Below are 228115 nucleotides of genomic sequence, written 5' to 3'. Positions count from 1 at the left end.
CCGTGCTGGTGGGGGCCTTATCCATCCATGCCGCCGATGTCAGCGGGGTGACTGAGCAAGCAATGATCTATGCCAATATCATTGGCTGTGACCTTGGGCCAAAGATCACCCCAATCGGCAGCCTTGCCACACTGTTGTGGTTGCATGTTCTGGCGCGCAAGAACATGACGATTGGCTGGGGTTACTACTTCAAGACCGGCATCGTACTGACAGTGCCAATTTTGCTTATCACCCTCAGCGCCTTGGCCATACGCTTGAGTATTTGAGCGCGGGGCGCAGCGTAAAAGCTGCTTATATCACCTTCACTGCACGGCCAATGAACTGTATCGGGCCTGTTGGTTTACCCGTGGCTGAGCCGTTTGGATTTTCCAGGGTCAGCTCAAACAGCTGGTTGGGCGCCAGTGGCGGTAGCTCGTCGAGCGAGATTGACAGCTTTTGCCCAGGCTTGACCAAGCCCAAGGAAACCGGGGCTTGCCAATCCTCGCCTTTGGTCCAGAACTCAAGCGCCTTGTCGCGCGGCACCTCGGCAACGCCCAGCGGTATCAACTGGATTTCCTGTCGGTTACTGGTTTGGATAACCCAGCCTGGGGCTTTATCTTGCGGAGCCACCAGCACCACCAGATAAGCTGTTTCATTGAGTGGTGCACTGCGTAGCAGCAAGACAGCAGCCAGCACCAATGTTGCGGCGATACCGCTGGCGGCAAGGCTGCGCCACAGCGGCAACAGATTCCACCAAGATGTGGCAGCTGTTGATGAACCCTGCTGCTGGCTTGAGTTAATGCTGCGCTGCACACGCCGCCACAGAAAAGGCGAGGGCGTTTGTGCATCAGCTTGCTCGGTCAGATCCAGTAAGCGTCTTTCCCAGTCATCGACCGCTGCACGCAACGCAGGCTCTGTAGCCATGCGCTTGCGTACCTCATTGCGCTGCTGTGTCGACAAGGTGCCGAGCACATATTCGCTTGCCAGTTCGTCGATATTTTCTGGGCTGTTGCTGCCAGTTACCTTGCTCATCCCATGCACTCCCGCAACGCCAGCAGGCTGCGTTTGATCCAGGCTTTGACGGTGCCCAGCGGCGTGCCTAGTTTCTGGGCGATTTGCGCATGTGAGTAGCCGTCAACATAGGCATGCAGGATGCAATTGCGCCGTGCAGGTTCCAGTTGTTCAAGGCAGGTATAAATTCGCCCCGAACGTGCGCGATACTCAAATGTGTCAGCAATGCCAGGCGATGCCTGATCTGCCAGTGATTCATCGTTGAGTTCACCGGCGATGGCATGGTTGGCATTGTCGCGGATGAAATTAAGTGCCAGATGGCGCGTCACGCTGAAGATCCAGCCACGGGCGGAACCTCTCGATGAGTCATAGCTTTTGGCTCGCGCCCAGATTTTGATAAATGCGTCATGCACGATGTCTTCAGCCAGCGCATTATCGCCGACAATACGCTTGGCCACGCCCAGCAGGCGCGCGCTTTCCTGATCGTACAAAATGCGTAAAGCCTGTTGATCGCCTTGGGCGCAACGAGCTAAACAGGCTTCATAATCAAAGGTGGGTTCAGGCAAGGACAATAGCTTCAGACGCCATTAATTAGTAAATACCCCAGTCGCACGGGCTGGGGTTTGATCTGATCAGATTAGACGACTTTGCAAAATGCGTAACCTGACCAGATCACTATTAGCGGAGTTCTTAGCTAGCAGTCCAGAAAATATAGTCTGCTTGATATTTCACGATCTCCTTGCTGCCTTTTGTCTCGGCTGTGCACGCTTTGGCAGGGGCTACGCCACCTTTGATTGCGACACGCTGGATGTAGCTCACGCCGCTCATCGCCCCTTTGCCTTCAGCCGGATTGGCTTTGACTAACTGGTAAGGAATGTTGCCGTCGCCAGCAGGCGCCACTGCCAACTGGGTGCCGGTGACTTTCGAACCGTCTTTAGCCTGCCAGGTCGCTGGTGGACCAAAATACTCGCCAACCTGTTTGCCACTGCGATCATTCAGGGCAGCCTTGGGACCGACAAACACCCATTCGGTCTGGCCTTTGGCATCAGCTTTGTCGCGGCATTCATAAGTGATTTCGCCTACACCGACAGTTTCCATTGCAACTTTGTTGCCGTCAGGCACCTTGATGCTGTCGGGTAAATCCATCTGCGCATAGGCCGCAGGTACAGTGGCAAAAATACAGGCCGCTGCGAGGGTAGCACTGGCAAGGCTGAAAGTTTTTTTAGCGTTCATGCGAGTCTCTCCATAAGGCAAAAGGAGCAGCATTTAGTGGGCTGCTACTAGTACTACCCGGCAGAAAGACAATTGGATGCAGTGCAGGAGAATTATTTTTTGAAAGGGCGGGCGCTGGCGATAAGTGGAGATGTGTATGAAGGATTATGAGCCATCCGGAAGGTTGCCGATCGCGCTGGGAATGTTCAGAAGCAATCAGTCAGTTTTGGGTTGGCTGCAGCAGTGGTTGGTATTGCGGTATTGATCGTCTGGCTCCCGGTTCGCTAGTTCCTGAAGGTTTGGCGAACGCCTGCAGTCATGACTGCGAATTCGAGCTGAGCTTGTCTAGGATGAAGCCTGTTCGCTCACTGACGGTTAGCAACGGGACTTCAATCAGTTCGTAGCCGAACTGCAGATAAACATCGACCATTGCGTTGTAGGTTTGCACCGCTTGGGTAAAGCTTTGTTTGCGCTCAGCGTCATTTTCGTAGATAGCTTTCCACGGCGGGAAGATAAACACATTGCGGCTGTAGACCATCGATGTGGCCAGGCTTAACAAGGCTGCAGGCAGCTCAAGCTGCTCAAGGAGCGAGTAGCCGAGGCAATCGATAATGCCTCGGTCGAAAAACACCGGTTCGCCAAGGTTTGGTTGCTGGTTGTAGCTGGTTATTTCAGCGCGGACCATTTCATCCCTGAACGCTGTTTTATTTTTCCACGGCAGAGCATCTCCTCCGTGCGCTTGCTGCTGACGAATCACCCTCCGACCAACTTCGTCCTTGCATCTGTGGCCAAGGGCTTTCATCTGCTCAATAACGGCGGTTTTTCCTGAGCCGGGGCCGCCGGTGAAAAGGATAAAATTATGCAACTGTCGAGCTCCGTGAATGAGCCTTGGGTCGGGAAGGGGCTGAGTTCAGCAAAGGACCTGCTTGTGGTGCGTGGAAAATCCAGGGGGCTAGCTGGTGGCCAAGCCCCTTGGCTTCAACGTGCTTTGTGGCGATAAGCCCTTGTGGTCAGCAGATAAACCGGCAGACCAGACACCAGTACGATCAGCGCCGCATAAGGGGCTGCACCGGCGTATTCCAGGTTGCCGGTATGAGACCAGACCTTGGTCGCCAAGGTTTCCAGGCCAGTTGGGCCGAGGATCAAGGTTGCCGTCAGCTCCTTCATGCAATCGAGAAAAACCAGTACGAAGCCAGCGCCAATGGCTGGCGAGATGATCGGCAGGGTCACTCGGAGAAAGGTCGCAATGGGCGTATGTCCCAGCGTGCGTGCAGCTTCTTCCAGTTGTGGCGAGGCTTTTTCCAGTGCCACGCGAATCGGCCCTTGAGCCATCGGCATAAACAACAGCGCATAGGCAATCAGCAGCAGGATACTGGTTTGGTACAGCACCGGCATGTAGCCAAGGGCAAAGAACACAAAGGATAAAGCGATCACCAGCCCCGGCAATGCGTGGAGCAAGTAGGGCAGTCGATCCGCGAGTGTAGCCATGCGCCCGTAGTAGCGCACCACCACCAGGCACACCGGCAACGCCAGCAGGCAACTTAGCAAGGCACCGCCGAAGGAGTAGGACAGCGACGCCCAGAGTGTTTGCACAATCTCGGCGACCGGAAAGCTGGCCGAACTGCCCTCGATTATCCAAAAAGCCAACATGGTCAGCGGTGTGCCACAACCGATAATGACCAACACCAGCAGCATCAACTGCGCTGGCACCTGCCAACGGCCCAGGCGCACCGGCGCCGCGCTGCGGGCGACACCTTGACCGGTGCGTGCATAACCACGACCGCGCAGGCGAAACTCGCCCCACAGAAGTATCATGCACAGCGCTAGCAGTAGTGCAGAAAGCATGGCCGCGTTGTTGCCATTAAATTCCAACTCGAACTGTTGATAGATAGCGGTGGTGAAGGTTTGATAACGCATGATCGACGGTGCGCCGAACTCAACCAGCATGTGTATCGCAACCAGCAAGCTGGTGGCCATCAGCACTGGGCGCAGCAGCGGTAGCGTGACCTGCCGGAATACTTGGCGACGGTTGAGCCCGAGCATGCGTGCAGACTCTTCCAGGGCTGGATCGAGACTGCGCAGAGTCGCCACCACGGGCAGGTAAATCAGTGGGTACTTCGACAGCACCATCACCAATACAGTACCGCCCAACCCCTCGAACATGGGGCTCATCGATACCCAGGTAAAGCCACTGACAAATGATGGAATGGCGAACGGCAGGCACAGCAACACGTTCCAGTGCCGGCGCCAGCGCAGGTCACTGCGTTCGACCAACCAAGCCAGCCCCAGCCCGATTACCGCGCAGCCAATGGTCACCAATACCATCAGCTTCATGGTATTGGCCAGCAAGCCGAACACGAACGGTCGCCAGAGCAGCGCAAAAGCTTCAGCAAAACCGGTTTCTGCGGCGCGGGCGATAACGAAGAACAGTGGCAGGGCCGCCACCAGCAGCAAAGCCAGTACTGGAAGTTGCAGCCAGATCGGCGGCGACTTGCGCCGCCGAGTGGTTTGGCCTGTCGTTGGTAACGGCAGGTCGGGAGTGACCGCTTGGGGTTGCATGATCAGTTCATTCCGACTTCGCGTTGCAAGTCGAGAGCATCTTCAGCCAGGCCTATTTGCGCCGCGGTGATCGCTGGTGGCTTGAGTTGGTCGTATGGCTTGAGCAGCGGGTCAGCCTGTACATTGGGGTTGACTGGGTACTCGGCGGATTTGCTCAAAATGGCTTTTTGCCCTTCATCACTGATCATGAACGCCAGGAACGCCTGGGCTTCTTTCGGGTGCTTGCTGGCCTTGATGACTGCCGCACCAGAAACACTGGACAGACCGCCCGCATCGCCATCGGCGAAGTAATGCAGCTTGGACTTGAGCTCGCCTTTTTCTTTCTTCAGCGCGGTCCAGTAATAGCTGTTGACCAAGGCAGCACCTATTTCTCCATTCTCCACCGCCTTCATGGCGACGACGTTGTTGGTGTAGGTGGAGCCGAACGCCTTGAGGCCGGTCAGCCACTCTTCAGCGGCCTCACGACCATTGATGCTGATGACCGCGGCGGTCTGGCCAAGAAATTCACCGCTGCTGGGGACAAAGGCGATCTTGCCGGCCCACTCAGGGTCGGCCACTTCCAGCACACTGCTTGGCAGTTCTGCTTCGGTGATCAGGTCCGGGTTGTAGGCCAGCACGCGTACCCGCGAGGTGATGCCAAGCCAGTTGCCGTTGTCGTCGGAGAACTTTGGATCAATCTGCTTCAGCGTACTTGGGTCCACCTTGGCCAAGAGGCCTTGGCTGCCAAGCTTGATTAGCGGCGGTGCCTCTTCGGTGTAAATGATGTCCGCCGGGGAGCGCTCGCCTTCTTCGGCGATCTGGTTTGCCAGTTGGCCGCCCCCGCCTTTGCGGATCAGGACCTTAATTCCAGTCTTTTCCTCGAACGCCTTGGCCACGGCTTTGCCAGTGGCTTCATGCTGGCCGTTATAGAGCGTCAGGGTTACCGGATCATCGGCGTACACGCCACTGGCGAACAGCATGCCGATGGACAGAACCCCGGCGCCGATTACACGCGCCAACCCGGTTACTCGATGTACGGACATAAGCCTCTTTCCTTTGACACAAAAAGTTACCGAAGGATTATACAGGCCAATTGATGATGATTCTCAAAAACTCTCGACGCGCGGCTAGAGATAGGCACAGCCCAGTCCTTTGAATGAAAGGATCGTCTCGATACGTCGAGTGAGTGTGCGGGGGAGCGGCGGCTGTTAATCCTGATCGGCAGCACGCGGTGCGCTGAATGCCTTGCTGTAGTAGCCCGAAGGATCAAAACAACAGACTCTTTTCTTGCCCGATGACAACATGTCGCAGGCATCAATGATCCGCTTGGTGCGCGTCTTTGCCTGTTTGGCAGATGTAATCCAATGGATCCAGTCAAGACGGGCGATTGTGGTGGTGTCTTGCCAAGTGGCCTGCGCCTCGGGTGAGGCTTGCAAGGCCTTATTCAGCTCTGGAGGGAGTTGTGGCTCAGGTTCTTGATCAGCAGCAGACAGGTCAAATGCAACAACATCGCCAATACTTGCACCAACCTGTTTTAGCAGTTGTTCATCGATTTTCAGCCAGTGGCTTTTTTTCCCATCGGGCTCAAGTAGCGCCTGGAAGTATTGGCCGTTGATCTGGCCCTCTACCGTTACCCGGCCACGTCTAGGCAGTTTGTCGCTTGCAGCTTTGGGCAGAATCACAAATGCCCATGCGTTGCCGTCACCTGGTTCTGCAGGGCGCAATAACTGTGCATCGAATTGTGATCTTGAGCTTTTTTGCGTCATTGGTTGAGCTGCTGTGTAACAAAGATAATAGGGTCCGATCCGAGTTTAACTTCCCCCGTATTTCTAACCCGAACAGTTATAGATCGGAAGCGTCAGTTCGGCAAATGACTGCTCCGAGCCAGAGCAGCCGCCGCAGGTTGATGCTTGATTGCAGGAGATCAGCGGCTTGGCTCTTCACCGACCACTGTGGTTCGGAACATTTCGCGGCGCATGCCGTGGTAGTCGGCCACCGGCATATGCCAGGTGCTGCGGTTGTCCCAGATCGCCAAGGTGCCCTGACGCCAGCGCATACGACAGGTAAAGGCCTCGGTGGTCGCCAGTTTGAACAGGTAATCGAGCAGCGGTCGCGCTTCGTCCGGGCGCAGGCCCTTGATGCCTGTGGTGTAAGCCGGGTTGATAAACAGCACCTTCTGCCCGGTTTCTGGATGCTTGATTATCAGCGGGTGGCTGCGTACTTCACTCGATGTATCGCTGCCGTAACGGATGGCCATGTTTTCCAGCAGGGCCTTGTGCCGGGCATTGACTCCATAAGCCATTTCCGGGCTGTGCACTGCATCGAGGTTGGTGAGTAGTTTCTTCATCCCCGGCGATAACCATTCGTAGGCCAGCGCCAGATTGGCGTAGCAGGTATCGCCGCCGTAGGGCGGGATGTCATGGCCGTAAAGCAAGGTGAATGCGGGCGGACGCTCTTGAAAGGTCCAGTCGGTATGCCAGGCACCGCCGAACACGAAGGGTGTTTTCTCGGTCGCTTCCTTGACCACGTGCACCACATGCGGATGGTCATCCATGCAGGTTACATAGGGCTCACGACCGAACTCGCCGAAGTGCTGGGTGACGCGCTCCAGGTCACTCACGCTAAGGGCTTGGTCGCGGATAAAAACGACCTTATGCGCAAGCAGGGCCTGACGCAGTTCGGCGAAGCCTTCGTCGCTCAGGCTGGTCAGGTTGAGTTCTTCAATATCTGCGCCAATGGCTCCGGTGCTCGGGGTTGCGCGAAAGTGCTGGTAGTTGGCGGCGCGGTTATGACTGGGCAGGGTGTAAATGAATTCACTCATGGCTCACACTCATTGTTATTGGAATGCTTACAGAATGCAGGGCGAATGCTAGGCTCGGCCATGATAAAAGCTGCCAAAAAATGATAATTACTGCCATGGCGATAAAGGTTTGGAGAACCGCCTGATGCACGGATTTACTTGATGGATTGGCGTCAGAGTCGCCCGCTTACCGGCGTACGCTACCTATTGGAAACCGCTCAAACAGTCGGCGTAGACGCTCCCACGTGCTTGATCGGCAGCGCCATCAGCAGCGCGACGCTGCAGCAGCGTAACGCTCAGATCGAAGCCTGGCAGGAGCTGGCGGTTATCCGCAACCTGATCGAGCATGCTGGTCGGCCGGGATTGGGGTTTGTTGCAGGACAGCGCTATCACTTAACCTCCTTGGGCCTGCTGGGCTTCACCATGCTTGCCAGTCGTACACTTGGCGAGGCCTTTGCCACCTTCAGCCGTTTTCAGTTGTTGGCGTTGACCTTGTGTCCGGCATACACAGAGCCAGATCGGCGCGGTATGTGGTTGCTGTTTGATGCCAGCGTGCTGCCACAGGATGCCCGCGCCTTTGTAATCGAACGAGGCTTGTCTGGCTGTCTGGGCGTGGCCAGCGAACTGCTGCAGCGGCCCATTACGCCGCTGGCGGTGGAGATGATGACCAACGCGCCAGCAGACCTGAGTAGCCTGCAGCGCGACTTTCCTCACCCGCTGCACTTTGCCGCTACGCGCAATGGCATTCTGTTTTCCCACGCTGATCTGCAATTCAAGCTACCGCAGGCACACATCAGCGCCCACAGCGAGGGTGAGCAACTGTGCGAGCGCCTGTGCCTGGAAATTTCGCACAGTCTGGCCAAGGCCATGACCGCACGTCTGGTGCAGCAGGTATTGATTCGTGATTCGGCCAGCTTGCTCAGCAGCCGTGCGGTGGCCGAGCGCCTTGGGCTGTCCGAGCGTACCTTGCATCGCCGCTTGGCGAGTGAAGGTCATTCCTTTCAGCAGCTCAACGAACAGATCAAACAGCGTCTGGCCGAGCGCCTGCTCAGTGACTCACGGCTAGATATCAACGACATCGCTCAGCGTCTGGGCTACGCCGAAGCGGCCAGTTTCTCCCGCGCATTCAGCCGCTGGACGGGCTACGCGCCTGGACAGTGGAAGCGCCAGGCGCGACAGCTGGCGGAGCAAGGTCGCCAGCTTCTCTAGCAGGCGGATTCCCAAGCCTCAGAAACAACGAGGCCCCGTCGATGACGAGGCCTCGTTGCAATGTGTCTGGAGCGGGTAGAGGGAATCGAACCCTCATCTAAAGCTTGGGAAGCTTTCGTTCTACCACTAAACTATACCCGCATTTGCGGGTGACTTTGTACCAGATGTTCGCGCGAAATTGAAGCGGCAGCGATCGCTATTTGTTTTGTTCACCGACAAGCAGCCCCTGAAAAACGCTGTTTTCGCTTTTCAGGGGCTGCCTTGCTCCCACGCTTTCATGCGCTAAACCGCGATGGCGTGCGAAATTTCTGCGGGCTGCGCGTGGTAGCTATTGCTGCGCTGCGTAGTGTGTTTGTGTTGCAGGAAGCTCAGTAGTACGGCCTCGCTCTGCTGACAGGCGCTTTTGTGTTCCATGTCGAGGAAGTGCCCGGCACCTTCGATGGTCGCGAACTGGCAGTCTTCGAGGTAGTCAGCAAACACGCGCACGTCTTGCCCGGTGGTGTATTCATCTTTCTCACCGTTGACGAACAGCAGCGGAACGTTGATGCGTGCCAAGTACTCCATCTGGCAGTGCGCTTCCATGCGCACGACCTGGTTGATGTGCGCGTGCATTTGCAGGTATTCGTGCTCGTCCAGACGGCTGATGTGGCGGTAGTTGTAGCGCTTGAACAGTGACGGTAAATGCTTACCGATAGTGTCATTGACCAAGTGGCTGACGCTGTCGCGATCAACTGCTTTGAGGTAAATCAGGCCTTTTTCCAAATAGTCGAGCATCGGCTCGTTGAGCAACGGCGAGAAGGAGCTGATCACCGCTTTCTCGATACGCTCAGGGCGTTTGGCCAGCGCCAGCATTGCGGCGACCCCACCCCATGAAAACGACATCAGGTAGTTGGCTTCAAAGTGTTCAATGAGCTCAAGCAGTACGTTGGCCTCATCTTCTTTGCTGATCGGCTGGTGGTTGCTGTTATGCGCTTTCGATTGCCCGGCATAGGGCTGGTCGTAGAGCACCACGTTGAACTGTGGCTGCAAGTACTTAATCGTTTGCGCGAATGAGGAGGTGGTTGCCAGTGAGCCGTTGACCAGAATGATGGTCTTGCGGGCCATTGGATTGGCATGGAACTCCGTGTGTACCTTGAACGTCCTGTGAATATCGACGACAGCTGTAATTGGCTTCATGTCGTTTCCTCTTGGCGCAATCCAAACCATGGCTTACGCAGTTGCGTAAACCGAACTAGAGCAGGGCAATAGGTAAACGCCTGGACGTGACAAAGACATGTCAGGCGTAGGTTTTTTATTGGATTTTTTGTCAATCGGTAAGGGCTGAAATAGAGCTGCCGCCCCACAACACTGAATGCTGAGGAGGGAGTCTTGTAACCAGGCAGGAACCCAATTTGCGCAGAGCGCAAGAAACCAAAAGAGCGCTTAGATGGTGTTTGTGACTGTCCAGTCACTTTTCACCTTGTGATTGGATTTAAGCAGTCACCTGGGGTGCTGACAAGCATTTATTTGAGCGATTGCTTGCCGTTTATCGGTGGCTGCTAAATTGCTGCTCCCAGCGGCGGATTAAACGCTGGCGATTTCATCGGCTGTGAGTGCACGGTATTGACCGGGTGTGAGTTGTGGGTCGAGCGTTATCGCGCCAACGCGCTCGCGGTGCAGGCCGATGACTTTGTTCTGAAAGTGGCCGAACATACGCTTCACCTGATGATACCGGCCCTCATGCAACCATAGCCGTGCATTGTAGGTGGCAACGATTTCGAGCTTGGAGGGCAGGGTGGTGAGGTCTTCATATTTGAAGTACATACCTTCAGCAAAGGTGTCTGTGTAGTGCGCCTCGATCGGCTGCTCAGTCGACACCCAATAAACCTTGGCTTGTTTGCTGAGCGGTTGCGTCACGCGGCGCGACCATTGTCCGTCGTTGGTTATCAGCAGTAAGCCGCTGGTGTTGAGGTCGAGACGGCCCGCCAGATGCAGCTCGTGCTTGTCCGGTTCATCAAGCAGGTCAATAACGGTCTGATGGTCTGGATGCTCAGTCGCACTGACTACACCAATTGGCTTGTTTAGCATGAAGTAGCGCGTGGGTTTGCCTGCCTGGACGACTTGCTCATCCAGCTCTACTCGATTAAATACCGTGATCTCGCAGCGCGAATCGCGGCAGCACACGCCATCAACCTGCACGCGGCCACTGGCAATAAACTGACGCACATTCTGACGGTTCAGGTTCGGCAGATTGCTGAGTATTCGGTCGAGACGCATTGGCTTACATATGGGCGGTTGGGGGCGTTGGATTGTTGTCCTCGGGGGTTGCCAAACCTTTAGCGCAACGCGGACAAATACAGCTGCGATCAATGCCCGCCGGAATTTTTTTCAGTATTTCAGGCGAGATCTTTTCGGCAAAGCACCAGCAGCTTGCAACCGGCGCAGTCACACCTGCTTGCGCGCATTGGTTGAGCTGACCACACAGAGGACAAGTGCTCGCTGAGTTGTTCATGGCTGGGTATCAATATCTAGTGAGTTGGCAAGATTGCAGCAGTATAAAGCCCATTAGCTGCATTAGATCCAGCCAGGTTTTGTTTTCGTTCGAGCGCATAGACCAAAACGTTTATTAAGGGCACACGGCACTTAAATTAAAGCCAAGTTGTCTTATCTGGAAGCGCACAGTGCGTCTTCAGTTTGGTTCGTATGATCGTGCAGTTGTTGAGGTCGGTATGTCGATTAAATCGGTTTGTGCGTTATTGCTAGGTTTGTCCATGAGTGGCTGCGCCGTTTATGACGACAGTTATGGTTACGGTAATGCTCGCTATCATCATGGCAATCCCTACGCAGGCGGCTATTATCGGGCGCAACCGGTGTACGTGCAGCCTCGTTACTCGGCGCCGCGAGTTTATGTGCAGCCGCGTTATGGTTATCGCAGCTCGACTCGTTATTACCAACAGCGCAGTTATGCGCCTGCACCACGGCACTCACCGTCGCGTGATCAGCGCTATCACGATGACCGTCGGCAGAAAAATAGACAGCATCAAGGCCGAGGCCAGCAAGGCCGCTATTCTCAAGCGCAAGGCGATAATCATCAGGGTCACCAGCGAAGCCAGCATCAGCAGGGGCGCGGGCAGCATGATTACCGCTCTAGGCAGCAATCAAGTCAAGCGCGAAACGATGACAAACGTCGTCAACAGCGAAGCCGAACCACTTACCGCTAAGCTCAAAAGTGCCTAGTCGACTGGGTCGTTATCGCTCATCAGGGTTAATGTGCGGGCCACTGCAACGGCAATAAACATCACCCCAGCGAAGGCCTCCGCACCGGCCAGCAGGCGCGCTCCGGGGGCTAATGCATGTATGTCCCCGTAACCAACGGTGGTCAGGGTGACCAGGCTGTAGTAAACGAAATCATGCCGTTCCAAGGGGCCGTGCTCGCTCCAGAACGCATTGGGCACAAAACCGTTAATGACGTGGAATGCAGCGGCGAAGGCCAGCGCCAGTTGCAGATACAGGGCGGTCAGGCCGTAGAGCAGTTCCTGAGTGACCGGGCGTTGGTGAATGACTCGGTTGAAGAGTGCATATACAACCAGCATGTAAAAGGCGATCAAGCCAAAGCCATCACTGAGCGGGCCGGGCATAACGATGTACTTTTCAAGGAGAAACAAGCTCAGGTTGACGATGCCCAAGGCCAGCGCGAGCCTCAGCAGTACGCCTTTGTGGCGCAGGGTGTTCATGGCGGATAGCACCAGCAGGGAAAAGGCTGTCCACTTCAAGGCTAAACTTGGCGCGGGCCAACCGCTGACGCCGGTGAGCAAGACGCTACTGATAAACAACAGGCGAAACCGGTAGCGCAGCAAGAAAGCATTGATCACTGAAATATCCCTATGAAAGGCTGACTGAGCCAGATTAGTCATACAGTATATAAGGATATTTATTGGCGAGCTCTGCTGGCCAATTACAGAGCTCGTCTGGATGGGGTTAATCGATAAACAGCTGCTGTATTACAGAGAAGTCCTGTTTGCCTTTGCCCTGTTTGAGCAGCATGCGGTAGAGCTGCAAAGCCAGAGCGCCCATTGGTGCACTATTGCCAAAGTGCTGCGCGGTTTCTTGAGCAAGGCCGAGGTCTTTGGCCATCAATTCAGCCATAAAGCCGCCGCTGTAACCTTTGCTTGCCGGGGCATTTTCCATGACTCCAGGCCAGGGGTTATATTTCTCCAGGGTCCAGTTGCCGCCTGAGCTTTGACGCATGACTTCGGCCAGTACCGTCGGGTCAAGTCCGTTGGCAACGCCCATGGCCATCGCTTCTGCTGTGGCAATCATCTGTACTGCCAGCACTTGGTTGTTGCACACCTTGGCCACTTGACCGGCGCCGTCGGGACCCGCATGGAAAATATTTTTACCCATCAACTCGAAGATAGGCCGTGCTTGTTCAACGTACTTCGCTTGACCACCAATCATAAAGGTCAGCGTGCCCGCCGCCGCACCTGCTGTTCCGCCTGAAACCGGCGCATCAAGCATGTAGATATCACGCTCAGCCGCGGCTTGGTGCACCCTGCGTGCAGCCTCCGGGGCGATGGTTGAACACTCCAGAACCAAGGTGCCGGACGGCAGGCTGGCCAATAAACCTGACTGGCCCAGATACAAGCCCTCAACGTGACGACTGGCGGGCAACATGCTTACGACAACTTCTGCGCCCTGCACGGCGTCGTGGGCGTTTTTGCCAGCTGTAGCACCTTCTTTTGCAAGCTCTGCAACCGAGGCTTCAACCAAGTCGAAGACGTGCAAGGAGTGTCCTGCGCGGAGCAGGTTGCGGGCCATTGGCAGGCCCATATTGCCGAGACCGATAAAGGCGATAGTTGTCATTGTTATTTTCCTTATCTGTTAAATACGGCTTCTAGAGGTCGGCCAGAGGGTGTTCGCCCTGCCAGACGGGTTCAAAGTGCGCAGCGATGGTTTCTTCGCTGATGCTAGCGATATCTGGCCAGTGCCATTTCGGTGCTTGATCTTTGTCGATCAGACGGGCGCGCACACCTTCGGGAAATTCCGGGTGGCGGCAGCAGTTCAAACTCATGGCGTATTCCATGCGAAACACATCTGCCAGTGACAAGTGTTTGGCGCGGGTAATTTGCTCCCAGACCAAATACGCCGTCAGTGGGCAACCGCCAGCCAGAGTTTTGGCTGCACGGGCAAGCAACTTGTCGTCATCGTTTTGCAAGGCGGCCAATGCGTTGTAGGCACTTGGCAAATCGGCATGGTCGAGCAATTGGTCGATGCGTGAGCGGCGCTGTAGCCACTGCGCCTCGGGAATTTCCGCAATGGCTTGCTGTTCAAGGGCTTTGAGCAGGCTGTGCAATTGCGTTTCTGGCTGGATTTGCCAGTTGAGTTGGATCAAACCGTCAAGTAATGCGTCCTGCTGGCTGTCGAGTAGAAAGCGATCAGCCAAATCAAGGTCCAGAGCATCGCGTGCATTCATGCTGCTGGCGGTCAAACCCAGAAACAAACCCAGTGCACCTGGCATTCTCGCCAGGAACCAACTGCCGCCAACGTCTGGGTACAAACCGATGTTGATTTCAGGCATGCCCAAGCGACTCGAGGGCGTTACGATGCGCGTGCTTGCGCCTTGCATCAGGCCCATGCCGCCGCCCAGAACATGGCCGTGCGCCCAGCAGATAAAGGGCTTGGGGAAGGTGTGAATACGGTGATCGAGACGGTATTCATCGGCGAAAAAGCGCCGTGCCAAAGGAGGCACTTCGTTGGGATGAGCGCGACACTCCTCGACCAGTTGCACCACATCGCCACCGGCGCAAAAGGCTTTGGGACCATTGCCGCGCAGCATGACGCAGGCGATTTTCGGGTCGTCCGCCCAGGTGGCCAATTTGCTGTCGAGCGCTTCAATCATTGGCAGAGTCAGCGCATTCAGGCTCTTTTCTGCATCAAGGGTTGCCACGCCAATACTAAAACCGTGCAGGCTGGGAAACTCTTCAAAAGTTACGTTCATCGGTTATCCATTCTGGTCTTCAGGGCTGAGTCCGTTTCCAGTGACTGCTTAACGATTACGCCACTGCGGCTCACGTTTCTCGAGGAATGCATTAACGCCTTCGCGGGTGTCGTCAGCATCGAACAGGTCGACAAAACGCTCGCGTTCCTCAGGTAGCCAGCTATTTGGATTGCGTTCGCGCGCGCCCTGCAGCAAGGGTTTGATGGTGCGCACGGCTACCGGGCTTTGGCGCGCGACCTTGGATGCCAAAAGCAGGGCGTGGTTGCGTGCTTCACCGGTCTCGACCACTTGCTCGATAAGGCCGATGCGCAGCGCCGTATTGGCATCAACCCGCTCACCGCAGAGAATCATGCGTTTGGCCCAGCCTTCACCAATCAGCCAAGGCAGCGCCTGAGTGCCGCCCGCGCAGGGCAGCAAGCCAACAGTCGCTTCTGGCAGCGCCATGAACGCTTGTTCTTCAGCGATACGGATGTCGCAGGCCAGCGCACACTCAAGGCCGCCACCCATGGCAAAGCCGTTGATAGCTGCAATCGAGACGCCACGAAAGTCACGCAAGGCTTCAAAGGCCTGACCAAATAAACGCGCCATTTCACGGGCTCGGGCTTTGTCACCATCGGCAAACAACTTGAGATCGGCGCCAGCAGAGAAGAACTTGCCGCCTTGGCCGGTGATCACCAATGCGTAGATATCGTCGTCACGATTAAGGTGTTCAACCAGTTGCTTCAAGCCAATCAGGGATTCGCGATCCCAGGTGTTGGCGGGCTGATGGTTGATGGTGATCAAGGCAGTGTGAGCGTGCTTTTCGACCGTGAGCTTGTGGGTCAGGTCAAAGGCGCTTGGGTTGTAGGGTTCTATTGCGGTTGTCATAAAAACTCCTCCTTACTCGTCTTACAGCAGTTGATCAAGCATGCCATCTTGCTGCAAAAGTCGGCGGGCGATGATGACCCGCATGATTTCATTGGTGCCTTCGAGTATTTGATGCACGCGGCTGTCGCGCACCCAGCGCTCCAACGGGTAGTCGTTTAGATAACCATAGCCGCCGTGGATTTGCAGCGCCTCGTTACACAGGGTGAAACAATGATCGGTAGCAAAGCGCTTGGCCATCGCGCAGTAGAGGCTTGCTTCGCCGTGCTGGCTATCCAGTTTGTAGGCGGCCATGCGCACCATTTGCCGGCTGGCGGTGAGGTCGGTAAGCATGTCTGCCAACTTGAATTGCACGGACTGAAAGTCGCTTAACTGCTGGCCAAATTGCTTGCGTTCTTCAACATAACGCAACGTGTGTTCGAGCGCCGCCTGTGCGGCACCGAGCGAGCAACTGGCAATGTTTATGCGCCCGCCATCAAGGCCTTTCATTGCATAGACAAAGCCCTGACCTTCGGGACCGATGCGGTTGCCTACGGGGATGCGTACATTGGCAAAGGTGATGGTTCGAGTCGGTTGTGCGCACCAGCCCATTTTCAGTTCGTTGCGCCCGTAAGTGATGCCGTCGGTATCAGCCGGGACCAAAAAGCATGAGATGCCTTTGGCGCCTTCTGCACCGGTGCGGGCCATGACGATAAGTACTTCGGTCGCACCGGCGCCGGAGATAAAGCATTTGCTGCCATCAAGCACATAGGCGTCGCCGTCGAGCCTGGCACGAGTTCGTAAGTTGGCGGCGTCAGAGCCTGCATCGGGCTCGGTCAAGCAATATGAAGCTAACAGTTCACCGCTGATCAAGCCCGGCAGCCATGTGTCTTTCAACGCTTGTTCTGCGAACGAGGCGAGCATCCATGTCGCCATGTTGTGGATGCTGATAAAAGCGGTGGTGGCGACGCAGCCTGCGGCTAACTGTTCAAATATCAGCGCCGATGATAACCGCGACAGGCCTAGCCCGCCGTTGTCTTCATCAATGTACAACCCGAGAAAGCCTTGCTCTGCCGCGCGGCGGATAACATCGATCGGAAAGTGGTGATCACGGTCCCAATCGGCTGCAAACGGGGCCAGCTCCTTGCGTGCAAATGCTTGTGCGCTGGCGACCAGCAAACGCTGTTCATCGCTTAAGTCAAAATCCATAGCTCGTCCTTTTCGCCGCAGTGAAACAGGCGTTGAAACCGGGTGAGTACGTGCCGGGCACAGGGTACTCACCATTGCGCATTATTTCAGTTGGATTGTCATGTTGTGGCTGGCCACTGAGTCTTCATCAAACCAGCGGCTGGTAACCGTTTTAGTTTCGGTGAAAAAGCGCACACCTTGTTTACCATAGGCGTGCAGATCGCCGTAGAACGAGCCTTTCCAGCCGGTAAACGAGAAGAACGGCAGCGGTACAGGAACCGGGACATTGATCCCGACTTGACCCACTTCAACTGCATGCTGGTAACGTCGCGCCGCGCCGCCGGAGCGGGTGAAAATCGAGGTGCCATTACCGTATGGACTTGCGTTGACCAGCTCAATGGCTTCCTCCAGCGTATCAACCTGCATACACACCAGCACGGGGCCAAAGATTTCTTCACGGTACAGCGCCATCTTTTGGGTTACACCGCTGAACAACGTCGGCCCAACCCAGTTGCCATTTGGATAGCCTTGTACTTGGCATTGCGAGCCATCAAGCAAGCATTCAGCGCCTTCGGCTTTACCTTCGGCGATCAGCCGCAAGACCCGTTGCTTGGCTTGCTGGTTGATCAGTGGGCCATAAGCTGCAGAAGCATCATTCCAGTAACCGGGCTTGAGTTCGGCCATTTGCGCGCGTAATTCATCAATCCACTGTTTCGACTCGCCAACAAACACCGCCACGCTGATCGCCATGCAGCGCTGACCCGCCGCACCGCAGCTGGCGCCGAGCAAATTGCTCAAGACCTGATCTTTATTGGCGTCAGGCATGATCACCATGTGGTTTTTAGCCCCGGCGAAGGCTTGCACGCGCTTCAGGTGCGCGGTGCCGGTGCGATACACATGCTGGCCAACCGGGACTGAGCCGACGAACGAAACGGCGCGTACATCAGGGTGCGTCAGCAGGCTGTCGACCACTTCGCGAGCACCGTGCAGCACTTGCAGAACGCCTTTGGGTGCGCCCGCCTCGATAAACAGTTCAGCCAGGCGGTTGGGCGTCAGCGGGTCTTGCTCAGAGGGTTTGAGAATAAAGCTGTTGCCGGCAGCAATGGCCAGCGGGAACATCCACAGCGGAATCATCGCTGGAAAGTTGAATGGGGTAATCCCCACACATACGCCGAGCGGTTGAATCCAGCTCGCGGTATCGATATCGCGAGCCACGTTCTCGGCGGTTTCGCCCATCATCAGGCTGGATATATTGGCGGCTTGCTCGACCACCTCGATACCGCGCCAGACGTCACCTTTGGCATCGGCAAAGGTCTTGCCGGTTTCTTGCGCGAGAATTTCGGCGAGCTCGTCGTGATGCTCTTTGAGCAAGTGCTGGTAACGCAACATGACCCGAGCACGTTCTGGCACCGGCACTTCACGCCAGGTCAGGAAGGCAGACTTTGCGCTGGCGATTGCGGTTTCGATTTCTTCAGCGGTGGCTTTGGGAGCAAGCGCCAGAACCTCTTGGGTTGCTGGGTCGGTGACTTCGATAAATTCGCTGGTACGACTTTGACGCCACTCGCCTTCGATCAACTGGGGAATTGTCTTGGACATTTTTGCCTCCGTTGAAGCCCTCGATTTCGCGGCTAAGTTTCGAGCAGCTAATTTAGGGGCTGATTGTTATTTTCATCTGTTATAGCGCTTGTGTTGAGGCTTGTGGATTGACGATCTTGTCAGGTGGATGGACTATCTTGGGTTATGTTGTTGGTTTAATAACGGGGAAATTACCCGTGGGGCTGAGCCATATCCGATGAGTAGCCAAGTCGAAACCTCCAGTTGGCCGTTGCCTGCCAATGGTCTGCGTTTTATCACGCCGCCACGCTTGCGCAGAGTTATGGCGCGCACTGCACTGACTCAAGGGTGCTATCCGTTAGCTCTTGGTTTCTACCCCAATGCCTTGAATCATCGTATGCAACGCTCGGTTTCAGATGACTATCTGCTGATCTATTGCCGTTCGGGGCAGGGCTGGCTTGAAACGAACGATGGACGATTGGATGTTGCGGGTGGTGATTTGTTGTTACTGCCCAAAGGCCAATGGCATGCCTACGGCGCTGATAGCGCTAAGCCGTGGACAATCTACTGGATTCATTTTGACGGTGAGCTGATCAGCGATTTTTTACGCCCGTTGGGCAAAGGTCCATTGTGGCGAATCGGCGTGCAACCGCGGTTGTTAGCGGAGCTGGATGCACTGCTGAACTTGCGCAAACAGGGTCTGAGCCTGCGTCACTTTATCTATGCTGCGCATCAGCTTCAGGCATTGCTCGCCTCATTGGCAGTGTTGCCAGCACGGGTTAAATTGAAGTCTGGCCGAGTGCTGGATGTCGATGCGGTGCAAGCGGTGATGCGCGCACACCTGCATGGCAGCCTTAATCTCGATGAGCTGGCCGCGCAGTTCAAACTGTCGCGTTTTCACTTTGCCAAAACCTATCGGGCGCTGACCGGGCAAGCGCCGATTCAGGAGTTCATCCAGCTCAAAATAGCCCACGCCTGTCGTCTTCTTGATGAGGGTGAGCAAAGCATTAGCAAGGTCGCCGAGCAGCTTGGCTATGACGATGTGTATTACTTCTCGCGCCTGTTTCGCAAAGTGGTCGGCATGGCGCCCAGTCATTACCGCGCGTTGCATCAGGGCTAACACGCGCAGCCTAGATGCGAGCGATGGTGGCAAGCCCGGTGGCGACCATTTTCTGTATACCGTCGCGTACGGCAAAAACATCTGCCCGGGTTACCACTTGGCGTTTACCGGCCTTGATCACATCGCTGCGGCAAATCAATTTCTCGCCCAGCGCAGGGGCGAGCATGTTGACCTTGTATTCGCTGGTCACTACGTCACCAACCATCGAAGCGGCCGCCCAGGCGCAGGCACTGTCGATCATAAAACCGATCACCGCGCCGTGAACGAAGCCATGGTGCTGAGTCAGTTCTTGGCGCGGCACCACCTCCATTTCAATCGAACCGGCGCTGTAATGGGTCAGATTGAAGCCGATGAGCTGGGCGAAGGGGGATTTGTCCAGCGCCTGCTCAAGCTGTTCACGACTGAAATGTGGCTCGGGAGGTGTGTGCAGCACGCCTGATTCGGCATCTATCTCGGTTGAGCTGTTCATGCGCTTTGTCCTCGGCGGTGGACTTTCAGTCTTGGCCGGTTAATAACCGCTCACAAGCTGTATCCACGGCTGTGATGCAGGCTCATTAGTCGTTGCCTTGACTTGCCAGTAGGGGTTCTCTAGCGTGCGCCCTTAGGGAATCTCTGAAAAACTACTGCGCTAGGTATTACTGCGTTGAAAAGCTGCTCAAAATGCTCATTTAGGACAACTAAACTGTGCTTTTTCGCATCTTTTCGCCTTGTACTCCCGTCGCTCGCTACCTTTTTCAGAGGTTCCCTAGATTTTATTCTTGGTATTTTGTTGGGCATGAAGGTGCATATGACCGCAAGTGACCGCATCAAACTTGAAGCTGGCTGGAAAGCGGCGCTGAGTGATGAGTTTGAACAACCCTACATGAAGCAATTGGGGGATTTTTTGCGCTCCGAAAAAGCGGCAGGTAAAGAGATTTATCCGCCGGGGCCGATGATTTTCAATGCCTTCAACTCGACGCCGTTGGCTCAGGTCAAAGTTGTCATCATCGGCCAGGACCCGTACCACGGGCCGGGGCAGGCACACGGAATGTGCTTCTCGGTGCAGCCGGGCATCGCCACGCCACCTTCCTTGCTCAATATCTATAAAGAGCTCAAGCGCGACCTGAATATTGATATTCCCCAGCACGGTTATTTGCAGTCATGGGCCGAGCAGGGCGTGTTGCTGCTCAACACCTCGCTCACAGTCGAGCGCGCCAACGCGGGTTCGCATGCCAAGAAAGGCTGGCAGTTTTTTACCGATAAGGTGATTGAGGCGGTCAGCAGCCATCAGCAACATGTGGTGTTTATGCTGTGGGGCGCCCATGCGCAGAGCAAAGAGAAGTTGATTGATAGCACCAAACACCTGATTTTGCGCTCGGTGCATCCATCGCCTTTATCAGCCTATCGCGGCTTTATAGGCAACGGCCACTTCACCCGCGCCAATAAATTCCTTGAGCAGCACGAGTTGCAGGGGATCAACTGGAAGTTGCCTGATGCAGTTGACCCCCTGAGCTGAGCTGTTGCGGTAGATTACGGCGCCGCAGGAATGCACACTTGTTGCGCCAGTTGCTCCTGAAACTTATTCAGGCGCTTACTGATATTCGCATGTTGTTCATCGTTAGCTTGGCTAACCAGCTCGCTGAATAAATTGGCCAGCGCCTCTTGGGCCTTTGGGTAGACCTGCTTATAGTCGGCGGTGTAGAAATCTTCACGCGATTCCAGCAACGGCTGCAGGCGCGCGGCAAAGGCTTCTGTGTGACGAACCTCAAGCGCGCTATGCAGCGCACTCTGCCACGCTGAGCGGTTGCCGAGCCATATGCGGTTTTGTTGGCCAAGGCTGGCTGACCAGGCATCGATACGTTTGATCTGTTCTGGGCTCAAGTGTCCAAACCAAGGCTCGAGGCGTTCTTGCATGCGCGTGCTGCGCTCGCTGATTTGGGTCGCGAGCGGCGGCTCGATAAATTCTTCTCGATCTTGCTGGTTTTGCTCTTCCAGAGATTCATACAAACCAGCAACTTGCTGGTCTGACAGGCTACCGAGTAGCTGAGTCGCCGTTGGGGTTATTTTTCTGGCAATGCGCTTGAAGGCACTATTGACCTGATTGATTTGCAGGCTGATAGCTTCGCTGCTGGGCGCGGGCTGTTCAAGTAACAGCTGGCTTTGCTCAAGCCAACTGATGGTGTTGGGCAGCTCTGCGCTGCAATGCCAGTTCAGCAGGGTTTGCAGCTGTGGTTCGAGCAGGTCTTTTTGTTCGGACGTAAGATTGAGTGCGTCATCAATTTTCCACATCAACCACCAGTCCATGTGTTTGTACGAGAAACCGACCATGCTGCACGCGCTCAGCGTGATACAGAGCAAGCTTACGCCAATCAGACCTTTGAGTTTTTTGCTCGACCACATCATTAACCTGCCTCAGTCCCTTACCGTCTCAGAACCTATCTGACATCAAGCTTATGACAGCTTGCGCAGATCGATTGTGTTTTGAAATATTTACTAAGCAATCTCTGAAAGCGTCACGCAGTAAAGATTCAGGGTTCACTAAAAAAGAACCCGCGCAGCGGCGGGTTAAACGTGGTTCTTGTGGGCATGAAAAGAGGCTTATGTTTTTTGCCAAACCTTAAATAAAGGCTCAGCCAAGAACATCACCATGAACAGGCGCAGCACTTGCAGCGCGGTCACCAATGCCACAGACAGTTGTAAGGCCTCAGCGGTGAGGCAGAGTTCAGTAATGCCGCCCGGCATCATGCCGAGCATTAGCGAGGTCGGGTCTTGCTCAGCGATTACACCTAAGCCCTTGGCCAGTAACACTGCGGTGATCATCGCCAGCAAGGTGAACAGCAAGATACGCATTAGAAAGCCTGGTGCACTGCGAAAGAATGCGCGATCGAAGTGGCAGCCCAATGCGCAGCCAATCAGCCATTGACCTGTTTGGCCCAAACCCGGCGGGAGCCCGATATGCAGGTCAAAGGTGCAAGCGGCAATCGCGCACGCGGTAAGTGGGCCAAGCATCCACGGGTTGGGTTGCTTGAGTTTGCCCCAGATAACCGCCAGCAGCGCTCCGGCAGGCAATAATATTGCCAGCCACGTCCAGTCTACGGGAGCCGGAGCAGGGCGCTCCATGGGTGGCAGGCTCCAGGTGAAGAGTGCTGGAACGACCAACACTACCAGCAACAAACGCATGCTGTGGGCGGCGGCAACGCGGGCGGTTTGGGCATTGTGGCGTTGGGCGAAATTAACCATCTCGCTGGCGCCGCCGGGCATGCTGGAGAAAAACGCCGTGGCACGATCCACCCCTGATCGGCGCAGTACCACAATGCCGATCACGCTCAGGAGCAAAGTGCCGAATGCACCGGCGAGTATGACCCCGAAATGATCATGCAGTTGGCCCATGACTTCACTGGTGAAGTGCAGGCCGATGGCACTTGAGACTATCCATTGCCCGGCTTTGCGCCCCGAAGGCACTTCGGTCACCAGCCAGCCACTGCAACGGGCAATGATGACCGCCAGCAGTGAGCCAATGATCCAAGGCAAAGGCCAGCCGACAAGGCTGGCCAAATAGCCACCGACCGCGCCGATCAGTGGCGTCGCCCACCAGCTAGGCAGGCGCGCCAGGAAGGGCAGGTTAGGCATGTGCCATACGCATTTTACGCGCTCGCCACCAACGGAAACCCGGCAGGGAAAGCATCAACACCACCAGCGCCCAAAGGATCAGCGTGATCGGGCTGGACCAGAGAATGTTCAAGTCGCCCGCCGAGATCGACAAGGCGCGGCGCAGGTTATCTTCCATGAGTTCGCCCAGCACGAAGCCGAGAATCACCGCCGAGAGCGGGAAGTCGAGCTTGCGCAAGATGTAACCGAACACCCCGAGCAAAATCATCAGCACCAGGTCGAATGTGGTGCTGTGCACGGCATATACGCCGACCATGCTGATCACGGTGATCGCTGGCACCAGTACCCAATTAGGCACGCTAAGCATGCGTGAGAACAGGCCAACCAGCGGGATGTTCATCACCAGCAGAATCACGTTACCGATGAACAACGAGGCGATCAGGCCCCAGACAACATCGGGCTGCTGTTCGAACAACAGTGGACCCGGCGTGATGTTGTACAGGGTCAGCGCGCCGATCATTACCGCTGTGGTGCCAGAGCCTGGAACACCCAGCGTCAGCATCGGGATCAGCGAGCCGCAAGCCGAGGCGTTGTTGGCTGCTTCTGGCGCTGCCAGGCCGCGCAGGTCACCTTCACCGAATTTACCGCTGTCACCCGCCATGCGCTTTTCAGTCATGTAGGTCATGGCGCTGGCAATGGTTGCACCGGCGCCAGGCAAGGTGCCGATGACAAAACCGGCGACGGCACTACGCACCATGGTCCAGAAAGTGAAGCAGAACTCTTTGAAGTTGAACAGCAGACGGCCGCTGGCCTTGACTGCTTTTTGACCGCTGTGGGTTTTTTCCAGCATCAATAGTACTTCGCTGACACTGAAGAAACCGATCACCACGATGACGAACTGAATACCGTCCGAGAGGCTGACGCTGCCGAAGGTAAAGCGGTAGACACCAGTGGTTGAGTCAACCCCGACGGTGGCAAGTGCCAGACCAATCAGCGCCGCCATCAGGGTTTTTACCGGTTTATCACCGACCATGCCGCCGAGGCAGGCAATGGCGAAAATCATCAGTACAAAGTATTCGGCAGGGCCAAACGCCACGGCCCATTTTGCCAGTATCGGCGCAAACAGCACCACGCCACAGGTGGCGATGATGCTACCGATGAAGGAGCTGACCGCCGACAAAGACAAAGCGATGCCTGCTTTGCCTTGGCGCGCCAATGGATAGCCGTCGAGGGTGGTCATAACCGCGGCAGCATCGCCCGGTACGTTGAGCAGAATTGCCGAAATACGGCCACCGTACTCACAACCGAGATACACCGCAGCCAGCAGAATCAGAGCCGTTTCCGGGGGAAGACCCAGTGCGAATGCCAAAGGCAGCAGCAGGGCAACACCGTTGATTGGGCCGAGGCCCGGCAGCAAGCCAACAATAGTGCCGACGAATGCACCGAACAGGGCAACCAGTAAGTTCGCTGGGCGAGTGGCGACGTCGAAGCCTTGCATTAAATAAGTTAGCGTTTCCATCTCATCACTCCACGTAGGCTTCTAGCACGCCGAGCGGCAGAGGCACATCCAGCAAATAATCAAACAACAAGAACAACAGAACGCCCATCAACACTGCGCTGATCAGGCACGGCACGGGTCGACCGGTGAACAGCAGGCCGAGAACGAATACCGCAAGGGTGGTACTTAAAACAAAACCCAGAGGCTCAAACATCAGGGCATAGGCCAGCAGTACGAGCACACACATGGCCGACCGTTTCACGGTTGGCATGTGCAGTTGTTGTTCCATCAGACCCGGCTTGATGACCAGCCACAACGAGCCAGCGCCCATCAGCCCCAGTAACAGCAGCGGGTAGGCACGTGGACCCACTGGGTCGTAGGCGAAGGGTGCCTGGAAACCCCAGGCGATGAAGGCGAGCCAGATGCACAGCAGCAACCAGATCACAGAGAACAAGCGGACATACATGGCGGAAGTCTCGTAAAAAACGACGCTGACAAGCGTCTGGTGCGTGGGCGCAGTGCGCCCACGTCATTCAGGCTTATTGAACCAGACCGAATTCACCGGCAAGTTTCTTGTAGTCTTCAACTTGCTTGAAGACGAATGCTTTCAACTCATCACCGGTCAGCGACAGTGGCAGCAGGTCACGTTGTTCGCGGAGCTTGGCGAAGTCTTCGCTGGCGAGCATGGTGTCGAACTGCTGCTTCCACCAGTTGTACTGCTCGTCGCTGACTTCCGGGCCAACGTAGAAGCCGCGAATAACTGGCCAGGTAATGTCATAGCCCTGTTCTTTGGCTGTTGGAATGTCGGCCAGTTTGCCCGGCAGGCGCTCATCGGACAGAACCGCGAGAATACGGATCTTCTTCGCCTCGATCTGTGGCGTGACTTCACCCAAACCGCTGCTCGTCACCTGAACGTGACCGCCGAGCATGGCGGTCACGGTTTCGCCGCCGCCTTCAAATGCTACGTAACGAAGGTTTTTCGGGTCGATACCGGCTGCGCGGGCGATCAGCGCGGTTTGCATCCAATCCTGGCCGCCGATGGTTGCACCTGCGCCAAAGACCACGCTTGACGGGTCTTTTTTCAGGGCGTTGATCAAGTCATCAAGATTCTGATAAGGCGAATCTGCGCGCACGGTAATGGCGCCGTAGTCGGTGCCAACCGCCGCAAGCCAACGCACGGCTGACTCGTCATAACGACCGAACTTGCCTTGTGCCAGGTTAAGCAGCGAGCCGCTGGAGAACGCCACAATGGTGCCCGGATCATCAGCGCGCTGGGCGACAACGGCGTTGTAGGCAACGGCGCCAACACCACCCGGCATATAGGTGACGCGCATTGGTTTTTTCAGCAGGCCGCCATCTTTGAGGCCACTTTGTGCCAGCTTGCAGGTCAGGTCGAAACCACCGCCGGGCTTGGCCGGGGCGATACATTCAGGGCGCTTGGGGTCAGCAGCGAGCAGTTGACCGGCAAATGCCAGGCAGGCTGTGGCTAAGGCGATTCGGGTAAAGGCAGTTTTCATTGACTGTTCCTCTTGGGTTTTTATTGTGCTTACCAGACGGCTAATGAATAGCCGATCACGATGCGGTTTTCATCGGCGTTGCGGGCAAAGTCTGAACGGAATGATGCATTACGCAGGCGTACGTACAGGTCTTTCATCGGGCCGCTCTGGACCACGTACTTGAGTTCAATGTCGCGTTCCCACTCATCGCCAGTTTCGGTGCTGCCAGCGATTTGAGCATCGCTACCGCTGATGTAACGGGTAAGGAAGCTCAGGCCAGGCACTCCTATTGCGGCGAAGTCGTAGTCATAGCGCGCTTGCCATGAGCGTTCATCGGCATTGGCGAAGTCGTTTATTTGCACAAAGTTGACCAGAAACGGATCAGTTCCGTCGACGTAGGCGAAGCCAGTGTCGCCACTCATGTCTTGATAGGCCAAGCTTAGCTTGTGACCGCTGAGGCCATAGCTGACCATACCGTTGAGGGCACGGTTATCTACTTTACCGGCGTTGGCGGCGCCGTGGTCATCGCTGAGCGAAAGACGCAGGTCTGCAGTAAATGTGCCTGGGCCAACCGGCTGTGAAGCCTTGAGGCCAAAGAAGTGTTGGCGATAGATGTCATCAAGTTCAGCGAAGTGATAACGGCCGGTAATGCGGTCGGTAAACTGGTAGTCGGCGCCAGCCAGGGTCAAGTGATCAGCCGTTGCAGCGCTGGCAAAGCGGCGGTTCTTGTTATTCAGCGCAAGGTCTTCGTTGTTACTGGAATCACGATCCTTGACTTCATCGATGCGCCCGCCGGTGAAGGTCAGGTTGCTGATGTCTTTGGAGGTGATCAAGCCGCCTTCGAAGGTTTGCGGCAGAATCCGACTGTCGTTGGTTTTAAGCGTGGGCAGTTCCGGCATCAAGGTGCCGATTTTCAATTCGGTTGCCGAAACCTTAACCTTGCCGGTCAGGCCAAGGTGGGAGTAATCATCTGCCGCGCGACCATCGTCATGGGTTGGCAGCAGGCCGGTGCCGGTGCGATCTGGGCTGGAATCAAGTTTCAGGCCGAGCATCCCCAATGCATCAACTCCGAAGCCGACTGTGCCTTCGGTGTAACCTGATTGAATATTGAAGATAAAACCCTGGGCCCATTCTTCGCGTTTGTTCTGGCCTGTGCCTTCGCGGAAGTCGCGGTTCAGATAGATATTATTGGCAGTCAAGGTGCCGGAGCTGTCTTTAAAGAACTCGGCTTGAGCAGTTGGAGCGAGCAGGGCGGTACTGACAGCTACGCTAAGCAGACTAACAGGCGTAAAAGTCTTATTTGATGCTGTTGGCATCTTGTGGTCTCCGATGTTGTTGTTTTTGTAGCGGATGCACGCCACTGTGCTATCCGCTCGGGTAAGTGGATCGAGCCACTTGAGACCGATGCTATTGGGTCAAGCTTTCAGCAACCTTTCATCGCTGAAAGTTTTCCCTCTGCCGTTGCAGGCAAATGCGTGCTTCACAGTTGTTTGCGCACGGGTAAACTGCTGCGCTGCTTAATAACCACGTACGTTGATCTTGGAGACGATGGTGCGAATTCTGTTGGTTGAAGACCATCCGCAGCTTGCAGCAAGTGTGGCGCAGGCGCTCAAAAGTGCAGGCTGGACTGTCGATGTGCTGCATGATGGCGTGGCTGCAGATCTGGCCCTGAACAGCGAGCAATATGCGCTGGCTATTCTTGATATCGGCCTGCCGCGCATGGACGGTTTTGAGGTGCTTGCTCGTTTGCGTGATCGCGGCAATACCTTGCCGGTGTTGATGCTCACTGCACGCGGCGAAGTCAAAGATCGGGTCCACGGCTTGAACTTGGGTGCTGATGACTACTTGGCCAAGCCTTTTGAACTCAGCGAGCTGGAAGCGCGGGTCAAGGCGTTGTTGCGCCGCACCATGCTCGGCGGCGAGCAAGTACAGCGTTGTGGGGACTTAGCCTACGATCTCGCGACGCGACGCTTTCATCTGCATGATGAGCTGCTGACCCTGACTTCGCGAGAACAGGCGGTATTGGAGGCAATGATCGCCCGGCCAGGACGGGTCATGAGTAAAGAGCAATTGGCCGCCCAGGTATTTGGTCTGGATGAGGATGCCAGTGCCGATGCGATTGAAATTTATATCCATCGTTTGCGTAAAAAGCTCGAAGGCAACGCAGTGAAAATCGTCACCTTCAGAGGCTTGGGTTATCTGCTGGAGGCTGTCAGTGGTTGAAGTGGGTAGCTTGCGCGGGCGCCTGCTTTGGCGATTGGCTATTTTGCTGGCGATCATTTTGCTGGTCAGCAGTGTCAGTGCTTATCTGAGCGCCCGGCGTGCTGCAGATACCGCTTATGACCGTACATTGCTGGCGTCCGCGCGGGCGATTGCTGACGGCTTATACACTGAAGAGGGCAAGCTCAGAGCCAATGTTCCATACGTAGCGCTGGATACCTTCGCCTATGACAGTGCTGGACGTATTTATTATCAGGTCATCGGCTTAAACGGTGCCTTGGTCTCTGGCTATGATGATTTACCTGTTGCCCCGCCTGGCACCAAGCGCACCGATGATTATCCGGCTTTGGCACATTTTTATGACGGCCAATACCGGGGCCAGGGCGTGCGTATCGTGAGCCTTTGGCAGCCGGTCAGTGAGCCGCAGTTAAATGGTCTGGCCGAGATTCGCGTGGCGGAAACTCAAGGTGCGCGCGAGCGCCTTGCTCGCGAGCTGCTGTACGGCACTTTGTGGCGCATGGGCTTGCTTTCAGTCAGCGCTCTTGGCTTGGTCTGGTTGGCGGTCAGTGCCACCTTGCGCCCGCTGAACAGCTTGCGCCGCACCGTTGCTGAGCGAGCCCGTGAGGACTTGCGTCCGTTGCCGGATGCTGACATGCCGCGCGAGTTACGCCCATTGGTGCGTGCGCTGAACCAATTCAATGAGCGATTGCATCAGTTATTCGAGCGTCAGTCACAGTTTATTGCCGATGCTGCGCATGAATTGCGCACCCCGCTAGCGGCGATCAAGGCAAGGGTTGAGCTGGGCTTGCGCTCGGACAAACCCGAGGTGTGGAAAAGTACTTTACAAGATGCAGCGCAAAACACGGATCGTCTGACTCATCTGGCCAATCAGCTGTTATCCATGGCGCGAATAGAAAGTGGTGCGCGGGCGATCGCCGAAGGCGGTGCAGAGCTGCTTGATCTGAGTCAGCTGGCGCGCGAGTTGGGTTTGGCGTTGGCGCCGCTGGCACATGCTCGCGGGGTTTCCTTGGCGTTGGAGGCCGATAAACCGATTTGGTTGAATGGCGAGCCGACGTTACTCAACGAGTTGCTTTCCAATCTTGTGGATAACGCCATTGCCCATACCCCAGCGGGTGGCAATGTGGTCATTCGAGTCGCCGAGCCTTGCATTCTTGAGGTCGAAGATGATGGTCCGGGTATTCCGGAGGCTGAGCGTGAAAAAGTCTTCGAGCGCTTTTACCGGCGCAATGCACAGGGTTCGGGAGCAGGTTTGGGCTTAGCGATTGTCGGTGAGATATGCCGTGCGCATCAGGCACAGATCAGCCTTCATCAGTCACCCAGTAACGGCTTGCGCGTGCGGGTTTCATTTATTGCGCCTGATGGTGCCTGAACCCGCTGCGAACCAAGACTTCCCTGAATCAGTCAAGGAAGTCTCGGTTTGGGCTCACTGCAGCATTTTCATGGCCGCTTCCATATCCGCTGCCAAGTCTTGGTCTTCCTGAACGTCAACATTCGGGTCTAGACCCAGTTTGGCAAACGCTGGAATTTCGCTCCAGTCAAGCTGGGTGTACGGATGATCGGTGCCCAGGTAGCTCTGCAAGGTGGCAACTTGAACGATATCGACATAATCGACCTTGGCGCTGTTGCGGCTGAAATCCAGGTGCTGGCTTGGCACCATGCTGATCAGCTCCGGGAAGTCCCAAGCGCGCAGAATACGGTCACCGATGATCGGGTGGATGTTGTCGATGACATGGCTCAGGCTGATGGAGTCGGCCAGTAACTCACTATTTTCTTCTGCGTAAGTCAGAATCGGCAGCACGCCAATCTGGTGGACCAATCCGGCGAGGGTCGCTTGGTCAGGCATCAGGCGCGTGTAGTGGCGACATAGCACATGGCAGATACCTGCGATCTCGGTGCTTTTGGTCCACACCTCACGCATCTTTCGATCGACCACGTCGGTTGTCGCTTGGAACATTTGCTCCATGGCCAGGCCGATAGCCAGGTTACAGGTGTAATTGATGCCCAGACGGCTGATCGCCATCTGCAAATCGGTGATTTCGCGACTTGAGCGTAAAAGCGGGCTGTTGACCACTTTAATAATGCGAGCGGTGAGTGCCGCGTCATTGCCGATCACTTTACTGATTTGTGGCACGCCGATATCTGGGTCTTCAGCTGCATCACGCACTTTCAGTGCAACTTCAGGCAGTGTCGGTAAGACCAGGCGGTCGTTATCAATGGCCTCAATCAGTTCCTGTTGGACCTTCTCGGCAAGTTTGCTCATCGTTGTTCTCGTATAGGTTGGGCAACTTGAAGTTTACGCAGCGGCTCAATTTTTCGCGTGTGGTATTTCGCTTTTATGAGGATTGCCGCTTAGGAACCTCTGAAAAACTACTGCGCTAGATATTACTGGGGCAGCCCTCGCTGCCTTTTTCAGAGGTTCCCTTACAGATTCCCTAGATTCAACGCTGGATATCACGGTCCGAATCCAGGGTGTATGGCAGATCGAGCAAGTGCAGCGGCGAGCCGTCTGGAGTGCCCAGTGTTAAATCGGCGCTTTGCGCGGCGTCGTTTTGCAACACGGCGAGTAACTCAACACCGTCTTCACTCTGAGCGGCTGCAACAACTTCACCGACCGAGGAGTTGTGCATGCTGGAAAATAGTTCTGTTGCCGGGGCTGGCAACACCTGGCTATTAATCGCCAGGCGGTACAAGCGCCGTTTGAGTTTGCCGAGGTACTGCATGCGTGCGACGATTTCCTGGCCGGTGTAGCAACCTTTTTTGAAGCTGACGCCGCCCAGGGCTTGCAGGTTGAGCATCTGCGGAATGAACAGCTCGCGGGTGCTGCCTTGCACATGGCCAATGCCCTGGCGAATTTGCAGCAGTTGCCACTGATTGAGGTCCGCCAGCGCCGCGTGCTTGTCTAGGCGCTCATGCAGAGCCTGCGTTTGCTCGGCTGGCGCCCATAGCTCAGCGCAGTGTTCACCGACGCGCACGGCAATCAATTGATCGTTGCGGGCAACGCTGTCATTGCTCGGGGCGAGATCAATACCCAACTCAAGCAGGGCTTGATCGCAGTTGTTGAGGCCAAAGCGCACCCACTGGCTGGTTTCGTCAGTCAGTTTTGACTTGGAAAACACTGCATATTTTTGCAGATCAGCGAGTTGTGGTTCTACCAACTCAACAGCCATTGCCAGTAAGTAACCATCATCAATGCTGATAACCCGGAAGCTGGAGAGCATCCGGCCTTTGGGGGTGCAGCGAGCGCCAAGGCTGGAGTGGTTGGCGTCTAGGTAGTTAAGGTTGCAGGTCAGTTGGCCTTGCAGGAATTTGTTAGCGTCCGCGCCGCGTACGGTGAGAATGCCTTCGTGACTGAGTATGCAAAAGAACGCGTTATCAACCATGGCAATCATGTATCGCTGAAAAAAGTTAGGGCCTTATCATAGAGCGCTACTAAGTGCTTGTCAGCGCCAGTGTGCGATTGCTTTTGTGCTCGCTAGGCGACAGTCAGGGTCAACAGCGCGAGCATTCACCGTTATACTGGCGGGCTATATCAATGCCTGGCTTGCTCAAGGATCTTCCCAATGGTCGACTCGACTGAACTCAATCGCCTTTTCTGGCACAGCCGTCGCGGTATGCTTGAACTGGATGTATTGCTGGTGCCGTTTGTTAAAGAAGTCTATTCAGACCTCAGTCCTGAAGATCAGGCTCGCTACGTCAAGCTGTTGGAATGTGAAGATCAGGATATGTTCGGCTGGTTCATGCAGCGCTCCGAACCGGAAGATGAGGATTTGAAGCGTATGGTTCGGATGATTCTGGATCGTGTCCAGCCAAAGTAGTCGCTTCGAGTTTCGCTGGCAGTCTTCAGTGTTGCTGCGAGCTTTCTATCTGAGTATCCAGCTACTCGCATTGATTGCTTTGTGGGTAGTTGACCTTCCATTCTGGGCAAGCGCTGGTGTGACATTGCTCTGCGCGCTGCATGCGGCTTGGGTCTTTCCTCGTTCGGTCTCGTTGAGCGCACCTGCGGCGCTGACGGCGTTGCGGCGGGTGGAAGATGACTGGCAGCTGTGGAGCGATGCGCGTGGTTGGCAATCTATTCAGTTATTGCCAGACAGTCTGGCGTTGCCATGGTTGATCGTCTTGAGGTTTTGCTGGGTTAATGCGCCGCCGGGCCACACGGCGTGTACTCAGATGGCACACGCCTACGCGTCGCATACCATCTGTATCCCTTGTGATGCTATGGCTGCCGCTGAGCACCGCCGTTTTCGTGTGCGGCTTAAATTCAGCCAGCGTAGATGGGTGGTTGCAGAATAGTGTCTTTGGCGTGCGCGAGCATGTTTGGATAGTCCAAGGTGTAATGCAGGCCGCGTGACTCCTTGCGCTGCATGGCTGAGCGGATCATCAGCTCGGCCACTTGCGCCAGGTTGCGCAGCTCAATCAAGTCTCTGCTGACTTTATAGTTGCTGTAGAACTCATCAATCTCATCCAGCAGCAGGCGTACGCGGTGTTCGGCTCGTTGCAGGCGCTTATTGGTGCGCACAATGCCGACGTAGTCCCACATGAAGCGCCGCAACTCGTCCCAGTTATGCGCAATTATCACGTCCTCGTCAGAGTCAGTCACCTGGCTGGCATCCCAGTCGGGCAGGTTCTGTGGTGTGGCTATGTCGTCAAGTTGGCGAGCAATGTCGTCCGCCGCTGCGCGGGCATAGACGAAGCACTCCAGCAGCGAGTTGCTGGCCATGCGGTTAGCGCCATGCAAGCCGGTGAAGCTGGTTTCGCCAATTGCATATAGACCGGGAACATCAGTGTGTCCGGATTGATCGACAACTACGCCGCCGCAGGTGTAGTGCGCAGCAGGGACCACGGGGATCGGTTCTTTGGTGATGTCGATACCGAAGTCCAGGCAGCGTTCATAGACGGTCGGGAAGTGCGACTTCACGAACTCAGCCGGTTTGTGGCTGATGTCCAGGTATACGCAATCGACACCCAGGCGCTTCATTTCATGGTCGATTGCCCGGGCTACGATATCGCGCGGTGCGAGTTCGGCTCGTTCGTCGAAGCGCTGCATAAAGCGTGAGCCGTTGGGCAGCTTGAGGTGGGCACCTTCGCCACGCAGGGCTTCGGTGATCAAAAAGCTTTTCGCTTGTGGGTGATACAAGCAGGTCGGGTGGAACTGGTTGAACTCCAGATTGCCAACCCGGCAGCCTGCACGCCAGGCCATGGCGATGCCATCGCCGCAAGCACCGTCCGGATTGCTGGTGTACAGGTATACCTTCGCGGCACCACCAGTGGCGAGAATAACGAAGCGCGCGCTATAGGTGTCAACGTGGCCGGTCTCGCGGTTCAGCACATAAGCACCGAGGCAGCGATCGCCGTCTAGGCCCAGCTTGCGCTCGGTGATCAAATCGACAGCAACGCGCTGCTCAAGCAGCTGGATATTGTCGCGCTGCTGGGCTTGCTCAAGCAGGGTTTTGAATATTGCTGCGCCTGTTGCATCGGCTGCGTGAATAATGCGTCGGTGGCTGTGGCCGCCTTCGCGAGTGAGGTGAAACTCAAAACCACCATCCTCGCGTGCAGTTTCATCATCGCGGGTGAACGGCACGCCTTGGTCAATCAGCCATTGGATAGCTTCGCGGCTGTGTTCAACGGTGAAGCGCACGGCATCCTCGCGGCACAGGCCACCCCCAGCATTGAGGGTGTCTTCAACGTGCGACTCAACGGTATCCAGGTCGTCAAGCACTGCTGCGACGCCACCTTGCGCCCAAAAAGTCGAGCCATTGGCTAGCGAACCTTTGCTAAGTACCGCAATTTTCAGGTGCTCAGGTAGGGTCAAGGCGAGGGTAAGGCCAGCAGCACCGCTGCCAATAACCAGGACGTCGTGTTGAAAATGGTGGCTCATAAGCAGATTCCACATGAATGCCCCACTAGTATATAGAGGGGGCGCGCGTCACAATAGTCGGCTTGATTCGGTGTGAGTGCGAAGGGAACTTTTTACAGGTTTTTGGGTTCCATTAATCGTCACCCGGAGAGGGACATTGTTTATTTATCGTGGCGGATCGGTTCTAGATCGCTGATTTTGACGGTACTCTAAACGTTCTAAGATTATTTGCGCAGGTCAACGGTGCTGCATTGACCTGCGCGACTTCATGCAGAATAGAAAAAATCTGCAAGAAGCTTGGTTGGAGGGGAGAACTTTTGCGCAACGCCCGAGTCTATTTTTGCAAGCCGATTAATTGGCTGGCGGTGCACTCCTCACAATTCATTAAGGAGTGTTCATGCTAAGCCAGGAAGAGGATCAGCAGCTTGTCGAGCGAGTTCAACGCGGTGACAAGCGTGCATTTGATCTATTGGTGTTGAAGTATCAGCACAAGATTCTAGGGCTTATCGTGCGTTTCGTGCACGACACCCATGAGGCGCAAGATGTCGCTCAAGAAGCTTTTGTTAAAGCCTATCGAGCTTTAGGAAACTTTCGCGGTGACAGTGCTTTCTATACTTGGCTGTACCGCATCGCCATTAACACGGCAAAAAACTATCTGGTGTCACGAGGTCGTCGTCCGCCAGATAGTGATGTAAGCGCTGAAGATGCCGAATTCTATGATGGTGATCACGCCCTCAAAGATATCGAATCTCCAGAGCGAGCTTTGCTGAGGGATGAAATTGAGGCCACTGTGCATCGTTGCATTCAGCAATTACCAGAAGATTTACGTACGGCCCTAACATTACGTGAATTTGATGGTCTCAGTTATGAAGACATTGCGAGTGTCATGCAGTGTCCAGTCGGTACGGTACGTTCTCGGATTTTCCGGGCGCGAGAAGCAATTGATAAGTCACTGCAGCCTTTGTTGCAGGAAACCTAAGACAGCGGCGACAGCCAAGAGAGGATCATTATGAGTCGTGAAGCCCTGCAGGAATCGCTGTCCGCGGTGATGGATAACGAAGCGGACGAAATGGAACTGCGGCGTGTACTCAGTGCCAGCAATGACGCTGAGCTCCGTGCCAAGTGGTCGCGTTACCAAATCGCTCGCGCAGTGATGCATAAAGAGCTGCTTGAGCCACGCTTGGATATCGCCAGTGCCGTTTCTGCTGCAATTGCAGATGAAGCAATGCCGAAGCCGGCAGGCTCTGTTGTCCGTGGTCCATGGCGTACAGTGGGTCGGATAGCCGTAGCTGCCTCAGTGACCGTAGCTGTCTTGGCAGGTGTGCGTCTGTATAACCAGGATGAGCTGACCGGCACTGAACTTGCGCAGCAAGCAGCGGCCCAGCCCGCCATTAGCCATGTTCAGGTGCAAGGGCCTGCAATGTTGGCCGGATTTACCACTGATGATCAGGGTGCATCCATGATACCGTCGGGTAAAGCTGAACCAACATGGCATGAGCAGCGCTTGCCGTCCTACATACGTCAGCATGCAGAGCAGGTTGGTTCGAATGTGACTGAGGGCGCACTGCCATATGCACGCGCAGCTAGTTTAGAAAGCCGTTAAGGAAACGCATGCGCTTTATACCCCTGACCGCCTTATTGTTAGGCGGTTGTTTGGCGTTACCTGCTGTTGCATCTGATGCGCAAGATTGGCTGCGACGCCTATCCGATGCGAGTCAGAATCAAAGCTACCATGGCACGTTTGTTTACGAGCGCAATGGTAGCTTTTCCACTCATAGCATTTGGCATCAGGTTGGTAAGGACAAGGTCGTACGTGACCACCTGCTCAAACTGGATGGTCCTGCGTATGAATCCTTTCGCGTTAATGGTCGTACTGAATGCGTAGTTGGCAGTCTGGTCGATCAAGTCACTGATGCGCAGGCATGGCCGGCACGTGATCTGGATGCGAACGAGCTATCTAAATGGTATGACATCCGCGTCATGGGTGAATCCCGAGTTGCCGGACATAGCGCTATTGTTCTTGGCATGCTTCCGCGCGACCAGCACCGCTACGGCATTGAACTGCACCTTGATCGCGAGACCGGTGTGCCACTTAAATCGCTGCTGCTCAATGACAAGGGGCAGATGTTAGAGCGATTCCAGTTTACCCAGTTTGATGCAGATCAATCCGCAGATGCCGATCCAGTCACTCCGAGTGCTGATTGCCAGCCAGTTGAAGTGGTTGCGGCAACGCCGCTGGATGCCAAAGCATGGCGTACAGACTGGTTACCCCCAGGTTTTAGCTTGAGTTCGACGACCGAGAAGGTCAGCCCCATTTCTGAAGAGCCGGTCGCCTGTCTTTTATTTGACGATGGTCTTGCGCGTTTTTCAGTTTTTCTCGAGCCGCTTAATGGCGCTGCCGCAGGGGATGCGCGTACTCAGTTCGGTCCAACAGTCGCTGTGTCGCGGCGTTTGTCGACCGCCGAAGGTGACGTGATGGTTACAGTCGTTGGGGAAATTCCGCTTGGCACCGCCGAGCGAGTGGCGTTATCAGTTCGCCAGGGTGAGGCTCAACCTCAGCCATGATCGAAGAGCAGGGGCGGGTCGTTGCAGTGGAATCCGGCGCAGTCTGGGTCGAGACACTTCGCAAAAGCACCTGTTCAACCTGCTCGGCAAATGCAGGCTGTGGCCAGGGTCTGCTCGATAAATTAGGCGTCGATAGCCGTCGTGGCTACGTTCGAGCGCTATCAAATCTGAATTTAAGTGTTGGCGACCAAGTAGTGATTGGTGTGCGCGAGGATTTGCTTGTGCGCGGTTCACTACTGGTCTATCTGATGCCCTTGGTTGGGCTGTTTACGGCGGCTGTTCTTGCTGATCAGCTGTCTTTGAGTGAGCCGTTGGTGATTCTGTCTGGTTTCGTGGGGTTGGTTGCATCCTGGCTCGGGGTGCGCTGGCGAAGTTCCCGCGTGGCAGAAGATCCAGAACTTCAGCCGGTAGTAATGCGCGCCGTATTGGCAGATGCTACGACTGTTAAATGAGTCAAACCTCTATTCCGGATGGGGAGCTGTACGTTAATGCCTAGCCTGAAAATATGCTGTTCTGCTGTACTCTCATTGCTGCTGATGGGGCAGGCGCTGTCTGCTCACGCTGAGCTGCCTGACTTCACCGAGCTGGTTGAGAAGTCCTCGCCCGCGGTTGTAAATATTAGTACGCGGCAAAAAATTCCAGATGCGGTCGCAAACTCCGGTGGAATGTCGGCACCAGACCTTGAAGGCCTGCCGCCGATGTTTCGTGAGTTCTTCGAGCGCAGTATTCCTCAGCAACCAAGACCGCCAAGCCATGGTCGTCAGCGTGAAGCACAGTCGCTGGGTTCTGGCTTCATCATCTCTTCCGACGGTTACATCATGACTAATAATCATGTGGTCGCCGATGCCGACGAAATCATTGTTCGTCTGTCTGATCGTAGTGAGCTTGAGGCCAAGGTGATTGGCGCAGACCCACGTAGTGATGTGGCCTTGCTCAAGGTTGATGCTAAAGACCTGCCGACAGTGAAGTTGGGGAAGTCAGAAGACCTCAAGGTCGGAGAGTGGGTGCTGGCGATTGGTTCTCCGTTTGGCTTTGACCATTCGGTGACCGCCGGTATTGTCAGTGCCAAAGGCCGCAGCCTGCCGAATGAAAGCTATGTACCATTCATTCAGACCGATGTTGCGATCAATCCAGGTAACTCTGGCGGGCCGCTGTTTAACCTGAAGGGCGAAGTTGTTGGTATTAACTCGCAGATTTTCACCCGCTCCGGTGGCTTCATGGGGCTGTCGTTTGCGATCCCGATGAGCGTTGCCATGGATGTGGCTGATCAACTCAAGTCTGACGGGAAAGTCAGTCGTGGTTGGTTGGGCGTCGTCATCCAGGAAGTGAATAAGGACTTGGCTGAGTCGTTTGGGTTGGATAAACCAGCAGGCGCTTTGGTTGCTCAGGTGCTCGAAGGTGGCCCGGGAGCGAAGAGTGGTTTGCAGGTGGGTGATGTGATCCTGAGCCTCAATGATAAGCCAATCATCATGTCTGCTGACCTGCCGCACTTGGTCGGTGGCTTGAAGCCAGGCTCCAAGGCGGAAATGGAAGTTGTTCGTGAGGGTGCGCGCAAGACACTTGAGCTGACCATTGGCTCACTGCCGGAAGATGGCAGTGCGCTGGCGGGTAACACAGCGCCAAGTGCCGAGCAAAGTAGCAATCGACTGGGCGTAAAAGTGGCTGAGTTGAGCGCTGAGCAGAAGAAAGCGCTGGACCTTAAAGGTGGTGTGGTGATCAGCGAGGTCATGGATGGCCCGGCTGCGTTGATCGGTTTGCGTCAGGGGGATGTCATTACTCACCTGAATAATCAGGCGATTGACTCCGGCAAAACCTTTGCGTCTGTTGCCAAGGCGCTGCCTAAGGATCGCTCGGTGTCCATGCGAGTATTGCGCAAGGGCAGAGCGAGCTTCATTACCTTCAAATTGTCGGAATAAGAGTCTGCAGCAAAAAAGGGCGATTAAATCGCCCTTTTTTGTGCCTGATGCTTAGCCTGGTCTGGCGTTGGATAGGGGCTGGAACTGAATGTTGGCTTTATGTCAGCGAGGTCAGGGGCTGTGGGTGACGACTTGGCGGTAAATCGGGTACACTTCGCGGCTATTTTCGGCGGGCAGTCGCCTGCGATCTTTTTGAGTGTTGTCTTGTGAGTGACCTGAGCCACATACGTAATTTCAGCATTATTGCCCATATTGACCACGGCAAGTCGACGCTTGCTGACCGCTTTATTCAAATGTGCGGTGGTCTGTCTGAGCGCGAAATGGAGGCCCAGGTGCTGGACTCCATGGACTTGGAGCGCGAGCGCGGCATTACCATCAAGGCGCATAGCGTGACCTTGTATTACAAGGCGCGTGACGGCAAAACCTATCAGTTGAATTTCATTGATACCCCAGGCCACGTTGACTTTACCTACGAAGTCAGCCGCTCGCTGGCGGCGTGCGAAGGCGCGTTGTTGGTGGTCGATGCGGGGCAAGGCGTTGAAGCGCAGTCGGTAGCGAACTGCTACACCGCTATCGAGCAGGGCCTTGAGGTCATGCCTGTGCTGAACAAAATGGACTTGCCGCAGGCTGAACCTGAGCGAGTCAAAGAAGAAATCGAACACATTATCGGCATCGATGCGACTGACGCGGTGGCCTGTAGCGCCAAGAGCGGCATGGGCGTCGATGAAGTGCTTGAGCGTCTGGTCGCGACCATTCCAGCTCCAACCGGTGAAATTGATGCCCCGCTGCAAGCCTTGATCATCGATTCCTGGTTCGACAATTACCTAGGTGTTGTCTCCCTGGTGCGCGTACGTCACGGGCGGATCAAGAAGGGTGACAAAGTACTGGTCAAATCGACTGGCAAAATGCACCAGGTTGATAGCGTTGGCGTGTTCAACCCTAAGCACACGGCTACCGTTGATCTTAAAGCCGGTGAAGTAGGCTTTATTATCGCGGGCATCAAAGACATTCACGGCGCACCGGTTGGTGACACCCTGACCCTGTCGAATACCCCTGATGTCGACATGCTGCCCGGTTTCAAGCGCGTTAAACCCCAGGTTTACGCGGGTTTGTTCCCGGTTAGTTCAGACGACTTCGAGGACTTCCGTGAAGCCCTGCAGAAGCTCACGCTGAACGACGCTGCGTTGCAGTACGAGCCGGAAAGCTCCGATGCTTTGGGCTTCGGCTTCCGTATTGGCTTCCTTGGCATGCTGCACATGGAAATCATCCAGGAGCGCCTTGAGCGTGAGTACGACCTGGACCTGATTACCACTGCGCCGACTGTAGTGTTTGAAGTGGTGCTGAAAACCGGCGAGACCATCTACGTCGATAACCCATCGAAGCTGCCGGATATCTCCGCTGTCGAGGAAATGCGCGAACCTATCGTGCGCGCCAATATTCTGGTGCCGCAGGAGCATTTGGGTAACGTCATTACCTTGTGTATCGAGAAGCGCGGCGTGCAGATCGATATGCAGTACCTGAGCAGTCAGGTACAGGTTTCTTACGACCTGCCAATGAACGAAGTGGTCCTCGACTTCTTCGATCGTTTGAAGTCGGTAAGCCGTGGCTACGCGTCGCTGGACTACAGCTTCGACCGCTTCCAATCGGCTAATCTGGTCAAGCTGGATGTGCTGATCAACGGTGAAAAGGTTGATGCGTTGGCGTTGATCGTGCACCGCGACAAGGCGCACTACAAAGGTCGCCAGTTGACCGAGAAGATGAAAGAACTGATTCCACGTCAGATGTTCGATGTGGCAATTCAGGCTGCAATTGGTGGGCAAATCATTGCGCGTACAAGCGTTAAAGCTTTGCGTAAAAACGTATTGGCCAAATGTTACGGTGGCGACGTAAGTCGTAAGCGTAAGTTGCTTGAAAAGCAGAAGGCCGGTAAGAAAAGAATGAAGCAAGTCGGCAATGTGGAAATTCCACAAGAAGCCTTCCTTGCTGTTCTCAAAGTGGATAGTTAAGGCATATGTCGATCAATTTCCCGCTGGTACTTGTCATCGCAGTTGCTGTGTGTGGCGCTTTGGCTTTATTTGACTTGGTGTTTTTGGCACCGCGTCGGCGTACAGCAATCGCCACCTATCAGGGCCAGGTTGATGGTGCGGCCGACGAGCAGGTGATTGAACGACTGAATAAAGAACCGTTGCTGGTTGAGTACGGTAAGTCATTCTTTCCGGTACTGGCGATAGTTCTGATACTGCGCTCATTTCTGGTTGAACCCTTCCAAATTCCGTCGGGCTCTATGCGCCCGACGTTGGAAGTCGGTGATTTCATTTTGGTAAACAAGTTTGCCTACGGCATTCGTTTGCCAGTGATCGATACCAAGATTATCCAGGTTGAGGACCCGAAACGTGGTGATGTGATGGTCTTTCGCTACCCGAGCGATCCAAACATCAACTACATCAAGCGTGTAGTCGGTTTGCCCGGCGACCAGATTCGTTACAGTAAAGACAAGCACCTGTACGTTAATGGTAAGCAGGTCGCTCAACAGTTGATCGGTGAAGAGCCAGGCAGCCTCGGCAGCGTGATGCTCTACAACGAGAAACTCGGTGAAGCGGAGCATTTGATTCGCAAAGAGATGAAGCGTTATCACGCTGTTCCTGGCGGGCAGTGGGTGGTGCCTGAAGGGCATTACTTCATGATGGGTGATAACCGCGATAACTCTAACGACAGCCGTTACTGGAATGACCCAAGCATTCCTAAGCCTCTGCTGGGCATGGTTCCGGACCAGAATATCGTGGGTAAGGCCTTTGCGGTATGGATGAGCTGGCCTGATCCGAAAATGAGTAATTTGCCAAACTTCTCACGCGTTGGCTTGATTCACTGATTAAAACGATAAAAATGCGGCGCTGTTCAAACCAGCGCCGCAGTCTATATATAGTCTGGTAGCTCGCCGTTTTGGCTTTTGAAAATTCTAATAAATGGGGTCAATCATGACATTTGCGCGCTCGCAAAAGGGAATGTCTATTATTAGTTGGTTGCTGGTGCTGGGGCTTGTCGCATTTTTTGCCAGCGCAGCTTTCAAAGTGATACCGCACTACCTTGACTATATGTCGATGGAAAAAATCATCACCTCGGTTGAAACCGATAAAGCAGCGGATATTCGTACCGTTCGTGATTTTTACAGCCATGTTAGCAAGGGTATGCAGGTCAACAGTATTCGTGACCTGAAACTTGAGGATGCTCTCAAGGTAACAGTTGAGAACAATGAGTTTCGTGCTCATCTCAAGTATGAGAAGCGCGAGCCGCTGATCGAGAACCTCGATCTGGTGGTCCATTTTGATAAAGAATTCCGTGTGCGTATGCCGTGAATGATTCGTTAGCCCGTTTAGAGCGTAAGCTCGGTTACACCTTTAAAGACCAGGACCACATGGTCCTGGCTCTCACTCATCGCAGCTTTGCTGGGCGCAATAATGAGCGCCTGGAATTTCTCGGTGACGCTATTCTTAATTTTGTCGCTGGCGAGGCGCTGTTTGAGCGCTTTCCTCAAGCTCGCGAAGGCCAACTGTCACGCTTGCGTGCTCGCCTGGTCAAGGGCGAGACGCTGGCGATTCTGGCGCGTGGCTTTGATTTGGGTGAATACCTGCGTCTGGGCTCTGGCGAGTTGAAAAGTGGTGGTTTTCGCCGTGAGTCAATTCTTGCCGATGCGCTGGAAGCATTGATCGGCGCTATTTACTTGGACTCAGGTATGGACGCTGCGCGTGAGCGTGTGCTGGCATGGCTGACCAATGAGTTGGAAAGCTTGACGCTGGTTGATACCAACAAGGATCCCAAAACGCGTTTGCAGGAGTTCCTGCAGTCGCGTGCCTGTGAGTTGCCACGTTACGACGTGGTTGATATTCAGGGTGAGCCGCACTGCCGGACATTCATCGTTGAATGTCAGGTAACTTTATTGAATGAAAAAACTCTGGGGCAGGGCGCTAGTCGGCGCATTGCTGAACAGGTTGCCGCCGGGGTGGCTTTGATCGCCCTGGGTGTGGAGAACGGCCATGACTGATTCACCTGTTTCACGCTGTGGCTATGTCGCCATTGTTGGCCGGCCTAACGTGGGCAAGTCAACGCTGTTGAACCATATCCTTGGGCAAAAGCTTGCGATTACCTCACGTAAGCCGCAAACCACTCGCCATAATATGCTCGGGATCAAAACCGAGGGCGGGGCTCAGGCTATCTACGTAGATACCCCGGGTCTGCATAAGAATAACGAGAAAGCGCTCAATCGTTATATGAACAAAAGCGCTTCATCGGCGTTAAAAGACGTCGATGTGGTGATTTTTGTAGTTGACCGTACCCGTTGGACTGATGAAGACCAGATGGTACTTGAGCGTATTCAGTATGTTGAAGGTCCGGTGATTCTGGCGATCAACAAGACTGACCGCCTTGAGGACAAATCTGCTCTGATGCCGCATCTGGAGTGGCTGGCAACCCAGCTACCCAAGGCTGAGATTGTGCCGATCTCTGCGCATCATGGGCATAACCTTGAAGCCCTTGAGAAACTGGTCAGCGAGCACTTGCCTGAAGGTGTGCACTTCTTCCCTGAAGATCAGATTACCGACCGTTCAAGCCGCTTTTTCGCTGCTGAACTGGTGCGTGAGAAAATCATGCGTCAGCTAGGTGCGGAGTTGCCGTACCAGATCACGGTTGAAATTGAAGAATTCAAGCAAGAAGGGCGCATTCTGCATATTCATGCGCTTATTCTGGTTGAACGCGATGGTCAAAAGAAAATCATCATTGGCGACAAGGGCGAGCGTATCAAGCGGGTCGGCCAAGAGGCTCGCAAAGACATGGAAGTGCTGTTCGACTCCAAAGTCATGCTCAATCTTTGGGTCAAGGTCAAAGGTGGTTGGTCGGATGATGAGCGTGCCTTGCGTTCACTTGGTTACGACGACATCTAAGCTTGCACAAACGCGCTGCGTGGCACCTGCCACGCACGGTTCATATTGAGTTAATACTCGTCATGCTTGTGCTCAACCAGCCCGCTTATGTATTGCACAGCCGTGCGTATCGCGAGAGCAGCGCGCTGGTTGATTTCCTCACGCCCCAAGGGCGCTTGCGTGCCGTTTTACGAGGCGCACGCGGTAAAGCCGGAACCCTCGCTCGGCCTTTTGTTGCTTTAGATGCCGACTTTCGCGGGCGCGGTGAGTTGAAGAATGTTTCGCGCCTTGAGGCAACAGGCATTCCAAACTTATTGTCAGGCGAGGCGCTGTTCAGCGGTCTGTATCTCAATGAGCTGTTGATTCGGTTATTGCCTGCCGAAGATGCCCAGCCTGCTGTTTTTGATCACTATGCTATGACTTTGCTTGCACTCGGCCAAGGCCGTGCCATCGAGCCGTTATTGCGCTCGTTTGAGTGGCGTTTGCTTGATCAGCTAGGCTATGGTTTCGCCCTTGACCAAGACTTGCACGGCCAGCCGGTGGTGAGTGATGGTATTTATCGCTTGCAGACGGATGACGGCCTGGTGCCTATCGGCCAATGGCAGCCAGGCGCATTTCAGGGCGCTGAGCTGTTAGCTATGGCCGAGGCCAGTTGGCAAACCCCTGGTGCGCTGGCGGCGGCCAAACGGCTTATGCGCCAAGCGCTGGCCCCTCATTTAGGCGGCAAACCCCTGGTTAGCCGCGAATTGTTCATGACTCTTAAGGAGCCTACTCGTGACTGATGCCAACCGTGTTTTGCTGGGTGTGAATATTGATCATGTCGCCACGCTGCGCCAGGCCCGCGGCACGCGTTACCCAGACCCGGTCAAAGCTGCATTGGACGCCGAAGAAGCAGGCGCTGATGGGATTACCGTGCATTTGCGTGAAGACCGCCGGCACATCCAGGAGCGTGACGTGCGCATGCTCAAAGAAGTCATGCAAACGCGCATGAACTTCGAAATGGGTGTCACCGAAGAGATGCTCGCATTCGCTGAAAGCATTCGTCCTGAGCATGTGTGCCTGGTGCCTGAGACGCGTCAGGAGTTAACCACTGAAGGCGGGCTTGATGTCGCAGGCCAGGAAGAGCGCATCCGCGCAGCTGTAGAGCGCTTGAGCAAGATTGGCTGTGAAGTCTCGCTGTTTATCGACCCGGATCCAGTGCAGATTGATGCCTCAAAGCGTGTTGGTGCCCCAGCGATTGAGTTACACACCGGGCGTTATGCCGATGCACATACAGCGCAGGAACAAGCCGTCGAGTTGGCACGTATTGCTGATGGTGTGGCACGCGGCGTCAGCCAGGGTTTGATCGTCAACGCCGGGCATGGTTTGCACTATCACAACGTTGAGCCAGTGGCGGCAATCGCCGGGATCAATGAGTTGAACATCGGCCATGCACTGGTGGCGCACGCCTTGTTTGTTGGTTTTAAACAAGCGGTGGTGGAGATGAAGCAATTGATCGTGGCAGCAGCTAATCGCGGTTGAGGCCGAAAGCCAGATAGCCGTGCGGCTATCTGGTTGACTCTTATAAGGCCAAGGTTTGTATAAGGCTAAGGTTTGCGCGCGGTTATCACTGCGCGAGTCGGCGCCGGCAGGCCTTCGATGGTGCGGCTGTGGTCGGCCGGGTCGAGAAACTCAGGCAGCGATTGATAGCGCATCCACTCGGTGGCGCGTTGTTCTTCGACCGAGGTGGTGCTGACATCGACACACTGAATGTCAGTAAAACCTGCGCGGCGCAGCCACAGTTCAAGGGCTGGTACTGACGGCAGGAACCAGACGTTACGCATCTGCGCGTAGCGATCCTCAGGCAACAATACTTGCTGCGCATCTCCCTCGACCACCAAGGTTTCAAGCACCAGTTCGCCACCTTTTACCAAGCAGTCCTTGAGGTCGATAAGGTGATCGATTGGTGAGCGTCGGTGATACAGCACGCCCATCGAGAACACCGTGTCGAAGCCTTGCAGCTTCGGCGGTAGTTCCTCAACAGCCAATGGCAGGTGCCAGATGGGCTGTTCTGGCAGGTAGTTCTTCATGGCCAGAAACTGATTGAAAAACAGCCAGTTTGGATCAATACCGACCACGCTGCTGGCGCCCGCTCCGAGCATGCGCCACATGTAATAGCCATTGCCGCAGCCAACGTCGAGGACACGCTTGTCTTTGAGGTCCAGATACGGGGCTACGCGCTGCCATTTCCAGTCGGAACGCCACTCAGTATCAATGTGCACGCCAAACAGCTGGAATGGGCCTTTGCGCCACGGAATCAAGCCCTGCAGAGCCGTTTTTAACTGTTCGCGGGTTTGCTCATCGCAGGGGCCATCGAAGCTGAACGTTTGCAGCATGTCCAGCGTTTCAATCTCCAGCGAGGGTAATGCTTGAACCGCTGCGTACCAGCGCTCCAGGTCACCATGACCAATCGCCAGCTTGCTGTCTATTTGCCTTGGCAGATCCATGCTCCACTCTTGCAGTGGAGTCCCGGCGAGCTGAGCTTGTAGTGCATCTAAATCAAAACGCTGGATCATGGTAGGGCAATCATCGATGCAAAATTAAGGCACTGGAACCAAGGCGTCACCTTGCTGAATCCTGCGTTTAGCAAGCGTTCACGGTGGGTTTCAAGGCTGTCGGGGATCATTACGTTTTCGATAGCACTGCGTTTCTGCGCTATTTCCAGCTCGCTGTAACCATTGGCGCGTTTGAAGGCGATGTGCAGGTCGGTCAGCAACTGCTGTTGTTCACCGTCTTCAAAGCAGAGTTTTTCCGAGAGGATTAACGCCCCGCCTGGCAGCAAGGCGTTACGGATACGCCTGAGCAGTTCAAGCCGCTGATCCGGCTTGATGAACTGTAAGGTAAAGTTCAAAGCGACCAGTGATGTCGGCTCGAATTGGAGGCCTAGGATATCGGCCTCGATGACTTCAACCGGTAATAACTCTTGAAACATCGAATCCTGTGCATGCAGGTATTCGCGGCAGCGCTCAACCATAGCGCTGGAGTTATCGATTGCGATGACCCGGCAGTCCTCAATCTGTACATGGCGGCGTAGCGCTTGGGTGACTGCACCTAACGAGCTGCCCAAGTCGTAGAGCACGCTATGCGGTTTGGCGAACTGACTGGCGAGTACGCCAATATTCTCAACAATTGTCGGATAGCCGGGCACTGACCGCTTGATCATGTCCGGGAATACCCTGACCACATCCTCGTTAAAGGCAAAGTCTGGTACTTGCGCCAGCGGCTGGGAGAATATGCGGTCTGGGTCTTTGCTCACGGGGGTTCCGAAACAGTGTGGAAATCCGCGTATTTTAGCCAACTTGGCCGCTTAACCAAACCATGATTATTGGCCTCGCTCTTAAAACACCCCCGGCTACTGCGTGGCTGCCTCAGCTCCTCGTCCGCTTTCAGCGAAATCTTTGCTGAGCAGAGGCGGCAATTGCCCACTGACCAAGCCAGTAGGTGACAATAATTGCATAGGGTGCGGCTTCGAACGGTGCGACAAACCGGTTGATGCCAATCAGGCTATCGGACAGGACAAAGAGCAGCGCGCCAACAGCAGCCAGCCATGCGCCCTGAGGGTTGATGCCCGGTTGGTTCAGGCGGGCAAGGGCTCGCCAGAGCATGGCGCCGATGGCAGTTGAGTAACAAATCACAGGAATTAGTAGTGGCCCCAGTCCAGCGCTGGCGAGGACGCTGAACATGCCGCCGCCAACGATAAGCGCAATGAACAACGCAGGCCATGCCACTCGTTTGCAATCGCTGAAATAGGCTCGCAGATAGGCCAGGTGAGCGAGCAGGAACGCGCCAAGGCCGAATACGAATAAGTCGCCAGGCCAGTCGAGCAGAATATCGCCGACCAGTGAGCAGAAAAGCCCGATGCGGATCCAGCGGCTATAGGTGCCAGCGGGTGCCTGCTGCAACCAAAGCAACAGCGCAATGACAGGGATGCCTTTGGTCAGCAGGCTCAGCAGTGCCAGATCAGCAGCTCTTGCATAGATAAACAGTGCGGCGCCACTCAGGGCAAAAATCAACCAACGCATATCAAGTGCTCGACAAAGTCTTGGGAGGTTAAAACCTCGCAACTATGTCGGTTTAGCCACTTATTGCCAACGCCGAGGATGACGTTCGAAGTAGCTTTTCGCGCCGAAATACAAGGTGCCGCAGTTTATTTGACCTTGATATTGCAGTCGAAGGTTTGAGCCGGTGCAACGTCAGTTTCCCATGGCCGCTGGTAGGTCATGAGCAAGTGACCTTCGCCGGGTTGTTTAGCCGTATAGCGCCAAGTTGATTTACCTGCACTGCCTACCAGTGCTGCGTCTTCAGGGTTGCTGTAAACCTCTGGGCCGAGGCTGGTCAGAACAGTTGGAGCGGCGTCGCGTACAACCCAGCGAAACCCAGTGGTGGGGTTACTTGGCAGTGTGATAATCAATTGTTGCCCGGTGGTCAGCGACAGTGGGCAATCGCTTTGCTGTTGCACATTAACCGTACTGGAGTTGGTGGCGCAGCCTGCCAGTAATGCAAGGCTGAGTGGCGGCAGTAAACGGTAAACTGCGGTCATGTTTAGCTCCGGTGATTCGAAAGGCTATTCAGCATAGCTCCAGTCGATGCGAAAACGTAAGCCTAATTGCACCGAAATAGCATATGCCCCATGTCTTAAATAAGCTTTGGCAATCGTTTGGCTAGCAAGGGTTCAGCCGAGATTCGTCGGCTGAACCCTTGTAACTTGCTGATTTTAGTCAAACAGTACTTTAGCTACATCGCTATAGCGTTTGGCGAAGTGTACGGTGATGCCTTCTTTCAAGTAGTCCGGCAGCTCTTCGTACGAGCCTCGGTTGGCATCTGGCAGGATCAGCTCATGGATTTTCTGCCGGCGCGCTGCAATGACTTTCTCGCGAACCCCGCCAATCGGTAGTACCTGCCCGGTTAACGTCAGTTCGCCGGTCATGGCCACGCCTTTTTTCGGAACTTGGTTACGCGCCAGTGAAAGCAGCGCGCTGGCCATGGTAACGCCTGCACTTGGACCGTCTTTCGGGGTGGCGCCTTCGGGTACGTGAAGGTGAATAAACGCCTGATCGAAGAAGCTACTATCACCGCCAAATTTTTTCAGATTCGAGCTGATGTAGCTGTAAGCGATTTCAGCGGACTCCTTCATCACATCGCCCAGTTGGCCAGTGAGTTTGAAGCCGCGATTGAGGGTATGAATTCGTGTGGCTTCAATTGGCAGCGTAGCACCGCCCATACTGGTCCATGCAAGGCCGGTAATAACGCCTTTGCCGGAAAGCACCTGTTCATTACGGAAAACCGCAATACCGAGATAGCGCTCAAGGTCTTTGTGGCCGATTTTCACCGGCGTGTCAGGCGCATCCAGTAATTGCACGACAGCCTTGCGCACTAGTTTGCCGAGCTGCTTTTCGAGTTGGCGCACACCGGCTTCACGGGCGTAGCCTTCAATGACACCGCGCAGCGCAGCGTCAGTAATGCTCAGGCGTTTTTTCGGCACGCCGGCTTTTTCCAACTGTTTTGGCCACAGGTGATTTTTAGCAATCGCCAGTTTCTCTTCGGTGATGTAACCGGAAAGACGAATAATCTCCATGCGATCGAGTAGCGGCCCCGGAATCGAGTCAAGGGTGTTCGCGGTACAGATGAACAAGACTTTCGACAGATCGATGCGCAAGTCCAGATAGTGGTCGAGAAACTCGACGTTCTGCTCTGGGTCGAGGGTTTCCAGAAGAGCAGAAGCAGGGTCGCCTTGAAAGCTGGTGCCCATCTTGTCTATCTCATCGAGCATGATCACCGGGTTCATCACTTCGACTTCTTTCAGCGCTTGCACCAGCTTGCCGGGCAGGGCACCAATATAAGTACGGCGATGGCCCTTGATCTCGGCTTCGTCGCGCATACCGCCGACACTGAAACGATAAAATGGTCTGCCTAGCGACTCGGCAATTGATTTGCCAATACTGGTTTTACCCACCCCAGGCGGGCCGACAAGCAACACGATGGAACCGGCGATTTCACCTTTGAATGCACCTACGGCGAGGAACTCGGTGATTCGCGATTTGATGTCATCCATGCCCGAATGATGCTTGTCGAGCACTGTGCGCGAATGCTTCAGGTCTAGCTTGTCCTGACCAAACACGCCCCAAGGTAACGCGGTGGCCCAGTCCAAGTAATTGCGGGTCACAGCGTACTCGGGGGAGCCGGTCTCAAGTATCGATAACTTGCCAAGTTCTTCGTCTATACGTTTGCGCGCCTGCTCAGACAGGGTTTTACCTTCCAGACGCTGCTCGAACTGCTCGATATCTGCGCTGCGGTCGTCTTTGCTCAAACCTAGTTCTTGCTGAATAATCTTCAGCTGTTCCTTGAGAAAGAACTCGCGTTGATGTTCAGAAATCTTGCGGTTGACCTCCGCCGACAACTCGCCTTGCAGGCGTGCAACCTCAACCTCTTTGCGCAGCAATGGCAGCACTTTCTCCATGCGTTTAAGCATCGGCACGGTGTCGAGGACTTCTTGCAGCTCTTTGCCCGGCACAGTGGTCAAGGCGGCGGCAAAGTCGGTCAGCGGGGACGGATCGTTAGGGCTGAAGCGGTTGAGGTAATTCTTCAACTCTTCGCTGTACAGGGGATTGAGCGGCAGCAGTTCCTTGATCGCATTGATCAGCGCCATGCCATAGGCTTTGATCTCATCACGCGACTCGAGCAGGGTTTTTGGGTATTCAACTTCCGCCAGATAGGGTGGTTTACGGCTTAACCAGCCACGAATACGCACGCGGGTCAGGCCCTGCGCAACAAATTGCAGCTTGCCACCTTCTTCCGAGGCATTGAGCACACGAACCAAGGTGCCGTGCTCGGGTAGGGAATCGGGGTCAAAACTTGCCGAGCCATCTGCTGGCGGATTATCCACGAAGAACAATGCCAGGCTCTTGTGCTGCGTATCACTCACGCGTTTGAGAGTCGAGCTCCAAGGTTCGGGGTTGACGATGATCGGCAACACCTGAGCAGGGAAGAGCGGGCGGTTATGGATTGGAATCACATACAGCTTGTCTGGCAGTTGCTGATTAGGCAGGGCCAGACGTTGATCATCCTGATTTCCTGGTTCTACGACGATATCGTTATCTTCGTTCATGCTGCACCTGCAATTGGGCGATGACATAAACATGGGGGATAATTTGGCTTTTTCAATTGTTCGTTGCCTGCGACGCAATGTCACTGTGGCATCCATTTGTCGTCGGCACTGCTGTTTTCGCGCTTTAAGGGGTAAAATGCGCCATCACTTAATGGACGCCGTCTTGCGATGCTCAATGCCCGTCTAATTCGACTCGATGATAAAGCCCACGAACATACCCACGATCACCATCAATTGGTGCTATCGCTGTCTGGGCGTGCAGAATTCGAGGTGAACGGCAGTGGCGGAGAGGTCTGTCGGATGCGCGCTTGCTTGGTTCCTGGCGATGCAGATCACCAGTTTGCCGGCATGGGCGATAACCGCATGTTGATCATCGACCTCGATGAGCAGGACACCACCAGCGAAGACCTCGAATTATTGGCGCACTTGTTTGAGACGCCGCGTTATCCCCAGTTGGATGCGGATTTTCAGCACTTGCTCAGCTATGCGGGCGCCGAGCTTGAACGCTATGGCAGTGACCTGATTCTTGCGCGCTCGCTGGGCGGGGTGCTGTTGCGTGCGTTGCACTTGCGCCTGTTTGGCGAGCAACGAAACCGTGTCAGCGGTTCACTCAACTTGGAGCGCTTGGATCAGTATATCGTTGAACATCTGTCGCGGCGTATCAGCGTTGCCGAGTTGGCCCAGACTGTCTGCCTGAGCCCGAGCCACTTTCACGCGCAGTTCAAAGAAAGTGTTGGTCTGACCCCACATCAATACCTGCTTAAAAGCCGTCTTGATCGAGCCGCGCGCTTGCTCCGTGAAAGCAACTTGCCGCTGATTCGGATTGCCGAAGAGTGTGGTTTCTCTTCACAAAGCGCCCTGACTACAGCAATGCGCCGTTATATGGGCCTTACCCCCAAGCGTATGCGCAAGCCTCAGTAAGCAGGTTTTTGCGCCATAATCTGATATTTCTAACAGCGCCATGCCGGTTTTGATTGAACGGCTCATTATTGTGCACGCCTATCATTGATCAGTAATTATTGGATTTCAGGAGGAGCTGCTTTGACCGAGCAACAGTCACCCGTTACCTGGCAAATCAAACATCACAGCGAGCTTAGCGTCACTGATGTATACGCTGCTTTAAAGCTGCGCAGCGCGGTTTTCGTGGTCGAGCAGAATTGTGTCTACACTGATATCGATGATCTCGACATGCTCGGTGAAACGCGTCATTTACTGGCATGGCAGGGCGATACGTTGGTTGCGTATTTACGCTTGCTTGATCCTGCGCAAAACGATTCGAGTGTGGTGATCGGTCGTGTGGTGACCGACCCATCTGCGCGCGGTACCGGCTTGGGCCACAAGATGATGGCGCATGCTCTCGAAGCCTGTGCTGAGCATTGGCCAGAATTGCCGATTTACATGTCAGCGCAAGCACATTTGCAAGGCTATTACGGGCGTTATGGTTTTGTTGCATGCAGCGACATTTATCTTGAAGACGGCATCGAGCATGTCGGTATGCGTCGTCTTTAATCGTCGCTGCGCATCATTATGGTGCGCAGTGAACGCCGCCCGACATGGTCAATTTACGCGTTTGGTCGGCGCCGACTGATTTTGTCGATGAAGACAGCATCTGGCTGAATCTGAGCGGCTTGCTCCTTCTAGTCCGGGCGGTGTAGCCGCTTACAGATGTTTTTAGGCAAAAAAAGCATCTTGAATTAGTTCCCTGCCCCATAGTTTTTTGCAAAAACTCCAGAGGTTTTAGTAAGAAGCTGTAATCACTCTGCCACTAAATTCAGACATCCAGTTGCGTCGAGTTTGTTGCCTTGAGTTTTGTCGTCCGGGCAACACATCTGCACCCATGCATGCACAGACGCTTACAACAACAGTCTCCAGAAGAGGATGGGCGTGATGTTTAAAGCCAGTCACGTCTTGCAGGACGAGTTCCTAACCCGGATCTCTGCCGCCAAGGCCGCCGATTTTTTCCCTGTCATCAGCGCTAACTACAGCGTTGACGAGGCAGCCTATCTCACTGAGCTTTTAGAGCTCGCCGACCCCGGTGAAGCAGGCATTGAGGCTATCCGCCAGAATGCCCGCACATTGATTGAACATGTGCGTAGCCGGGACAATGCCGTCGATACCCTCGACGCACTTCTTCGTCAGTACAGCCTCGACACCCAGGAAGGGCTGATGCTCATGTGCCTGGCCGAGGCTTTGCTGCGGGTGCCGGATGCAGTCACAGCCGATGCGTTGATCCGCGACAAACTCAGCGCTGCCGAGTGGGAACGCCACTTGGGCAAGAGTGACAGCGTGTTGGTCAATTTTGCTGCCTGGGGCTTGGTCATGACCGGCAAGGTGGTTGACCCGGAAACCGCAGACGGTCGCCCAAAAAACGTATTGGGCAAGTTGATCAAACGTTCTGGTGAGCCAGTTATCCGCGCGGCGATGAACCAGGCCATGAAACTCATGGGCAAGCAGTTCGTACTGGGCCGCACCATCAGTGAAGCACTGAAAAATGGTCGCCCGGAGCGTGAAAAAGGTTACAGCTATTCCTTTGATATGTTGGGTGAAGCAGCGCTGACCGCTGAAGACGCCGACAAGTACATGGCCGACTATCGCCAGGCGATTGATACCGTTGGTGCTGAGCCGCAAGTTGGTAAAGGCCCGCGCCCGTCGGTGTCGATCAAGCTTTCGGCGCTGCACCCGCGCTATGAAGTCGCTCAGCGTGAACGCGTACTGATTGAATTGTTCGATAACGTGCGCGAATTGTGTGTGCGTGCCCGCAAGCTGGACGTGGGTATCTCGATCGATGCTGAAGAAGCTGACCGGCTTGAACTGTCGCTCGAACTTTACGAAAAGCTACTGCGTGACCCGGCAATTAGCGGCTGGGGTGAAGTAGGTCTGGTTATCCAAGCCTACTCAAAGCGCTGCTTGCCAGTGCTGGTGTGGCTGACCTTGTTGGGCAAAGAGCTCGGCGAGAAGATGCCGTTGCGCTTGGTCAAGGGTGCGTATTGGGACAGCGAAATCAAACAGTGTCATGTGCAGGGCCTGGATGGTTTTCCGGTATTTACCCGCAAAGAAGGCACCGACAGTTCTTACTTGGCCTGTGCCCGCTTCCTGTTATCCGAGTTCACCCGTGGGGTGATTTATCCGCAGTTCGCCAGCCACAACGCACATACGGTCAGCTGCATTCTGACCATGGCCGCTGAGCTGCCACAGCCACGTGATTTCGAGTTCCAGCGCCTGCACGGAATGGGCGATGCGCTGTATGACACGGTGTTGGAAAAGCACGCTACTAATGTGCGTATTTACGCTCCGGTTGGCGCACACAAAGACCTGCTGCCGTATCTGGTGCGTCGTCTGTTGGAAAACGGTGCGAACTCCTCGTTTGTGCATCAATTGGTTGACCCTAGCACGCCGATTGAGTCACTTCTTGATCATCCAGTGACGCAGTTGCGCAAGTTCAAGTCGCTCAGCAATGAGAAAATTCCACTTCCGCCTGCACTGTTCGGTGCTGCTCGGAAAAACTCCCAAGGCATCAACATGAATATCGAGCACTCCTGGGCAGAATTGAACAATGCCTACCAGCCGCACCTCAATCGCCAATGGCACGCAGCACCTGTAATCAATGGTGAAAAGCTCGCCGGTACTGCACAAGACGTGCACTGCCCATATGAGTTGAGCAAGGTTGTTGGCAGTGCTGAGTTCGCGACCGCCGCCCAAGCCGCCCAAGCGCTTGATGTGTTGAGTGCTGCCTGGCCGCGCTGGAATGCCACTGCAATCGACGATCGCGCGAGTGTTTTCGAGCGCTTGGCAGACCTGCTGGAAACCCACCGTGCAGAGCTGATGGCAATGTGCACGCTGGAGGCGGGTAAAAGCCTGCAAGACGGTATCGATGAGGTGCGTGAAGCAGTTGATTTCTGCCGCTATTACGCGCAACAAGCACGCCTGCGTTTAGGTCGTGAAGAACTGCAAGGCCCTACTGGCGAGCGTAACGAGCTGTTCCATGAAGGCCGTGGTATTTTCGTATGCGTCAGCCCGTGGAACTTCCCTCTGGCTATCTACCTGGGCCAGATTGCTGCGGCATTGGTTGCCGGTAACTGTGTTCTGGCAAAGCCTGCCGAACAGACCAGCCTGATTGCTGCACGCGCTCTGGAACTGATGTTTGAAGCAGGCTTGCCGAAAGATGTAATTGCTTTCTTGCCGGGTGATGGCGCGACCTTGGGTGGCGTGTTCTGTCGCGACGCCCGTGTATCAGGCGTGTGCTTCACCGGTTCGACCGATACTGCGCGAATCATCAACCGCCAATTGGCTGAAAAACAAGGTCCAATCGCTGCCTTGATCGCTGAAACTGGCGGTCAGAACGCGATGATCGTTGATTCCACAGCCCTGCCTGAGCAGGTTGTTAAAGACGCCGTGCAATCGGCCTTTACCAGCGCCGGCCAACGTTGCTCAGCCCTGCGCGTGCTCTATGTGCAGGCTGATATCGCCGACCGCGTGCTGGAGCTGCTTAAGGGCGCGATGGCCGAACTCAAAGTTGGCCCGACGCATCTGCGTGCCAACGACATTGGCCCGGTAATCGACGCTGAAGCTAAAGCCGGTCTAGATGCTCACATCGCTAAGCTAAAAGGCGAAGGCAAGCTGATCGCTGAAACACAAATGCCAGCTGATCTTGATGGGCATTTTGTAGCGCCTGTGGCTTTTGAAATCGGCGGCATCAACGAATTAGAGAAAGAAAACTTTGGCCCGATCCTGCACGTAGTGCGTTATCAGGCCAGCGAGCTGGAAGCGGTGGTCGGCGCTATCAACGGTACTGGTTACGGTTTGACTCTTGGGGTTCATAGCCGTAACGAAGAAACCGCCGCACGCATCGAGGCCTTGGCGCGCGTTGGTAACCTGTACATCAACCGTAACCAGATTGGCGCGGTAGTAGGTGTGCAGCCGTTTGGTGGTTGTGGTCTATCTGGTACCGGTCCAAAAGCCGGTGGTCCAAGCTACTTATTGCGCTTTGTTAACGAGCGTACGACTTCGGTGAACACCACCGCAGTCGGAGGTAATGCATCGCTGCTATCATTGGGCGACGAGGTTTAAACAGTTTTACGGGCGGGTGCCTTCGGGCCTCGCCCGTTGTTTTATTGAGGGCTCAAAAAAGCCTGAAGTTGGTTGCGTGACCTGAGGGCTGGTTGCTCAATCTTAAAGAGGTGCGGTTGTTCTGATATTACGCTGAGTTGGGCTTTCCAGCCGCAGGGTATAGACAACGTATCCGCTTTATTAGGTGCGGGCGCTACACGCGAACGCTGTTTGCCATACAGGGCACGGGTCAACCCCGTGCTGCCATAACAACAAACGAGAGGGGACCACCCCAATGACAGCTAACACACCCATGCTAGTCACCTTTGTGGTGTACATTGCTTTGATGATCGGGATTGGCTTATTCGCCTATCTGCGTACCAAAAACTTATCCGATTACATCCTTGGTGGCCGTAGCCTCGGCAGCTATGTAACTGCGTTGTCTGCTGGTGCATCGGACATGAGCGGCTGGTTGTTGATGGGCTTGCCGGGCGCCGTGTACTTGTCGGGCTTGTCTGAAGGCTGGATTGCCATTGGCTTGGTGATTGGTGCTTATCTGAACTGGCTGTTTGTTGCGGGTCGTCTGCGGGTACAGACCGAGCACAATGGCAACGCGCTGACCCTGCCTGATTACTTCAGCAATCGCTTCGAAGACAACAGCCGCGTGTTGCGGGTTTTTTCTGCTGTCGTCATTCTGGTGTTCTTCACCATCTATTGCGCATCTGGCGTGGTAGCTGGCGCGCGTTTGTTTGAAAGCACTTTCGGTATGCCTTACGAGACTGCGCTGTGGGCGGGTGCTGCTGCAACCATCGCCTATACTTTTATCGGCGGCTTCTTGGCTGTTAGCTGGACTGACACCGTACAAGCAACGTTGATGATCTTCGCTTTGATCCTGACGCCAGTGGTTGTGATGATCGCCACCGGCGGTGTGGATACAACATTCGCTGCAATCGAGATGCAAGATGCCACCAACTTTGACATGTTCAAAGGCGCAACCTTTATCGGTGTGATTTCGCTGATGGCGTGGGGCCTAGGTTACTTCGGTCAACCACACATCCTGGCGCGTTTCATGGCGGCTGATTCGGTTAAAACCATTCCATCAGCACGTCGTATCTCCATGGCATGGATGATTCTTTGCCTGATTGGTACGGTGTCGGTTGGTTTCTTCGGTATCGCTTACTTCGCTGCAAATCCTGACGTTGCGGGGCCAGTGACTGAAAACCCTGAGCGGGTCTTCATCGAATTGGCCAAGTTGCTGTTCAACCCATGGGTTGCGGGCGTGCTGCTGTCGGCCATTCTGGCTGCAGTTATGAGCACCTTGAGCTGCCAGCTGTTGGTATGTTCGAGCGCTCTGACAGAAGACTTCTACAAAGCATTTCTGCGTAAAGATGCCTCGCAAACCGAGCTGGTCTGGGTCGGTCGTGGCATGGTGCTGCTGATTGCCTTGGTTGCGATCCTGCTGGCTGCAGATCCAAATAACCGCGTGTTGGGCTTGGTGTCTTATGCGTGGGCTGGTTTCGGCGCTGCATTCGGTCCAGTGGTATTGCTCTCTGTCATGTGGGCACGCATGACCCGTAACGGCGCGCTGGCAGGCATGTTGGTTGGTGCGATTACCGTGATCGTGTGGAAGAACTACATCGGTTTGGGTCTGTACGAAATCATTCCTGGCTTCATCCTCGCAACGCTGGCCATTGTGGTCTTCAGCCTGCTGGATAAAGAGCCATCTGCAACCATGCAGAAGCGTTTCGCTGATGCTGAGAAAGAGTACAACGCCGCCCAATAATCGGCTGGATGTACTATAAAACCGGCCCGTGCTTGTTGTGCATGGGCCGGTTTTTTTCTGCCTAAAATAGCTGTGCGCTAGCCACTGCTAATGTTTGATTGGGCAGATATATCTTTATTTCTTCCGTTGGCGCCTGTGCTTGGCTATGGTGCGCTTCTCAACTGATTCGCTGGCAAAGGCATGGCATGACTCAAACTCCAAACAATCCACTGCATGGCGTTACGCTTGAGGCGATTCTCAACCATCTGGTAGCAACTTACGGCTGGGATGGGCTGGCGCAGCGTATTGATATTCGCTGTTTCAAAAGCGATCCGAGTATCAAATCGAGTCTGACTTTTTTGCGCAAGACGCCGTGGGCGCGCGAGAAAGTAGAGGCGCTGTATATCAAGGCACAACGCAATAACTGATCGTCGCAAAAGTTGCTTAAGCAGGTTGATGAGCCTCGGCAATGCGCGGGCTCATCGGGAGGCGGGGAGTGTTAGCTCATGGGCTCGTCGTCGCGCACTACTATGTATTCACGTCCGTTGTCATCTTCGCTGTAGTCGAGCACATAAAACATCACTACCTCACCTGGGTTAGGCATTGTGGCGACATAGTCGTTGCCTTCAACCGTGAAGAACTGCGCTGATTCGGGCTTAGCCTCGCATTCAATAAATGCGGTCATAAACAGCTCAGGGTTGGTGTCGGCGAAGAACTCTTCCCGTTCATGCTCATCCCAGTCAGCTGGCGCTTCGAATACGCCGGTGAAGAGGATCTTGGCATCGCCGAGGTCAATTTCTTCAGCTTCAGGGTCCTGCTCATCTGGGCGATAAACCATGCAGTTCAGCGCATCTTCGTGAGTCAAGGTGGCATTGCGCGCGGCAAGGCGCTTTTGCGGGTCGAGTGGTGGCACGTCTAGCTCCATGTATGTGGCCGTATGCTGGTTGTTTCAGCAGCGGTGACTGACAGCAAACCATAGTCAGTGAGTGTTAAAGGAAAAAGACCGTTGGTCTGTTTTCGATTTCCATGCCTGAGTATGGTTCATCCGTAAGCGCAGATATTACCACCGCATGACGCTCTGCCATGGGCGAGTAAGCACTATATTTGATGGTAGTCGCTGCTTGAGTAAAGTGCAGGTTTAAGCGTAAGACTATGCGCCCAAGAGATGACGCAACAACCAACCAAGGACGAGAAACGAGGTCGAAATGCCAGTTGATAAACCCGCGCAACTGATTCGCAGCTGGCAAGCCAACGCCGAGGCGTGGACCAAGGTTGTTCGTGAGCAACGCTTGGCGAGCCGGCGTCTGGTCACTGATGCGGCAGTGCTTGAGGCGATACATCAATGTGCGCCCACGCGTGTGCTGGATGTCGGTTGCGGTGAAGGTTGGCTGTGCCGGGCATTGGCGGATAAAGGTCTTGAGGTGCTCGGTGTTGATGCCTCGCAACCATTAATATTGCAGGCTCGCGCAGCCGATCCTTACCCGCAGCGTTATTATCAGTTTGGTTATGATCAACTCGCTGAAGCGGGACAAACATTGGGCCAGTTTGACGTGTTGGTGTGCAACTTTGCGCTGCTTGATGAGGAGCTTTTGCCCAGCCTCAAGGCAATGCGTGCCCGTGCGACTGACGGCGGATATCTACTCATCCAAACGCTGCATCCTTGGCAAGCCTGCGTCAACCAGCCGTATGTTGATGGTTGGCGCGTTGAGCAGTTCAGTGATTTTGGCAATGAGTTCACGCAGCCCATGCCTTGGTTCTTTCGCACTCTGCAATCGTGGCTTGCACTGCTGGCTGAGGCGGGTTGGCAGTTGCAATCGTTGCAGGAACCCAAACACCCGCAGCAGATGCAACCTGCGTCAATGTTGTTATTGAGCATCCGCGCCTAGCGCTGGTTAAAGAGCACTGGAATACGCGGCGCAGTGACTTTCCGGCAGTGCTTTAGCGGGCGACGCTAACGCCTTCAAGGTTAGCGAACGAGGTGTCTTTCGCGGTCAGTAAAAAGTCGCGCATAAATGGCGCATCGAGCATATCGGTGCGAATCCCCGCGTAGAGTGTGGCCAGCAAGCCTTTTTCACCTAGGCGTTTGGCGGTGACATAACCCCGCGAGCTGTACTCGTGCAGCGCCCAGTTCGGCAAGCCGCAGACCCCGCGTCCGCTGGCGACCAGTTGCATCATCATGACTGTCAGCTCGGAAGTACGTACTTGCGCTGGCTCGATATCCGCCGGTTCGAGAAAACGGGTAAAAATATCCAGCCGGTCACGTTCGACAGGGTAGGTGATCAGCGTTTCTTTCTCTAAATCTTGCGCGACGATAAATGCCTTGTTCGCCAGCGCATGCTGATTGGCGACAGCGAGCATTGCTTCGTAAGTGAATAGCGGTATGTAAGTAATACCCGCCAGCTCGATGGGGTCTGAAGTGACGACCAAATCAAGGTCGCCGCGAGCCAAGGCGGGCAACGGCGCAAAAGAGAATCCTGAGGCCAGGTCAAGTTCGACTTCTGGCCAGGCATCGCGAAATTGGTCAATGGTCGGCATCAGCCACTGGAAGCAACTGTGGCATTCAATCGCCATGTGCAACCGGCCTGCAGTCCCGCCAGCCAAGCGTGCCAGATCACGTTCGGCGCCGCGCAATAAAGGCAGCACCGAATCGGATAACTGCAATAAGCGCAAGCCAGCGCTGGTGAAACGCACAGGTTTGGTCTTGCGTACAAATAACTGCATACCCAGTCGCTCTTCAAGCTCTTTGAACTGATGTGAGAGTGCCGACTGAGTCAGGTGTAAGCGTTCTGCTGCGTCAACCAGGCTGTCGCTTTCGCGCAGCGCGTGCAGGGTTTTTAGATGGCGAAGTTCAAGCATGGCGGTCTCACGGTCGCGGGCGCAATAGAAGATAAGCGATGGGGCGGGTGGGCCAGTGTCAGCGCTGGCGCCATATGAACATGAGTAAAACTATAGATCAATACGAATATGTTGAGTTTGTCTCATGATTCAGTGTTGTTGAGAATACACACCATCATCTGTACGGAGCATTAAATCATGGCTGTATCTCATTCCCTCGGTTTTCCTCGCATCGGCCGCGACCGTGAATTAAAGAAGGCGCTGGAAGCGCATTGGCGAGGCGAGCTGGATGAGGCAGGTTTGCGTGCCGCCGGCCGCGAGCTGCGAGCGAATCATTGGCAACTGCAAAAAGACGCGGGTATCGACTTGCTGCCAGTGGGTGACTTTGCCTGGTACGACCAAGTGCTCACTCACTCGCTGACTTTTGGTGTGGTTCCTCAGCGTTTTCGTCCTGAGTCTGGCCAGCCGACACTGGATACCTTGTTTGGCATGGCCCGTGGTGTCAGCAAAAGCTGTTGCGGCGGTGCCCATGCGCAGGAAATGACTAAGTGGTTCGATACCAATTATCACTATCTAGTGCCTGAATTCAGTGCCGATCAGCGCTTTCAATTGAGCTGGGAGCAGCTGTTTGAAGAGGTTGCGGAGGCAAAAGCTTTGGGGCATCAGGTCAAACCGGTTTTGATTGGCCCGCTGACTTATTTGTGGCTGGGTAAAGCCAAGGGCGACGATTTCGACAAACTTGAATTGCTTGAGCGCTTATTGCCGATATACGGCGAAATTCTTGGTCGTTTGGCTGCGCTTGATGTTGAGTGGGTGCAAATTGACGAACCCATTCTTGGTCTGGATCTACCGCAAGACTGGAAGAACGCTTTCGAGCGCGCTTATCACTTGCTCCAGCACGCACCGCTGAAAAAACTGGTGGCCACCTACTTCAGCGGCCTTGAAGACAACCTCGGTCTGGCTGTTACTTTGCCGGTCGATGGGCTGCATGTCGATTGGGTGCGTGCGCCTGAGCAACTGCCGCTGCTGCTTGATCGCCTGCCAAGCTACAAGGTGCTGTCTCTGGGCGTGGTCAATGGTCGTAACGTCTGGCGTTGTGATCTTAATGCTGCGCTGCAGGCGTTAAAGCAGGCGCAGAACCGCTTTGGCGACAATCTTTGGGTAGCCGGTTCATGCTCGCTGCTGCACAGTCCGGTTGACTTGAAGCGTGAAGACACGTTGGATGCCGAGCTTAAAAGCTGGCTGTCGTTTGCCGTGCAGAAGTGCTCGGAGATAGCGCTGTTGAGCAAGGCATTGAATGACCCGGAAGCTGAGGACGTTAAGGCCGCATTGGCGCACAGCGCTCAAGTGCAACTCAGTCGTGAGCAGTCCAAACGTATTCACAAGCCTGATGTACAGGCGCGCTTGCGTGCAGTGACTGCAGCCGACGGCCAGCGGGCATCGAACTTTGCTAAGCGTATTGATCTGCAACGCCAACGTTTGCAGCTGCCTGCATTTCCGACCACCACCATTGGCTCGTTCCCGCAGACTGCCTCTATTCGTCTGGCGCGTCAGTCATTCAAGCAAGGCAAATTGTCAGGCGCTGAATACACCGAGGCCATGTACAGCGAAATTCGTCATGCAGTCAAAGTGCAAGAAGACCTTGGCCTGGACGTGCTGGTGCACGGCGAGGCAGAGCGTAACGACATGGTCGAGTATTTCGCCGAGCAGCTCGATGGCTACGCGTTCACCCGTTTTGGCTGGGTGCAGAGTTATGGTTCGCGTTGCGTGAAACCGGCGGTGATCTTTGGTGACTTGAGTCGCCCTAAAGCCATGACTGTCGAATGGATTCGTTATGCGCAGAGCCTCACCAGCAAAGTCATGAAAGGCATGTTGACCGGGCCGGTGACCATGCTGATGTGGTCCTTCCCGCGCGAGGATGTCAGCCGTGAAGTTCAGGCGCGGCAGTTGGCGCTGGCTATTCGCGATGAAGTGGTTGACCTGGAAAAGGCCGGAATCAAGATCATCCAGATTGATGAGGCCGCGTTCCGTGAAGGCTTGCCGTTGCGCAAAGCGGCTTGGCAGGGCTATCTCGACTGGGCAACCGAGGCGTTTCGCCTATGTGCTTCGGGTGTACAGGATCAAACTCAGATCCATACACACATGTGCTACAGCGAATTTAACGATGTGATTGAGTCAATTGCAGCGATGGATGCTGATGTCATCACCATCGAGACCTCGCGTTCTGACATGGAGTTGTTGGATGCGTTTGAAGCCTTCGATTACCCCAATGATATTGGCCCCGGCGTCTACGATATTCACTCACCACGGGTGCCGGAAACCTCTGAAATCATCAAGTTGATGACCAAGGCTGTGCAGCGTATCCCCGCTGAACGACTCTGGGTTAATCCCGACTGCGGTTTGAAAACCCGTGGTTGGGCAGAGACCGAAGCCGCGCTGGTGAATATGGTCGCGGCAGCGCGTGAGTTGCGCACGCAGTTAGCTTAACCGACTGACCTGCCAGCCGTGCGGGCATGCAATGTGCGAGCGTTGCTGGCAGGATTTAAAGCGGTATTAATCAACCGCCGATGCTGTTTGCGCTGGAAGCAAAACGACCACTCAGCAGGGTTCATTAAATTGTCATGGTTCTGTGGCAGCGCGAAAGCATAAATATCATCAAACTCGCAACTTAATGGGGTTCTGCGTTTTGGTGTTTTTATGCGTGCGTTTTTATTTATCGCCGCGCTGTTATTCAGTGTGTCGTCATTTTCTGCGGTCCGTTGCGATCTAACTGCAGCTACACAATTTGCTGATGTGGGTGAGTTAAATCTTGCCTATCAAAGCGTTGGTCGTGATCGTGATCCGGCCTTGTTGTTAGTGATGGGGCTGGGTGGGCAACTGATTCATTGGCCAGATGAAGTCGTTAAGTCGCTGTGTGAGCAGGGTTTTCGGGTGATCCGTTTTGATAACCGTGATGTTGGTTTAAGTACCTGGCACCAGCCTGAGGCAACGGTAAACCTGACCTATCAAGTGCTGCGCTACCGCGTCGGCTTGGGTGTGTCCGCGCCATACAGCTTGACTGATATGGCTGAGGACTCACTAGGTTTGATGGACTCGCTGGGAATACAGCGCTTTCATGTATTGGGCGCAAGTATGGGTGGAATGATCGCCCAGCACCTGGCGGATATCGCGCCGCAGCATGTGCAAAGTCTGACGCTCATCATGAGCAGTTCGGGGGCTGAAGGTTTACCGGCACCGAGCCCTAAATTACTCGCGTTATTGGGGCGGCGCGAGGCCCCGAATAGAGCTGTTGCACTGGAGCAGCAAGCAGATTTGCTCGCAGCCTTGGGAAGCCCTGAGGTGAAGGATGATCGCCAGGAATTGTTGCACGAAGCACAGATTTCTTATGATCGCGCTTTTAATCCACAAGGTGTTGAGCGGCAAATTGCAGCTATTTTGGCCGAGCCAAGCCGCGTCGAATTGCTCAATCGCTTACGTGTTCCGACTCTGGTGGTGCACGGCACGGCTGACCCGCTGCTGCCGGTGATGCACGGTGTGCATCTGGCCGCCCATATTCGCGGCAGCCAATTAAAGCTGATTCCCGGTTTGGCTCATCGCTTTCAAGCGGCGTTTAAACAGCCGCTACTGTCAGCGGTGTTGCCGTATTTGATTCAGCATCGTACAGATACTCATATCGCCAAACTGTAGTTTTGCGTGAGATGGCGGGCCATTCGGGGGTAATCGCTCGGGTGGGCAAGGCGAAGCTTGTCCACCATGATCGAGTGAACGGCCAGAGGCGAGTTAGTGAGTCAGCGTTGCATTCAGGGGCGTTGGTTTCGACGCTGAACCACGGCGTTCTTGCAAGTACTGGCTCAGGCGCAATTGTTCTGCTGCACTCATGAACAAACCCAGCTTGGTGCGTCGCCATACAATATCTGCTGGTGCCGTGGCCCACTCTTCATTACACAGATAGTCAACTTCACAGGCATACAACTGCGCCCCAAAGTGCTCGCCCAAGTCTTGCAGGTCGTTTACCCCGTTTAACAACAGCCAGCTGCGGTTGCCGTAGGTGGTCGCCCACCGTCGAACCAGAGTGGTCGGTAACCAACTGAAGCGAGCGCTGAGTGCTTCGACCAAGGCGCTCTGGCTTTCAAAATCCTCGGCGCCAGGCAGTAAGCTGGTGGCTGTCCAGCTTGGTCCCATTTGTGGGAAATGGCTGGCCAGCAACTTCAGTGCGGACTCGGCCAGTTTACGGTAGGTGGTTAGCTTGCCGCCGAATACCGAGAGTAGCGGCGCCTCGCCAGGGTGCCCCAAAAGTGACAGGGTGTAGTCGCGCGTTACAGCTGATGGCTCAGCAGACTCATCGTCACACAGCGGTCTGACTCCAGAGAAACTGTGCAAAATATCTTCGCGTGCAAGCGGCTGACGAAAGTGCGCGTTGAATACGTTGAGCAGGTAATCGGTTTCCTCCTCGGTGATCGCAACGGCGCGAGGGTCACCCTTATATTCACGATCAGTGGTGCCGATCATGGTGAATTGATCAAGGTAGGGAATCGCAAATACAACGCGCTGGTCTTCGTTCTGCAGGATATACGCCTGTTCGCCCTCAAACCTGCGGGGCACGATGATGTGGCTGCCTTGAATAAGGCGCACACCGTAGGGCGATTTTTGCTTGAGATCGTCATGAATAAACTTTGCCACCCACGGCCCTGCAGCATTGACCAGTGCGCGGGCGCGAATTGAAAACAGGCTGCCGTCGGCGCGCTCAAGATGAATGTGCCACAGGCCTTTGCTGCGCCGGGCACTGGTGCAGCGGGTTTGAGTGTGGATGTGCGCACCGCTTTCGCGGGCAGCCATGGCATTGAGAACCACCAGCCGGGCATCGTCAACCCAGCAGTCGGAGTACTCAAAGCCGCGGCTGATCTCCGCTTTCATCGGGCTGTCGGCACCGAAGCGCAAACCATGTGAACCCGGCAGCTTTTCGCGCTTGCCGAGATGATCGTATAGAAACAAGCCCGCTCGAATCATCCATGCCGGGCGCAGGTGAGGGCGGTGCGGCAGGATAAAACGCATCGGTTTGATGATGTGTGGTGCTTTCGCCAGCAGCACCTCGCGCTCAGCCAGTGCTTCGCGCACTAAGCGAAACTCATAATGTTCGAGGTAGCGTAAGCCGCCGTGGATCAGTTTGCTGCTGGCTGACGAGGTGTGTTCGGCCAGATCATCGCGCTCACAGAGAAAAACCGACAAGCCGCGTCCGGCAGCATCGGCGGCAATGCCGACGCCATTGATACCGCCACCGACAACGGCAAGGTCGTAAATCTCGGCAATGGGCGCGTTGTGGGTGCTGTGATTGGGCATGCTGGCACTCGCAAAAGGTCGAAATTGAACTTCATATGTTCACTTTCGAACATATGTTAGTTGAATAACCTTGATCCCGCCAGTCTGCAGCTGATGTTTGCACCGGCCAGTTCGATTTAATTCACGCAGGCATGCGCACACCTACCTTGGGTCGGGTAAGCGAGCCGCTGACAGAAGGTTTTTAAACGAGGTTGAGCTGGATTTTTGCGTCGTGCAAAAGCCGGGTGATTGCCGGGCTCGGCGCTGCATCAGTGAAGACTTGATTGACCAGATTGATAGGGCCTAGCCGAACCACTGCGTTGCGTCCGAATTTGTTCGAGTCAGCAGCTAGTAATACATGCCGAGCATTGCTGATGATTGCTTGGGAAACCCGGACTTCCTGATAGTCGAAATCGAGGAGACTGCCGTCTTCGTCAATCCCGCTGATGCCAACCAGCGCAAAGTCGACCTTGAATTGTGCAATGAAATCGACTGCGGCTTGGCCGACAACTCCGCCGTCAGGACGCACTGTTCCGCCCGCTACGAGGACTTCGAAGTCAGGCTTACTGCTAAGTTGCGCCGCAACATGCAGATTGTTGGTGATGATTTTTAAACCTTTGTGATTCAACAGGGCGCGGGCAATGGCTTCAGTGGTCGTGCCGATATTGATGAACAAAGAGGCATGGTTTGGTATCTGCGCGGCAATGGCTTCAGCGATGCGCTGCTTTTCTTCACGCATTTGCCCTGCACGCATGGTGTATGCAGTATTTTGCGTGCTTGAGTTTTCGCAAGCCGCACCGCCGTGAGTGCGACGTAGCAAGCCTTGTTCGGCGAGCTGATTGATGTCGCGGCGGATAGTTTGGGGGGTGACGGTGAATGCTTGAGCAAGTTCGTCGATGCTGACGTATCCACGCTCACGAGCCAGATTAAGAATGTCTTGCTGACGCGGTGCCAGAGTCATGAAAGGGTCCTTTTTTGCGCCATTATAGGCTGCTCAGGAAGATTTTTTCGGCTATGGTAATCAGACTTTATCAGAGTATTTTCACAAACGAACATGACGCCTGCAATTGAACTGTTAAAAAAGGCTAAAGCGCAGTTCCAAGTACACAGCTATAGCCACGACCCAAAGGTTGCTTCTTATGGGTTGGAGGCTGCCGATAAGCTTGGCCTTGATCCTGCTCGGGTATTCAAGACGCTATTGGCTGCCAGTGAGAAAGGGGAGCTTTTAGTTGCAGTGGTGCCAGTAGCCGGTAGTCTGGACTTGAAGGCATTGGCTAGCGCCGCCGGGGTCAAAAAAGTCGACATGGCTGATCCGACTGCGGCGCAACGTGCTACAGGATACTTGCTAGGTGGCATTAGTCCGCTGGGGCAAAAGAAGCGTTTGCGTACCTTTATAGATACCTCGGCTCAGCACTTTCCCAGTATTCATGTCAGTGCGGGTAGGCGCGGGCTTGAGGTTGAGTTAGCGGGTGCTGTTTTGGCTGAGCACACCTGCGCACAATTTGCGGCAATTGGCCGCGAGTAATTTCAGTTTGCTGCATGCCTTGATTGCGGCATGCGCTCATTCATTTTGGCCAACACCTATTCAGGTGTGAAGGCCTAACAATAACAAGGACTCATACATGTCACGGTTTCTGCTTGCGATTGATCAGGGCACGACGAGCAGTCGAGCAATTGTATTCAGTGCCCAGGGCTTGCCTGTGGCGCGCGCGCAGCAGGAGTTCAAACAGTATTTCCCGCAAGACGGCTGGGTTGAGCACGACGCTGAAGAGCTGTGGCTGACGACGCTTAAAGTCTGTCGTGAGGCCTTGAAGCAGAGCGGTTTGAATATTGAAGAAGTCGCTGCAATCGGTATCACCAACCAACGTGAAACCACCTTGGTTTGGGATGCCAAAAGCGGCGCGCCGATCCATCCTGCAATTGTCTGGCAGGACCGGCGCACTGCGGACTATTGTGCCGAGCTTAAGGAAGCAGGGCATGAGGCGTATGTGGCGGCGAAAACCGGACTGCTCATCGATCCTTATTTTTCCGCCACCAAGCTGCGCTGGATTCTGGAGAATGTCGCTGGAGCCCGTGAGCGAGCAGAGCGTGGCGAACTGCGCTTTGGTACGGTCGACAGCTTCTTGTTGTGGCGCCTGACAGGTGGTCAATCGCATAAGACCGATGCGACTAACGCGTCGCGCACATTGATGTTCAATATCCACACCCAAGAATGGGATGCAGAGTTGCTCGAGCTGTTTGATATTCCGGCGAGCATGCTTCCGGAAGTGATGGACTCGGCTGCGGATTTTGGTACTTGTTTGCCCGATCTGTTGGGCGCGTCAATTCCTGTCCTGGGTATTGCCGGTGATCAACAAGCGGCATTGGTTGGTCAGGCGTGTTTTCAACCCGGTATGGTTAAAAGCACTTACGGCACCGGTTGTTTCATGATTCAAAATACCGGCGATACACCCGTAGCCTCGCAGAACCGCTTGTTGACGACGGTAGGCTATCGTCTCAATGGCAAGGTCACATACGCCGTTGAAGGCAGTATTTTTGTCGCAGGTGCAGCAGTGCAGTGGCTGCGTGACGGTATCAAACTGATCAATCATGCGCGTGACAGTGAGGCGATGGCTGAGCAAACCGGGGATGCCTGTGGTGTGTATTTGGTGCCTGCATTTACCGGCCTTGGTGCACCTTATTGGGACCCTAAAGCACGCGGTGCGATCTTTGGTCTGACACGTGATACTGGAATCAAAGAGATCGTCACCGCAGGCCTGCAGTCGGTGTGCTATCAAACGTTGGATTTACTCCAGGCCATGCGACAGGACGGAGCTGCAGCGCCCAGTGCGCTGAGGGTTGACGGTGGAATGGTTGAGAATAATTGGGTCATGCAGTTTTTGGCAGACATTCTCGGGGTCACAGTCGAGCGCCCTAAAGTGACAGAAACCACCGCGCTTGGTGTTGCTTACCTCGCAGGCTTGCAGGCAGGCATTTATCCAAACCTGGATGCGATTGCGAGCCACTGGCACCGCCAGCAACGCTTTGTCCCGCGTATGGCAGACAGTCACCGCGATACGCTTTATAGCGGTTGGTTAGATGCGGTTAAGCGCGTACGCAGTGAGAGTTAGATAAACGGCTACTGTTCTTTGCGAGGCAGATATTTGATTCGCTCATTACGGTTATGTCTGGCAACTACTGCAATCATAAGCGCTCAAGGGCTCTGTGCAGCCCAAGACGATAGTGAAACAGTGGTGATCGCCGGAGATGTCTGGTGTCCTGTGAACTGTGCACTTGATGCGCAGCAGCCCGGTATTTTTGTTGAGTTGGTGCAGCGTATCTTTGCCGAGCGCGGGATCAATGTTGAGTATCGCGTTATTAACTGGGCGAGAGCTGTACACGATGTCCGGCGCGGTAAAATCAATGCATTGGTCGGTGCTGGCGTCAAAGATGCTCCAGACTTCATTTTCAGCAAGACTTTTCCCGGCGTCTCGCGCAATTGTTTCTATGCCAAACCTCAGCATAGTTGGCGCTATGAAGGTACTGAGTCACTACTGAACGTGACAGTTGGTGCAATTAATGGCTACAGCTATGGTTCTGAGCTGAACACTTATTTTGAAAATCATAAGAGTAATCGAGTACGGGTGCAGTTGGCGTATGGTGATCGTGCTCTGGCATTAAATATTGATAAGTTGCGCAAAGACCGAGTGGACACTGTCATTGAAAATAGCTGGGTAATGCAAGCGTACCTGGCTGCCCACGGGCAAGCGGGCGAGCTGCTTGAAGTGGGGTGCCGCAAGGTTGATGTGCCGATATACGTCGCATTTTCACCGGCACTGAAGTCCAGCCAACGCTATGTCGATATTTTTGAGCAAGGTCTGGAACGTTATAAAGGTAACGGTGAACTGGATGCTTTATATCGTCGTTATGGTATCAATCCGGTTACCGTCGGGAATGGCACACTCTTGTCGGACCCTCAATAATAGCGGTGGTTTTGCCGTGATCGCCGACTAAAAAGTCTGAGGTTTATCGCTATGCAGCTCGAATATCATCAAGTTGATGCATTTTCTGATCGTCCATTTGCCGGTAATCCGGCCATTGTTTACCGGCTTGATCATTGGCTCGATGACGCCCTGATGCAGCAAATTGCTGGCGAGCACAATCTGGCTGAAACCGCGTTTGTCGTGAAGCAGCCTGGCCGCTGGCATATTCGCTGGTTTACCCCGGCGACTGAAGTGCCGTTGTGCGGCCACGCAACGTTGGCGGCAGCTTATGTATTGTTCAATATCTACGCCGAGCCCGGCGAAGTGATTGAGTTCCACAGCCTTTCTGGGCTGCTCCGGGTGACCCGTGTTGGCCAGCGTTTGGAGCTGGATTTTCCTGCGCAAAGCATTCGGCCAGATGAACAATTGTTAGGTGCGGTATCTGCTGCATTGGGCGTTGCGGTGGAGGCGACATTTGTCGGCCCAGAATTGCTTGCCGTGGTTGCAGATGAAGCGACTGTACGCAGTTGCTTACCGAATTTGGCTGAGGTCGCCAAGCTGCCGGGTATGGGCGTTATCGTTACCGCACCAGGGTTGCAGCATGACTTTGTCTCGCGTTACTTCGCACCATCAATTGGAATTGACGAAGACCCAGTGACAGGGGCTATCCATTGCAGTCTGATTCCCTATTGGTCGCAACGTTTGGCCAAACTTGAAATGCGTGCATTCCAAGCTTCTGCGCGGGGCGGTGAACTGCATTGTCGGCTGGTGGGTGAGCGGGTAAAAATTGCCGGCAATGCAGTTTTGGTCGCCAAGGCGATGTTGCTATTGGAGAGTGTTTAGCTCTGGGGCGATTTTCCTAGCTCCCCGAACTATGGCGGCGCACGCCGGAGTCTGCCAGTTCAGTGTGTGCCGCAATACTGCCCGGCACGGCGAAAGCGACAAGGTGATCAGCCGCAACGCGGATTCCCACGCTTTCACCTGGCTGATGATCAGCGTGGCTAGGGAACAGCGCCTCCAGCTGGCTGCCGGTTGGCAGTTGCAGGCGATACAAGGTTGCCGCGCCAAGGAAGGTCTTGCCGACGATTAGCGCTTTGAGCGAGCTTTCTGGCGCGTAAACGATGTCGTCGGGTCTGAGCAGTACATCCACTGCGCTGCCGGCCGGCCAGATATAAGCACGATCACCGCTGATCACCCCAAGTTCAGTCTGGACCTTTTCCGGACTCAGCAATTGGCCACGAATAAAATAACCCTGGCCAATAAAGCTGGCGACAAACGGCGTCTTGGGTTCGTGATACAGGTTGTACGGGGTGTCCCACTGTTCCAACTTGCCTTCTTTGAAAACGCCGACATGATCGCTGACAGCAAAAGCTTCTTCTTGATCGTGGGTGACCAAAATCGCGCTGGTGCCACGACTCTTGAGGATTTCTCGAACCTCACGGCTCAAGCTGCGGCGCAGCTCGCCATCAAGGTTGGAGAAGGGTTCATCAAGCAACAGCAGTTGAGGCTCTGGTGCCAATGCTCGGGCTAGCGATACGCGCTGCTGCTGTCCGCCCGACAATTCGTGCGGGTAGCGTTTGCCAAGACGATCAAGTTTGACCAGCGCCAACAGCTCCTCGGTGATGCGCTCGCAGTCGGGCTGTTTGCGGATGCCAAAGGCTATGTTCTGCGCCACGCTGAGGTGTGGAAACAGCGCATAGTCCTGAAACACCATGCCGATCCGCCGCTTCTCCGGCGCCAGGGTAAAGCCGGCACTGGAAATCACTTCCCCCGCCAGACTTATCTCGCCGCTGTGCACTGGTTCAAACCCGGCAATCGCGCGCAAGGTTGTGGTCTTGCCACAACCAGATGATCCGAGCAGGCAGCCAATATCACCGGCATTGAGGTGCAGATTGAGATCCTGAACCACCTTGTGCTCGTTGTAGCCACAGCTCAGGTTGTGCAGGTTAAGTAGCATTGAGTGTGTCATACGTGGTGGTGTGACGCTTCGACTAGGAATTCAAGCAAGGCCTTTTGCGCATGGAGACGGTTTTCCGCCTGATCCCATGCCGCCGAGCGCGGATCATCAAGCAAATCTTCACTGATCTCTTCGCCACGGTGGGCCGGCAGACAGTGCAGGAACAATACGTTTTCGTCCGCCATATCGAGCAGGGCGCGATCAACTTGGTAGGGTTTGAACAGCTTCATGCGCTCTTGCGCTTCGTCTTCCTGGCCCATCGAGGCCCATACATCGGTCGTCACCAAATGTGCGCCAACCACTGCCTGGCGAGGATCACGGAATATTTGCACCCGTTCGCCTGCGTCAGCCATCAACCTGGCACTCGGTTCGTAGCCTTCAGGGCAGGCAACATGCAGTTTGAAGTCGAACTGGATGGCCGCTTCTATATAAGAGTTGCACATGTTGTTGCCATCACCGATCCAGACCACGGTTTTGCCCGCGATGTTGCCACGGTGTTCAAGATAGGTCTGCATGTCGGCCAGCAATTGGCAGGGGTGTAGATCATCTGACAGACCATTGATCACCGGCACACGTGAATTGGCGGCAAACTCGGTCAGGGTTTCGTGGGCGAAGGTACGGATCATCACCGCATCAAGCATGCGTGACATGACCTTGGCTGCGTCTGCGATAGGTTCGCCACGGCCCAGTTGGGTGTCACGCGGAGACAAGAAAATAGCCTGCCCACCGAACTGGATCATGCCTGCTTCAAAAGACAAACGTGTACGGGTCGAGGCTTTCTCGAAAATCATGCCCAGAACACGGTTTTTAAGCGGCTCGAATAGCACGCCCCGGTTGCGCAAATCCTTCAGCTCCATGGCGCGGCGGATCAGACTCACCAGCTCAGCAGGGGTGCAGTCCATCAGCGAGAGAAAATGTCTTGCGCTCATCAAAGTTACCTTTTTTACAGCAGGGCGCAGATTGCAAAGCCAACTATAAATAGTAGGAATGGCTGAACCTGCGGCAGGAGGCCGCACAGTGCGACGAAACAGGGAAAGGCGAAATCTTATAAGGAAATGACGATTCGGCGCAAATTGTCTGGTGTTTCAGGGTTTGCCCGCTATCTCAAGGTTATGTCGTGGCCAATAGCCTGAGCTATTGATCCGAATTGAATCGGTTGGCCTGATGCCTGTCGATTCACAGCACGAACCCTGCTGGTGCAATGTCAAACTGGGCGCCATAGTCGTTGCTGGTATTCCGTGCTAATACACTCGAAAGAGCACCTGGAAAAGTTAGCGCAGTAGTTTTCAGCAGCTCCCTAATAAGAATATGAGGCTGGCTATGAGCAAGACCCTCCATCACCGTGCGTGCCACCTGTGTGAAGCCATCTGTGGCCTGACTATCGAAACCGAGCGTGCCGCAGATGGCAGCCAGCAGATTTTGTCGATCAAAGGCGATGCGCAGGACAGTTTCAGTCGCGGTCATATCTGCCCGAAAGCCGTCGCACTGCAAGATATTCAGAATGACCCAGACCGTATTCGTCAGCCTATGCGCCGTGTCGGCAATGAATGGCAGGCGATTGAGTGGGATGAGGCCTTCGTTCTGGTTGCCGAACGCTTAAGCGATATTCAGGCGCGTTACGGCAACAACGCGGTAGCGATTTATCAGGGTAACCCGAGCGTACACAATTATGGGTTGATGACCCACAGCAACTACTTTCTCGGCCAGCTGAAAACCCGAAATCGTTTTTCCGCGACTTCGGTTGACCAGTTGCCGCATCACCTCACCAGCCATCAAATGTACGGTCATGGTTTGTTGATTCCGATTCCGGATATCGATCACACCGACTTCATGCTGATTCTGGGAGGCAACCCGCTGGCCTCCAACGGCAGCATCATGACCGTACCGGATGTCGAGAAACGACTAAAGGCAATCAAGGCCCGCGGCGGCAAGCTTGTGGTGATTGATCCGCGGCGTACGGAAACCGCTGCAATTGCCGATCAACATGTGTTTGTCCGCCCAGGACAAGACGCGGCGTTGTTGTTTGGGCTGCTAAACACCTTGTTCGCAGAAAACCTGACGCGTGAAACGCACCTGAATGTGCAAGGACTGGAGACTGTGCGTGAGGCCATCAGCGGCTTTACCGCCGAGGCAATGAGTGAGCGCTGCGCGGTACCGGCAGAAGTCATTCGCCAGCTAGCGCGCGACTTCGCAGCCGCCGACAAAGCGGTGTGTTATGGCCGTATGGGCGTCTCGACTCAGACATTTGGCACGCTCTGCCAATGGCTGGTGCAACTGATAAACCTGGTGACAGGCAATCTTGATCGAGTTGGCGGCGCTCTGTGTACAGAGCCAGCGGTTGATCTGGTCGCAAGCACTTCTGGCGGGCACTTCAATGTTTGGCAAAGCCGGGTTTCAGGCTTGCCCGAATACGGTGGTGAACTGCCGGTAGCGGCGCTGGCTGAAGAGATGCTGACCGCAGGCGAAGGGCAGGTCAGGGCTTTGGTCAGTGTTGCTGGCAATCCTGTGTTGTCGACGCCTAATGGACGCAAGCTGGAGCAGGCGCTCGATGGTCTGGAGTTTATGCTCAGTATCGATTTTTATATCAATGAAACCACGCGCTACGCTGATTTGATCCTGCCGCCCACTGCGCCGCTGGAGCACGATCACTACGACACCACGTTCAATAGTTTCGCCGTGCGCAATGTCACCCGTTTCAATCAGCCAGTGTTGGATAAACCTGCCAATGCGTTAGATGACTGGGAGATTTTTGTCGGTTTGGCGAAAGCGTTCTCTGCAAAAATGGGCACCGCGCTCAAACCTACCATGGCGCCAGCCAAGATGATCGACATGGGCCTGCGCCACGGCGCGTATGGCGACAATTCAACGCATAAGCTCAGTGTTGCGGCGCTTGGTGAGCACCCACATGGTCTGGATTTGGGGCCATTGAAAGCGAATCTGGCAGGTCGTATCAAAACGGCTGATAAAGCCGTTCAGGCTGCGCCAGAGATTTTCATGGCTGACTTGCAGCGTTTTGCTCAGCAGCCAGTGCCCGCCAGCGGGGAGCTGTTGTTGATTGGTCGGCGCCATGTGCGCAGCAATAACTCATGGATGCATAATTATCACCGACTGGTTAAAGGTAAGCCGCGCCATCAATTGTTGATGCACTCCACGGACATGGCTAGCCGGAGTTTGACCGATGGCCAGCGGGTGCGGGTGCGTTCACGGGTTGGACTGATTGAAGTTGAGGTCGCCGCCAGCGATGAAATGATGCCGGGCGTCGTTAGCCTGCCGCATGGTTGGGGGCATGCGCGACCGGGTGTACAAATGGCGATTGCCAGCAACCAGCCAGGCGCCAGCGCCAATGACCTGACGGATGAACTACAACTCGACAAGCTGTCTGGAAATGCCGCATTGAATGGGGTGCCGGTCGAAGTTGTAGCCGCTTAAGGCACTGCTCGCGGTGCCTAGCCAGCTATTTTGGGGCAGATGCTGTTTGCTGTTGGCGAGGCCGAGCATTACGCTCGGCTTTTCGCTACAATAGCGCCAACCGTGTCGACTTTTGAGTCGTAAAGCTAAGTCCTGAGGTGCCCAATGGATATCATCGAAACCATCAAAGAACAGATCGCTAACAACTCTGTTCTGTTGTACATGAAAGGCTCGCCGAATGCCCCGCAGTGTGGCTTCTCGTCGAAAGCTTCGCAGGTTGTCATGGCGTGTGGCGAAAAGTTCGCTTATGTCGATATCCTGCAAAACCCAGAAATTCGCGCCAACCTGCCGAAGTACGCAAACTGGCCAACATTCCCACAACTGTGGGTTGGCGGTGAGTTAGTCGGCGGTAGCGATATCATTGCTGAGATGTTTGATAATGGTGAGCTGCAGGCCATGATCAAAGCGGCAGTTGAGAAGTCCGAAGCGTAAGCTTCGCTGAGACACAAAAAAATCGATGCTTAGGCGTCGATTTTTTTTGCCTGATCAAAGCCAATTGCGCTGAACCCGCCAGGCGGTAATTCTCGGCAACTTGGTGCCGCCCGGTTATCAACTCGCCGGTATCTGTTGGATGGTCGTCTCGCTGGACTGGCAGTTCGCGGTATAAAAAACGGCAGCCCAAGGCTGCCGTTTTTGATGCTGCAGGCGTTTGAATTATTCGTCCATCTGCGACTGCAAGTAATTTTGCAGACCGACAGCTTCGAGCAGGCTGAGTTGGGTTTCGAGCCAGTCGATGTGTTCTTCTTCAGAGCACAGAATATCTTCAAGCAGTTCACGGCTAGCGAAGTCGCCAACGCTTTCGCAGTAGGCAATCGCCGCTTTCAGGTCGGTGTGAGCTTTGTGTTCAATCTTCAGGTCGCACTCAAGCATTTCCTTGGTGTTTTCACCAATCAGGATCTTGCCGAGGTCTTGCAGGTTAGGCAGGCCTTCGAGGAAAAGAATACGCTTGATCAGCTTGTCAGCGTGTTTCATTTCGTCGATCGATTCGTGGTACTCGTGCTCGCCAAGTTTTTTCAGGCCCCAATCTTCGTACATACGTGCATGCAGGAAATATTGGTTGATCGCGACCAGCTCGTTACCGAGGATCTTGTTCAGATGCTGGATGACTTTCTTGTCGCCTTTCATTTGCGTGCCTGCCTTGTGCTTTAAATGATGTAAGAATCAAATTTTGAGCTCAGAAACTTGGCCTGTCAAACCTAAGTGTTTGATACATAAGTTAAAATTAAACTTAATACGAATGTTTAAGTTCTGCGTTTGGAGATTAAGTTATTGAATTTTAGGCATAAAAAAGCCGGATCTTAAATCCGGCTCTGTATATGTCTGGTTTTAGCTGCAATAAAAAAATTTAAGCCGCTACAAAATTTGCCTGATAGGCGAGGGCGCTTTGATTGGCACGCGCCTCAGTCAGGGTATCGCGGACAACAGACTTGGCCAAGCATGCACATTTGCCGCACTGGCTTGCAACGCCTGTGGCTTCACGGACTTCACGGTAGCTGCAGCAACCTTCGTAGATTGCATCGCGGATCTGACCGTCAGTGACACCTTCACAGAGGCATACATACATAGTTAAGACTCACTACACAAAGACTGTTTCGTTGGAATGGATACTAATGTTAATGAGAATGCTTGTCAAAGCCATCTTCTTTGCATGTTGGGAAAATCCATAAACCCTGATGAACGGTCATAGGGTGGATGTGTTGTCTTATTAAACCAAGGTCAAAAAGCGGTGGGCGAGGCTTAAAACCGAAGTGTATGATGGTGGACCCAGTCAGGGCGGGTGCGTCATTGCGTTGTCGTGTTACAGCGCTAGGCTACTCGCACTACTCAAATTTTTAGGAGATATCGAATGAGCGTACTCGTAGGTAAGAAAGCCCCAGATTTCGACGTCGCAGCTGTATTGGGTACAGGCGAAATCGTTGACAGCTTCAGCCTGTCTTCTGCGATCAAAGGCAAATACGGCCTGGTATTTTTCTACCCGCTGGACTTCACCTTCGTATGTCCTTCGGAGCTGATTGCTCTGGATCACCGCATTCCTGAGTTCCAGGCGCGTAACGTTGAAGTGATCGGTGTTTCCATCGACTCCCACTTCACCCACAACGCATGGCGCAACACTCCAGTCGACAAGGGCGGCATCGGCCAGGTCAAGTACACCTTGGCTGCTGACATCAACCACGACATCTGCAAAGCCTACGACGTTGAGTCTGAAGGCGGCGTGGCTTTCCGTGGCGCATTCCTGATCGACCTTAATGGTGTGGTTCGTTCGCAGATTGTTAACGACCTGCCACTGGGCCGTAACATGGACGAGTTGCTGCGTCTGGTTGATGCCCTGCAGTTCACCGAAGAGCACGGTGAAGTTTGCCCAGCAAACTGGAAGAAAGGCGACAAGGGTATGACTGCATCGCCAGACGGCGTTGCTGCTTACCTGTCTGAGAACGCTGCCAATCTGTAAGGATTGAATTCAGGTGAGTTTGCTCACCTGAGTGTTGCTTAAGACAATAAAAAACCGGCTTATGGCCGGTTTTTTATTGTCTGATTACTTAATAATCAGCTCTGTGCAGCGCAGACGCTTTAGTCGTCGAAGTCTTCCCAGCCACCCATCTCTTTCCAACGATTGACAATGCCGCAGAACAGCTCTGCGGTTTTTTCGGTGTCGTAACGTGCGGAGTGGGCTTCACGGCCATCAAACTCAATGCTCGCCGCTTGGCAGGCTTTGGCTAGAACGGTTTGGCCGTAAGCCAAGCCAGCCAAGGTTGCGGTATCGAAGCTTGAGAACGGGTGGAACGGGTTGCGTTTGAGGCCGGTCCGGGCAACCGCAGCATTCAGAAAACCAAGGTCGAAGCTGCTGTTGTGGCCGACTAGAATCGCGCGTTTGCAACCATTGGCTTTCAGCGATTTGCGCAGGCCACGGAATATCTCAGTCAGGGCGTGTTCTTCGGTCACCGCCATGCGCAGCGGGTGATCAAGCTTGATGCCGGTGAACTCCAGCGCTGCTTGTTCGATATTCGCGCCCGCAAAGGGTTCTACCCGGAAGAAATGCGTGTGATCCGGGTATAAAAAGCCCTGCTCATCGATGCCAACCGTAGTCGCGGCGATTTCCAGCAGGGCGTCAGTCGCGCTGTTGAAACCACCGGTCTCGACATCAACCACCACTGGCAAGTAGCCACGAAACCGCGCGGCCATTGGGTGGCGGGGGCCAGACGGTGCGCTGCTTTCCAGTTCGTCTTCGTACTGTTCTTCACTCATGCGTTTTGCTCCAGCAAGCGCCAGCGCAAGGTTTCACCAGCACGCAGCGGGATAACGGTTTGCTCGCCGAAAGGCAGGCTGGCCGGCACATTCCAGTCTTCACGAACCAGAGTAATGGTTTCGGTATTGCGCGGTAAGCCGTAGAAGTCTGGGCCGTTGAGGCTGGCGAAGGCTTCAAGCTTGTCCAATGCGTTGCGCTGCTCGAACGCTTCGGCATACAACTCAATAGCGGCGAACGCGGTGTAGCAACCGGCGCAACCACAGGCGGACTCTTTCGCGTGCACAGCGTGTGGCGCTGAGTCGGTACCCAGGAAGAACTTGCGGCTGTCGCTGGTCGCGGCATCGAGCAGGGCTTCCTGGTGTACGTTGCGCTTGAGAATCGGCAGGCAATAAAAGTGCGGGCGAATCCCACCAACCAACATATGGTTGCGGTTATAGAGCAAGTGGTGAGCGGTGATTGTTGCGCCAACGTTAGCCGGAGCTGCCTTGACGAACTCAACGGCATCACGCGTGGTGATGTGCTCGAACACCACTTTCAAGGTTGGGAAGCGCTCAACCACTCGACCAAGATGCTCATCGATAAACTGCTTTTCGCGGTCGAAGATATCGATCTCGCTGCGGGTCACTTCGCCATGAACCAGTAGCGGTAAACCGACTTCAGCCATGGTTTCAAGAGTGGCGAATATCTTGTCGATACTGGTCACGCCAGAGTCGGAGTTGGTGGTCGCACCGGCTGGATATAGCTTGGCCGCATGGATAAAGCCGGAGGCTTTGGCGGTGCGCACATCTTCAGGGCTGGTCTGGTCGGTGAGGTACAAAACCATCAGCGGTTCGAACTGGCTGCCTGCCGGGCGAACACTGAGAATGCGTTGGCGGTAGGCGTCAGCTTCGTGGGTATTGCGCACTGGCGGAACCAGATTGGGCATGATGATCGCGCGGCCAAAAGTACGCGCAACGTCGGTCACGGTATGCGGCAGAACGCCACCGTCGCGCAGGTGAATGTGCCAGTCATCAGGACGCAGCAGAGTAAGACGGTCGATCATGGAGGCTTCCAGGCGGGTAAAACGTGGCTGGAATCCTACCGGAAAACCCCCGTCAGAGCACGCCATGCGTGCGCTTACCGCGCATATCTACGACAAGCGTACTTAAGTTTTTACGCGCGCAACCGATATCAAAGGCAAACCCGTGATTACGTGTGGAGCCCACCGTGCGCCTACTACCGATTTCCCCGCTGTGCCTGCTCATTGGTTTGAGTACGAGTCTGCCTGCGTGGGGCATTAGTTTTCAGACGCGTCTGGAGAATGTTGAGTGGAAGGTCGAGGGTGATAAGTTTGAGTGTCGCCTGTCGCAGCCTGTGGCTGATTTTGGCGTCGGTGAGTTCGTCAGAAAGGCCGGTGAGCAAGCCACTTTCCGTCTGCAAACGCAGGGCCGTTGGTTGAGCACCGGCTCGGCAACCTTGCTCGCTGCGGCCGCACCGTGGCAACCGGGGCGCTCAGATATCAATCTGGGCCGGGTCGGGGTTAATGACAGCAGCACGCCTTTCAACAGTTCCCAGGTTCAAGCTGGGCGTTTATTGGCGGGTCTACTGGACGGTCGCAGCCCGCTGGTGCAGCACCTTAGGATTCAAGGTGGCGAACGGGTTGAAGTGCGCCTGTTGCCGGTCAAGTTCAAGCAAGCCTACAGCGATTACCTGGCCTGCACCGCCAAGCTATTACCGGTTAATTTCGATCAGGTTAAGCAAAGCCGCGTCGGGTTCCCTAACGGTGGGGTTGATCTCGACCCAATGGCCGAGGCCAAACTGCAGATACTCTTGGATTTTCTTAAGTCTGATCCTGCGGTAAACCGCGTTCTGGTTGAGGGCCACTCCGATAATAGTGGCAGTCGTTTGACCAATCGCGACTTGTCGCGGCGTAGAGCAATGGCGGTGATGAGTTACCTGGAAGCGCACGGCGTGCCTGCCGACCAGATCACCATGCGTTTTCACGGCGAACGTTACCCAATAGTGCCGAACAATAGCCCGGCTAATCGGGCGAAGAACCGCCGCGTGTCGATCACCTTGGATAAAGTCCCCGAGCAAGCCGCGGAAAAAGCCTCGGATGAACCGGCTCCGGCGACTAAATCCACTGCACCCGCAGATCCTGCCGCGACCTCTTAACCGCGTTTTTTGCGGTCGCATCGATTAAACAATTTGTCGCCTCGTCGTCTTAAGCTGTCGCGCCTCTGTAAATTGGCCGCCAGGGTCAGTAGAATGGTCGGCTTTCCGCACAACCCCATGGAGTTCATGGCATGGCCGATGTAAACAAGGTAGTCCTGGCATATTCCGGTGGCCTGGACACGTCAGTGATCCTCAAGTGGCTGCAAGATACGTATAACTGTGAAGTGGTGACCTTCACTGCTGACCTCGGTCAAGGCGAAGAAGTTGAGCCAGCTCGCGCTAAAGCTCAGGCCATGGGCGTTAAAGAAATCTACATCGATGACTTGCGCGAAGAGTTCGTTCGCGATTTCGTCTTCCCGATGTTCCGTGCCAACACTGTTTACGAAGGCGAGTACCTGCTCGGTACGTCGATCGCGCGGCCGCTGATTGCCAAGCGCTTGATCGAGATTGCCAACGAGACTGGCGCTGACGCCATTTCCCACGGCGCCACCGGCAAAGGCAACGACCAGGTTCGTTTCGAGCTGGGCGCCTATGCACTCAAGCCGGGCGTCAAAGTGATTGCCCCGTGGCGCGAGTGGGATCTGATGTCCCGCGAGAAACTGATGGATTACGCTGAAAAGCATGCTATTCCAATCGAGCGTCACGGCAAGAAGAAGTCACCTTACTCGATGGATGCCAACTTGCTGCACATCTCCTATGAAGGCGGTGTGCTGGAAGACACCTGGACCGAGCATGAAGAAGACATGTGGCGTTGGACCAAGTCGCCAGAGCTGGCGCCGGACACCCCAACCTACCTCGAGCTGACTTACCGCGCGGGCGACATCGTTGCCATCGACGGCAAAGAGATGACGCCTGCGACTGTTCTGGCTGAACTGAACCGCATCGGTGGCGAGAACGGCATTGGTCGTCTCGACATCGTCGAGAACCGCTTTGTCGGCATGAAGTCGCGCGGCTGCTACGAAACCCCAGGCGGCACCATCATGCTCAAGGGCCACCGCGCCATTGAGTCGATCACCCTGGACCGTGAAGTCGCTCACCTCAAAGACGAGTTGATGCCGAAATACGCCAGCCTGATCTACAACGGTTTCTGGTGGAGCCCTGAGCGCACCATGCTGCAGCAGATGATTGATGCTTCGCAGGCTAACGTTAATGGCGTGGTCCGCATGAAGCTGTACAAAGGCAATGTAATTATTGTCGGCCGCAAGTCTGATGACTCGCTATTCGATGCCAATATCGCCACTTTCGAAGAAGATGGCGGCGCTTACAATCAGCAAGATGCTGCTGGCTTTATCAAGTTGAACGCTTTGCGCATGCGCATCGCTGCCAACAAGGGCCGCAAACTGATCTAAGCTTTCAGTACGACCATTAAGCCTCATATAGCGTGTCTATATGAGGCTTTTTTATGCGCCATAGGTTGGTGCAGGCAGCTGAGCAATTGGCTCATCTGTGAGGGTTTAGGAGTTTGAACCATGACGGACAAGCTTCGCGTTGTTCGCCCTACGAAGGAGTAGTGCTCATGTATAAATTACTCGTTGGCCTAAGCCTTGGCCTGTTTTGCTTGAACCTTCAGGCTGGCGTTATCGACCCGGATTGCACGCCTGAAAAAGCGGCTAAAAGCGCAGCAATGAAAGCCACCGTGGGCGTGGGTGGCCGCTGTGATGCAAAAGAAGCCGCCTCTGACAGCATGGGGCTGGACGACAAAAAGGATAAAGTCGATGACGCAAAAGATGGTGTCTCTGACAAAAAAGACCGGGCGCAGGATGTAGGCCACAAAACCCTCAAGAAAGCGCTTTAAAGCGCTTTTTCAGCAGCGCTTCAGGGACTTGATCGAGCGCAAGACTGGTCAGATTCCGTTAGGACGCTCACAATAGGCATTCATTAATAAGGCCACTGATGTGGCCTTTTGCATTTGCCATAACGACTCTATGGAGCCTTTATCATGCGCTTGTTGCATACCATGCTACGCGTTGGCGATATGGATAAATCCATCGCTTTTTACACTGAAGTGCTGGGCATGACCCTGCTGCGTCGCAAAGATTATCCGGATGGGAAATTCACTCTGGCTTTTGTTGGCTACGGTGATGAGGCGCACAACTCGGTGCTTGAACTCACCCAGAACTGGGGCACCGAAAGCTACGACCTTGGCAACGGCTATGGCCACATTGCCCTGGAAGTCGAAGACGTCTACAAGGCCTGTGATGACATTCGTTCGCGCGGTGGCAAGATTACCCGCGAGCCGGGGCCGATGATGCACGGCACCAGCATTCTCGCGTTTGTCGAAGACCCGGATGGTTATAAGATCGAGTTGTTGTCGCCATCGCGTAACGACTGACATCTCGCTCGCCAGTCCTGCGAATTTACTGCCACTGTTTACAAGGTAACCCTATGCATAATCCAGTCTCAGCTGTTGATCCAGAAGGCCTGCTTGAATATTCGGTGGTCTACACAGACCGTTCACTGAATCACATGTCGCAGTCTTTCCAACTGGTCATGAACGACATTTCGCGCACCCTCAAACAGGTGTACAACGCTCACGCTGTGGCTGTGGTTCCAGGCAGTGGCACCTTCGGCATGGAGGCGGTTGCGCGTCAGTTCGCCGGTGATAAGAAGTGCCTGATCGTGCGTAACGGCTGGTTTAGCTACCGTTGGACGCAGATTCTCGAGATGGGCAAGATCGCCGCGCACAGCACTGTGCTAAAAGCGCGTCCGGTCAGCACTGAGTCCCAAGCGGCGTTTGCTCCTGCGCCGATTGAAGAAGTGGTTGCTGCAATTCATCAGGAAAAGCCTGACGTGGTGTTTGCACCGCACGTTGAAACATCTTCAGGAATCATTCTGCCAGACGCTTACATGCGCGCCATTGGCGATGCCGTGCATGCGGTTGGCGGCATCTTTGTGCTCGACTGCATCGCCTCAGGCACCTTGTGGGTTGATATGCAGGCCAATGCTGTGGATATCCTGATCAGCGCGCCGCAGAAGGGCTGGAGTGGCTCTCCGTGCTGTGCATTGGTGATGTTCAGTGAGTTGGCCCGTGAACGTATTGAAAGCACCGAAAGCAGCAGCTTTGCTTGTGATTTGAAGAAATGGCTGCAAATCATGAGTGCTTACGAGCAGGGTGGTCACGCTTATCACGCAACCATGCCAAGCGACTCGCTGGTGCGTTTTCGCGATGTGATGAAAGAGACCGAGCAATACGGTTTTGACGTGGTGCGCACTGAGCAGCAAGAGCTTGGCGATAAAGTCCGCGCCTTGCTAGCCGAGAAGGGCTTTAGAAGTGTTGCAGCTCCAGGCTTTGAAGCGCCAGGCGTGGTGGTTTGCTACACCGACGATGCGGATATCAAAAGTGGTAAGAAGTTTGCCGCACAAGGCCTGCAAATTGCTGCTGGCGTGCCGCTGATGTGTGATGAACCTGCGGATTTCCAAACCTTCCGCCTTGGTCTGTTTGGTCTGGATAAGTTGAATAACGTTGAGCGTACGGTAGCTACTTTGGCAGACGCCTTGGATAAGGTGACGTCTAAGTAACGGCTCGCTGCACTTCGAAACGAGCAATTCGAAACAGTGCAGTTCAAAACAATGCAATAGCGCTGGTGCGGGACCGCGCTATTGCGTTTCAACCTGCTGGGTCGATCCTGTTGCACTTTAGGCGTCAGGGCGAATCCTTGATGCAGGGCAGTGCTTACAAATCGAAATCGTATTCAGACAGCTGTTTGTTCAGGCGGCGTTCGTCGAGAAAATTATCAATGATACGGCGCTTGGTCAGGTTGGTTTTCGCCACCTCAACCGGTGCATCGCCGTCATCGCTATCGTCTGCGGCAAAGTCGTCGTCGAGGTCCAGGTCTTCTTTGTCAGTGCTCATATCTTCCACTCCCGGCTGTATAAGCCATTTGCGCACCTTATAGCGGCAAAATGGAACCGGGTAAAAAAGATTTTTTCAATCAGGTGGATAGAAAAGTCACTGAAAAATCAATCGTCAGATGTTTTCTGCTTGAATTCGCACAAATCTTCGATGCGACAACTGCCGCAGCGCGGCTTGCGCGCCTGACAGACATAGCGTCCGTGGAGGATCATCCAGTGGTGCGCATCGAGTAAAAAATCTTTTGGCACAAACTTCAGCAGCTTCTTTTCAACTTCAAGCACGTTCTTGCCCGGCGCCACGCCCGTGCGATTGCTGAAGCGGAAAATATGGGTGTCGACCGCCATGGTGAATTGGCGAAATGCAGTGTTAAGTACCACATTGGCCGTCTTACGGCCCACGCCCGGCAGCGCTTCGAGTGCTTCGCGGGTTTGCGGCACTTGGCTGTTGTGCAGCTCGATCAGCATGCGGCAGGTTTCGATGATGTTTTTTGCTTTGCTCGGATACAAACCAATGGTTTTTACGTACTGGCACAGGCCGTCGTAACCCAAGGCGTAAATCGCTTCCGGGGTATTGGCAACCGGATAGAGCTTGGCTGTGGCCTTGTTGACGCCAACATCGGTGGCCTGCGCCGAGAGAATCACCGCAATCAACAGCTCAAAAGGCGTGCTGTAGGCCAACTCGGTTTTGGGCTCTGGATTGTCTTCATGCAGGCGACGGAAAATTTCGTAGCGTTTAGCAGCGTTCACTCGATTACTCCTGTCACACGAACGCGGCGACTTTGCACCACAACTTCAGGTTGTCTGGCTTTGGCGCGCTCGGCCAATACCGAGTCAATACGGTTTTTACCGGCAATCAACAAGCCCAGCACGATAAACGCACCCGGCGGCAAAATGGCTAGCAGGAAGCCTTGGTAATCGCTGAACAGGGTAATTTGCCAGTCAGCCGCAGACGGACCAAACAGCAATTGCATGTTGGCAAACAGAATACCGGTGCCGAGCAGCTCGCGAATGGCGCCAATGGCCACCAGCACTGCGGCAAAGCCTAAGCCCATCATCAGGCCGTCGTAAGCGGCGCGGCCGGGGTCGTTCTTCGCGGCAAAGGCGTCGGCGCGGCCAAGAATCACGCAGTTTGTGGTGATCAGCGGGATAAAAATACCGAGAATCTGATACAGCTCGTAGGTGTAGGCCTGCATCAATAATTCGATGCAAGTGGTCAGCGCGGCAATGATCATGACGAAGGCAGGCAGGCGCACAGCAGTGTTCACCACGCCGCGCACCAACGATACAGCCGTGTTGGAACAGATCAGCACCAAGGCGCTGGCCAGCGCCAGGCCCAAGGCGTTTACCGTAGAGTTGCTGGTGCCGAGCAGTGGACACAGGCCAAGCAGTTGCACCAAGCCGGGGTTGTTCTTCCACAGGCCGTTCAGGGTTATTTCGCGGTAACTGGTGCTAGCCATCAGTTGGCTTCCTGTTTGGGCGTGCGCTGAGTGGCAAACAGCTGTTGCTGGTGCGCATCGAAATACTGCAAGGCCTTATGCACAGCTTTGACCACTGCACGCGGGGTAATAGTCGCGCCTGCAAACTGATCGAAAACGCCGCGATCTTTCTTCACTGCCCAACCGCTGTCATCCGGGTTGCTTAGCGACTTGCCATTAAACTCTAGAACCCAGCTGCTTTTGCTCAGGTCGATGCGATCACCCAGCCCCGGTGTTTCACGGTGATTGAGCGCTCGCACCCCGGCCAGCGTGCCATTGGCGTTAATTCCGATCAGCAGGTGAATCGCGCCGCTGTAGCCATCCGGGGCGGTGGCCTTGAGGATGATTGCGCTGGGCTTGCCGTCTTTGAGGGCAATGTAGGCATCCTGTGGCGTTTTAATGCCAAGCAGTTTCGGATCAAACACTTCGACAACGTTATCAAGCAGGTGATTGTCATAGCTGCCGTTGGGCAATATCTCTGCAAGTGCGCGGACCTGGGCCTCACGCTGCGCGGTTTCGATACGCGATGCGGTGCCCAGTTGGGTGAGCGCCACGGTGCCGACAGTGACCACAGCAAAGAGTCCCAGCACCAAGCTGTTTTTGATCATCGATCTGCTGATTTCAGGCAAGGCCACTGGTTATTCTCCGAGCTTGAAGCCACGGGTGGGCTTGCGATGACCATAGGTGCGCGGTCGTGTGTAGTAATCGATAGTGGGCGCCGCCAGATTCATCAGCAGGACGCCAAAGGCGACGCCGTCGGGGTAACCGCCCCAGGCGCGGATCACGTAGATCAGCACACCGACGCCGATGCCAAATAGCAAGCGGCCCAGATTACTGGTCGCGCCGGAAACCGGATCGGTGACGATAAAAAACGCACCGAGCATGGTTGCGCCGCTGAGCAGATGAAACAGCGGTGAGCCATGAGAATCTGAACCGCTGCCGTTCCAGAACAGCAGGCTCATTACTGCCAATGCTGCGAGCATGCCGGTGGGCGCGTGCCAGGTGAACAGACGTTTGCGCAGCAAGTAGATGCCGCCGAGCAGGAAGGCGAGGTTGACCACTTCAACCCCGGCGCCACCGAAGCGGCCAAATGCAGAGCTTTGTGCCCAGAGCTCGTCAATGGTCAGGCTTTTATTGATTTTCAGGGCGTCCAGCGCTGTCGCTTGCGCCCAGCCATCTGGCAGATTGGCAAAGCCGAAAATATGCTGGAACGCATCCAGCGGGCCGACCATGTGCGGTGCTGGCCAACTGGTCATCTCGACTGGAAACGAAACCAGCACCACGACATAACCGACCATCGCCGGATTGAACGGGTTTTGCCCCAGACCACCGTACAGTTGCTTGCCAAAGCTGATGGCAAAGCCGGTGGCGACAAGCGTGAGCCACCAGGGCGCGTAAGGCGGTAAAGCCAGCGCAAGGAGTACCGCAGTGACCAAGGCGCTGTAATCCTTGAGGAAGAAGCCTACAGGGCGTTTACGCAGGGTGAGAATCAGTGCTTCAAAGCCTAATGCGCAGGCACTGGCCCAAAGCAGATTGATCAAGGTGCCAAAACCGAACAACCACGTCAGCGCGAGAATCCCGGGCACGGTCGCCAGCAACACCTGCAGCATGACTTGCTGAGTGCGATTGCTGCCCTTGGCGTGGGGCGATGTGATGCGGGGCAGGGCCATGGATTATTGGGTCTCTAAAGGGGTGGGTCGGTCGGCGGCTTGATGGGCGCTCAGTGCTTGCTCGGCTGTCGTCAGGCGCGAGCGCGCAGCCTCCAGTGCAGCGGCTTCGACGTTGTCATCACGCTCAAGTTTGCGCAGGTCGGCGCGGGCGAAAGCGACTTCAGTCTTCAAGGCGCGGGTGGCCTCATCAGCTGGACGCTTGTCGCTGCGCTGCAATTGTGGCGCTGGCTTGTTCGATGCCTCTTCGGCTGCGTGCAGGGCTTGTTCGGCAGCAGTCACTGCAGCGGTCAAGGTGCTCAGCTGATCTGTTCCGGCTTCGGCTTTTTCAGCTTTCTTCAACGCTGCACGGGCCATCGCCAATTCAATCTTGGCTTTTTTCAATGGATCACCAGCACTGGTTTCGGCTTTTTCTGGCGTCGCTGCTACGGGCGCTTGCAGACTGGCGAGCAGCTTCTCGGCCGCTTCGAGCTGATTGTGTAGTTGCTGTAGTTCGGTTGATTGCTCGGCGGTAGGCGCTTCGATTTTCTCCAGCTTACGCAGTTGGGCGCGGAGCATGGCGGCATCGATCTTGGCTTTTTTCAGCTCTACGTCATTTGCGGACGCTGCAGGCTTGGCCGGTGTCGCTGCTGCGGGCGCTTGCAGGCTGGCGAGCAGTTTTTCAGCCGCTTCGAGCTGGCTGCGTAGTTGCTGTAGTTCGGCTGATTGCTCGGCGGTAGGCGCTTCGATCTTCTCCAGCTTACGCAGTTGGGCGCGGAGCATGGCTGCGTCGATCTTGGCTTTTTTCAGTTCGGTATCATTGGCCGTGGGGCCTGCTGGTGCTGCAGCTGGTTCGGCGGCCAGTGCAGCATCCAAGGCTTTTTGCGCTTCTTCTGCGGCGCCGCGCAGTTCGCTGACCTGTGCGTGCAGCTCTGGTGTGTCGTGAGTGACGAGTTGTTTCTCGGCTTTTTTCAGTGCGACTTGTGCCATGCTCGCCTGAATTTTCAGCTTCTTTAATTCATCGCTCAGGCCGCTCGCCTTTGGCGCGGCTGTAGCCTCTGTAGATTTAAGCGCCGGGTTGTCTGCCTGCGCGGCCTTGGCTTGGGCGGCGCGTTCCAGACGAGCTTTGCGCTCGGCTTCTTTCTTCTCTTCGGCAAGGCGCAGGCGCTCTTGGCGTAATTCAAAGCGCTGCTTGGATTGTTCAGCCTTGAGTTGTTTTTGCTCAAGATCGCGAATCTCACCTTTGGCGGCGCGGTAATACTGCACCAAGGGAATGCTCGAAGGGCAAACGTAGGCGCAGGCGCCACACTCGATGCAATCGAACAGGTTGTGCGCTTTGAGCTGCTCGTGATCCTGGCCAAGGGCAAAAAAGTGCAACTGCTGCGGCAGTAAGCTGGCCGGGCAGACCTCTGCGCATTCACCGCAACGAATGCATGGCATAGCCGGGGTGGGAGCGGGTAACTCTGCGGCACTAGAGGCCAGCAAGCAGTTAGTGGTTTTAATCACGGGTACATCGATGTCGGGCAGGGTAAAGCCCATCATTGGGCCGCCCATGATCAAACGATTCAGGGCGCGCTCATCCAGCCCGGTAAAGTTCAGCAACTCGCCCACGGGCGTGCCAAGCAATACCTCGACGTTCATTGGCCGTGCCAGCGCTTCACCGGTTAGGGTGGTAATTCTCGATATCAGCGGCTTACCGAGTATCACGGCGTTGTGCACGGCGACGGCAGTGCCGACGTTTTGACAGAGCATGCCTATGTCCGCAGGCAGGCCACCGCTGGGCACTTCTACTCCGGTGAGAATCTGGATCAGCTGTTTCTCGCCGCCCGACGGGTATTTGGTCGGGAATACGCAGACTTGAAAGGGGCGCTCGGCTACCGCTTGTTTAACCGCGGCGATGGCTTCGGGTTTGTTGTCTTCGATGCCAATCAACACCTGTTCAGGATTGATCAACTGAACAATGATTTCGATGCCTGAAATCAATTCAGTAGCGAACTCACGCATTAGCATGTCATCGGCGGTGATGTACGGCTCGCACTCAGTACCGTTGATGATCAGCGTATGGATTTTCTGCGTTGGGCGTTCGGTCAGTTTGACCGCTGTGGGGAAGCCCGCGCCGCCTAGGCCGCTGATCCCGGCTTGGCGAATCAGCTCAAGCAATACGCTGGGTTCAAGCGCGCGATAATCACTGCAAGGTTGCAGCTCACACCATTGGTCTTGGCCGTCAGTGTCGATGACGATGGCTGGCGCAAGCATGCCCGAGACATGTGGGTAAGGCTGTGGGCCAATAAAGCTGACGGTGCCTGAAGTCGGTGCATGCACCGGCACGCTGATAAAGCCATTGGCTTTGGCAATCAGCTGGCCCTTGAGCACGGGTTCGCCAACCGCCACCACTGGCTCTGCCGGAGCGCCGATATGTTGGTTAAGCGGCAACACCAAGCGCGCCGGTAATGGCGCTCGCTGGATCTCAGTCTTATTGGAAAGATCTTTGCGCTCAGGCGGGTGAATACCGCCCGGGATATCCCAGATTTGCATCAGGCTCATGCCGCTTCGCCTCTGTGGCTGTCGGCGCGGTCAGTTGCAATTAACTGGCCGGGCGCCAGTGGCTGCTGCCATTTCCAGGTTTGTACGCTGCTGCCAACTTCGATCATATCGATGCAGTCAACCGGGCAAGGCTCTACGCAGAGGTCGCAGCCGGTGCACTCGGAGACAATGACCGTGTGCATTTGTTTGGCCGCGCCGACAATTGCATCCACCGGGCAGGCTTGAATGCATTTGGTGCAGCCAATGCACTCAGCTTCACGGATATAAGCGACCATCTGCGGCTTTTCACCTTCGACTGCATCAAGCGGTTCTGGCTCGACATCCAGCAGGTCGGCCAGTGCTTGAATGGTGGCTTCGCCGCCGGGTGGGCACTTGTTGATCTTGTCGCCACCGGCAATGGCTTCAGCGTAAGGCTTGCAGCCGGGGTAACCGCACTGGCCACACTGGGTTTGCGGGAGCAGGGCGTTGACTTGCTCGGCAATTGGGTCGCCTTCTACCTTGAAGCGTACTGCGGCGTAACCGAGGATTGCGCCGCAGACCAAACACAGGGCCAGCAGCGCGAGAACGGCGCTGATAACCAGTGTCATAGCTTGATCAACCCGGTAAAGCCCATAAAGGCCAGAGACATGAGGCCTGCTGTGATCATGCCGATGGCTGCACCTTCGAATGTTTTGGGTACATCAGCAATGGCAATTCGCTCGCGCATTGCTGCAAACAACACCAGCACCAATGAGAAGCCAAGGCCTGCGCCAAAGCCGTTGGCGGTTGCGGTGATAAAGGTGAACTCGCTCTTGTTGGCATTGAGCAGAGCAACACCTAAAACGATGCAGTTGGTGGTGATCAGCGGCAGGAAAATACCCAGCACGCGGTACAGCAGCGGACTGGTCTTGTTGACCACCATCTCGGTGAACTGCACCACAACGGCGATCACCAGGATAAAGCTGATGGTGCGCAGAAACTCGATATCCAGCGGCTTGAGCACATATTGCTGGACCAGATAACTGCACATGGCGGCCAGCGTCAGGACGAAGGTGGTCGCCAAGGACAAGCCAATCGCGGTTTCTATTTTCTTCGACACACCCATGAATGGGCACAGGCCAAGAAATTGCACCAACACGAAATTGTTGACCAGGATGGCGCTAACCAGAATCAGAGCGAGTTCGGTCATTGCGGGTACCGTTTGGACGGGCAAAGGCCGTATAAAAAGGGTGTTTATTATCGGTGACAGTTGTAGTGCAAACAAGCCAGCATCGGCTTGAGTGTTATTGGCCTATAAACCTAGCGCAGAAGTTTCCCAGGCGTTGCTTGAGCGGCGTTACTGCACGGTCACAGTAACGCCAGAACTCAGCAATTTTACTTAACCCGTTGGCCCGGCTTGGCGCCGCTGTCTGGGCTGAGCAGGTAAATTTCTTCACCGCCGGGGCCAGCAGCCAACACCATGCCTTCAGATACGCCAAATTTCATCTTGCGCGCGGCCAGGTTGGCAACGTACAGGGTCAGGCGGCCTTCAAGTTTGCTTGGGTCTGGGTAAGCGCTTTTGATCCCGGAGAAAACATTGCGCTTGGCATCGCCGATATCCAGGCTCAGGCGCAGCAGCTTGTCGGCACCTTCGACGAACTCGCACTTTTCGATCAGCGCCACGCGCAAATCAACTGCGGCAAAAGCGTCGAAAGCGATTTCAGCGGCGATTGGCTCTTTGACCAGTTCACCATTGCCCGCGGGTTGGTTGCTGGCTTCAGCAGCGGCGAGGTCTTCTTTGGAGGCTTCAATCATGGCTTCAATTTTCGCAGGTTCGATACGGGTCAGCAGCGCGCTGAACGGGTTCAGCTGGTGGTCAGCCAGATGGGTTTTATAGTCATCCCAGCGCAGCGGCTCAACGTTGAGGAATTTCTCGGCGTCGCTGGCAAGATTTGGCAGCACCGGCTTGAGGAAAATGACCAACTGGCGGAACAGGTTGATCGCCTGAGCGCAAATCGCCTGGACTTCTTCCTGCTTGCCTTCCTGTTTGTTCAGCGACCATGGCGCTTTATCCGCGATCCAGGCGTTGGCGCGGTCGGCCAGACCCATGATTTCACGCATGGCGCGGGCAAAGTCGCGGGCTTCGTAGGCTTCTGCAATGCTTGGAGCAGCTGCTTTGAAGGCCTCTGTCAGCTCGGGTGCGGCATTGCTGGCGACCAATACACCGGTGTTACCCTTGTGGATAAAACCGGCGCAACGGCTGGCGATATTAACCACTTTGCCAACCAGGTCGGAGTTGACCTTCTGTACGAAGTCTTCAAGGTTGAGGTCGAGATCATCGACGCCACGGCCCAGTTTGGCTGCGTAGTAGTAACGCAGGTATTCCGGGTTGAGGTGGTCGAGATAAGTGCGGGCCTTGATAAAGGTGCCGCGCGATTTCGACATTTTCTGCCCGTTAACCGTCAGGTAGCCGTGCACATTGACCGCAGTTGGCTTGCGCAGGCCTGCGCCTTCGAGCATGGCTGGCCAGAACAGGGCGTGGAAATTAACGATGTCCTTGCCGATGAAGTGGTACAGCTCGGCGCTGGAGTCTTTGTTCCAGAACGCATCGAAGTCCAGTTCCGGGCGGCGCGAGCACAGGTTCTTGAAGCTGGCCATGTAGCCGATTGGTGCATCCAGCCAGACGTAAAAATACTTGCCTGGCTCGTCTGGAATTTCAAAGCCAAAGTACGGTGCATCTCGGCTGATGTCCCACTCGTGCAGGCCAGAGTCGAGCCATTCGGCGAGCTTGTTGGCGACTGCATCTTGCAGCGCACCACCGCGCGTCCATTGCTTGAGCATGGCCTCGAACTCAGGCAGCTTGAAGAAGAAGTGCTTGGAGTCCTTCAGCACCGGCACTGCGCCAGATATGGCCGAGCGCGGGTCTTTCAGCTCTGTTGGCTCGTAGGTCGCACCGCACTTCTCGCAGTTATCGCCGTATTGGTCTGGCGTCGCACATTTTGGGCAGGTGCCCTTAATGAAGCGGTCGGCCAAGAACATGCCTTTTTCCGGGTCGAAATACTGGGTCACCGAACGCGTGGCAATGTGGCCGGCGTCGCGCAGTTTCAGATAGATAGCAGCCGACAGCTCGCGGTTCTCTTCGGAGTGGGTCGAGTGGTAATTGTCGAAATCGACCCCGAAATCGGCAAAGTCGGCGGTGTGCTCGGCCTTGACGTTATCAATCAATTGTTCGGCAGTGATGCCTTCTTTTTCGGCGCGCAGCATGATGGCCGAGCCATGGGCGTCGTCGGCGCAGACATAGATGCACTGGTTGCCGCGCAATTTCTGGAAGCGCACCCACATGTCGGTCTGGATGTACTCGAGCATGTGGCCAAGGTGAATCGAGCCATTGGCGTAGGGCAGGGCGCTGGTAACGAGAATCTTGCGGGCTTCAGACATAGAGATCGGCTGCACTGGTAAATCAAAGGAAGTCGACAACTATATAGGGCTGACCATTTTTTTTCATCCCGCGCAGTTGCCGAAAGGTGGAAAAGTCGGCATCTGTTGCAAGTCAGGCTTTGCGGTAACATGCTGGACTGCGTTACTTGACCTTTGTTTGGGAGTTTTCATGTCTGTCACCCGTGAAGTAGTTGAAGCCACTCTGCGTCAGTACACCGACCCGCATTTGAATCAGGACCCGGTCAGTGCCGGTTGCCTGCGAGAGATTGATATTCAGGGCCGCAGCGTCAATGTGCGCCTTGAACTGGGCTACGCTGCCGGTTTGTTCAAAAGTGGCTGGGCGCAAGTGCTGGAAATGGCCCTGACCAACCTCGATGGCGTTGATACTGCAAAAGTACAGATTGACTGCGTAATTGCTGCGCACAAAGCTCAAGAGCAAGTGCCTGCGCTGGCCAATGTTAAGAATATTATTGCGGTTGCATCGGGCAAAGGTGGCGTCGGCAAGTCGACCACTGCGGCGAATCTGGCACTGGCCTTGGCCCGTGAAGGCGCCAAGGTCGGCATTCTCGATGCTGATATCTACGGCCCGAGCCAAGGCATCATGTTTGGTATCGCCGAAGGCACGCGGCCACTGGTCAAGGATCAGAAGTGGTTTGTGCCACTTGAGGCCCACGGTGTTGAAGTGATGTCGATGGCATTTCTGACCGACGAGAACACACCTGTGGTGTGGCGTGGGCCGATGGTCTCCGGCGCGTTGATTCAGTTGATCACGCAAACCGCCTGGACTGACTTGGATTATCTGGTGGTGGATATGCCGCCGGGCACCGGGGATATCCAACTGACACTGGCGCAGAAGGTGCCGGTTGCTGGTGCCGTGATTGTGACCACGCCGCAAGATTTGGCGCTGCTGGATGCCAAGAAAGGTGTGGAGATGTTCCGCAAGGTCAATATTCCGGTGCTGGGCGTGGTTGAGAATATGGCCGTGCACATCTGCTCGAACTGCGGTCATGCCGAGCATTTATTCGGTGAAGGCGGTGGCGAAAAGCTGGCCAAGCAATTTGATGTCGATCTGCTGGCCTCGTTGCCGCTGTCGATGGCGATTCGCATGCAGTCTGACGGCGGCAAGCCCACAACTATTGCCGACCCGGAAAGCCAGATTGCCATGATCTATCAGGAAACGGCGCGTACCGTCGGTGCGCGAATAGCTCAAAGCGGCGCCAGTGCTCAAGCTATGCCGACTATTTCGGTTAGCGACGACTGATAGCAAGCAACCGCAGCCCCGGTGCGCCGGGGTTGTTGGCTTGGTGACGATTTTCTGCAGGCATAAAAAAACCCCGCCGAAGCGGGGTTTTTTATAGGGAGGACAAGTTAGATAACTTGTACTTCCTCAGCTTGCATGCCTTTCTGACCACGAGTGGCCACGAAAGTCACTTGCTGGCCTTCTTTCAGGCTCTTGAAGCCATCGCTCTGGATAGCTTTGAAGTGTACGAACAGGTCATCACCAGATTGTGGAGTGATGAAGCCGTAACCTTTCTCGTCGTTGAACCACTTAACGGTGCCAGTTTGACGATTAGACATGTGTAATCTCCTAACAAAAGTAATATACAGCCCTGGAAAAACCCAGGCCGGGACTGAGTGCAACGAGTACTAGGAGTCGGACGATGTTTGGATCGAAATCTAGGCATCAAGTAGCGATTCGCGGTGACACATGCAGCACAGTGGAAGCACCATACTCGTTTTTCACGCTAAGCGCGAACACTGTGTGCACCTTTCTGTTATTTAACGACTGATGGAGCAAAAAATGCTCAATTTTTGTACATTCGACGCCAGCCTTTGAACCCAACCGCTGGCCCCGGTAAGATGCGCTCACTTTTTCACCATTTGTTTCATCACTAAGTATTCAGGACGCCCGCCATGAGCATCAAATCGGATAAGTGGATTCGCCGCATGGCCCAAGAACAGGGCATGATCGAACCTTTCGTTGAACGCCAAGTACGTACTGAAGGCAGCGAGCGATTAATTTCGTACGGTGTCTCGAGCTACGGTTACGACGTGCGTTGTGCGGATGAGTTTAAGGTTTTCACCAACATCAACTCGGCAACTGTTGATCCTAAAAACTTTGATGAAAAAAGTTTTGTTGATGTGAAAAGTGACGTTTGCATCATTCCGCCGAATTCGTTTGCCTTGGCTCGAACCGTTGAGTTCTTCCGCATTCCGCGCAACGTACTGACTATTTGCCTCGGCAAGAGCACTTACGCACGTTGCGGCATCATCGTCAACGTCACCCCGCTTGAACCCGAGTGGGAAGGCCACGTAACGCTGGAATTCTCCAATACCACGACGCTGCCAGCGAAAATCTACGCCAACGAAGGTGTGGCCCAGATGCTGTTTTTGGAGTCGGATGAAGAGTGTGAAGTGTCTTATAAAGACCGCGGCGGCAAGTACCAAGGCCAGCGCGGTGTGACCCTGCCAAAAGCCTGAGTTTGCAGGTTTTCAAGAGCCTCGCCTGGTGCGGGGCTTTTTTATGTCTGCATTATTTACTGTTGGGTTTGAGCGCTTGAGATGCCTTGAAATAGCGTCCGGCTGCACGCTAGGCGCTTGATGCATCCTGCTGGGTCAGGGGCTTGAGCGGTTTAATAGCTTTCAATATTTAACCTTGGCGAACTGTCACCAATATATGTTTTCTAAACCAAACAAGGCCGCATTGTGGCGGGTTGCTCATAATCTTTGATTGAGGAGGCACTATGCCGGTTTGGCGAATTACCTATAACCACGACGAAAGCGCCGAGAGTCTTGAGATTGAATCAGCAAAAAAGCCCAGCGTCGATGAGGCCGTTGAGTTGGTGTTACGCATGGCAGAACAAAAGTTTGAGCCCTTGCCGCCGAAAGAACTGCCGCATGAGGAGCAAACGCCTGCTGTTCAGCTCCTGGAGCGCTACGCAATTACCGTGACCGGTATAGCGCAGGAGTAATCGCAGCTGGTATTCCCCGCACATGGCTTGACCAATGCAGGGCAAACTAATGTTTAGATAAAAGAAAGGGCGCCAGAGGCGCCCTAAAGGTATTCATGGAGTAAGTCCATTATGTCTGAGTGGCGCTTGCGCGTTTGGTTCAGCGGATACCGATAAATGGTTGCTATTTGTCTAAGGCGCGCGGTGCGTTAATCGATAAAGACCTTATGGAGCAGGGCGTTTACACCTGCACATTTGGGGTGATTCGTCTGAAACTTTTGGCGTAAGCAATATTTAAAATATACTGTATGTGCATCCAGTATTTATGGGCTTCGTCATGTATCTTCAGTACCACGGCCTCCAGCTTATTGCAGGAGGTGAGTTGCCGCTTTATTCCTTTCATGTACCTGCTGGGTTTCCGTCACCGGCGCAGGATCATATTGAGCGCGAAATTTCTCTGGATGAGTTGCTCGGGCTACGTCTCCCGCAGACGTTTTTGGTGCGAGTCGCTGGCGACAGCATGATTGGCGCCGGAATTTTTGATGGTGATTTGGGCGTGGTTGACCGCGCAACCGAAGCCAGGCCCGGACATATCGTAATTGCCGCACTGAATAACGAGCCGCTGGTAAAACGCCTGGACAAAGAAAATGGCGCGTATGTACTCAGGTCGGAAAACTCCGCCTATGCGCCGCGACATGTGCTGACTGGCGATGAGTTCAGCGTTTGGGGAGTTATGCACTACAGCGTGCGCCAGCATGTCTGAACCTAGCAACGTTTATGCGTTGGTTGATTGCAACTCGTTCTACGCCAGTTGTGAGAGAGTATTTCGCCCCGACCTCGCCAAAGTGCCGATTGTGGTCCTGAGCAATAATGATGGCTGCGTCATCGCCCGCAGCTCCGACGCCAAGCCTTTCGTGAAAATGGGCGAGCCTTATTTTCAGATAAAAGAGCGCCTCAAGCAGCACGGCATCCTCGCGTTTTCCAGTAACTACGCGCTGTATGGCGATATGAGCCAGCGGGTGATGGCGGTTATTGAGGGGCTGGTGCCCGCTGTGGAGGTGTATTCAATTGATGAGGCTTTTGCTGATCTAACCGGTATGGCACCGCCATTTGAGCCGTTGGGGCAGCAAATCCGCAGTAGAGTGCAGCTTTATACGGGGTTACCAGTCGGGGTCGGTATCGCAGGCACCCGTACCTTGGCCAAGCTGGCGAACCATGCAGCCAAACGCTGGCAGCGCCAGACGGGTGGAGTCGTCGATATTACTGATTCGGTGCGGCGCGACAAACTGCTCAAAGCCTGTGAAGTAAGTGATGTATGGGGCGTAGGCCGGCGTATGACTGAGCACTTGATCCGCATGGGTATTAAGACTGCTTGGGACCTTGCCCAGGCAGATCCTTGGACGTTGCGTAAACGCTTTAGTGTTGTCGTCGAAAAAACCGCACGTGAACTACGCGGTACGCCCTGTTTGGAGTTTGAAGAGATGACCGTGGCCAAGCAGGAAATCTGTTGCAGCCGGATGTTTGGCCATCGCTTGAAAAACATCGAACCAATACGTGAGGCTGTGGCTACGTACACCGCCCGCGCCTGCGAAAGACTGCGCGCTCAGGGGTCGCTGTGTAAAAAGGTCAGAGTGAGTATTCGCACCGGTATGTACAACTCCGATGAACCGAAACTCGCCACCAGCAGAGTCTGTCAATTGCCTTACCCGACCGATGATACGCGGTTGATAACCAAGGTCGCGATGGCGGGTTTGGAGGAGGTGTTTAGTCCGGGCTATGCCTTCAGCAAAGCCGAAGTGCTGTTACTTGAGTTGTGCCAGCGTGGTGAGTTTACTGACGATATGTTTACAGGCGCTCAAACCGCTACAAGCGAAAAAGTAATGCAGGTCTTCGACTCCATTAATGCCAAGTGGGGTAAAGGCACCGTGCGCCCCTGTGGCGTGCCGGTAGCGCCGGAGTGGGGCATGCGCCGCGAGTTGATGAGCCCGGGGTATACCACTCGGCTGGATCAATTGTGGCGGGTTAAGTAATGCGTCTCTAGCCCCAGCACACACCGCCATACAGTCGCGATGGTGTGTGCTGCTTTGCCGAGCTTACTGCGTATCCTGTGTAACGCTTTCGGATTGCTCAACAGGCGTCTTGCCGGTATCGATCCATTGCCAGAACAGCTTGTAGCCAACGGCCAACACGACGGGGCCAATGAACAAGCCGATAATACCGCCCGCCAACATGCCGCCTAAGGCGCCGATGAGAATCACCGGCATTGGTACGTCAACCCCGCGGCCCAACAGCATTGGCTTGAGAATGTTGTCTAGCAAGCCGCCGATAAAGGTGTAGATGGCAAATATGATGGTAGCCAGTGTGGCGCCCTCGGTGAAGAACACAAAGGCGATCACCGGGATCGTGATCAAAGGCAGGGGCAACTGCATGATGCCCAGCAGTAACACCACCATCGCCAGCAAGCCAGCTCCCGGAATACCCATCACGATAAAGCCAATGCCAATCACCACCATCTGGATAAAGGCGATACCGATTACACCTTGGGCAACGGCGCGAATAGTTGCGGTGCACAGGGTAATAAAGCTGTGGCTGCGGTCAGCGCCGATGACGCGGTCTGAAATGCGAACAGCGCTTTTGTGGCCTGTTTCGCCGTAAGCAATGATCACGCCCGCAATGATCAGTGAAGCGATAAAGATCAAAAAGCCAACACCGACCCCCGCGATCTTGCTTAGCAGGCCAAGGGTGAAACCTTTTAGGTGTGGCGCCACACTCTGCAGCACGCCAGTTAAGTCGGAGGCTGCATTTGCCCAGAAGCTGTAAAGCGGTCCGCCTATCACCGGCCAGCTTTCGATGGATGTCGGTGGCGGCGGAATGTGCACGCTACCACTTTTGACTGTCTCGATTGCGATGTGGACAGATTCAGTCAGCGAACTGCCCAGGAAGTACACCGGAACCAGCAACACAGCAATTGCAAATGCTACGAGCAATGACGCTGCATGGCCATTGCGGTTACCCATGCGCGTTTTAATCATGCGGTGCAATGGGTACAGGGTGACGGCGAGGATCAATGCCCACAGCATCATGCTTAAGAATGGATGAAAAACCTGATAGCAGCCGTAAACCAGAACCGCGATCAGTGCGGCGCGGATAAAGGTATCCAGCAGAGTTCGCGAAAACTGCAGCTCGGGGGGCGAGGTAAGCGACATTTGAGTTCCTTTCTGAGTGGCTGAGCAAGATATGTGCAGTAGGCGTAAGTGCGAGCTTTGATCACGACCTATATCGAGTTTCCGTGTGTTGCCTAAACCGTGTTTATGTAAAGCAAAGCATAGCCTCTTGCCAGAGATAGCATGAGCAACATGGCGGGCTGTATGTCAGAGGCTGATTTAGCCGTGCAGGTTAGATAGGTAGCGGTTGATAGATAGTCACAATAAATATAAGGATTAGCCTGACAGCCCCTTGGACACAGGCTGGCCGGCAACATCGAGTTGCTTGGGTCGCTACTCGGGCAATGAGGACCGCATGAATTTCAGGCAAAAGAAAGGGCGCCAAAAGGCGCCCTAAACGATGATCATGGAGTAAGTCCATTAACTCAGAACGGTGCTTATGCAATTGGTTCCGTAAGTGAGGGTTATTTACCGGGTGTCAGCAGTAAGCGTTTGTTGCCGTATACCTTGTCGATATTTTGCGACTTGAATGGAAAACTCATGTATTGCCCCTTGAGCCATGCATCAATGCCATCGGCGTAGTGATCGCTTGCCGGATTACCCGATTGGCCAGAGCTGTTAACCCCGTAGAATGGCTCATCCAGACCAAAGTCGACAGCAATGCGCATGGCGGGAATCAACCAGGTATCAAAGTCCTGGCCCCAGTGATAAGCCGACACATTCAAGGTGCTGTGGTCGCCACCGGCAGGGTAAGGACCGCGATCAAGGTAGCTGCTGATGGTACTTAAGCTGGCGCGCTGGCTGGCGCTGAGCATGGGGGCCGCTTTGCTGCTGTCACTGACCCATTTGTAGCTATGCAATTTGCCCCACTGCCAGCCAGCCGGGTCGCTGCCGAGCTTGCTTTGGGTGAAGCTGGCGGCGGCGCTCAGGCTGCGTGCAAGAATCATGGCCTTGGTTTCTTTTTGCGGGGTGCTGATGTCGTCCCAGAACGGGCTGTCATCGCGACCTAGCAAATGATCCGCTTGGGCGGAATACGAGATACCAGCGGTTTCAACCAACGCCTTCCATGACGCGCTGGTATCGGGGCCCAGTTCATCAAGGAATATTTGCCGTGCGCTTTCATGCAAAAACGCACTGTACAAGGCTGCGTCGGCCGAGTTGGCGGCCAGCTTGCCATCGAAGCTCATCAGGCGTTTGAGGGTGTCGCGCGCATTGGCGGCATCCGCCGGAGCCATTGCATCGATCGCTTGTTTCAGCGGCTCAGCCATGCCAGGTGCCGCAAACATGCCTTGCAGCTTGCCAGCAAACAAGGTGGTCTGATCGTATTGCATGGCTTTGATGCTGCGCAGGTCCTGCTTACCGCTGTTAAGCAACTGGGCGATACGCTCGGCCCGTTCCGGGTAGTGCCATGAGTTAGACAACTGCATGCCGTAACCGGGCGGCACAGTGCGGTTATTGGCGGTTGCGATCCAGCCTTGCTGCGGGTCTTGATCATAGGGATGGAGCATCGGTTCTGCATAACCATCCCAGTCGTACTCATTGTTCCAGCCGGGCGAGGGCATCAGGCCAACACCGCCACGGCGATTAGGGAAGCGGCCAGTGACTTGCCAGCCGATATGCTCGGCATCGGCAAATACAATGTTCAATGGCATTGCACGGATTTCGCGGGTGGCGGTCGATGCTTGATCCGCCGACTGTGCACGCGACAGGTCAAAAAATGCATCGAGGCTTTTGTCGGTTTCAAACTGCGCGGTTTGCAATGCCAGGCCGTAACCGCTGCTGATCTGTATCGGTTGCAGAGCGTGTTTGCGTTCCCCCAATACTGAGTTGAGCAGCGGGCCGTGGCGCGTTTCAAAAATAGTTTCGCGGATTGGGCGTTGACCCTTGATGAAGAAGGTTTCCTGGCGCTGTTTAGCGGGCTGCCATTTACCTTCGGCGAGGTAGTAAAGCTGGCCATTCTGGCGTTTGACTTGTTCCAGGAACAGGTCCTGGTTATCGCCCATGACCATGGTCATGCCCCATGCGACTTTACCGTTGAAACCTGCAACCACCGCAGGCACGCCTGCAATCGACACGCCTGCGACCTGATATTTCGGTGCGCGGATTTGTACGAAATTCCACATTGACGGCAGTGACAGCGGCAAGTGTGTGTCATTGGCCAGCAAACTCTTACCGCTGCGACTCTTTTGTGGGCTCAGCGCCCAGTTGTTGGAGGCGGCAACACCGAGCAAACGGGTGTCAGCTACTTGTTGTGCGGCTGAATCGATGGCGGTTAATCCGCTGATCTGGCCGCTGAGTTTCAAGCCTTTGAGCTTGTCGGCTTCCGCAAAAGGTAGCGGTTCATCCGGATAAGTCGGTAACAGCCACGCAAGGTTGTTGCTGCCAACTTTTTGCGCCATGACCAGTGCGGCGATTTCTTCTTGCAGGTTCACCGACAAGCCAAAGTTGATCAGGCTGAACACCAGTGCTGAATCTTCAGGCTTCCAATACGCGGGACGATAGCCAGACTCGGCTATATCCATCGGCAGCTTGTCGCGGAAACGGAACATGTAGGCGTTCACACCGCGTGCATAGACCTCGAAAATCTTCTTCAGGCGTGGCGATGCGCCATTGTACAGCTGCTCAGCACTTTGCTTGAGGTTGACCGCACGCATCAGTCGGTCGACCTCCAGCGCACCAGGGCCAACCATTTCCGCCAGACGACCTTCCGCGAGCAAACGCATGCCAACCATTTGGCTAAGGCGGTCACCGGCATGCACATAGCCGAGGGTGAACATTGCATCGTGCAAGGTGCTGGTTTCAATCAGAGGCATGCCCAGCGCATTGCGTCTGACAACCGCGCCTTTGGCCAAACCTTTAACGCTGCTGATGCCTTGCTCTGGCGGCACGCTGTCGCTGTAACGGCTGCTTAAAAACGACTGGCAACCACTTAGCGTAAGCGCAGCGCTGATGAGTGCGGCAAGACCGAACACGGCTGTTGGACGAAACACACGCGATTGCATGCAGCAAACTCCTGAAGGATGGAGCGGGTCGATGATTCATTCAGCTGTGGTCACAAGCCTAGCAGGCATAGAGGGCCGGGTGACGGGCTGTTTGAGCTGTTTGGTTGGCGCTGCGTAAGTTAGTCAGCGGCGCAGTAACTGGCAATAGCCGGATTAAAATTATCAGTGTTTGCAGCGCGGCAGCCGACCTATCTTCAGGGGAGGCTTGTTTTATCAAGTCAAACCCGTGTGGATATAAAGCGAAGAGACCCGCAGCTAGAGCATGATCTAGCTGCAGGTTAGAGGATGGGGTAACAGAATTAGTTCGAGCCGTTTTGGGGCAGGCCCAGAAACCAGCGGTAATACGGATTATCTCCGTCAGTTTTGAGTAGTTGGCGAACTTCGCGGGTCCAGCCTTCGCGATCACGCTGATAGGAAAACAATCCCGCCGCATAAAAGTGCTGCAGGCGCTTCCAGTTACTGGCGACCTCAGCACGGAAGGCATCGTCAGCACCGACCAATGGCGGCGCGCTGTGCAGCTCAAGCAGTGCTGGCAATACACGGATGATTTCGTTCGAGCGCACCCAAGGGGCGTACTCAATGCGTGGGCGATCGTCAGTGACGGCGGGCGCATCACCCACAAAATGCTCAAGGCCTTGGCGGTCGGTGATCCATGTAGCGAGCAACGCCGCAGGCGAGTCAATTCCTACCTCGCGTAGTGACTCAGCGACTTGTGGGTGTGCGAAGCGTTGCTGAATATCCGGGACTGATAGCGGCATGGGCTCAAGCGAGCCAATCAATAGCATCTCATGGAGTTCAGTTGTCCATAACGTGGCATGGGGAAATACATCGATAAAGCTGCGCACCAATGAACGACTGTCTTCGATGTTTTGCGTGGGCAGCGGCAGCCATTGCGCCACTAGCCCGCCGGGCTGCAAGCGACTGGCAGCCAGAGCATAGAAGTCGCGGGAATAGAGATTAACTACTCCGGCGGCGGATGGCGGCGGCGGTTCCAGAGTAACCAAATCGTAGCGCTCGGCACTGCGCAGCAGTTCGCGGCGACCATCACGTAAACGAATGTCCAGTTGCGGGCTTTCAGCAGCATTATAGTTGCCGCTGAATAGCGGCGCGGCTTCAAGCACTTCCGGGAGCAATTCGGCGACCACAGGTTTTTTCAGCTCGGTATAACGCAACATGGCGCCGACGGTGATGCCTGTACCAAAACCAATTACCAGCGCCGAATGTGGCTGACCTTTATGGATCAGCAAAGGGAGCAGGGCTTGCAAGCGCATGTAGCGCAGCGAAGGCATCGCGTCGCCGGTGTTGGAAACCCCTTGGATATACAGGCGGTTAAATTGGCGTTCAGCTCGACCTTGAGTGACCACTGCGACCGTGCCGCTACGACCTTCTTGATAAAACACGATCTTGCCGTTGCGCGCCCCCGGCAACAGATCGGCAAGCCGCTGTGGTGGAGTCAGTGCGCCGCCAATAACAGTGGCCAAGCCAATCGCTAGCACGGCGAAGCGCATGCCTTTGCCAACCGCAGCACCTTTGAGGGCTGCAATGGCGCCAATCAATGCAGCGATTACAGCCAGCACGACTAGCGTTCGCACCAATCCCAATTCAGGAACAAGGACGAAGCCGGTAAGCACCACTCCAACAATACCGCCAAGGGTGTTGAGCGCAACCACGGTGCCAACATCTCGGCCGACGTGATTACTGTTGACCGCCAGGCGCAACGCCAAAGGAAAGGCAGCGCCGAGTAAGGTTGTGGGCAGAAACACCACGCACAGCGCCGCGACGGCAAAGCGGGCGGACATTCCGGCGAGGTCGTTGCCGGTCAGTTGCAACACCACCATCTCCGCTTGGGTTTGTGCAATGATCAGCCAGCGCCCGAGGCCGGAAATCTGTAATAAGGCAAGCAAGCCTGCCGTGGCAATTAACAGCCCGAATAATCCCCATGGGTCAGAAATGCGATCGGCGCGGCGCGCGTATAACGCACTGCCAAGTACCAGCCCCGTGAGATAGGTGGCTAGGACTACAGAGAAAGCGAAGGCTCGAGTGCTCATGAAGGGCACGATTGATTGAGTCCAGACCACCTCGTAGCCGAGCGCTACGCCACCAGCGATGCAATACAAGGCAATGGCCATGCGTGCTGTGTTTGAACGAGGGGCAGGGCTGGCCACTGCAGGTTTAGGCAGCCTTTGATCACCGCGCCGCGCGAGCCAGGCACCGCCGCCTGCGACCAGGTTCAGCAGGGCTGCAGCATAAGCACTGCCAGTGACCCCTAATTGTGGGATCAGAAAAAAAGCCGCAAGCAGTGTACCGGCGATGGCGCCAGCCGTATTACCTGCGTAGAGGCGCCCGCCTGCTTCACCGAGGCGGCCATCAGCCGGAGATAAAGCACGCACCAGCACCGGCAATGTTCCGCCCATGAAAAACGCAGGTAAGCCGACTAATAAAAAGGGTAGCAGCCAGGCAAGCAGACCAGTGCTGTCTTCGAGCCGTGCAAATAGGCCTGCCGACTGCGACAAGGCATAGGTCGCCGCAATCCCGAGTACGGCGACTATCACTTCCAGCACTGCATACAGCTGAATCGGACGACTCATGCGGTCGGCCCAACGGCCAAAAACTAAGCCGCCCAAGGCAAGACCGGCGAAGAATGCACTGATGCCCGTGGTGATCGCATAAACCTCAACCCCGACCACCAGAGAAAGTTGTTTAACCCAAAGCACCTGATAGACCAAGGCTGCGCAGCCGGAAATAAACAGCAGCAACACGGGAATCAACATGGGCAGAGCAAGCGGGGTATCAGCAACCGCACCCCGAGAGCGGGCGCGAGACGAGTTGGCGGCTGAGGACATTAAAAAAAAGTGCCTTATCTGATATGAGAAAACCTGCGACAGGTTGCCCCGTCGCAGGTTTTTTAAGATAGCGTCCGCAGCAGACAGACGCCATGTTTTACATCACTGTTTTTTTGCAGCTTCTGCTTCTTGCATCTTGGCTTCGATCTTCTTGTCTACATCGGCGCGAACCTGGTCGATGCTGAAGCTAGCTGGGCGCTGGCTTGGCGGATAGTCGACAAAGGTTTGCAGGAATGCAGCAGCCTTGCGTGTGCCTTGGAAGATCAGATAGTCGTTCTTCGCCATCCAGTCGTAGTACTGGTCAGACACCACATCTGCGCGCTCGTAAGGGTCCATGCGCAAGTTGAATAGCTTAGGCACTCGCAGGCAAGTGAAAGGCTCGCTCCAAACGCCGAAGCCACCTGGAGCACGCTGCTCGCAGAACACCAGTTTCCAATTGTCGAAGCGCATACCGACCAAGTCGCCATCGTCACTGAAATAGTAAAACTCGTTCCGCGCGCTCTTGTCAGTTTTGCCTGTCAGATAGTCAAGTTGGTTGTAGCCATCCAGATGTACCTTGAACTCCTTGTCGCCAACTTCTGTTCCTTTAAGCAGGCGATCTTTGATATCAGTATCACCGGCAGCAGCGAGCAAGGTTGGGAACCAGTCAAGGCCTGAGAAGATCTCGTTAGAGATGGTGTCTGGCTTGATCTTGCCTGGCCAGCGAATCATCGCGGGTACTCGGTAGGCACCTTCCCAGTTGGAGTTCTTCTCGTTGCGGAATGGCGTGGTCGCTGCATCCGGCCATGACCATTGGTTTGGGCCGTTATCCGTGGTGTAGATCACGATGGTATTGTCGGCGATCTTCAGATCATCGATTTTCTTCAGCAACTGGCCTACATGTCCATCATGCTCGAGCATGCCGTCAGCATATTCGTTGCCGGGCATGCCACTTTGGCCCTGCATCGAGTCACGTACGTGGGTGAAGGCGTGCATGCGTGTGGTGTTCATCCACACGAAAAACGGTTTGTCGGCCTTGACCTGCTTGTCCATGAAATTGATTGCAGCTTGGGTAGTCTCGTCGTCAATGGTTTCCATGCGCTTGCTGTTAAGCGCTCCGGTGTCTTCGATTTTACCGTCGGCGCTCGACTTCATCACACCGCGCGGTGTGGCTGCTTTGGTAAACGCTTCGTCGTCTTTTGGCCAGTAAGGACGCTCAGGTTCCTCTTCGGCGTTGAGGTGGTAGAGGTTGCCAAGGAACTCGTCGAAGCCGTGGTTGGTCGGCAGGTATTCGTCGCGGTCACCCAAGTGGTTTTTACCGAACTGTCCTGTGGCATAACCAAGAGGCTTGAGCGCTTGAGCGATGGTGACATCGCGATCTTGCAGACCAACTGGGACACCTGGCATACCGACTTTGGACAGACCCGTACGTAATGCAGTCTGGCCAGTGATAAAGGTCGAGCGACCAGCGGTGCAGCTGTTCTCCGCATAGTAATCGGTAAAGATCATGCCTTCTTTGGCGATCTTATCGATGTTAGGTGTCTGGTAACCTACAACGCCCTTTGCATAAGCGCTGATATTGGTTTGACCAACGTCATCCCCGAATATCACCAGAATATTGGGTTTGTCTGCTGCGAATGCGGCTGATGCGCTTATGGCTGTGGCCATCGCGAGTGCGACTCGCGGTATCCATTTTCGAGGGGTTCTCATGCTCGTATTTCCTTTGTGTACGAATTTGACAACTGCAGCGGTGGTTTAAAAGGGTAGTACATGAATCAAGCTGTTACTGGCATTTTTATTGAAAAAAGGCCTAAGGTTGATTCAGCTCAAAGGGGTAGATGTTTTTCCACTCTTTGGCCATATCTACAACTGTCCAGTTATTGACTTTGGCTGCATCAAGCGCCTTGTCGAGTCGTCCGATCTTGCTGTCTCGGTCATAGGCCCATTCGCGCTTGGCATCGGTGTGATGGACTATGCCCGCGAAGCGCTTGCCCTCGGCCGCGGTGGTCCACTGCAGCATCTGCAGGTCGCCATCGGAATTGCCAAAGGCAAAAACTGGCCGGCGTCCAATGATTGACTGAATGCTTACTGGTTTGCCCGGGCCATCATCGTTAAGCGCCAGTTTTGGTTCACGCAAGATCGAGTATTTGCCATCCTGATCCTGGAACTGGGTAACGAATGTTGTGCCGATTACTTGCTCGGGTGGTATTCCGTAGACTTCCTCGGCGAAGGTACGCATAAATTCCACTTCGCCACCTGAAACGATGTAGGTTTTGAAGCCATTGGCGCGTAGGTAATCAAGCAGCTCCAACATTGGCTGAAACACCATTTCAGTAAATGGCTTTGCGCTTTTGGGGTGTTTGGCGCTGGTGAGCCAACGCTCAGCATTTTCATTGAATGTGGCTGTGCTTATTCCAGTGTGAGTGGCTCCAACGATCTTCATCAGGCCATCCATACCGCTGGCAGCAAGGGTCTTTCGGTCGTTTTCGAGGACGGCCTTGAACGGTTGTTCGGTTTTCCATTCAGGGTGTTGTGGCGCCAGTCGTTTAACCTCACTTAGAGCAAACAACAGCTGAAAGTACATCGGCTGCTCGCTCCACAAGGTGCCGTCGTTATCGAAGACGGCAATTCGCTCAGCAACGGGTACATAATCCTTGCTACCTTCGCTGGTTACCGACTGAACGAACTCTACGATGGCCTGACGCGAGGCGCCTTCGTTCCATGACGGTAATTCATCGGCCGCCTGAACCAGCAATGGTAAAGCCAACAGTAATGCGACCAGCCCGCGCCATGAAGTTTGCGCAATTAATCGACGCATGGATCCATCCTCGTTTTCAAGTCAGCAAATTCTTAGTGCTTTGGATTAAGCGGTTTAAGTGTTCCTGTCGCTGGAGGCGCAGTGCGGATATCTTTAAATAATTCGCGGATTTTAGTGAGTGTCTTTTTTTGCTCAGCAGCCCGAGATAGAGCAGTTTTGTCCGTAGAGTAGCTCGCTTTCAAGAAGATTAGCAGTTGATTTCCAAGATGCGAGGGTAAATTTTTCGCGGCACCTTGTAGTGTGTCCGCATCCGCACTTCGTTTGACCCAACGATAGAGCTCACTGACGGGAAGTGTTTGGTCGTTTAGACATGCCTGAAGCTGTTGCCATGCGAAATCAGGTGAATCACGCCAAGCCTGTTGACGTGCGGCCCGGCGCTGTAGAAAAAATTGCCAGCCGCGATGCCAGTAGGCTCTACCGAAGTAACCAATAAGCGCGGCCAGCACTATTAAAACGCTCAATAGCAGCCAATGACGGGCAATATGAAGTTGAGTGTTTTGTCCAAGCTGGCGCAAATCTTCGCTGATCGAGAAAGGTCCGCTGTAGCCGCTTTCGCCTTGGGCCTTGAAGGTGACTTTGGGGATAGAGGCAATCTGGGGTTGCCCGGCTTGGTCCCACCATTTCAGCTCTATAGCGGGCAATGTGTAGTTACCCTGCTCGCTTACGACATAGGTGATGGTGTCATTACGGATGCCGCCCGTAATGTCACCTCGACCATTATCCATCGGTCGAATGTCTGGTGTTTGCGCGTACTGTTTAAGTCCATTCACCTCAGCCAGTTCCGGTGCTGGAATCAGCATGGCCTGAGCCCCTTCGGCGCGGACACTGAGTTGACGGCTAACGCTATCGCCAACTCGCAGCGGGTCGTGAGAGCGAACAATAGTCTGGGTGTAGGTGACTTGTTCGGCAACCAGTACATGTTCTTGATCATTGGCGCCGACAGGTTGTACTGCGCTGAATTTTTGCGCTTGAGTCTGCACCGTTTGCGGCTTACTACCTTGTCCCGGTTGCACCTGAATGCTAAGCGCTGGGATGTCGAAAGTCTGCGCTTGTTGGGGGGTGATCCGGTAAGTAAAGCGTAGGCCGAAAAAGGTTTTCCCATCGCGCTTTTGAGTAAGATGGGTGGCTTGCGAACTTGGCGCAGACACCACTGCGCCTGGCAGTTCTAGCTTTGGCAGTTGCGGAGCACTGGTGAACCAGGTATCGACAAGCAGGTCGACTTCAAGTGTAACCGTGCCGCCGACCAACACTTGTTGTTTAGGCGTCAGGCGGCTGTCGACAAGCAATGTCGGCTCGGCGGACCAGACCGATAAAGACAGTAAACTAAGTAGCAGGATCAAGTATTTCATGGCGAAGACTCCATCTCCTGCTGGCGCTTAGCATCCTGAAGAAAAAACTTCTGCTTGAGAAAGCGAGCTGGCGAGGTGTTCAGGTTCTCTAACCAAAGTTGATCTGATGCCGCTTTGGTCACTTTTTGGGGCGTGTCCTTGCCTTCGTTGGTTTTGTTATCAAACTTGATTTCATCCGGCTTTTCGTCAGGCGTGCCAGCCTCTTGCTGGCTTTCGTAGTCTTTCTGCAGGGCCTGCGCGAGGGCTAGGTTGCTGCTGGCCTCAGGGAATTTGGCCTGTCGTTTAAGTGCTTGTTGGTAAGCCGTTATCGCCTCGGGAAAGCGGGATAGGCGCACGTAGCTATTGCCCATATGGAAATAAGCCTGGGCACTATCGAGGTTGGCCAGGCTGACTAAGGCTGCGTCAAAGTCTGCGGCGTTATAAGCGGCCACACCTTTCCAATAGGGGTCGCTGAAGTGCGCCGCCGCTTGCGGGTAGCGTTGGTGTTCGAAAGCCCAGCGGCCTTGTTGGTCCGGGGTGAAAAAGGCATCTGCAAACGCTCCTGCTTGAGCGGGTGCCGAGGGTAAACCAAGGCCTACAGCCAGCAGTAAACTGGCCAACCAGTGCACACGCCAGCCTCGCCGCACACAAACCAGCGCGATCAGCAGCAGCGGCCAGCACAGCCAATAGCCTGCATCCTTCCAGTGAACCTCTTGTCCTTGGTCGCTGACCGCTTGAAAGTGGCGTTGGGCGTGTAGCTCTATCCAATCCAGATCATCATCATTAAGGGTCAAGCTGCCAAGCGGAGCATTGGCCGCGTCAGCAAGTGCTTGAAGTGCTTTGCTGTCAAAGTTAGCAACCATCGGACGACCGCTGGCATCAACCTTGGGTTGACCCTGAGCGTTGCGTACCACGCTTGAGTTGTTGCTGCCAACGGCGAGCACCAGAACTTGCAGATCAACACCTTTGAGATGCTGACCGATCTGTTGATTCAGGGCGGGGTCGGCGCCGTCAGTGATGAGTACCAGAGTCCCCGGGCTATTTTCCGCTTCCAGCAAGCGCTTGGCTTGATCGATTACGCCCGGCACGTCACGCCCGGCTTTCTCTATAAGGTTGGTGGACAGCGCCTGCAGGAAGGTATCCAACAGCGCCGGATCGTCGGTCGCAGGCAACACCAGATGGGCGCTTCCGGCATAGGCGATAAGCGCTGTGCGTGCGCCAGCGCGACGCTCAACCAGATCGTGCAGTTTATTGCGTACTGCGCTCAGGCGTGTCGGCGGCACATCGTCGGCATCCATTGATGGCGACAAGTCTACCGCCAGAATCAGGGGCGCGCGGTCATCAAGAAAGTCTGGGCGATCCTGTTGCCAAGTCGGTCCCGCAGCGGCCACGGCGCCCAGAGCTAGCATGGCTGCGAGCAAATGCACGGGCCGCAAACGATGATTGTCCTGCGGGGTTATCACCAGATGTTTTAGCAGGTGCGGGGCGATAGCGCCCTGCAGCTGACGACTGAGGTCATGGCGCTGCGCCCAGATTATGGGAAGCGCTATTGCGGGCACTAATAGCAGTAGCCAGAGAGGGCGCAGGAAGTGAAAAGCGCTCAGGTCGATATCCATCTCATCGCTCCTGTTGCGATCGAGGCGTGCCAATTGAGGACACTCGAGCCGAAAGGGCAGCCAGACATTGACTAAGTGCCAGCAATAGCAGTGCGCCACCTAAAGGCCACCAGAATAGGTCGCGTTTGGGTTGATGGCTGAAGGTTTTGACTTTGTGTGGGGTTATCCGATCAAGCGTCTCGTAGACCTGCTTCAGTGCATTACGATCGTCGGCGCGAAAGAAGCGGCCCTTGGTAATGCTGGCGATATTTTGCAGGGTTTGCAGATCAACTTTGGATTCGCCCGTTGCTTGTGGGTCACCAATCCCTATGGTGTGTACAACAATGCCTTTACTGGCGGCCAGGTCAGCTGCGTGGTCCGGGGTGATTGCACTGCCCGTATCGTTGCCGTCGGTGAGCAGGATCAATACTTTCTCCTGCTCTTTGGCTTTGTCCAGCAGCTTGATTGTCAAGCCAATAGCATCACCCAGCGCAGTATTGGGCCCGGCCATGCCTATTCCAACTTCATCAAGCAATATATGCAGGCTGGAATGATCCAGGGTTAGCGGCGCCTGCGGGAACGCCCCGGTGCCGAAGACGATCAAGCCGATGCGATCATCCTTGCGCTCATCAATGAAGTCACGCACCACATCCTTGACGGCACTGAGGCGGTCAGTTTGCTGGCCGCTGGCGCTGGTGTAGTCGCGGGTTTCCATCGATTGGGAAATGTCGATGGCGAGCATCAAGTCACGGGTTGGCTGTGTATGTTCAATCGGTTTTTCAACATAGACAGGCCGGGCGCAGGCAAAGAGTATCAGCGCCCACACCAGCAGGTTGATAAACAGCTGCCAGCGGCCACCGCCTGAATGAGGTTGCCCGGGTTGTTGCCCTGCGGCTTGGCTCAGTGCCCCGAAAAACGGCACGCGTACTGCGCTGCGTGATTCGCGGTACTCACTCATGTAGTGGAAAACCAGCCACGGCAATGGCAACAGCAGCATCAGCCAAGGATAATCAAGCTGCCACATGATGAGCCTCGATCCATTGCCTGCAAGTGCTGAATAACATGTCTAGCTGTTCCTGACTTAAGGTCGCCAACTGTGCTTGTGGCCCGTAAGCCAGCAACGAGAGCCGCTGGCTAAGATCAGGCGGAAGGGGCGCACTACTTGTGCTTTGCAGAAAACGCTGCCAGTCAGCGCCACTCAGGTTGGCGACTTCAGGTGAGTTGGGCATTGATAGCGCCACTCGTTTGACTAGCTCGGGAACCTCACGCAAAGCGCGCAGGCGCTGTTGTTCATGGTTGGCTTCGTCTTGTAGTTGTGCCAGCCGAAGCAAGGCGTCGCGGCGATATTGATTGCGCCGCCAACGGCGCCAGCGCAGCACCGCCCAGACGCTGAGGGTCACCAGGATAACGAGCAAGAGCACAAGCCAGCCCCAGGTTTGTGGGAAATAGCTAAAGGCTGGAGTCGTCAGCTCCAACTCTTTTAACTGGCTGATATTGGGCGCATCCGTGCGGGTCATCGTGGCACCTGTGCAAGTCTGCCCAATTCTTGGCGCAGTTGTTCAAGGCTGTCTTCGCCAGTGCTGAACATCATCAGCGGTACTTGGCTGAGCCTTAACATTTCGGCCACTTGGCTAAGACGACCCGTGAGAAAGTCGCCCAATGGTTTGCTTACCTTGCGGTGGTCGATTTGCAGTTCAACTTGCAACTCGCCCTGCGTAACCATCAACCGACCTTTGCTTGGCAGCTTCAGGGCGATAGGGTCGTAAACCTGCATGGCGATTACGTCATTATGAGTTTTTAGCTCGCGAAGTAACTGCAAGGTGCGATCACTGGTGGCCGCAAAGTCGCTGATGATGCAGATCAGATGGTCGTGACCGGCAAGATTCAAACAGTTGCGCAATGCTTGGTCTAATTGATCAACGTTTTCATTATCGGGGCGTGTCGCAGATAGAATCTGATTTTGTCGCACGATGCTTGTGCACAAGGCTTCAACGCGTGAACGGCTGCGCAGAGGGCGGATATGTTCGATGCGGTCATCGCCAAACACCAGCCCGCCAACCCGGTCGCCAGCTTGCAAGGCAATCCAGGCACAAAGCGCGCCCAACTCGGCTGCGGTGACGGATTTGAAGTTGCGCTGCGAGCCAAAGAACATGCTCATGCGCTGATCGACAAGAATCAAGGTCGGGCGGTCGCGCTCTTCGGTAAAGCTGCGCACAAATGGCTTGCCGTAGCGCATTGAGGCGCGCCAGTCGAGATGGCGCAAGTTATCGCCAGGCATGTAATGTCGCAACTCATCGAAACTCAAGCCCCGTCCGCGCAGGCGTGAAGCATGATTGCCGGATAGAACGCTTGATAGCGACTGACGAGCCATAAAGCTCAGGCCGCGGGCTCGGTGCTCAAATGCCATCAGCTGCGGCAATGATGCGTAAACGAACCCGTCTGCAGCGGTCTTGGAAGACTGCATGGTATTGCTCCTGTCAGGCGGGTATTGCCACCTTGTCGAGCAAACGATCCAGCACTTGGTCGGCGTTTACGCCATCGGCAACGGCGTCGTAGGTGAGCAATAGTCGGTGCCGGAGTACCGGGTGTATAACTGCGCGCACATCGTCTGGTGAAACGAAGTCGTTGCCCGATAACCACGCATGGGCTCTGGCAACCCGGTCCAGGCTGATGCCGCCGCGTGGGCTTGCGCCAATATGAATCCAGCGGGCAAGATCGGCGTCATAGTCGGCTGGGTAGCGAGTCGCGTTGACCAGGTCAATCAGGTAACGGTCTATAGCCTCCGAGACATGGACGGCATTAACTTCCTGGCGTGCTGCGAAAATCACCTCTTGGGCCAAACGCATTTCTTGCTCCGCAGTCTTGGCTTGATCCTCGGATCGCAACATGCGCAGCACCTGCGCTTCGTCCTCAGTATGCGGATAATCCATCACCAGCTTCATCAAAAAGCGGTCCATCTGCGCTTCGGGAAGCGGGTAAGTGCCTTCCTGTTCGATGGGGTTTTGCGTTGCCAGTACGATGAATAATTGCGACATCGGGTGGGTCTGCCCAGCGACAGTTATTTGCCGCTCCTCCATCGCCTCAAGCAAGGCAGCTTGCACTTTTGCCGGAGCACGGTTGATTTCGTCCGCGAGTATGACGTTGCCAAACAAAGGCCCCGGTTGGAACTTGATCTGGTTTTGACCATTAACTTGCTGAAGGATTTCCCCACCAGTGATGTCCGAAGGCAAGAGATCAGGCGTGAACTGGATGCGGCTCATGTGGGCATCGAGATGCTTGGCAAGGGCTTTGACCGTGCGGGTTTTAGCGAGGCCGGGGAGGCTTTCGAGCAAGATGTGCCCGTTGGCCAACAACCCCAGAATCACATACCTAATTGTCTGTTGTTGTCCTAGCACACGCTGGCCAACGAAACGTTCTAAATTGACAACTTGTTCTCTGCAATCCATGGACTCTTCCTTAACAACGTTGCAGTACTTAATACAGTCAATTGCACCCAGGCGCACGGCTTTGGTAGCAGGAGCTGGATTTATACATATAAATTTAGAGCATTGAATACCCGGTTAACTCTAGCTGTTAACTGGGTTTCAGCAAACCATTTGGCCGTCTAAACAGCTATCTCCGATTGTAAAAATCACTACATAAAACGCAGCGCCATTGCTGTAGCGCATTTCTTAAAAGTCTAGACCATAACTTGAGGGCATGGCTTGCCCAAGGTCATGATTTTTGAGCGTTTATACAGGATGCTTGGGGCAAATAATATTGTCTTGGCTGGCGCCTGCAAAAAGACAAGTCTTATCCGCAGACAGCTAAAGTGCTGCCATATGAAAAATGTGCAGGTTGCAATGTGGCTAATGCCAAAGACACAGACCATGAGCTCAGTGACTTGCTTCTAGGCTTGAAATAAGACGGGCCGCTGTAACTCTGTCGCGCTCAATCACTTTTGAATGGCCTTTAGTGATTAGTTTTTTCGAGCTGATCATCCTGTTAAAGGACGATCACCTTTAATCAGTTATTCCCCTAAGAGATCGAGACGAATGTTTTGATCTTGCAAGTGACTGAGAAAAACTTCGGTGGCGCGGGGCATGCAGTGCCCTTTCTGCACACAGAGAATGGTCGAACTTGGCGGGATATCTCTCAGATGAATATCGATGACAGTCATACGTTCGTCTTCTAACTCATGTCGCAGGGCATAATCCGGAAGAACTGTAATTTCTCCGGTGACCTGAACGTAGCGTTTGAGCAACTCAATGTGGTTCAACTCGAACCTTATGTTCAAGTTGAGGCCTTGGTGTAGGGCCGCGATATCTATTTGTCTGCGAGTCTGGAAGCTTGGCCCTAGCATGGCAAGTCGGTAGGGTTCGAGATCATTCAGTGTCAGGCGCTCTCGCGAGGCGAGGGGATGATCAGCCTTCATCAGAGCTCTGAAGCGCGTCTCGATACGTTGCAGTACATCGACGGAAGGGCCCAGATCAGTGTAAGGAGCTGTTTGCATGGCGATCCCAAAATCGGCATGACCTGTCTTGAGCGCAGCATGAACCGCCTCACTGCCCATGATGTCACCCTCAAAGGTGACGCCTGGATATTGCTCCTGGAAAGTTGCGAAAGCTGGAAATAACCAAGATTGTACGACGCCTTCGATCGTTGCGTAACGAATGGTGCCGGTTATCAGTCCGTGCACATCATCAATTCGGGCGCGGGCCAACTCCATTTCGCGAATGGTTCGGCGCATGTGTTGGGCCAGAATTATCCCTTCTTCAGTCAGGTGCATGCCGGATGGGCGTCGTTCAAATAGCGTTGAGCGAAAGCTGTGCTCAAGGTTCTGAATCTGTCGGCTGATCGCCGAGGCGCTTACATGCAGGTTCTCTGCTGCCTGACGCACGGAACCGGTTTCAGCTACGGCCAGGAAGTATCGGAATGTTGTGATCTGCATGAGGCCCCCATGTACATGTTCTTCACGGCAACAGTTTACATCCTGCCAGGGGGGCTGTTGTCTTTTTAGCAACGCGGCATGCTTGAAATTCTAATTTAAGCATCGCTTGGGCCGCTATACCATCGAAGCAGTTCAAACCTTTGCCTAAAAACCTTGCTCTGCTCGGGGACCACCGATGAAAACAATAAAGAACCTGCTGTGGATAACGATAGGTGTCTGTCTGGTATTGACCTGGTTGCCATATCTGGGCGTCTTCAATGCTCCGGTACTGGTGGCTTATCTGCCGCAGCCACTGGCTTTGACGCTTGCTTGCAACCTGATTCTGACGCTTTGTGTTTTGGCCATATATCCGCTCTATTTCAAACCCTTCATTGCCAAGCTGAAAGCCAAGCCGATTGTCGAGGAGAAGTACCATGGATAACAGTATGACGTTGGCCATCCTTGGCGGATTCATCGTGGCTTTTCTGATTATTTCCTATTTGTCCAAACGCAATGACCGCGGTACTTCGGCACCTAGCACAGAAGATTTCGTCATCGGTGGCCGCAACACGGGAACCTTGGTCTTGATGCTTTCTATGGGCGCGACCTATTTCTCCACCTGGACTTTGCTGGGGTCTTTCGGCGCGTATTTTCGTGAGGGCGTCTGGTTTATCGGTTTTGCCGTATGGACCATTTTTCACGGCATTTTCGTGTGGGTTTTCGGTACTCGAATCTGGTTGGCAGGCAAGCGGTTCGGCTTCGCCACCCCAGGGCAAATGATCGAGCGTTACTACAACAGCAAACGTCTGCGCATCGCTGTAGCTGTGGTAGGTATCGTAGCCTTGGTGCCAGTCATGTTGATTCAGGTCGTCGGAGGCGCAAAGGCCTTGGAATCACTGACCAATGGAGCCATCCCTTATGTTGTTGGCGTAACAGTGACCTCGGCGATGGTGGGCATAATCGTGCTCTGGACCGGTTTCAAGGGTACAGCCTGGACTGATTCATTCATGGGGATATTCTTCGCTTCTATCCTGGTATTTACCGCGCTTTATGTTGTCAGTCTGGCCGGAGGCCTGGAAATGTTCGCAAATATTGCCAGCGTCAAACCAGAGTTGCTGGTTAACGCAGGCAAGCCCTGGAAGATGCTTGAGCTATGGTTGGGACTTGGTTTTGGTGCTTGGGTATTGCCGCATATGTGGCAGAAATTCTACTCAGCAGCGTCCCCTGAGGTGCTGGGTAAAGTAGCGATGGCAACTCCTTTCTGGAACTCGTGGATGATGGCAATCATCCCTTTGATCGTAGGTACCGCCGCAGTCATTCCAGGCATAGTGCCAACGCTCAATGCTGGCAATAGCGACACCATCCTGCCGCAGTTGTATAGTGCTCATCTTCCCGCTATGGGAGCTTTTGTTGTTGCAGGCATCCTCGCGGCCGCTATCTCTACGATCAACAGCCAACTCCTGTCTTCGGCAAGTCTGGTGACTGAAGATATTCTGGTGCGTTTGCGCAATCGCCCGTTTACCGATCAGGACATCGCCCGGACAACCCGTTTAGCCGTGGCAACGTTGACCGTTATTGTCTTTGTGTTGGCCATGCTTCCCGGTGGTTCTGGCTTCTTGGTGCCGGTGGCATCGCTCGGGTTTGGTCTAGGCCTGCAATTGGTGCCGTCCGCGCTCGGCGTGCTGTACCTGCGCAAGATCACCGAAACCGGCGCTTTCTATGGCCTGCTGGCGGGCACGTCAACCATGGCAGTCTTGGCCACCCTGAACCTGGATATTCCCATCGGGCCAACCCTGCCGGGTCTTGCTATCAATATCATCGTAACCCTGATCATCAGTTGCTGCAGTCGCAAAGTTTCGGAGCAGTCAATCGAAGACTTCCACGGCATGTTCGACGCATACCTGAGTGATAAAGGTGATGCAAAACAAATCCCCGTTCTTGCCCAGTCCCCTCGCTAAAGGAAATTGGAATGAAATCTCATGTAAAAGTGGCCGTGGTTCAAGACAGCAGCGTTCCATTCGATGCTGCTGCAACCGCCAGTAAAACTTGCACGCTGATTCAGGAAGCTGCTAGCAACAATGCCGAGCTTGTCGTGTTTCCCGAAGCATTTTTGGGGACTTACCCAAAAGGCCTGACCTTTGATGCCCCCGTCGGCCGACGGCTGCCGGAAGGGCGTCAGGATTATCAGAAATACTTCGAAGGGGCCGTCGACATGGATGGCCCCGAACTGAAGCTCATCATGCAGGCGGCCAATGAACACGATATTTTCGTGGTGCTGGGCATTATCGAGCGTGGTGGCTCGACGCTTTACTGCACGGTTGTGTTTATTGATCCGCACAAAGGCGTTGTCGGCAAGCGCCGTAAGCTGATGCCGACCGGAACAGAGCGCTTGATCTGGGGCTTTGGCGATGGTTCGACCCTGGGTGTGGTTGAAAGTGAGTTGGGCAATATTGGCGCGGTGATTTGTTGGGAAAACTACATGCCAGCCTTGCGACTGGCTATGTATGCCCAGGCGGTGGAAATCTACTGTGCGCCCACGGCTGATTGCCGTGACAGCTGGCTACCTTCAATGCGGCACATCGCCATGGAAGGGCGCTGCTATGTGCTCAGTGCATGCCAGTACATTCAACGTGGGGAATATGGCGAGCAATACCGTAGCGTTCTCGGCGATGATCCAGAGCAGGTCCTTATGCACGGGGCAAGCGCCATCATCGGCCCTTTAGGGGAGGTGATTGCCGGTCCCGTGCATGATCAACGCTGCATTCTGTACGCCGAGCTCGATAATGCAACGCTGATCCAAAGCAAGCTCGACTTCGACCCAGTAGGCCACTACTCACGTCCCGATGTGTTCTCGCTAAAGGTTGATACCGAAGAAAAGAAACCGGTTCATTACTGACGTTATTTTCAATGGGGATTTCTAAGAACGGTTTCGGCCTTCAAAAAAACACCAGTGAATGGCTTTAAGTATCGAAGGATGCAGCAGATCAGATGGTCGTGACCGGCAAGCTTCAAACAGTTGCGCAATGCTTGGTCTAATTGATCAACGTTTTCATTATCGGGGCGTATCGCAGATAGAATCTGATTTTGTCGCACGATGCTTGTGCACAAGGCTTCAACGCGTGAACGGCTGCGCAGAGGGCGGATATGTTCGATGCGTTCATCGCCAAACACCAGCCCGCCAACCCGGTCGCCAGCTTGCAAGGCAATCCAGGCACAAAGTGCGCCCAACTCGGCTGCGGTGACGGATTTGAAGTTGCGCTGCGAGCCAAAGAACATGCTCATGCGCTGATCGACAAGAATCAAGGTCGGGCGGTCGCGTTCTTCGGTAAAGCTGCGCACAAATGGCTTGCCGTAGCGCATTGAGGCGCGCCAGTCGAGATGGCGCAAGTTATCGCCGGGTATGTAGTGTCGCAATTGAAATGAAAAGCGGTCATGAGCCAGGAGTGGAAACCGTCGGCAAGGCTTGGTGACTTTAAACTCATTGATCTTAAGCCAGGCTCATTGTTTAGCCGGGACAGCATGCAGGGAGCGGCTAGGCATGCATGTTGTAGAGCGTTCAAGTATAGCGGTCCGTTGGTTGCGTCGGCTGAGTCTTGAAAGTGTCACGTTCAGGCTTGGTTCAAGCGTAATCGCGTTGAAATATGCTTTTTCCAACCATAAGCCGACACGGAAAATGCCAGTCCTGCTGTTTTAAGGGTGGATTTCTGTAGGGGATTTCGCGCGACCTCAATTACTAAATCTGACAATACGAAAGTTCGGGTCGCAACTGAATCAAGCCCGGTCTAATTGCTGTGGGTGTTCGGGCGCAGTATTTTGTCATGGCCGTAAAGCATTGCTACTCAAGGCACAGAGCAAGAGACCGTGCTGGTCAATGCTCTGCATCCCAGAGGAAACTCAAGCAGCTGATGGTCGTAGCACCGTGATGGTTGGAACAACATAATAGATAGGGAAATTAATATGCTTATTAACGCCAAGGTCCTCAGCAACCCCTCAAAATGGCTTCTGCTCGCTCTTTCGCTTACAGCGTTTGGCAGTGTTGCTCAAGCCGCTGAAACCCTCGATGAGGGCGTAAAAGCCAAGTTTGTCGCTGCTGATACAGCCCACATCCCAGAGGGCTATCGCAACTGGACGCATATCGGCACGTTCGCGACCCCACCGGGCAGCAGAACCATCCTCGATGGCAGCATCCGAGAGGGCGTTCAGTTCGGCAATACTTATGTCGAGCCAACTGCGCTAGCGATATACAAAGCTACCAATAAGTGGCCTGACGGTACTCAGTTCGTCAAAGAATTCAGTGAGTCGCGCCTGTCTGAAGATTGCGACAAAAACAACGGTAGCTGTACGAAGAACAATGGCAAACACTGGCCTCAGAGCATAGGTAAGTGTGACAAAGTCACAGGTGTCTGCGTTACGAGTCACGGCAAGGGAATCTTCCAAAATGATTTCTTTGGCGTCACTTATATGGTGAAAGACGCTAAGCGTTTCCCTGATGCACCAGGTAACTGGGCGTACTTCTCATATGGCCCGGCCAAGGACGACAAGTCTTATCCTCAGACAGCCAAAGTACTGCCATATGAAAAATGTGCAGGTTGCCATGTGGCTAATGCCAAAGACACAGACTATGTGTTCAGTGACTTGCACTTAGGCTTGCAGTAAGTCGGGCCGCTTTTGTCAGCGTCGTGTGCTAAATGACACACGACGCTGCTTTGTCATTCTCATGCTTTCGTCGCGTTCAATGGTCTTCATCATTGTTAGCACTAGTCAAACGATAGATGATCAACATGGTGAACCATTGCTGTTTGAATCACTCCTGCCTTGATCTGCTAGCTAACGACTTTTCCTCTTCCATCCTCGAGCAAACAGGTGCGCCTGCTGTTGTCGCACATGGTGGCAGCTATGGTTGGGAGATTTGTTGCTGGGTTCGAACATCATCTCTGAATCATATTCCAGGCTAGTTCGCTGTGTTTCGGGGAATACCGCTGGCCTGAGGGTTTGTGCTTCTAGCGTTTGCTTGCCCCATATCGGTTCAGCGTATCATTGATGCCCGCAACGAATCTCAAGCGGCAGCACAAATGCAATCAATAGCTGGATATTCCTAAGCCTGTATCCTTCAGTTGTTGACTCAAATGGTCAGAGTCTTGCGCTTCAATAGCAGTATTTTGTGCGTTGGATATCTGGGTTTTTGTATAAATTAGGCTAAGGTTCGAGTGAGGTTAATGCGCTCGGGGCTAAAATTTAGTTTCGTCGTGTTCTGACGCACCAATCATTATTGATCATCTATCTGGCCTAACTGCGTTTACAGGAGTTCCACATGCGTAGATTTACCCTTACAGCTCTCGGTATGGCGGTAGCGTGCTCTGCACAAGCTTTCGACCGAATCCCAGAAAAAGATGGCTTCAGTGGTTATGCATACCTTGGTGCCAGCACCAACCGCATGGAAAGCAACACCGTCGCAACTTTGGCCGGAACAGATGTCAGCGACAGTCGTATCGACTCTTTAAACAGCTCCCCGGACAGCAAAAGCTTCAGCAAAATTGTGCCTGCTTTTGGCCTGTCCTATAAATTGCAAGGCAGCCGCACCGTTATCTTTGGCGGTACCGAACTAGAAGACTTCCTGACCCAAGATGGCACCCTTGCTCTGGGTGTTCGCCAAGGCATTGGTCACTTCGGTAATGTCAGCGCCAGCGTACTTGCCTCGACGCCAGTAGAAGTTTGGGAAGACCCTTATCTGGTTAATGGCAAACGTAAAGAAACCGACCGCTCAAGCTCCGGTGCGCGCATGGCTTGGGAACACATCTTTGAGTCTGGTTTCGATGTGACCTATACCCATCGTAAGATCGAGATCGACGACGAAAACAGCGGCGATGCATTGGGCCTGACTTCGGCGCAGCGCAGCTTGCTTGATCGTGAAGGCGATGAGTCCAAACTCGATGTGCGTTATGTCTGGGGCATTGGCCGTGACCATATTGTGATCCCAACCCTCAGCTACATAAATCGCGATCTTGATGGCGATGCGATGTCCATGGACGGTTATCAAATGGAGCTTAACTATGCTTACACCGGTTTTGACCGCTGGGAGCTGGTGACCAATTTGACAGCCGGACATTTGGAAAGTGATGACAGCAATCCGATCTACGACAAAAAGGCCGACTTGGATCGCATGGGTATTTCCTTTGCCGCGACCTATAAAGAGCCGTTTGGCCTGAAGAATTGGCGTGCACGAGTTGTTGCTAACTACGGCGAGGAAGACAGCAATATTGACTTCTATGACACCAGTATCAAGAGTCTTAGCTTAGGTATGCTTTACAACTTCTAATATTCACTGAAATGGCCGCTTTGGCTGTGTCACATTGATCAGTATCTGTAATGCACAGTGATAGATCATGTGTGGCATAGTCTGCGGCCGTTGTCGTTATCGCATGATGAAATTAACAGCCGTGTGTTAGCTGCAATTAGGTGGATGTACGCGAATTTGACTGAATGGACAGTTGGGTAAGGGCTATTATACTCAACGCCAATCGTGCATTTTTAAGTGCAGTACAAACAGCTGGACAGTTAAGTATTAATACACAAATGAAAGGTATTTCAGGCCATGCTGCACAAAGTATTATTGTCTATCGCGCTGTTGGGCATTACAGGGAAAGTCTGGGCTGGCGGTATAATGCTTTATGAAGTGGGGCAGGAGGGGGCAGGCCTAGCCAATGCCGGTGCTGCAGTGTTGGCAACCGACCCCAGTATTTTAATGAATAACCCTGCCGGTTTGACCGCGCTTGCTGGGACTCAGGTCAGCGCTAATGGCCAGCTCTTGCTGGGTAACGTCAAGTTCTCCCGTGATGATGATAATACCTTCGGCGGCAACGAAGGCGGCAATGCTCTTAAGTACTTTCCGAGTGGCAGTACGTTTATCAGTCATCAACTCAATGAACGCGCGACTATCGGCTTCGGCATGGTTGGCAACTTCGGTCTGGCTGTGAACTATGACGATGACTGGGCGGGGCGCTATTTCACCCAAAAGTCATCGCTGATTGGCCTCGCTTTCCAGCCAACTATTGCATACAAGGTGACTGATGATCTGTCGGTCGGTATTGGCCCTCGTATCATGTTTGGCCGCTTTCTCACTGAAATAGCAGTGGATAACAATCCACTGGGGTTGGGCAATGCAGATGATGGTCAGCTCAAGTACAAAGATACCGATTGGGGCATGGGAGCTACCGTCGGCATCATGTACAACCTCTCTGAGCGCACTAAGCTAGGCCTGTCTTACGTCAGCAAAATCGATCTTGAGTTTGAAGATAAACCTGACTTTGATGGCATCACCAATCCGCTATTGAGTGGTGCGCTTAACCGTATCAATGCAGATCAGCTTAATGTCGATATGACCGTACCACAGACGGTTCTAGCGAGCATTTCACACCAGTTGAATAACCAATGGACAGTGCTCGGCAGTCTGGGTTGGCAGGATTGGAGCGAGTTCGGCAAGATTGGCGTAGAAGTCGACGGTAATCCTGATGGCTCATCTGTCTCGCGTTCGGTAGACCGCAGCTATAAAGACACCTGGCATGCCTCGCTGGGCGCACAAAATCAAATCACTCAGAAACTGCGGCTCAACATGGGCGTCGGCTATGACAGCTCTGCCGTTGATGACAAAGATCGCACGGTAGATGTACCCGTTGGGGAAGCTTGGCGTCTTGCGACGGGGTTCAACTACCAAGTGGATGAGACGCTGTCGGTCAACATGAATTACACACTCATATGGATGGGCGATATGAGTGTTGATCAGAGTAAGCGTAACGGCGAGACCTTGTCCGGTGAGTACAAGAATGCCGCAATCCACGTTATCGGTGGCGGCGCGACCTGGCGTTTTTAAACGCCTCGGCTCTTTGTCACACCTGGCTCGTCATTGGGGTTCGGCGTGATCTGTTCCAACTGTGGACACGCCCATTCAACGAAAGCCCGCACGCGCGGTGAGAGCTGCAAGGCGTGCGGGTAGACTAGCTGAACCGGCAAGTCCATAGGCTCAAAGTCTTTAAGAATCCTGACCAGTCGGCCTTCTGCGAGGTCATCCGCAACTTGATAATGCATCAATCGAGTAATGCCGATGCCTTGCAGGCAGGATAGTTTGGCGGCGCGTATTTGATTGCAAACCAGTCGCGGGGCGATTGTCTCAGCCAGCTCTTTAGCTTTATGGCGGAAGTACCATTGCCTTCCTTGCGAGGCGAGTGTCACGCACTTGTGCTTCTGTAGCGATTCAGGGGTATCAACCGCCGGGGCGCCAGCAAGATAGTCAGGGCTTGCACAGGTTATCAATCGAGTTGCACCGACCTGCCGTGCCACCATGGCCGAGTCAGGCAGATGACCGATGCGCAGTGCAAGATCGAGGCGCTCATCAAGTAATGCAACCACGTGGTCGTTTAGCGTCAGCTCAACGCTTGTTTCGCTGTGCAGCCTGAGAAACTGATTAACCAGTGGCGCGATGAAGCGCTGGCCAAACTCCACGGGTGCAGTGAGACGCAACAGGCCGCGAACGGTGCCGTCCCGAGCTTCCAGGTGCTGCTCCATATCATCGAAATCTGCGAGCATACGCCGACTCCAGCCCAGGTATTCCTCACCTTCATCAGTCAAGGCCATGCGCCGAGTGCTGCGGTTCAACAAGCGAACCCCTAAATAGCGCTCCAAAGCCGCAAGTGAGCGCACTAAGGATGCTACCGACTGGCCTGTAGCATCTGCCGCTGAACTCAAGCTACCGCTGTCGACGATGCGCACGAAGTTGGCCATTGCTTTGAGCCTGTCCATTGTCACCTTCTGATTTGTGCGATTTGTGCGATTTGCGCATAAGTATTGTCAGGTTCACACCATAGGTAAAACCGAAAATTACGCTGAAACTCCAGGGACCTTGTCACTTGGAGCTGCAAGCACATGAACCATCGAACCAGCCCTGCACGGATTTGTGCTTACGACCATATCGGCATTCGAGTTAGCGACAAAGACCGAGCCATTGCTTTTTATCAGGCACTTGGCTTCGTCGAGAGTGCCAGCTTTCCCCTGTACGAAGCCAACGAGATGCTCAGTTCGGACGGCGTTCGGATCAACCTGATTTTCAACGGCGCACGTCAGCCCAAAGCCCATAACGTGTTGCTGGACGCGCCGCTGAAACTACCGGGAATGACGCATCCGGCATTCGTTGTTGATGACCTGCAGGCGCTTGAGGCTTGGTTGTGCGAAGAGGGCATCACTATCACTGAAGGACCCCATCACATCGGCCCTAGACGTGTCGCACTGTTTATCCGCGATCCCGATGGCAATGTACTTGAATTCAATCAGTTGATTAATGGAGATAAGCAATGAAACTGTACGATTTAGATGTCTCTGGCAATTGCTACAAAGTCAGACTTTTAGCGTCTTTGGCCAATATTGAGCTTGAAATAGTTGCGGTGGATTTTCTGAACGGTGCGCACAAGAAAGCGCCGTTATTAGATCTAAACCCGCTGGGTGAGTTGCCGATCCTGGAAGACGGAACTCAGATCATTCGGGACTCGCAAGCCATTCTTGTTTACTTGGCAGGTGTCTACGGTGGTTTGGCCTGGTGGCCCGCTCATGCTCAAGGTCAAGCTGAAATCGTGCAATGGCTGTCTTTTGCGGCTAATGAGGTTGATCACAGCCTGTGTGCAGCGCGTCTTGTGCAGAAGTTTGGAGTCGAACTGGATCAGTCGGTGGCGCTGGAAAAATCGAAAGTCACACTCGCATTCCTCGATAAACACTTGGAACACAATGATTGGCTTGCGATTGGCCGCCCTTCAATTGCCGATTGTGCAGTCTACCCTTACGTCGTACTTGCCCCTGAAGGAGGCGTGGATCTTACGCCGTACACCCATATCGCACGTTGGATGAGCCGAGTAGAGGCTTTACCCGGTTATCTAGCCAAGCCCTAAGTGGATTGTTGCAATGTTATTGCTCGATGGGTTCTTCGTATCGGCGCTGGATGCGTTTCAGTTCGCCCGACTTGCGCAGTTGTTCAAGCGCGTTGGCCCAAGCTGTTACCAGTTTGTCATCACTGTCGCGGCTGAAGGCGATGTACAGTGACGAGCGATAAAGTTCGATGGGAATCTGGCGAAGCGTGCCGTCTGCGATGTTGAGTTGGCGGCTGTAATAAGCCACCCCCGCGCTAGTGTCGCCGATGATGATGTTGGTGCGCCCGGCTAGCAACATGAGGTAGAGCTGCTGGTTTTCGGTTGCACTTTTGTCGAGGTTTTTGAAACCCAGTGACTGCAGCATTTGTGGGACTAGACCAGCGTGGCGGGTGGTGATCTGTGGCGCGCGCAGCAGTTGCTCTAAAGAGTTTACCGGTTGCGCCGCATTGGCCAATTGATAGGGGTGAATGGACTCCTCAACGATTGGGCCGACCCACTTGTACAACGGTTCGCGCTCTGCGGTGCGGAACATTGAAAACATGATGGTCTTGGGCCAGGTGTTCAATGCATAGGTGGCTCGCATACTGGGCAGCAGTAGCAATTCAAAATCATCCCCAGTCAGGGTCATGATGGCCCGAACGATCTCTGTGGTCATGCCGGTGAGCTGATTGTTTTCTTGGTAGTTGTAGGGCGGCCACTCTTCGGTAACCACCTTGTATTGCTCGGCGCTGGAAACAGTCGCTAGCAAGAGACACAACAGTGCTGTGGTTAGTGTTGAGTATTTCACGGGGTCGACTAGTTCACCTATGGACTGTTCAGAAATGAAGTGTCTCTAAAGAATAGACCTTCATATAGGGCTAACTGTTCTAAGTGGCGAGCGGCTGGGTGAACAGGTGAATCCGAACAGTGCTTTTTGGCAGGCAGGTGATGACTGGGCTTCGAGCGGTTTTATGTGCTGCTTGGCTGTCTATTGAACACAGAACAAGGGCAATAAGTATTCTTTTCACTTGAAAGAGGGTTTGACTCGCGATCATTATTTCAAAATATTTCGTCCAAAGTGTCTGAGGTTCTAGTTGTGCCCCTGAAGTGTATCCAATCCAACCACCGGCCAGTGGATAACTCAGATCGGGCCAACCGCGATGCGCGTTTGTCAGCCTTGACTCTCGCCTTTTGTCTGCCAAGCGACGTATTACTCTATCTATTGCTGCCGACTCATCCTGAAGCTTTCGGCATCACCCTGGCTCAGGCGGGGGTATTGCTGGCGGCTAATCGTTTGGTGCGTATTTTCGGTTACAGCCATGTCTTGCGCTTCTATGCGCATCATGGCGACCGCATGACCTTGATGCTGGCCGCCAGCGCGGCGATGCTCTGTGCAATCGGCAATGCGCTGTTTTGCGGGTTCATGGCTTTGCTGATGCTGAGATTGATCTGGGGGCTGTGCTTCGCGGCCCTGAACCTTTCCACTCAGGTATTGGCGACCGCAGATGCTAGCGCTGCTGCCGCTCGGTCAGGGCGTTCACGTGCGCTGATTGCCCTGGGGCCGATGCTGGCCTTGCCGCTTGGGGCCTATGTCAGCCAGGAGTTTGGTCCGCGCGTCATTTTCTGGTTGCTGGCTGTAGGCTGTGCGGTTGGTTTTCTGATCGCCCGTTCACTGCCGGGGGTTGGGCATGATCTGCCTGTGAGCAACCGCCGTTTTCGCCTGCCCGATAGCGTTGCATTGTGGTCATTCGTAGAGGGCGTGGCGCTCGATGGCTTGTTTATTTTCGGACTATCTCTGCAGGCGGCCAAGTTGCTGGGTGAAGATGCTTTGCTCGTGGCAGGCACGCTCATGGCCTTGCGCTACTTCTCCGAAGTGCTGCTCAGCCCTTTGGGCGGTCGTGCGGCGCAGATGTTTGGCGCCACGCCCATGTTGTTGCTGTTTTCCGCGTTAAGTGCACTGGCGTTGACTGCTTTTGGCATGCATTGGGTGGTAGCGGGTGCAGCATCTGTGTTGATCCTGCGGGCATTGCAATTGCCATTGGTGACTACCCTGGTTGCCGAGCGTAATCCCGGGGCTGCCCGAGTTGGCGCTCTGGCCTCAAATGCCATATGGCGAGATGTCGGAGCAGGTCTCGGCCCTTTGCTGGCAGGCATTTTGCTGCCAGTTGCTTCGGCCCCGTGGGTGTTCGCCCTAGCTGCGCTGGCGATTGTAGCCAGTGCGCTGGGTTGCTGGCTCAGGCATTAGTGTGGGGCTGGCTTCATGGTTTTCAGCTTCGCGCTGGGGTTGAGGCAAACAGCTCAGCGTTGCTGCCGGGCCTGATCTGCGCAAGCAAGAAAGGTTTCTATCATCTGGCTGCCCTTGCGTTCAGCCAGGCAATACAGGTAAGTCTCGGTGTGTATTGGCTCGCCTTCGATGCAGATCGCCTTGAGTTGTGGGTCGCCAATGTATTCCGCCGCTGAGACCACGCCCAGGCCGATTCCTCTCACAACGGCCTCGCGCAAGGCTTCTCGGCTGCCAATCTCCATCACCATGCGCGGTGTTACGTGGCGTTCAGCCAAAACCTTTTCGAACGCCAGGCGGGTCGTGGAGCCCTGTTCGCGATAAAGCATGGGTTGTCCTTGCAGTTCTTCAAGACGAACCCTATCGCGCTGGGCCAAAGCATGTGTGTGATGGGCGAACAGTATGATCGGATGACGCGCATAGAGCATGCTATGAAATGCCGGGGAGTCATGAAAACCGGCCAGTACGCCTATTTCGATCACATAGTTCTCAAGGTCAGCCAACACCGAGGCCGAGTTACCGATACGGATCGACAGGTCGATCTGCGGGTAATCACGCCGGTAGGCATCGACCATCTCGATCACATGGAAGGGCCCCACGGCGCCCAGGCGCAATTGCCCGCGGGTGAGGGCGCCTGAGTCGCGGAGTAACCCGTCGGCTTCCGACTCCAGACTGATCAGTTGCTGGGCGATTGGCAGCAGTTGGCGACCGACACTGGACAGCTCTGCGCGACGACCACGGCGATGGAACAGTTCGAGATTATGCTGGCGCTCCAGCGCCTGGACCTGGGTGGTGATGGTGGGTTGGCTCAGACCGAGGGCCCGGGCGCCAGCGCTGAAGCTGCCGTGTCGCGCGACGGCCAGAAAGGCGCGCAGCTTGCTGTTCGACATCCATAGATCCTTTCAATACTTTTCGACGTAAATGCATATTGAATCGATCGTATGACCGTCACATTACAGGAATATGGTAACTGGCATTCCCACAACAACTGCTGGAAATGCCATGACTACTCTTCGCAAACTGTTTTGTGCCTGCAGCGTTTTATTGCCGCTATTCGCCAGCCCATACGCCTCGGCCGAGCCTACTTTACGCATCGGCTTGATTCCTTCCGAAGACTCGCAATCAATGGTCGAAAGCAGCCAGCAAGTACTCGACCAGCTCGAGGCTGGTCTGGGCATGCCGGTGAAGCCTTTCGTGGCGACTGATTACAATGGTGTGATCGAGGCCTTGCGTTCGAAAAAATTGGATGTTGCATACCTTGGCCCCTTTTCTTACGTGCTCGCTAACAAAATGGCTGATGCCGAGGCTTTCGCCGTGGCAGTGACCAAAAAGACCGGCACTAGCGCCTATCACAGCTTGGTCATCACCCGTCGCGACAGTGGCATTAAGACCTTGGCAGACCTCAAGGATCATACCTTTGCCTTCGTCGATCCGAGCTCGACTTCCGGTCATCTGTTCCCTAAAGCTGGTATTGAGCAGGCGGGCTACCAGCCTGATGAGCTGTTTTCTCGTGTGATGTTCTCCGGTTCCCACGACGCCAGCATCCTCGCCGTGGTCAACCGCAAGGTCGATGCAGCGGCGGTGGCTGACCGTATTCTCGCTTCGGCGATCAGCCAGGGGCAGATCAAGGAAGACGATATCCAGATTATCTGGAGTTCGCCGGATATTCCGGAGTCGCCGATGGTCTGGCGCAAGGATTTGGATCCGGTCTTGAAACAGAAGCTGGTTAAGGCGTTGGCTGAGGTCAAGGACGTACCCTGGGGTGATCAAGGCGTGCTCAACGGCTTCCAACCGACTACCGATGCTGCCTACGATGTGGTCCGCGATACCGCCAAGGTGCTCGATCTCGACCTGAGTAAGATGAAGTGATCAGGGTTAGCCGATTGACCAAGCACTACGGTGGAAACCAAGTGCTGCGCGGCATTGATCTGCACATCGGGGCTGGTGAGTTTGTGGTTGTGCTCGGCCAGTCCGGTGCAGGTAAATCGACCTTTCTGCGTTGCATGAACCGTCTGGCCAAGGCCGATGGCGGTGAGTTGCAGGTGGCCGGTATCAATGCCTTGCTGGCGCATGATGAGCGTGCGCTGCGCCGCCATGTGGCGATGATCTTCCAGCACCATAATGTGGTACCGCGTTTGTCGGTATTGAAGAACGTGCTTACCGGACGGCTTGCTTCGGTGTCGACCTTTGCTTCGGTGTTGCAGCTCTTCAGCCGGGCCGACGTCGAACTGGCTCGCCAGTGCCTGCTCCGGGTGGGGCTGGCGCACAAGGCCGATGAGCGAACGGACTCTTTGTCCGGTGGGCAGATGCAGCGCGTCGGCATTGCCCGGGCGCTGGCTCAGCAGCCCAAGGTTATTCTGGCCGATGAACCGGTGGCCAGTCTTGATCCGAAGACCGCCCGCCTGGTCATGCAATACCTGCACGATGCCAGCCGCGAGTTGGGGATTACCGTGGTGTGCAACCTGCATCAAGTGGAGTTTGCCCGTGAGTTCGCTGATCGCATCGTCGGTTTGGCCAATGGCCAGCTGGTGTATGACGGCGATGCCAGCGGCCTTGATGAGGCGACTTTGCAGCGTATCTATCCCGACGCAGAAACCACTGAAGATGAATCTGTCGCAGCCTATGCGTCGCAATTGCACTATGCCAATGGGCTGGGAGGCTGATATGGGAACGCACGAATATCGCTGGCTGGTGAGTACACCTGAAAGCTTCCGTGGCTGGGCCGTCAGCGGCAGTCTGGTGTTGGCCATTATTGCTCTGCTGCACTGGAGTGCCGGAGGCGCGGAACTCAGTTGGGGGGAGTTGGCGGCGGGTTTGCCGCAGATTGGTGATTTCCTCAGCCGTTCGGTGCCGCCTGATCTGGACATCTTGCCGAAGTTGCTCGCCCCGGCGCTTGAGACTGTGCAGATTGCCATCTGGGGCACCTTGCTCGGCATCCTCTTCGCAGTGCCGTTGGCATTCCTTGCTGCACGCAACCTGCACGGAAATCGTTGGCTGTATCAGGGCACTCGGCAGATGCTTAACGTGATCCGTAGCATCAATGAGTTGATTCTCGCGCTGGTGTTCGTCTCAGCGGTCGGCCTTGGTCCCTTTCCGGGCGTGCTGGCCTTGGCTGTACACGGCGTTGGCATGCTCGGAAAGTTCTTTGCCGACAGTATTGAGGAAATTGACCAGGGACCACTCGAAGCCCTTCGTGCCACGGGAGCCCGGCCCTTGCAGGTGATTGTGTTCGGGGTGTTGCCGCAGGTGATTACCGCCTGGATTGCGGTGGTTCTTTATCGGTTCGAGGTCAACCTGCGCTCTGCGACCGTGCTGGGAATGGTCGGCGCTGGTGGCTTGGGTTTTGAACTGGTGAGTAGCCTCAAGCTGTTCAAGTACCAGGAAACCGCAACCTGCATCATCGTCATTACCTTGATGGTAATTGCAGCAGACATGCTTTCAGGTCGTCTACGCAAGGCAATTCAGAACGGCGGCAGGCATTAAATGACTTTCTTTCTGAGCTTTGGTTTGCCCGCAATAGAGCGCACCAACGGGGGAGCAGTGCAATGAGCGACTTCATTGTGACGGGTTCAGCTATAGGTTTGGCCGATCACTACCTCGGATCAATCGATTTGAGCCTGAGCAATTCGGCAACCACTATGGCAGCACGTTCCAAAAACAATAAAAGGAAGTGCCATGCCTGCCCAATTTCATAATCCGGTTGCCACTTATTTTGGCTCTGGCAGCCTGAACCAGATCGCTGCGCTGACTGAAGGCCAGAACGTCGCTCTGGTGACTTTCCCTGAAGCACGTAGCCTGGGCCTGGTCGACAAAATTCAGGCTCTGCTGGGTGATCGGCTGATTTATGTGGTTGAAGATGTTCAGCCAAATCCTGATGTTGCCCAACTGCGCGCCAGCTATGAGCAGTTCTGGCAGCAGGCGGCAGGTTGTGAAGTCGTATTGGCCGTTGGCGGCGGTAGCGCCATCGATACTGCCAAGGCGCTGATTGTCGGCACCGGGTCTGGTCAGTTCGATGAACTGCTGGCGCTGTTGGCGACTGGCAAAGTCTTTACTCCGCCGCGCCACAAAAAACTCATAGCCGTTCCGACCACGGCCGGTACCGGTAGCGAAGTAACGCCTTGGGCAACCATTTGGGACTCAGAACAGCAGAAGAAGTATTCACTGCATTTGCAATGCACCTGGCCAACTGCCGCGATCGTCGACCCAGACTTGATGCTGACGGTCCCGGCTGCTGTGACCGTCTCGACGGGGTTGGATGCGCTGTCTCACGCCTTGGAGTCGATCTGGAATGTAAACGCCAACCCGATTTCCGACACCTTCGCTATCTCCGCCATTGAGGACATTCTCGACTGCCTTCCCCGGTTGCAGCAAAACCTGGCAAGCCGAGAACTGCGCTCGCGCATGGCCTTGGCTGCACTGAAAGCAGGGCTGGCCTTTTCCAATACCAAGACTGCATTGGCGCACTCCATTTCTTACGAGATGACCCTGCGCCACGGCCTGCCTCACGGTATCGCGTGCTCATTCACCCTGCCGTATGTCCTGGGCCTTGCCTGGGGCAAGGATGCTGGGCGGGACCAAACATTGCAGCGCATTTTCGGTATTGATCTGGGGCGAGCCCAGGCCCAACTGCGCGCGTTCCTCCATCGTCTGGATGTGAAAACCGAGTTTGCCGATTACGGCGTGACCGAAGGCGAGGCGCAGCAAATGATTTTCTCCGCCATGCAAGGCGCGCGCGGCAAGAACTTCATCGGTTCGCAAGCGGCCTGAGACGTTGCCATTCTTCCGTGGGTGGCCGTCTGGCCACCTGTTTCCTGTAGCACCGTAAAAGAGTGCCTTCTCTGCTGCCCTGTGGGCGTGGAGAGCAAAACAATAAGGAAAACATCATGAATCGCGCACAATCTTTGCCTGGCATCGCTGTACCAACTGCTCCCTCATTTCGCGCTGCCCAGTGGCGTATGCTGCTGGCGGCAATGCTCTGTTATCTGTTCTTTTATACCGGGCGCCAGACGTTCGGTTTCGCCATCCCCGGTATCCAGGCTGAATTCGGCCTGAGCAAGGAAACGCTGGGCTGGGTATCGGCGGTAATGCTCTGGGCATATGCCATTGGCCAGGCAATCAACGGCAATCTAGCCGATAAGTTCGGTGGCCGCAGAATCATGAGTCTGGGCGCTGTGTTGTCCTGTGCTGCGAATTGGGTAACCAGCTTCGCCAGCGGTATTGCCAGTCTGATTCTGCCATGGGGCATTAACGGCTATTTCCAGGCTCTGGGCTGGGCTCCGGGAAGTCGCTTGCTGTCCAATTGGTGGGGCGCAGGTGAGCGCGGCAAAGTCTACGGCTTCTACGTGTTCGCTGCAGGCTGTGCATCGGTTCTGTCGTATGTGACGTCGGTCGTGGTGCTTGAGGTACTCCAGCTTGAGTGGCGCTGGATCTTTCGTCTGCCCGTGCTGTTGATGTTGGCGGGCGGCATTCTGTTCTACTTTGTTGCGCGGGAACGCCCGCAGGACCTGGGCTTCGAGCCTCTGAACGATACGGGCGTGGCCAATGCCGAAGACAAGCATCGCGAAGCCGCGCTCGGTGAAGATGAGACCTCTGCTCAGCGCTATAAAGCTGTGTTGAAAAACTTTCGCCTAATCATCGCGGCGGTATCCCTAGGTTTTCAAAATGCTGCGCGCTACGGCTTGATCGTGTGGGTGCCGGTGCATTTCCTTGGGGCCGACTGGAAAAGTGGTGATAGCTGGGTCGATCCGAAATGGGTCACCGTAGCTCTGCCGGTCGGCATGGCGGTCGGTGCGCTAAGCAATGGTTGGGTGTCCGATAAGCTATTCGGTTCCAAGCGCTACAAGGCGATCATGCTGTACATGGTGCTTGGCGCTGCAACCAGCGTGTGGATGTGGTCTCTGCCTGCACACAGTACAGTCGGTCTGGTCGCGTTGTTTCTTTGTGGTTTCTTCGTCTACGGCCCGGCTTCGAGTTTCTGGGCGCTGTGCCCTGATCTGGTTGGGGCCAAGCGTGCGGGTACTGCAACTGGGGTAATGAACTTTTCATCCTACTTGTTCGCCGGACTGGCCGAGCCGTTTATTGGCGGCATGCTCGACAGCACTGGTAATACCTCGTTGATTTTTGTGGTGGTGGCTGCAGCTTGTATCGGCAGTGCAACGGTCGCCCTGTTTATTCGGCGCTGATCTAGGCTGAGTTTGCACAGACTTCCAGGATTGAGAAGCGTTATGTATCAATACCACAAATGGCTTCGTTCCTTTCACGCGGTGGCGCAGACCGGCAGTTTCACGCTGGCGGCTGAGTACTTGAGTGTCGGTCAACCGACGGTCAGCGAGCAGGTCAGTGCCCTAGAAAACATGTTCTCTGTAGAGCTTTTCCATCGACGTGGGCGCTTTATCGAGGTGAGTGCAGCGGGGCGTCAGTTGTACGCGATTACTCAAGGCTTATTCGGCCAAGAAGATGAAGCGGTGCAGTTGTTGCAGAGTTTCCGGCAGCGCAAAGCCGGGATGCTACGCCTGGGCGCAGTCTCGCCACCTATTGCCATGAATCTCACCTACGAGCTGCTGCAGCAGTACCCGGATGTCGAGTTGGATACTTCGTTTTCGTCTGAACTCGACACCTTGGAGCGGTTGTATAACTTCGATATTGACGTGGCAATTCTGGCGCTTTCGGGCTTTGACCAGCGTTTGCACACGCGTCTGTATCGGCGCTATCCCATCATCGCGGTTGTGCGTGACGATCATCCATGGGTCAGCCAGGAACAGGTTCATATCGAACAGGTCCGTGGTGAACGCTTGGTTCTGCGCGAGCGCAGTTCACGTACCCGACAGTTGGTGGAAGAGGGATGTCGCCGATTTGGCATCGGGCTCGACTGCGTGATGCAGCTTAATAGCCGAGAGGCCATTGTGCATGCCATTGCTCAAGGCATCGGTATCGGCTTCGTCTCGGCGGTGGAGTATGCCGAAACCCCGGGCACCCGTCCTATCACCTTCGTCGATCACCCACTGTATATCGATTACCACCTGTGTTGCCTGGCTGTGCGCCAGAAGCGGCCGATGATTGCCGAACTTTTCGCAAGTAGCGCTCAGCCGTCAACCTGACTGCAAACGGTTTCAAATACCAGCCCGTTCTTCCTTTGGAAGGCATGGCACATACTCACCCTGTAATTGGAGAAAGACCATGAACTATCAGCAACCAACCAGCCTGCAAGCCATCATCCTCGACTGGGCCGGTACAGTCGTCGACTTTGGTTCCTTCGCCCCCACGCAGATCTTCGTTGAAGCCTTTGCTGAGTTTGGTGTGGAGGTTTCCCTCGCCGAAGCTCGCGGCCCGATGGGCATGGGCAAGTGGGATCACATCCGTACCCTTTGCAATGAGCCGCAAATCGCCGAGCGCTACCGCGCCGCGTTTGGCCGTACGCCAACGGACGATGATGTCACCGCCATTTACGAGCGCTTCATGCCGCTGCAGATCGAAAAAATCGCCGTGCACTCGGCGCTGATTCCTGGCGCATTGGAGACCATCACTGGCCTGCGCAACAAGGGCATGAAGATCGGTTCCTGCTCTGGCTATCCGGAAGTGGTCATGGAGAAGGTCGTGCAGCTGGCCGAGCGTAATGGCTATGTTGCCGACCATGTGGTTGCCACCGATGAAGTGCCAAATGGCCGGCCTTATCCCGCACAGTCGCTGGCCAATGTGATCGCTTTGGGCATCAGTGATGTCGCGGCCTGCGTAAAGGTTGACGACACCTGGCCGGGCATTCTCGAAGGCCGCAGCGCAGGGATGTGGACCGTCGCGCTAACCTGTTCGGGCAACGCCTTGGGCCTGACGTACGACGAGTTCAAGGACTTGCCAGAAGCCAAACTCAAGCAGGAGCGCGCGCGTATCGCCTTGATGTTCGAAGGTTCGCGTCCGCACTACATGATCGACACCATCAATGATCTGCCGGCGGTGATCGAGGAGATAAACGCTCGCCTCAAGCGCGGTGAAACCCCTCAAGGCGCTTGATCCTGAACCAGGCCAGAGCGGCCAAAGGGGCGCTCTGGCAGCCTGTTTTGTTGCTCTGCCCGGCGCGGCTGTTGGCCCTAAAAGGCCGGTCGCCCAGCGCCCTATCGATATGAGAGGCCATGCCCATGATTTACGCCAAACCCGGTACGCCAGGTGCCGTTATCAATCTCAAGCCACGTTATGGCAATTTTATCGGTGGCGAGTTTGTTGCCCCAATCAATGGCACCTACTTCACCAACACCAGTCCGGTCGACGCCTCGGTGATCGGCGAGTTTCCTCGTTCCTCCAGTGCAGATATCGAACAGGCCCTCGATGCCGCCCACGCGGCTGCCGATGCCTGGGGCAAGACTTCGGTTCAGGCGCGCTCGCTGATTCTGCTGAAAATTGCCGACCGTATCGAAGCCAACCTGGAACAATTGGCGGTGGCCGAGACGTGGGACAACGGCAAAGCCGTGCGCGAAACATTGAACGCCGACGTGCCGCTGGCCGCCGATCATTTTCGTTACTACGCTGGCTGCATCCGCGCCCAAGAAGGCAGTGCCGCTGAGATAGACGAGCATACGGCGGCGTATCATTTCCACGAACCTTTGGGTGTGGTTGGGCAGATCATCCCATGGAACTTCCCGCTACTGATGGCGGCCTGGAAACTTGCGCCGGCCCTGGCCGCGGGTAACTGTGTGGTACTCAAGCCCGCCGAGCAGACGCCGCTGTCCATTACCCTGTTCGTCGAGCTGATTGGCGACCTGCTGCCGGCTGGCGTGCTGAATATTGTCCAGGGCTTTGGTCGCGAAGCCGGTGAGGCGCTGGCCACCAGCAAGCGCATCGCAAAGATTGCGTTCACCGGCTCCACTCCGGTGGGTTCGCACATTCTTAAATGCGCCGCAGAGAACATCATTCCCTCGACTGTGGAGCTGGGCGGCAAGTCGCCGAATATCTTCTTTGAAGACATCATGAATGCTGAGCCGGCCTTTATCGAAAAGGCCGCTGAAGGGCTGGTGCTGGCGTTCTTCAACCAGGGCGAAGTCTGTACCTGCCCATCGCGGGCGCTGGTGCAGGAGTCGATCTACCCGGCGTTCATGGCCGAAGTGATGAAGAAGATCAAACAGATCAAGCGCGGCAATCCGCTGGACACCGACACCATGGTCGGTGCACAGGCCTCGGAGCAGCAATACGACAAGATTCTCAGCTATTTGGAGATTGCTCAGCAGGAAGGCGCCGAGTTGTTGACCGGCGGCGCGGTTGAACGCCTTGATGGCGATCTGGCTAGCGGCTATTACATTCAACCGACGCTGCTCAAAGGCAGTAACTCGATGCGTGTATTCCAAGAGGAAATCTTCGGGCCAGTAGTGGGCGTGACTACCTTCAAGGACGAAGCTGAAGCCTTGGCGATCGCCAACGATACCGAGTTTGGCCTGGGAGCAGGTGTCTGGACCCGGGATATCAATCGCGCCTACCGCATGGGTCGTGGGATCAAGGCGGGACGGGTGTGGACCAACTGTTATCACCTGTATCCGGCGCACGCAGCCTTCGGTGGCTACAAGAAGTCTGGCGTCGGCCGTGAAACCCACAAGATGATGCTCGATCACTACCAGCAGACCAAGAACCTGCTGATCAGCTATGACATAAATCCGCTCGGGTTTTTCTGATCGGTTGCACAAAAACAGTGCATCGCTCGACCGAAGCCAGCCCAACACAAGTGTTGGGCTGGCTATATAAAATTTCTGGGTACAGTTTCCCTGTGTAGCAAATGCTGGCCGCATTGTTGATCCTGTGTTGGATCTAGTATGCATTGGTTGGGGCTCCCAAGATTAGGTCAAAGGCCAATAACCCTCATCCAGCTCTTGCGTCTGCTGAGTTGGTGCACCTCACATTGCAACTGGAGAAAGACCATGAACTACCAGCAACCAACCTGTCTGCAAGCCGCGATTCTTGATTGGGCCGGTACCGTTGTCGACTTTGGCTCCTTTGCGCCAACACAGATATTCGTTGAAGCCTTCGCCGAGTTCGACGTGCAGGTTTCCCTTGAGGAAGCTCGTGGCCCGATGGGCATGGGCAAGTGGGATCACATCCGCACCTTATGCAATATTCCGGATATTGCCGAGCGCTACCGCGCTGCATTTGGTCGCACGCCGACAGATGCTGATGTCACTGCCATTTACGAGCGTTTTATGCCCTTGCAGATAGAAAAGATCGCCGAACATTCAGCGCTGATCCCCGGTGCGCTGGAGGCTATTGCCTCGCTGCGTGACAAGGGGCTGAAAATCGGCACCTGTTCCGGGTATCCGGCGGTGGTCATGGCGCGGGTGGTTGAGTTGGCGCGTGCCAACGGCTATGTGCCGGATCATGTGGTCGCAACCGATGAGGTGCCTAACGGCCGTCCGCATCCTGCGCAGTCGCTGGCCAACGTCATCGCTCTGGGTATCAGTGATGTCGCTGCATGCGTAAAAATTGACGACACCTGGCCAGGCATTCTCGAAGGCCGTAGCGCGGGTATGTGGACGGTTGCGCTGACTTGCTCGGGCAATGCACTGGGCCTGACTTATGAACAGTTCAAGGCATTGCCGGAAGACAAACTCAAGCAGGAGCGTGCACGTATCGGCCAGATGTTCGAAGGTTCGCGCCCGCATTATTTGATCGACACCATCGCCGAGCTGCCTGCGGTGATCGATGACATCAACGCCCGACTGGCTCGCGGTGAGACGCCGCAAAACCGCTGAGGCGAGCTTGGGCTTTTGCCAACGGACAAGCCTGCAAAACGTCCACAAAGCACAACACCGGCGCAAGGCCGGTGTTGGGTAAAGCAGCGGTAGCGCAGTTAGAAGCGGTACTTCGCCGAAGCGGTAAAGCTACGTGGCGCACCGTAAGTCAGGGCGCCGTAGGCATCAAAAATATCGAAGTACTTTTCATCGGTGATGTTGTCGGCATTCAACTGGGCCGACAGGTTCTCGGTGAACTCGTAACGCGCCATCAGGTTGACCAGCGCATAGGCATCCTGCTCGATCTTCTCGGAATTGCCCGCCGGATTGGTGGCGTAGGTGTAGATGCTGTCCTGCCAGTTAACGCCGCCGCCGATGGTCAACTTGTTGAACATGCCGGGCAGGCGGTAAGTGGTGAAGGTACGCAGCAGTTTGGTTGGGTACAGCGTGTTGACGTCATTGTCATCGGCATCTTCAGCGGTGAACTGGGTGTAACCGATCGAGGCGTTCCAGTCCGTGGCCAACTCGCCCGACACTTCCAGTTCGAAGCCTTTGCTGGTCGCACCTTCACTCGCCTCATAAGCGTAACCGCCAATCGGGTTCGTCGGGTCGATCAATTGGCCGGTGCTTTGGCCGAGGTTGTCTTGTTTAATCTGGAATACCGCCGCAGAGGCATTCAAGCGCCCATTGAAAAACTCGCCTTTGAGGCCCAGTTCGCTGCTCTCACCAACAATCGGTTCAAGCTGTTGGCCTCTGCTATCGCGAACGGATTGCGGCAGGAAAATTTCCGTGTAACTGGCATAGGCCGATAGATATTGATTGAGGTCGTAGACGATGCCCGCATAAGGCGTCAGTTCGTGATCGACATCGACCTTACTCACTTCCGAATAGATATCATCGCTGGTCTGCTCGTACCAGCTGTCACGGCCACCCAGAATAAATTTCAGGTCGTCGGTCAGGTTTAGGCGTGTTGCCGCATACAAACCCTTTTGCCGGGTTTCGCTGTAGCCATAGTCGCTGCGCGGTGCCCAGACGGGTTCTGGGAAATCACCGTTGTAGGCGTCGAAGTTTGGTACCCCGCCAAAGCCGGTTTGGGCAACCAGTGCGTCGGCATCGAACTCTTGTTTACTGTCGATGTAGCCAAAGGCCAGGTCGTGCTTACGACCCAATAGCGAGAATGGGCCATCGAAGCGGATGCTGTAGTCGTCCTGGGTTGTCTCGGTTTTATAGGTCGCCGGGAACGAGGACATTGGGCTGCTGCCGTTGCGGCCCGGGTTGCCGGATAGATACAGCAGGGCGGAGTCGCCATTGCGCTCGCCACGGTTGTAGCTGAGGTTGACCTTCCAATCGTTGGCGAAGGTGTGGTCAAGATTGACGAAGTAGGTCTTGTAGGTCGTGTCCCACTTGCTCCAACCCGCAGAGGTCGATTTCGAACGGCTCCAGTTGGTGCGGCTGCCATCGGCGTACCAGACGGGCAGGCCACCCCACATTGGCGAGTCTTCGCTGTTGTCCTGGTTGCTAAGGCCGAACCACAAGGTGGTATCTGGCGTCAGGTCGATGTCCATGGTGCCGTAGACCGTTTCACTGCGCTTCGAGTTACCGTCGATCCAAGTGTCGCCATCGGTGACTTCGCCAACCAGGCGTGCGCGGATGGTGCCAGCCTCATTCAGCGCCGTGGATACATCAGCTTCGGTGCCAAAGGTATCCCATGTACCTGCGCTGAATTTTACCGAGCCTTTCAGGTCACGGCTGCTGGCGCGCTTGCGTACCAGGTTGATAGACGCCGATGGATCGCCCGCACCGGTCATTAAGCCGTTGGCACCGCGCACGATTTCAACGCGGTCATACATCGCCAGGCTGCTGAAAATCTCGCCAGAGCTCCATGGCTGCTCATAAATGGTTGGTACACCATCAATCATCAGCGAGTTGAGTTCAAAACCGCGGGCGTTGAACTGTGCTCGGCTGGTCTCGTAGCGGTTGACCGACACCCCAGTGGCGTTGTTGACCACGTCGAGGATGGTCTCCAAGTCCTGATCTTCAATGCGCTGCTGTGTGACTACGCTGACCGACTGCGGCGTCTCGCGCAGCGACATGCTCAACGGCGTGGCGGTGCGTGCCGCTTCGGTGGTGTAGGAATGAGTGTCCTCAGTGACCGCGCTCGGCTCGGCGGAGCCGGTGATTTCCATTGGCTTCAGGGTCACAGCACTCGCGGCCTCAGTTGACTCTGTTTGCTCCGCAGCCATCACTGATGGCACGGCAAAGGCCGCACCGGCTGCAAGCATATGCACTGCTAGAGCCAAGGGGCGAATAGCTAAAGAGGAGCGCAGGGCAAGTGGGGTTTGTGAACGCAAGTGAAGGAGGGCGGACATGGCGGACTCTGCTGTAATTATAGTGTTAATGCGAATTACTATCATACGCAGTCGTTAAGTATTCTGGAATGACCGAATGGGAATTTATTTTTGTTTTGCGAGAGATTGGCTGCCTCGGGTGTCTCTGCGAAGCGGTCGCTACGAAACGGCTCCATACCTGTTTGCTGGTTTGGCGAGGGCGAAAGGTGTCAGCGCCAGCCGGACAGTTGGTTGAATAAGGCGTGCTGGAAAACCCATGCAGTGGAATCTGTGGGCTGCTAGCGAACTGCAGGGCGCAGTTTTTTTATCCGGTACATCTCGCCATCCGCATGGCTAAGTAGGGTATCGGCATCCTCACCGTCTGCGGGATAGCAGGCTACGCCGATACTGCAGGACGGCATCTTTATCGTCCCAAAGTCAGCGTCCAGCGGCTCGGCCATGATCGCGAGGATATGTTCCACCTTAGCTGCAACAGCTTCTTCAGATTGAATATCCGTTAATAGCACCGTGAACTCGTCACCGCCCATACGAGCGACGGTGTCAGTCTCCCGTACGCTGCTTTTCAATCGCTGAGCAATCAAACGCAGCACGCGATCACCCGCTGCATGCCCATGAGCATCGTTGATGTCTTTGAAGTCATTGATATCTATAAACAGCAACGCCAGAGTGTTCTGGTGGCGGCGGGCTCCACGCAGGGCTGAGCCTAGTCGTTCATTGAACAGCGAGCGGTTGGCCAATTCGGTTAGCGGGTCATGGTGGGCGAGGAAATGTAATTCCGACTCTGCCTGCCGAAGGGCTGTAATGTCCCGCGCCACACCGATTCTTGCACCGACATCCTCGGACCAACAGGCCGCCCAGAGGATGTGTACGACACTTCCATCTTTACGGATATAACGGTTGCGGAAATCGATGTGGGGTTGACCGTTCATGACGCGGGTAATCGAGGCTTTAGTGATCGCCAAATCATCAGGATGCATATAGTTGGTGATCGCGGTGCCGGTCAACTCGTCGGCACGATAGCCGAGCAGGGACTCACAGGCATCGCTGACAAATACAATCTGATTGTCCCTGTCGACCACAAATACAGTGTCCAGCATCAGGTGGATCAATTTGGGATAGAGCGCTTGCAGGTCAACGGCCATAGTTCAAGAAAGTCTGCTTTATGTCGCTTAATCATAACTCGAATGCGAAGCGAGACGCAGAGATGAATGCAGGCGTTTAGCTATCAGTTTGCAGTTCGCTCCGACAGTATCAGGTGCTCCCCGGTGTACCAATTTGACCAATTGATATAAAAGAAAAATCTTAACTAGCTCGGCTGCCGCTGAGCCAAGACTTTAAGGCAGACATGCCATCTGCTAGATGACTGCAAATATTCAGTCTCGGCAATAGCCTTCGCCTGGCTTCACGATCAAGCAGTTGTGCTTGTCCACCAGCCATTTCAAACCAGTGGCTTGGCCGTCTCCAGTACGTAGTAATTGAGGGCCATCTGGGCGATTAAAACTGATGCCATCGTCTGTTGCTTTGCCTTTATAGGTGCCGCTTTGGTCCGCATCGAGACCATATTGCATCTTCAGCAAATAGTGGCCGGGACCAGCCGCTGCATCCTTGCTCAGGGTCAAATTGAGGCCTTCGACGCCTACCCATTTACCGACCCACTGATCGGTAGTCTGCTGAATTGAAGCTACGTGAGGGGCGGGCGTTGAACGATTGTTGTCTTGAGCGCAGGCGCTGAGCAGAGTGCCTAAACTGAGTATCAAGGCTGCTTTGAGCATGGACCGTTCTCCAGCGAGGTAAAGATGGTTGCTGTTGAGTAATTGTCTTGGTTATTGGTTACAAAACCACAATTTTAGAGGAGGTGCTTGTGGAGTCGTTCAATGCCGGTTGCGTGTGTGGCAATCTTCGAATCGTAGCAGTGGGGCAGCCATACCGAGTGGGTATTTGCCATTGCCTGGATTGCCGCAAGCATCACGGCGCGCTGTTCCACGCCTCGGCGATATTTCCTGAAGATGCCGTAACCATCACTGGTGAGAGCGGTGAATACCAAGGTCGGTATTTCTGTCCCCGCTGTGGCTCATTGGTATTTTCCCGCAGCGATGACGAGGTTGAACTGAACCTGGGCTCGCTGGATGAGCCTGATCAACTGCGGCCAACCTATGAATTGTGGATGCTTCGACGTGAGTCGTGGCTGCCGCCATTCCCACTGGCACGCCGCTACCTGCGTGATCGTGATGGAGGAGGGCGCTTCGAATAAAACAAGGGCCGGTTCGATGCGCCTGTACCGCTGTGCAGAACCACTTGAAGCAATTCGTTTGGCGGTTTAAATGGGCGTTATCTAGTCAGCAGGTATTCGAGCGGCAGAAACATAACCATCCTGAAATACTGACAGCCATACAACGAGCAGCTCGCGCGGTCCTTCTACCTTGTAGCAGCACATTTTGCACGATATGAATCTGCTGGACTGGGGAGCAGGAGGTTATGGTGTGGACTTCCTTTACGCCCCGTATCTGCAGATGGCTGATTTTATGTCGAGCTGTAAAGGCAAAGTGATTGTCAGCATTAACGATCCGCGGGGTATTCAGCAATAACGTGTTCGGCCCCAGCGGGTGTCAAACCTATAACTTCGTAAGCCTGCTGCTTCCCACCCACTTCCATTCCTGGCGATCCGGCGGGCATTCCCGGTACGGATATCCCCACTAAATCATCTCGGTTCGCCAGTTTAAATACTTGTTCGGCGGGCACGTGGCCTTCGACAAATTTGCCGTTGATCACTCCAGTGTGACATGCCGATAAGCGCGGCGGCACTCCTAGCTGTTGTTTGACGGCGCTCATGTTTTTTTCGACATGATCAACCACCGTAAAACCGTTAGCTTCGAGATGTGCTATCCATTTTTTACAGCAACCGCAGTTTGCATCGCGATGCACATCGATGGTTAAAGCATCACTGGCCTGAGCAATCGATGACATCAGCACCGCAGCCAATATCAACACGCTTGGACCTTTACGATTAACCTTCATGTTTGTGCTCCTTGCCGTTGGCATGTGTATGAGTTTTTGGGTTTGGCGCTGGTGTTACAGGTTCGCCGCTGGAATCGCTGACATGGTGACTTTCAGTGGCTGGTTCAGCATCACCCGCAGCATGCTGTTCACTGGAATCTCCATGTGGACTTTCATGATTATACGTCTTGGTCTCGCCGCCGCCATGCTGGTGGCCGTCACTCGATGCTACCAAGGCTTGGTACTGAGTTTTATCCATTTCTGGAAGTTGCTGTAAAAACGCGACCATACTCCAGATGTACGGGTCAGCCATGCTTTTACCCCAAGCTGGCATGCCGGTAGCTTTTATCCCGTGCTTGATAACCCAGAATGCTGCAGGGGCTTTCCCTATACCTGTTTTAGCGAGATTTGGGGGAGCCGGATACAGTGCCTGACTGAGTTCTGTTTCTTTTATACCTGGCGCCAAGTGGCAGCTAATACACATAGAGTTGTAGTTGCCCGCACCGGCCTTGATCATTGCTTGGTCATCAAGGTTGGGAACCTCGATATCCTTGGCTCGAACTTCGATAGAGCGATCACGTGCCATGGTTAAAAACGAATAAACAATTTTAGAGTGAGGGTCGTCAGCCGCTACGTTAATAATGCCGAAGTAGGCAACAGCAGAGGCAGTAATACCTGTAGCAATGCTTGCTGTAATAAGTGTTTGAATTGTTTTTTTCATGTTCGTCTCTTAGAACCACATTCGAATACCCGCAACGAAGCGGGTCTCATCAACGTCACCGCCTTCAGCGCGCGCATAGTCGGATGTATTACCGTATGTGCGGTTCCAAGAAACACCGATGTAAGGAGCGAACTGACGAACGAGTTCATAACGCAAACGCAGCCCTACTTCGGTATTGGAAAGCCCTGAGCCAGCACCACGCTCTGGGTCGTTCTTGCCGTAGAAGTTGATCTCAGCAGTAGGCTGAAGAATTAAGCGATTGGTCAGTAATATGTCGTAATCGCCTTCGAGTCTGGCAGCTGTTTGTCCGCCCTCACCAATGTAGGCTGTCGCTTCAGCTTCAAAAGCGTAGAGCGCCATACCTTGAATACCCAGCGCGCCCCAAGTTTGAGGATCTCCCGGTTCAAAGTCTTGACGAACGCCTGCAACTACATCCCACCACGGACCAATCGAGTGCCCGAACAAGGCCTGTACTTCGGCTTCTTCAGTCACACCATTGGTGCGCTCACCCTCGGAGCGAAGCCACAGCCGATTGATATCACCGCCAATCCAACCAGATGCATCCCATGACAAGGTACTGCCGTCGTCCGCATCTTGATATTCGAACTGGTCAAGCAGAAAAAAACTATTAACCCCGCTCTCATGCATATCGCTGTGATCTGGCAATCCTGAAAAAGCTGCTCTTCTATCAGCATTTGTCAACTCAGGGATTGGCGTCCTGCTTGTGTTTGTTGGTGTGACCGCCTGAGCATGATGCATTTTGCTGTGGTCCATGGCGGGCATCGAATCATGGCCCATCGCTGCATGCTGGTTTGGAGTGCCAATTGCCACCTCATCAGCAAGCACGATATGGGGGGCGAACACAGCACTCAGCCCAAAAGAAACAGCGGCACCAATAAGAGTTTTACGTAGCATTGAAAGACTCATCTATTAAATCCTCTGCTCTTCCACACGTACTTCGCGGAACATGCCCATGTCCATATGTAGCAACAGATGGCAGTGATAAGCCCAACGCCCTAGCGCATCTGCTGTCACGCGGTAGCTGCGCTTGGTTCCAGGTGGCATATCTATCGTGTGCTTGCGAACTTTGAAGTTACCGTTCTCATCCTCTAGATCGCTCCACATGCCGTGAAGATGGATGGGGTGCGTCATCATGGTGTCGTTGACCAAGGTGATTCTGACGCGCTCGCCGTATTTCAGGCGCACAGGCTCGGCGTCCGCAAACGGAATGCCATCGAGTGACCAAGAAAACTTCTCCATGTGCCCGGTGAGGTGCAATTCAATAGTTCGGCTTGGTTCGCGACCATCAGGGTCTTCAAACGTGCTTTTTAAGTCGGCGTAAGTGAGCACTCGACGCCCGTTATCGCGCAAGCCAATGCCTGGATCGTCCAACTTAGGGGTTGGCATCATGGTTTGCATATCAACTAGCGGATTATCTTTCTCGGATGCCGGATGAGTCTGCATACCCTCGCTCATACCACTCATCGCTGAGTGATCCATGCCTGCCATTTTGCTATGGTCCATGGTGCTCATGTCTCCTTGCATGCTGCTGTGATCCATGCCCTCCATGTCACTCTTACCAGCCATGCTGCCCATGTTTCCATGGTCCATGCCCATATCGCTCATGGAAATCAAAGGTCGAGGGTCTGTCTCAGGTACGGATGCACTCAAGCCTTCGCGAACAGCCAAGGTGCCCCGCGCATAACCGGTGCGATCCATAGATTGAGCAAAGATGGTGTAGGCCTCTCGATCAGTGACCTCAACAATTACGTCATAGGTTTCAGCGACTGCAACGCGCAGTTCGTCGACGCTAACTGGTTGAATATGCTGACCATCGGATGCAACAACGGTCATTTTCAAACCCGGAATTCGCACGTCGAAATAGCTCATTGCTGAGCCATTGATAAAGCGCAGGCGAATTTTCTCGCCCGGTTTGAAAATTCCAGTCCAGTTGCCATCAGGGGCGTAGCCATTCATTAAATAGGTGTAAGTAAACGCGCTGACGTCAGCAAGATCGGTAGGGCTCATCTTCATTTCGGCCCACATTTTTCGATCTGCAAGCGTTGCCGACCAGCCTTTCTCGCTGACGTCATTGATGAAATCACCAACTGTACGTTTGTGGTAGTTGTAGTAATCGGATTGTTTTTTCAGCTTGCTCAGGACTGTCGCCGGGTTTTCATCGGTCCAGTCGGTAAGCATCACCACATAGTCGCGGTCATAGGCGAAAGGCTCTGGTTCCTTGGCATCGATAACCAATGGACCATACACGCCAACTTGTTCCTGTAGTCCGGAGTGGCTGTGATACCAATAGGTACCGTTTTGATTGAGCTTGAACTTGTATTCGTACATGCCATCGGCGGCAATACCGGCAAAGCTTAAACCGGGTACGCCATCCATGTTCGCTGGCAAGATGATGCCGTGCCAGTGAATGGAGGTGTCTTCTTTGAGGCGATTTTTAACTCTCAGTGTAACCGTGTCGCCTTCGCGCCAACGTAAAACGGGTCCCGGCATTGAGCCGTTAATTGTCTTGGCGAGACGTGCCTTGCCCGTGATATTGACGGGGGTCTCCCCAATAAATAAATCAAACTCAGTGCCAGTAAGTACTTGAGGCTGACCTGGGCTGGTAACTGCCCAAACCGGCGTGCGCCACAAGCCTAGACCTCCGATAATACCGGCGGAGGCCAAGCCTTTAACAAAGGTTCGTCTTGAGGTTTTACACTGCATATTAATAAGTCCGTTTAACTTGGTAATGCCGCTGCCGAACACGTCAGCCGCGTGCGTTGATCAGATCCACTCAATTTAATTACGACGATTATGCGCACGTGCTGCGACCACTGTTTGCTACGTTCCGGTGAGAGGCTGACACTTACAAAGTGCCATATTTCAAGCGGTCACTTGATTACATTTATGTCAGCTTTAAAACGGATTAGCAGTTGGAATGGCTGTGCTTCTGATCTGTCGTTGTAATCGTTGTTTTTTGCTGTTGCTGGCTGGCTAGTTGAAAGGATTGGGTACTACGCTCACTTGCTGCTTGCATCCGTACAAAAGTACGATCCCCGCCACCTTCAGCCATTGCCAAGGATGGGGTGATTAGGACGGCTGTGATCAATAAAGCGTTGAGTATTTTCATTTAAATTACCTCGGTTGATTACGTAATGAGCCTATTTAATTTTATGCTCTGAGCGGTTAGTTCGATGTCACTTTAACGCTCACGGCCTGTCAAAAAACTGATCTCAAAATTACAGTTTTGTCAGGTTGCTGCATGTTATTTGTTAGAATGCTTAGCCTTGATTTACCGTCTGTCAATGCCATTGATAGACGCCTTTGTCACATCATTAATTAATTCACTTGATAACAAATAAGCCCCGAGCAATTGTCGTGATATCGAAGATATAAAATGATCGATAAAGCATCTGAAAGACTAAAATTTTAATGTGGCAATCAAAACTAAATGCAATTAGTTTAGTATCTGAACTCTTTGATTGTGAGCAGGCAGTGGGCCGCTTTCAAATAACTGTCAGTGCACTGTTAGACAATTAAAGTTGGTGTTCATGCACTTCGTTTTGGTTCAGGGTGCTTTCAACAGATGCAGGTTCTTCCTCGCTCAACATGAGCGTATGTGTTCTGATTCGCTCCGTGAAAAGTCTGCATTATTTCTTTAATGCAGCGGTTATGACCCATGTCGTTATCTGAAAATCTACTCTGTTGCAGTCCACATGCTTAGCGTCGGTTGATGCAGCACAAACAGTGTCAACCTTCTCACCGCGGTAAGGTCAAGTGTCGGGCTTCAGTTGTGTGATTTTATTTAAGTACGGCTCCACAGTGGTTTGCGTCGGTTGACACTAACCACTGCGTTAAACTGCGCTAGCAGAAAATTTTTTAATAGCATTGGGCGTCTCCGAGAATTTAATAATGACCGGTATGGTCAGTTGGGTGTTGCTTGCCAGCAGGCGCAGGGTAGCGAAATTACATTTTTGTAAGCTTATGGTTAACAGATAGGTTTGGTTGCACACTAATAGCCCACCGTCACTGGACTCCCTCTATGAAGCTTCTAGTCGCAGAAGATGAACCCAAAGTAGGAATGTACCTTCAACAAGGCCTCTCTGAAGCCGGGTTTAACGTGACACGGGTAATGACCGGCACTGATGCGCTGCAGACTGCATTAAGCGAGCCTTTCGAGTTGCTGATTCTCGATGTGATGATGCCCGGTATGGACGGCTGGGAGGTGTTGCGTAGACTCCGTGCAGTGGATAACGCTGTTCCTGTGCTGTTTCTCACCGCAAGAGATGGTGTCGATGATCGCGTGAAGGGCTTAGAGCTCGGAGCTGATGATTATTTGATTAAACCGTTTGCCTTCACTGAATTGCTAGCACGGGTCAGAACATTGTTACGTCGTGGTAACAGTTCGCCGATACTCACCAGCCTGAATATCGCCGACTTGCAAGTCGATCTGATGAAGCGTCGAGCGTTACGCGGTGGCACACGAATTGATCTCACCGCTAAAGAGTTTGCGCTGCTCGAATTGCTCATGAGGCGCCGAGGCGAAATTTTATCGAAGGCACTTATTGCCTCGCAAGTTTGGGATATGAATTTTGATAGCGACACCAATGTAATCGAAGTTGCTATTCGCCGATTGCGCGCGAAGATTGACGATGACTTTGAACCGAAGCTGATTCATACCGCCCGCGGCATGGGTTATATGCTTGACGCTCCAGATACACCATGAAGCGATACTCACTCACTGCTCGCATGAGCATGATGTTCATGCTCGGGGTTATCACCGTTCTAATTGCAGCGGGCTTAAGCTTTCATGCGCTAGCCAAGCACCATTTTAAAATGCTTGATCAGCAGATCCTAGATGAAAAAATCGCCTCTGCTCAGCATATTTTGAATGGCATTCAAAGTAATCAGCAATTTATCAGTGCTAAACCACAATTGAATGCACTACTGGGGGCGCACGAAGATCTCGCGGCTTTTATCTTCGATCACGACGGGAAGGTGATTTTCTCTGCGCCTAAGTCATTCATACTCCCAGTAGAATATCAGGACCCACCAAGTCAAAGCATGTTTGAGTGGGCAGAGGATGGACGCCTTTATAGAGGCCTATCGGCTGATATCCCTGTGGAGATCCAGTCCATTGCACAAACGGTGCTATTGGTTATTGATGTCACGACCCACCAAAATTTTTTTGAAATGTTGCAGCGCTGGTTCTGGCTAGGCTTGGTGCTTAGTGCTTTGATGAGCGCTGTGCTCGGCTATTTGGTGGCCCGCAGTGGCCTAGAACCACTGCGCCAAGTAACGCAAACAGCCAGAGCAATGTCAGCACGCTCACTGAATGATCGAATCCCGCTGGAGCCTGTGCCGCAAGAGCTGCAGGAATTGGTGAGCTCATTCAATGAAATGCTTTCGCGTCTTGATGATGCATTCACTCGGTTGTCCAACTTTTCCGCAGACATCGCTCATGAACTGAGAACTCCTGTCAGCAACCTAGTCACCCATACCGAGGTGGTTCTGAGCCAGCAACGAAACATTGAGTCATATCAGGAGAATTTGTACTCGAACCTTGAAGACCTAAACAAGATGTCGCGAATGATTGACGACATGCTATTTTTGGCTAAATCGGACAATGGCCTGATCATCCCTAAGCAGGAAACCATTGAGCTGAATGGATTGGTCGGTAAGCTGCTTGAGTACTACAGCTTACTTGCCGATGAGCTGGGTATTCAGCTTCATCTGACAGGCAATGGCTATGTATTAGGCGACAGGCTTATGCTAGATCGGGCCATCTCAAACCTGCTTTCTAATGCGCTGCGTTACACCCCTCCAGGCAAAGTTATCTCCATAGTGATTAAGTCAGCCGCACGTGCTGTCACGCTTACGGTCGCAAACCCTGGCGAGGCTATCAATCCAGATTACTTGGATAAACTGTTCGACCGTTTTTTTCGTGCGGATCCGGCGCGCCGAGAGGGCGGGCCGAGCAACGCAGGTTTAGGTTTAGCGATAACGCGGTCGGTTGTTGAGGCGCACAAGGGCAAAATTTGGTGCAGCTCTAAGCAGGGGCTAACTAGTTTTTTCATGGAGTTCCCAATTCCTGATTAGCACGCTTTAGCCAAGGTTGGGTGTGTAATCGAACAGCGAAGTGCGTGGGGTGACACAAGCTCCGTAGATGAAAAAAAGGCTGGTCTAAGTGTTTGAAAAACTTGTTTAAGGCTCGAACCATTACTCCGCGCTGTCGGTAATACTGAGATAGTTCGGTACGAAAGGCGATGCTTGTCTAGCTGCGGATGTATGTCTAGCTTGGACTCAGCTTTTTCAGGTGCCAACAAGCGCTGTAGTAATTGGTTGCTCGCTATCGTGTCGAAGCAAGGCGGGGGGCTCGATGATCCACTCAGAGTGTGTTGTCAGGTTGCAGTTGGGGCGTTGCGTCTGACGACAGTTTTTCAAAAAGCTGTTACGCCACTTTTACTTCATCCATAAAAAAAGGCCTTGATAATCAAGGCCTTTCTTCGAGTTTGTGGTGCCCCGGGGGAGACTCGAACTCCCACTTCTTTCGAAAACGGATTTTGAATCCGCCGCGTCTACCGATTCCGCCACCGGGGCACAATGGCGGCGAAGTATAGGGACGAGTTTCGAGTTGGTCAATGCTCTTTCGTGGTCATTTTTAATATTTTCCGCTAAACTTTGCCGCCCTGCTAGTTGACCCTTCTGTCATGCGTGTTGCCGATTTTCATTTTGATCTACCTGAAGCCCTGATTGCTCGTCATCCATTGACCGAGCGGTGCGCAAGTCGCCTGCTCACTGTTGATGGGCCGAGCGGTGCATTGGGCCATCGCCAATTCAGCGACTTGCTTGAGTTTCTGCGTCCGGGCGACCTTATGGTGTTTAACAACACGCGGGTAATTCCTGCGCGTTTGTTTGGGCAGAAGGCGTCGGGCGGCAAACTTGAGGTGTTGGTTGAACGTGTGCTCGACACGCATCGTGTGTTGGCGCATGTACGTTCAAGCAAATCGCCAAAGCCGGGGTCGCAGATTTTGCTTGAGGGCGGTGGCGAGGCCGAAATGGTTGCCCGTCACGATGCATTGTTCGAGTTGCGTTTTGCAGAGGAAGTGCTGCCTTTGCTGGAACGGGTCGGCCATATGCCGCTGCCGCCTTATATTGATCGCCCAGACGACGAAGCCGATCGTGAGCGTTATCAGACGGTCTATGCGCAGCGCGCTGGCGCGGTGGCGGCGCCAACGGCGGGGCTACATTTCGATCAGGAATTGATGGCGGCCATTGCTGATAAAGGCGTTGAGTCTGCCTTTGTCACGCTGCATGTCGGTGCTGGGACCTTTCAGCCGGTGCGCGTTGAGCGTATTGAAGAACACCACATGCACAGCGAGTGGCTTGAGGTTGGTCAGGACGTAGTTGATGCAGTGGCCGCGTGTCGTGCGCGAGGCGGGCGGGTGATTGCGGTTGGCACCACCAGCGTGCGTTCGCTGGAGACGGCTGCGCGCGATGGTGAACTCAAGCCATTTAGTGGCGATACAGATATTTTTATTTACCCAGGCCGGCCCTTTCATGTGGTTGATGCCTTGGTAACCAATTTTCACTTGCCTGAGTCGACCTTGCTGATGCTGGTGTCGGCGTTTGCAGGTTATCCGGAAACCATGGCGGCTTATCAGAGTGCTGTTGCCGAGGGTTACCGCTTTTTTAGTTATGGTGATGCGATGTTTATCACCCGTAATCCCGCGGCGCGCGGGCCTGAGGATCACGTATGACGCGTACTTGCCGTATGTCTTTCGAGTTACTGGCGACCGAAGGAAAGGCCCGGCGTGGGCGGCTGACATTTCCTCGCGGCGTGGTTGAGACGCCTGCTTTTATGCCGGTCGGTACTTACGGCACCGTCAAAGGAATGTTGCCGCGCGATATCGAAGCGATTGGCGCGCAGATGATTCTGGGGAATACCTTTCACCTGTGGCTGCGCCCGGGCACCAAGGTAATCAAGGAACACGGTGACCTGCATGACTTTATGCAGTGGAAAGGTCCGATCCTCACAGACTCCGGCGGCTTTCAGGTATTCAGCTTGGGCGCCATGCGCAAAATCAAGGAGGAGGGCGTGACCTTCGCTTCTCCGGTTGATGGTGCAAAGGTTTTCATGGGCCCGGAAGAGTCGATGCAGGTCCAGCGCGACTTGGGTTCTGATGTGGTCATGATTTTCGACGAGTGCACGCCGTACCCGGCTGAGTTCGATGTCGCCAAGACGTCGATGGAGCTGTCGTTGCGTTGGGCTAAGCGCTCCAAGGTTGCTCATGGCGATAACACTGCCGCGCTGTTTGGCATTGTTCAGGGCGGCATGCATAAAGAGTTGCGTCAGCGCTCGCTCGACGGCCTCAATGAAATTGGTTTTGATGGTTTGGCAATCGGTGGTTTGTCGGTTGGCGAGCCGAAAGAAGAAATGATCAAGGTGCTCGACTATCTGCCAGAAATGATGCCGGCTGAAAAACCGCGTTACTTGATGGGAGTGGGCAAGCCTGAAGATTTGGTCGAAGGTGTGCGCCGTGGCGTGGATATGTTCGATTGCGTAATGCCAACGCGTAACGCGCGTAACGGTCATTTGTTCATCGATACAGGCGTGCTGAAAATCCGTAATGCGGTGCATCGTCACGATGATTCACCTTTGGATGCCAACTGCGATTGCTACACCTGTCAGAATTTTTCCCGTGCGTATCTGCACCATTTAGACAAGTGTGGCGAAATGCTGGGCAGTATGCTCAATACAATCCACAACTTACGTCACTATCAGCGCTTGATGGCTGGTTTGCGCGGTGCTATCCAACAGGGTACATTGGCCGCCTTTGTCGATAGCTTCTACACCCAGCGTGGCTTGCCAACGCCGCCGCTGGACTAAAACTGAGTTTTTTTAAAAAGAACTGTTCCAACAGGAGTGATACATGAGCTTTTTTATCCCTGCAGCATTCGCAGACGCCGCTGCACCTGCAGCCGGCCCAGCTGGTAGCGGTTTTGAGTGGGTATTTCTGGTCGGCTTCCTGGTCATCTTTTATCTGATGATCTGGCGTCCGCAGGCTAAGCGTGCCAAAGAGCACAAGAGCCTGCTGGGTAGCTTGCAGAAGGGCGACGAGGTTGTAACCACCGGTGGTATCGCGGGCAAAGTCAACAAAGTTAGCGATGACTTTGTGGTCATTGAAGTATCGGATACCGTTGAGCTGAAAATTCAGAAGGTTGCCATTGCAGCGACCTTGCCTAAAGGCACTCTGAAAGCCATCTGAGTTTCAAACCTTTACCATTCGACGGGGCGCTAAATGCGCCCCGCGTTATAACGGGCGGCGTCATGCTCAATAAATTTCCAGTTTGGAAGTATCTGCTGATTGTGGTCGTATTGGCCGTCGGCTTTCTCTACTCTGCGCCAAATCTGTACCCGGATGATCCGGCGATTCAGATCAGTGGTACCAGCATCGCCAAGCGCATCGAACAGTCTGATCTAGATCGTGCAGACCGTGCGTTGAAGGAGGCCGGCATTGATGTCAAGGGCCTTAGCGTTGCTGATCAGGGCAAGGCAGGCTTGCTGCGCTTGGCCAAGAAGGAAGATCAACTTCCTGCAAAAGACATCGTGCGTAAGGCGCTCGGTGAAGATTTCGTCGTTGCGCTGAACCTGGCACAAACGACTCCTGACTGGCTGCGCAGTGTTGGTGCGACGCCGATGAAGTTGGGTCTCGACCTTTCCGGTGGTGTGCACTTCTTGCTCGAAGTGGACATGGAAAAAGCCTTGGATGCACGTCGCAAGGTTTACGAGGGCGAGGTGAAAACTTTGCTGCGTAAAGAGCGTGTGCGTTATCGCAGCATGCCCGAGCAGGGTGGTGCTATTCAGCTGGGCTTCGCTGATGAAGACGCGCTTGATAAGGCTAGCAGCCTGGTACGCAAGGAATTCACTGATTTTGAGCTGGCCACCGCTGAGCGTAACGGCATGCAAGTGCTGCGTTTGACGCTGACTAATGCCAAGATTGCTGAAATTCGCGAATACTCGATCAAGCAAAACCTGACCACAGTGCGCAACCGTGTTAACGAGTTAGGTGTGGCTGAGCCATTGGTTCAGCGTCAGGGCGCAAATCGTATTGTGGTGGAGCTGCCGGGTGTCCAGGACACCGCTGAAGCCAAGCGTATTCTGGGTAAAACCGCGAACCTTGAGTTCCGTCTTGAGGCCGCTGTTGATGCGTCAAAGGCTTCGACCGAAGCCTTTGAGTTTCGTGAGCCGGGTCGCCCGCCTGTTGATCTTGAGCGTGAGCTGATCATCACCGGTGACCAAGTGACTGACGCGCAGGCCAGCTTTGATGAAAACGGCCGTCCGCAAGTGAATATCCGTCTGGATAACCACGGTGGCGACTTGATGAGCCGCGCTACGCGCAGCAACGTCGGGCGCAGCATGGCGGTGATTTTCATCGAGCAAAAGCCGACCACCAAATATGTGCGCAAGACGGTTGATGGCGTGGAGCAAGAAGTCCCCGTGCCGAGCTTCATCGAAGAAAAGAAAATCATCAGCTTGGCAACCATTCAGTCGCCGCTGGGCAGTCAGTTCCGAATTACCGGCCTGAATGGTCAGGGTGAGTCGTCTGAATTGGCGCTGCTGCTGCGTGCTGGTGGTCTGGCTGCGCCGATGTATTTCGCTGAGGAACGCACCATTGGTCCTAGCCTGGGTGCGGACAATATTGCCAAAGGTGTTGAAGCGGCGTTGTGGGGCATGTTGTTCGTGTCTCTGTTTATCATCGCGATTTACCGCTTCTTTGGTGTGTTGGCGACTATCGCGCTGGGCTTCAACATGATCATGTTGCTGGCATTGATGTCGTTGCTCAGTGCAACGCTGACCTTGCCAGGTATCGCCGGTATCGTATTGACCATGGGTATGGCGGTTGATGCCAACGTACTGATCTTCTCGCGTATTCGTGAAGAGATCGCTAATGGAATGTCGATTCCACGGGCAATTCACGAAGGTTTTGATCGTGCATTCTCGGCGATCGTCGATGCCAACCTGACTACATTGCTGGTCGGTGGCATTCTGTTCGCAATGGGTACAGGGCCGGTTAAGGGCTTTGCGGTGACACTGTCGCTTGGCATCCTGACGTCTATGTTTACCGCTATCTTTGTGACCCGCGCTATGGTCAACCTGATTTTCGGTGGGCGTGACTTCAAGAAGTTGTGGATTTAAGGGGCTGACATGAATCGTACAATCAACTTCATGGGTGCGCGGAACCTCGCGTTTGCTGTGACTGTTTTCCTGACGCTGCTGGCGCTGGGCAGTTGGGCAGTAAAGGGGCTGAACTTCGGCCTGGACTTTACTGGTGGTACTCAGATCGAGCTGAGCTACGAGCAGCCTGCGGTTTTGGAGCAGGTGCGTGAGAAGCTGCAGTCCGCTGGCTTTACTGATGCCGTGGTGCAAAGCTTTGGTGCGACGACTGATGTGGTCGTGCGCATGCAGGGTGATGATCCGGACTTGGGTAACAAGGTTGCGAGCGCATTGCGTGCAACTGGCGATCAGTTGGAAGTGAAAAAGGTCGAGTTCGTTGGCCCGCAAGTGGGTGAAGAACTGCGTGACCAAGGCGGTATCGGCATGTTGCTGGCGCTGGGTGGCGTGCTGCTGTATCTGGCTTTTCGCTTCCAGTGGAAATTCGCAGTCGGTGCAATCGTCTCGCTGATTCATGACGTAATCGTGACTCTGGGTATCTTGTCATTTTTCCAAGTGACCTTCGACTTGACTACGCTGGCGGCTATTCTGGCGATTATCGGCTACTCGCTGAATGACACTATCGTGGTGTTTGACCGGGTGCGTGAGAACTTCCGCGTGCTGCGTAAGTCGACCTTGATTGAGAATATCAATATTTCGACCACACAAACCCTGCTACGTACCTTGGCTACTTCGATCTCGACTTTGTTGGCGATTGGTGCGCTGTTGATCTTTGCGGGCGATAATCTGTTCTCGTTCTCGGTCGCGCTGTTTATTGGTGTGTTTGCCGGTACCTACTCATCGATTTACATCGCCAACGTGGTGTTGATCTGGCTCAACTTGAGCGTCGATGACTTGATTCCACCGGTCGTTGCGGAAGAGGTCGACGAGCGCCCTTAGGCCTGCGTCGAACGTAATGCATCAAGCCCCCACAAGTTTTGAACTTGCGGGGGCTTTTTGCTGTCTTATCCTCGAATAGGGCGAGATTCGCCAAGTAAAAGGTCAGGAGTCAATAATGAATAAGTCATTACTTGTAGGTGCGGTATTAGGTGCTGTGGGCGTAACTGCCGGTGGTGCTGTTGCGACTTACAGCTTGGTCGGTGGCCCGGACTACGCTGATGTTCTGGCTGTGGAGCCCATCAACGAAACTATCAAGACCCCGCGTCAGGAATGTCGCGATGTGACCGTGACGCGTCAGCGTCCGGTACAGGATGAACACAAGATTGCCGGCACAGCTATCGGTGCAGTTGTAGGCGGCTTGCTGGGCAATCAGGTGGGCGGTGGTAGCGGTAAGAAAATTGCAACTGCAGCGGGTGCTATTGGTGGTGGTTACGCCGGTAACAAGGTGCAGGGCAATATGCAGGCTAACGATACCTACACCACGACTGAAAACCGTTGTAAGACAGTTACCGATACCAGCCAGAAGCTGGTGGGCTACAACGTTAAGTACGAGTTAGATGGCAAGGTTAGCCAGGTGCGCATGTCTGAAGATCCAGGCAGCCGTATTCCGGTTAAAGACGGCAAGCTGATGCTTTCTGAAGCGCAGTAATCCTGTTGCACAAAAAAGCGCCCTGATTGGGCGCTTTTTTGTGGGCGGCTGTTTAAGTGATGGAGTTGCGTGGTGTGAGGCAACGCGAAGCTTGTCCACCATGGCTCATCCAAATATAGGCCGCTGCTAATGATGGAAGAAAAGGCATCAGGTGCACTATGAAAGCTATGTACGTGTCGGGTGTGTGAACCGAGTAGGCAATAAAAAAGCGCCCTCAGGCGCTTTTCAATACAATCAATCTCAGCGTTTCAGTGATGCTGAAAGGTGCGGCTGGATTGCGGTCAAAACAGCTTTGAAGCACTTGGTGTTGCCGGCAACGATCTGGCCTTTAGCCAGGAAGTCATGACCACCGGTGAAGTCACTGACCAGGCCGCCTGCTTCTTGAATCAGCAGTGCGCCCGCTGCCATGTCCCATTCGGATAGGCCAAATTCCCAGAACGCATCAAAACGGCCCGCTGCAACATAAGCCAGGTCGAGGCTGGCGGCGCCTGCGCGACGTACGCCGGCAGTTTGGCCGACCAGGCTGCGGAACATGCCAAGGTAGTTCTCAAGGTTGTCCATTTGGCTATCGCGAAATGGGAAGCCGGTGCCGAGTAGGGCGCCGTCGAGGCTCTTGCGTGTGCTTACGCGCAAGCGGCGGCCATTGAGGGCTGCGCCACGGCCGCGGCTGGCAGTGAATTCTTCCTGGCGAACCGGGTCAATGATCACGGCGTGCTCAAGGCGGCCACGGTATTTACAGGCAAGACTTACTGCGAAGTGCGGTACGCCGCGAACGAAGTTGGTGGTGCCGTCCAGTGGGTCAATGATCCACAGATAGTCAGCGCCATCGCCAGTGCCTTCGGTGAGGCCGCTTTCTTCGCCGTAAAAGCCGTGAGTTGGATAGGCTTTGCGCAGTGCCTGGATGATCATCTGCTCCGCGGAGCGATCAATCTCGGTCACGTAATCGTTGGCATCTTTCTCGTCTACCGACATGACGTCCAGGCGTTCGATAGAGCGGAAGATCATTTCACCGGCGCTACGGGCTGCGCGCAGCGCGATATTCAGCATAGGCTGCATGGATGGGTCACCTGGGTCGTTAAAGAAAGCCGAACATTCTATCAGAAAAGTTACATATATGAAGTGCCGCTTAGCCTTGCGTGGCGTAATCAAGGTGGGTTCTGTAAGATTTGCTCCTTTCTGCATTCTGTGTGAGCGCTTTCGTTGCTGCAAAATATTCGAGTGGTCTTAGTCAACACCAGTCATCCCGGTAATATCGGTGGCGCGGCGCGGGCGATGAAAAACATGGGGTTGAGCCGTTTGGTTTTGGTCGATCCGATTGATTTCCCGAGTCATGAGGCGGATGCGCGAGCGTCTGGCGCTAGCGATATTCTTCAGTCGGCACAAATTGTCGGCACCCTTGAAGAAGCGCTGGTTGGCTGTAATCTGGTGCTCGGCACCAGTGCCCGTGATCGGCGTATTCCTTGGCCGTTGCTAGATCCGCGTGAGTGCGGGGTGGCGGCGTGCGAGCAAGCGCTGGAGGGTGCTGATGTTGCGTTGGTGTTCGGTCGTGAATACGCCGGCCTGACCAATGAGGAGCTGCAGCGTTGTCAGTTTCATGTGCATATCCCGTCTGATCCAGAGTTCAGTTCACTGAACCTGGCGGCGGCGGTGCAGGTGTTGGCGTATGAAGTGCGCATGGCGTGGTTGGCTGCGCAAAATCAACCAACCAAGGTGGCCAAGCTCGAAACCACGGCGATGCTCAACACTCAGTTGGTCACTGCTGATGAGTTGGAGTCGTTTTACGCACACCTGCAAAAGGCACTGGAAGAGATCGGCTTCCTTGATCCAGAGAATCCACGGCACCTGATGAGTCGGTTGCGGCGTTTATATGGCCGCAATAACATCAGTCGAGCCGAGATGAATATTTTGCGCGGCATTTTGACCGAAACGCTCAAGGCCGCGCGCGGTGAACACCACAAGCAGGGGAAGTCAGATGTTTGAGCACATCCGTGAAGACATTCAAAGCGTATTTCATCGCGATCCAGCTGCGCGTAATACCTTTGAGGTGGTCACCTGCTATCCCGGCTTACATGCTGTGTGGTTGCATCGTGTGGCGCACGCCTTGTGGGTTAATGGCTGGAAGTGGCTGGCGCGGGTGGTTTCAAACTTTGGTCGCTGGACGACGGGTATTGAGATTCATCCGGGCGCCAAAATCGGTCGTCGCTTCTTTATTGATCACGGTATGGGCATCGTTATTGGTGAAACCGCTGAGATTGGTAATGATGTAACCCTGTATCAAGGTGTTACGCTGGGCGGTACCAGTTGGAATAAAGGTAAGCGCCATCCGACCCTTGAGGATGGCGTGGTTGTTGGTGCAGGTGCCAAGGTTCTGGGGCCGTTTACCGTGGGTGCAGGTGCCAAGATAGGCTCCAATGCGGTGGTCACCAAGGAAGTCCCCGCTGGGGCGACTGCTGTTGGAATTCCGGGTCGAATCATTGTCAAGGACGACAGTGATCAAGAAGCCAAGCGCAAGGCCATGGCTGAGAAACTCGGGTTTGACGCCTATGGCGTTAGTCAGGATATGCCGGACCCTGTGTCGCGGGCGATCGGTCAGTTGCTTGATCACTTGCAGGCGGTAGATGGTCGCCTTGAAGGGATGTGCCAGGCGCTTACCTCGCTAGGCAGCGACTACTGCGCGAAGGATTTGCCTGTGTTGCGCGATGAAGATTTTATCGGTGTCTGCAAGGAGCAAGGCGACAAGCCAGCGACTGATGCATAGGTATGGCTAGTTTGCTATGCTTTGCGCCCCTCGCAAGCGCTAATCCCGAGTAATTTAATAGGACTTATAGTTGACTTAAATACTCGGGAATTGCATAATTTGCAGCATATTGTAATCCCCGGTGCCTCTTCGATGAGACTGACAACCAAAGGCCGATACGCCGTCACCGCCATGCTTGACTTGGCGTTGCACGCGCAAAACGGCCCCGTGTCCCTTGCTGATATTTCTGAGCGTCAGGGGATTTCCCTTTCCTACTTGGAGCAACTGTTCGCCAAATTGCGACGTGGAAGCTTGGTTTCCAGTGTTCGCGGTCCGGGCGGAGGTTATCAGCTGGCGCGTGATATGGCCGGTATCCAAGTTGCAGAAGTGATTGATGCAGTCAATGAATCGGTTGATGCAACGCGTTGCCAAGGGCAGGGCGACTGTCATGCAGGTGATACCTGTTTGACGCATCATCTGTGGTGTGACCTGAGTCAGCAGATCCATGAGTTTCTTAGTGGTATCAGTTTGGCTGATCTGGTTACCCGTCGTGAGGTTCAAGAAGTTGCTCATCGCCAGGACCAGCGTCGCTGCAACGGCAGAGCGCCGCAACTAGATAAAATCGAAGCATCCGCCGTCGACTGAATTTATAGGGTGCCAGCCTGCAAAGCCTGAGTCCTGATAGGAGAGAATCAATGAAATTGCCTATTTACCTCGATTATTCCGCAACCACGCCGGTTGATCCGCGCGTTGCGCAGAAAATGGTTGAGTGTCTGACAACTGACGGTAACTTCGGTAACCCAGCTTCGCGCTCCCACTTCTTTGGTTGGAAAGCTGAAGAAGCGGTTGAGAATGCGCGTCGTCAAGTTGCCGAGTTGGTGGGTGCCGACCCGCGCGAAATCGTCTGGACCTCCGGTGCAACCGAGTCCGATAACCTGGCTATTAAGGGCATCGCTGATTTCTATAAGAGCAAGGGTAAGCACCTTGTTACTTCGAAGATCGAGCACAAAGCGGTTCTCGACACCATGCGCCAGCTTGAACGTGAAGGTTTCGAGGTCACTTACATCGAGCCTGGTGAAGATGGCTTGATCACCCCGGCCATGGTTGAAGCGGCTTTGCGTGAAGACACCATTCTGGTTTCGATCATGCACGTAAACAACGAAATTGGTACGGTCAACGACATTGCCGCTATCGGTGAGCTGACTCGTTCGCGTGGGGTTATTTTCCACGTCGACGCGGCACAGTCGACTGGCAAGGTTGAAATCAATCTTGAGAGCCTCAAGGTTGACCTCATGTCGTTCTCTGCGCACAAAACCTACGGCCCTAAAGGTGTGGGTGCTCTGTATGTACGCCGCAAGCCGCGTATTCGTCTGGAAGCACAGACCCACGGTGGCGGTCACGAGCGCGGCATGCGTTCCGGCACGTTGGCAACTCACCAGTGCGTCGGCATGGGTGAAGCCTTCCGTATCGCCAAAGAAGAGATGGCGGCAGAAAACCAGCGTCTGCTGGCCCTGCGTGACCGCTTCTATTCGCAGCTTGAAGACATGGAAGAGCTGTACGTCAACGGCAGCATGGTTGCCCGCGTACCGCACAATCTTAACCTCAGCTTCAACTATGTTGAGGGCGAGTCGCTGATCATGGCGCTCAAGGATCTGGCTGTTTCTTCGGGCTCGGCCTGTACCTCGGCATCGCTTGAGCCGTCATACGTTCTGCGCGCGCTGGGTCGCAACGATGAATTGGCACACAGCTCTATTCGTTTCACCTTCGGGCGTTTCAGCACTGAAGAAGAGATTGATTACGCAGCAGCAAAAGTTCGCGATGCAGTTACCAAGCTTCGTGAGCTTTCGCCACTGTGGGATATGTTCAAAGAAGGTGTCGATCTGTCCCAGGTTGAATGGGCGGCACACTAAAGCTGCCGATGAGCGGCGCCTGATGATTGAGGATTAAGAGCATGGCTTACAGCGAAAAGGTCATTGACCACTACGAAAACCCGCGCAACGTCGGCAAGATGGATGCGCAGGACCCTGATGTTGGCACTGGCATGGTCGGTGCTCCAGCGTGCGGCGACGTAATGCGCTTGCAGATCAAGGTTAACGGCGAAGGCGTAATTGAAGACGCCAAGTTCAAAACCTATGGTTGCGGTTCGGCTATCGCTTCCAGCTCCCTGGCCACTGAGTGGATGAAGGGTAAAACGCTGGATGAAGCTGAAACGATTAAAAACACTCAGCTCGCTGAAGAGTTGGCGTTGCCGCCGGTTAAAATTCACTGCTCAGTACTCGCTGAGGACGCCATCAAGGCTGCCGTGCGTGACTACAAGCAGAAGAAAGGTTTGCTCTAAGGAGGTTTGTCGATGGCTATCAGCATGACCGAAGCCGCCGCCCGGCACGTACAGCGCTCCCTTGATGGGCGCGGTAAAGGTGAGGGCATTCGTTTGGCTGTTCGCACGACTGGCTGCTCAGGTTTGGCTTATGTGCTGGAGTTTGTCGATGAAACTGCTGGCGAAGACCAAGTCTTTGAGAGTCACGGGGTCAAGGTAATTATTGACCCTAAAAGCTTGGTTTACCTCGACGGCACTGAGCTGGATTTCGTCAAGGAAGGTCTGAACGAAGGTTTCAAGTTCAATAACCCTAACGTACGCGGTGAATGTGGCTGCGGCGAAAGCTTCAACATCTGAGGCTATTGTGGGTACTCCTTGTCACTTCGCTTTATTTGACCTGCAGCCGAGTTTTCGGCTGGACCTTGATCAACTGGCTACGCGCTACCGTGAGTTGGCGCGTGCGGTGCATCCAGATCGCTTTGCTGATGCCGAGGCGCGTGAGCAACGTATTGCTCTAGAGAAGTCTGCGAGCCTTAATGAGGCGTATCAAACGCTTAAGAATGCGCCGCAGCGTGCCCGTTACTTGTTGGCGTTGAGTGGCCCTGAGCTACCGCTTGAAGTGACTGTGCATGACCCAGACTTCCTGATGCAGCAGATTCAGTTGCGTGAAGAACTTGAAGACCTGCAGGACGCCGCAGATATTGACGGTGTATTGCAGTTCAAGCGTCGCCTGAAAGTTGCCTCGGATGAGCTGAACGAAAGCTTTGCGGTTTGTTGGGATGATCCTGCTAAGCGTGATGAGGCCGAGCGCCTGATGCGCCGTATGCAGTTTCTCGACAAGCTTTCCCACGAGGTCCGCCAGTTGGAAGAGCGCCTCGACGATTAACGCTCGCGCACCTGACCGGGTGCGCCTGATATTCACAAAAGCACATATAAACCATGGCCTTACTGCAGATCGCTGAGCCCGGACAGAGCCCCCAGCCACACCAGCGTCGGCTGGCAGTTGGGATCGACCTGGGCACCACCAATTCGCTAGTTGCTGCGTTACGCAGCGGTATTTCCGAGTCGTTAGCTGATGCTGCTGGCGAAGTTATCCTGCCGTCAGCTGTGCGCTATCACGCCGATCATATTGAAGTGGGCGAGGGTGCCAAGGCGGCAGCTTCCAGTGACCCGCTCAATACCATTGTTTCGGTTAAGCGCTTGATGGGGCGCGGCTTGGCAGACGTTAAGCAGCTTGGTGAGCAGCTGCCTTACCGCTTTGTTGGCGGTGAGTCGCAGATGCCGTCAATCGAAACGGTACAGGGCGCCAAGAGCCCGGTTGAGGTTTCCGCTGAAATTCTCAAGGTATTGCGCGATCGTGCCGAGCTGACCCTTGGTGGTGAGCTGGTCGGTGCTGTTATCACTGTGCCTGCATATTTTGATGAAGCACAGCGTCAAGCAACCAAGGATGCGGCGCGTCTTGCCGGGTTGAATGTTTTGCGGTTGCTCAATGAGCCAACTGCAGCGGCGGTTGCTTACGGCCTTGATCAGAAAGCCGAAGGTGTTGTCGCTATTTACGACTTGGGTGGCGGTACCTTCGATATCTCGATTCTGCGCCTGACTAGCGGTGTGTTTGAAGTCATGGCTACCGGCGGCGATAGCGCACTGGGCGGCGATGACTTTGATCACGCGATTGCCAGTTGGATTATCGAGCAGGCTGGTTTGTCCGCTGATATCGATCCAAGCGCCCAGCGCAGCTTGTTAGAGACGGCTTGCGCCGCTAAAGAAGCGTTGACCAGCAGTGATTTGGTTGAAGTGGTTTATCAGCAGTGGCGCGGAGAGCTGAGTCGCGAGCAGTTTGAATCACTGATCGAACCGATGGTTGCGCGCAGCCTTAAAGCCTGCCGCCGCGCCGTGCGTGACTCGGGCATTGAGTTGGATGAAGTTGGCGCTGTGGTGATGGTTGGCGGCTCTACGCGAGTGCCGCGTGTGCGTCAGGCTGTTGCTGAAATGTTTGCCCGTCAGCCGCTGACCGATATCGATCCGGATCAAGTGGTTGCCATTGGTGCGGCTATTCAGGCCGACACCTTGGCTGGCAATAAGCGTGGCGACGGCGAGGAGTTGTTGCTGCTCGATGTGATTCCATTGTCGCTGGGTCTGGAGACCATGGGTGGGCTGATGGAAAAAGTCATTCCGCGTAACACCACAATACCCGTAGCTCGCGCCCAGGACTTCACCACCTACAAAGATGGTCAAAGCGCGATGATGGTGCACGTGCTGCAGGGTGAGCGCGAGCTAATCAGTGATTGCCGTTCGCTTGCGCGCTTTGAGTTGCGTGGCATTCCGCCGATGGTGGCAGGTGCCGCGAAGATACGTGTGACCTTCCAGGTCGATGCCGACGGTCTGCTCAGCGTTGCTGCACGTGAGCTCGGTTCTGGCGTCGAGGCAAGCATTCAGGTTAAGCCTTCCTATGGCCTGACAGATGATCAGGTCGCGAAAATGCTCCAGGACTCATTCAGTAATGCTGGCGATGATAAACAAGCGCGGGTTCTTCGTGAGCAGCAGGTTGATGCAAAGCGCCTGCTTGAAGCGGTCGAAGTCGCGCTCGCAGCCGATGGTGAGCGTTTGCTGGACAGCGAAGAGCGTCTGGCAATCGATGCCCAGGTTGAGCTGTTGCGCGAATTGATAGACGGCACCGACGGTTTAGCTCTTGAGCAGCAAACTAAACGATTGACCCAAGTGACCGATGCGTTTGCCGCGCGTCGTTTGGATTCCACGGTAAAAGCCGCGTTGGCAGGCCGTAGTCTTAACGAGATTGAGGAATAAGCATGACCCAGTTGATTTTCTTGCCGCACGCCGAGCATTGCCCAGAGGGTGCGGTTTTCGAGGCTCAGCCTGGTGAAACTGTGTTGAATGCGGCGCTGCGCAATGGCATCAATATCGAACACGCCTGTGAGAAGTCGTGCGCGTGTACGACATGCCATGTCGTGGTCCGTGAGGGCTTTGATTCCGTTGAGCCGTCTGACGAACTGGAAGATGACATGCTCGACAAGGCTTGGGGTCTGGAGCCTAATTCGCGCTTGTCTTGCCAAGTGATGGTGGGTGAGGAAGATATGGTCATCGAAATACCGAAATACACCATTAATCAGGTTTCTGAAGGCCACTAAGGAGCATCACCATGAGCATTAAGTGGTCTGATGTGCTGGAAATTGCCATTCAGTTGGCAGAGAGCAAACCGGATGTTGACCCTCGCTACGTTAACTTCGTCGATCTGCACCGTTGGGTCGTCGAACTGCCGGGATTTTCAGATGACGCTCAGCGTGGCGGAGAGAAGGTTCTTGAAGCTATTCAGGCGGCCTGGATCGAAGAAGCCGACTGATTTTTGACCCAAGGCAGTGCGCCGTCAGGCGCGAGCCCTACGCATTTACCCAGAACCCGCGTATAATTCGCGGGTTTAATTTTTCGCTTTAACCCTCTTTTTTGGAGTTTCACATGGCTGTTGAACGTACTTTCTCTATCATCAAACCTGACGCAGTAGCTAAAAACGTCATCGGTGAGATCGTTACCCGCTTCGAAAAAGCAGGTCTGCGCGTTGTTGCATCGAAAATGGTTCAGTTGTCCGAGCGCGAAGCTGGCGGTTTCTACGCTGAGCATAGCGAGCGTGGCTTCTTCAAGGACCTGGTTGCATTCATGACTTCCGGTCCGGTTATCGTTCAGGTTCTGGAAGGCGAAGGCGCCATCCTGAAAAACCGCGAACTGATGGGCGCTACCAACCCTAAGGAAGCAGCTGCTGGCACTATCCGTGCTGATTTCGCTGTTTCCATCGACGAAAACGCTGTTCACGGTTCGGATTCCGAAGCGTCAGCTGCTCGTGAAATTGCTTACTTCTTCGCCTCTACTGAGGTGTGCGCTCGCATTCGCTAAGCGAATCGAGTGAAGGTGAAACCATGACTATTGCGACCGGTAAAATCAATCTTCTGGGTCTGACCCAGCAGGAAATGGAACAATTCTTCGACAGTATCGGGGAGAAGCGTTTCCGTGCCGGTCAGATAATGAAGTGGATTCACCACTTTGGTATCGATGATTTCGATGCCATGAGTAATGTCAGCAAGGTCTTGCGCGAAAAGCTCAAGGCCTGTGCTGAAATTCGCGGCCCGGAAGTGGTCAGTGAAGATATTTCCACCGATGGTACCCGTAAGTGGGTGGTTCGCGTGGCATCCGGCAGTTGTGTTGAAACCGTGTATATCCCGCAGGGCGCTCGCGGCACTTTGTGTGTGTCGTCGCAGGCCGGTTGTGCGCTGGATTGCAGTTTCTGCTCCACCGGTAAACAAGGCTTTAACAGCGACCTTACCGCCGCCGAAATTATTGGCCAGGTCTGGATTGCAAACAAATCATTCGGTTCTCAGCCCGCGAAAGTTGATCGCGCCGTCACCAACGTGGTGATGATGGGCATGGGCGAGCCGTTACTGAATTTTGACAATGTCGTCGCCTCAATGAAGATCATGATGGACGACCTTGGCTATGGCATCTCCAAGCGCAAGGTGACCTTGTCTACCTCGGGCGTGGTGCCAATGATCGACAAGCTGGCTGGCGAGATTGATGTCTCTCTGGCGCTGTCGCTGCATGCGCCGAACGACGCGCTGCGCAACCAGTTGGTTCCGATCAACAAGAAGTACCCGCTGGAAATGCTCCTCGCAGCATGCAAGCGTTATGTTTCGGGTCTGGGCGAGAAACGCGTGCTGACTATCGAATACACCCTGCTTAAGGATGTGAACGATAAGATTGAGCATGCTGAGGAAATGATCGCACTTCTCAAAGATGTACCTTGCAAGATCAACCTGATTCCGTTTAATCCCTTTCCTTTCTCGGGATATGAGCGGCCGAGCAACAATGCGATACGCCGTTTCCAAGACCTGCTGCACAAAGCAGGGCACAATGTCACTGTGCGTACAACGCGTGGTGAGGATATTGATGCCGCTTGTGGCCAGTTGGTTGGCCAAGTGATGGATCGTACTCGCCGCAGCGAGCGTTATATTGCCGTGCGTGAATTGAGCAGCGAGGCAGAGTCGCCACGTTCCACCGCAAACAGAAATTAGAAGAGAGGAAATCCATGACCCTGCGCCCCGCGCTGTTCTTGTTACTTGCCAGCCTGCTTGCTGGATGTGTTACCACCGGTGATGTTGATCCGATGAGAACTGCAAAGGGTCGTGAAGAGGCGCGGGATGCCTACATTCAGCTTGGTATAGGTTACATTCAGCAAGGTGCGAGCGAACGCGCCAAGGTGCCGCTGAAAAAAGCGCTTGAGATTGACTCATCCAGTGCCGATGCGCATGCCGCGTTAGCCTTGGTGTTTCAGCTTGAAATGGAGCCTAAACTGGCTGATGAACATTACAAAAGAGCCATTTCAGAGCGTCCGAGCGATGCGCGGTTGTTGAATAATTACGGCAGCTTTCTGTTTGAGCAAAAGCGTTATAACGAAGCGCTGGAACGCTACAAGCAAGCCGCGCAAGATAACCTCTACCAAGAACGTTCGCGGGTATTTGAGAATCTCGGTGTAACCTCTTTAGCGCTTAATCAGACTGAGCAAGCAAAAAAGTACTTCCAGCGCACGCTGCGCTTGAATAGTCGCCAGCCGCGCGCGTTATTTGCCATGGCTGAGATATCGTACAAAGAGCAGGACTACGTGTCAGCGCGCCGTTACTACGATAGCTTTAGCCTTATTAGTGAGCAAAACGCTGAAAGCCTGTTGTTGGGTGCGCGTCTTGCCAAAATATTTGAAGACCGCAATAAGTCAGCAAGTTTAGGTCTGCAACTAAAACGTTTGTATCCCGGTACTGCGGAATACAAGCAATACCTGTCGGAGCAATGATGAAATCGGCGCCACCTGAAGCTATAGCAGCAAATCGCGTCAATCCCGGTGAAACTCTGCGCATTGCGCGAGAGGCCAAGAACTGGTCGATTGTTGAGGTCGCCGCACAGCTTAATTTGACCCCCGAGCGTCTCGGTCAGATTGAAGCAGGCGCATTCGATAAATTGCCGGGCACTACATTCGCCCGTGGTTACCTGCGTACTTATGCAAAATTGTTGGGTGTTGATCAGACAGAAATTGTTCAAGAGTTTGATCTGTTCACCGGCAGCAGTGTTGCGGCTAGCAACGTGCAGAGTCTGGGGCGAATCGAAGAGCCGGTTAATTACTCGCAGAAAGTTTTGCGATTTGTCAGCTTTGCCATGCTGGTTGTCTTGGGCACCGTAGGTTTCTTCTGGTGGCAAGAGCAGGCCGAACGCCAGGCAGACGATGCAGCCATTGCAGGCATCGAGCATGTTGAAGTTGAAGGTGCCGATGGTTCAACTCAAATTCATCCCTTGGATGAGCCAGAGGATCAAGCGGTAATCGCTGCTCAAAATGAAACACAACTGGACCTGTCGACCTACAGCGGCACACTTGTCGAACCTCCTGAGCCGGAAGTGGCTATTGACGCAACTGATGCTGAAGTAGTGGTTGATCCAGCTCCGGCTGCTGACGCGGCGAGTACTGCACCCGCAACTGAGCCCGTGACGCCTGACGCTGACTCTCAGGAGTCTGCTCCTGAAGCCGCTGCCGCACCGGCGGTGGCTGCTGGCGAAGGTAATGTAAGTATCAATTTCAGCGCAAACTGCTGGCTTCAACTGACAGATGCTAACGGCAAAGTGGTTTACAGCGGTTTGAAGAAAAAAGGTGAAAGCTTAAACGTTACTGGTAAAGCGCCTTTAGAACTGCGTTTAGGTTTTGCTAGCGGTGCACAGGTAACTTATAACGGTCAGGCCGTCGATGTCGCGCCTTACGCATCTGGCGAAACAGCACGCCTGAAACTGGGGCTTTAACTCATGCATGGCGAATCACCGATCAAGCGTCGCTTGTCGCGTAAAATCTGGGTTGGCTCTGTACCGGTAGGTGGTGATTCACCGATTTCGGTACAAAGCATGACCAACACCGATACCAATGATGTGGCTGCCACTGTCGCGCAGATCCGTCGTTTGGAGGAGGCCGGTGCTGACATCGTGCGCGTGTCGGTCCCAGATATGGATGCCGCAGAGGCATTCGGCAAGATCAAGAAGCAAGTGAACCTGCCGCTGGTCGCAGATATCCACTTTGATTACCAAATCGCCCTGCGCGTTGCGCAATTGGGTGTTGATTGTTTGCGAATCAACCCGGGCAACATCGGACGCGAAGACCGCGTGCGTGCAGTGGTTGAAGCGGCGCGTGACAAAGGCATTCCAATCCGTATCGGGGTCAACGCCGGTTCGCTGGAAAAAGACCTGCAAAAGAAATATGGCGAACCGACCCCAGAAGCTTTGGTTGAGTCGGCATTGCGCCATGTTGAGCATCTAGATCGGCTGAATTTCCCTGATTTTAAAGTCAGTGTCAAAGCCTCCGATGTGTTTATGGCGGTTGCGGCTTACCGCCTGCTGGCGACACAAATCGAGCAGCCTTTGCACTTGGGTATTACTGAGGCCGGTGGTTTACGTTCCGGTACGGTAAAATCATCCGTTGGCTTGGGTATGCTGCTTGCGGACGGGATTGGCGATACTATTCGCATCTCGCTGGCGGCTGATCCGGTTGAAGAAATCAAAGTTGGTTTCGATATCCTCAAGTCATTGCGCCTGCGTTCGCGCGGTATCAACTTCATTGCCTGCCCGAGTTGTTCACGGCAGAATTTTGATGTGGTTAAAACCATGAACGACCTCGAAGGTCGCTTGGATGACCTGCTGGTGCCGCTGGATGTTGCGGTAATTGGCTGTGTGGTCAATGGACCCGGTGAGGCAAAAGAGGCGCACATCGGTTTGACGGGTGGCTCGCCGAACAACCTTATCTACATTGATGGCAAGCCTGCACAAAAACTGAATAACGAAAACCTCGTGGATAACCTGGAAAAGTTGATCCGTGAGAAAGCCGCTGAAAAGCTCGCAGCAGATGCCGCTGTGATTGTTCGCAGCTAAGAGCTTTGACGTCTAAGGAATTGAATTGAGTAAGCCCCTGCAAGCCATTCGTGGCATGAACGACATCCTGCCAGAGCAAACCCCGCTGTGGCGCTATTTTGAAGCCACCGTTGCAGGTCTGTTGGATGGCTACGGCTATCGTCAGATTCGGATGCCTATTGTTGAGTTCACCGAGCTGTTCAAGCGCTCGATTGGTGAAGTCACCGATATCGTTGAAAAAGAGATGTATACCTTCGAAGACCGTAATGGTGACTCGCTTACCTTGCGTCCTGAAGGTACGGCTGCGTGCGTACGCGCGGTGCTTGAGCACGGCTTGTCCGGTGGCGGTCAGGTGCAAAAGCTCTGGTACATCGGGCAAATGTTTCGCCATGAACGTCCGCAGAAAGGCCGTTATCGTCAGTTCCACCAGATAGGTCTTGAGGTTTTTAATCTCGACGGTCCGGATATCGATGCTGAGCTGATCATGCTGACGTGGCGCCTGTGGAAGCTGCTTGGCATCCGTGACTCGGTAAAGCTTGAGCTCAATAGCCTGGGCACCAGTGAAGCGCGTGCGGTTTACCGTGGCGACCTGGTCGAGTATTTGACCGCGCGGATTGATCAGCTTGATGAAGACAGCCGTCGTCGTCTGTCGAGCAACCCGCTACGTATTCTCGACAGCAAGTCGCCAGAGACTCAGGCGCTGCTGGTTGATGCGCCAAAGCTTGAAAACTATCTGGATGAAGAGTCGCGCGTGCATTTCGCTGGCCTCAAGGCACGTCTTGATGCGGCAGGCATTCCCTATGTGATAAATCCAAAGCTGGTTCGTGGTCTCGACTACTACAGCAAAACTGTTTTTGAGTGGGTAACCGATAAACTGGGCGCACAAGGCACCGTTTGCGCTGGCGGTCGGTATGATGGGCTGGTTGAGCAGATGGGCGGTAAGCCGACCACAGGCGTTGGTTTCGCCATGGGCATCGAGCGTCTTATCTTGTTGATCGAAACACTTGATAAAGTGCCAGCAGAAATCTCGCGTACCGTTGATGTGTATCTGTGTGCTTTAGGAGATGCTGCTGAACTTGCAGCAATCCCGTTGGCCGAGCAATTGCGCGATAAAATCCCAGGTTTGCGTCTGCAAGTTAATGCTGGCGCTGGCAGTTTCAAAAGCCAGTTGAAAAAAGCTGACAAGAGTGGTGCGTTATTCGCTCTGGTCATGGGGGAAGACGAACTGGCCCAGCAAGTGGTAGGTTGCAAGCCGCTGCGCGGTCAGGGCGAACAAAACAGTATTGCTTGGGATGTTCTTGCAGAACATCTGGCAACCAGCCTCAAACAGGCTTAAGCGAATTAGCGAATAAGGAGTATTGGGGTGGTTTCGCGTAACGACGAAGAAGAATTAGCGGTACTCAAGGACTGGTGGCAGAGCAATGGCAAGCCGCTGATGGCAGGTTGTGCGTTGGCACTGATTGCTGTGCTGGGCTGGCAGGGCTGGCAGAAGTACCAAGCCAATCAGTCTCAAGGCGCTTCAGTGCTTTACCAGCAACTGCTGGAAACTGCACTTGATCCAAGTGGTAAGCCGGATACCGGTAAAGTCGCTGAAATCGCTGGCAAGCTGAGCAGTGAGTACGATGGCACCTATTATGCTCAGTACGGCAGCTTGTTTGTGGCTAAAGTAGCGGTCGAGGCGGGTGAGCTGAATGATGCTGCCGCCCAACTGCAAGCTGTAGTTGATAAGCCAGCTGATGCAACGCTTGAAGAATTGGCGCGTCAGCGTCTGGCGCGTGTGCTGGCTGCGCAAGACAAAACGGAAGAAGCCTTGAAACTGCTTGATGGCGATGCTGATAAAGCATTTTTGGCAAGCCGCGAAGAGCTCAAAGGCGACCTGCTGGTTAAGCTGGGGCGTGCCGATGACGCACACGCTGCCTACCAGAAAGCCAAGTCTGCACTGTCTGAAGATGCAGCGGTTGGTGGCTTGCAAATCAAGCTGGACGACCTAGCCAAAGGGGATGCGTGACGTGATTCGGTGGAAGAATATCGCACTACTGAGCCTGGCCTTGTTGGTCGTGGGCTGCAGTAGCAGTAGCAAGAAGGAACTGCCTCCCGCAGAGTTGCCTGACTTCACTGCAGAAGTTGAACTCGATGAGCAGTGGGATCGTTCAATTGGCGATGGCCAAGGTGAAACGTTCAACATGCTTCAGCCTGCGATTGAGGGCGAAAAGATCATTGCTGCCGATGTTCATGGCGTTGTCATGGCAATGGATCGCATGACTGGCGATGTTCTCTGGGAAAACGATCTGGACCTTCCTGTTTCTGGCGCTGTGGGTGCCGGCTATGGTTTGGTTTTGCTGGGCACGCTCAAGGGCGAAATTATCGCTCTGGATTCCAGCACCGGTGAAGAACAGTGGCGCGCTCGGGTCAACAGTGAAGTGCTTTCAGCGCCTGCAATCAACGGTGACATTGTTCTGGTGCAAACCCAGGATGACCGTTTGATCGCGTTTGATGCACAGAGCGGTAACCAGCGCTGGAGCTTTGATAACACCCCAGCAGTACTGACTCTGCGCGGAACCAGTGCGCCGGTGCTAACCAATAATCTTGCCATTGCTGCATTGTCCAGCGGTAAGGTCATTGCATTGGATGCACAGCGCGGCATACCTGTTTGGGAGCAACGCGTTGCTGTGCCACAGGGTCGCTCAGAGTTGGATCGCGTGGTTGATATTGACGGTGGCCTGCTGCTTTCGGGTGGCAAGCTTTACGTGGTCAGCTATCAAGGTCGTGTTGCCGCTCTGGACCTGGAGTCAGGTCGTGTGCTTTGGCAGCGTGAAGCCTCTAGCTCAGTTGGGGTAGCGCAAGGCTTCGGCACTGTTTACGTCAGCTTGGCCAATGGCACGATTGAAGGTGTTGATGAGCGTTCAGCGTCGGCACTGTGGAGCAATGATGCACTGGCCCGTCGCCAGTTGTCGGCTCCTGAAGTATTTTCCAGCTATATCGCATTTGGCGATTTTGAAGGCTACCTGCATCTGATCAGCCAGATTGACGGTCGTTTTGTCGGTCGTGAGCATGTTGACAGTGATGGCCTTCGCGCACGCCCACTGGTTGACGGCGATTGGCTGTATGCCTTTGGTAACAGTGGAAAGTTGGTCGCTTACACGATCAAATAGCTGGCAACTGACAGGCTTGTCTATGCTGCATTTGTAGCGTCCAGGCCTAGCTTTGAATTCCGGCCGCTGCTCATGCAGCGGCCTTTGTATTTTCTGAAATAACGAAGTGGAGAGCCTAATGGTTCCCGTAATTGCCCTGGTGGGCCGACCGAACGTCGGTAAGTCCACTCTATTCAACCGCTTGACCAGGACCCGCGATGCCATCGTTGGTGACCTGTCGGGTTTAACCCGTGATCGTCAGTATGGCGAGGCCAAGTGGCAGGGACGCACCTACATTGTCGTCGATACCGGTGGTATTTCCGGCGATGAAGAAGGAATTGATGCAAAGATGGCCGAGCAGTCGCTGCAGGCTATCGAAGAAGCTGATGTGGTGTTGTTTCTGGTGGATGCACGGGCGGGGTTGTCTGCCTCAGACCAGATGATTGGTGAGCACCTGCGTAAGCGCAATAAGGACAGCCACCTGATCATCAACAAGGTCGACAATCTTGACCCTGACTTGGCGCGTGCTGAGTTTTCCTCAATGGGTATGGGCGAGTCGCTGGCGATTGCCGGTGCCCACGGTCGTGGCATCTCGCAGATGCTTGAAGCCGTGCTAAGTCGCTTCCCTAAAGATGCTGGCGAGCTGGAGGAGGGCGAAGAGCCTGAAGAGGTTGCCGAAGGCGAGGAAGCCAAGCGTATTCCTGGGCCAAGCGAGAAAGACGGCATCAAGCTGGCTATCATCGGTCGTCCAAACGTCGGTAAATCGACACTGGTCAACCGCATGCTCGGCGAAGACCGGGTTATTGTTTATGACCAGGCTGGCACTACGCGCGACAGTATCTACATCCCGTTTGAGCGGGATGATGAGAAGTACACGCTGATCGATACCGCGGGTGTGCGTCGTCGCGGCAAGATTTTTGAAGCTGTCGAGAAGTTCTCGGTGGTTAAAACTCTGCAGGCAATTCAAGACTCCAACGTTGTCGTGTTCGTCATGGATGCGCGCGAAGGCGTGGTCGATCACGACCTGAACTTGCTCGGTTTTGTCCTGGAAAGTGGTCGTGCGCTGGTTATCGCCCTGAACAAGTGGGACGGCATGGAGCCAAGCGAACGCGATTACGTTAAAACCGAGTTGCAGCGTCGTTTGTTCTTTGTGGACTTCGCTGATATTCACTTTATTTCAGCGCTACATGGCACTGGTGTGGGGCATCTGTACAAGTCGGTTCAGGCTTCGTTCCAGTCAGCGATCACCCGCTGGCCAACCAATCGCCTGACTCAGATCCTTGAAGATGCGGTGCGTGAACACCAGCCTCCACTGGTTAACGGTCGCCGGATCAAGCTGCGTTACGCTCACTTGGGTGGTGCAAACCCGCCGCTGATCGTTATTCACGGTAATCAGGTTGAGTCGGTGCCGCGCGCGTATTCGCGTTACTTGGAGAACACTTATCGCCGCGTGCTGAAGCTGGTCGGTACGCCGATCCGCATTGAATACAAAGGCGGTGAGAACCCGTATGAGGGCAATAAAAACACCCTTACGGATCGTCAGGTGAACAAGAAGCGTCGCTTGATGAGTCACCACAAAAAAGCTGAGAAAAAGCGTAAAGACAAACGCTAGACCGGCTATTTTGCTGATGTCGGAAAAGGCGCCTTACGGGCGCCTTTTTCATGTCTGGCTGATCCGTTATCCTGCGGTTATTAATCGCCTCGTCGGGCGTGTGCAGCAGGAAGGTGTGATGATCATCAGCAAGTTGCCTAATGTTGGCACAACCATCTTTACCCGTATGTCCCAGCTCGCCATGGAAACCGGTGCGCTGAATCTGTCGCAAGGCTTTCCTGACTTTGATGGGCCGCTTGCTCTGCGCGACGCAGTTGGTCGACATATCGCAGCGGGCCACAATCAATACACAGCCATGACCGGGTTGCCGGCGTTGCGTGAGCAAGTCGCCGCCAAGATTGCTCGTTGCTACGGCAGCACAGTCAACGCCGATACCGAGGTCACTATTACCCCAGGCGCCACTCAGGCGATCTTCTGTGCGATTCAGGCGCTGGTGCAGCCGGGTGATGAGGTCATAGTCTTTGACCCCTGTTATGACAGCTATGAACCCTCGGTCGAGCTTGCTGGCGGTCGCTGCGTTCATGTGCCGTTGGCCTTGCCGGATTTCGCTATTGACTGGCAGCGTTTCACTGATGCGCTGAGTGACAAGACCCGTCTGATTATCCTCAACAGTCCACATAACCCGAGTGGCGCGCTGATCAGCCGAGCCGAGCTAGACCAACTCGCAAGCCTGATTCGCGATCGAGATGTTTATCTGGTCAGCGATGAGGTCTACGAACACTTGGTGTTCGATGGTGTCACGCATACCAGTGTATTAGCGCACGAAGAGTTGTATCAGCGCGCGTTCGTGGTCAGCTCTTTTGGCAAGACTTACCACGTCACTGGCTGGAAAACCGGCTATGTGGTTGCGCCACCGGCGTTGACGGCTGAGTTACGCAAGGTCCATCAATATGTCAGCTTTTGCGGTGTGACTCCGTTGCAATGGGCATTGGCAGATTTTATGAGTGAGCAGCCGCAGCATGTCACAGAGCTGCCGGGGTTTTATCAGGCCAAGCGTGACCTGTTCTGCGACTTGCTAAAAGACTCGCGCTTTAGCTTTACCCCAACTCCGGGCACTTATTTTCAACTGGCTGATTACTCGGCTATTCGCGATGATCTTGATGACGTGGCAATGTCTGAATGGCTGACGCGTGAGCATGGCGTGGCGACAATTCCGGTGTCGGTTTTTTATCAGCAAGCACCGAAAGACTTACGCTTGGTCAGGTTCTGCTTCGCCAAGCGTGAAGACACCTTGCGCCAAGCAGCGGAGAAATTATGCGCGATTTAACAGCGTTGCCAGACCTTAATCTTGCGCTGGTCCAGAGTGATCTGGTTTGGCAAGACCCAGCCGCCAATCGTGAGCATTTCGAGCAGTTGCTGGCCTCCGTTGAGGGCGCCGATTTAGTGGTGCTGCCGGAAATGTTCAGCACCGGTTTCTCGATGGATTCATCCAAACTGGCCGAGCCCGAAGGCGGGCCGAGCTGCCAATGGATGATTGAGCAAGCTGCTCGCATGAACGCAGTGGTGACTGGCAGCCTGATTATTCAGGCCTCAGACGGTAGTTATCGCAATCGCCTGATCTGGGCGCGCCCGGATGGATCTGTTGCGCATTACGACAAACGTCATCTATTTCGCATGGCCGGGGAGCACAAGCATTTTGCCGCTGGCGAACAGCAAGCCTTGTTTAGCCTCAAAGGTTGGAATATACGGCCGCTGATTTGTTACGACCTGCGGTTTCCTGTTTGGAGCCGTGACGCAACAGATACTGATTTACTGCTCTACACCGCCAACTGGCCAGCGGCGCGGCGCAATCACTGGAATCGTCTGTTGCCCGCACGGGCGATCGAGAACTTGTGCTTTGTGGCTGCGGTTAATCGCACAGGCACGGATGGCAAGGGACATGCCTACAGTGGTGATTCTAAAGTCATTGATTTTCAAGGAGAGGTGCTACTCGAGAGTGCCGATGTAACAGGTGTTCATTGTGTAACTCTAAAAGGTGTTGATTTAGCAGAGTATCGCCAGCGTTTCCCCGCTGACCGCGACGCCGATACATTTACCCTTGGTTGAAGCAAAGGTTTTACATGATGGTTTCCACGTCACCCGGCACGCTAGACCAACTGCCTCGCTGCGCCGGTGTTGACGACGCCAAGCTGTACTCTGTTACTGCGATTGTCTTGGCCACACTCCTTGGCTCGCCTCTGGCTGGCGCGTTTGTGATGCAGCATAACTTCAACGTGCTGGGGCGCAGTAATCAGTCATTCAGGCTCTGGGCCATTGCTATCAGCCTGTTTGTTGCGGCTTTCGGCATTTCCGGTTTGCTACCAGAAGCTTTCGGTGTGCAGTTGTTAATTGCACTGGAAACGCTGGCAATGCTTGTCTACGCGAAGCTCAGCTTTGCAGACTCAGTCGAACTGCAACCGAAGGCGTTTTATTCAAACTTGAGAGTTGTAGGTATTTGTTTGTTGCTGTTGTTGGTCATGCTTGTAGCAATTATTGAGGTGACGTTGTTTCTGAACTTGTTTTAGGGGCAGCAGTAACAGGTCTAGAGCCAAATGCAAACAACCCCGCCAATTGGCGGGGTTGTTGATTGCAACACTTCTCAGTAAGCGCGCTACGCCGCTTCTTGAGCCTGAACTACGGCGCGATTCAGCGCGCTGAACAGGGCGCGGAAGCTGGCAGTCGTCAGGTTCTCGTCGATACCTGCGCCATGCAGCGCACGGCCACCATCCATTCGCAGCTCAATATAGGCGGCAGCTTTGGCGTTGGTTCCAGCACCAATCGCATGCTCCGAGTAATCCATGATTTCTACATCGAAGGGCAGGCCCGCGACCAAGGCTTCCAGTGGTCCCTTGCCGATGCCACTCCAGTGCTTGCTTTCGCCGCCGCTGATGACTTCAACGTCCACCGCGCTGGTGCCGTTTTCTTCCTGCAAGCGGTGACCTTTAAGTGCATAAGGGCTGGAGGCTTGCAGAAACTCGGTTTTGAACAAGCTGTAGATCTGCTCGGCAGTCATCTCCAGACCCAAGCGATCCGTTTCTTTCTGGACAACTTGGCTGAACTCGATTTGCATGCGTCGTGGTAAGCACACGCCGTATTCCTGTTCGAGCAGGAAGGTGATGCCGCCTTTGCCGGATTGGCTGTTGACGCGAATCACCGCTTCATAGCTGCGACCAATATCAGCAGGGTCAATCGGCAAGTACGGTACTTCCCAGATAGCGTCTGATTTCTGTTGGGTCAGACCTTTACGGATTGCATCTTGGTGCGAGCCCGAGAACGCAGTGTGTACCAGGTCGCCAACGTACGGGTGGCGCGGATGAACCGGTAACTGGTTACATTCTTCGACCACTTTGCGCACGGCATCAATGTCGGAGAAGTCCAAGCCCGGATTAATGCCCTGGGTGTAGAGGTTCAGTGCGAGGTTGACCAAGTCAACGTTGCCAGTGCGCTCGCCGTTACCAAACAAGCACCCCTCAACCCGGTCAGCACCGGCCATCAAGCCCAATTCACTGGCTGCAACGCCCGTGCCTCGGTCATTGTGGGTGTGCAGGCTGATCAAGACGCTGTCGCGGCGGCTAATGTTGCGGCCAAACCATTCAATCTGGTCGGCGTAGACGTTTGGCGTCGCCACTTCAACAGTGGTCGGCAGGTTGAGGATGACTTTGTTGTCTGGCGTTGGTTGCCAAACATCGAGCACCGCATCGCAGACTTCGACGGCGAAATCCAACTCGGTAGAGGAGAAGATTTCAGGCGAGTACTGGAACGTCCACTGCGTGTCTGGCTGCTCATCGGCCAAACGCTTGATGACTTTGGCGGCGTTGGTTGCGATGTCGACTACGCCAGCCTTGTCGAGGTTAAACACGATACGGCGAAACGATGGTGCCGTCGCGTTGTAAACGTGGACGATGGCCTTCTTGGCGCCCTTGAGTGATTCAAAGGTGCGGGTGATCAAGTCTTCACGGGCCTGGGTCAACACTTGAATAGTGGTGTCGTCAGGGATGTGACCGTCGGTGATCAAGGTGCGCACGAAGTCGAAATCAGTCTGTGAGGCAGAAGGAAAGCCCACTTCAATCTGTTTGATACCGACCTGCACCAAGGTCTTGAAGAAGCGCATCTTCTTCTCGGCATCCATCGGTTCAATCAACGACTGGTTACCGTCACGCAGGTCAGAGCTGCACCAGATCGGCACTTCGGTAATGGTTTTTGATGGCCAAGTGCGGTCAGGCAAATTAATCGGCGTAAAAGCACGGTATTTACGTGATGGGTCTTTAAGCATGCTCATGATAAATCCTTGGAGGCGGCGACCTGATATTGAACAGGTGTAATCAATGGGGAGCGCGGGCGAGGCGAAGCAGTTTTAGCTACGCAGTCGCTGGCTAACCAAGCAGAGATTGGCGTGTTGCCGCTGAAGAAACAGGGTGTGAGAAGTATTCATGGGTCTACACTACTGCGCTAGGTTAAAGCTGGCAAGCATGCTTGGAAAATTGGTGATTTTGGTTGTTGTCGTGAGTATGGCGCGAATTAATTGCGCATTAATGTGGAATATTATTTAAATATTGCGCGGTGTTGCCCTTGGTCAGGCGTTGCACTTAACCAAGGGCCCAGACCCTTATTCAATCAGCTTGGCTGAACGGGAATTGTTGGCGCAATTCGCGCATATCCATGCCACTTGGATGTTGGTAAACCCGCAGGCCAAACTCCGGCATGATTGCCAGCATGTGATCGAAAATATCCGATTGGATCCCTTCGTAGCGGCCCCAGGATGTGGTCGTGGTGAAGCAGTAAATTTCTATCGGCAAGCCTTCGGCGGTCGGCGCAAGTTGGCGCACCAGTTGGGTCATCTGTTGATGAATATCCGGGTGATGCTTAAGGTAGTTTTCAATGTAGGCGCGCAATGTGCCGATATTGGTCAAGCGCCTTGTGTTCGCTTGAACTTCTGCATCGCCAGCGAGATCCTTGTTCCATTGACTGACCTCGGCATTTTTGTCGCTCAGGTATTGTTTAAGCAGCTTCATCTGTTGCAGGTGCGCCAGCTCATCGGCACTGAGAAAGTGAATGCTCGATTGATCGAGGTAGAGGCTGCGCTTGATTCGCCGCCCACCGCATTCCTGCATACCGCGCCAGTTCTTGAAGGGGTCGGTGATAAAACGCCGGGTTGGAATGCTGGTAATGGTTTTATCCCAGTTCTGCACCTTGACCATATGCAAAGCGATATCGATAACATCGCCATCGGCATTGAGTTGCGGCATTTCGATCCAGTCGCCAACCCGGACGATGTCATTGGAAGATATCTGGATGCTGGCAACCAGTGACAAGATCGTGTCCTGGAAAATCAACATCAAGACGGCCGCCATGGCGCCCAAGCCAGACAACAGAATCACCGGCGAGCGGTCGATCAGCGCTGCGATTATCAGGATCAGAGCGACCAATGAAATGATGATCTGTACGACCTGGATGTAACCCTTGATTGGCCGCAGATGCGCGTCGGGCCGGCGCTGGTACACGTTGTTGACGATGTCGAGCACGGCATTGATCGCCAGCGCTACGGTTAACACAATGAACGCACTGCAGACGTTGGTGACAATTGTTACCAGCGATTCCGGCAGGCCTTCGATGATGCGTACACCGTTGGACAGAATGAGTGCCGGGACGATGTTGGAAAGGCGTTTGATTACGCCACTTTCCTTGATACTTGCTTCACGCCACAAGCGGGTATTGCGTGCAACCAGATGCAGCCCGCGAACGAGAACGCGCTTGACCAGCCAATTGCACAGCGCTGCGACAAAAACCAGCGCAAGTAGCGCAATCGGTGTGTACAGGTCAGGGTGCTGTTGCAGCCACTCCAGACCATTCGCTAGCTCTTGTTGCATAAAAACTCCTGCTTACCTCATTAAACGCCGGGCACCATAACAAAGCTCTGTGATCTGTACAGAGGCTTGTTTGCGACTCAAGGCTTGAATGCACCGATGAAAATCGCCGGATCAACCCGGTTGGCGTTGAGGCTGACATTCCAATGCAGATGCGGCCCCGTGGCGCGGCCCGTTGCACCGACTTTGCCAATAACCCCGCCTCGCGGCACTTCATCACCGACCTTCACACCGATCTGTGACAGGTGACAGAACATACTGATCAAGCCTTGGCCATGATCAATAAACACCGTGTTGCCGTTGAAGAACAGGTTGCCGGTGAGCAGCACCTTGCCGGCAGCCGGCGCCTTGATCGGCGTGCCACTGCGGGCTGCGAAATCAAGCCCGGAGTGCGGGTTTCGCTCCTCGCCATTAAAGAAACGGCGCAGCCCAAACGGGCTTGAAAGGGCGCCGCTGACAGGGCGATCAAACAATAAGTTACTTGGCTGGCGAGGACTGAACTGATCATACGCTGCGTTCTGCTCGGCAAGTTCGCGGTTAATGCGTTTGAGGTTGGCAGCGTTGGGATTGACCTGTTGAGTGTTCTTGATGGTGATGCGCTGTTCTTTATAGTGCTTGGGCTTGACCTCGAAACTGAGGGTTTTATCACCTTGATCGCCGCTGACCTGAAGTGTGTCAGTGCCCGCTTTGGCGGTTAATGCGATGCCGACAATCGCGATCCAGCGTTGCTGATCCTCTTTCACGACCAACACCGGTTTACCGTGATAAACCGCGCGTGGCGCCTTGTCCTCGTTGCCCAAATCGACCACAGCAACGCCACCTGGCACGGGTTGGTTGAGCAGGCGGGTAATAAAACCTTCGGCATTTACCGGCAAGGTGATCAGCAATAAGCACACAGAAAAAACAAAACGCAGGCGTGACATAAAAAAACCTAAATGAGGAACCCAAGCCGCAATGCTGGCATTAAAGCCTGTGTGCTGTGAAGTGCAGAGTATTAGCCGGTGTGTAGAACGAGCCGCCAAGCTGGTCGTGGTGGAAGAGCTTGATTGATTTTGCACACTGACGAGTGGTATCGATCTCGATGCAACACCGCAGTGAATATTCGCTGCGGTGTTGAACTGGGCCTTTAGTGCTTATTCGTGTGGGGTGGCCTGCATTTGCTTTTCAAGCTGTTGGCGCCACAGATTATCCAGTGACTGAACTTGTGCCGGCCCGTAAATCGCTGAATCCAGCCCGTTGTGCCAGGCCCATAACTGGTCGCCGTAATCGTAGTGCCACCATTCACTGGGCAAATTAGTGAAGCCAGCCGCATGCATCGCGTTATAGAGCATCCGGCGATTGTCGCGAATCCGGGTTTGTTGCGCGTCGGGCTGTTGTATGTGCTCGAAGTAATCACTTGCCGACAGCGGACTGGCTTCATCGAAGCCGGTGCCCATGTCGAGCCAGCGACCCTCTTCGTCGCACAGAGCTACATCCACTGCGCCTCCGGTTAAATGCGGGCTGGGCGCGGTTCTGCTGGTGCTTGGCGGCGACACAAACTGGCGTGTCAGATGTTCAAGTTGCGCAGTATCCGCTTGCGGGTGGTACTCGGTCAGGGCATCCCACAAGCTGTCGTAAAGATATTGCTGCACGCCGAATGGTCGCCATGCATCAAGGACCACCAAGCGAATGCCGCTGGGGAGCAACTTGGTTACCTGCAACAAACGCTCGAATACTTCGCTGCGTACATAGCATTCAGCAATAGCATTGGGCACGCCAAGTTTGTGATACGCCGGATGAACGCTCAGCGTTCGGTTCAGGCTGAGCGCTTGCAGCGGTTGATTGCACTCGGCAATGGGCAGCGCAGCAACTGCTTGCCAGTCGGGTTCAGGATTGTGCGCAATAGGTTTATTGGTATTCATGTTGTTAGCTCAGCAGGCGCGGTAGCCACAGCGTCAGAGAAGGAAACAGGATCAACAGATAGAGCACGCTCAAGGCCACGGCAATGAAGGGCCAGATCCCTTTGAACATTTCGGTAATACTCAACTTGCTGATGGTCGCGACAATAAACAGGCAAGAGCCCATCGGTGGCGTAATCATCGCAATGGTGATGTTGAGGGTGAATATCAGGCCCAAATGCACAGGATCGACCCCAGCGGACAATGCCACGGGAGCAATGATCGGCGTGAGCAACATCAGCACCGAGACTTCTTCCATCACCATCCCGCAAATGAAGATGATTGAACTGATCACCAGCAACATCAACGTGGGCGAATGATTGAATGGCTGAAGCAGCATCGCGAATTCATTGGCAACTTGTGCATAGTTGAGCAGCCAGTTAACCACTGAGGCTGCGGCAATGATCACGTAGATACTGGCCGTCAGTTGTACTGTTTCCTGAATTGAAGTCCAGAATCCCTTCAGAGAAAGCTCGCGCTGGATAATCCCGATGAGTGCCACATAGAGCACGATGATTGCACCCGACTCGGTCGGAGTGACCACGCCCAAGACGATACCGGCAACGATCAGAACTGGCGCAACAAGAGCCGTTGATGCGCCCGCCACTGCGGCAAACACTTCTGTCCACGAGGGGGCTTTGTGCTGTGCTTTGAGGCCTGCTTTGCGGGCGTAGATCGCATTGATGATCATAAATCCAACGGCTAGGACCAAGCCCGGAATGACCCCCGCCAGAAACAACTCACCAACCGAGGTGTTGGTCAGTGAGGAGTAGAGGATCATGAAGATACTCGGCGGAATAATAGGCCCGATCAGCGAGCTGCCAGCAGTAAGCCCCGCCGCAAACTTGCGCGAATAGCCTTCTTTTTCCATCGCCGGAACCAGCAAAGTGCTGAGCGCAGATGCATCAGCTGCAGCAGAGCCATTAACCCCGGCAAAAAACACACCGGCGACTACGTTGACGTGTCCGAGGCCGCCGCGGAAATGCCCGACCAGCGCATTGGCCAAGCGCATCAGGCGCGGAGTCATGCCTGAGCTATTCATCAAGTTACCCGCCAGGATGAACAATGGAATGGCCATCAGCGAGAAAATATCCATGCCGCCAAAGAAACGCTGCGGCAAGGTATTGAAAAACAGATTAGGGTCGACAAATAGAAAGCCAACCAATGCGGTCAGCAGCAAACACAGGAACAGCGGTAGGCCCAACACCAGGTTAACGGCAAAGGCTGCGATCATGGCAAAGCCCATCATGGTGCTATTCCTTGTTCGATTTGTTGCTCCGCTTGCTTATTGCTCCACGGGCCTTGAATCAGGATCATCAAGGTCAGCAGACCGAAGCCGATGGGTAAGCTCATCAGTGGCCACATGCGGCTAACGCCAAGCCCCATGCTGCGAAAACGACTCGCATTGAGGGCGTAGTGAATGCTTGTCCAGGTCGCAAAAGCGAAAAAGCACAGGGCAATCAACCATTGGTAAAGCTTCAGCACCCTCGCAAGTTTGCGCGGCAGATGTTGCTCAAGCAGATTGATGCGCATATGTCCGCCGCGAACCCACAGCGTGCCCATCACGAGCATGACGCTGCCAATAATCAGATAGCGCGCCAGTTCGTCCATCCAGATGGGGGAACTGCCGATCAGGTAGCGTGCAAACACGCCGTAGCTGAGCAACAACAGGTCGAGCAACAGCAGCAAGGTGCCCAGATTCAGCAGGACGCTGCTGCTGCGCTGTAGTAGCGAATGCATAGAGGTTCCTTAGGAACCAGCGCCCGGATAGGCTGGGCGCTGGCGACCTGTTTTACTGAGCGTGATTGAGGCCGGTATCCTTGAGCGCCATATCGATCCACTTGGCATCGATGTTTTGCTCTTTCAGCCAAGCGAGATAAGCCGGCTGGCCTTTGCTTTGGAAGGCGGCGAGGTCTTTATCATCAGGCTGGATAATTTCCATGCCTTGAGCTTTAAGAAATGCCAGGTCAGTGTCTTCCTGCTTGGCAATCGCTTCACGGTTAAGACGAGTGGCCTCTTCACTGGCTGCGACCAGCGCCGCGCGGTCTTTTTCTGACAACGAATCGAGCATGTCGCCGTTGGCTACCAGGAATTGGTCGGAGTACTGAATATTGGCCAGTGTCAGGTATTTCTGCACCTGATACAGGCTGCCCATGATGATGTACGACGCCGGGTTCATCTGACCATCCGCTACGCCAGTGCGCAGGCCCATGTACAGTTCGGTCCATGGAATTGGTGTGCCGGATGCGCCGAATGATTCATACAGCGCAACTTGGCTCGGGTCCATTGCGCGAAAGCGCAAACCAGCAAAGTCGTCAGGTGATTTGATTGGTTTTTTATTGTTGGTGAAGTTGATGAATCCGCCTTCCTCAACAACCGCTAGCAGTTGTGTGCCTGTGCGTTCTTTGAACTCAGCTTTGGAGGCTTTCCAGTATTCGCCTTGATCAAAGAATTTATGCGCGGCGCTGGCATCCTTGAACATGAACGGGATGGCGCTGACATAGATTTCAGGAAACAGCGGTGCAATACCGGCAAACGATGCGATGTTCAAACCGGGTGAGCTGATGACCTGTTCCATGCGCTGTTCTTCTTCGCCAAGCATGCTGTTTGGGTACAGCTTGATGGTGAGATCGCCTGCACTTTTTTCTTCAGCAAGACGTTTAAGGTTGGTGGCGAACAGGTGGACAGGGTTTTTCTCGCTGTCAGCGGCGCCGTTGTAACTCAGGTTGATCTCTGTTGCAGCCTGGGCAACGGCTCCAGCCAGTGAAATTGCCGTGAATAGCAGCCCAGCGGTGAAACGACGAGCGACGTTATTACGCAGAATCGAATGCATATTATTTTCCTTGTGGCAGAGCGAGTTCGAGATAAAGACGAGATTATTATTTTGTAGAGCAAGTGCTTAGCTTCCCTAAAAATAATTTAGCTGTTGTCGTGTTGACTATTCAAGTCTCTTAGTGATGCATTAAATGCAACACTGTCCGCGCGCCTGAAGCCTTTCGGAGAAGGCGCTATCTTTTATCGAGAATACTTGGGGCGTGGTCGTTGAAAAAACGCATGCCGTCGCGTAAATGCTCAAGGCATGCTTGGCTGGCGACGGTTAGCTCACGGCCCTTGTGGCTGACAATTCGTGCGCGGGCGTCCCGCAACGCACGATTAGCCAGGGTGCAGCGGCGAATGCTGCCAGACTGTAATTCAGTGCTTACGGTCAGTTCTGGCATAAACGCCACGCCAATGCCTGATTTGACGAAGTTGACCAGCACCGCAACTGAGTTGGTGCGCAACTTGGGCCGCAGTTGTAGATGCTCAAGTTGAGCAACGATCACAGCCAATTGCCCCATGCCCGTGCTGTTATGAATCAAGGCAAGAGATTCGTTGCGCAATGCTGCCATGCTGATGGGCGATGTTGACTGCGCCAGTGGGTGATCGGGCGGGGTTATCAGGTCAAGAGGTTGCAGCGTATCGACATGCACATGCAGTGAATCATCTTCTGCAGGCGCATAAACCAGTGCAAAATCGACGGCATCCTCTTTGACCAAGCCAATCGCTTCATTCGCACCGGCCATGCTCACCTCTAAGTCGATGCCTGGGTGGCTAAGGATAAAGCTCTGCAGAGGCTGGGATATCAAGTCCGCAATAAAACCTTCACCCACCGCGATGCGTACGTGGCCTTGGCGCAGCCCGCGTAAGTCAGACAGTCGAGAGAGAACGCCTCGGTCGTTGGCCTGTTGCTGGCGGTAATGAGCAACCAGCATTTCTCCAGCTTCGGTTGGACTGACTCCTTGCGCTGTTCGTTCGAGCAAACGCGTATCCAGTTCCAGCTCCAACGCGGATATCTGCCGGCTTATTGCTGAGGGATCAATATTCAGATGTTGGGCGGCGCGGCGCAACGAGCGGTGGTGAATGACCTCATTCAAATAAGCCAGCGCGCGTTGGTTAATCCGCATTGTCGTCAATCCAGCAGCGACAAAGTGGTTGGGGTGATGTGATTGTCTTCTACGCGGATAGCCAGTTCACCTTCGCCCAGCCTGGCTTTCAGGCGTTGGCCCGGCTGGGTGTCTACGGCTTTGCGAATCACCCGATTATTCTCATCGAGCAAAATACTGTAGCCACGGCCAAGCGTTTCAAGGGGGCTGACGGCGTTGAGGGTTTTCATCTGGCTCTGCAACTGCACGCGACGTTGTCTGAGCGCATCGTTGATGGCTCTGGGCAGGCGCTCAGCAAAGCTGTCGAGGCGTTGCCGCAGAAGTTGCAGGCTGCGCCCCGGATGTTGGGAAATCAGCCGTTTGTCCAAATACGCCAGTCGATCTTTGCGACTGTTGAGCTGTTGCTGAAATGCACGTTGCATGCGCATTTCCAGATCATCCAGTTGTTGCGCCTGTTGGCGCAGGCGCTCGCCGGGATGGCGCAAGCGTCGGCTGACATTCTCAAGACGCAGTCGTTCGCGCTCCAGACGGCTTTGCAGGCGCAGCACCAAGCGGCGATGCAGGTTGCTCAGCCGTTGCACCAGCTCCGAGCTGTCGGGGGCGAGTAACTCGGCGGCAGCAGAGGGCGTAGGCGCCCGAACGTCGGCGACAAAGTCACTGATCGAGACGTCTGTTTCGTGACCGACTGCGCTGACCAGCGGGGTGCTGCAGGCATCAATCGCCCGCGCTACAACCTCTGCGTTAAAACACCAGAGGTCTTCCAGCGAGCCGCCACCACGCGCCAGAATCAGGGCGTCGAACTGCTGCTTATCGGCAAGCTGCAAGGCGCGAACGATTTGCCCGGTAGCTTCGCGGCCCTGCACTGCGGTCGGGATCAGTACCAGTTCAACCTGCGGTGCGCGGCGCTTGAACACGCTGATAATGTCGCGAATCACCGCGCCAGTCGGTGAGCTGATGATGCCAATGCGCTTGGGGTGGCTGGGCAGGGCGACTTTTCGCTCGGCTGCAAATAAACCCTCGCTACTGAGTTTTTCTTTGAGGGCTTCGAATGCCGCGCGTAAAGCACCATCACCGGCTGGCTCTACGGTATCGAGAATTAGCTGATAGTCGCCACGCCCTTCAAACAGCGAAACCTTGCCACGCACTTTTACCGCTAAACCATCGCGCAATTCTTGGCGAACCCGGGCCGCGCTCTGACGAAACAGCGCGCAACGCACCTGAGCCTGACGATCTTTAAGAGTAAAGTAGATGTGGCCCGAGGCTGGCTTGGCCAGGTTGGAGATTTCACCTTCAACCCAAATGCCGCCGAACACGTCCTCAAGCAGCAGACGTGCACGGTTATTGAGTTGGCTGACGCTCAGCACCTCGCGGTCGAGGCCCAAACGCTGGAACGGATCTTTAATCATGAGCGCATGATAAAGACTTTAAGGGTTGCGCCATAGACCGCCACCGGCAGATTGTCTTGACCCTGATACTGGCGCGATTAAGCTGCGCGACTTTTACTTACCGAAAACCTGAGCAGGGCGCGTTAAATGAACGACCAACAAGCCATCATTGTTCCGCAAATATCCAGCTTTCCGGGCCATGAGGGACGGGCGCGTTTGATTGTGCGTTGGTTGGTGCAGCAAAAGATTATTGAAGAGCAAATGACCACCTGCGGACGCACGTTCAAAAAGATGGCGTACGGCATTGCACCCGGTGCACGGCGCGTTGTGGAACACCCGGAACTGTTGCCGTTTGAGCAGCCGGTTAATGGTTTGGAGATTGTCACCCGGCGCTGCATCTTTACTCCGCAGAAAAATTTTAAAGAAGAAGCCGGTTGCCCCGAGTGCAGGCAGGAGATCGGTGAGGCATTGTTCGACAGTCTTGAAAACTGGATGCCGGGGCACACTGATAACTTCATATGCCCCGAATGCCGCCATGAAGACGATATCAATGGCTTCCTCTACCTTCAGCCGTGCGGGTTTTCAAATTTGGGTTTCATCTTCAATAACTGGGCGGATGCAGTGTTCAAGCAGACGTTTGTTGATGAATTCGCTGAGCGTTTAGGTTATGCGGTGCGAGTGGTGCAGGTCGACCTTTGATAACCAAGTGCAACAGTTGATCAGACTGGTTCTTGCGGGGGCTTTGGCAACCACGGTTCAGCTAGGGTCAAGCTGCCATGGCCGCTGCGTTTGAGGCATTTCAGCACATCAAACCAAGCCAGTTCGGTCAGGTGAACATGTTCAGACGGAACGATTTGTACTCCACCGGCCGTTAGGCCCGAAGAACCACCATCAGGAATGAATACTGAGGTCCAATCGCTGCTGCTTTCGACAATCAAGCAGAACTGCACGATATCGCCATCAACATACAGGCCGACTTTGGCGTTGACCTCTTCTTCAACACCGGCCATGCGCGCCATGGTGTCTTTAATCAGGCGATAGCCTGGCACATTGTCGAGCAGTTTTTCTTCAAGTGAGTCGCGAATACGTTTTGCGAGTTTGGTTTTGGCCAACAGCCCGGCGAGAAAACACAGCAGCAGCAAGGCTAAAAGTGCGACTAAGGTTAGTGCAGTGACACCTGCGACGCTATGGTGATCGAATACGGGCATCATCTTACTGATCGGGCCGCGCAAAATATTCACCGCTTTTTCGATCAGCACGCCGATCAGGATCAGCGGCAAAATAAACAAAACCCCACCAAGTGCAGTCGTTTTAAGAAACTTGAACATCGAACTCTCCAAAGCGCAGTTTATGCATTGCGAATAAATATTTAATTTCTTCCATGGCGCACTCAAGCGTATTCAGAGCGTCTTGAGTGCGGTTCAGCGGTTGCTTAGCGGATTGCCTAGGTAAAGTTAGTCCATAACCCTGAAAATAAGCGAATAAATCAATTGTTGCCTCGGTTGTGTTGCTCTCCAATGGACATTGCGTGTGGGGTGCTGGTTTGGCGCTGCAGGACTCAGCACGTAAGATAGAACGATGGTTGATTATCAAACAGGGTATTCCCTCGACTCCACCGAATTGCTCAACTCGCTGTCCGCAACCGAGCGTTTGTTGATTGTCCAAGATCTTGACGGCGTTTGTATGGGCCTGGTCCGTGACCCGCTGACGCGAGTAATAGCGCGTGATTACATCGAAGCTGCCGCGCGATTGGCCGGACGCTTTTATGTGTTGACCAACGGCGAGCACATTGGCATGCGGGGCGTGAATAGCATTGTCGCAAAGAGTGTGGGCGATGCCATGCAAGCGCGTGAGCGCGGATTGTATCTGCCAGGACTGGCCGCCGGTGGCGTGCAGTTTCAGGATCGCTTTGCCAGCGTATCGCATCCGGGGATCAGTGAAGCCGAGTTGCATTTTTTGCAGCAAGTACCGGCTATGTCTGAAGCTTATTTGCGGACGTTGCTGTCGAGCGAGCCGTATCACCTTGATACGCAGCTGATAACTGAGCTGGCGTCCTCGGCTGTGCTGGATAATCGGGTTTCGCCAACACTGAATATCAATGTCCTGTACCAGCACTTCAAGACTCAACCGAATATCTACAGACAGTTACAACACGATATCTCCACCTTTATGACAGACCTACACAGGCAGGCAGCTGAGCAGGGGTTGGGGGCGAGCTTCTTTACCCATTACGCACCCAACTCCGGGCGTGATGTGCAAGGGCATGAACGGCTCAAGTTCGGTGCGGAAAACAATGCGGGCACCACCGACTTTCAGTTCATGCTCACCGGTGCGATCAAGGAAGTTGGGCTGCTGGTGCTGCTCAATAATTATTACTTTACCCAGACGGGGCATTACCCGCTTGGCCAAGATTTCAATGCACGCCAAGCGCCGCACTCACAGGCTGAGTTGCTCAAGTTGGCGCGCGCTAAGTTTGACCCGACACTAATGCCACGCATTGTTGGAGTAGGGGATACCGTCAGCTCCAGTGTGCAGCCAGATTCTGCGGAGATTTTACGCGGTGGCAGTGATCGCGGCTTTCTGCATCTGGTGCAGGCTTTGGGCGAAGCGTTCGGGATCGATAACAAAGTCGTCTATATCGACAGCAGTGCGGGTGAAGTGCGCCGCCCCGGGGTCGATGCTGAATTATTGCAGCGGCGTAAAATAGAGCCAACACTTGCGCCATGGCCTGCATTGGAAGGCATTAGCGATCCTGCTGACCCGTTGCGCCTAGATGTGATTTTCAGCGGCGGTCATCAGCAGTACGTTGAGTTTTTCTGCGAACTCGCCGAGCGCTTACGGAACCTCTGAAAAAGGTAGCGAGCGACGATAGTACAAGGCAAAAAAGTGCGAAAAAGCGACCGGGGTCGCGCTCGACTTAGTTGGCCTAAATGAGTATTTTGAGCAGTTTTTTAACGCAGTAATATCTAGCGCAGTAGTTTTTCAGAGGATCCTTAACCGCTAGCCGCCAGTAGTTGAGTGGCGCCCTGGACTTTTTGCGTGTACCAGAATACCCGGCTCACGCCGCGAGTTATTGCGACGTAGCCGAGGCGCAGGCTTTCATCGCGCATGGCTTGGTCATAGCTGTTCACAAAGTAACCAGAGTAGGCGTACAACGCGTTGCGTAGCGGATAGCTTTCAGGTGCTTTGCAGTCGTCGACAATGATTGCAACTTGCGCTTGCAGGCCTTTGGCTCGGTGAATGGTGTAGCCCTTTACCGGCAGTTTTTTATCGAGCTGAGCTTGTATGGTTTTCAGCGTGTGATTCGCCCGGCTCAACAGCAAAACAGCGGTTTTTTCAGGTTTGTTCTGCTCGGTTGCGTAACTGCATTGCTCGCTGATTTGTTCGAGCAGCTCTGGTAAACGCTGGTTGATATCAAAACGGCTGATGACCTTGACCCCGTGCTCACCGGGCTGCGTGGTTCTGAACGCCTTGCTGGTCTTATTCTGCTTCAGTTCGACACCCGTCAACACCTGTTCGCCAGCGCCAATGATCGGCTCAATCGAGCGGTAGTTGGTGGTCATCATCAGCACGCTGCTTTTCTTTGATTTGCCTTTGCTGGGGAAGTGTTTATCGAAGTTCATAAACAGTTCTGGCGAGCTGCCGCGCCAGGCATAGATTGATTGCCAGTCATCACCAATGGCCATCAAGCTAACTGTTTGCTTTTGCTTGGCCAGACTATGCTGAACAGCCTGTAGCCACGCCACGATTTGCGGTGAAATGTCCTGGAACTCATCAATCAACAAATGCTTGAACGGCTCCAGTGTTGATTGGGTGGACGAACCCGTGTTGCTATTGAACAGCTGTGTAAGCTGCTCAAACGCCAGGTTAAAGGTGATCAAACCTTGATCTTTCAACACGGCCTCAAAGTAACCGTTGAATGTCACCAATGCTTGAATGAACAGACGCTCGCCCGCGCTGCATTGCAGCTTTGCCGGGTCCAGCTCAGCGATGCGAATGCCGATGCATTGGATAAAGTTAATCTGTGCATAAAAAGCTTCAAACAAGGGCGCCGGGCTGAACTCGCCTTTTAGCTTGTAAGTATCCAGCGGCGCTTTGCCTGCCGGTTTGGCTTTTGCGTTGTCTGGCACTGGAGGCGGGGCTGGCAAGTTCAATAGTTGGTGAACCTGCTGGCGGAATTCGTACTCTGCGCTGTAACAGGTTTGATAGGCCTGCTTCAGGAGACGTTGCTGGGCGGCGCCCAAGCGTGATGCGGTTAACGGGTTATCCAGCTCGCTGGGGTTGGCGGTTTTGTCGTTAAGTTGCTCGAACCAACTTGGCTTGCCCAGCAAATCTGTTGCCAGCGAACCCATTGCCGAGTGGAAGGTGCGCACGCATTGGCGCGCCTGACTCGGGTCAAAGGGGTATTGCCAGAAACTCAGCAGATCAAGCAGTTGCTTGCGCAATTGTTCGCAGGAGGCGCTGGTGAATGAGATCACCGTGAGTTGCTCGGGCTTGATCTGCAAGTGACACAACATAAACACCACGCGCAGCAACAGGGTGCTCGACTTGCCTGAGCCCGCGCCTGCAAATACACGGGTTAGCGGCGCGGTGCTGAGAATCATTGCCCACTGTTCATCAGAAGGCTGGCTGACTACGCCCGCGCTGACTGCCTTGCTCACTTGCTCGCGCATGGCTTGGATCTGTTGCTCGGCAATCGGCAGCGGCGCAGGGCCGTATATACCCTCAACGGTTTTTTTCGGGCGATTACCAGCAGGTTTGCGCGCTGTTTTAGCTGTGGCTTTACGTGCTTTGAGCACTTTTTTAGAGTGCGGTTTTTTACCTGTGACGCCTGAAGGGTGGCGCAGCAGCTGGCCTTCTTCAGCGCGTAAATAGGCGCTGGTGCGCGGGAAATAACGGCCCAGCGCTCCGGATAACAGGAGTTTGTAGCGTTTAACGGTAGACAACATTCAAATGTTCCAGCGAACTGATCATGTACAGCGCTGAATCATAAGGGTTTTGCGCGCTGGCATGGGGCCAAGCGCGCTGTTTACGTTTAGAAATCGACACTCGCTTGCAGGCGAACTTCACGCGGCTCACCCACGTTGACCCGAAGGTTGCCGCCGCTCGATGGGTAGTACTCTTGATCGAACAGGTTGCGCACGTTCAGCTGTAGCAGGGTTTTATCTCCCAGCAACGTGCTGTCCCAAGCGATAAATGCATCGGCAACGGTGTAACTGTCGAGCCAGAATGAGTTGCTGTTGTCGCCTGCACGTTCACCTACATAGCGGGCACCACCACCAATACGCCAGTTGCCCGTTTCAGGGTTGATATCGAGATCATGGGAGAGATACAGGCTGGCGACGTTTTTTGCCGCATTGACCAGTTCGTTACCCTTGTTGGCCGGGTCGTCTTTGATCTCTGTATCGGTGTAGGCGTAGGTGCCAAGCAGGTCCCAGCGGTCGGCGATGCGTCCGTTGATGTCTACTTCAATGCCGCGTGAGCCAACTTTGCCAGCGGCTTCGGAGCGGCCGTTATTGCTGACCACGACGTTTTCCTTTTCGATGTCAAACATTGCAACGCTGGCGGTCAGTCCGCTGTTGAGATCAAGGTTTACCCCCAACTCATAGCTACGGCCTTCTTCCGGGTCAAATGACTCACCGGTGTCGGCATCGGATGAGTTGGGTACGAACGAGCGGCTGTAGTTACCGTACAGTGAGACGTTTTGGTTGAGTTGGTAAACCAGTCCGGCGAAGGGCAAGAAGGTATTGTCGGTGCGATCAGTGGTTTTTACGTATTCGTTGCCACGACCTTGATCTGCATATTGGTCGAAACGCTGATAGCGACCACCGAGCACCGCAATCCATTGATCATTCAGGTGCCAGTTGTCCTTGAAGTAAACCGATTGTGAGTGCAGTTCATCGCTGCGATCGCTTTGTGTCTGGCTGATCAAAGACGGCTCGTCGAGGTTGCCGTATTGCGGGTTATAGATGTTGAAGCCAGTGCTATTGCGGCCGCGATAGGTGTCGCCACGAAAGTTATCAACGCGTTCAGTGTCAGCACCGATCAGCACGTCGTGTTGTTGGTTAAATAGTTGCGACTGACCAATCCAGTCCCACCCAAGGTATTGAGTCTGGTTGTCGTGCTCGCTGCCGTCGGCGCGGCGGGTTAGATCGCCGGTGCTTTCGTTCAGTGATGCCGGGCGCGCTTCGTTGTAATCGTATTGCTCGCGATTCCAACCGTAGGTCAACCGGGTTAGCCAACTTGGGTTGATCTGATATTCGGCTTTGGCCGTGACCAGTTCATCAGTGCCTTCGGCCTTCGACCAGGATTCACTAAAGCGTTTGTTGTAATCGACATGAGCAGGTTTGCCGTTGACAATCACCGTCCCGCGATCAAGTGGCGTCGAATACTCTTTGTGCTCGTATGCCAGGCTCAACGACAGGTCATTGCCGGTCCAACTGACAGACGGGGCGATAAGTGTATGCTCATCCTCGCCCGAGTTACGCCAGTAATCTTCATGCTGGCGCTCGGCGATAAAACGAAAAGCCAAGCCGCTATCCGCTAAAGGGCCGGTAACATCGATCATCGCGTTACCACCGCCAAAGCTGGAGGTTTCGCCACTGATTTGGCTGCTCCAGACATATTCAGGCTGTTTGCTGATGACGTTGATCAGGCCGCCGGGCTCAAGCGCGCCGTACAGCAGTGAGGCAGGGCCTTTGAGCACCTCGACCCGCTCGGTGGTGGCGCTGAAGTTGCGCGATAAGCTGGAGCGAATACCGTCGCGTAAAATCGAGCCGTCGGCATTGCTGCCAAAACCACGTTTAACAAAACCATCCTGACTGCCCGCCAGCGTATTGCTTTGGGTGATGCCGCTGACAAAGTTCATCGCATCATCCAGGCTATTGACCTGGAAATCCTTGATCACCTGTTCGGTCACCACTTGTACCGCTTGGGCTTCTTGCATGATCGGCACTGCGCTTTTACTTGCAGTGCTGGCGGTGTCGCTGGTGTATGAGCGGGCTTGCTGCTGCGCGGTGACTTGCTGGCCCGGTAATTCGAGTGCCGTGTCAGCTTTGGCTGTAAGAGGGCTAAGCGTGAGTGCAGCAAGAGCGGTAATTTTGCTGATGCGAAACAAGTGCATTGGAGGCTAATTCTTTGGTGGTATTGAGAATCATTATTATATGTGTTTTTGAAACTCAAACACCAACCCAGCAAAGCTTTTATATTCCGTGGAGCAGGGAAAGATGAGGTGCGTCAGTAAAAACCAGCGCTTGCTCAGAAGGTCGAGCCAGTGAGGCAGAGGTGCGAGCGAGACTGGGTTGCGCAGGGCTTTGCTCGATGTATATGAGCCCTTGATTCGGATTGTTCACCCCTTGAGGCCGCAACAGGGGCTGCCTCAATATCGGCCAGCACAATTGTTTTTTAGCTTTTCATGGGTTCCTTTGCTTGTTTGCATTGAGTGGAGGGCCGCTGCTGGGTATAATGGCGCGCTTCCTATTTTCCCGTCTGGGAGCCCCCGCCATGCTGCGTATTAGTCAAGAAGCTCTTACCTTCGACGACGTTTTACTTATTCCCGGTTATTCCGATGTTCTGCCGAAGGACGTCAGCCTCAAGACTCGCCTGACTCGTGGTATCGAGCTGAACATTCCTTTGCTTTCAGCTGCGATGGACACTGTTACTGAGGCGCGTTTGGCAATTGCCATGGCCCAAGAAGGCGGCATCGGCATCATCCACAAGAACATGACCATCGAGCAGCAAGCTGCCGAAGTGCGCAAGGTCAAGAAGTTCGAAGCAGGTGTGGTCAAAGACCCGATCACCATCGAGGCTGATGCCACGGTTCGTGACCTGTTCGAGCTGACGCGCCAGAACAACATCTCCGGTGTGCCTGTGCTGTCTAACGGTGATCTGGTCGGCATCGTCACTTCCCGTGATGTGCGCTTCGAAACCCGTATGGACGCAAAAGTCCATGAAGTGATGACGCCAAAAGAGCGTCTGGTCACGGTTAAAGAAGGCGCAGACAAAGACGTTGTGCGCGATTTGCTGCACAAGCACCGCATCGAGAAAGTCCTGATCGTCAATGATGCCTTCCAACTGAAGGGCATGATGACGGTTAAGGACATCGAGAAAGCCAAGGCATACCCGCTGGCCAGCAAAGACGACCAAGCGCGTCTGCGTGTTGGCGCGGCAGTCGGTACTGGCCCGGAAACCGGTGATCGTGTAACGGCGCTGGCAGCTGCCGGGGTTGATGTGATCATCGTCGATACCGCTCACGGTCACTCCAAAGGTGTGATTGAGCGAGTGCGTTGGGTCAAGCAGAACTTCCCGGAAATCCAGGTAATCGGTGGCAACATCGCCACGGGCGCTGCGGCCAAGGCGCTGGTTGAAGCGGGCGCTGACGCCGTTAAAGTCGGTATCGGCCCAGGCTCGATCTGCACCACGCGTATCGTTGCAGGTGTTGGCGTGCCGCAAATCTCAGCAGTGGCTAACGTTGCAGCAGCCCTTGAAGGCACTGGCGTACCGTTGATTGCTGACGGCGGCATTCGCTTCTCGGGTGACTTGTCCAAAGCCATCGTTGCTGGCGCATCCTGCGTGATGATCGGTTCGATGCTCGCCGGTACTGAAGAAGCTCCGGGCGAAGTTGAATTGTTCCAAGGCCGTTCGTACAAGGCGTACCGTGGCATGGGCTCGCTGGGCGCTATGTCGCAGGCGCAAGGCTCGTCCGACCGTTATTTCCAGGATTCCTCGGCAGGTGCTGAGAAGTTGGTGCCGGAAGGTATTGAAGGTCGCGTGCCTTACAAAGGCTCGATGTCGGCAATCGTTCACCAGTTGATGGGTGGCCTGCGTGCATCGATGGGCTACACCGGTTGTGCAACAGTTGAAGACATGCGCACCAAGCCTGAGTTTGTCCGCATCACCGGCGCCGGTATGGCTGAGTCGCACGTGCATGACGTGCAGATCACCAAGGAGGCGCCGAACTACCGCGTCGGCTAAAAAATCCTTTTGACGCTACTGCGCTTGCGCAGGCTGCGTTGGAGTTAAGGTTTGAAATGCTCATTTGCACCAGCAAACTCCGCTTTCTCACCTTACTCCGCCTTGCCTGCTCTGCGCTCGCAACGCGGCAAAAGGATTTTTATATAGGTTAAAAAGTACGGGGCTGTTTACTCAGCCCTTGTCATTTGTGGATTCCGCTACGAGAGACGGCTATGGCTCATCCTGATATTCACGCCCATCGCATCCTTATTCTGGATTTTGGCTCCCAGTACACTCAGTTGATCGCCCGTCGTGTGCGTGAGATCGGGGTTTATTGCGAACTGCATCCGTTCGACATGAGCGATGACGAAATTCGCGCATTCGCGCCACGCGGTATCATTCTCGCCGGTGGTCCTGAGTCGGTTCACGAGCTTGACAGCCCGCGCGCACCGCAAGCTGTTTTTGAGCTGGGCGTTCCGGTTCTGGGCATTTGCTACGGCATGCAAACCATGGCAGAGCAGATGGGCGGCAAAGTGCTCGGTTCTGATATCCGTGAGTTTGGTTATGCGCGGGTTGATGTAGTCGGCAAAGGACGTCTGCTCGACGGTATCGAAGACCACATCGATGATGACGGTGTGTTCGGCCTCGATGTATGGATGAGCCACGGCGATAAAGTGACCACCATGCCTGAAGGCTTCAGTATTCTGGCAAGCACGCCGAGCTGCCCGATTGCCGGTATGTTCGACGATGCGCGCGGCTACTATGGCGTGCAGTTCCACCCAGAAGTGACGCACACCAAGCAGGGCGGTCGTATCCTTTCGCGCTTCGTGCTTGATATTGCTGGCTGTGAAGCGCTGTGGACACCATCGAATATCGTTGATGACGCCATTGCTCAGGTGCGTCAGCAAGTCGGTGATGCCAATGTGTTGCTCGGCCTGTCTGGCGGCGTTGACTCTTCGGTTGTAGCAGCCCTGCTGCACAAAGCGATTGGCGATCAACTGACCTGCGTGTTTGTTGATAACGGCCTGCTGCGTTTGCACGAAGGTGAGCAAGTGATGGCCATGTTTGCTGAAAACATGGGCGTTAAAGTGATCCGCGCCAATGCTGAAAAGCAATTCCTCGACAATCTGGCTGGCGAAGCAGACCCAGAGAAGAAACGCAAAATCATCGGTCGCACCTTTATCGACGTATTCGATGCGCAAGCCTCGAAGCTGGAAAACATCCAGTTCCTTGCTCAGGGCACTATTTACCCGGACGTGATCGAGTCTGCCGGAGCCAAAACCGGCAAGGCACACGTGATCAAGTCGCATCACAACGTTGGCGGCCTGCCAGAGGAAATGAACCTTAAGCTGGTTGAACCACTGCGCGAACTGTTCAAAGACGAAGTGCGCAAGATCGGCCTTGAGCTGGGCCTGCCGTTCGACATGGTGTACCGCCACCCATTCCCAGGCCCGGGCCTTGGCGTACGCATCCTCGGTGAAGTGAAAAAGGAATACGCCGACCTGCTGCGTCGTGCGGATCACATCTTCATTGAAGAACTGCGTAACTTCGACTGGTACCACAAGACCAGTCAGGCGTTCGTGGTATTCCAGCCGGTCAAATCGGTTGGCGTGGTCGGTGATGGCCGTCGTTACGCCTGGGTTGTGGCATTGCGGGCTGTTGAAACCATCGACTTCATGACCGCGCGTTGGGCACACCTGCCTTACGAGTTGCTGGAAAAAGTCAGCAACCGCATCATCAATGAGATCGAAGGCATCTCACGCGTCACCTACGACGTGTCGAGCAAGCCGCCGGCAACCATTGAGTGGGAGTGATGTCTGGTCCTTCTGGGGCCATTGAGATGTATCGATAGCCAATTGCAAGGTGTTGATTTAAAAGAAAATTAGTTGCAATTGTTATCGAGGCCTATCGCCGATTAGCAGAACGGATTGGCGGTAGCGGGGACGGTAGTAAACAGCGGTCGGATTAAGACCGTTCTGTTTACTATCCGGTCAAAACCGGTCTTTGACGGTAAATCGCTCCTAGGGAAAGCTTGCCCCGTGCGGCTTTCCCGGCATCAACAGGTCTCCTGACCCTTGACGGTAAAAGCCGTCATGAACAGGAGTAAAAACCTCGATGCTTACTGATACCAAACTGCGCAATCTCAAGCCCAAATCCAAGCTGTACAAGGTCTCCGACCGCGATGGTATGTACGTGACGGTATCGCCTACCGGTACCGTCACCTTTCGCTATGACTACCGTCTCAATGGACGCCGAGAAACGCTGACTATCGGGCGCTATGGACCAACTGGCATTTCCCTGGCCATGGCTCGCGAGAAGCTGTTCGATGCCAAGCGCATGGTCGCTCTGGGCAAGTCTCCCTCCCTGGAGAAGCAGCGTGCTAAGCGGCGCTTGAACGCTGCCAAGAATTTCGGTGAAACGCTGACGAAGTGGTTGGCCGGCGCACGCATGGCCGACAGCACGCGCGCGATGCGAAAAAGCATCATCGATCGCGACATCCTGCCGGTCTTCGAGAATCGGTTGCTGACCGAAATCACCCCTGATGATCTGCGAGCCCTGTGTGCCAAGGTGAAGGCTCGAGGGGCGCCTGCAACTGCCGTCCATATTCGCGACATCGTGAAACAGGTCTATGCGTTCGCGATCCTGCATGGTGAGAAAGTCGAGAATCCGGCTGACGATGTTAAGGCGTCCTCCATCGCCACTTTCGTGCCGAAGGATCGGGCACTGAGCCCGACCGAAATTCGGCTGGCCTTCCATCAACTGGAGTCCATCGCCGCGTATCCCACGATCAAGCTGGCCTTGCGGCTGGTGCTGCTGACCTTGGTTCGCAAGAGCGAGCTGATCGAGGCAACCTGGAGCGAGGTGGACTTCGAGAACGCCACTTGGACGATCTCTAGGGAGCGAATGAAGGGGCGTAACCCACACGTTGTCTACCTGTCGCGCCAGGCCCTAGACATCTTCGTGGCGCTGCACACCTGTGCGGCTGGTTCCCGGTATGTGTTGCCCTCACGCTATGACATCTACCGCTGTATGTCGCACGCCACCCTGAACCGTATCACTCAGCTCATCGCCTCCCGTGCGAAGGATGCAGGCCTGCCGTTAGAACCGTTCACCGTCCACGACCTGCGCCGGACTGGTTCCACGCTGCTCAATGAGGTGGGCTTCAACGGCGACTGGATTGAGAAATGCTTGGCTCACGAGGATGTGTGCGAGTTCGCGTCTCGCAGTCTCGCCCAACAGCTGGCACATGGCGTGTGTGGCTGCAGTCTCCCAAGGTGCGGTTCTACGGCTCTACACAAAATCTGAAAACCGCATGGACGGATTTCTGTAAATCCGTAAAAGCGTAAATCCACTTCCCCACAAGTCCGTAAATCCGTGGATACGAATCGACGGATTTGGGCAAAACCGTAAGACCACAACGGTCTCAATCAACTGGCAGCACAGCGTGTTTGCTCCAGGCTGATCATCGTGTGTTCGCACCCTTGCATCCGCCTTGCGCGCCTGCTCCAGGTCGTTGAAGTGATCGAGCGGGGCGCCGCCGAGCTCGGGGTTCTCCTCGATAAAGCAGGCGATCTCTTGGGCGCTCTCAAGACCCTCGTATTCACCGAGGCGGTAGCCGTCGAAGCCCTCGAAGTCGTGGATGGCGTATTCCTCCGCTTTTCCCCAGCTCCTAGTTGTTGACGCTCGCCGTCCCCTCCCTCCCGTCAAGTCTGCCCCCTCCAAAAGCCCCTATTTGGAACCGGGATCGTGGGTACATTGTAATACGTCTGAAAATGTATTACATTGTGCCCACGCAACCTTAAAAGCAGTTGCGTGCGTCACATTACCCAGCCCTGAAGGAAGGGCACGCCTGGTGGGGCGTCTCCACCCATGACCCATACAAGGGCATGAAAATTACAGAGGTCCACAAACAATGATTACGCAAATCAGAAAGGTCGGTAACAGCGCTGGCGTTGTGATCCCTTCCGTGATGCTCAAGGAGGTGAAACTTGCGATAGGAACAGAAATAGATCTAGCCGTTAGAAACGGCGCACTAACAATTCGACCATTGGAGGCTCAACGACGAGGGAAGCGAGAGATTTCGCTAGCTTGGTTGCTTGCTGATTTCCAGGACGTCGAGGAAGACTTAATCCCAGGCGCATTTGGCGCAGAGGTCCTTGACAATGATGACTCAGATTACCGAAACAACCCGCAAAACTCTTAAGCCGGGCGACATTATTCGCGTCGCCCTTGACCCTACCGTAGGGTCCGAAACGCAGAAAACAAGACCCGCTATTGTTCTAACCGAGGAGCAACTTAACTCGGTAAGCCGGACGGTTGTAGTAGTGCCGCTCACGAGTGGGACTGGCTCGATAATGCGTCTATTTCCCCAGGTTGACCCGACCCAAAACGACTGCAACGCACATGGGACTGCCATCCTCACTCAGATGCGCGGGCTGGATCCTGTCGCGCGTGGCGCAGAACTAATCGGCGCCATTACCGATCAAGCGCTTCTTGACTCGATCCGTCTTCATTTGGCGGCAATGCTTGGCATTACGCTCAATCTCCTCGATCCCGTATAGAAGCCGCACCGCCGACGGGCATGAGCGGAAGACGAGTTAAGTAATTTGAGCCTACATGGAAGGCTCATGAATTTCGCTCGTCAAGCACGGCGCGCCAAGGGAGCTCGTCATGGCTCAGGGGCGGAGTTGCCGCTCCCCCCTGCTGGCCCTCAACATTGTCGATTTACGGCTGTCGAAAAATTATTCGAATCGACACCACCACGACTGCGCGTAAAAGCATTGGTCGATCTGTTCAATTCCGCTAAGTACAACTCCGTTCTGAGCCATGCTCTGGATAGCCGCTTCGAGCAATCGAAGTCATAGCGGGTTGTTTATTTATAAAAATTAAGTGTACTAATACCCCTCTCACTAGAGCAGGTAACTAGAATATGGACTTTCGATTCAGCCAAACATTTGGGCACCTTCAACAAGAGGGGTATTTAGTAAAAAGTTCTCTACTCTCGGGGTTTGACCATCTATTAAAGGCAAATTTTTCAGACGACGCTTATGGGCATTTCTACTCTGCGTTTTTTCACCTTTCAATTGGCATTGAAAGAATATTAAAACTTGCAGTAATTACCAGTCACATGATCGAAAACGATTTTAAGCCGCTAACAGATGCGCAACTAAAAGCTGACTTCGGCCACAAAATAAACAAACTATATGGACACACAATCAAAATAGCCAACAAGCATTCTCTCGAAAAATATATAAGTCCAGAAAGCGAAAGCGTAGACTTTGAGCTTCTTGAGTTCCTAACAGACTTCGCTAATCAGGCCCGATATTACAACCTGTCAATGGTAAGCACCCCCGCAGCAAAAGAAAGTCCTTTAGCCCGCTGGTATGGCTTAGCCATGCGAGTACTAGAGGATGAATATTCGTTTTCAAAAATGTGCAAAGACGCCAACAAACTATTCTATGAGCCAGAACAAAACATGATGGCGGGCTACACCTACGAAAGAGATTTCGAAGGCCATCCCATGACCTATTACGACGTAACGCTAAGGTTTCGCCGCACCGCAAAGAGTGCTCCATATATGGTTTGGAGGCTAATCAAACTACTTAAGCCGGTATATGAAGCGCACCATGATATAAGCATGACAGCGCACGAAATAGAGGCTGCACATCAACAAGACCAAAAAAGTCGCCCAAGGCTACCAACCATTCCCTACATGTATGAATTCTTTCCCTTCTTGCTCGCAACAAGGGCGGATTCTATTAGGAGAAAACGGTGGTTACCTTTGTTCTAGCGCGCCCTAAACATCCACGTCGTAATGAGGCAAGTCCGGCGCCGTTCCGGTGATCTGGATGTCAGCGATATAAGCCTTGCTGTTAACCGGAACATCGGTGCCGAGAATGTTGATGCGGTCACCACTGTAACTCCACCTCGTTAATACCCGCCGCAGCATTGATGAACTTCACGGTGGCCACCGTGCGAGCGCCACCAGGCAAAAGGCTGATGAGTCGCTTCCAAGCGATTTACGGTAGCCATCAGTAATGCCGCTCCAGTTTCACTGCTTGTTTAACAGTGGCAGCCCCCGTGATTCGTTTTGCAGCAAGTGATTGTCTGCCTCCAGAGGCCGGCACTGCGGGCATTGCTCCTATTTGAGCATTTGTGACAGCATCGCCCGTAACTTCAAGAGCTTCCTTCTATCGCCATGGGGCTATTAATCTCCCATAGACGGGGACGAAGGCTTGCCAGGGACTGAGCTGAGGTGTAGCCAGGCCAGCATTACACAAGGATAGTTTTGGTTATGTCGTACATTAACTTGCCCAGTGATCAGCAAACTGCGATTAGCGACGTCGACGAGGCGGTGCTTTGGGCAGCAGTACACAAGTGCCTAGATGAAGAGCGCGTTGGCCCGATTCATGGCCTTGGCCTCAGTAACTGTGGGCCCTACGTAGCTACCAAGCTCCATGGTTTCCAACAAGCGATTGCTGAGTACAGCAAGGCTAAGGTCCATGCGAAGCGCGAGCGCACTCGCCAGGATGCGCTGCATGCCGGCAGTGACCTCATTCACGCTGTGCAGCAAATGAAAGGGCGGCTCGAAACTGAGCGCCAAGAGGGGAAGCTGTTTTTCATTGATGACCAGATCATGCCGCCTTTCCACCTCAGCAAGCGGCTATCTGTGCGAGTGCCGTTCCGCTGGCGGGCCTCCCAGGCCTCGGATTGGAAGCACGGGCAAGTAACTTTCGTCTACGATTTTTCCCCTCAGCCCAGCTGTACCCTGCCGCAGTCCAAACGCAAACCCAGCGCGGCCCAGGTAGCAAGAGATCTCGAAGATTGCCTGCTCCGAGAATGGGAGCGCTTGAAAGCTCAGGCGCTCTTCTCTGTGAGAGAGTTCTTCCGCGATGGCGGTGACGGTGATGCTGTGCCTGAGGTGTTCGCGGTGAGGCTTAGTCCCTACGGCGGAGGCCTGAATAATTTCAGCTGCAATTTTTGGCAGCCGGAGAGGCCGGCCCTATAAATTCGGCAAGCCATCAGCCTCGGGGCCTATAGCTGGTGTAAAGGATCTTCCGCTCACCCAGTCTGAGCGGGCGTCCCGTAGCATCGTGAACCGCAGACCATCACGATAACGTCGAGCCTTTATTGACTCAGGGCCAAAGTGTTGGTCGTAGCCGGGCGATATTATTGATCATTTCAGGAGTGGATGATGGAAGAGGAACAATCGGCTACCAAGATCGCTGGCCCTAAGCCGCAAGACTTCTTGCGTGCGAGACGTCCGGAGCAGTTCTCGGATTCTGTGAAGCTACAAGAATCGACTATCGACCGCTCCATGCTGGAGTATCACTTCGATACTCTGAACAATCGAAGCCAAGAGCTTGAGTTCGAGATATTCGTACGCAAGCTTTGCGAGCGAGAAATCTGCCCCAACCTGGTTCCCCAAACCGGGCCTACAGCAGGTGGCGACGGTAAAACTGATACCGAGACGTATCCTGTCTCGAGCCAAATTGCCTTTTTCTGGGGCCTAAACGAGGCCCCGGAGTCCGAACGATGGGCATTCGGTGTCAGCACCCAGAAAGACTGGAAGACAAAATGCGCGAAGGATGTCGAGAGCATCATGTCCACCGGGCGTGGGTACGCTCGTATCTTCTGTGTCTCCAGCCGGTTCATCAAGAACAGCCAGAGGGCGCAGCTTCAGGACGACCTTTCGAAAAAGTATTGCGTCAAGGTGACCATCTACGATCGAACGTGGCTGCTTGATAAAACATTGCATCCCAAGAATCAGCACCTTGCTATCGATCACCTCGGTCTCACAGGCAGCATTGAGAGCAAGATTCAGATCGGCCCATTCGACGCTGACAAGCAGATCCAGCTAGTAGAGATCGAAGGCCAGATCGACCAGATTGAAGATCCAGGCCGTTTGAACCTCTCACAGGTCGACCTCTACATCAAGCGTGCCATCATCTACAAAGAGCTGGAACGGGATGCTGTTGCTGTGGAGCAGCATTTCAATATTGCTGTGCGGACAGCGAAAAAATTTGGTACCCCGAGACAGCATTTCGATGCCCTTTATCAGCTGACATGGGCCGCGTACTGGTGGTTGGAAAATGCCGAACTCTTTGAGGAAACCTTTGAGAAGGCACTCGGCGTGGCCAAAGAGACCGATAACGTAGAGGTATGGGAGAAAGTCGTAACGTTGTTCAATCTAGTGGTCACCACTCATCGAGACGGAAAGTGCACCCTAGATGTGGGTTCCCTAGAGGCCACCATACGCGAGAAGTTGAATTCGATAGCAGACGACGCGGATATGATCAGCGGTGCATTACAAGCCAAGACTTCTCTGGCTCTTCTGGACTTGTTGGCTATCGAAAATGAGGAGCAAGCCAATAAAATCTTCAGGTCTTTGGGCTCAATCGCTGATAGCGCTCATAAGCTGATTGGTTACCCTATGGCTCGCCTCGTTAACTTGCTGGAAGCTCTCGATACGGCCTTCGGAGATCTCAAGGCCTATGAAGATTTGATGGATAAGCTCATTGATGATGCCGGTGCACGGGAGAATAGCCGGATAAAGGCGGATAAGTACCTGAGGCGAGGAGCGCTGAGTAGCGACAAAAAGGATTACTACAGGGCGATCAAGTGCTTCGGATTGTCCCTTTCTGGGCTCTATAACAGCGAAAGCAAGACGGAAATTTTCACTGCCCTTTATATGTTGTCCCATGCATACGAGAGGCAAGGCCTGCTATGGGCTGCGCGAGGAGCTGCGCTGATGGCAGCTTATATTGTCACCGCTGACGCGCTGAAGGAGCAGCGAAGCAGTGCTAAGCAGGCTGGTATTTACCAACGACTCATGTGGATTGAGGGTCAGCTGGGTCGCTTGGGCCAGTCATTGACCTGGTATCACCTAGCTCAACTGATCTCTCAAACGCTGGATGAAAATCCGTGGACAGAAAATCAGAAAATGAATTACGAGGTTTTGGTTGGTAAGCTTTTTCTCAATGCTAATTTTTCAGATATTGAAAAACTAGCTTGGCTGCCGGACAAGCTGAATCAGTTGGATCTAGGGCTCAGTGCTGATGCGCTATTAGTTTGCTTAGGCCATGAAGATAAAGCGGGGCCTGAGGGTGAGCCAATTGACCTTCATTTTATGAACATGTGGCGCAGTATTGATATGGGAGCTCCCGTGGCCCCGCTCGACCTCTATCTAGAGCGCTGGACTTCCATAAGCTCCTACATCCTGGGTTGTAAGGTGTCCGTATCCTTCCCAGTAAAATCCCCTTGCATCGAACTAGCGCAGCAATTGCTAGCTGTACTGGAAAGCTTCTGCGCACCGATGATGGCAGACCATGCAGTGGCTACCCTGCCCGCCGTGAATATTGATATCTTATTGGAAGATGAGGATGACTTCATACTACAGCACAGTTTTGATACCGCTGCGCAGGTGACTTGTGCGGAGATCCTCTGCTCTCCGTTCAGTATTGCCAATTTAACCGACGAGCAAAGAAGTAGAATTCAGAGTTTCTATAGTGAATTCTGCCTTCACTTTGTCTCCATCGTTTGCCCTCAAATTGGCTGGTCGAAATTGGAAGATATGCTTCGAGACGATAAGGCCTTGGAGCGCGCAGTTATCTTCAACTCTAATGTTGGCTTGGATAGCTATTTCATAGGGTGTGATGCAGTGCCAGGTATTACTTCTCACAATGATGCGGCCTTCGAGTTGTACAAGCCAACACGAGAAGCCACTTGGTTTGACTATCACAACATAAAACCTATGGATTGGAGCCCTAAACCGGATGCGCGCGAAGAGCGTCCAAAACATCCATTTCAGTTTTCTACAATGAAACATAGAGAACTTGAAGTGGTTTCTCTCATTCAGGCGAGTCTATGGAATCAAGCCGGTTGGAATAGCTTAGGCTTCCAAACATGCGAAGGCGAAACTCCTTTGCTGATGTTTGGCTTCGAACACGCCGCTGTGGGGAATAAAATATTCGAAAACATCGCAAAAACTATAGGAGACAAAGATCCCAATAATATTTTACGCATCGCATTGATACGTGGTATTTGCAGGCAGAGTCCTGCGCATTATCGCGTGGTTGTTACAAGCAATATTGATCGGTCTGATGGCGGCTCTTCGAAAGTTCTAACAGCCCTTTCTAGAATCCATACTATGACGCCAAGCTCTTCTGTAAACGTTGACAGATTTTTAAAAGACTATGAGGTGCACAAGAAGTGTCATGTTGCTACGGTGAATGCCGAAGGAAAGCTCATTAGCCATTTATTAACCTCTGGGGTTGTTGTCATGCATGCTTGGGAGATCGATGAGAACGACTTGGAGATTTCAGCTATCAAGCCTGACGACGATGTTCTTATTCCGGTAGGTATCGAAAATCCTCCAATCAGCCGTGCATTGGCGAAGATTCGTTCATTTGAAGCCAGATAAGGGTTAGTAATCTGCCCAGGCGTCCCATCAACGGCGCCTGGGGTGCTTTGTGTCTTTGCGACGAACGACGCATTTGGTTCGAGCATCCGCTTCTGGCCTGTTTCCGCCTGTGGCCAGCCGGCTGCAATAGGCAAATAGCGGTCATCGAGTGCCTACAAGAAGGCCGGTGGTAATTCACTGATCCAGAGAAGTCGAACCCTCTGTATCTTCACGCATTATGCCGCTAAGCTTTGTTATGCCGGGCTAACACTCACTTGATTTGATCGGCTTTTGCTCGCTGCAATTTCAACACTTTTTTGACACGTTAACTAGACAGCATTGAAGCCGATCAGTAGCGTCTAGCCATCACTGCATCTTGGCTGATCTTGACTGTGGTTTTCCATGTCGTTTTTTTGCCTACCTGAGTCGCGTTCTTCATTAGTGCATCTTTGCAAATCAAGGGATTACAGCATGACAACGGACGTTATCAGCCCCTTCAAGGTACGTTACCCGACAGCAATGTCGTCTAATTAATAGTTAGCCGCATAAGGAGAGCGACCGTGAAATTCCCTTCCTCACCGCCGCCCCATATCATTGAAAATGCGCATAAGCGTCTTGCTCAAGAAATGGGAAGAACCGCCCGATGGCTTACAACAGAAAATCTGAGTGAGCTTAGACATTTTCTCGAAACGCTAGAAAATTTTATTACGCAAGAAGAAAGGAAAGAAATTGAGGCTCTTGAGCCGCACGCTACTAGCGAGGGCTTCTGGGAGTATTATTACCCATATCAGTGGCAGCAAATAATTGGAGACCAACTAAGAAAGTCTTTCATTGTATCCCTAATGTCCTCGGCAGAATTTCATCTAAATTTACTGTGCCGCGACGTAGCAATCATTGCAAAAGCCAGCATCACACATGAAGATCTTAAAGGTTCAACAATAGCTCGGGCTAGGAAATTTCTTGACGCCTTTTCAGGGTTCACAGCACCGAAAGAGGCTTTATGGGAGCTAATTTCTGACATATATACTTTGCGAAATAGCATTGTCCATAACTCCGCCATAATCGACACCAACGACAGAAATTCAAAAAGAATCACCGCCCTAATGGGGCGAGCGCCCGGGCTTTCAAACCCATCAGCAGGTGTATTGGAGATCAGGCCTGATTTTTGCCATCACGCATTAAGCTCAGTAGAAGACTTCTTCGCTCAACTACATGAACAATTTGTTATCTTCTGCCAGCAACACATTGAAAACGGCTAACAAATGGTTCAAGTCGCTCGCTGCGCTCACTCGGGACCGGCTAAAGCCGGTCCCTTAACCAAACGTTAGGCTCATACATGTGCTACTCAAAAATATTCAACAACGCAGGTGATCACAGCGAAGACGAAAGCACATTATTTTCTCTCGCAACAGAGTTTCTTGAGGCGGCAATAACTTTGCAGGCCACGCCGCCCACTAAAATAAATTACCGTTCTGTATCCTATTACTTACTAGGTCACGCAGCAGAGCTAACCTTAAAGTCCTATCTATTTCACCAGGGCCTAAGCTCTGACGAATTAAAAAAAATTGGCCATGACCTGAAAAAACTCATCAAAAAATCAAAAGAAAAAGGCATATCAAAAAGTGCTTCTTTCGAGCAGCTAAACAAGCTGGCAAATTTGTACAAGAGAAAAGAGCTTGAATACCGCACAAAATCTTTAAAAACATTTCCCGACATCGAAGACCTAACCGCAGAAATCCAAAAATTAGGTGCAATAGTTTTCGAGGCCGCATGCCCGTGTTAACGCCTAACAATAGGTTAAAACCGTTCGCTGCGCTCACTGGGACGGTCTAAAGCACGTCCCTTAACCAAACGTTTTGCGCACAGCCATCTGCGTTAACCAAAGAGAAAAAAATGACAGAATTAAACGAAACAGAAATTGAAGCCAGTAATACTGCGAACGAAATCAATGATTTTTCATACGATGATTATTTTCACTCGAAAGAAACTTTTTTGATTTTCGTATTATTGTATGTCGATGGTGAAAAAAGAGCCGACTTCCTTGGTATTAAAGAAGAAATGTATGAATCAAAAGCCAAGGCGAAAGAATGGCGAAATTCTTTGGTTAAAGTACTTCATTCTGATCGTTGCAGGCACCTATCTGCGGATGAGGCAACAGCAAAAGTCAACGAAATCTATTCAAGGATGAAAAAGCATGCCAAATGAGGAGGAGAATAATAGTACCAGCAAGCTTCCTGTAACTTTAAAGCCGGTTGACTTTGAGTACAAAAAACCAGAAAGAAGAAACGAGTTAACTGAACCAAAAAAATACGACAAGATCGATTCGAAAATTGGTGAACTAGTAAAGCTCGGAACTAATGGTGTGACCTATGTAGATGAAGATGCTTTTCCAACAATCTTTCAAACCACTGGGCCGAAAGCTGCTTTTATATTTGAAAACCAGATTCCAGATGCAGACAAAAGGAGTTTTGATGGTAAAAATTACGCTCATAGCTCGGCGGTAGTGGGGTTGACCGATAAGAAATCTCAAGAAGTCAGAGATGCCGAAAAGCAAGCCTTACTTCAATATTCTCGGGACTCGCTCATTAGTGTGTCAGACTCCCCTGAGGCGCAGGATATGAGAAGAAAAGTTGATTCATTCACATCCAAGAACCTTCCGAAACTCCGAGGCGAACGAGGCGTGAATATAGATGAAGTAACTGGTGAAGAAAGAAAAAAAGGGTTTGCATTTCACCATGTTAATCCAAAAGAGTTGCATACAGACCCAGAGGATGTCTTAGATCCTACTAAGGGGCGGAATTTGAACCCTGAAACTCATGCGGATGTACATAGAAAGAATATCAATAATGAGGAGCAGTTTGATAAGTATCAGGCTGAAAATAAACCGAAGTAAAGCGCATAATAATTTGCTGCACACGAAAAAATACTCGCTGCGCTCGCATTTTTTCCGTGAGCAAGACGTTATACGCGCCAGTAAATAAAGGAGCTCGCCTTGGCATCTGAAATAACAAACTTAATATTTTACATAGCTGTAGTAGGCGTAATCATGAAATTTATCTCTTGGGCTTACGAGGAGAAAATAAAAGAAGCCGAAGACAAAAGACTACTACAGCTATATTTAAATCTAGATTCTGGCTCATACAAAACCATCGCGCTACGCGCGTCTCAGAGTTTAGAAAAATATATAGACGACCAACTAGACGGATCTCTAACCAGCTTTAAAGGAATTAGGTTAATATTCTATATAACTTTTATATTCTCACTCTCTGTGTTCTTGCATTTTCGGGCAATAGATACCGGCTCGCTAACCCTAGCAATTGATAACCTCGCGAACACCAGCATCGGAGTATTGTTTTTTTCACTGTTTGCAATAAATTTTATTATCGCAATAATTTCAACCAAAATTACTGAGAGCAACATCCGAAAAGCGGCATCAGCACATAGCAACAGAGTTATAGCTAAGCACTTAGCTCTCGACGCAATAGCTGCATACTTACTAATATCAGCATCAGTATATTTATCTTCCGCGCTAACTATACCAATACTAGAGCTGCACAAAACAAAAAGCCTGGAAACTGCGTACGAGACACTTCTGATTTTCGCTTCATTCGAACACTGGAACTCACTTACATGGATATTTGAAGCGCCGATGAAAATTGGAGGAATGAGCAATGTAGATTATGCCTTGATCTCATTCATTCCCACGCTGGTATTTTTAGCCATAATTTTAGCCTCACTAATCTCCTTCCTTGCTCTAAAAATTTTCAAGACACCACTCATGAACATTTCCCTACGTTATTTTGATAGCAAAGAAAAAAACATATCAACCGTGCTAGGGGCATCGTTATTAGTCGTCGCTGCCTTACTAATGTATTTCTTAAGAACATTAATCCCGGCTGGGCACGTCTAACAATGCGCTCAAATCGCTCACTTCGTTCGCTGGGACCGGCTAAAGCCGGCCCCTTAACCAAGCGTTAGGCAAAGCGCGCCACGCTGTATTAGGCTCTTAAATGAAAAGTGAAGAATTAAATAAACTTGTTTTCGGAAGCTGGCCTTTACCTGAAGAGTATTTGATTGAGCTAGGGCGAATAGTTGCCCTATGGACAGTCACAGAAAAAATACTGGGCCTATTTCTGGCTAAAATGTCAGGCTATGAGCTTAACGACCCCAGAGGCACAATACTTTTCAACAACCATACGATCCCGCAAAAAATCGATACCCTCGGCTGCTTGGTTGAACAATATATTGAAAGCCACCCAAGCCTAAAAGAATATCCTGATGCTCTATCAAAATTAAGAATCGCCCAAAAGAACAGAAACAAATACGTTCATAGCAGCCTATTTTTTGACCCCGAATCTAAAAAGATAGTGGTTTCATATGCATCAACCAGGGGGAAATTAAAGACCACGTCCGAAAACATCGAACTAATCGACCTCAAGCGAGTTGTGCTAGAAATTGCTGAGGCAAACAAAGCCCTATACAAAGTCGTGCTAAATAGAGAGATTCCACTCCCATGGGAGAAAGGGAATGCCTAACAAATGTTCAAATCGCTCGCTTCGCTCACTGGGACGGGCGAAAGCCCGCCCCTTAACCAAACGTTAGATTGAATCGCCTCTGATTTTGTGGATGCTTAATGACTGTTGCTGGCCGTTCTCGATTTATTCTAGGGCTCCTGCGTTATCGGGGCGTTCCCATAATTTGACTGCATGTGATGGTTAGCGCCAGCCGGCAAGGCCGGCTCACGAACATCCGCTTTACAGCTCCAAGGAAAGGGGGTTAGCCGACTTGCCGCAGCACCTGGGCGAGCATATGCGCTGGTGGACGCGGCTTAGGAAGCCCACTTCGAATGCTCTCCGCTCTATCGCGCAAGGTAGTAAGTCTCGCTCGGCGATCATTACTGCCCAGAGCCAGCCGCTGCGGGCGTTGTCGAGCCAGGTCTGGGCCAGCTTGACGCCCTGATTGAACGCTTCCCTGCAGTCGTCAGCCCAGGCTATCTCCACACCTGGGTGGCCATCGTGAGGTGGCAGGCATGTCATGACGCCCTTACTCATCTGGCACCTCCCCGCACTTCGGAAAGTGCACGCCGGTAGAGCACCACCAGTTCATCTAACAGATCCAAAGCTGAGTATGCTGCCACTCGGAGGCGCAGGTTCTCCGGCTGGAGGCCATTCGGCTCAGCCATTTGATCCAGTAGATTGCCAAGCATGATGGCGCGCAGCTCAGCTGCTGCCTCGACGGGAAGGGTAGAGTGCTCTGATTCGTGTAGCGGGCTTGGCCGCCGTGGGAAAGGTACAACGCAGGTTTCGAACTCAGCCATGGTGCACCTCCGAAGTAGCAGAGGTGAACAGCAAGAGTAGAAGGCCAAGGCGGAGCTCTTGGGTAAAAAAGGGGTAGCGCATTTTCCTTATGCTCCTCGGTTTGATTAAGGAGCCGCCACCATCCGTTCTGACGCAGTATGGTGGCAGACCGTACGGGGGTCAGAAACCGGTAACCGAGGGAACCGGCCAGGCAAACGCCTGCCCCGCACGGCCTGCCATAGAAAAGCGATAGCAAAACACTGGAGTGCCTGCCGCTTCGCTATGACGCTACCGCGCCCTCGATTTGTCGGGTTCTGACGCCCGGTCGCGGGATTGACCGCGACGGGCGCACTCTAGCTCGCGGGTTTCAGGATGGCAACATGTTGGGGCGTAGTTGAGAGTGCGGATTGCTGCCCAGTGTTCATGATCGGGGGGAAGGCATAGGGCTGAGCCGTTTGAAGGGGCAGACCGATGTATACTCAGGTAGCATTTTTATAAGTCTTGTATGTAGCAATGCCGCCAAAGCAGATGTCTCAGAAATCGATTTGTCTGTTGCCGCTCTCATGAATGACGGTGTTGCGCCTACAGATTTCCTAGCGCCCCTTTGGCCATAAGGGTTATGGCGACTTGTTGATGATTGAGTGGGAGTGATCCCGCGTCCGGCCTAGGCTGGTATTGATCGCTGTAAAACACCCAAAAGCCCGCGTAATTGCGGGCTTTTGGCTTTTTGGGGGCTGGCAAATTCTGGCAGCTTTGTGCATCGCCAAGTACCGTGTTGGTGTGGCTGGTGTGGCTGGTGCGGCCATGCCTTGGCCGTAATTTCAGTTCATCGTAGCGCGACTTCCTGACGCCTTTTTAGCAGAGCAACTGCACGCGTGCGGCCTCAAAGCCTTCACGTAGCTCGCTATGTTCGGCACCTAGGCCCTCGCCGCAATAGCTGTTCAAAAACTGCCTGCCGGCAAAAAGCTTCCGGTCGGTCTCGGTCAGCTTGGCTTCCTCGCAGAGCCTGTTCCATTCACTGGCAATCGTTGCGAGCTGGTCCTCAATAATGCTCTTGGCTTCTTTGTCATTGAGCAAGAAATCAGGAGCGGCCGCGAGGCAGCTATGCAGCGTGCTCATACGGTTTTCACCCTTTATCAGCATCGCCTGTGTCGCCTCGTTGCCTGTTCTCCCTTGCGGGCAGATGTCATAGGCAGGGGTCAAGGTAAGCATCTCACCGTCCCAGAAGGCAGCATGGTTGCGAGCATGGTCGTCCGTGTTGCCGCACAGGATGTTGAAAACGATCCGTCCATAAAGCTCTCGCAGTGTTCTCCTTGGTTCGGTGAAGCGGTGGCGGATGATCTCGGCAAAGTCTTCATAAGACGCATAGCGCGCCATCATTTCGTCAAGACCAAACATCGTCAGAGCTGAAACCATCGCTCTGCGCTGCCAGCCAGTCTTTGATTTGATGCGATCAAAGCGTTCGATGAGCAGCACGTCCTTGCCAGCCGCAGCGATCATCGAGACAGGGGCAACATTGAGGTCACACGCAGCTGCGAGCTTCATGGCGATAAACTCTGCCTTTACGACGCTGTAAATGTCCGTGCTTGACGAGAACTTGGCGATCATTTTGTGATCGCTGTTGTCGATTAAGGCTTTCGGGCGGGCGCCGCCGATGGACGTGCCGTGGTTCAACGCCTGGTCGAGAGCTGGCGTCAGCGGGACGCCTTTTTCGATTCGTTCGGCCGCTTCTAGTAAATCTTCATAGGATGCTTCTGCCTTGAGGCGGGGAACGTATTGCGTGGCGGAATGTTGAAAATCGAGTGCCCCGATCCGGTCCGATCCCGACTCAAGCAAATAGGTGAGTTCGGTGATGTTGCTGGCTTCAGTCTCAGCGACCTTGGCACCCACCAAGCGGTTGATGATAACCCTGCGACCCCAAGCGTCGGGCGAGCCGTCACGGATGCAGCTAGCCATTGGCAGGCCGGCGGCCGGTTCGATCAGGCCGCGGCGCAGCGGAAGTTCGGGGGCGTAGATCGGGATCGCGTCATTGCGGTGCAGATAGCTGGCGCCATAGTTGAAGTCGTAGCTATTCCCGGTTTGTGTAATGCGGCCGGCAACGACGGGTTGAGTTTCTCCCGGCAGCCAAATCCAGGCATAGGCCTCTTTGTGCTTCATAAAGTTAGAAGTCATCATCGACCTCCCGTCTACTATGGCGAACGCTTTTAGGCAGCAGTGTCAGTTTTTCTTCGAGGTGAGCGTTGTGCATCGCAAGTGTTCTGTCGTCGAAATCGAACAGACGGACGCCGACGAGTGCGGCAACCTCGAAGACGGTGCCGACTTCAGAACCAGCTTCGCCGTTTTCGATATTGCGCAGAGTCTTGCGGGTGATGCCTGCACGTTCAGACAATTCGGTAGCCGTAAGTTTGCGTTCCAGGCGGCCAGCCTTGATCAGCTTGCCGAGAACTGAAAGTGCCTGCTTGGTAACGCGCGAGTAGCTGCGTGCCCGTTTCATCACCACCTCGGCAAATTGAGTAATTTAAGACCCACTAAGATCTTTGCGATTCTTTAAGTGCTCACTATGGGCCTGTGCAGGGAAAATTTCAATATTATGAGTATTTAAATATCCATGTATCGTTATATGGCTCTTTAAATGCTCGCTGGATTGATCATCGATGAAGCAGTCTATTCTCAAACCGGCTTGTGAATTAGGAGTAGGTGGCGATCTTAACCCGGGCCATCGCTGGCAGTCGCCAGCAGAGGCACGATCAGATCGCTGATTGGTGTCGGGATGCCTCGAGCTAGAGCACGGCGTTGGATAACCCCGTTGCGACAGTCCCATTCGAGTGGCTGGCCAGCTAATCGGTCGGCGAGAATCGAGGTGCCTTGGTCGGTCGGGTAGCGACGAAATACGTCGATGATATCTTGCGGCACGTCGTCGCTCAGCACCGCGCCTTCGGCACGGGCTACCGCAAGACATTCGCGAAGATAAGCTAGGGCCAACTCACTAATATCCGTTCTGGCGAACATGCCTGCGCGGCGACCTGTCAAAACCATCAAGCCAGCGGCGGCGTTCTGCAGCAGCTTGCGCCATGCGACAGAGGTGAAGTCAGGCGCTACATCGACCGAACACAATGTGCCTGCCAATGCCTTGACCACCAACTCGGTTGCCGGGGTGTCCGGTAAGGTGAGGCGGGCTTTGGCGCGTAGCCATACCGAGGCGTCCGGTTCGCGTTGCGCAGGAAACCAAACGACTGCAGGCAATACGGGGCCGCCTGACAAATACGGCTCGATTAGGGCTTTTTGTTCGACGCCGTTTTGCAGCACGCAGACCACGGTTTTCGCGTTGCACAGTGAAGAAAGCCAAGGTGCTATTGCCTCGATCTGGGTTGACTTGACCGCGACGAATACCAGGTCGAAGGTGTTTATGGTCTCTGCCGGATCAGTCAGCACGGGCCCCGGTACCACAATATTGCCGCCCTCGTGGCGAAGTTCCAGCTGCTCGTACGCTGAGCGGCCACAAACCGTCGGCGTGCGCCCGACCTCATGCAGCGCCGCCGCGATGGTCGTGCCTATTGCCCCGGGGCCGATGAGGGCGATGGTTGGATTATCAGGCATCATGGTTATTACCCTGTTTTGATCGTCATTATCTGCTCTGACAACCATGCAGCCCCGGACCGTCTAGATCAAGTATTAAGCTGTGGCGTGTGTTCGCGCGAGGCGTCCAGGTGCGACATGCATTTGTAGATGTCAGCCGCGCAAGCGCGTGGCTTTCAGGTGTGGTGTTTGTTCACTCGGTCTTGCGGCCTATGCCGTGATAAAATCTGCGGATCGCCGACTGAAGTGATTTGTGGCAACACAGCAGTTTGTTGAAAGCCTTAAAATAGAAGACGTTTTCCATAGAGAAAACGCTGTTCACCGTCGCCTGATGGGCTCGAGTTGATTGGCTATTTAGGAGCCCGTTTGTATGTCGTTTACGCGTAGACAAGTGCTCGCAGGTCTTGCGGGCTTGAGTGTTGTTGGCCTTGGTGCTGGTGGCGCTCGTTATTGGTTGGGTCGTCCGTTTGACCAGAAAACCCATGACTACGAATTAATCGCTGCACCTGTCGATTTAGAACTGGTGCCCGGCCACCAGACCACTGCCTGGGGGTACGGCGGCTTGGCGCCAGGGCAGGAAATCCGCTGTCGCCAGGGTGATCTGCTGCGTGTTCGCTTTATCAATAAACTGCCTGAGCAGACCACTATTCACTGGCACGGCATCCGCTTGCCATTGGATATGGACGGTGTGCCTTATGTGTCGCAGATGCCGGTGCTGCCGGGCGAATATTTCGACTATAAATTTGTGCCGCCGGATGCTGGCAGCTACTGGTATCACCCGCACCTTTTCAGCTCCGAGCAGATGGGGCAGGGGCTTGTCGGCCCGCTGGTGATTGAGGAGCGTGAGCCGAGCGAGTTCAAGCACGAGCGCACCTTGAGCATCAAAAGCTGGCATGTTGATGAGCAAGGTCAATTCACGCCATTCAGCATACCGCGTCAGGCTGCGCGAGAAGGCACGCGCGGACGTCTGTCGACCATCAATGCCGTGCATGTGCCTACGCTGGAGCTGCCAGCCGGTCAAGTGGTGAGGCTGCGGCTGATCAATCTCGACAATACGGTGACTTACCGTTTGAACCTGCCCAATGCCGAGTCGCGCATTTACGCCATCGATGGCAACCCGATTGAGCCGCGTGAACTGGGCAAGGAATACTGGCTCGGTGCTGGTATGCGCCTTGATCTGGCACTGCGCGTGCCCGAGGCGGGTACAGAGTTGTTGCTGCGTGATGGCTCCGTGCGTTTGGCAACTATTAAAAGTTTGGCCTCAAGCGAGCCAGTGGCTGATTGGCCTGCGCCATTGCCCGCTAATCCGGTTGCAGAGCCCGACCTGGCCAAAGCCGAGACCATTAAGTTCAACTTCGAGTGGGCTGCGTCGCTGGCCGACCCGAATCAGGCCGGACCGGCAAAGTACTGGCAAATTAACGGTCAAGCATGGGATATCAACGATAAAACCTGTGCCGACCGGCCAATTGCTACGCTTAAGCTGAATAACCACTACATTTTTGAGCTGCGCAACATGGCGCAGTATCTTCACCCGATCCATTTGCATGGCATGACTTTCAAAGTCATCAGCTCGAATCGGAAAAAGATTACCCCGTACTTCACCGACACTTATCTGCTGGGTAAGAATGAGACGGCGAAAATTGCCCTCGTTGCTGATAATCCGGGTGTGTGGATGTTCCATTGCCATGTGATTGATCACATGGAAACCGGCCTTATGGCCGCCATTGCGGTGGTTTGATGCGGCAACCGAAAATCATTGATCGCAGTCAGGATCAACACTTCATGCGTGAGGCGCTGCTGCTGGCTGAGCAGGGCGCCGTTCTGGGTGAAGTTCCGGTGGGTGCAGTGTTGGTGCAGGACGGTAAGATCATCGGGCGCGGCTTTAACTGCCCGATTTCAACCCATGATCCAAGTGCCCATGCCGAGATGGTGGCGATACGTGATGCTGCCGTTCAGTTGGATAATTACCGCCTGCCGGGCAGCACGCTGTATGTCACCTTGGAACCCTGCAGCATGTGTGCGGGGCTGATCGTCCATGCGCGAGTCGAGCGCGTGGTGTTTGGCGCGACAGAGCCTAAGGCCGGTGTCGCTTTGAGTCGTGGTGAGTTTTTCAGTCAGGCGTTTCTCAATCATCGGGTGATGATTGAAGGCGGGGTTTTGGCGCAAGAATGCAGTGAAGTGCTGAGCGCGTTTTTCAAAGCGCGCCGTGCCAGTTCTACGCGTTAGGCTGTTAGCAGGCGTTTAAAGCGGGGGCGATTCAGCGTCTAGGGTTTCTTTAGTGACGCCCGGCAAGTGCATGCCGCTTTCGACCACTTGATTGCTCTCAAGTTGAGGCTGCGTCACCCAGGTGAGGATGTCGTAATAGCGGCGGATGTTGCGTACAAAATGCACCGGCTCGCCGCCGCGGGCATAGCCATAGCGGGTTTTGCTGTACCATTTCTTTTGCGCCAGCCGCGGCAGAATTGACTGCACGTCGAGCCATTTATTTGGGTTAAGGCCTTCAGCCTCGGTCAGTTTGCGTGCATCTTCCAAGTGTCCACCACCAACGTTATAGGCGGCGAGGGCGAACCAAGTCCGGTCCGGCTCAAGAATGCTTTCTGGCAGCAACTCTTTAACGTGAACAATGTACTTGGCACCGCCATCAATGCTTTGTTTGGGGTCGAGTCGATTGGATACGCCCATCGCCTGCGCGGTACGAAGCGTCAGCATCATCAGGCCGCGTACGCCGGTTTTTGAGGTGGCGGTGGGTTGCCAAAGCGATTCCTGATAACCCATTGCGGCGAGTAGTCGCCAGTCCATATTGTTGCGGCGCCCAGCCTGGCGGAAAAACTGCTCGTAGCGCGGTAGGCGTTTTTGCAGGTGCTGAGCGAAGGTGTAAGCGCCAACATAGCCGAGTACATCAACGTGGCCGTAATAGCGATCGGTCAAGCGTTTGAGGCTGCCGTTTTCTTTGGCGCGGGCAATGAAAGTGTTGACCTCATCAAGCAGGCTATGGTCTTCGCCCGGTTTTACCGCCCAGGCCAGATTGAGTGAGTCACCGAGGTCGAACGCCACGCGTACATTGGGGAAGTACACCTGATTCATTGCCAGCTCATTGGAGTCGACCAGCGTCAGGTCTACCTGGCCTTCATCGACCATGCGCAGTAAGTCGACGATTTCCACCTCGGACGACTCTTCGTACTCAAGTGTTGGCATCTGTACTTTTAGCTCGGCCAGCTGTTCGGCGTGGCTGCTGCCTTTTAGCACTGCGATGCGTTTGCCAAGTAAGTCTTCAGGACGAGTAGGGCGGCGCTGACCGTTGCGGTAGATAACTTGCGGGGTGACCTCAAGGTAGGGCTTGGAAAATAGCGCCTGTTGTTTGCGTCCGGCGCTATCGACCAGACCAGCGGCAGCCAATACCGGACCATCTGCGTTGTTTAAACGGTTAAATAGATCGTCCAAATTGTCGGCTGTTTCAATTTTTAGCTCGACTTTGAGGTCGGCAGCAAAACGTTTGACCAGCTCATACTCGAAGCCAGTCTCACCGTTACGATCCTGGAAGTAGGTCGCGGGGCTATTCCTGGTGATCACGCGCAGTACGCCCTCCGCCTGCACTCGCTCAAGGGTTGTGGGTACTTTTTCTTCAGCACCACAGCCATTTAGCAGCAGAAGGATTCCGATCGCTGACAGCCATTTGGCGTAGCGCGTGCGGATCGCAGATTGGGAATACATCGATGCAGTATACGCAAAGGATTCGCCTTGCAATATCTCGACAGACGCTCGCTTCTCTGCTAGCGCGCAGACTGTCGTTTTGGCGTAGGCAAACGGGTGATGTGTTCAGCGCTTTAGGCTAGAATGCACGGCCTCAAAGCACACCCCCTTCCCAGAGGCTGTCATCGATGTTGATCTTGCGCGGCGCCCCCGCTCTTTCTGCTTTTCGTCACGGCAAGTTGCTCGAGCAACTTACCCGCAAAATACCGGCTGTTACTGGGCTGTACGCCGAATTTGCACACTTCGCCGATGTTGTCGGTGCTCTGACCGCTGACGAAGAGCAAGTCTTGGCTCGCTTGTTGAAATACGGGCCGAGTGTAGACGTGCAGGAGCCAAGCGGTCGCTTGTTTCTGACGATTCCACGGTTCGGCACTATTTCACCATGGTCAAGTAAGGCCAGTGATATCGCTCGCAACTGTGGTTTGGCGAAAATCCATCGCATTGAACGCGGCATTGCCTACTACGTTACCGGTGAGCTGGATGCGGCTGCGCGTGAACAGGTAGCTGTGCTGCTACATGACCGCATGACTCAGTTGGTGCTGGAAAATCTGGAGGACGCTGCGGCGCTTTTCAGTCATGCCACTCCTAAGCCTTTGACCGTGGTTGACGTGCTCGGTGGCGGTCGTGCTGCATTGGAAAAAGCCAACGTCGAGTTGGGCTTGGCGCTGGCTGATGATGAAATCGACTACTTAGTCAGCAGCTTCGGCACCATGGGCCGTAACCCGCATGACATCGAATTGATGATGTTTGCTCAGGCTAACTCTGAGCATTGTCGGCACAAGATTTTTAATGCCAGCTGGGACATTGACGGCCAGTCGCAAGAAAAATCGCTGTTTGGCATGATCAAAAATACCTACCAGATGCACAGCGAAGGCGTTCTGTCTGCCTACAAGGACAACGCTGCGGTAATCGTCGGTAGTACGGCTGGGCGCTTCTTTCCGAATTCGGAAACCCGTGAATACGGCGCTGTTACCGAGCCTGTGCACATCCTGATGAAGGTGGAAACACACAACCACCCAACCGCGATTGCCCCGTTTCCGGGTGCCTCGACAGGTTCGGGCGGTGAGATTCGTGACGAAGGCGCGACCGGCCGTGGCGCCAAGCCTAAAGCTGGCCTGACTGGCTTTACCGTCTCGAACCTGCAGATTCCGGGCTTTGAGCAGCCGTGGGAAGTGCCTTACGGCAAACCAGAGCGCATTGTCACTGCCTTGGATATCATGATCGAAGGCCCGCTGGGCGGCGCTGCGTTTAACAATGAATTCGGTCGTCCGGCGCTGACCGGTTATTTCCGTACCTTCGAGCAGTTGATCAGCACGCCACACGGTGACGAAGTACGCGGTTATCACAAGCCGATCATGCTTGCCGGTGGTATGGGCAACATCCGCGAAGATCACGTACAAAAAGCTGAGATTACCGTTGGTTCCAAGCTGATCGTACTCGGCGGTCCGGCCATGCTCATTGGTTTGGGTGGCGGTGCGGCTTCGTCGATGGCGACGGGTGCGAGCTCTGCTGATCTTGATTTCGCTTCCGTACAGCGTGAAAACCCAGAAATGGAGCGCCGCTGTCAGGAAGTTATCGACCGTTGCTGGCAGTTGGGTGAAAACAACCCGATCAGCTTTATCCATGACGTCGGTGCGGGCGGCTTGTCCAATGCCTTCCCTGAACTGGTTAACGATGGCGAGCGCGGCGGTCGTTTTGACCTGCGTGCAGTGCCTAACGATGAACCGGGCATGGCGCCACTGGAAATCTGGTGTAACGAATCCCAGGAACGTTATGTAATGGCGGTTGATGCCGCTAACTTCGAGCGTTTCAAAGCTATTTGTGAGCGTGAGCGTTGCCCATTCGCAGTGGTCGGTGAGGCCACTGAAGAGCGGCACCTGACTGTTGCGGATAGCCACTTTGGCAACAATGCGGTCGATATGCCGCTAAATGTGTTGCTCGGTAAGGCGCCGCGCATGCATCGCAGCGCCGACCGTGAAGCGGAATTGGGCGATGACTTCGACCCCGCTAACGTTGATATCAAGGAAGCAGTCTCCCGCGTCCTGCAGCACCCAGCTGTAGCCAGCAAGAATTTCTTGATCACCATTGGTGATCGCACGATTACCGGTATGGTGGCGCGCGATCAAATGGTCGGCCCGTGGCAGGTGCCAGTTGCAGACTGTGCGGTAACTGCTTCTAGCTTCGACACCTACAGCGGTGAGGCCATGGCCATGGGTGAGCGCACGCCGTTGGCTTTGCTTAACGCACCGGCCTCGGGACGTATGGCAATCGGTGAAACCTTGACCAATATGGCGGGTACCCGGATCGCCAAAATTTCCGACATTAAACTGTCGGCAAACTGGATGGCCGCTGCGGGCCATCCAGGTGAAGATGCTCGCCTTTATGACACGGTTAAAGCCGTCGGTATGGAGTTGTGCCCAGAGCTTGGGATTACCATTCCGGTGGGTAAAGACTCAATGTCGATGAAGACTCGCTGGCAAGACGGCGATGACGACAAGAGCGTGACGTCGCCAATGTCGTTGATTGTCACTGGCTTCGCGCCGGTCACAGACATCCGTCGCACGCTGACCCCAGAGCTGCGCATGGACAAGGGCGAGACCGATCTGATCTTGATTGATCTTGGCCGTGGTCAGAATCGTATGGGCGCCTCTATTTTGGCGCAGGTATACGGCAAGCTGGCCAAGCAGGCTCCGGATGTCGATGACGCTGAAGACCTGAAAGCATTCTTCGCCGTGATTCAGGGTCTGAATGCAGACGGCCGCTTGTTGGCTTACCACGACCGTTCGGATGGTGGTTTGTTGGCGACCGTGGTGGAAATGGCCTTTGCTGGCCACTGCGGCCTTAGCCTGCAGCTCGATACCTTGGCTCTGAATCACAATGAGCTGGCGGGTGTGTTGTTCAACGAAGAATTGGGCGCGGTTATTCAAGTTAACCAGGACTTCACTGCTGAAGTGCTTTCGCAGTTCTCTGCTGCCGGGCTGGATGACTGTGTTGCAGTTATCGGTAAGCCGGTTAATAACGGCCACATCGAAATCAGCTACAAAGATGTCTCGGTGCTTTCTGCCGAGCGGCGCATCTTGCAGCGTCAGTGGTCTGAGACCAGCTACCAGATTCAACGCCTGCGCGATAACGCTCAGTGTGCTGATCAAGAGTTCGACGCGCTGCTCGAAGAAGACAATCCGGGCCTTAGCGCCAAGCTGGGCTTTGATGTCAATGAAGACATTGCGGCGCCGTATATCAAAAAAGGCCTGCGCCCACAGATTGCCGTATTGCGCGAGCAAGGTGTCAACGGTCAGGTAGAAATGGCTGCAGCGTTCGACCGCGCCGGTTTCAATGCTGTCGACGTGCACATGAGCGATATTCTGGCCGGTCGTGTTGACCTCGATGCTTTCAAAGGTCTGGTCGCGTGCGGCGGCTTCTCCTACGGCGACGTACTGGGCGCTGGCGAAGGCTGGGCTAAGTCGATTCTGTTTAACAACCGTGCGCGTGATGCGTTCAGCGGCTTCTTTGAGCGTGAAGACAGCTTCTCGTTGGGCGTGTGTAACGGTTGCCAGATGCTCTCCAATTTACATGAGCTGATTCCGGGTAGTGAGTTCTGGCCGCACTTTGTGCGTAACCGTTCCGAGCAGTTCGAAGCGCGTGTGGCAATGGTTCAGGTGCAGGAGTCAGAGTCGATTTTCTTGCGTGGTATGGCGGGTTCACGCATGCCAATCGCCATCGCTCACGGCGAGGGTCATGCCGAATTTAAGAGCAACGACGCGCTGGTTGAAGCTGACTTGTCCGGTTGCGTGGCGATGCGCTTTGTCGATAACCACGGCAAAGTCACCGAAACCTACCCAGCCAATCCGAATGGTTCACCGCGCGGTATCACCGGCCTGACCAGTCGTGATGGGCGGGTGACAATCATGATGCCGCACCCTGAACGGGTCTTCCGCGCCGTGCAGAACTCATGGTGCCCGGATGAGTGGAATGAAGATGGCGCATGGCTGCGTATGTTCCGCAACGCTCGCGTTTGGGTCGATTAACGACCCCTGTTCGGCAGGCTGATTATTAGCCTGCCGGATTCTTGCCTGAGGTTCGCCAGGTCAATCCTGGCGAGGCTCTAATGTCTTATCGTGATGGACGCTCGTTCATCGTTACCAGATTTGCCTTTTTGGTTTTCACGCACCGTCCCAGCAGTTGCTGATGCGGGCATTTGGTGTGTCTGGCGTAATGTGATGGCGGTCATGTTTCGTTGGTTTGAACATGGACGCCGGTTCCGGGGATGAACGTTTTCCAGGGTTTCAGGTCTTTTAATTAAGGATATTTGAACTGCATTTACAAAGATTGATGGCAAAATGGCATTATTGATCTGGTTGCCTTATTACGGAGATCTTGATGTACAAACTGTGCTTTTACGTGCCTGAAAGTCACTTGGAAACTGTCAAGGCCGCCATTTTTGCCGCAGGTGCTGGGCATATAGGTAACTACGATAATTGCTGCTGGCAGGTGCCGGGGCAGGGCCAGTTTCGCCCGCTGCCGGGCAGTCAACCATATACGGGTGGCGAAGGGGTTTTAGAGCGTCAACCTGAGTGGAAGGTCGAATTGGTGGTGGCGGATGAACTGATCCACGAAACGGTCAAGGCGCTCAAAGCCAGCCATCCATACGAAACCCCGGCATTTGATGTGTGGCGCCTGTCTGATATGCAGTTTTAAGCGGTTCGCTTGGCAAGTCTTGGTGGACAGGCATCGCCTTGTCGCACTCATACACTTTGCCGCACTCATACATTGTTGCTGAGGTAGGGTGGACAGCGCTGTATTGCCCGCCGTCTGTGGCAGCGAATGTCAGGGCAACTTGCTTGAATTTGATGAGCCAAGCTTCGCCCTGTCGCCCTCTAAAGAGTGTCGCGCCCTACAGACGCAGCCGCCGATTAGGGGCGAATTTCGATCAGTGTGCCGTCTTTAACCAGCGACCAGATTTCGCGCATATCGGTGTTTTTCATGGCGATGCAGCCGTTGGTCCAATCCAGTGTGCTGAAGTACCACTCCGGGTATTCTTCATCGATTGGGGTGCCATGAATCATGATCATGCCGCCCGGCGACAGACCTTTGCTGCGAGCAGTAGCTTGGTCGCGGGCATTGGGGTATGAGATGTGCATCGACAGTTGGTAGTTGTCGCTGGTTTTGCGCCAATCAATCCAATAGATGCCTTCAGGTGTGCGCTGGTCGCCTTCAAACTGTTTATGGCCCTGCGGCTTTTTCCCCAGAGAAACACGATAGCTTTTGAATGGCTGGCCTTTGCTGATGAGTTGCAGTTTGCGCTCGGACTTGAGGATCAGCACTTTGTCGATGCGCTGAGCCTGGTTGCTTTTCTGTAGAGGTGGCGGCACTGGTGTGTTTGCACACACATTAGCAACAAAGGAAAAGCAGATTAAAGCCAGCAACCAGCGCATTAGAACGATATCCATATGATCAAAAAGCTACTTTGTAGTGTGCGCGTAAGGCCTCTAAAGACTCATTGCGGACCGGAAACTGGGCGGTTATGCGATCAGCAAAGTAGCATTCTAAAGTACGCCCGATGGTCGGGAAAGCCAGCTCTGACCAAGGGATGTCTGCTTCATTAAACAAGGCGACTTCCAGGCTCTCTTCACCCACTGCAAAATCCAGATCAGTGAGTTCTGCGCGAAAGAATACATGCACCTGATTGATGTGGGGTAAATCAATTAGGTTATACAGTGTCAAATCGTGGACTCGGGCGCAGGCTTCCTCGGCTGTTTCGCGAGCAGCAGCTTGTTCAATGGTTTCGCCATTCTCCATAAAGCCTGCGGGTAAAGTCCAGTAGCCCCGGCGCGGTTCAATTGCCCGGCGGCAGAGCAGAATTTGCTGCTTCCAAACAGGAATACAGCCAGCAACTATGCGCGGGTTTTCATAATGAATGGCGCTGCAGAGCTCGCAGACAAAGCGTAAACGGCTGTCTCCCTCAGGGATTCTATGGCTTACCGGGTTGCCACACTGACTGCAGAATTTCATGCCGTTTCCTCGCTGCTTATGGCCTATCTTTGCTCGATACCCCTGCATGAATCAATTGTGGCGTCCTCAATTAGGCAATTTCAACACTGTCTCAAGCTTGGGTGTCGCGGGCTTTCATGCCATTATCCAAGGAAGAAAAAGAACGCTGAGATTGCCCATGCTCGATGAGCTACTCCAACGTGTACGTTCTCACCAGCCGCTAGTTCTGGGGGCAGACGGTAGCTTCCCGGAAGCTGCGGTGCTGGTTCCTATTACCCGCAGTGATGAACCCGAGGTCGTGCTCACCTTACGTGCCAGTGGTTTGTCCACGCACGGTGGTGAAGTTGCGTTTCCAGGTGGTCGTCGTGACCCCGAAGATCAGAATCTGGTGCAAACCGCTCTGCGCGAGGCAGAAGAAGAGATTGCCCTGCCGCCTGGCTTGGTCGAGGTGATTGGTCCGCTAAGTACTTTGGTTTCGCGCCATGGCATTCAGGTCACTCCCTTCGTTGCTGTTGTCCCTGACTTTGTTGATTACCTGGCCAATGATGGGGAGATCGCTGCGGTATTCTCGGTGCCGCTGAAATTTTTCCGCGAGAATCCGCGTGAGACCACGCACCGAATTGATTATCTGGGTCAGAGTTGGTATGTGCCCAGTTATCGCTTTGGCGAATATAAAATATGGGGGCTGACGGCGATCATGCTGGTTGAGCTGATTAACCTGGCCTACGACGAGTCGCCGATTGATCTGCACACGCCGCCAAAGCACTTCATTAGCCTGACCTGAGGAATGAGCCATATGAAATACCGTCTTGGACAATCCGCAGTCGATGCGCACCCCGAAAGTTGGGCCGCGCCGAATGCCACGTTAGTGGGCAAGATCAAGCTGGAACAAGGCGCAAGCGTTTGGTTTAACGCTGTGCTGCGTGGCGATAACGAGCTGATTCATATTGGTGAGCACAGCAACGTGCAAGACGGCAGTGTCATGCATACCGACATGGGCTTTCCGCTGACCCTTGGCAAAGGCGTTACGGTTGGTCATAACGCCATGCTGCATGGTTGCACGGTGGGTGATTACAGCTTGATCGGGATTAATGCCGTGGTGCTCAATGGCGCCAAAATTGGCAAATACTGCATCATCGGCGCCAATTCGCTGATTGGTGAGGGTAAGGAAATTCCTGACGGGTCGCTGGTCATGGGTTCACCCGGAAAAGTAGTGCGTGAGCTGACTGATGCACAAAAGAAAATGCTTGAGGCCAGTGCCGCGCACTATGTCCACAATGCCCAGCGCTATGCGCGTGAGTTAACTGAGCAAGAAGATTAATGACTGATGAACGTCCTGTAGCCTCACCTTGCGTACATGTCTGTGCGCTGGATGAAGAGGATATTTGTATTGGTTGCCAGCGTAACGTTGCTGAAATTACCCGCTGGAGCCGCATGGATAACCAAGAGCGGCGTGATGTGCTGGTGCAGTGCCATCAGCGTGCGGTGAGCAAAGGTATTATCCTCTAGCGCACACGCAGCGCTGGTTTTTGCGTCGATTAGCCCTGATGCATTCTGCTCGGGCTACCTTTCTCTTAGATTTAAGCCAGTCCAAGGAATTGTTATGCCCCGTATCGGAACCCCGTTATCGCCTAGCGCGACGCGTGTATTACTGTGTGGCTCGGGCGAGCTTGGAAAGGAAGTGGTGATCGAGCTGCAGCGCCTCGGGGTTGAGGTGATCGCCGTCGATCGCTATGCCAATGC

Annotated in this window: 215 protein-coding genes, 2 tRNA genes and 2 pseudogenes (2 of these 219 running past the window's edge); 119 read left to right on the top strand and 100 right to left on the bottom strand. The window is 54.1% G+C overall.

Annotation, left to right across the window (positions count from 1 at the left end; translation table 11 throughout):
• Positions 1 to 266: pseudogene (locus ACN0UH_RS07120) on the top strand (arsenic transporter); it begins 1022 nt to the left of the window's first position.
• A gap of 25 nt (positions 267 to 291) precedes the next feature.
• Here ACN0UH_RS07120 and ACN0UH_RS07115 read toward each other — a convergent pair.
• From ACN0UH_RS07115 to ACN0UH_RS07080, 8 genes are all read right to left on the bottom strand, one after another.
• On the bottom strand, positions 292 to 1011 hold the full coding sequence (locus ACN0UH_RS07115; RefSeq protein WP_417661399.1) for an anti-sigma factor domain-containing protein: 720 nt from the start codon (positions 1009 to 1011) through the stop codon (positions 292 to 294).
• Positions 1008 to 1556 carry a sigma-70 family RNA polymerase sigma factor gene (locus tag ACN0UH_RS07110; RefSeq protein WP_417661398.1) on the bottom strand — a complete coding sequence of 183 codons (549 nt, stop codon included), beginning with the start codon at positions 1554 to 1556 and terminating at the stop codon, positions 1008 to 1010. Before ACN0UH_RS07110 ends, ACN0UH_RS07115 begins: the two co-directional genes overlap by 4 nt.
• Positions 1557 to 1680: 124 nt before the next feature.
• Entirely contained in the window at positions 1681 to 2223 is a 543-nt protein-coding gene (locus tag ACN0UH_RS07105; RefSeq protein ID WP_417661397.1) for a DUF3455 domain-containing protein, read from the bottom strand.
• 295 nt (positions 2224 to 2518) lie between these two features.
• Positions 2519 to 3067, bottom strand: a complete 549-nt coding sequence (locus ACN0UH_RS07100) for an AAA family ATPase (protein WP_417661396.1) — start codon at positions 3065 to 3067, stop codon at positions 2519 to 2521.
• Positions 3068 to 3180: 113 nt separating this feature from the next.
• Complete coding sequence (locus ACN0UH_RS07095) at positions 3181 to 4761, bottom strand: ABC transporter permease (protein ID WP_417661395.1); 1581 nt, start codon at positions 4759 to 4761, stop codon at positions 3181 to 3183.
• Positions 4762 to 4763: 2 nt separating this feature from the next.
• On the bottom strand, positions 4764 to 5783 hold the full coding sequence (locus ACN0UH_RS07090) for an extracellular solute-binding protein (protein ID WP_417661394.1): 1020 nt from the start codon (positions 5781 to 5783) through the stop codon (positions 4764 to 4766).
• Between the two features lie 165 nt (positions 5784 to 5948).
• Positions 5949 to 6506, bottom strand: a complete 558-nt coding sequence (locus ACN0UH_RS07085) for a YdeI/OmpD-associated family protein (protein WP_417661393.1) — start codon at positions 6504 to 6506, stop codon at positions 5949 to 5951.
• A gap of 158 nt (positions 6507 to 6664) precedes the next feature.
• Entirely contained in the window at positions 6665 to 7561 is an 897-nt protein-coding gene (locus ACN0UH_RS07080; protein ID WP_417661392.1) for a TauD/TfdA dioxygenase family protein, read from the bottom strand.
• 141 nt (positions 7562 to 7702) lie between these two features.
• Between ACN0UH_RS07080 and ACN0UH_RS07075 the strand changes: the two genes are divergently transcribed.
• On the top strand, positions 7703 to 8749 hold the full coding sequence (locus ACN0UH_RS07075; RefSeq protein WP_417661391.1) for an AraC family transcriptional regulator: 1047 nt from the start codon (positions 7703 to 7705) through the stop codon (positions 8747 to 8749).
• 67 nt (positions 8750 to 8816) lie between these two features.
• On the opposite strand, the gene ACN0UH_RS07070 is transcribed toward ACN0UH_RS07075, so the two are convergent.
• The 4 genes from ACN0UH_RS07070 to ACN0UH_RS07055 form a co-directional block, all read right to left on the bottom strand.
• Positions 8817 to 8890, bottom strand: a tRNA-Gly gene (locus ACN0UH_RS07070).
• 141 nt (positions 8891 to 9031) lie between these two features.
• On the bottom strand, positions 9032 to 9925 hold the full coding sequence (locus ACN0UH_RS07065) for an alpha/beta fold hydrolase (RefSeq protein WP_417661390.1): 894 nt from the start codon (positions 9923 to 9925) through the stop codon (positions 9032 to 9034).
• 387 nt (positions 9926 to 10312) lie between these two features.
• Positions 10313 to 11005 (bottom strand): pseudouridine synthase, encoded by a 693-nt coding sequence (locus ACN0UH_RS07060; protein WP_417661389.1) that lies wholly within the window; start codon positions 11003 to 11005, stop codon positions 10313 to 10315.
• Positions 11006 to 11009: 4 nt separating this feature from the next.
• Complete coding sequence (locus ACN0UH_RS07055) at positions 11010 to 11240, bottom strand: cysteine-rich CWC family protein (protein ID WP_417661388.1); 231 nt, start codon at positions 11238 to 11240, stop codon at positions 11010 to 11012.
• 452 nt (positions 11241 to 11692) lie between these two features.
• Here ACN0UH_RS07055 and ACN0UH_RS07050 point away from each other — a divergent pair, with 452 nt between their 5' ends.
• The gene (locus tag ACN0UH_RS07050) at positions 11693 to 11965 is read left to right on the top strand and encodes a hypothetical protein (RefSeq protein ID WP_417661387.1); all 273 of its coding nucleotides are present in this window, start codon (positions 11693 to 11695) and stop codon (positions 11963 to 11965) included.
• Here the strand turns inward: ACN0UH_RS07050 and ACN0UH_RS07045 are convergent.
• The 6 genes from ACN0UH_RS07045 to ACN0UH_RS07020 all read right to left on the bottom strand — a co-directional run bounded on the left by ACN0UH_RS07045 (position 11962) and on the right by ACN0UH_RS07020 (position 18353).
• Positions 11962 to 12600 carry a potassium channel family protein gene (locus tag ACN0UH_RS07045; RefSeq protein ID WP_417661386.1) on the bottom strand — a complete coding sequence of 213 codons (639 nt, stop codon included), beginning with the start codon at positions 12598 to 12600 and terminating at the stop codon, positions 11962 to 11964. The genes ACN0UH_RS07050 and ACN0UH_RS07045 overlap by 4 nt on opposite strands.
• Before the next feature lie 106 nt (positions 12601 to 12706).
• The gene (mmsB, locus tag ACN0UH_RS07040) at positions 12707 to 13591 is read right to left on the bottom strand and encodes a 3-hydroxyisobutyrate dehydrogenase (RefSeq protein ID WP_417661385.1); all 885 of its coding nucleotides are present in this window, start codon (positions 13589 to 13591) and stop codon (positions 12707 to 12709) included.
• A gap of 31 nt (positions 13592 to 13622) precedes the next feature.
• Positions 13623 to 14726, bottom strand: coding sequence for an enoyl-CoA hydratase/isomerase family protein (locus ACN0UH_RS07035; protein WP_417661384.1), 1104 nt, complete (start codon positions 14724 to 14726; stop codon positions 13623 to 13625).
• 48 nt (positions 14727 to 14774) lie between these two features.
• Positions 14775 to 15593: an enoyl-CoA hydratase gene (locus ACN0UH_RS07030; protein ID WP_417661383.1), complete on the bottom strand. Its 819-nt coding sequence runs from the start codon at positions 15591 to 15593 to the stop codon at positions 14775 to 14777.
• Positions 15594 to 15614: 21 nt separating this feature from the next.
• Positions 15615 to 16778, bottom strand: coding sequence for an acyl-CoA dehydrogenase family protein (locus ACN0UH_RS07025; RefSeq protein ID WP_417661382.1), 1164 nt, complete (start codon positions 16776 to 16778; stop codon positions 15615 to 15617).
• 81 nt (positions 16779 to 16859) lie between these two features.
• A complete protein-coding gene (locus ACN0UH_RS07020; RefSeq protein WP_417661381.1) occupies positions 16860 to 18353 on the bottom strand; it encodes a CoA-acylating methylmalonate-semialdehyde dehydrogenase in 1494 nt (497 codons plus the stop codon).
• 196 nt (positions 18354 to 18549) lie between these two features.
• On the opposite strand from ACN0UH_RS07020, the gene ACN0UH_RS07015 reads away from it, so the two are divergent.
• Entirely contained in the window at positions 18550 to 19431 is an 882-nt protein-coding gene (locus ACN0UH_RS07015) for an AraC family ligand binding domain-containing protein (protein WP_417661380.1), read from the top strand.
• A gap of 10 nt (positions 19432 to 19441) precedes the next feature.
• Here ACN0UH_RS07015 and ACN0UH_RS07010 read toward each other — a convergent pair whose 3' ends face one another.
• On the bottom strand, positions 19442 to 19900 hold the full coding sequence (locus ACN0UH_RS07010; RefSeq protein WP_417661379.1) for a PaaI family thioesterase: 459 nt from the start codon (positions 19898 to 19900) through the stop codon (positions 19442 to 19444).
• A 318-nt stretch (positions 19901 to 20218) separates the two neighbouring features.
• On the opposite strand from ACN0UH_RS07010, the gene ung reads away from it, so the two are divergent.
• A complete protein-coding gene (ung, locus tag ACN0UH_RS07005; protein WP_417661378.1) occupies positions 20219 to 20926 on the top strand; it encodes a uracil-DNA glycosylase in 708 nt (235 codons plus the stop codon).
• Positions 20927 to 20940: 14 nt separating this feature from the next.
• Here ung and ACN0UH_RS07000 read toward each other — a convergent pair whose 3' ends face one another.
• The 6 genes from ACN0UH_RS07000 to ACN0UH_RS06975 form a co-directional block, all read right to left on the bottom strand.
• Positions 20941 to 21813 (bottom strand): DUF6279 family lipoprotein, encoded by an 873-nt coding sequence (locus tag ACN0UH_RS07000; protein WP_417661377.1) that lies wholly within the window; start codon positions 21811 to 21813, stop codon positions 20941 to 20943.
• 195 nt (positions 21814 to 22008) lie between these two features.
• On the bottom strand, positions 22009 to 23040 hold the full coding sequence (locus ACN0UH_RS06995) for an AbrB family transcriptional regulator (protein ID WP_417661376.1): 1032 nt from the start codon (positions 23038 to 23040) through the stop codon (positions 22009 to 22011).
• Positions 23033 to 24538: a tripartite tricarboxylate transporter permease gene (locus ACN0UH_RS06990; RefSeq protein WP_417661375.1), complete on the bottom strand. Its 1506-nt coding sequence runs from the start codon at positions 24536 to 24538 to the stop codon at positions 23033 to 23035. Before ACN0UH_RS06990 ends, ACN0UH_RS06995 begins: the two co-directional genes overlap by 8 nt.
• A gap of 4 nt (positions 24539 to 24542) precedes the next feature.
• A complete protein-coding gene (locus ACN0UH_RS06985) occupies positions 24543 to 24983 on the bottom strand; it encodes a tripartite tricarboxylate transporter TctB family protein (RefSeq protein WP_417661374.1) in 441 nt (146 codons plus the stop codon).
• Between the two features lie 73 nt (positions 24984 to 25056).
• Positions 25057 to 26034: a Bug family tripartite tricarboxylate transporter substrate binding protein gene (locus ACN0UH_RS06980; RefSeq protein WP_417661373.1), complete on the bottom strand. Its 978-nt coding sequence runs from the start codon at positions 26032 to 26034 to the stop codon at positions 25057 to 25059.
• 29 nt (positions 26035 to 26063) lie between these two features.
• The gene (locus ACN0UH_RS06975; protein WP_417661372.1) at positions 26064 to 27329 is read right to left on the bottom strand and encodes an OprD family porin; all 1266 of its coding nucleotides are present in this window, start codon (positions 27327 to 27329) and stop codon (positions 26064 to 26066) included.
• A 235-nt stretch (positions 27330 to 27564) separates the two neighbouring features.
• Here ACN0UH_RS06975 and ACN0UH_RS06970 point away from each other — a divergent pair, with 235 nt between their 5' ends.
• Both ACN0UH_RS06970 and ACN0UH_RS06965 read left to right on the top strand, forming a co-directional pair.
• Positions 27565 to 28236, top strand: coding sequence for a response regulator (locus tag ACN0UH_RS06970; protein WP_417661371.1), 672 nt, complete (start codon positions 27565 to 27567; stop codon positions 28234 to 28236).
• Positions 28229 to 29623: a sensor histidine kinase gene (locus tag ACN0UH_RS06965; protein WP_417661370.1), complete on the top strand. Its 1395-nt coding sequence runs from the start codon at positions 28229 to 28231 to the stop codon at positions 29621 to 29623. The genes ACN0UH_RS06970 and ACN0UH_RS06965 overlap by 8 nt, the downstream gene beginning before the upstream one ends.
• Positions 29624 to 29677: 54 nt before the next feature.
• On the opposite strand, the gene ACN0UH_RS06960 is transcribed toward ACN0UH_RS06965, so the two are convergent.
• Positions 29678 to 30514, bottom strand: coding sequence for an HDOD domain-containing protein (locus ACN0UH_RS06960; RefSeq protein WP_417661369.1), 837 nt, complete (start codon positions 30512 to 30514; stop codon positions 29678 to 29680).
• A gap of 178 nt (positions 30515 to 30692) precedes the next feature.
• A complete protein-coding gene (locus tag ACN0UH_RS06955) occupies positions 30693 to 31634 on the bottom strand; it encodes a YgfZ/GcvT domain-containing protein (RefSeq protein WP_417661368.1) in 942 nt (313 codons plus the stop codon).
• 180 nt (positions 31635 to 31814) lie between these two features.
• Here ACN0UH_RS06955 and ACN0UH_RS06950 point away from each other — a divergent pair, with 180 nt between their 5' ends.
• A complete protein-coding gene (locus ACN0UH_RS06950; RefSeq protein ID WP_397504007.1) occupies positions 31815 to 32069 on the top strand; it encodes a succinate dehydrogenase assembly factor 2 in 255 nt (84 codons plus the stop codon).
• The gene (locus tag ACN0UH_RS06945) at positions 32053 to 32544 is read left to right on the top strand and encodes a protein YgfX (RefSeq protein ID WP_417661367.1); all 492 of its coding nucleotides are present in this window, start codon (positions 32053 to 32055) and stop codon (positions 32542 to 32544) included. The genes ACN0UH_RS06950 and ACN0UH_RS06945 overlap by 17 nt, the downstream gene beginning before the upstream one ends.
• On the opposite strand, the gene nadB is transcribed toward ACN0UH_RS06945, so the two are convergent.
• A complete protein-coding gene (gene nadB, locus ACN0UH_RS06940; protein ID WP_417661366.1) occupies positions 32513 to 34129 on the bottom strand; it encodes an L-aspartate oxidase in 1617 nt (538 codons plus the stop codon). The genes ACN0UH_RS06945 and nadB overlap by 32 nt on opposite strands.
• 376 nt (positions 34130 to 34505) lie before the next feature.
• Here nadB and rpoE point away from each other — a divergent pair, with 376 nt between their 5' ends.
• From rpoE to pdxJ, 12 genes are all read left to right on the top strand, one after another.
• Positions 34506 to 35087, top strand: coding sequence for an RNA polymerase sigma factor RpoE (gene rpoE / locus ACN0UH_RS06935; RefSeq protein ID WP_010484408.1), 582 nt, complete (start codon positions 34506 to 34508; stop codon positions 35085 to 35087).
• A 30-nt stretch (positions 35088 to 35117) separates the two neighbouring features.
• Positions 35118 to 35711: an RseA family anti-sigma factor gene (locus ACN0UH_RS06930; protein ID WP_417661365.1), complete on the top strand. Its 594-nt coding sequence runs from the start codon at positions 35118 to 35120 to the stop codon at positions 35709 to 35711.
• 8 nt (positions 35712 to 35719) lie between these two features.
• The gene (locus tag ACN0UH_RS06925; protein WP_417661364.1) at positions 35720 to 36673 is read left to right on the top strand and encodes a MucB/RseB C-terminal domain-containing protein; all 954 of its coding nucleotides are present in this window, start codon (positions 35720 to 35722) and stop codon (positions 36671 to 36673) included.
• A complete protein-coding gene (locus ACN0UH_RS06920; protein ID WP_417661363.1) occupies positions 36670 to 37125 on the top strand; it encodes a SoxR reducing system RseC family protein in 456 nt (151 codons plus the stop codon). Before ACN0UH_RS06925 ends, ACN0UH_RS06920 begins: the two co-directional genes overlap by 4 nt.
• A 36-nt stretch (positions 37126 to 37161) precedes the next feature.
• On the top strand, positions 37162 to 38589 hold the full coding sequence (locus ACN0UH_RS06915) for a DegQ family serine endoprotease (RefSeq protein WP_417661362.1): 1428 nt from the start codon (positions 37162 to 37164) through the stop codon (positions 38587 to 38589).
• Positions 38590 to 38795: 206 nt separating this feature from the next.
• The gene (lepA, locus tag ACN0UH_RS06910; protein WP_087515945.1) at positions 38796 to 40595 is read left to right on the top strand and encodes a translation elongation factor 4; all 1800 of its coding nucleotides are present in this window, start codon (positions 38796 to 38798) and stop codon (positions 40593 to 40595) included.
• Between the two features lie 5 nt (positions 40596 to 40600).
• Complete coding sequence (lepB, locus tag ACN0UH_RS06905) at positions 40601 to 41458, top strand: signal peptidase I (protein WP_417661361.1); 858 nt, start codon at positions 40601 to 40603, stop codon at positions 41456 to 41458.
• Between the two features lie 106 nt (positions 41459 to 41564).
• Positions 41565 to 41942, top strand: a complete 378-nt coding sequence (locus ACN0UH_RS06900; RefSeq protein ID WP_397504017.1) for a DUF4845 domain-containing protein — start codon at positions 41565 to 41567, stop codon at positions 41940 to 41942.
• On the top strand, positions 41939 to 42628 hold the full coding sequence (gene rnc, locus ACN0UH_RS06895; RefSeq protein WP_087515948.1) for a ribonuclease III: 690 nt from the start codon (positions 41939 to 41941) through the stop codon (positions 42626 to 42628). The genes ACN0UH_RS06900 and rnc overlap by 4 nt, the downstream gene beginning before the upstream one ends.
• A complete protein-coding gene (gene era, locus ACN0UH_RS06890; protein ID WP_087515949.1) occupies positions 42621 to 43523 on the top strand; it encodes a GTPase Era in 903 nt (300 codons plus the stop codon). Before rnc ends, era begins: the two co-directional genes overlap by 8 nt.
• Positions 43524 to 43585: 62 nt before the next feature.
• Positions 43586 to 44284, top strand: a complete 699-nt coding sequence (gene recO / locus ACN0UH_RS06885) for a DNA repair protein RecO (RefSeq protein ID WP_417661360.1) — start codon at positions 43586 to 43588, stop codon at positions 44282 to 44284.
• Positions 44277 to 45023: a pyridoxine 5'-phosphate synthase gene (gene pdxJ / locus ACN0UH_RS06880; protein WP_417661359.1), complete on the top strand. Its 747-nt coding sequence runs from the start codon at positions 44277 to 44279 to the stop codon at positions 45021 to 45023. The genes recO and pdxJ overlap by 8 nt, the downstream gene beginning before the upstream one ends.
• A 65-nt stretch (positions 45024 to 45088) precedes the next feature.
• Here pdxJ and cmoB read toward each other — a convergent pair whose 3' ends face one another.
• The 5 genes from cmoB to lon all read right to left on the bottom strand — a co-directional run bounded on the left by cmoB (position 45089) and on the right by lon (position 50646).
• Positions 45089 to 46057 carry a tRNA 5-methoxyuridine(34)/uridine 5-oxyacetic acid(34) synthase CmoB gene (gene cmoB, locus ACN0UH_RS06875; protein ID WP_417661358.1) on the bottom strand — a complete coding sequence of 323 codons (969 nt, stop codon included), beginning with the start codon at positions 46055 to 46057 and terminating at the stop codon, positions 45089 to 45091.
• Positions 46054 to 46797, bottom strand: a complete 744-nt coding sequence (cmoA, locus tag ACN0UH_RS06870) for a carboxy-S-adenosyl-L-methionine synthase CmoA (RefSeq protein ID WP_417661357.1) — start codon at positions 46795 to 46797, stop codon at positions 46054 to 46056. Before cmoA ends, cmoB begins: the two co-directional genes overlap by 4 nt.
• Positions 46798 to 46927: 130 nt before the next feature.
• Positions 46928 to 47563 (bottom strand): lysoplasmalogenase, encoded by a 636-nt coding sequence (locus tag ACN0UH_RS06865; RefSeq protein WP_417661356.1) that lies wholly within the window; start codon positions 47561 to 47563, stop codon positions 46928 to 46930.
• 125 nt (positions 47564 to 47688) lie between these two features.
• Entirely contained in the window at positions 47689 to 48081 is a 393-nt protein-coding gene (locus tag ACN0UH_RS06860; protein WP_417661355.1) for a protease inhibitor I42 family protein, read from the bottom strand.
• 174 nt (positions 48082 to 48255) lie between these two features.
• Positions 48256 to 50646 carry an endopeptidase La gene (gene lon, locus ACN0UH_RS06855; protein WP_417661354.1) on the bottom strand — a complete coding sequence of 797 codons (2391 nt, stop codon included), beginning with the start codon at positions 50644 to 50646 and terminating at the stop codon, positions 48256 to 48258.
• Positions 50647 to 50814: 168 nt separating this feature from the next.
• Here lon and ACN0UH_RS06850 point away from each other — a divergent pair, with 168 nt between their 5' ends.
• The 5 genes from ACN0UH_RS06850 to ACN0UH_RS06830 all read left to right on the top strand — a co-directional run bounded on the left by ACN0UH_RS06850 (position 50815) and on the right by ACN0UH_RS06830 (position 57882).
• A complete protein-coding gene (locus ACN0UH_RS06850) occupies positions 50815 to 51567 on the top strand; it encodes a helix-turn-helix domain-containing protein (RefSeq protein WP_417661353.1) in 753 nt (250 codons plus the stop codon).
• A gap of 120 nt (positions 51568 to 51687) precedes the next feature.
• Positions 51688 to 52155: a GNAT family N-acetyltransferase gene (locus tag ACN0UH_RS06845; protein ID WP_417661352.1), complete on the top strand. Its 468-nt coding sequence runs from the start codon at positions 51688 to 51690 to the stop codon at positions 52153 to 52155.
• 378 nt (positions 52156 to 52533) lie between these two features.
• On the top strand, positions 52534 to 55713 hold the full coding sequence (putA, locus tag ACN0UH_RS06840) for a bifunctional proline dehydrogenase/L-glutamate gamma-semialdehyde dehydrogenase PutA (RefSeq protein WP_417661351.1): 3180 nt from the start codon (positions 52534 to 52536) through the stop codon (positions 55711 to 55713).
• Positions 55714 to 55987: 274 nt separating this feature from the next.
• Positions 55988 to 57475 carry a sodium/proline symporter PutP gene (putP, locus tag ACN0UH_RS06835; RefSeq protein WP_417661350.1) on the top strand — a complete coding sequence of 496 codons (1488 nt, stop codon included), beginning with the start codon at positions 55988 to 55990 and terminating at the stop codon, positions 57473 to 57475.
• 185 nt (positions 57476 to 57660) lie between these two features.
• Entirely contained in the window at positions 57661 to 57882 is a 222-nt protein-coding gene (locus tag ACN0UH_RS06830; RefSeq protein WP_417661349.1) for a VF530 family DNA-binding protein, read from the top strand.
• Between the two features lie 71 nt (positions 57883 to 57953).
• Here ACN0UH_RS06830 and ACN0UH_RS06825 read toward each other — a convergent pair whose 3' ends face one another.
• A complete protein-coding gene (locus ACN0UH_RS06825) occupies positions 57954 to 58379 on the bottom strand; it encodes a hypothetical protein (RefSeq protein WP_417661348.1) in 426 nt (141 codons plus the stop codon).
• A gap of 280 nt (positions 58380 to 58659) precedes the next feature.
• Between ACN0UH_RS06825 and ACN0UH_RS06820 the strand changes: the two genes are divergently transcribed.
• On the top strand, positions 58660 to 59340 hold the full coding sequence (locus ACN0UH_RS06820) for a class I SAM-dependent methyltransferase (protein ID WP_417661347.1): 681 nt from the start codon (positions 58660 to 58662) through the stop codon (positions 59338 to 59340).
• Positions 59341 to 59392: 52 nt separating this feature from the next.
• Here ACN0UH_RS06820 and metR read toward each other — a convergent pair whose 3' ends face one another.
• Positions 59393 to 60310 carry a transcriptional regulator MetR gene (gene metR / locus ACN0UH_RS06815; protein WP_087515963.1) on the bottom strand — a complete coding sequence of 306 codons (918 nt, stop codon included), beginning with the start codon at positions 60308 to 60310 and terminating at the stop codon, positions 59393 to 59395.
• 177 nt (positions 60311 to 60487) lie between these two features.
• Here metR and metE point away from each other — a divergent pair, with 177 nt between their 5' ends.
• Both metE and ACN0UH_RS06805 read left to right on the top strand, forming a co-directional pair.
• The gene (gene metE, locus ACN0UH_RS06810) at positions 60488 to 62776 is read left to right on the top strand and encodes a 5-methyltetrahydropteroyltriglutamate--homocysteine S-methyltransferase (RefSeq protein ID WP_417661346.1); all 2289 of its coding nucleotides are present in this window, start codon (positions 60488 to 60490) and stop codon (positions 62774 to 62776) included.
• 210 nt (positions 62777 to 62986) lie between these two features.
• Positions 62987 to 63976 carry an alpha/beta fold hydrolase gene (locus ACN0UH_RS06805; RefSeq protein WP_417661345.1) on the top strand — a complete coding sequence of 330 codons (990 nt, stop codon included), beginning with the start codon at positions 62987 to 62989 and terminating at the stop codon, positions 63974 to 63976.
• 93 nt (positions 63977 to 64069) lie between these two features.
• Here ACN0UH_RS06805 and glpD read toward each other — a convergent pair whose 3' ends face one another.
• A complete protein-coding gene (gene glpD, locus ACN0UH_RS06800) occupies positions 64070 to 65626 on the bottom strand; it encodes a glycerol-3-phosphate dehydrogenase (protein WP_417661344.1) in 1557 nt (518 codons plus the stop codon).
• Positions 65627 to 65807: 181 nt separating this feature from the next.
• A complete protein-coding gene (locus tag ACN0UH_RS06795; RefSeq protein ID WP_417661343.1) occupies positions 65808 to 66566 on the bottom strand; it encodes a DeoR/GlpR family DNA-binding transcription regulator in 759 nt (252 codons plus the stop codon).
• A 93-nt stretch (positions 66567 to 66659) separates the two neighbouring features.
• Between ACN0UH_RS06795 and ybaK the strand changes: the two genes are divergently transcribed.
• The 4 genes from ybaK (at position 66660) to ACN0UH_RS06775 (ending at position 70410) form a co-directional block, all read left to right on the top strand.
• Positions 66660 to 67130 carry a Cys-tRNA(Pro) deacylase gene (ybaK, locus tag ACN0UH_RS06790; protein WP_417661342.1) on the top strand — a complete coding sequence of 157 codons (471 nt, stop codon included), beginning with the start codon at positions 66660 to 66662 and terminating at the stop codon, positions 67128 to 67130.
• 97 nt (positions 67131 to 67227) lie between these two features.
• Positions 67228 to 68715 carry a glycerol kinase GlpK gene (gene glpK / locus ACN0UH_RS06785; protein WP_417661341.1) on the top strand — a complete coding sequence of 496 codons (1488 nt, stop codon included), beginning with the start codon at positions 67228 to 67230 and terminating at the stop codon, positions 68713 to 68715.
• A gap of 33 nt (positions 68716 to 68748) precedes the next feature.
• Positions 68749 to 69567, top strand: coding sequence for a substrate-binding periplasmic protein (locus ACN0UH_RS06780; RefSeq protein WP_417661340.1), 819 nt, complete (start codon positions 68749 to 68751; stop codon positions 69565 to 69567).
• 51 nt (positions 69568 to 69618) lie between these two features.
• A complete protein-coding gene (locus tag ACN0UH_RS06775) occupies positions 69619 to 70410 on the top strand; it encodes a PhzF family phenazine biosynthesis protein (RefSeq protein WP_417661339.1) in 792 nt (263 codons plus the stop codon).
• Between the two features lie 16 nt (positions 70411 to 70426).
• On the opposite strand, the gene ACN0UH_RS06770 is transcribed toward ACN0UH_RS06775, so the two are convergent.
• Both ACN0UH_RS06770 and argF read right to left on the bottom strand, forming a co-directional pair.
• Positions 70427 to 71536 (bottom strand): ABC transporter ATP-binding protein, encoded by a 1110-nt coding sequence (locus ACN0UH_RS06770; RefSeq protein WP_417661338.1) that lies wholly within the window; start codon positions 71534 to 71536, stop codon positions 70427 to 70429.
• Positions 71533 to 72453: an ornithine carbamoyltransferase gene (gene argF / locus ACN0UH_RS06765; protein WP_417661337.1), complete on the bottom strand. Its 921-nt coding sequence runs from the start codon at positions 72451 to 72453 to the stop codon at positions 71533 to 71535. Before argF ends, ACN0UH_RS06770 begins: the two co-directional genes overlap by 4 nt.
• A 391-nt stretch (positions 72454 to 72844) precedes the next feature.
• On the opposite strand from argF, the gene ACN0UH_RS06760 reads away from it, so the two are divergent.
• Both ACN0UH_RS06760 and grxD read left to right on the top strand, forming a co-directional pair.
• Positions 72845 to 74953, top strand: a complete 2109-nt coding sequence (locus ACN0UH_RS06760; protein ID WP_417661336.1) for a molybdopterin oxidoreductase family protein — start codon at positions 72845 to 72847, stop codon at positions 74951 to 74953.
• 144 nt (positions 74954 to 75097) lie between these two features.
• Positions 75098 to 75424, top strand: coding sequence for a Grx4 family monothiol glutaredoxin (grxD, locus tag ACN0UH_RS06755; RefSeq protein ID WP_417661335.1), 327 nt, complete (start codon positions 75098 to 75100; stop codon positions 75422 to 75424).
• A 222-nt stretch (positions 75425 to 75646) separates the two neighbouring features.
• Here grxD and bfr read toward each other — a convergent pair whose 3' ends face one another.
• Positions 75647 to 76117 carry a bacterioferritin gene (bfr, locus tag ACN0UH_RS06750; protein WP_339514843.1) on the bottom strand — a complete coding sequence of 157 codons (471 nt, stop codon included), beginning with the start codon at positions 76115 to 76117 and terminating at the stop codon, positions 75647 to 75649.
• 220 nt (positions 76118 to 76337) lie between these two features.
• The gene (locus tag ACN0UH_RS06745; protein ID WP_417661334.1) at positions 76338 to 76556 is read right to left on the bottom strand and encodes a bacterioferritin-associated ferredoxin; all 219 of its coding nucleotides are present in this window, start codon (positions 76554 to 76556) and stop codon (positions 76338 to 76340) included.
• 282 nt (positions 76557 to 76838) lie between these two features.
• Here ACN0UH_RS06745 and ACN0UH_RS06740 point away from each other — a divergent pair, with 282 nt between their 5' ends.
• Positions 76839 to 77441, top strand: coding sequence for a peroxiredoxin (locus ACN0UH_RS06740; protein WP_010484487.1), 603 nt, complete (start codon positions 76839 to 76841; stop codon positions 77439 to 77441).
• A gap of 119 nt (positions 77442 to 77560) precedes the next feature.
• Here the strand turns inward: ACN0UH_RS06740 and rnt are convergent, their stop codons facing one another.
• Together rnt and pyrC are read right to left on the bottom strand one after the other, a co-directional pair.
• Complete coding sequence (gene rnt / locus ACN0UH_RS06735; RefSeq protein ID WP_417661333.1) at positions 77561 to 78235, bottom strand: ribonuclease T; 675 nt, start codon at positions 78233 to 78235, stop codon at positions 77561 to 77563.
• Positions 78232 to 79278, bottom strand: coding sequence for a dihydroorotase (pyrC, locus tag ACN0UH_RS06730; protein WP_417661332.1), 1047 nt, complete (start codon positions 79276 to 79278; stop codon positions 78232 to 78234). Before pyrC ends, rnt begins: the two co-directional genes overlap by 4 nt.
• A gap of 152 nt (positions 79279 to 79430) precedes the next feature.
• Here pyrC and ACN0UH_RS06725 point away from each other — a divergent pair, with 152 nt between their 5' ends.
• From ACN0UH_RS06725 to ACN0UH_RS06705, 5 genes are all read left to right on the top strand, one after another.
• Positions 79431 to 80390, top strand: a complete 960-nt coding sequence (locus ACN0UH_RS06725) for a flagellar protein MotY (RefSeq protein WP_417661331.1) — start codon at positions 79431 to 79433, stop codon at positions 80388 to 80390.
• A gap of 131 nt (positions 80391 to 80521) precedes the next feature.
• Positions 80522 to 81739, top strand: a complete 1218-nt coding sequence (locus tag ACN0UH_RS06720; protein WP_087515982.1) for an argininosuccinate synthase — start codon at positions 80522 to 80524, stop codon at positions 81737 to 81739.
• Between the two features lie 167 nt (positions 81740 to 81906).
• Positions 81907 to 82185: a hypothetical protein gene (locus ACN0UH_RS06715; protein ID WP_417661330.1), complete on the top strand. Its 279-nt coding sequence runs from the start codon at positions 81907 to 81909 to the stop codon at positions 82183 to 82185.
• A 144-nt stretch (positions 82186 to 82329) separates the two neighbouring features.
• Complete coding sequence (gloA, locus tag ACN0UH_RS06710; RefSeq protein ID WP_087515984.1) at positions 82330 to 82722, top strand: lactoylglutathione lyase; 393 nt, start codon at positions 82330 to 82332, stop codon at positions 82720 to 82722.
• 53 nt (positions 82723 to 82775) lie between these two features.
• Entirely contained in the window at positions 82776 to 83909 is a 1134-nt protein-coding gene (locus ACN0UH_RS06705; RefSeq protein WP_417661329.1) for an alanine--glyoxylate aminotransferase family protein, read from the top strand.
• Positions 83910 to 84063: 154 nt separating this feature from the next.
• Here ACN0UH_RS06705 and ACN0UH_RS06700 read toward each other — a convergent pair whose 3' ends face one another.
• The 9 genes from ACN0UH_RS06700 to metG form a co-directional block, all read right to left on the bottom strand.
• Positions 84064 to 84243, bottom strand: a complete 180-nt coding sequence (locus ACN0UH_RS06700; RefSeq protein WP_417661328.1) for a PA3496 family putative envelope integrity protein — start codon at positions 84241 to 84243, stop codon at positions 84064 to 84066.
• Between the two features lie 107 nt (positions 84244 to 84350).
• Positions 84351 to 84989, bottom strand: coding sequence for an endonuclease III (gene nth, locus ACN0UH_RS06695; protein WP_417661327.1), 639 nt, complete (start codon positions 84987 to 84989; stop codon positions 84351 to 84353).
• Positions 84986 to 85699 carry an electron transport complex subunit E gene (locus ACN0UH_RS06690; RefSeq protein ID WP_417661326.1) on the bottom strand — a complete coding sequence of 238 codons (714 nt, stop codon included), beginning with the start codon at positions 85697 to 85699 and terminating at the stop codon, positions 84986 to 84988. The genes nth and ACN0UH_RS06690 overlap by 4 nt, the downstream gene beginning before the upstream one ends.
• The gene (gene rsxG / locus ACN0UH_RS06685; RefSeq protein ID WP_417661325.1) at positions 85699 to 86325 is read right to left on the bottom strand and encodes an electron transport complex subunit RsxG; all 627 of its coding nucleotides are present in this window, start codon (positions 86323 to 86325) and stop codon (positions 85699 to 85701) included. The genes ACN0UH_RS06690 and rsxG overlap by 1 nt, the downstream gene beginning before the upstream one ends.
• A 30-nt stretch (positions 86326 to 86355) precedes the next feature.
• A complete protein-coding gene (locus ACN0UH_RS06680) occupies positions 86356 to 87387 on the bottom strand; it encodes an RnfABCDGE type electron transport complex subunit D (RefSeq protein WP_417661324.1) in 1032 nt (343 codons plus the stop codon).
• A 3-nt stretch (positions 87388 to 87390) separates the two neighbouring features.
• Complete coding sequence (gene rsxC, locus ACN0UH_RS06675; protein WP_417661323.1) at positions 87391 to 89907, bottom strand: electron transport complex subunit RsxC; 2517 nt, start codon at positions 89905 to 89907, stop codon at positions 87391 to 87393.
• On the bottom strand, positions 89904 to 90494 hold the full coding sequence (gene rsxB / locus ACN0UH_RS06670) for an electron transport complex subunit RsxB (RefSeq protein WP_417661322.1): 591 nt from the start codon (positions 90492 to 90494) through the stop codon (positions 89904 to 89906). Before rsxB ends, rsxC begins: the two co-directional genes overlap by 4 nt.
• Complete coding sequence (gene rsxA, locus ACN0UH_RS06665) at positions 90491 to 91075, bottom strand: electron transport complex subunit RsxA (RefSeq protein WP_087515993.1); 585 nt, start codon at positions 91073 to 91075, stop codon at positions 90491 to 90493. The genes rsxB and rsxA overlap by 4 nt, the downstream gene beginning before the upstream one ends.
• A gap of 185 nt (positions 91076 to 91260) precedes the next feature.
• Positions 91261 to 93303, bottom strand: coding sequence for a methionine--tRNA ligase (metG, locus tag ACN0UH_RS06660; protein WP_417661321.1), 2043 nt, complete (start codon positions 93301 to 93303; stop codon positions 91261 to 91263).
• 169 nt (positions 93304 to 93472) lie between these two features.
• Here metG and apbC point away from each other — a divergent pair, with 169 nt between their 5' ends.
• Positions 93473 to 94564 carry an iron-sulfur cluster carrier protein ApbC gene (gene apbC, locus ACN0UH_RS06655; RefSeq protein ID WP_417661320.1) on the top strand — a complete coding sequence of 364 codons (1092 nt, stop codon included), beginning with the start codon at positions 93473 to 93475 and terminating at the stop codon, positions 94562 to 94564.
• Positions 94565 to 94671: 107 nt separating this feature from the next.
• Here the strand turns inward: apbC and ACN0UH_RS06650 are convergent, their stop codons facing one another.
• Complete coding sequence (locus ACN0UH_RS06650) at positions 94672 to 94881, bottom strand: cold-shock protein (RefSeq protein ID WP_010484518.1); 210 nt, start codon at positions 94879 to 94881, stop codon at positions 94672 to 94674.
• Positions 94882 to 95217: 336 nt separating this feature from the next.
• Between ACN0UH_RS06650 and dcd the strand changes: the two genes are divergently transcribed.
• The 4 genes from dcd (at position 95218) to umuC (ending at position 98284) form a co-directional block, all read left to right on the top strand.
• Positions 95218 to 95784 (top strand): dCTP deaminase, encoded by a 567-nt coding sequence (gene dcd / locus ACN0UH_RS06645; RefSeq protein ID WP_087515996.1) that lies wholly within the window; start codon positions 95218 to 95220, stop codon positions 95782 to 95784.
• 263 nt (positions 95785 to 96047) lie between these two features.
• Positions 96048 to 96275, top strand: a complete 228-nt coding sequence (locus ACN0UH_RS06640) for a hypothetical protein (protein ID WP_417661319.1) — start codon at positions 96048 to 96050, stop codon at positions 96273 to 96275.
• Positions 96276 to 96591: 316 nt separating this feature from the next.
• Positions 96592 to 97017, top strand: a complete 426-nt coding sequence (locus ACN0UH_RS06635; protein WP_417661318.1) for a LexA family protein — start codon at positions 96592 to 96594, stop codon at positions 97015 to 97017.
• Positions 97010 to 98284, top strand: coding sequence for a translesion error-prone DNA polymerase V subunit UmuC (gene umuC, locus ACN0UH_RS06630; RefSeq protein WP_417661317.1), 1275 nt, complete (start codon positions 97010 to 97012; stop codon positions 98282 to 98284). The genes ACN0UH_RS06635 and umuC overlap by 8 nt, the downstream gene beginning before the upstream one ends.
• Before the next feature lie 63 nt (positions 98285 to 98347).
• On the opposite strand, the gene ACN0UH_RS06625 is transcribed toward umuC, so the two are convergent.
• The 12 genes from ACN0UH_RS06625 to ACN0UH_RS06570 form a co-directional block, all read right to left on the bottom strand.
• Positions 98348 to 99460 carry an AI-2E family transporter gene (locus tag ACN0UH_RS06625; protein WP_417661316.1) on the bottom strand — a complete coding sequence of 371 codons (1113 nt, stop codon included), beginning with the start codon at positions 99458 to 99460 and terminating at the stop codon, positions 98348 to 98350.
• A gap of 422 nt (positions 99461 to 99882) precedes the next feature.
• A complete protein-coding gene (locus ACN0UH_RS06620; RefSeq protein WP_417661315.1) occupies positions 99883 to 102420 on the bottom strand; it encodes a penicillin acylase family protein in 2538 nt (845 codons plus the stop codon).
• Positions 102421 to 102719: 299 nt separating this feature from the next.
• Positions 102720 to 105263, bottom strand: a complete 2544-nt coding sequence (locus tag ACN0UH_RS06615) for a fused MFS/spermidine synthase (RefSeq protein ID WP_417661314.1) — start codon at positions 105261 to 105263, stop codon at positions 102720 to 102722.
• 102 nt (positions 105264 to 105365) lie between these two features.
• Positions 105366 to 106952, bottom strand: coding sequence for an arylsulfatase (locus tag ACN0UH_RS06610; protein ID WP_417661313.1), 1587 nt, complete (start codon positions 106950 to 106952; stop codon positions 105366 to 105368).
• 100 nt (positions 106953 to 107052) lie between these two features.
• On the bottom strand, positions 107053 to 108060 hold the full coding sequence (locus ACN0UH_RS06605; RefSeq protein WP_417661312.1) for an HAD family hydrolase: 1008 nt from the start codon (positions 108058 to 108060) through the stop codon (positions 107053 to 107055).
• A 32-nt stretch (positions 108061 to 108092) separates the two neighbouring features.
• The gene (locus ACN0UH_RS06600; RefSeq protein ID WP_417661311.1) at positions 108093 to 109409 is read right to left on the bottom strand and encodes a BatD family protein; all 1317 of its coding nucleotides are present in this window, start codon (positions 109407 to 109409) and stop codon (positions 108093 to 108095) included.
• Positions 109406 to 111004: a VWA domain-containing protein gene (locus ACN0UH_RS06595; protein ID WP_417661310.1), complete on the bottom strand. Its 1599-nt coding sequence runs from the start codon at positions 111002 to 111004 to the stop codon at positions 109406 to 109408. The genes ACN0UH_RS06600 and ACN0UH_RS06595 overlap by 4 nt, the downstream gene beginning before the upstream one ends.
• A 1-nt stretch (position 111005) precedes the next feature.
• Positions 111006 to 112007 (bottom strand): vWA domain-containing protein, encoded by a 1002-nt coding sequence (locus ACN0UH_RS06590; protein ID WP_417661309.1) that lies wholly within the window; start codon positions 112005 to 112007, stop codon positions 111006 to 111008.
• Positions 111994 to 112500, bottom strand: a complete 507-nt coding sequence (locus tag ACN0UH_RS06585; protein WP_417661308.1) for a DUF4381 domain-containing protein — start codon at positions 112498 to 112500, stop codon at positions 111994 to 111996. The genes ACN0UH_RS06590 and ACN0UH_RS06585 overlap by 14 nt, the downstream gene beginning before the upstream one ends.
• Positions 112497 to 113447 carry a DUF58 domain-containing protein gene (locus ACN0UH_RS06580; protein ID WP_417661307.1) on the bottom strand — a complete coding sequence of 317 codons (951 nt, stop codon included), beginning with the start codon at positions 113445 to 113447 and terminating at the stop codon, positions 112497 to 112499. Before ACN0UH_RS06580 ends, ACN0UH_RS06585 begins: the two co-directional genes overlap by 4 nt.
• Positions 113448 to 113460: 13 nt before the next feature.
• The gene (locus ACN0UH_RS06575) at positions 113461 to 114429 is read right to left on the bottom strand and encodes an AAA family ATPase (protein ID WP_417661306.1); all 969 of its coding nucleotides are present in this window, start codon (positions 114427 to 114429) and stop codon (positions 113461 to 113463) included.
• 563 nt (positions 114430 to 114992) lie between these two features.
• Positions 114993 to 115913 carry a LysR family transcriptional regulator gene (locus ACN0UH_RS06570; protein WP_417661305.1) on the bottom strand — a complete coding sequence of 307 codons (921 nt, stop codon included), beginning with the start codon at positions 115911 to 115913 and terminating at the stop codon, positions 114993 to 114995.
• 175 nt (positions 115914 to 116088) lie between these two features.
• On the opposite strand from ACN0UH_RS06570, the gene ACN0UH_RS06565 reads away from it, so the two are divergent.
• From ACN0UH_RS06565 to ACN0UH_RS06555, 3 genes are read left to right on the top strand one after another with little or no spacing between them, the layout of a single operon-like run.
• Entirely contained in the window at positions 116089 to 116334 is a 246-nt protein-coding gene (locus ACN0UH_RS06565; RefSeq protein WP_417661304.1) for a hypothetical protein, read from the top strand.
• Positions 116327 to 117850 carry a sodium:solute symporter family protein gene (locus ACN0UH_RS06560; RefSeq protein WP_417661303.1) on the top strand — a complete coding sequence of 508 codons (1524 nt, stop codon included), beginning with the start codon at positions 116327 to 116329 and terminating at the stop codon, positions 117848 to 117850. The genes ACN0UH_RS06565 and ACN0UH_RS06560 overlap by 8 nt, the downstream gene beginning before the upstream one ends.
• 11 nt (positions 117851 to 117861) lie before the next feature.
• On the top strand, positions 117862 to 118788 hold the full coding sequence (locus ACN0UH_RS06555) for a carbon-nitrogen hydrolase family protein (RefSeq protein WP_417661302.1): 927 nt from the start codon (positions 117862 to 117864) through the stop codon (positions 118786 to 118788).
• A gap of 77 nt (positions 118789 to 118865) precedes the next feature.
• Here ACN0UH_RS06555 and ACN0UH_RS06550 read toward each other — a convergent pair.
• A pseudogene (locus ACN0UH_RS06550) lies at positions 118866 to 119309 on the bottom strand (DUF58 domain-containing protein); the annotation flags it as partial.
• A gap of 540 nt (positions 119310 to 119849) precedes the next feature.
• On the opposite strand from ACN0UH_RS06550, the gene ACN0UH_RS06545 reads away from it, so the two are divergent.
• The 3 genes from ACN0UH_RS06545 (at position 119850) to ACN0UH_RS06535 (ending at position 123759) form a co-directional block, all read left to right on the top strand.
• Positions 119850 to 120548, top strand: coding sequence for a cytochrome P460 family protein (locus ACN0UH_RS06545; RefSeq protein WP_417661301.1), 699 nt, complete (start codon positions 119850 to 119852; stop codon positions 120546 to 120548).
• A 655-nt stretch (positions 120549 to 121203) separates the two neighbouring features.
• The gene (locus tag ACN0UH_RS06540) at positions 121204 to 122208 is read left to right on the top strand and encodes a DUF2860 family protein (protein WP_417661300.1); all 1005 of its coding nucleotides are present in this window, start codon (positions 121204 to 121206) and stop codon (positions 122206 to 122208) included.
• Positions 122209 to 122484: 276 nt separating this feature from the next.
• Positions 122485 to 123759 (top strand): OmpP1/FadL family transporter, encoded by a 1275-nt coding sequence (locus tag ACN0UH_RS06535; protein ID WP_417661299.1) that lies wholly within the window; start codon positions 122485 to 122487, stop codon positions 123757 to 123759.
• On the opposite strand, the gene ACN0UH_RS06530 is transcribed toward ACN0UH_RS06535, so the two are convergent.
• Complete coding sequence (locus ACN0UH_RS06530) at positions 123756 to 124685, bottom strand: LysR family transcriptional regulator (protein ID WP_417661298.1); 930 nt, start codon at positions 124683 to 124685, stop codon at positions 123756 to 123758. The two genes, ACN0UH_RS06535 and ACN0UH_RS06530, sit on opposite strands and share 4 nt — an antisense overlap.
• 123 nt (positions 124686 to 124808) lie before the next feature.
• On the opposite strand from ACN0UH_RS06530, the gene ACN0UH_RS06525 reads away from it, so the two are divergent.
• Entirely contained in the window at positions 124809 to 125237 is a 429-nt protein-coding gene (locus ACN0UH_RS06525; RefSeq protein WP_417661297.1) for a VOC family protein, read from the top strand.
• A complete protein-coding gene (locus tag ACN0UH_RS06520) occupies positions 125234 to 125821 on the top strand; it encodes a glutathione S-transferase family protein (RefSeq protein WP_417661296.1) in 588 nt (195 codons plus the stop codon). Before ACN0UH_RS06525 ends, ACN0UH_RS06520 begins: the two co-directional genes overlap by 4 nt.
• Before the next feature lie 16 nt (positions 125822 to 125837).
• Here ACN0UH_RS06520 and ACN0UH_RS06515 read toward each other — a convergent pair whose 3' ends face one another.
• Positions 125838 to 126587 carry a substrate-binding periplasmic protein gene (locus ACN0UH_RS06515; protein ID WP_417661295.1) on the bottom strand — a complete coding sequence of 250 codons (750 nt, stop codon included), beginning with the start codon at positions 126585 to 126587 and terminating at the stop codon, positions 125838 to 125840.
• Positions 126588 to 126911: 324 nt separating this feature from the next.
• On the opposite strand from ACN0UH_RS06515, the gene ACN0UH_RS06510 reads away from it, so the two are divergent.
• Positions 126912 to 128024 carry an MFS transporter gene (locus ACN0UH_RS06510; protein WP_417661455.1) on the top strand — a complete coding sequence of 371 codons (1113 nt, stop codon included), beginning with the start codon at positions 126912 to 126914 and terminating at the stop codon, positions 128022 to 128024.
• Positions 128025 to 128077: 53 nt separating this feature from the next.
• On the opposite strand, the gene ACN0UH_RS06505 is transcribed toward ACN0UH_RS06510, so the two are convergent.
• Positions 128078 to 128950 (bottom strand): LysR substrate-binding domain-containing protein, encoded by an 873-nt coding sequence (locus ACN0UH_RS06505; protein ID WP_417661294.1) that lies wholly within the window; start codon positions 128948 to 128950, stop codon positions 128078 to 128080.
• Between the two features lie 112 nt (positions 128951 to 129062).
• Here ACN0UH_RS06505 and phnD point away from each other — a divergent pair, with 112 nt between their 5' ends.
• The 9 genes from phnD (at position 129063) to phnX (ACN0UH_RS06460) (ending at position 138781) form a co-directional block, all read left to right on the top strand.
• The gene (phnD, locus tag ACN0UH_RS06500) at positions 129063 to 129929 is read left to right on the top strand and encodes a phosphonate ABC transporter substrate-binding protein (protein ID WP_417661293.1); all 867 of its coding nucleotides are present in this window, start codon (positions 129063 to 129065) and stop codon (positions 129927 to 129929) included.
• Complete coding sequence (gene phnC, locus ACN0UH_RS06495; protein WP_417661292.1) at positions 129926 to 130723, top strand: phosphonate ABC transporter ATP-binding protein; 798 nt, start codon at positions 129926 to 129928, stop codon at positions 130721 to 130723. The genes phnD and phnC overlap by 4 nt, the downstream gene beginning before the upstream one ends.
• A 1-nt stretch (position 130724) precedes the next feature.
• Complete coding sequence (phnE, locus tag ACN0UH_RS06490; RefSeq protein ID WP_417661291.1) at positions 130725 to 131543, top strand: phosphonate ABC transporter, permease protein PhnE; 819 nt, start codon at positions 130725 to 130727, stop codon at positions 131541 to 131543.
• A gap of 192 nt (positions 131544 to 131735) precedes the next feature.
• The gene (gene psrA, locus ACN0UH_RS06485) at positions 131736 to 132827 is read left to right on the top strand and encodes an iron-containing alcohol dehydrogenase PsrA (protein ID WP_417661290.1); all 1092 of its coding nucleotides are present in this window, start codon (positions 131736 to 131738) and stop codon (positions 132825 to 132827) included.
• Between the two features lie 116 nt (positions 132828 to 132943).
• The gene (locus tag ACN0UH_RS06480) at positions 132944 to 134242 is read left to right on the top strand and encodes an MFS transporter (RefSeq protein WP_417661289.1); all 1299 of its coding nucleotides are present in this window, start codon (positions 132944 to 132946) and stop codon (positions 134240 to 134242) included.
• A gap of 42 nt (positions 134243 to 134284) precedes the next feature.
• Positions 134285 to 135157, top strand: coding sequence for a LysR substrate-binding domain-containing protein (locus tag ACN0UH_RS06475; protein WP_417661288.1), 873 nt, complete (start codon positions 134285 to 134287; stop codon positions 135155 to 135157).
• Positions 135158 to 135236: 79 nt separating this feature from the next.
• Positions 135237 to 136064 (top strand): phosphonoacetaldehyde hydrolase, encoded by an 828-nt coding sequence (gene phnX, locus ACN0UH_RS06470; RefSeq protein WP_417661287.1) that lies wholly within the window; start codon positions 135237 to 135239, stop codon positions 136062 to 136064.
• A gap of 125 nt (positions 136065 to 136189) precedes the next feature.
• Positions 136190 to 137710: an aldehyde dehydrogenase family protein gene (locus ACN0UH_RS06465; RefSeq protein ID WP_417661454.1), complete on the top strand. Its 1521-nt coding sequence runs from the start codon at positions 136190 to 136192 to the stop codon at positions 137708 to 137710.
• Positions 137711 to 137953: 243 nt separating this feature from the next.
• Positions 137954 to 138781: a phosphonoacetaldehyde hydrolase gene (phnX, locus tag ACN0UH_RS06460; protein ID WP_417661286.1), complete on the top strand. Its 828-nt coding sequence runs from the start codon at positions 137954 to 137956 to the stop codon at positions 138779 to 138781.
• Positions 138782 to 138879: 98 nt separating this feature from the next.
• On the opposite strand, the gene ACN0UH_RS06455 is transcribed toward phnX (ACN0UH_RS06460), so the two are convergent.
• The 3 genes from ACN0UH_RS06455 to ACN0UH_RS06445 all read right to left on the bottom strand — a co-directional run bounded on the left by ACN0UH_RS06455 (position 138880) and on the right by ACN0UH_RS06445 (position 142880).
• The gene (locus ACN0UH_RS06455) at positions 138880 to 141129 is read right to left on the bottom strand and encodes a TonB-dependent siderophore receptor (RefSeq protein ID WP_417661285.1); all 2250 of its coding nucleotides are present in this window, start codon (positions 141127 to 141129) and stop codon (positions 138880 to 138882) included.
• Between the two features lie 257 nt (positions 141130 to 141386).
• Positions 141387 to 142250 carry a diguanylate cyclase domain-containing protein gene (locus ACN0UH_RS06450; RefSeq protein WP_417661284.1) on the bottom strand — a complete coding sequence of 288 codons (864 nt, stop codon included), beginning with the start codon at positions 142248 to 142250 and terminating at the stop codon, positions 141387 to 141389.
• A 231-nt stretch (positions 142251 to 142481) separates the two neighbouring features.
• Complete coding sequence (locus ACN0UH_RS06445) at positions 142482 to 142880, bottom strand: hypothetical protein (protein ID WP_417661283.1); 399 nt, start codon at positions 142878 to 142880, stop codon at positions 142482 to 142484.
• A gap of 89 nt (positions 142881 to 142969) precedes the next feature.
• Between ACN0UH_RS06445 and ACN0UH_RS06440 the strand changes: the two genes are divergently transcribed.
• Complete coding sequence (locus tag ACN0UH_RS06440) at positions 142970 to 143359, top strand: GFA family protein (RefSeq protein ID WP_417661282.1); 390 nt, start codon at positions 142970 to 142972, stop codon at positions 143357 to 143359.
• A 305-nt stretch (positions 143360 to 143664) separates the two neighbouring features.
• Here ACN0UH_RS06440 and ACN0UH_RS06435 read toward each other — a convergent pair whose 3' ends face one another.
• The 5 genes from ACN0UH_RS06435 to ACN0UH_RS06415 all read right to left on the bottom strand — a co-directional run bounded on the left by ACN0UH_RS06435 (position 143665) and on the right by ACN0UH_RS06415 (position 147953).
• Positions 143665 to 144072 carry a DUF411 domain-containing protein gene (locus ACN0UH_RS06435; RefSeq protein WP_417661453.1) on the bottom strand — a complete coding sequence of 136 codons (408 nt, stop codon included), beginning with the start codon at positions 144070 to 144072 and terminating at the stop codon, positions 143665 to 143667.
• 40 nt (positions 144073 to 144112) lie between these two features.
• Complete coding sequence (locus ACN0UH_RS06430) at positions 144113 to 144823, bottom strand: c-type cytochrome (RefSeq protein ID WP_417661281.1); 711 nt, start codon at positions 144821 to 144823, stop codon at positions 144113 to 144115.
• Positions 144824 to 144832: 9 nt separating this feature from the next.
• On the bottom strand, positions 144833 to 145750 hold the full coding sequence (locus ACN0UH_RS06425) for a copper resistance protein B (protein ID WP_417661280.1): 918 nt from the start codon (positions 145748 to 145750) through the stop codon (positions 144833 to 144835).
• A 3-nt stretch (positions 145751 to 145753) separates the two neighbouring features.
• Positions 145754 to 147547, bottom strand: coding sequence for a copper resistance system multicopper oxidase (locus tag ACN0UH_RS06420; RefSeq protein WP_417661279.1), 1794 nt, complete (start codon positions 147545 to 147547; stop codon positions 145754 to 145756).
• Between the two features lie 202 nt (positions 147548 to 147749).
• Positions 147750 to 147953: a co-regulatory protein PtrA N-terminal domain-containing protein gene (locus ACN0UH_RS06415; protein WP_417661278.1), complete on the bottom strand. Its 204-nt coding sequence runs from the start codon at positions 147951 to 147953 to the stop codon at positions 147750 to 147752.
• A gap of 912 nt (positions 147954 to 148865) precedes the next feature.
• Here ACN0UH_RS06415 and ACN0UH_RS06410 point away from each other — a divergent pair.
• Positions 148866 to 149549, top strand: coding sequence for a heavy metal response regulator transcription factor (locus tag ACN0UH_RS06410; protein ID WP_417661277.1), 684 nt, complete (start codon positions 148866 to 148868; stop codon positions 149547 to 149549).
• On the top strand, positions 149546 to 150922 hold the full coding sequence (locus ACN0UH_RS06405; protein ID WP_417661276.1) for a heavy metal sensor histidine kinase: 1377 nt from the start codon (positions 149546 to 149548) through the stop codon (positions 150920 to 150922). Before ACN0UH_RS06410 ends, ACN0UH_RS06405 begins: the two co-directional genes overlap by 4 nt.
• 416 nt (positions 150923 to 151338) lie before the next feature.
• Here ACN0UH_RS06405 and ACN0UH_RS06400 read toward each other — a convergent pair.
• A tRNA-Leu gene (locus ACN0UH_RS06400) sits at positions 151339 to 151423 on the bottom strand.
• 110 nt (positions 151424 to 151533) lie between these two features.
• Between ACN0UH_RS06400 and queA the strand changes: the two genes are divergently transcribed.
• The 6 genes from queA (at position 151534) to ACN0UH_RS06370 (ending at position 157587) form a co-directional block, all read left to right on the top strand.
• The gene (gene queA / locus ACN0UH_RS06395) at positions 151534 to 152583 is read left to right on the top strand and encodes a tRNA preQ1(34) S-adenosylmethionine ribosyltransferase-isomerase QueA (RefSeq protein ID WP_417661275.1); all 1050 of its coding nucleotides are present in this window, start codon (positions 151534 to 151536) and stop codon (positions 152581 to 152583) included.
• Between the two features lie 14 nt (positions 152584 to 152597).
• Entirely contained in the window at positions 152598 to 153713 is a 1116-nt protein-coding gene (tgt, locus tag ACN0UH_RS06390) for a tRNA guanosine(34) transglycosylase Tgt (protein WP_417661452.1), read from the top strand.
• A 43-nt stretch (positions 153714 to 153756) separates the two neighbouring features.
• Positions 153757 to 154092: a preprotein translocase subunit YajC gene (gene yajC, locus ACN0UH_RS06385; RefSeq protein ID WP_087516030.1), complete on the top strand. Its 336-nt coding sequence runs from the start codon at positions 153757 to 153759 to the stop codon at positions 154090 to 154092.
• Between the two features lie 62 nt (positions 154093 to 154154).
• Entirely contained in the window at positions 154155 to 156023 is a 1869-nt protein-coding gene (secD, locus tag ACN0UH_RS06380; RefSeq protein ID WP_417661274.1) for a protein translocase subunit SecD, read from the top strand.
• A gap of 9 nt (positions 156024 to 156032) precedes the next feature.
• Positions 156033 to 156938 (top strand): protein translocase subunit SecF, encoded by a 906-nt coding sequence (gene secF, locus ACN0UH_RS06375; protein WP_417661273.1) that lies wholly within the window; start codon positions 156033 to 156035, stop codon positions 156936 to 156938.
• A gap of 115 nt (positions 156939 to 157053) precedes the next feature.
• Positions 157054 to 157587, top strand: coding sequence for a glycine zipper 2TM domain-containing protein (locus ACN0UH_RS06370; protein ID WP_417661272.1), 534 nt, complete (start codon positions 157054 to 157056; stop codon positions 157585 to 157587).
• 240 nt (positions 157588 to 157827) lie between these two features.
• Here ACN0UH_RS06370 and suhB read toward each other — a convergent pair whose 3' ends face one another.
• On the bottom strand, positions 157828 to 158643 hold the full coding sequence (gene suhB, locus ACN0UH_RS06365; protein ID WP_417661271.1) for an inositol-phosphate phosphatase: 816 nt from the start codon (positions 158641 to 158643) through the stop codon (positions 157828 to 157830).
• A gap of 144 nt (positions 158644 to 158787) precedes the next feature.
• Between suhB and trmJ the strand changes: the two genes are divergently transcribed.
• The 22 genes from trmJ (at position 158788) to ACN0UH_RS06255 (ending at position 177823) form a co-directional block, all read left to right on the top strand.
• Positions 158788 to 159567: a tRNA (cytosine(32)/uridine(32)-2'-O)-methyltransferase TrmJ gene (trmJ, locus tag ACN0UH_RS06360; RefSeq protein WP_417661270.1), complete on the top strand. Its 780-nt coding sequence runs from the start codon at positions 158788 to 158790 to the stop codon at positions 159565 to 159567.
• A complete protein-coding gene (gene cysE / locus ACN0UH_RS06355; protein WP_417661269.1) occupies positions 159560 to 160345 on the top strand; it encodes a serine O-acetyltransferase in 786 nt (261 codons plus the stop codon). The genes trmJ and cysE overlap by 8 nt, the downstream gene beginning before the upstream one ends.
• Positions 160346 to 160477: 132 nt before the next feature.
• Positions 160478 to 160969, top strand: a complete 492-nt coding sequence (iscR, locus tag ACN0UH_RS06350; RefSeq protein WP_417661268.1) for a Fe-S cluster assembly transcriptional regulator IscR — start codon at positions 160478 to 160480, stop codon at positions 160967 to 160969.
• 50 nt (positions 160970 to 161019) lie between these two features.
• Entirely contained in the window at positions 161020 to 162234 is a 1215-nt protein-coding gene (locus ACN0UH_RS06345) for an IscS subfamily cysteine desulfurase (RefSeq protein WP_417661267.1), read from the top strand.
• A gap of 41 nt (positions 162235 to 162275) precedes the next feature.
• Entirely contained in the window at positions 162276 to 162662 is a 387-nt protein-coding gene (iscU, locus tag ACN0UH_RS06340; RefSeq protein WP_010484583.1) for a Fe-S cluster assembly scaffold IscU, read from the top strand.
• A 12-nt stretch (positions 162663 to 162674) separates the two neighbouring features.
• Complete coding sequence (iscA, locus tag ACN0UH_RS06335; RefSeq protein ID WP_087516039.1) at positions 162675 to 162998, top strand: iron-sulfur cluster assembly protein IscA; 324 nt, start codon at positions 162675 to 162677, stop codon at positions 162996 to 162998.
• A 7-nt stretch (positions 162999 to 163005) separates the two neighbouring features.
• Entirely contained in the window at positions 163006 to 163527 is a 522-nt protein-coding gene (gene hscB / locus ACN0UH_RS06330) for a co-chaperone HscB (protein ID WP_087516040.1), read from the top strand.
• 53 nt (positions 163528 to 163580) lie between these two features.
• Positions 163581 to 165446 carry a Fe-S protein assembly chaperone HscA gene (gene hscA / locus ACN0UH_RS06325; RefSeq protein ID WP_417661266.1) on the top strand — a complete coding sequence of 622 codons (1866 nt, stop codon included), beginning with the start codon at positions 163581 to 163583 and terminating at the stop codon, positions 165444 to 165446.
• 2 nt (positions 165447 to 165448) lie between these two features.
• Complete coding sequence (fdx, locus tag ACN0UH_RS06320; RefSeq protein WP_417661265.1) at positions 165449 to 165787, top strand: ISC system 2Fe-2S type ferredoxin; 339 nt, start codon at positions 165449 to 165451, stop codon at positions 165785 to 165787.
• An 11-nt stretch (positions 165788 to 165798) separates the two neighbouring features.
• On the top strand, positions 165799 to 165999 hold the full coding sequence (iscX, locus tag ACN0UH_RS06315) for a Fe-S cluster assembly protein IscX (protein ID WP_417661264.1): 201 nt from the start codon (positions 165799 to 165801) through the stop codon (positions 165997 to 165999).
• Positions 166000 to 166112: 113 nt separating this feature from the next.
• Entirely contained in the window at positions 166113 to 166544 is a 432-nt protein-coding gene (ndk, locus tag ACN0UH_RS06310) for a nucleoside-diphosphate kinase (RefSeq protein WP_417661263.1), read from the top strand.
• A gap of 23 nt (positions 166545 to 166567) precedes the next feature.
• Complete coding sequence (gene rlmN, locus ACN0UH_RS06305; protein WP_417661262.1) at positions 166568 to 167716, top strand: 23S rRNA (adenine(2503)-C(2))-methyltransferase RlmN; 1149 nt, start codon at positions 166568 to 166570, stop codon at positions 167714 to 167716.
• A 14-nt stretch (positions 167717 to 167730) separates the two neighbouring features.
• A complete protein-coding gene (gene pilW, locus ACN0UH_RS06300; RefSeq protein WP_417661261.1) occupies positions 167731 to 168489 on the top strand; it encodes a type IV pilus biogenesis/stability protein PilW in 759 nt (252 codons plus the stop codon).
• Positions 168489 to 169481 carry a RodZ domain-containing protein gene (locus ACN0UH_RS06295; RefSeq protein ID WP_417661260.1) on the top strand — a complete coding sequence of 331 codons (993 nt, stop codon included), beginning with the start codon at positions 168489 to 168491 and terminating at the stop codon, positions 169479 to 169481. Before pilW ends, ACN0UH_RS06295 begins: the two co-directional genes overlap by 1 nt.
• A 3-nt stretch (positions 169482 to 169484) precedes the next feature.
• Entirely contained in the window at positions 169485 to 170597 is a 1113-nt protein-coding gene (ispG, locus tag ACN0UH_RS06290; protein WP_417661259.1) for a flavodoxin-dependent (E)-4-hydroxy-3-methylbut-2-enyl-diphosphate synthase, read from the top strand.
• Positions 170598 to 170622: 25 nt separating this feature from the next.
• Complete coding sequence (gene hisS, locus ACN0UH_RS06285) at positions 170623 to 171912, top strand: histidine--tRNA ligase (RefSeq protein ID WP_417661258.1); 1290 nt, start codon at positions 170623 to 170625, stop codon at positions 171910 to 171912.
• A gap of 27 nt (positions 171913 to 171939) precedes the next feature.
• Positions 171940 to 172584 carry a tetratricopeptide repeat protein gene (locus ACN0UH_RS06280; RefSeq protein WP_417661257.1) on the top strand — a complete coding sequence of 215 codons (645 nt, stop codon included), beginning with the start codon at positions 171940 to 171942 and terminating at the stop codon, positions 172582 to 172584.
• A complete protein-coding gene (bamB, locus tag ACN0UH_RS06275; protein WP_417661256.1) occupies positions 172577 to 173728 on the top strand; it encodes an outer membrane protein assembly factor BamB in 1152 nt (383 codons plus the stop codon). The genes ACN0UH_RS06280 and bamB overlap by 8 nt, the downstream gene beginning before the upstream one ends.
• Before the next feature lie 118 nt (positions 173729 to 173846).
• Positions 173847 to 175319 (top strand): ribosome biogenesis GTPase Der, encoded by a 1473-nt coding sequence (gene der, locus ACN0UH_RS06270; RefSeq protein ID WP_417661255.1) that lies wholly within the window; start codon positions 173847 to 173849, stop codon positions 175317 to 175319.
• A gap of 118 nt (positions 175320 to 175437) precedes the next feature.
• On the top strand, positions 175438 to 176586 hold the full coding sequence (locus tag ACN0UH_RS06265; protein ID WP_417661451.1) for a pyridoxal phosphate-dependent aminotransferase: 1149 nt from the start codon (positions 175438 to 175440) through the stop codon (positions 176584 to 176586).
• The gene (locus ACN0UH_RS06260; protein WP_417661254.1) at positions 176574 to 177365 is read left to right on the top strand and encodes an amidohydrolase; all 792 of its coding nucleotides are present in this window, start codon (positions 176574 to 176576) and stop codon (positions 177363 to 177365) included. The genes ACN0UH_RS06265 and ACN0UH_RS06260 overlap by 13 nt, the downstream gene beginning before the upstream one ends.
• 14 nt (positions 177366 to 177379) lie before the next feature.
• Entirely contained in the window at positions 177380 to 177823 is a 444-nt protein-coding gene (locus ACN0UH_RS06255; protein ID WP_417661253.1) for a hypothetical protein, read from the top strand.
• Positions 177824 to 177909: 86 nt separating this feature from the next.
• On the opposite strand, the gene leuA is transcribed toward ACN0UH_RS06255, so the two are convergent.
• The 9 genes from leuA to xseA all read right to left on the bottom strand — a co-directional run bounded on the left by leuA (position 177910) and on the right by xseA (position 188428).
• On the bottom strand, positions 177910 to 179577 hold the full coding sequence (leuA, locus tag ACN0UH_RS06250; protein ID WP_417661252.1) for a 2-isopropylmalate synthase: 1668 nt from the start codon (positions 179575 to 179577) through the stop codon (positions 177910 to 177912).
• Positions 179578 to 179908: 331 nt separating this feature from the next.
• Positions 179909 to 181165 carry a mechanosensitive ion channel family protein gene (locus ACN0UH_RS06245; RefSeq protein WP_417661251.1) on the bottom strand — a complete coding sequence of 419 codons (1257 nt, stop codon included), beginning with the start codon at positions 181163 to 181165 and terminating at the stop codon, positions 179909 to 179911.
• 77 nt (positions 181166 to 181242) lie between these two features.
• Entirely contained in the window at positions 181243 to 182085 is an 843-nt protein-coding gene (locus tag ACN0UH_RS06240) for a peptidoglycan DD-metalloendopeptidase family protein (RefSeq protein WP_417661250.1), read from the bottom strand.
• 210 nt (positions 182086 to 182295) lie between these two features.
• Positions 182296 to 183063, bottom strand: coding sequence for a M15 family metallopeptidase (locus tag ACN0UH_RS06235; protein WP_417661249.1), 768 nt, complete (start codon positions 183061 to 183063; stop codon positions 182296 to 182298).
• A 4-nt stretch (positions 183064 to 183067) separates the two neighbouring features.
• Positions 183068 to 184348: a TRAP transporter large permease gene (locus tag ACN0UH_RS06230; RefSeq protein WP_417661248.1), complete on the bottom strand. Its 1281-nt coding sequence runs from the start codon at positions 184346 to 184348 to the stop codon at positions 183068 to 183070.
• Positions 184345 to 184839, bottom strand: coding sequence for a TRAP transporter small permease (locus ACN0UH_RS06225; protein WP_417661247.1), 495 nt, complete (start codon positions 184837 to 184839; stop codon positions 184345 to 184347). The genes ACN0UH_RS06230 and ACN0UH_RS06225 overlap by 4 nt, the downstream gene beginning before the upstream one ends.
• 52 nt (positions 184840 to 184891) lie before the next feature.
• Positions 184892 to 185932 carry a TRAP transporter substrate-binding protein DctP gene (gene dctP / locus ACN0UH_RS06220; protein ID WP_417661246.1) on the bottom strand — a complete coding sequence of 347 codons (1041 nt, stop codon included), beginning with the start codon at positions 185930 to 185932 and terminating at the stop codon, positions 184892 to 184894.
• A 175-nt stretch (positions 185933 to 186107) separates the two neighbouring features.
• Complete coding sequence (locus tag ACN0UH_RS06215; protein ID WP_417661245.1) at positions 186108 to 187043, bottom strand: LysR family transcriptional regulator; 936 nt, start codon at positions 187041 to 187043, stop codon at positions 186108 to 186110.
• A gap of 5 nt (positions 187044 to 187048) precedes the next feature.
• Positions 187049 to 188428: an exodeoxyribonuclease VII large subunit gene (gene xseA / locus ACN0UH_RS06210; RefSeq protein ID WP_417661244.1), complete on the bottom strand. Its 1380-nt coding sequence runs from the start codon at positions 188426 to 188428 to the stop codon at positions 187049 to 187051.
• 126 nt (positions 188429 to 188554) lie between these two features.
• Between xseA and ACN0UH_RS06205 the strand changes: the two genes are divergently transcribed.
• Positions 188555 to 189106: a sugar ABC transporter ATPase gene (locus tag ACN0UH_RS06205; protein WP_417661243.1), complete on the top strand. Its 552-nt coding sequence runs from the start codon at positions 188555 to 188557 to the stop codon at positions 189104 to 189106.
• Positions 189107 to 189126: 20 nt separating this feature from the next.
• On the opposite strand, the gene ACN0UH_RS06200 is transcribed toward ACN0UH_RS06205, so the two are convergent.
• A complete protein-coding gene (locus tag ACN0UH_RS06200) occupies positions 189127 to 189735 on the bottom strand; it encodes a hypothetical protein (RefSeq protein WP_417661242.1) in 609 nt (202 codons plus the stop codon).
• A gap of 250 nt (positions 189736 to 189985) precedes the next feature.
• Here ACN0UH_RS06200 and stpA point away from each other — a divergent pair, with 250 nt between their 5' ends.
• On the top strand, positions 189986 to 191257 hold the full coding sequence (stpA, locus tag ACN0UH_RS06195) for a glucosylglycerol 3-phosphatase (RefSeq protein WP_417661241.1): 1272 nt from the start codon (positions 189986 to 189988) through the stop codon (positions 191255 to 191257).
• A gap of 143 nt (positions 191258 to 191400) precedes the next feature.
• Here the strand turns inward: stpA and ACN0UH_RS06190 are convergent, their stop codons facing one another.
• The gene (locus ACN0UH_RS06190) at positions 191401 to 193356 is read right to left on the bottom strand and encodes a UvrD-helicase domain-containing protein (protein WP_417661240.1); all 1956 of its coding nucleotides are present in this window, start codon (positions 193354 to 193356) and stop codon (positions 191401 to 191403) included.
• An 86-nt stretch (positions 193357 to 193442) separates the two neighbouring features.
• A complete protein-coding gene (locus ACN0UH_RS06185; RefSeq protein ID WP_417661239.1) occupies positions 193443 to 195530 on the bottom strand; it encodes a TonB-dependent siderophore receptor in 2088 nt (695 codons plus the stop codon).
• 380 nt (positions 195531 to 195910) lie between these two features.
• On the opposite strand from ACN0UH_RS06185, the gene guaB reads away from it, so the two are divergent.
• The 3 genes from guaB to ACN0UH_RS06170 all read left to right on the top strand — a co-directional run bounded on the left by guaB (position 195911) and on the right by ACN0UH_RS06170 (position 200665).
• Entirely contained in the window at positions 195911 to 197380 is a 1470-nt protein-coding gene (guaB, locus tag ACN0UH_RS06180) for an IMP dehydrogenase (protein WP_087516069.1), read from the top strand.
• A gap of 212 nt (positions 197381 to 197592) precedes the next feature.
• Complete coding sequence (gene guaA / locus ACN0UH_RS06175; protein WP_417661238.1) at positions 197593 to 199173, top strand: glutamine-hydrolyzing GMP synthase; 1581 nt, start codon at positions 197593 to 197595, stop codon at positions 199171 to 199173.
• Positions 199174 to 199474: 301 nt separating this feature from the next.
• Positions 199475 to 200665 carry a tyrosine-type recombinase/integrase gene (locus ACN0UH_RS06170; RefSeq protein ID WP_417661237.1) on the top strand — a complete coding sequence of 397 codons (1191 nt, stop codon included), beginning with the start codon at positions 199475 to 199477 and terminating at the stop codon, positions 200663 to 200665.
• Here ACN0UH_RS06170 and ACN0UH_RS06165 read toward each other — a convergent pair.
• Positions 200651 to 201067, bottom strand: coding sequence for an antirestriction protein ArdA (locus ACN0UH_RS06165; protein WP_417661450.1), 417 nt, complete (start codon positions 201065 to 201067; stop codon positions 200651 to 200653). The genes ACN0UH_RS06170 and ACN0UH_RS06165 overlap by 15 nt on opposite strands.
• 205 nt (positions 201068 to 201272) lie before the next feature.
• On the opposite strand from ACN0UH_RS06165, the gene ACN0UH_RS06160 reads away from it, so the two are divergent.
• The 11 genes from ACN0UH_RS06160 (at position 201273) to ACN0UH_RS06110 (ending at position 212296) form a co-directional block, all read left to right on the top strand.
• Positions 201273 to 201563 carry an AbrB/MazE/SpoVT family DNA-binding domain-containing protein gene (locus tag ACN0UH_RS06160; protein WP_417661236.1) on the top strand — a complete coding sequence of 97 codons (291 nt, stop codon included), beginning with the start codon at positions 201273 to 201275 and terminating at the stop codon, positions 201561 to 201563.
• Complete coding sequence (locus tag ACN0UH_RS06155; RefSeq protein WP_417661235.1) at positions 201523 to 201921, top strand: type II toxin-antitoxin system PemK/MazF family toxin; 399 nt, start codon at positions 201523 to 201525, stop codon at positions 201919 to 201921. The genes ACN0UH_RS06160 and ACN0UH_RS06155 overlap by 41 nt, the downstream gene beginning before the upstream one ends.
• Positions 201922 to 202289: 368 nt before the next feature.
• Positions 202290 to 203150 carry a hypothetical protein gene (locus ACN0UH_RS06150; RefSeq protein ID WP_417661234.1) on the top strand — a complete coding sequence of 287 codons (861 nt, stop codon included), beginning with the start codon at positions 202290 to 202292 and terminating at the stop codon, positions 203148 to 203150.
• A gap of 504 nt (positions 203151 to 203654) precedes the next feature.
• Entirely contained in the window at positions 203655 to 204368 is a 714-nt protein-coding gene (locus ACN0UH_RS06145; RefSeq protein ID WP_417661233.1) for a hypothetical protein, read from the top strand.
• A 186-nt stretch (positions 204369 to 204554) separates the two neighbouring features.
• Positions 204555 to 207782, top strand: a complete 3228-nt coding sequence (locus tag ACN0UH_RS06140) for a hypothetical protein (RefSeq protein WP_417661232.1) — start codon at positions 204555 to 204557, stop codon at positions 207780 to 207782.
• Positions 207783 to 208321: 539 nt separating this feature from the next.
• Positions 208322 to 209020, top strand: coding sequence for a hypothetical protein (locus ACN0UH_RS06135; protein ID WP_417661231.1), 699 nt, complete (start codon positions 208322 to 208324; stop codon positions 209018 to 209020).
• A 77-nt stretch (positions 209021 to 209097) separates the two neighbouring features.
• Positions 209098 to 209544 (top strand): hypothetical protein, encoded by a 447-nt coding sequence (locus ACN0UH_RS06130; RefSeq protein WP_417661230.1) that lies wholly within the window; start codon positions 209098 to 209100, stop codon positions 209542 to 209544.
• 110 nt (positions 209545 to 209654) lie between these two features.
• On the top strand, positions 209655 to 209966 hold the full coding sequence (locus ACN0UH_RS06125; RefSeq protein ID WP_417661229.1) for a hypothetical protein: 312 nt from the start codon (positions 209655 to 209657) through the stop codon (positions 209964 to 209966).
• Positions 209956 to 210654: a hypothetical protein gene (locus ACN0UH_RS06120; RefSeq protein ID WP_417661228.1), complete on the top strand. Its 699-nt coding sequence runs from the start codon at positions 209956 to 209958 to the stop codon at positions 210652 to 210654. The genes ACN0UH_RS06125 and ACN0UH_RS06120 overlap by 11 nt, the downstream gene beginning before the upstream one ends.
• Positions 210655 to 210807: 153 nt before the next feature.
• The gene (locus ACN0UH_RS06115; RefSeq protein ID WP_417661227.1) at positions 210808 to 211671 is read left to right on the top strand and encodes a hypothetical protein; all 864 of its coding nucleotides are present in this window, start codon (positions 210808 to 210810) and stop codon (positions 211669 to 211671) included.
• A gap of 100 nt (positions 211672 to 211771) precedes the next feature.
• Positions 211772 to 212296, top strand: coding sequence for a hypothetical protein (locus ACN0UH_RS06110; RefSeq protein ID WP_417661226.1), 525 nt, complete (start codon positions 211772 to 211774; stop codon positions 212294 to 212296).
• Between the two features lie 219 nt (positions 212297 to 212515).
• Here ACN0UH_RS06110 and ACN0UH_RS06105 read toward each other — a convergent pair whose 3' ends face one another.
• The 5 genes from ACN0UH_RS06105 to ACN0UH_RS06085 all read right to left on the bottom strand — a co-directional run bounded on the left by ACN0UH_RS06105 (position 212516) and on the right by ACN0UH_RS06085 (position 216658).
• A complete protein-coding gene (locus ACN0UH_RS06105; protein WP_417661225.1) occupies positions 212516 to 212812 on the bottom strand; it encodes a LasR-specific antiactivator QslA in 297 nt (98 codons plus the stop codon).
• Complete coding sequence (locus ACN0UH_RS06100; RefSeq protein WP_417661224.1) at positions 212809 to 213078, bottom strand: hypothetical protein; 270 nt, start codon at positions 213076 to 213078, stop codon at positions 212809 to 212811. Before ACN0UH_RS06100 ends, ACN0UH_RS06105 begins: the two co-directional genes overlap by 4 nt.
• Before the next feature lie 835 nt (positions 213079 to 213913).
• On the bottom strand, positions 213914 to 215230 hold the full coding sequence (locus ACN0UH_RS06095; RefSeq protein ID WP_417661223.1) for a type II toxin-antitoxin system HipA family toxin: 1317 nt from the start codon (positions 215228 to 215230) through the stop codon (positions 213914 to 213916).
• Positions 215220 to 215552 carry a helix-turn-helix transcriptional regulator gene (locus ACN0UH_RS06090; RefSeq protein ID WP_417661222.1) on the bottom strand — a complete coding sequence of 111 codons (333 nt, stop codon included), beginning with the start codon at positions 215550 to 215552 and terminating at the stop codon, positions 215220 to 215222. Before ACN0UH_RS06090 ends, ACN0UH_RS06095 begins: the two co-directional genes overlap by 11 nt.
• A gap of 212 nt (positions 215553 to 215764) precedes the next feature.
• Positions 215765 to 216658 carry an oxidoreductase gene (locus tag ACN0UH_RS06085; RefSeq protein ID WP_417661221.1) on the bottom strand — a complete coding sequence of 298 codons (894 nt, stop codon included), beginning with the start codon at positions 216656 to 216658 and terminating at the stop codon, positions 215765 to 215767.
• 346 nt (positions 216659 to 217004) lie between these two features.
• Between ACN0UH_RS06085 and ACN0UH_RS06080 the strand changes: the two genes are divergently transcribed.
• The gene (locus ACN0UH_RS06080; RefSeq protein ID WP_417661220.1) at positions 217005 to 218372 is read left to right on the top strand and encodes a multicopper oxidase family protein; all 1368 of its coding nucleotides are present in this window, start codon (positions 217005 to 217007) and stop codon (positions 218370 to 218372) included.
• Positions 218372 to 218860, top strand: a complete 489-nt coding sequence (gene tadA / locus ACN0UH_RS06075; RefSeq protein ID WP_417661219.1) for a tRNA adenosine(34) deaminase TadA — start codon at positions 218372 to 218374, stop codon at positions 218858 to 218860. Before ACN0UH_RS06080 ends, tadA begins: the two co-directional genes overlap by 1 nt.
• A 15-nt stretch (positions 218861 to 218875) precedes the next feature.
• On the opposite strand, the gene mltF is transcribed toward tadA, so the two are convergent.
• Positions 218876 to 220345: a membrane-bound lytic murein transglycosylase MltF gene (gene mltF / locus ACN0UH_RS06070; RefSeq protein WP_417661218.1), complete on the bottom strand. Its 1470-nt coding sequence runs from the start codon at positions 220343 to 220345 to the stop codon at positions 218876 to 218878.
• A 167-nt stretch (positions 220346 to 220512) separates the two neighbouring features.
• Between mltF and purL the strand changes: the two genes are divergently transcribed.
• Both purL and ACN0UH_RS06060 read left to right on the top strand, forming a co-directional pair.
• Positions 220513 to 224409 (top strand): phosphoribosylformylglycinamidine synthase, encoded by a 3897-nt coding sequence (gene purL, locus ACN0UH_RS06065; RefSeq protein ID WP_417661217.1) that lies wholly within the window; start codon positions 220513 to 220515, stop codon positions 224407 to 224409.
• Between the two features lie 352 nt (positions 224410 to 224761).
• On the top strand, positions 224762 to 225079 hold the full coding sequence (locus tag ACN0UH_RS06060; protein ID WP_417661216.1) for an NGG1p interacting factor NIF3: 318 nt from the start codon (positions 224762 to 224764) through the stop codon (positions 225077 to 225079).
• A gap of 215 nt (positions 225080 to 225294) precedes the next feature.
• Here the strand turns inward: ACN0UH_RS06060 and ACN0UH_RS06055 are convergent, their stop codons facing one another.
• Together ACN0UH_RS06055 and ACN0UH_RS06050 are read right to left on the bottom strand one after the other, a co-directional pair.
• Positions 225295 to 225816 carry a L,D-transpeptidase family protein gene (locus ACN0UH_RS06055; RefSeq protein WP_417661449.1) on the bottom strand — a complete coding sequence of 174 codons (522 nt, stop codon included), beginning with the start codon at positions 225814 to 225816 and terminating at the stop codon, positions 225295 to 225297.
• 19 nt (positions 225817 to 225835) lie between these two features.
• On the bottom strand, positions 225836 to 226393 hold the full coding sequence (locus ACN0UH_RS06050; protein WP_417661215.1) for an NUDIX hydrolase: 558 nt from the start codon (positions 226391 to 226393) through the stop codon (positions 225836 to 225838).
• A gap of 157 nt (positions 226394 to 226550) precedes the next feature.
• Here ACN0UH_RS06050 and ACN0UH_RS06045 point away from each other — a divergent pair, with 157 nt between their 5' ends.
• The 4 genes from ACN0UH_RS06045 to purT all read left to right on the top strand — a co-directional run.
• The gene (locus ACN0UH_RS06045; RefSeq protein WP_417661214.1) at positions 226551 to 227156 is read left to right on the top strand and encodes a CoA pyrophosphatase; all 606 of its coding nucleotides are present in this window, start codon (positions 226551 to 226553) and stop codon (positions 227154 to 227156) included.
• A 12-nt stretch (positions 227157 to 227168) separates the two neighbouring features.
• The gene (locus ACN0UH_RS06040) at positions 227169 to 227693 is read left to right on the top strand and encodes a gamma carbonic anhydrase family protein (protein ID WP_417661213.1); all 525 of its coding nucleotides are present in this window, start codon (positions 227169 to 227171) and stop codon (positions 227691 to 227693) included.
• The gene (locus ACN0UH_RS06035) at positions 227693 to 227881 is read left to right on the top strand and encodes a DUF1289 domain-containing protein (RefSeq protein WP_417661212.1); all 189 of its coding nucleotides are present in this window, start codon (positions 227693 to 227695) and stop codon (positions 227879 to 227881) included. Before ACN0UH_RS06040 ends, ACN0UH_RS06035 begins: the two co-directional genes overlap by 1 nt.
• Positions 227882 to 227975: 94 nt before the next feature.
• Positions 227976 to 228115, top strand: the start of a protein-coding gene (purT, locus tag ACN0UH_RS06030; protein ID WP_417661211.1) for a formate-dependent phosphoribosylglycinamide formyltransferase. It continues 1042 nt past the right edge of the window; 140 of the gene's 1182 nt are visible here — the first part of the coding sequence; the start codon lies at positions 227976 to 227978; its stop codon lies off the right edge, out of view.

It is taken from the genome of Pseudomonas sp., from assembly GCF_048265905.1.
Taxonomy (GTDB): Bacteria; Pseudomonadota; Gammaproteobacteria; order Pseudomonadales; family Pseudomonadaceae; genus Aquipseudomonas.
This window is presented reverse-complemented; position numbering and strand designations above follow the sequence as displayed.

Excerpts from the sequence above, each read along its gene's own strand:
- ACN0UH_RS07115 (WP_417661399.1), bottom strand. The coding sequence starts at position 1,011 with ATGAGCAAGGTAACTGGCAGCAACAGCCCAGAAAATATCGACGAACTG.
- ACN0UH_RS07105 (WP_417661397.1), bottom strand. The coding sequence starts at position 2,223 with ATGAACGCTAAAAAAACTTTCAGCCTTGCCAGTGCTACCCTCGCAGCG.
- ACN0UH_RS07095 (WP_417661395.1), bottom strand. The coding sequence starts at position 4,761 with ATGCAACCCCAAGCGGTCACTCCCGACCTGCCGTTACCAACGACAGGC.
- ACN0UH_RS07090 (WP_417661394.1), bottom strand. The coding sequence starts at position 5,783 with ATGTCCGTACATCGAGTAACCGGGTTGGCGCGTGTAATCGGCGCCGGG.
- ACN0UH_RS07085 (WP_417661393.1), bottom strand. The coding sequence starts at position 6,506 with ATGACGCAAAAAAGCTCAAGATCACAATTCGATGCACAGTTATTGCGC.
- ACN0UH_RS07080 (WP_417661392.1), bottom strand. The coding sequence starts at position 7,561 with ATGAGTGAATTCATTTACACCCTGCCCAGTCATAACCGCGCCGCCAAC.
- ACN0UH_RS07075 (WP_417661391.1), top strand. The coding sequence starts at position 7,703 with ATGGATTGGCGTCAGAGTCGCCCGCTTACCGGCGTACGCTACCTATTG.
- ACN0UH_RS07065 (WP_417661390.1), bottom strand. The coding sequence starts at position 9,925 with ATGAAGCCAATTACAGCTGTCGTCGATATTCACAGGACGTTCAAGGTA.
- ACN0UH_RS07060 (WP_417661389.1), bottom strand. The coding sequence starts at position 11,005 with ATGCGTCTCGACCGAATACTCAGCAATCTGCCGAACCTGAACCGTCAG.
- ACN0UH_RS07055 (WP_417661388.1), bottom strand. The coding sequence starts at position 11,240 with ATGAACAACTCAGCGAGCACTTGTCCTCTGTGTGGTCAGCTCAACCAA.
- ACN0UH_RS07050 (WP_417661387.1), top strand. The coding sequence starts at position 11,693 with ATGCGCCTGCACCACGGCACTCACCGTCGCGTGATCAGCGCTATCACG.
- mmsB (WP_417661385.1), bottom strand. The coding sequence starts at position 13,591 with ATGACAACTATCGCCTTTATCGGTCTCGGCAATATGGGCCTGCCAATG.
- ACN0UH_RS07035 (WP_417661384.1), bottom strand. The coding sequence starts at position 14,726 with ATGAACGTAACTTTTGAAGAGTTTCCCAGCCTGCACGGTTTTAGTATT.
- ACN0UH_RS07030 (WP_417661383.1), bottom strand. The coding sequence starts at position 15,593 with ATGACAACCGCAATAGAACCCTACAACCCAAGCGCCTTTGACCTGACC.
- ACN0UH_RS07025 (WP_417661382.1), bottom strand. The coding sequence starts at position 16,778 with ATGGATTTTGACTTAAGCGATGAACAGCGTTTGCTGGTCGCCAGCGCA.
- ACN0UH_RS07020 (WP_417661381.1), bottom strand. The coding sequence starts at position 18,353 with ATGTCCAAGACAATTCCCCAGTTGATCGAAGGCGAGTGGCGTCAAAGT.
- ACN0UH_RS07015 (WP_417661380.1), top strand. The coding sequence starts at position 18,550 with ATGAGTAGCCAAGTCGAAACCTCCAGTTGGCCGTTGCCTGCCAATGGT.
- ACN0UH_RS07010 (WP_417661379.1), bottom strand. The coding sequence starts at position 19,900 with ATGAACAGCTCAACCGAGATAGATGCCGAATCAGGCGTGCTGCACACA.
- ung (WP_417661378.1), top strand. The coding sequence starts at position 20,219 with ATGACCGCAAGTGACCGCATCAAACTTGAAGCTGGCTGGAAAGCGGCG.
- ACN0UH_RS07000 (WP_417661377.1), bottom strand. The coding sequence starts at position 21,813 with ATGATGTGGTCGAGCAAAAAACTCAAAGGTCTGATTGGCGTAAGCTTG.
- ACN0UH_RS06995 (WP_417661376.1), bottom strand. The coding sequence starts at position 23,040 with ATGCCTAACCTGCCCTTCCTGGCGCGCCTGCCTAGCTGGTGGGCGACG.
- ACN0UH_RS06990 (WP_417661375.1), bottom strand. The coding sequence starts at position 24,538 with ATGGAAACGCTAACTTATTTAATGCAAGGCTTCGACGTCGCCACTCGC.
- ACN0UH_RS06985 (WP_417661374.1), bottom strand. The coding sequence starts at position 24,983 with ATGTATGTCCGCTTGTTCTCTGTGATCTGGTTGCTGCTGTGCATCTGG.
- ACN0UH_RS06980 (WP_417661373.1), bottom strand. The coding sequence starts at position 26,034 with ATGAAAACTGCCTTTACCCGAATCGCCTTAGCCACAGCCTGCCTGGCA.
- ACN0UH_RS06975 (WP_417661372.1), bottom strand. The coding sequence starts at position 27,329 with ATGCCAACAGCATCAAATAAGACTTTTACGCCTGTTAGTCTGCTTAGC.
- ACN0UH_RS06960 (WP_417661369.1), bottom strand. The coding sequence starts at position 30,514 with ATGAGCAAACTTGCCGAGAAGGTCCAACAGGAACTGATTGAGGCCATT.
- ACN0UH_RS06955 (WP_417661368.1), bottom strand. The coding sequence starts at position 31,634 with ATGGTTGATAACGCGTTCTTTTGCATACTCAGTCACGAAGGCATTCTC.
- ACN0UH_RS06950 (WP_397504007.1), top strand. The coding sequence starts at position 31,815 with ATGGTCGACTCGACTGAACTCAATCGCCTTTTCTGGCACAGCCGTCGC.
- nadB (WP_417661366.1), bottom strand. The coding sequence starts at position 34,129 with ATGAGCCACCATTTTCAACACGACGTCCTGGTTATTGGCAGCGGTGCT.
- rpoE (WP_010484408.1), top strand. The coding sequence starts at position 34,506 with ATGCTAAGCCAGGAAGAGGATCAGCAGCTTGTCGAGCGAGTTCAACGC.
- ACN0UH_RS06930 (WP_417661365.1), top strand. The coding sequence starts at position 35,118 with ATGAGTCGTGAAGCCCTGCAGGAATCGCTGTCCGCGGTGATGGATAAC.
- ACN0UH_RS06925 (WP_417661364.1), top strand. The coding sequence starts at position 35,720 with ATGCGCTTTATACCCCTGACCGCCTTATTGTTAGGCGGTTGTTTGGCG.
- ACN0UH_RS06920 (WP_417661363.1), top strand. The coding sequence starts at position 36,670 with ATGATCGAAGAGCAGGGGCGGGTCGTTGCAGTGGAATCCGGCGCAGTC.
- ACN0UH_RS06915 (WP_417661362.1), top strand. The coding sequence starts at position 37,162 with ATGCCTAGCCTGAAAATATGCTGTTCTGCTGTACTCTCATTGCTGCTG.
- lepB (WP_417661361.1), top strand. The coding sequence starts at position 40,601 with ATGTCGATCAATTTCCCGCTGGTACTTGTCATCGCAGTTGCTGTGTGT.
- ACN0UH_RS06900 (WP_397504017.1), top strand. The coding sequence starts at position 41,565 with ATGACATTTGCGCGCTCGCAAAAGGGAATGTCTATTATTAGTTGGTTG.
- era (WP_087515949.1), top strand. The coding sequence starts at position 42,621 with ATGACTGATTCACCTGTTTCACGCTGTGGCTATGTCGCCATTGTTGGC.
- recO (WP_417661360.1), top strand. The coding sequence starts at position 43,586 with ATGCTTGTGCTCAACCAGCCCGCTTATGTATTGCACAGCCGTGCGTAT.
- cmoB (WP_417661358.1), bottom strand. The coding sequence starts at position 46,057 with ATGATCCAGCGTTTTGATTTAGATGCACTACAAGCTCAGCTCGCCGGG.
- ACN0UH_RS06865 (WP_417661356.1), bottom strand. The coding sequence starts at position 47,563 with ATGCGTTGGTTGATTTTTGCCCTGAGTGGCGCCGCACTGTTTATCTAT.
- ACN0UH_RS06860 (WP_417661355.1), bottom strand. The coding sequence starts at position 48,081 with ATGACCGCAGTTTACCGTTTACTGCCGCCACTCAGCCTTGCATTACTG.
- lon (WP_417661354.1), bottom strand. The coding sequence starts at position 50,646 with ATGAACGAAGATAACGATATCGTCGTAGAACCAGGAAATCAGGATGAT.
- ACN0UH_RS06850 (WP_417661353.1), top strand. The coding sequence starts at position 50,815 with ATGCTCAATGCCCGTCTAATTCGACTCGATGATAAAGCCCACGAACAT.
- putA (WP_417661351.1), top strand. The coding sequence starts at position 52,534 with ATGTTTAAAGCCAGTCACGTCTTGCAGGACGAGTTCCTAACCCGGATC.
- putP (WP_417661350.1), top strand. The coding sequence starts at position 55,988 with ATGACAGCTAACACACCCATGCTAGTCACCTTTGTGGTGTACATTGCT.
- ACN0UH_RS06830 (WP_417661349.1), top strand. The coding sequence starts at position 57,661 with ATGACTCAAACTCCAAACAATCCACTGCATGGCGTTACGCTTGAGGCG.
- ACN0UH_RS06825 (WP_417661348.1), bottom strand. The coding sequence starts at position 58,379 with ATGGAGCTAGACGTGCCACCACTCGACCCGCAAAAGCGCCTTGCCGCG.
- ACN0UH_RS06820 (WP_417661347.1), top strand. The coding sequence starts at position 58,660 with ATGCCAGTTGATAAACCCGCGCAACTGATTCGCAGCTGGCAAGCCAAC.
- metR (WP_087515963.1), bottom strand. The coding sequence starts at position 60,310 with ATGCTTGAACTTCGCCATCTAAAAACCCTGCACGCGCTGCGCGAAAGC.
- metE (WP_417661346.1), top strand. The coding sequence starts at position 60,488 with ATGGCTGTATCTCATTCCCTCGGTTTTCCTCGCATCGGCCGCGACCGT.
- ACN0UH_RS06805 (WP_417661345.1), top strand. The coding sequence starts at position 62,987 with ATGCGTGCGTTTTTATTTATCGCCGCGCTGTTATTCAGTGTGTCGTCA.
- glpD (WP_417661344.1), bottom strand. The coding sequence starts at position 65,626 with ATGCCCAATCACAGCACCCACAACGCGCCCATTGCCGAGATTTACGAC.
- ACN0UH_RS06795 (WP_417661343.1), bottom strand. The coding sequence starts at position 66,566 with ATGACTCTGGCACCGCGTCAGCAAGACATTCTTAATCTGGCTCGTGAG.
- ybaK (WP_417661342.1), top strand. The coding sequence starts at position 66,660 with ATGACGCCTGCAATTGAACTGTTAAAAAAGGCTAAAGCGCAGTTCCAA.
- glpK (WP_417661341.1), top strand. The coding sequence starts at position 67,228 with ATGTCACGGTTTCTGCTTGCGATTGATCAGGGCACGACGAGCAGTCGA.
- ACN0UH_RS06775 (WP_417661339.1), top strand. The coding sequence starts at position 69,619 with ATGCAGCTCGAATATCATCAAGTTGATGCATTTTCTGATCGTCCATTT.
- ACN0UH_RS06770 (WP_417661338.1), bottom strand. The coding sequence starts at position 71,536 with ATGACACACTCAATGCTACTTAACCTGCACAACCTGAGCTGTGGCTAC.
- argF (WP_417661337.1), bottom strand. The coding sequence starts at position 72,453 with ATGAGCGCAAGACATTTTCTCTCGCTGATGGACTGCACCCCTGCTGAG.
- ACN0UH_RS06760 (WP_417661336.1), top strand. The coding sequence starts at position 72,845 with ATGAGCAAGACCCTCCATCACCGTGCGTGCCACCTGTGTGAAGCCATC.
- grxD (WP_417661335.1), top strand. The coding sequence starts at position 75,098 with ATGGATATCATCGAAACCATCAAAGAACAGATCGCTAACAACTCTGTT.
- bfr (WP_339514843.1), bottom strand. The coding sequence starts at position 76,117 with ATGAAAGGCGACAAGAAAGTCATCCAGCATCTGAACAAGATCCTCGGT.
- ACN0UH_RS06745 (WP_417661334.1), bottom strand. The coding sequence starts at position 76,556 with ATGTATGTATGCCTCTGTGAAGGTGTCACTGACGGTCAGATCCGCGAT.
- ACN0UH_RS06740 (WP_010484487.1), top strand. The coding sequence starts at position 76,839 with ATGAGCGTACTCGTAGGTAAGAAAGCCCCAGATTTCGACGTCGCAGCT.
- rnt (WP_417661333.1), bottom strand. The coding sequence starts at position 78,235 with ATGAGTGAAGAACAGTACGAAGACGAACTGGAAAGCAGCGCACCGTCT.
- pyrC (WP_417661332.1), bottom strand. The coding sequence starts at position 79,278 with ATGATCGACCGTCTTACTCTGCTGCGTCCTGATGACTGGCACATTCAC.
- ACN0UH_RS06720 (WP_087515982.1), top strand. The coding sequence starts at position 80,522 with ATGGCCGATGTAAACAAGGTAGTCCTGGCATATTCCGGTGGCCTGGAC.
- ACN0UH_RS06715 (WP_417661330.1), top strand. The coding sequence starts at position 81,907 with ATGTATAAATTACTCGTTGGCCTAAGCCTTGGCCTGTTTTGCTTGAAC.
- gloA (WP_087515984.1), top strand. The coding sequence starts at position 82,330 with ATGCGCTTGTTGCATACCATGCTACGCGTTGGCGATATGGATAAATCC.
- ACN0UH_RS06705 (WP_417661329.1), top strand. The coding sequence starts at position 82,776 with ATGCATAATCCAGTCTCAGCTGTTGATCCAGAAGGCCTGCTTGAATAT.
- ACN0UH_RS06700 (WP_417661328.1), bottom strand. The coding sequence starts at position 84,243 with ATGAGCACTGACAAAGAAGACCTGGACCTCGACGACGACTTTGCCGCA.
- ACN0UH_RS06690 (WP_417661326.1), bottom strand. The coding sequence starts at position 85,699 with ATGGCTAGCACCAGTTACCGCGAAATAACCCTGAACGGCCTGTGGAAG.
- rsxG (WP_417661325.1), bottom strand. The coding sequence starts at position 86,325 with ATGATCAAAAACAGCTTGGTGCTGGGACTCTTTGCTGTGGTCACTGTC.
- ACN0UH_RS06680 (WP_417661324.1), bottom strand. The coding sequence starts at position 87,387 with ATGGCCCTGCCCCGCATCACATCGCCCCACGCCAAGGGCAGCAATCGC.
- rsxC (WP_417661323.1), bottom strand. The coding sequence starts at position 89,907 with ATGAGCCTGATGCAAATCTGGGATATCCCGGGCGGTATTCACCCGCCT.
- rsxB (WP_417661322.1), bottom strand. The coding sequence starts at position 90,494 with ATGACACTGGTTATCAGCGCCGTTCTCGCGCTGCTGGCCCTGTGTTTG.
- rsxA (WP_087515993.1), bottom strand. The coding sequence starts at position 91,075 with ATGACCGAACTCGCTCTGATTCTGGTTAGCGCCATCCTGGTCAACAAT.
- metG (WP_417661321.1), bottom strand. The coding sequence starts at position 93,303 with ATGTCTGAAGCCCGCAAGATTCTCGTTACCAGCGCCCTGCCCTACGCC.
- apbC (WP_417661320.1), top strand. The coding sequence starts at position 93,473 with ATGTCTGTCACCCGTGAAGTAGTTGAAGCCACTCTGCGTCAGTACACC.
- ACN0UH_RS06650 (WP_010484518.1), bottom strand. The coding sequence starts at position 94,881 with ATGTCTAATCGTCAAACTGGCACCGTTAAGTGGTTCAACGACGAGAAA.
- dcd (WP_087515996.1), top strand. The coding sequence starts at position 95,218 with ATGAGCATCAAATCGGATAAGTGGATTCGCCGCATGGCCCAAGAACAG.
- ACN0UH_RS06640 (WP_417661319.1), top strand. The coding sequence starts at position 96,048 with ATGCCGGTTTGGCGAATTACCTATAACCACGACGAAAGCGCCGAGAGT.
- ACN0UH_RS06635 (WP_417661318.1), top strand. The coding sequence starts at position 96,592 with ATGTATCTTCAGTACCACGGCCTCCAGCTTATTGCAGGAGGTGAGTTG.
- umuC (WP_417661317.1), top strand. The coding sequence starts at position 97,010 with ATGTCTGAACCTAGCAACGTTTATGCGTTGGTTGATTGCAACTCGTTC.
- ACN0UH_RS06625 (WP_417661316.1), bottom strand. The coding sequence starts at position 99,460 with ATGTCGCTTACCTCGCCCCCCGAGCTGCAGTTTTCGCGAACTCTGCTG.
- ACN0UH_RS06620 (WP_417661315.1), bottom strand. The coding sequence starts at position 102,420 with ATGCAATCGCGTGTGTTTCGTCCAACAGCCGTGTTCGGTCTTGCCGCA.
- ACN0UH_RS06615 (WP_417661314.1), bottom strand. The coding sequence starts at position 105,263 with ATGTCCTCAGCCGCCAACTCGTCTCGCGCCCGCTCTCGGGGTGCGGTT.
- ACN0UH_RS06610 (WP_417661313.1), bottom strand. The coding sequence starts at position 106,952 with ATGAGAACCCCTCGAAAATGGATACCGCGAGTCGCACTCGCGATGGCC.
- ACN0UH_RS06605 (WP_417661312.1), bottom strand. The coding sequence starts at position 108,060 with ATGCGTCGATTAATTGCGCAAACTTCATGGCGCGGGCTGGTCGCATTA.
- ACN0UH_RS06600 (WP_417661311.1), bottom strand. The coding sequence starts at position 109,409 with ATGAAATACTTGATCCTGCTACTTAGTTTACTGTCTTTATCGGTCTGG.
- ACN0UH_RS06595 (WP_417661310.1), bottom strand. The coding sequence starts at position 111,004 with ATGGATATCGACCTGAGCGCTTTTCACTTCCTGCGCCCTCTCTGGCTA.
- ACN0UH_RS06590 (WP_417661309.1), bottom strand. The coding sequence starts at position 112,007 with ATGTGGCAGCTTGATTATCCTTGGCTGATGCTGCTGTTGCCATTGCCG.
- ACN0UH_RS06585 (WP_417661308.1), bottom strand. The coding sequence starts at position 112,500 with ATGACCCGCACGGATGCGCCCAATATCAGCCAGTTAAAAGAGTTGGAG.
- ACN0UH_RS06580 (WP_417661307.1), bottom strand. The coding sequence starts at position 113,447 with ATGCAGTCTTCCAAGACCGCTGCAGACGGGTTCGTTTACGCATCATTG.
- ACN0UH_RS06575 (WP_417661306.1), bottom strand. The coding sequence starts at position 114,429 with ATGGATTGCAGAGAACAAGTTGTCAATTTAGAACGTTTCGTTGGCCAG.
- ACN0UH_RS06570 (WP_417661305.1), bottom strand. The coding sequence starts at position 115,913 with ATGCAGATCACAACATTCCGATACTTCCTGGCCGTAGCTGAAACCGGT.
- ACN0UH_RS06565 (WP_417661304.1), top strand. The coding sequence starts at position 116,089 with ATGAAAACAATAAAGAACCTGCTGTGGATAACGATAGGTGTCTGTCTG.
- ACN0UH_RS06560 (WP_417661303.1), top strand. The coding sequence starts at position 116,327 with ATGGATAACAGTATGACGTTGGCCATCCTTGGCGGATTCATCGTGGCT.
- ACN0UH_RS06555 (WP_417661302.1), top strand. The coding sequence starts at position 117,862 with ATGAAATCTCATGTAAAAGTGGCCGTGGTTCAAGACAGCAGCGTTCCA.
- ACN0UH_RS06545 (WP_417661301.1), top strand. The coding sequence starts at position 119,850 with ATGCTTATTAACGCCAAGGTCCTCAGCAACCCCTCAAAATGGCTTCTG.
- ACN0UH_RS06540 (WP_417661300.1), top strand. The coding sequence starts at position 121,204 with ATGCGTAGATTTACCCTTACAGCTCTCGGTATGGCGGTAGCGTGCTCT.
- ACN0UH_RS06535 (WP_417661299.1), top strand. The coding sequence starts at position 122,485 with ATGCTGCACAAAGTATTATTGTCTATCGCGCTGTTGGGCATTACAGGG.
- ACN0UH_RS06530 (WP_417661298.1), bottom strand. The coding sequence starts at position 124,685 with ATGGACAGGCTCAAAGCAATGGCCAACTTCGTGCGCATCGTCGACAGC.
- ACN0UH_RS06525 (WP_417661297.1), top strand. The coding sequence starts at position 124,809 with ATGAACCATCGAACCAGCCCTGCACGGATTTGTGCTTACGACCATATC.
- ACN0UH_RS06520 (WP_417661296.1), top strand. The coding sequence starts at position 125,234 with ATGAAACTGTACGATTTAGATGTCTCTGGCAATTGCTACAAAGTCAGA.
- ACN0UH_RS06505 (WP_417661294.1), bottom strand. The coding sequence starts at position 128,950 with ATGTCGAACAGCAAGCTGCGCGCCTTTCTGGCCGTCGCGCGACACGGC.
- phnD (WP_417661293.1), top strand. The coding sequence starts at position 129,063 with ATGACTACTCTTCGCAAACTGTTTTGTGCCTGCAGCGTTTTATTGCCG.
- phnE (WP_417661291.1), top strand. The coding sequence starts at position 130,725 with ATGGGAACGCACGAATATCGCTGGCTGGTGAGTACACCTGAAAGCTTC.
- psrA (WP_417661290.1), top strand. The coding sequence starts at position 131,736 with ATGCCTGCCCAATTTCATAATCCGGTTGCCACTTATTTTGGCTCTGGC.
- ACN0UH_RS06480 (WP_417661289.1), top strand. The coding sequence starts at position 132,944 with ATGAATCGCGCACAATCTTTGCCTGGCATCGCTGTACCAACTGCTCCC.
- ACN0UH_RS06475 (WP_417661288.1), top strand. The coding sequence starts at position 134,285 with ATGTATCAATACCACAAATGGCTTCGTTCCTTTCACGCGGTGGCGCAG.
- phnX (WP_417661287.1), top strand. The coding sequence starts at position 135,237 with ATGAACTATCAGCAACCAACCAGCCTGCAAGCCATCATCCTCGACTGG.
- ACN0UH_RS06465 (WP_417661454.1), top strand. The coding sequence starts at position 136,190 with ATGATTTACGCCAAACCCGGTACGCCAGGTGCCGTTATCAATCTCAAG.
- phnX (WP_417661286.1), top strand. The coding sequence starts at position 137,954 with ATGAACTACCAGCAACCAACCTGTCTGCAAGCCGCGATTCTTGATTGG.
- ACN0UH_RS06455 (WP_417661285.1), bottom strand. The coding sequence starts at position 141,129 with ATGTCCGCCCTCCTTCACTTGCGTTCACAAACCCCACTTGCCCTGCGC.
- ACN0UH_RS06450 (WP_417661284.1), bottom strand. The coding sequence starts at position 142,250 with ATGGCCGTTGACCTGCAAGCGCTCTATCCCAAATTGATCCACCTGATG.
- ACN0UH_RS06445 (WP_417661283.1), bottom strand. The coding sequence starts at position 142,880 with ATGCTCAAAGCAGCCTTGATACTCAGTTTAGGCACTCTGCTCAGCGCC.
- ACN0UH_RS06435 (WP_417661453.1), bottom strand. The coding sequence starts at position 144,072 with ATGTCATCGATTGCTCAGGCCAGTGATGCTTTAACCATCGATGTGCAT.
- ACN0UH_RS06430 (WP_417661281.1), bottom strand. The coding sequence starts at position 144,823 with ATGAAAAAAACAATTCAAACACTTATTACAGCAAGCATTGCTACAGGT.
- ACN0UH_RS06425 (WP_417661280.1), bottom strand. The coding sequence starts at position 145,750 with ATGAGTCTTTCAATGCTACGTAAAACTCTTATTGGTGCCGCTGTTTCT.
- ACN0UH_RS06420 (WP_417661279.1), bottom strand. The coding sequence starts at position 147,547 with ATGCAGTGTAAAACCTCAAGACGAACCTTTGTTAAAGGCTTGGCCTCC.
- ACN0UH_RS06415 (WP_417661278.1), bottom strand. The coding sequence starts at position 147,953 with ATGAAAATACTCAACGCTTTATTGATCACAGCCGTCCTAATCACCCCA.
- ACN0UH_RS06410 (WP_417661277.1), top strand. The coding sequence starts at position 148,866 with ATGAAGCTTCTAGTCGCAGAAGATGAACCCAAAGTAGGAATGTACCTT.
- ACN0UH_RS06405 (WP_417661276.1), top strand. The coding sequence starts at position 149,546 with ATGAAGCGATACTCACTCACTGCTCGCATGAGCATGATGTTCATGCTC.
- queA (WP_417661275.1), top strand. The coding sequence starts at position 151,534 with ATGCGTGTTGCCGATTTTCATTTTGATCTACCTGAAGCCCTGATTGCT.
- tgt (WP_417661452.1), top strand. The coding sequence starts at position 152,598 with ATGTCTTTCGAGTTACTGGCGACCGAAGGAAAGGCCCGGCGTGGGCGG.
- yajC (WP_087516030.1), top strand. The coding sequence starts at position 153,757 with ATGAGCTTTTTTATCCCTGCAGCATTCGCAGACGCCGCTGCACCTGCA.
- secD (WP_417661274.1), top strand. The coding sequence starts at position 154,155 with ATGCTCAATAAATTTCCAGTTTGGAAGTATCTGCTGATTGTGGTCGTA.
- secF (WP_417661273.1), top strand. The coding sequence starts at position 156,033 with ATGAATCGTACAATCAACTTCATGGGTGCGCGGAACCTCGCGTTTGCT.
- ACN0UH_RS06370 (WP_417661272.1), top strand. The coding sequence starts at position 157,054 with ATGAATAAGTCATTACTTGTAGGTGCGGTATTAGGTGCTGTGGGCGTA.
- suhB (WP_417661271.1), bottom strand. The coding sequence starts at position 158,643 with ATGCAGCCTATGCTGAATATCGCGCTGCGCGCAGCCCGTAGCGCCGGT.
- cysE (WP_417661269.1), top strand. The coding sequence starts at position 159,560 with ATGTTTGAGCACATCCGTGAAGACATTCAAAGCGTATTTCATCGCGAT.
- iscR (WP_417661268.1), top strand. The coding sequence starts at position 160,478 with ATGAGACTGACAACCAAAGGCCGATACGCCGTCACCGCCATGCTTGAC.
- ACN0UH_RS06345 (WP_417661267.1), top strand. The coding sequence starts at position 161,020 with ATGAAATTGCCTATTTACCTCGATTATTCCGCAACCACGCCGGTTGAT.
- iscU (WP_010484583.1), top strand. The coding sequence starts at position 162,276 with ATGGCTTACAGCGAAAAGGTCATTGACCACTACGAAAACCCGCGCAAC.
- iscA (WP_087516039.1), top strand. The coding sequence starts at position 162,675 with ATGGCTATCAGCATGACCGAAGCCGCCGCCCGGCACGTACAGCGCTCC.
- hscA (WP_417661266.1), top strand. The coding sequence starts at position 163,581 with ATGGCCTTACTGCAGATCGCTGAGCCCGGACAGAGCCCCCAGCCACAC.
- fdx (WP_417661265.1), top strand. The coding sequence starts at position 165,449 with ATGACCCAGTTGATTTTCTTGCCGCACGCCGAGCATTGCCCAGAGGGT.
- iscX (WP_417661264.1), top strand. The coding sequence starts at position 165,799 with ATGAGCATTAAGTGGTCTGATGTGCTGGAAATTGCCATTCAGTTGGCA.
- ndk (WP_417661263.1), top strand. The coding sequence starts at position 166,113 with ATGGCTGTTGAACGTACTTTCTCTATCATCAAACCTGACGCAGTAGCT.
- rlmN (WP_417661262.1), top strand. The coding sequence starts at position 166,568 with ATGACTATTGCGACCGGTAAAATCAATCTTCTGGGTCTGACCCAGCAG.
- pilW (WP_417661261.1), top strand. The coding sequence starts at position 167,731 with ATGACCCTGCGCCCCGCGCTGTTCTTGTTACTTGCCAGCCTGCTTGCT.
- ACN0UH_RS06295 (WP_417661260.1), top strand. The coding sequence starts at position 168,489 with ATGAAATCGGCGCCACCTGAAGCTATAGCAGCAAATCGCGTCAATCCC.
- ispG (WP_417661259.1), top strand. The coding sequence starts at position 169,485 with ATGCATGGCGAATCACCGATCAAGCGTCGCTTGTCGCGTAAAATCTGG.
- bamB (WP_417661256.1), top strand. The coding sequence starts at position 172,577 with ATGCGTGACGTGATTCGGTGGAAGAATATCGCACTACTGAGCCTGGCC.
- der (WP_417661255.1), top strand. The coding sequence starts at position 173,847 with ATGGTTCCCGTAATTGCCCTGGTGGGCCGACCGAACGTCGGTAAGTCC.
- ACN0UH_RS06265 (WP_417661451.1), top strand. The coding sequence starts at position 175,438 with ATGATCATCAGCAAGTTGCCTAATGTTGGCACAACCATCTTTACCCGT.
- ACN0UH_RS06260 (WP_417661254.1), top strand. The coding sequence starts at position 176,574 with ATGCGCGATTTAACAGCGTTGCCAGACCTTAATCTTGCGCTGGTCCAG.
- ACN0UH_RS06255 (WP_417661253.1), top strand. The coding sequence starts at position 177,380 with ATGATGGTTTCCACGTCACCCGGCACGCTAGACCAACTGCCTCGCTGC.
- leuA (WP_417661252.1), bottom strand. The coding sequence starts at position 179,577 with ATGAGCATGCTTAAAGACCCATCACGTAAATACCGTGCTTTTACGCCG.
- ACN0UH_RS06245 (WP_417661251.1), bottom strand. The coding sequence starts at position 181,165 with ATGCAACAAGAGCTAGCGAATGGTCTGGAGTGGCTGCAACAGCACCCT.
- ACN0UH_RS06240 (WP_417661250.1), bottom strand. The coding sequence starts at position 182,085 with ATGTCACGCCTGCGTTTTGTTTTTTCTGTGTGCTTATTGCTGATCACC.
- ACN0UH_RS06235 (WP_417661249.1), bottom strand. The coding sequence starts at position 183,063 with ATGAATACCAATAAACCTATTGCGCACAATCCTGAACCCGACTGGCAA.
- ACN0UH_RS06230 (WP_417661248.1), bottom strand. The coding sequence starts at position 184,348 with ATGATGGGCTTTGCCATGATCGCAGCCTTTGCCGTTAACCTGGTGTTG.
- ACN0UH_RS06225 (WP_417661247.1), bottom strand. The coding sequence starts at position 184,839 with ATGCATTCGCTACTACAGCGCAGCAGCAGCGTCCTGCTGAATCTGGGC.
- dctP (WP_417661246.1), bottom strand. The coding sequence starts at position 185,932 with ATGCATTCGATTCTGCGTAATAACGTCGCTCGTCGTTTCACCGCTGGG.
- ACN0UH_RS06215 (WP_417661245.1), bottom strand. The coding sequence starts at position 187,043 with ATGCGGATTAACCAACGCGCGCTGGCTTATTTGAATGAGGTCATTCAC.
- xseA (WP_417661244.1), bottom strand. The coding sequence starts at position 188,428 with ATGATTAAAGATCCGTTCCAGCGTTTGGGCCTCGACCGCGAGGTGCTG.
- ACN0UH_RS06205 (WP_417661243.1), top strand. The coding sequence starts at position 188,555 with ATGAACGACCAACAAGCCATCATTGTTCCGCAAATATCCAGCTTTCCG.
- ACN0UH_RS06200 (WP_417661242.1), bottom strand. The coding sequence starts at position 189,735 with ATGTTCAAGTTTCTTAAAACGACTGCACTTGGTGGGGTTTTGTTTATT.
- stpA (WP_417661241.1), top strand. The coding sequence starts at position 189,986 with ATGGTTGATTATCAAACAGGGTATTCCCTCGACTCCACCGAATTGCTC.
- ACN0UH_RS06190 (WP_417661240.1), bottom strand. The coding sequence starts at position 193,356 with ATGTTGTCTACCGTTAAACGCTACAAACTCCTGTTATCCGGAGCGCTG.
- ACN0UH_RS06185 (WP_417661239.1), bottom strand. The coding sequence starts at position 195,530 with ATGCACTTGTTTCGCATCAGCAAAATTACCGCTCTTGCTGCACTCACG.
- guaB (WP_087516069.1), top strand. The coding sequence starts at position 195,911 with ATGCTGCGTATTAGTCAAGAAGCTCTTACCTTCGACGACGTTTTACTT.
- guaA (WP_417661238.1), top strand. The coding sequence starts at position 197,593 with ATGGCTCATCCTGATATTCACGCCCATCGCATCCTTATTCTGGATTTT.
- ACN0UH_RS06170 (WP_417661237.1), top strand. The coding sequence starts at position 199,475 with ATGCTTACTGATACCAAACTGCGCAATCTCAAGCCCAAATCCAAGCTG.
- ACN0UH_RS06160 (WP_417661236.1), top strand. The coding sequence starts at position 201,273 with ATGATTACGCAAATCAGAAAGGTCGGTAACAGCGCTGGCGTTGTGATC.
- ACN0UH_RS06155 (WP_417661235.1), top strand. The coding sequence starts at position 201,523 with ATGATGACTCAGATTACCGAAACAACCCGCAAAACTCTTAAGCCGGGC.
- ACN0UH_RS06150 (WP_417661234.1), top strand. The coding sequence starts at position 202,290 with ATGGACTTTCGATTCAGCCAAACATTTGGGCACCTTCAACAAGAGGGG.
- ACN0UH_RS06145 (WP_417661233.1), top strand. The coding sequence starts at position 203,655 with ATGTCGTACATTAACTTGCCCAGTGATCAGCAAACTGCGATTAGCGAC.
- ACN0UH_RS06140 (WP_417661232.1), top strand. The coding sequence starts at position 204,555 with ATGGAAGAGGAACAATCGGCTACCAAGATCGCTGGCCCTAAGCCGCAA.
- ACN0UH_RS06130 (WP_417661230.1), top strand. The coding sequence starts at position 209,098 with ATGTGCTACTCAAAAATATTCAACAACGCAGGTGATCACAGCGAAGAC.
- ACN0UH_RS06125 (WP_417661229.1), top strand. The coding sequence starts at position 209,655 with ATGACAGAATTAAACGAAACAGAAATTGAAGCCAGTAATACTGCGAAC.
- ACN0UH_RS06120 (WP_417661228.1), top strand. The coding sequence starts at position 209,956 with ATGCCAAATGAGGAGGAGAATAATAGTACCAGCAAGCTTCCTGTAACT.
- ACN0UH_RS06115 (WP_417661227.1), top strand. The coding sequence starts at position 210,808 with ATGAAATTTATCTCTTGGGCTTACGAGGAGAAAATAAAAGAAGCCGAA.
- ACN0UH_RS06110 (WP_417661226.1), top strand. The coding sequence starts at position 211,772 with ATGAAAAGTGAAGAATTAAATAAACTTGTTTTCGGAAGCTGGCCTTTA.
- ACN0UH_RS06105 (WP_417661225.1), bottom strand. The coding sequence starts at position 212,812 with ATGAGTAAGGGCGTCATGACATGCCTGCCACCTCACGATGGCCACCCA.
- ACN0UH_RS06100 (WP_417661224.1), bottom strand. The coding sequence starts at position 213,078 with ATGGCTGAGTTCGAAACCTGCGTTGTACCTTTCCCACGGCGGCCAAGC.
- ACN0UH_RS06095 (WP_417661223.1), bottom strand. The coding sequence starts at position 215,230 with ATGACTTCTAACTTTATGAAGCACAAAGAGGCCTATGCCTGGATTTGG.
- ACN0UH_RS06090 (WP_417661222.1), bottom strand. The coding sequence starts at position 215,552 with ATGAAACGGGCACGCAGCTACTCGCGCGTTACCAAGCAGGCACTTTCA.
- ACN0UH_RS06085 (WP_417661221.1), bottom strand. The coding sequence starts at position 216,658 with ATGATGCCTGATAATCCAACCATCGCCCTCATCGGCCCCGGGGCAATA.
- ACN0UH_RS06080 (WP_417661220.1), top strand. The coding sequence starts at position 217,005 with ATGTCGTTTACGCGTAGACAAGTGCTCGCAGGTCTTGCGGGCTTGAGT.
- tadA (WP_417661219.1), top strand. The coding sequence starts at position 218,372 with ATGCGGCAACCGAAAATCATTGATCGCAGTCAGGATCAACACTTCATG.
- mltF (WP_417661218.1), bottom strand. The coding sequence starts at position 220,345 with ATGTATTCCCAATCTGCGATCCGCACGCGCTACGCCAAATGGCTGTCA.
- purL (WP_417661217.1), top strand. The coding sequence starts at position 220,513 with ATGTTGATCTTGCGCGGCGCCCCCGCTCTTTCTGCTTTTCGTCACGGC.
- ACN0UH_RS06060 (WP_417661216.1), top strand. The coding sequence starts at position 224,762 with ATGTACAAACTGTGCTTTTACGTGCCTGAAAGTCACTTGGAAACTGTC.
- ACN0UH_RS06055 (WP_417661449.1), bottom strand. The coding sequence starts at position 225,816 with ATGCGCTGGTTGCTGGCTTTAATCTGCTTTTCCTTTGTTGCTAATGTG.
- ACN0UH_RS06050 (WP_417661215.1), bottom strand. The coding sequence starts at position 226,393 with ATGAAATTCTGCAGTCAGTGTGGCAACCCGGTAAGCCATAGAATCCCT.
- ACN0UH_RS06045 (WP_417661214.1), top strand. The coding sequence starts at position 226,551 with ATGCTCGATGAGCTACTCCAACGTGTACGTTCTCACCAGCCGCTAGTT.
- ACN0UH_RS06040 (WP_417661213.1), top strand. The coding sequence starts at position 227,169 with ATGAAATACCGTCTTGGACAATCCGCAGTCGATGCGCACCCCGAAAGT.
- ACN0UH_RS06035 (WP_417661212.1), top strand. The coding sequence starts at position 227,693 with ATGACTGATGAACGTCCTGTAGCCTCACCTTGCGTACATGTCTGTGCG.